Origin of the sequence: Micromonospora saelicesensis, from assembly GCF_900091575.1 — a bacterium.
Taxonomy (GTDB): Bacteria; Actinomycetota; Actinomycetes; order Mycobacteriales; family Micromonosporaceae; genus Micromonospora; species Micromonospora saelicesensis.
This window is the reverse complement of the sequence record NZ_FMCR01000004.1, coordinates 56,121-281,635: the sequence shown is the minus strand read 5'-3', so window position 1 is coordinate 281,635 and position 225,515 is coordinate 56,121. Positions and strand designations below refer to the sequence as shown.

Here is a 225,515-nt window from a genome sequence, read left to right as displayed (position 1 = left end):
CGGACCGGTTCACCGGGCTGCGCTTCGCTGTGGAGAACATGTACCCGGTGCGGATGGCGGGCCGGCAGTTCGTCCCGTACGTGCCCGGTTGGGATCCGACCGACGCCGGCTACCCGTCGTACACCCTTGATCTGTCGCACTGCGCGGCCTCACACAGCGACCCCCTGGAGATGGCCGACCGGATGGGCGCCGGGCTGGCGCACGTGCACCTCGGTGACGGCACCGGCGAGGGCCGCGACGAGCACCTGGTGCCCGGGCGCGGCACCCAGCCCTGCGGGGAGCTGCTCTCCTCGCTGGCCGGCAGGGGTTTCACCGGGGCGGTAGCGGTGGAGGTCGCCACCCGGGGCGCGAAGAGCCGCGCGGTGCGCGAGGCGGACCTGCGCGCCGCGCTGGAGTTCGCCCGCCAGCACCTGACCGCGTCGTCACCGGTCGACGCCTGACCCGCCCGCCCGAGATCGGGCGGCAGCGGTGTCAGCTGACCGGTGAGAGGGAATCCGCGGCGGAGGTCGGCTGCGGAGCGACAGTGACCTGCTCGCCGACCGCCGCCCGCTTACGGGCCCGGTGCGCGGCGACGTGCGAGCGGGTGGCGCAGCGCTCCGAGCAGAACCGCCGGCAGCAGTTGGACGACGTGTCCAGGTAGACGTTGCCGCACCGCTCGTCGGCGCAGACCCCGAACCGGGCGCTGCCGTACTCGCAGAGCCAGACCGACAGCCCCCAGACCGCGCCGGCCAGGTATTCGGCACTGACCGAGGCACCCCGACTGGTCACGTGCATGTGCCAGTCGCTGGAGTCGTGCCCGGAGATGCGCGGCTGCACCGGGAACGCCTCGAGCAGCGCGTTCAGCTCGGTGACCGCCTGGGCGTCCCGCCCCGAGGTGCCGTACTCGAAGACGTCGCGCAACCGTTTCTGCGCCCGGCGGAAAATCGCCACGTCCCGGTCCGCGACCTCGTCGCGCATCCAGGCGTTCTCGTCGGGGAAGAGGGCCCGCAGGTCGTCGAGGTCGTCCAGGCGGGCGTTGACCAGGTCAACGCCGGTCCGGGCGTACGCGTCGAAGTTCACGCCCCAACGGTAGACGACTCAGCGGGTGCGCGGCGCGTCGATGTAGTGCGGCAAGAACCGCGCGTAGCCGTCGGTGATCAGACTCGCGCTCTCCCGCACACCCACGCCGGCCGATTCGCCGTCGACGATCCAGCTGCCCAGCACCATCCGGTTGCCGGCGAACTGCGGCAACGCCCGGAACTCCTGGTAGCACCAGCCCTCGTCGCCGTAGATTCCCGGGTTGGTGATCTCCTCATCGGCGGTGACGATGCTTACCGAACCGCCCTCGCGGCCGAGCAGTGGCTTGGCGACGTACTCCCGCATGCCGCGCGGCGAGTCGAGGTACGCCGGGAGCAGGTACTCGTGGCCGGGGTACAGCTCCCAGAGGACCGCGAGCAGCGCCTTGTTGGAGAGCAGCAGCTTCCAGGCCGGCTCGATCCAGGTGGTCGGGGTGCCCGGGGCCAGGGCCGCCGGCCCGTACGGCTCGGCCAGCATCCACTCCCACGGGTAGAGCTTGAAGCAGGTGGTCACCGGGTTGTCGTCGGCGTCGACGAAGCGTCGGCCGTCCCAGCCGATCTCCTGGATGGGTTGGAGCTCGACGCTCAGGCCGGCCTGCCGGGCGGTCTCGGCGAGGTAGCCGGCGGTCATGTGGTCCTCGCCGGACTCCTCCTCGTTCGACCAGAGCACGTGCACCCGGGGGTCGTGCAGCCCCGCCCCGATCTTGGCCCAGGCGCCGACCAGCCGCTCGTGCAGGCTGTTCCACTGGTCCAGCTCCGGCCGGGTCTGCTCCAGCCAGTACCACTGGATGATGCTCGCCTCGACCAACGCGGTGGGGGTGTCCGCGTTGTACTCCAGCATCTTCGGAGGCCAGGTGCCGTCGTACGCGAGGTCGAAGCGCCCGTACAGGGTCGGTGGCGCCTCCCGCAGCGACCGGGCCACCGCCTCGGCCGCCCACTCCGGGATGCCGAACTCGGCGTACCGGCGCTGCGCCACCACGTGCTCGGCGGCGGCCACCGACATCCGGTGCAGCTCCTCGGTGGCCTCCTCCAGCCGCAGCACCTCGTCCAGGTCGAAGGCGTACGCGGCGGTCTCGTCCCAGTACGACATGATCCCGCCGTCGGGCAGCTCGGTGTCGACGTAGACCAGCCCCTGCGACCGGATGGTGGCGTCCCAGTCGGGGCGCGGCGTGACCGTCTCGCGGCGCACGTCAGCCGCCGCAGGCGGCGAGGTGGGTGCCGAATCCACCGCGTTCGGGCACTGCGGCGGTGGTCGGCTCCGGGGCGGTGCGACCGGCCGCCGGGTCGGTGACCCGCATCGCCAGCGCGACGGTGTCGCCGCCGCCGACCGGCCCGAGGGCGCAATCGTCGTCATCGTCGTCGTCCGAGGTCATGTTGCAGCCGGAGAGGGCGAGCGCGAGAGCGGTGAGCGCGCCGAGCTGCACGGAGGCCGAGCGGAGTCGGCGGCGGGGGCGTTGGTCCACGGCATCGTTGTAGCCGATCGACGCCACCGCCGCCGCCCCGCCCCCCGTGCCGAGGTGCCCCGGCCGCCCCTCGGCGGGGCCCCTGGCAGGGGCGTTACGCTCGGCTCATGCTCCGTTCCGTCATCCTCGCCGCCTCCCGGTCATCCCAGGTCGAGCGGCTCGTCGCGACTGCCCCGTACACCCGGGACGTCGTCCGCCGGTTCGTCGCCGGCGCCGCCACAGACGACGCGTTGCGCGCGACCCGCGGGCTCGTCGACGACGGCCTCGCGGTCACCCTCGACCACCTCGGTGAGGACACCGTCCGCCCCGAGCAGGCCACCGCCACCCGCGACGAATACCTGAAACTGCTGAAGATGCTCGGCGCCGCTGGGCTCACCCCGGCCGCCGAGGTGAGCGTGAAGCTCTCCGCCCTCGGCCAGATGTTCGACGAGCAGTTGGCGTACGACAACGCGCGGGCGATCTGCGCGGCGGCCGACGCGGCGGGCACCACTGTCACCCTGGACATGGAGGACCACACCACCACCGACTCGACGTTGGAGGTGCTGAGCCGGCTGCGCAAGGACTTCCCGTCGACCGGCGCGGTGCTCCAGGCGTACCTGCGGCGGACCGAGTCGGACTGCCGGGAGCTCTCCTCGGCCGGGTCGCGGGTGCGGCTGTGCAAGGGCGCCTACAAGGAGCCGGAGTCGGTGGCGTACCAGTCGGCCCGTGAGGTGGACAAGTCGTACGTGCGCTGCATGAACATCCTGATGTCCGGCGACGGTTACCCGATGCTGGCCACCCACGACCCGCGGATGATCGCCATCGGTGAGGACCGGGCCCGGTGGTTCGACCGGGGTCCCGAGCGCTTCGAGTTCCAGATGCTCTACGGCATCCGCCCCGAGGAGCAGGCCCGGTTGGCCGGCGAGGGCTACACCGTGCGCACCTACGTCCCGTACGGCGACGAGTGGTACGGCTACCTGATGCGCCGGCTCGCCGAGCGCCCCGCCAACCTGGTCTTCTTCGGCCGTGCCCTGATCTCCAAGAAGTAGTTCCTCCGGTTCGGCCGACGGGCCGGCGGCGACCCCTCGGGTCACCGTCGGCCCGTTTCCGTTGTCTGGCTTGCCAACGTTGGCTAAGTGGCTTAGCTTTAAAGCTATGACAACTAGCCAGGTGCGGCGGGACGGCGGACACATCGCGTACGAGGTGCAGGGCGAGGGGCCGTTGGTGGTCCTCGCGCACGGCATGGGCGAGAACAGGGCGAGCTTCCGGCACCTCGTGCCGCTACTGGTGGCCGCCGGTCACCGGGTCGCCTCGGTCGACGTCCGGGGGCACGGCGAGTCCAGCGCCGGCTGGCCCACGTACGCCCCGGCGGAGGTCGGTGCGGACCTGCTGGCCGTGGTCCGCGACCTCGACGCCGGTCCGGCCGTGCTGGTCGGCAGCTCGTCCGCCGCCGCGGCGGTGGTCTTCGCCGCCACCGACGCGCCCGAGCTGGTCACCGGCATCGTGCAGATCGGCGCGTTCGTCGGTCAGCCGAAGCTCAACCCGCTGCTGCGGATGGCGATGTGGTCCGTGCTGCACAGCCCACGACTGTTCGGGATGTTCCACAACACCCTGTTCCCGGTGCACCGACCCGCCGACGATGCCGCGTACCGCCGCTCGATGGTGGCCAACCTGCGCGAGCCCGGTCGGATGGCCGCGACGCGCGGCGTGATCGCACCGGCCGAGCCGCACTGGACCGCCCGCGCCCCGCAGGTGCGGCAACCGGTGCTGGTGCTGATGGGGTCCAAGGACCCGGACTTCCCCGACCCGGGAGCCGAGGCGCGGGCCGCCCGGCGGCTCTTCGGCACCGCCGAGGCCCGGATGATCGAGGAGTCCGGCCACTATCCGCACGCCGACCGGCCGCAGCGCACCGCCGAGGAGCTGCTCGGCTTCCTGGCGGTGTGCGCCGGTGCCTAGGGTCGGCCTCAACCAGCAGACCGTCGTACGGGAGGCGGCCCGGCTGGCCGACGAGGTCGGCTTCCAGCAGCTCACCCTCGCCGCGCTCGCCAGCCGGCTCGGGGTGGCGCTGCCCAGCCTCTACAAGCACGTGCGGGGGGCGGACGCGCTGGCCCAGAAGCTGGCCGTCCTGGCCACCGCCGAGCTGGCCACCGAGATGACCACCGCCGCCGTCGGCCGCTCCGGTGGCGACGCGCTCCGGGCCATGGCAGACGCCTACCGTGGCTACGCCCTCCGGCACCCTGGCCGCTACCCGGCGACGCAGCGGGTGCCCGACCCGGCCGACCCGGAACACGTCGAGGCCGGCGAACGCGCCGTCGGTGCCATCTTCGCGGTGCTGCGCGGGTACGGGCTCACCGGTGACGACGCGGTGGACGCGACCCGCGCGCTGCGCAGCGCCCTGCACGGCTTCGTGACCCTGGAGGCCGCGGGCGGCTTCGGTCTGCCCCGCGACATCGACCGCTCGTACCACCAGTTGGTCGCGAGCATGGACATCTCGTTCCGCTCCTGGCCGCGTACCGGCGGGTGAGCGATCGGCCGGGCCGATCGGCCCGGGGCGGCCTCGCCGCATCCAGGTAGTGGTCGTACCCTTCGGCGGGTGACTGACGAGGTGCGGCAGCCAGCACCACGGCGGCTCTGGCCGCTGTGGACGGTGCTCGTGGTGGTCCTCCTGCTGCTGGGCTGCGGCCTGCCGGCGGCGCTCGTCGTCGGAGTGATCCGGGAGACAGGCTCGCGCCCCACTGTCAGCCGGGTCGGCTCGTCGGCGGCCGACGACCCGGCCACCGCCGTGGCCCGCGGGCTGTCCGACCGGATCACCGCCCAGCTCCACCAGCAGTCCGCAGCACTCCTCGGCGGCGACCGCGCCGGGTTCCTCGCCGTCGCCGATCCCGCCGCCCACACCGACCTGCGCCGACGCTTCGCCGCGCTACGCGAGCTCAAGGTGACCGGCTGGCGCGCCGAGCCGAGTGGCCTGCCCGTGCCGATCATCGGCAAGCCCGGCGAGTGGCGGCTGCTGGTGCGCTTCCAGTACTGCTTCGTCACGCCGAACTGCCGGCCCAGCCCGGTGCTGATCGGCACCCGGTGGCGGGAGAACGGCGACCAGCCCCGGATGGTCGCCATGGAGGAATCCAAGTCGGTGGAGACCGGCACCCGACCGTGGGAGATCAGCGACCTGGCGGTCGCCATCGGCGCGCGGACCATCGTCGCCACCACCCCGGCGCTGCGCGGCAAGCTGCCCGGCCTGCTCGCGCAGGCCGAGGCGGCGGCGACGGTCGCCGACGGGTACGCGGTGACCGGCTCACCGCCGGACCGATACCGAATCTTCTACGCCGGGCGCACCGAGTGGCAACGTTGGTACGGCGGGGAACGCCCGGAATGGACCGGCGGTTACGCGGTCACCGTGGGCGGCGGCCACCACGAGGTGGTCCTCAACGCCGAAGGGCTCTCCAACAGCGGCACCGACGACCTGCTGCGGCACGAGCTGACCCACGCGGCGTCGTTGCCGGAGCGCGGCTACCCGGGCAAGCTCACCTGGTGGTTGGTCGAGGGCCTGGCCGAGTTCGCCGGCGCCGGCGGCCAGACGGTCGACCGGTACGAGGGGATCGCCGACGTGCGCAAGATGGTCCGGGGCGGCTGGGACGGCAAGTTGGAGGGCGTCAACCCCGCCGACGACGCCTCCGCCGAACGGGTAGCCGCCAGCTACGGCATCGGCTACCTGGCCGTCCGGCACCTCGTCGACAGGTACGGGCCGCTGCGGCTGCTCACCTTCTTCAAGACCGTGGTGCACGACGGCAGGACCATCGACGCGGCCTCCGAGAAGGCGTTCGGTGAGCAGTGGTCGACGCTGCACGACGAGTGCGTGGCGTACGTCCGCGCCACCGCCGCCTGACGCAGCTCGGAGGCGGTGCGGCGGTGCGCCGTACCATCGATGGGTGCGCCGTCCTCAGTCGTCACGGCCCGCCAGCACCATGCGGCCCCGCCTGCTCATCGCCCTGACCGCCGTCGTCGTCCTCACCGCCACCACCGCCGCCTCCTGTGGCGACGAAGGCCCCGATCTCGCGCTGGCGTCGGCCGCCCGCAACCCGGTCACCGAGGTGATCGACGCACCCGCCACGGTGACCGCCCGCGCCGCCGCCACCCTCACCGCTCCCGCCGACGGCATAGTGTCCAGCCTGCGCGTCCAACCTGGACAGCGGGTCAAGCGCGGTCAGGTGCTGGCGGTGGTCGACTCACCGAGCGCGCAGCAGCGTCTCCGTCAGGCCAAGGAGGCGTTGACCGCCGCGAAACGCGCCGGTCGAGGCGTCGGAGCGGGCAGCCTGATCAGCAGCCGGCGTGGCACCGACAAGGCCGCCGACGAGGCGTTCGACGCGGCCCGGAAGGCCGCCGAGAAGATCGCCGACCCGCAACTGCGCGACGCGCTGCTCACCCAGGTGACGTCCGCGCAACGCCAGTACGCGGCCGCCGCGCGCAGCGCCGACCAGGCGGTCCGCGCGGTGCAGCGGGGGATCAACGGGTTGAGTTCCGCCGTCGGCGCGCTCTCCGCGGCGCAGCGGCTCCAGGCCCAGCAGGCGTACGACCTGGCGAAGGCGACAGTCGACGCGCTGACCCTGCGCGCCCCGATCGCCGGGGTGGTGCAGCCCGGTGGCACCCGGGCCGGCGGTGGTGCCAACGCCGGTCTGGCCGGGCTGTTGGAGCAGGCCGGTGGCGCGCAGGCGGCCGGCCTCGACCCGTCCGTGCTGGCCCCCAGTCAGGGTGGGCCGCCGGCCGGCGTGGACGACGCGGTCGCGGTCGGTGGTCAGGTCACCGCGGGCACCCCGGTGCTGACCGTTGTGGACACCGGGCAGTTGGGCCTGCTCGCCGAGGTGGACGAGACCGACGTGCTGCTGGTCAAGGCCGGCGTGCCGGCCACCGTCGAGTTGGACGCCGTCACCGGCGCCAGCTACGACGCCACCGTCCGCTCGGTCGACGTGCTGCCCACCAACTCCGCGCAGGGCGGGGTCACCTACCGGGTCCGCCTCGCGCTGGGCGCCGGGAAGCTGGCCGAGGACGAGCCGGCCCCGACGCCCCGCCCCGGCATGAACGCGATCGTGCACCTGCGGGTACGCGAGGCTGCCGACGCGGTGACCGTCCCCGCGTCGGCGGTGTTCTCCGCCGACGGCCGGGACGCGGTCTGGGTGGTCCGTGACGGCAAGGCGGGCCGGGCGCCGGTGACCGTGGGCGTCCAGGGGTCCGACCTCGTGCAGATCCTCAACGGCGTGCAGCCCGGCGACCGGATCGTGGTGCGCGGCGCCGACCAGGTCCGCGACGGCCAGGAAGTCCGGTGACCGGATCGGCCGCCGCGGATCCGCGCGGCGATCCGCCGGCAGGGGAGCGAGTTCCGGCCATCGAGGCGGTGGAAGTGTCCCGGACGTACCAGCTCGACGGGGTGTCGGTGGAGGCGCTGCGCGGGGTGTCGCTCACCGTGCAGCCGGGGGACTACGTGGCCCTGGTCGGCCCGTCCGGCTCGGGCAAGTCCACCCTCATGCACCTCCTCGGCGGGCTGGACCGGCCCACCGGTGGCCGCCTGGTGATCGGCGGGAGGGACGTCAACGCCCTCGCCCCACCGGAGATGGCGACCCTGCGCAACGAGACGATCGGCTTCGTCTTCCAGGCGTTCCACCTGTTGCCGCGTACCTCGGCGGTGGAGAACGTGGCGTTGCCACTGGTCTACCGGGGGATGTCGGCCCGACAGCGGCGGGAGCGGGCGGCGGCGATGCTGGGCCGGGTCGGCCTCGGGCACCGGCTGGATCACCGGCCCAACCAGATGTCCGGTGGTGAGCAGCAGCGGGTGGCGATCGCCCGCGCGCTGGTCACCGAGCCGACGGTGCTGCTGGCCGACGAACCCACCGGCAACCTGGACAGCGTCACCGGCGCCGCAGTGCTGGAGCTGTTGGAACAACTCAACGCGGAGTCGGGGGTGGCGCTGGTGATGGTCACCCACGACCAGGAGGTGGCGGCCCGCGCCCACCGCCGGATCACCATGCGCGACGGGGTGGTAGTGGCGGACAGCGCCGACCCGCGCTCCGCTCATGATCGACCGCCGTCCGTTGATCACGGTCGACCTGCGACACTGGTCCCCGCTCCCAGCGCGGAGCCCCGGTCCGCGTCCGGAAGCGGTCCGGGGCACCCGTCCGGTGGCTCCGGTGGCGCCGCCGGAGCCACCGGGCGCCTTCCGCGCGAGGTCGAGCGGCCTGAGGCCCACCCACGCGATGCCGCCCCGGGCGATGCCGTTGCGCGCGAGGGCGCTGCGGGCGCGCGCGAGGTCGAGCGGCCCGGAGGTACGGCGTGAGAGTCGCCGAGGCGTGGCGGGTGGCGCTGGACGCCCTGCGGGCCAACCGGCTGCGTAGCGCGCTGACCATGCTCGGAGTGATCATCGGGGTGGCCTCGGTGGTGCTGCTGGTGGCGATCGGCACCGGCACCAAGCAGAAGGTCGAGCAACAGGTCGAGGGCCTCGGCTCCAACCTGCTGCTGGTCGTCCCCGGCCGGATCGAGGTGGGCAATGCGCCGGTCGTCTCGCCGCTGACCCTCAAGGACGTGGACGCCGTCACCCGGGTGGTCGGCGACCCCGATCGGGTGGCGGTCACCGTCGCCTCCGGGGCGACCGCGCGGGCCGGCGCCCGTTCCGACTTCACCACCGTGCAGGGCGTGCTGGAGACGACCCCGGCGGTGTTCACCCGCTCGCTGGCGCGCGGACGCTACCTCACCGGCACCGACGTGGACACCAGCCGACGGGTGGCGGTGCTCGGTGACTCGGTCGCCCGTGCGCTCTTCCCCGACCGGGACCCGCTCGGTCAGCAGGTGGCGCTGGCCGGGGTGCGGTTCCGGGTGATCGGTGTCTTCGCGCCCCTCGGGCAGAGCCTCGGCGTCGACCGGGACGACGAGGTGCACGTGCCGGTGACCGCCGCGCAACGACTCTGGGGCACCCAGCGGGTAGACGGCATCGCGGTCAAGGCGCCGGACCGGGAGCGGATCGACGAGCTGGGCGAACGGATCGTCGCCGAGCTGAACCGCCGCCACCCGGACACCGAGTTCAGCGCCGTAACCCAGCAGCAGATCCTCGGCGTGCTCGGCGACATCCTCGGTGTCCTCACCGGCGTGCTGGCGGCCATCGCCGGCATCTCGCTGCTCGTCGGCGGCGTCGGCGTCTCCAACATCATGCTGGTCAGCGTCCGGGAGCGGACCCGGGAGATCGGGCTGCGCAAGGCCGTCGGCGCACGTCCCCGCGACATCGGCGTGCAGTTCCTGCTGGAGGCGGTGCTGCTCACCACGATCGGTGGGCTCACCGGGATGGCGCTGGGCGTGGGAACCGCCCTGCTGGTCGACGCGCTGTCGCCAATTCCGGCGGCGATCACCTGGTGGTCGTTGGCGCTCGCCTTCGGCGTTTCAGCGGTGGTGGGCATCGTCTTCGGAGTGGTTCCCGCGCAGCGCGCCGGCCGTCTCGACCCGGTGGTCGCCCTGCGCACCGAATGAGCAGCGCCGCGACAACCGGACGACGGACGCGGACGGGCCAATACCGGGAGCACGGATCGGGTGAACCGGCCACCGAAGCATGATCAGTTGCAGGAAGGGATCGCGCCGGTCACAACCGCCCCGCTACCGTACTGGTAACACGCGCGTCGTCGGCCCGGCCCGGAGCATCCGTCGGGTTGGCACGCGCCGGGCATGGGATGGGTCGGTGAGCCATGGCCGGGTCACAGTCCGACGGACGGCTGTCGGAGGTCAAGTTCCTGACCGTCGCGGAGGTGGCGACGGTCATGCGGGTGTCGAAGATGACTGTCTATCGCCTGGTGCACAGCGGTGAGCTCACCGCCGTCCGGGTCGGCCGGTCATTCCGGGTGCCCGAGCATGCGGTGCACGAATATCTCCGGGGTGCCTTTCAGGAGACCGCCTGAGCCACCGCCCCGCCCTCCGATCGCCAGTTGACCGGCATCGGTGGGCGTAAGGAGTGAGCTTGCGGGCCCCGCCGTCGCGAACCAGAGGCGGTCGCGACGGGGGCGCGTTGGTCCGGCTGACGCCCTCCGGCTACCCTGGAGCCCGACCGAGACCCCACCGGTGCGCCCCGCCGCCCAGACTGGTCCGGTCCGTTGTCCGCAAGCGGTCGCCGTCGCCACCTGCGTGGTGTCATCCGGTCCGCCCCGCACGTTGTATCGAAAGGCTGTCGTATGGGCTCGGTGGTCAAGAAGCGCCGTAAGCGCATGGCTAAGAAGAAGCACCGCAAGCTGCTGCGCAAGACCCGCGTCCAGCGTCGCCGTCTCGGCAAGTGATCGCCGCCGGGCTCATGGCCCGGCGTTCGGCCTCACTTGCCAAACTGTCGACCTCCGGAGGCTCAGGTGATCAGGCCGTGGTCGTCCCGGCTCGGTCCATCCTGCCGGCGTAGGTGCGTCAGATGACCCCCGGTGGCACCTCAGGTGCTCCGGGGGTCGTCGTCGTCACCGGAGTGGGCCGTTACCTGGGCGCCCACGTGGCGGCCCGACTGGCCGCCGACCCGCGCATCGAACGGGTCATCGGGGTCGACGCACCGGACTCCGGCACCGAGTTCACCGACCTGCTCGACCGGGTCGAACGCATCCGCGTCGACAGCGGGTCCCTCGGTGGCCTCCTCGCCGACCTGGACGTCGACGCGGTGGTGCACCTCGCGCTGGTCACCTCACCCGACCCGCAGCACGGCGGCCGGTCCGCGATGAAGGACCAGAACGTCATCGGCAGCATGCAGATGCTCGCCGCCTGCCAGCGGGCACCCCGACTGCGCAAGCTCGTGGTCCGCTCGTCGACCGCCGCGTACGGGGTGTCGTTCCGGGATCCAGCGGTCTTCACCGAGGAGACCGAACCCCGCGAGGTGCCGCGCGGCGGTTTCGGCCGCGACATCCTCGACCTTGAGGGGTACGTGCGCGGCTTCCGCCGCCGCCGGTCCGACGTCACCGCCACGGTGCTGCGCTTCGCCCCGTTCATCGGTTCGACCGCCGACACCACGTTGACCCGCTACTTCTCGCAGCCGTTCGTGCCGACCGTCTTCGGCCGTGACCCCCGCCTCCAGTTCCTGCACTTCGACGACGCGTTGGAGGTGCTGCACCGGTCGATCGTGGAGGACCATCCCGGCACGTACAACGTCGCCGGCCCCGGGGTGCTGTCGCTGTCCCAGGCGATCCGACGCGCCGGACGGGTGGCCGTCCCGGTGCTGGAGCCGGGTCTGTCCGGGGCCGCCGCGCTGGCCCGCACCATGGGCTTCGGCCGCTACGGCCTGGACCAGGTCGATCTCTTCGTGCACGGCCGGGTGGTCGACACCAGCCGGCTCGAGCAGGAGTACGGCTTCACGCCCCGGTCGACCGCCGAGGCGTTCGAGGATTTCATCCGGGCCCATCACGGTGGGGTGGTGGTCACCCGGGGTCAACTGGCCGCCGCCGAGCAACTCGTCCTGGACGGCATCCGGCAGGTCCGTTCAGCGGTCCGGGAACGGTCATCGTGAGCGCGAGGAGTGAGCCGGTCTTGCGAGCCCCGCAGTCGCGAACCGAGGCCGCATCATGAGTGGGCCCGAGGAGGGGCGCGACCCGCAGTCGGTCGGGCGTTTCGACGTACCGCAGCAGGTGCCCGCACCGGACGCGGAGCCGGCGCGGCGCAACGGACATCGACCGACCGCGCAGGCCCCGCCGACCCCGACGGAACCGCCGGCCTCCATCACACCGCCAGCCCCGAGCGCACCGCGGGCCTCAACCCCGACCCCGACCCCGACCTCGACGCCGGCCGACGAGGTCGACGCCGTGTTGCCCGGGGGCACCGAGCCCGCGGTGTCGGACCGGCCCGGGGACCATTGGGACCGCAAGGTCGCGAACGGGTTGGCGTTCCTGCGCCGGCGGCTCTCCGGTGACTACGAGGTCGACGAGTTCGGTTTCGACTCGGAGTTGACCGACGCGGTCTTCCACCCGCTGCTGCGGCTGCTCTACCGGGACTGGTTCCGCACCGAGGTCAGTGGGGTGGAGCACGTCCCCGTGGACGGGCCCGCCCTGGTGGTCGGCAACCACTCCGGGACGGTGGCACTGGACGCCCTGATCCTCTCGGCTGCGCTGCACGACAAGCACCCCGCCCACCGCTATCTGCGGCTGCTCGGCGCCGACCTGGTCTTCCGGATGCCGGTGGTCTCCGAGTTGGCCCGCAAGACCGGCGGCACGGTGGCCTGCAACCCGGACGCCGAGCGGCTGCTCGGCGGTGGCGATCTGGTCGGTGTGTTCCCCGAGGGCTTCAAGGGCATCGGCAAGCTCTACGCCGACCGCTACAAACTGCAACGCTTCGGGCGGGGCGGCTTCGTCTCGGCGGCGCTGCGCACCGGCACCCCGATCGTGCCCGTCGCCATCGTCGGTGGCGAGGAGATCTACCCGATGCTCGCCGACATCAAGCCCCTGGCGCGGCTGCTGAAGCTGCCCTACTTCCCGGTCACGCCGACGTTCCCGCTGCTCGGCCCGCTGGGCATGGTGCCGCTGCCCAGCAAGTGGCTGATCGAGTTCTGCCCGCCGATCCCCACCGCCCACCTGACCGACTCGGCGGACGACCCGCTGGTGGTCTTCAACCTCGCCGACCAGGTGCGGGAGACCATCCAACAGACCCTGCACAGGCTGCTGGAGCGACGGCCCGACCCGTTCGGCCCCTAGGGTCTCTCAGCCGGCGCGGCGGCGGCGCTGTAGGGCCAGGCCGGCGGTGACCGCGCCGGCGACCAGCCCGGCGGCCGCGGTCGACGGTACGGCGATCTTGACCGCTCGGCGACCGGTGCGGAAGTCCCGTACCTCCCAGCCATGCTGGCGGGCCTGCCGCAGCAGGGCGCCGTCCGGGTTGACGGCCACCGCCCGGCCCACCGAGCGGAGCAGCGGCAGGTCGTTCGCCGAATCGCTGTAGGCCGCGCAGCGGAACAGGTCGAGCCCTTCCACGGCGGCGAGCTGGGTGACCGCCTCAGCCTTGGCCGGCCCGTGCATCAGGTCACCCACCAACCGCCCGGTGTACGCCCCGTCCAGCACCTCGGCCACGGTGCCGATGGCACCGGTCAGGCCGAGCCGGGCGGCGATCACCCGGCCGATCTCGACGGGGGCGGCGCTGACCAGCCAGACCCGCTGACCGGCGTCCAGGTGACGCTGAGCGAGCTGGTGGGTGCCGGCCCAGATCCGGGGGGCCATCATCTCGTCGAAGATCTCCTCGGCGAGGTGTTCGACCTCGTTGACCCGCCAGCCCTGGACGAAGGCCAGCGCCGCCTCCTTGGCCACTGACATGTCACCGGCGTGCTCCCGGGCCAGCAGCCGGAAGCGGAGCTGCTGCCAGGCGAATCGGGCCAGGTCGCCGGTTGTCACGTAGTTCCGGGAGGCGAGACCACGGGCGAACCAGTAGATCGACGCGCCCTGCATCATCGTGTTGTCCACGTCGAAGAACGCCGCGGCGGTCGGGTCGGGTGCGCTGACCGGGGCCAGGTCGGTCTCCGCCCAGGCTGCGGTGTGCCCCTCGGCGTCGGTGCTGACCGTCACCTTACGGCTACGCGCCACGCGAATCCCTTCCTCACCGGTACGACGGATGCTCCCCAGCGAGGGTATCCGCCGTAGACGGGCGACCGGCCGGGCACACAGCGAACTGTGGCGCGGCCGGTCGGACGTGCGGTATGGGGACGCGGGTCAGCGGGCCCCGGGGCAGGTGCTCGGGTTCGGCCCGAGGGCGTCGCTGGCGGTCGGTGCCGGCAGGCCGCAGGCGATCGCCGCGCGCAGGTCGTCCGAGCGTTCCCGGATGCTGTCCAGCAACACCAGCGACCGCTGGGTCCGTTCCCGGTCGACCCGGGTGCTCCCGTCGAGCAGACCGCGTACCGCCCGGCGCTGGCTCGACACGAAGGTGTTCAGAGTGTCCAGGCTGCCCGGCTCGGCGCGCTGCACAGCGGCCGAGGTCAGCAGGCGAACTCCCTGCCGACTGTCGGCGTCCATGTCGTCGAGGACCGCGCTGTAGCCGATCCGGTCACCGCGCAGCTTGGCGGCTTCGCCGACTCTGGTCCGGGCGAAGTCCAGGAAGAGCTGGCCCCTGCTGATGTCGGAGCTGGCCAGGGCGAGCTGTGCCCGTTCGGTGGAGCGCTTCATGCCGTACAGCGCGTCACCGGGCACCGCGTTCTCGCTGGCAGCGGAGATCCCGGAGACGGCGATGGCCCCGGCGGCGATGCCGACCAGGATCGCGCCCCGGGCTCGGGCCCGGCGTGCGGTGACCGCCGGCAGCAGCCGCCCGCGGGTGGTCGTGGCGGCCGGTTCGCTGACCGCCGCTGGTGTGCTGCCCAGCCCTTCCCGCTCGGCGGTTGCGAGCAGCATCGCCCGCAGGCCGGTACGGAAGTCCTGGTCCACCTCGACAGCCGGGGGGTCGACGCTGAGCCGCTGACCCACTGCGACGAGCGGCGCCAGTTGGCCGTCCACCCGGGATCGCACGTGGTGTCGTCGAGCGCCGTTGGCCTCGTCGAGAAGCTGCGCGAAGCGCTCCGCGCGCCGGCGGGAGAAGAGGGTGTTGTCCACCGCAGGCACCTCCTCTCGCTGGTCACGGCCGGTCGGCCGCCGTCGTTGCCAGCGACCGGGCGGCAGTGTGACACCACGGAGGTGAGGTGCCGCCGGCATGCCGGTCGGACCTCGGTGACCCGGGCCTGCCGGGACATCCACCGGTCGCACCCGGAGAAACGCGGCGGACCGGGCACGGGTTACGGGCCTGGCGGAGCGGAAATTACAGAAAGTGATGGTCATCACCGGGCGGGACCGACTTTGAGCTGCGCGGACGTTGATCGACGCCCGTCGGTCCCGCCGTAACAAACTACGGCTGGAAGCCGTCGGGCAGCAGCCGGGCCAGGGCGCGGACGGCGCGGTACTGGAGGGCCTTGATGGCTCCCTCGTTCTTGCCCATCGCGCGGGCCGTCTCGGCGACCGAGAAGCCCTGGAGGAAGCGGAGCACTATGCACTCCTGCTGCTCCGGGTTGAGCTGCTTCACCGCGGTGAGGAGCGCGACGTTGGTGATGTGCTCCACCACCGCCGCCTCCGGGCTGCCCTCCGGGCCCCGGTCCTCCCGGTCGGCGTCGAGCACGTCGCCGGTGGTGACCTCCAGCCGGTACCGGCCCGACTTGAAGTGGTCCGCGACGAGGTTGCGGGCGATCGTCACCAGCCAGGCGCCGAGGTCGCGGCCCTGCCAGGTGAAGCTGCCGATCCGCTTGAGCGCGCGTAGGAAGGTGTCCGAGGTGAGATCCTCGGCGAGCTGCCGGTTGCCGACCCGGAAGTAGACGAACCGGAAGACGGTGTCCACGTAGCGGTCGTAGATCAGACCGAACGCCTCGGACTCGCCGGCCTGGGCCCGCTCGATCAGCGTCCAGACCTCGGTCGCCGGGTCGGACGGGTCCGGGCGGCTCGGGAAACCGGTCGGGGTGGTCGCGGTGGTGGCCGGCACCGCCGGGATCACCGCTGTCTCACCCGCCGCCGGGTCGGTGGTGACCGCCGGTGTGTCGCTTACCCGACGACCCTGCACAGGCATGGTGGGTCGGGACGGTACGGCGACCCGGCCGCCGGCCGGCTTCGCGTTTCCACCGGGCACCGCGGGTCGCGGAGGTGGCTCGTTGTGGTGTGGCCGGCTGCGGATCCGCTGCGCCGCGCCGTCACCCCGCACGACGCCACCGTGCTGTTCGTCCGATGGGGCACGGGCCGCTGGCCGTTCGTTGACGTGGGAGCGGGCGGGTTGACCGGTCAGGCCGACCGGGCGTTCCGCGTAACCGAAGGTGGTCACCGCGTTGCCCCCGTCCCGTCGGTCGCCGGGCGGGCCGGTCTGGGTCTCGTCGGGGCGGACCGACCGGGTGACCGGTCGGGCAGGGCGGTCACGGGAGTTGCCGACGGGCGGCAATTCCCCTGGAGGTGCTGGTCCAATGCGCTCACAGGCACGGGGGCCTCCTCGGGCTGAGGGGTGTCGACTCACGGCAAATGGGGTGAGCCGACCCGAGTGATGATAGGGCCAACGTCACCCGCGCGTGGCAAGTCCGTTACACAAGGCGGAAGTATTTCCCGCTCTGCCGCACCGGTGGCGGACCGGTTGTCCGTCGTGTGCGATTGACTTTCCGTCGGCCCGGTGTTCCAGGATGGATCCCCAGGTCGGAGGCGCACCGCCCGTTCGGTTGACCCGCCGCGACGGCCGGCCGGACGGGGGCGGCCGAACTGCCTGTGGTCAGCGTCGCACGTCCCATCGACAGGACCCGATCGGATCGCCGGTGGCACACCGGACAGTCCCGTACACGGGACTGTCGCGGTGTCGTCCTCCGGGCGTGGCCCCAACCGTCGGGCGTGGCCCGTCGCCGTCCGCTGTGCCAGACTCGATCACCGTGCAGGACGCCTCGGAAAGCCCCGCGCCGAACCTCGCCGACCGGGTCCGCCGGGCGGCTCTCGACCGCGCCGACCGGCCCGCGCTGCACTGGCGTGAGCACACGGTGAGCTGGTCCGAACTGGACGCCGCGGTGGACGCCGCCGCCCGCGGCCTGTCCGCCGCCGCGCCACCCACCGACCCCGGCGGTACGCCGCCACGCGTCGCCATCGCGCTGCCCAACACACCGGACTTCGTGATCGCCTGGCTCGGCGCCCTCCGCGCCGGGCTGGTCACCGTGCCGGTCAACCCCGGCCTCACCGCCCCGGAGCTACGGCACGTGCTGGCCGACTCCGGCGCGTCGGTGCTCATCGCCACCGACCACGTTCGAGGCCTGGTCTCCGACGTGGCCGCCGAGCTGCCCGCCCTCGCCTCGGTACACGGCACGCCACCGACCGCCGAGGCGCCCGGACCGGCACCCCGCCCCCGACGCGGCGGCACCGACCTGGCTGTACTGCTCTACACCTCCGGCACCGAGGGGCGACCCAAGGGGGCGATGCTCTCGCACCAGGCGCTGCTCGCCAACCACGAACAGGTCGCGGAGATCGAACCGCCGGTGGTCGGGCCGACCGACACTGTTCTCCTGGCGTTGCCGCTGTTCCACGCGTACGGGCTCAACTCGGGGCTCGGCGCGGTCGTGCACCACGGCGCGACCGGTGTGCTGCTCGACGAGCCGGGCCCGACGGCGGGGCTGGACGAGATCGCGCGGCACCGGGTCAGCGTGCTGGTCGGCGTACCGTCGATGTTCCTGGCCTGGGCCGGCGTGGCCACGGCCCGCGCGGCGACCGCGTCGGTGCGGGTTGCGGTCTGCGGCGCGGCACCGCTCGAACCCGCTGTCGCGGCGCGCTTCACGGAGGTCACCGGGCATCAGGTGCACATCGGGTACGGCCTCACCGAGACCGCGCCGGTGCTCACCTCCACCCTGGTCGGCGGCGTGGCCAAGCCGGGTTCGATCGGCCGGCCGCTGCCCGGAGTGCGGCTACGCCTGGTCGGCGCCGACGGGACGGACCTGTGGCGCGACGGGCTGGCCGTCCCCGACGACGACCCCGACGAGCTGGACATCTCCGACGTGGCGCCGGGCACCGACCCGGGGCAGATCGTGGTGTCCGGCGCCAACCTCTTCACCGGCTACTGGCCCGACGGTCGGGGCGGCCCGGACGCCGAGGGTTGGTGGGGCACCGGTGACATCGCGTACGCCGACGAGGACGGCGACCTCTTCCTGGTCGACCGACTCGGCGAGTTGATCCTGGTCAACGGGTTCAACGTCTATCCGCACGAGGTCGAGCTGGTGCTCGCCGGGCACCCCGGGGTGGTCGAGTCGGCGGTACTGGGTGTGCCGCACCCGCGGACCGGCGAGACTGTGCGGGCGTACGTGGTGCCGGTGCAGGGCCGACCGGTGACCAGCGAGGAGTTGCTCGCCCACTGCGCACGGAACCTGGCCCGGTTCAAGTGCCCGACCGCTGTCGAGTTCGTCGACGCCCTGCCGCACTCGGCGATCGGCAAGGTACGCAAGACCCAACTCCGGTCGGCGACGCCGACCGATCGCACGGAGGTAACCGATGGCCAGTGACGCCCGACTCGCCCTGATCACCCGACCCGGCTGCCACCTGTGCGACGACGCCAAGGCGGCGCTCGACCGGGTGGTCGCGGTCACCGGCGACAAGTGGGTCGAGTGGGACGTCACCGGCGACGAGGGGCTGGAGCGGGAGTACGGGGACCGGCTGCCGGTGGTGATGCTCGACGGCAAGGAGCACGGCTACTGGCGGGTCGAGGAGGACCGGCTGCTGCGGGACCTGACCACGCCGCAGCTCTGACGGGTGCCTATGGTGCTCTGATGACCTCCGCACTCCCGCACCTCGTCTGGGACTGGAACGGCACCCTGCTCAACGACCTCAGCCTGGTGGTGTCCGCAACCAACGTCGTGTTCGCGAGCCTGGGCGGGCCGACGGTCACCCCGGACGAGCACCGGGTGCGGTTCCGCAGGCCGATCGCCGAGTACTACGCCGAGGTGCTCGGGCAGGCAGTGGACGACGACGAGTTCGGCCGACTGGACAAGATCTTCCACGACGCGTACCGCACCGGGCTGACCACCTGCGAGCTGGCCGCCGACGCGCGCGACGCCATGACCGCCTGGCCGGGCAGCCAGAGCCTGCTCTCCATGTGGTTCCACGAGGAGCTGGTCCCGACCGTGCACACGTACGGGTTGACCGGCCACTTCACCCGCGTGGACGGGCTGCGGGCCACTGTCGGCGGCGGCCACAAGGCCGAGTCGCTCCAGCAGCACCTGGCCGAACTGGGCGTGGACGGCGCCTCGGTGGTGCTGATCGGCGACTCCATCGACGACGCGGACGCGGCGCTCGCGGTGGGTGGCCGTGCCGTGCTCTACACCGGCGGTTTCACCGACCCGGCCCGGCTGAGCGCCTCCGGTCACCCGGTGGCCGACACCCTCACCGACGCGGTGGCCCTGGCCCGGGAGGTCAGTTTCGCAGATAGGTGAGGACGGCCAGCACCCGCCGGTGCTGTTCGGTGTCCGGCGGCAGGGTGAGCTTGGTGAAGATGTTGCGCACGTGCTTCTCCACCGCGCCGTCGCTGACCACCAGGGCGCGCGCGATGGCGGTGTTCGAACGCCCCTCGGCCATCAGGGCGAGCACCTCGCGCTCGCGGGGAGTCAGCTCGCGCAGCGGGTCGTCGCGGCGACGCCGGGCGAAGAGCTGACCGACCACCTCCGGGTCGAGCACCGTGCCGCCGCCCGCCACCCTGCGCAGCGCGTCCAGGAACTCGTCGATCGCGGCGACCCGGTCCTTGAGCAGGTAGCCGATCCCGCCGCCGGCGCCGCCGGTGGTGGCGAGCAGATCATCGGCGTACGACACCTCGACGTACTGGGAGAGCACCAGGATCGGGGTACGCGGCACCAGCCGGCGGGCCTCCACCGCAGCCCGCAGCCCCTCGTCGGTGTGCGACGGCGGCATCCGGACGTCGACGATCGACACGTCGGGCCGGTGCTCGACCACCGCCTCGACCAGGGCGTCACCGTCCCCGACGGCGGCCACCACCTGGTGCCCGCTCTCGGTCAGCAGCCGGACCAGCCCCTCCCGGAGCAGGACGGCGTCGTCGGCGATCACGATGCGCATGGCTGTGTTGTCTACCACGTCCGGCCCGTCGTACCGGCTCGGCGCGGTGCCGAACCGCTCACAGCGGCAGCTCGGCGCGGATCTCGGTGGGGCCGCCGGTCGGGCTGACCACCACCAGTTCGCCACCGGCGGCCCGGACCCGGTCGGCGATGCCGGCGAGCCCGTGCCCCTTCGCCAGGTGCGCGCCGCCCTGCCCGTCGTCGCCCACCCGCACCTGCAGGTGGGTGCCCTGCCGGGCCACGGCCACGGTGGCCTCGGTGGCCCGGCTGTGCTTGGCGACGTTGGTCAGCGCCTCGGACACCACGAAGTACGCGGTGTTCTCCACCGCCGGGTCGAGCCGCCCGGCCGGCGTGCCGAGCTGCGGGTCCACCTGGAGCTCGATCGGGATCAGCCCGCGGCCGGCGATCGCGGCCAGCGCGCTGGGCAGGCCCCGGTCGACCAGGATCGGCGGCGCGATGCCCCGGGACAGCGCCCGCAGCTCAGCCAGCGTGTCCCGGGTCTGGGTGACCGCTTCGTCGATGGTGCGGCCGGCCGCCTCCGGGTCCGAGGCGAGCTGCATCCGGGCCCGGCTGAGGTCCATCGCCAGCCGCACCAGGCGCTGCTGGGGGCCGTCGTGGATGTCACGTTCCAGCCGGCGTAGCGCGGAGGCCTCGGCGGACACGGCGGCCCGCTTCTGCTCCTCCAGCACGGTGATCCGGTCGCGCATCTCGGCCACCCCGGTCAGCATCGCCTTGGCGAAGCTGGCCTGGAGCAGCGCGCAGCCCCGCACCACGATCGGCAGGGTGATCAGGAAGAACACCCCGAGCGCGGTGTACAGGCCGATCCGGGCGGTGGTCGAGTCGCCCAGGCCGAGCAGCTGCGCCAGGTCCTGATCACCTTCGCCATCGGCCCGGGGCAGGGCCCAGTCGTACGCCCAGTAGAGCGAGCCGGCGATCGCCGCGGCCCACCAGGAGAGCGTCACCACGAAGGTGCCCGCCGCCGCGATCAGCCGCAGGATGCCGTGCGCCAGGTCGAGCCAGGACTGGGCGTCCCGCATCGGCACGAAGATCCGCCGCCAGGCGTTCGCGCCGGCCTCGGGCAGCCGGTAGTGCGGCCTGATCCGGGGCTGGTGGAGCACCGCGGGCAGCCGCAGCCGCTCGACGTCGGCCAGCCCACGGGCGGTGTACAGGGTGCCGCTGAGGATCGGCAGGCCGATCACCGTGACCACCAGGCCGATGCCGACCGCGAGGCCGACGATGAGGACGACGAAGCTGGCCAGCGCCAGAGGCAGGCCGAGCAGCACGTACCCGGAGTCGACGAAGAGCTGGCGGGGGATGCTCGGTGCCAGCGTCGGTCGGTCGCTGGTGGCGGCAACGGCGGTCATGCTCAAAGGCTAGGCATCTGGGCTCGGCGTCCCCATCCCGAAACCCCGCCTCTCCTCCGTAGTGCTGCCCCTACCACCGCCAGCGCCGCCTCTACCACCGCCGGGACCACCCCGGGGCAGGGCCGGCGCGGGATTGGTCAGAGAAGTCGGGATTGAGCAATAATCGCCCTGGCGGTGAGCGGACCAGGCCGTTCAATCGATCTTGTGGAATGGAGGGGCTGGTGAGGTCGCGCCACGCAGCGACAAGATCGCGATTTGTGCACGTCTTCACAAGCGCCTACGCTGTGACTCCGACGCGCCCTGCTAGCACAGCCGGCAACCTCGGTCGCCAGCGGGAGTCCACAAACGGCCGACCAGCGGAGTTGGCCGAGGATCGCACCGCACGGAGTCTCATGAGTCAGCACCGTCACCCAGGCGCGCCCGGCCGCGCCGGTGCCGTACCGGCGCTCCCGGATCTGCCCGAGGCGACCGTCGCTCGGCTCCCGGAGTACCTGCGCGCGCTGCACAACCTCGCCGACGCCGGGCACGAGACGGTCTCCAGCGAGGGTCTCTCCGCCGCCGCCGGGGTCAACTCCGCCAAGCTCCGCAAGGACCTCTCCCACCTCGGCTCGTACGGCACCCGGGGCGTCGGCTACGACGTCGCGCTGCTGATCGAGCAGATCGAGTATGTGCTCGGGCTCACCCAACGCCGGGCGGTCGCCCTGGTCGGCGTGGGTAATCTCGGTCACGCTCTGGCCGGCTACGACGGCTTCGCCAGCCGGGGCTTCCGGATCGCCGCACTGCTCGACGCCGATCCCTCCCGGGTCGGTGAGGAGATCAACGGCCTGGTAGTCCGGCATGTCGACGACCTGCCGACGGTCGCCGCGGAGGAATCCCTCGCGATCGGCGTGATCGCCACCCCGGCCGCCGCCGCCCAGCAGGTCGCCGACCAACTGGTCGCCGTCGGCGTGACGAGCATCCTCAACTTCGCGCCGTGCGTACTCTCGGTTCCGGAGGGGGTCGACGTGCGCAAGGTCGACCTCGCCATCGAGCTGCAGATTCTGTCCTTCCACGAGCACCGCAAGGCGTCGCTGACCGCGCTGCCCGCCACCGGCGGCACCGCTCTCACCGCCCTGCCGGGCGGGTTCGCGGCCACCGACACCCAGGAGGCGATAGGCACGTGAAACTGCTCGTCGTCGGCGCGTCCTACCGGACCGCCCCGGTCGCCACGCTGGAGCAGCTGGCCGTGCCCCCCGCCGACCTGACCCGAACACTGGACCGCCTGGTCGCCCAGCCGTACGTTTCCGAGGCGGTGATCGTCTCCACCTGCAACCGGGTGGAGGTGTACGCCGCCGTGTCCGGTTTCCACGGTGGGCTCGGCGACGTCTGCGCCGTGCTGGCCGAGCAGGCCGGCAGCTCGCCGACCGCGCTCGCCAGCCACCTGTACGTGCACTACGACACAGCGGCCGTGGACCACGTCTTCCGGGTCGCCACCGGGCTGGACTCGATGGTGGTGGGCGAGGCGCAGATCCTCGGCCAGTTGCGTGACGCGTACCACTGGGCCACCGGTGCCGACTCGGCCGGCCGGCTGCTGCACGAGCTGATGCAGCAGGCGCTGCGGGTCGGCAAGCGCGCCCACGCCGAGACCGGCATCGACCGGGCCGGCCAGAGCGTCGTCACCGCCGCCCTGGAGCTGGCCGCCGGGCACCTCGACGGCGACCTCGTCGGCCACCCGGCCCTGGTGGTCGGCGCCGGTGCGATGGGTTCGCTCGGGGTGGCCACGCTGTCCCGGCTGGGCGCCGGGCCGCTCACCGTCAGCAACCGGGGCGCCGACCGGGCCGTCCGGCTCGCCGAGTCGTACGGGGCGACTGCCGCGCCGATGACCGAGCTGGCCGACACCCTCTCCACAGTGGACATCGTAGTGGCCGCCACCGCGTCCACCGAACCGGTCCTCACCCGGTCGGTGGTCACCGCGGCGCTGACCCAACGCGACAGGTCCCGGGGCCCGCTGGTCCTGCTCGACCTGGCCGTTCCGCGCGACGTCGAGGAGGGCGTCGCCGAGCTGCCCGGCGTCGAGGTGATCGACATCGACCGGATGGCGGCGCTGCTCGCCGACGGTCCGGCGGCTGCCGACGCCGCAGCCGTCGAACGCATCGTCCTCGGCGAGGTGGAGAGCTTCCTCACCTGGCTGCGCGGCGCCGACGTGGCACCCACAGTGGCCGCGCTGCGCGGCCGGGCCGACGACGTGGTCACCGCCGAGCTGCGCCGACTGGCCCAGCGTCGCCCCGACCTCGGCGACGACCTGCGGGCCGAGGTGGCCCGGACTGTGCACCGGGTCGTGCAGCGGCTGCTGCACCAGCCCACCGTCAAGGTCCGCCAGTTGGCAGCGGAGCCCGGCGGCGACCAGTACGCGGCACTGCTGCGCGAGCTGTTCGACCTCGAGGTGCCGCAGACCTCGCCGGTGGACACCGTCCCGGACGTGCTGACCCCCGACCTCGGCATGGCGCTCCCCGGCACCGACCCGGTGTCCGGAGCCGACGCCGCCGAGCCCACCCCACCCACCGGAGGTGCGCGATGACCGCCCCCCTGCGCCTCGGCACCCGGGGCAGCGCCCTGGCGATGGCCCAGTCCGGCCAGGTCGCCGAGGCGGTGACCGCCGCCACCGGCCGCCCCGTCGAGCTGGTCGAGGTGGTCACCGCAGGCGACCGCTCCAACGCGCCGGTGCACCGGCTGGGCGTCGGGGTGTTCGTCTCCGCCCTGCGTGACGCGCTGACCGCCGGGACGATCGACTTCGCGGTGCACTCGTACAAGGATCTGCCCACGGCCGCCGCCGGTGGGCTGCACATCGCGGCGGTACCGGCCCGGCAGGACCCGCGCGACGCGTTGGTGGCCCGCGACGGCCGGACGCTCGCCGAGCTGCCGCCCGGGGCCACCGTGGGCACCGGAGCGCTGCGTCGGATCGCTCAGTTGCACGCCCTCGGCCTGCAACTTGAGGTCACCCCGATCCGCGGCAACGTCGACACCCGCCTGGGGCGGGTGCTCGGCCCCGAGGCCGACCTCGACGCCGTCGTCCTGGCCCGGGCCGGTCTGGCCCGACTCGGCCGGCTCGACGTGATCACCGAGTCGCTGGACCCGATGCTCATGCTGCCCGCTCCCGCTCAGGGTGCGTTGGCAGTGGAGTGCCGGGTCGACGACCAGGACCTGGTTGAGCTGCTCGCCGTGCTCGACCACGCACCGTCGCGTGCCGCGGTCACCGCGGAACGTGCGTTTCTGGCAACCCTGGAGGCCGGGTGCAGCGCACCCGTCGCCGCCTATGCCGAACTCGCCGAAGGCGAGACCGGCGATGAGATCTACCTGCGCGGGGCGGTGATCAGCCCGGACGGCACTCGTGACCTCCGGCTGTCCCGCACCGGAACGCCCGCCGACGCGGCGGAGATCGGTAAGGCACTCGCCGCCGAACTCCTCGAACTCGGCGCCGACTCGATCCTCGGCCACGAAGGACACACCGGCCCGGGGACCCAGCAATTTGGGAGCACAGAATGACCCGCACCCGTAAGCCCGTCGGCCGTATCGCGTTCGTCGGGGCTGGCCCCGGTGACCCGGGCCTGCTGACCCGTCGGGCCCACGACGCCCTGGTCGACGCCGACCAGGTGATCTACGACCGGGGAGTCCCGGAGTCGTTGCTCACCGTCGTTCGCGCCGAGGCCAGGGACGATGCCGAGTTCACCCCGGCCGAGGGCGCGCCGGGGGACGTGGCGAAGGTGCTGATCTCCGCGGCCCGCTCCGGGCTCAACGCGGTGCACCTGGTCGCCGGCGACCCGTTCGGGCACGACTCGGTGGTCAAGGAGGTGCAGGCGGTGGCCCGCACCGCCGCCCACTTCGAGGTGGTGCCCGGCGTCGGCCAGGCCGAGGGTGTGGCCACCTACGCCGGGGTCCCGCTGCCGGGTGTGCGGACGGCCGCCGACGTCGAGGACGTCAGCTCGCTGGACTTCGAGGCGCTGGCGACAGCCGTCGGCCGGGGTTCGCTCGCGCTCGCCGTGGACGCCGGTGACCTCGCCGCCGTCCGCGACGGGCTGCTCGCCGCCGGGGTCGACGGCACCACCGGCGTCGGGGTGACCGGCGACGGCACCGGCGAGACCCAGTACACGACCACGTCGACAGTGGACAGCTTCGTGGCCGCCGCGCTCGGTTTCACCGGCCGGGTGGTGCTCACCGTCGGTGTCGGGGTGGGGCAGCGCGACAAGCTGAGCTGGTGGGAGAACCGCCCGCTGTACGGCTGGAAGGTGCTCGTACCCCGTACCAAGGAGCAGGCCGGCGCGATGAGCGCCCGGCTGCGCGCGTACGGGGCGATCCCGTGCGAGGTGCCGACCATCGCGGTCGAGCCGCCGCGTACCCCGGCGCAGATGGAGCGGGCGGTCAAGGGCCTGGTCGACGGCCGGTACGCCTGGGTGATCTTCACGTCGGTGAACGCGGTCCGCGCGGTCTGGGAGAAGTTCGCCGAGCACGGCCTCGACGCCCGGCACTTCGGCGGCGTCAAGATCGCCTGCATCGGTGAGGCCACCGCGGACGCGGTCCGCGCGTTCGGCATCCAGCCGGAGCTGATCCCCGCCGGAGAGCAGTCCTCGGAGGGTCTGCTGGCCGAGTTCTCGCCGCACGACGAGATCCTCGACCCGGTGGGCCGGGTGCTGCTGCCGCGCGCCGACATCGCCACCGAGACGCTCGCCGCCGGGCTCACCGAGCGCGGCTGGGAGGTCGACGACGTGACCGCGTACCGGACGGTGCGGGCCGCTCCGCCGCCCGCCGAGATCCGCGACGCGATCAAGTCGGGCGGGTTCGACGCGGTGCTCTTCACCTCGTCCTCCACCGTGCGCAACCTGGTCGGCATCGCCGGGAAGCCGCACGCCCGGACCGTTGTTGCCGTCATTGGGCCCAAGACGGCGGAGACCGCGACGGAGTTCGGCCTGCGCGTCGACGTCCAGCCGCCGCACGCCTCGGTGCCCGACCTGGTGGAGGCGCTCGCCGCCTACGCCGTCGAACTGCGGGAGAAGCTGGCCGCCATGCCGGCCAAGCAGCGCCGTGGCTCGAAGGTGCAGGGCCCGACCGCTCTGCGCTTCCGGTAGTCGTTCGAGGAGGGCCTGCCATGTCGTACCCCGAGATCCGGCCCCGCCGGCTGCGCCGCAACCCGGCGGTCCGCCGGCTGGTGTCCGAGACCCGGGTCGACCCGGCCGAGCTGGTCGTGCCGATGTTCGTCAAGGAGGGGCTGACCGAGCCCCGCGCCATCGGGGCGCTCCCGGGGGTGCTCCAGCACTCCCGGGACTCGCTGCGCAAGGCTGCGGTCGAGGCGGTCCAGGCCGGTGTCGGCGGGATCATGCTCTTCGGCGTGCCGGAGCAGCGGGACCCGACCGGCTCCGGCGGCATCGACCCGAACGGCATCCTCAACGTCGCCATCCGTGACGTGGTGGCCGAGGTGGGCGACGCCACGGTGGTGATGAGCGACCTGTGCCTCGACGAGTTCACCTCGCACGGGCACTGTGGGCTGCTCACCCCCGACGGTGAGGTCGACAACGACTCCACCCTGGCCGCGTACGCCGAGATGGCGGTGGCCCAGGCCGCCGCCGGGGTCGGCATGGTCGGGCCGTCCGGGATGATGGACGGCCAGGTCGGCGTGGTACGCCGGGCCCTCGACGCCGCGGGCTACCAGGACGTCTCCGTGCTGGCGTACGCGGTGAAGTACGCCTCCGCCTTCTACGGCCCGTTCCGGGAGGCGGTGGAGTCGGCGCTGGAGGGCGACCGGCGCACCTACCAGCAGGACCCGGCCAATCTGCGGGAGTCGCTGCGCGAGGTCGCGTTGGACGTCGCCGAGGGCGCCGATCTGGTGATGGTCAAGCCGGCGCTGCCCTACCTCGACGTGGTGTCGGCGGTGCGGGCCGCGGTGGACGTCCCGGTTGCCGCCTACCAGGTCTCCGGGGAGTACGCGATGGTCGAGGCGGCCGCCGCGAACGGCTGGATCGACCGCGAGCGGGTGATGCTGGAAACGCTCACCTCGATCAAGCGGGCCGGCGCGCAGGTCATCCTCACCTACTGGGCCGTCGAGGCCGCCAACCTGCTCCGTCAGCGCTACTGACCGGCCCGCCTGCACGCGGGCCCCGACGATCCGATCGCGCTGAAACAAGGAAATAGTGGCCTCCTCCTCAGGGGAGGCCACTATTCCCCGGATCGAGCACGATCATCGCCGCGCCCTGAGGATCAGGGCAACTGCCCCGGGCGGTCGACGATCGCCATCTGGGTGACGGCGGTGCTCGTGTAGGGCGACTCCTTGCCATCCCGCACGACAAGACGGCGGGTGCCGAGGTAGGCGTGGGTCTCCCGGTCGAAGATCAGGTCGATGTGGGCCCCGACCACTCCCGGCGTCCGCAGTGCCACCCCCCGCCGGCCGGCCGCGTCCCGAATCTCGCCGGGCAACACTGTCGCCCCGGGCACCTGGGCCATGGCCTGGAACAGTGCACCGAGCGACTGCGGCGGCACGTACCCCTCAAGCATCCACATTCCGTCGCCGAAGATCGTCGTAGGGTCGTTCCGGATGGCCTCCAGGTCCGCGCCGGCGGGCAGATCCAGGGGGATCGGGTGATCCCGCAGGTACTGCGCCATCTGCTCCGGCTCGGTGGGCAGGCCCTGGAAGTAGCCGGGCGGCGGCGCCAGGTGTGAGACGTTGTCGGTCCGCCACTCGTCGGGGCGGCTCTCCAGCCTCCGCCGCTGCTGCCAGGTGGGGTCGTCGCCGACCGGCACCCAGCGCTGGAGCCGCTCCTCGGTGTACGGGCCGGCATCCGGCCGATCCCGCCAGGTGAGTCGCAGTTCGATGAAGAGGAACTGGCCGGGGCGCGCCACCAGGTCGGGCTGCTGCCGGGCCGTATCCGCGGCCTCGGTCAGGATCTCGGCCGCGCTCGCCGTCGGTGGCGCGTCGTCCACCGTCTGCACCACCAACCCGCCGATGGTCAGCAGGGCGACCAGCCCACCGACCCCGGCCAGGCGCCAGCCCGGCGTCCGCCACCGCGGGCCCCGGCGGGCTGCACGAACGGGAGGCGCGGTCGGCGCCGGGTCGGAGGTCTGGTTCGTGACGTGGTCCCGCAACTCGCCGAGGAGTCGTTCCTCGAAGTTGCCCAGTGGGGTGTGGGTCATGGTGATCATCCCTCCGATCAGACGAGTGCGGATTCGGACTGTGCGAGCGCGAGGCGTACCGCCCGGCGGGCCCGGTGCACACGGACCCGGGCGGCGACCGGGGAGATGCCGAGCGCGTCGGCGGCGTCCGCCACGGACAGGCCGTCGACGGCGACGAGTTCCAACAGGGCGCGGGTGCGCTCCGGTAGGCCGCGCAGCGCCTGGTAGGTGCGGCGGGCCAGCGCCTCGGCGTCGATGCGTTCCTCGATCCGGGCGATGTCGTCGGCATCGAGCAGCCGTCGTCCCGCAATGCGACCGCTGGCCCGCAGGAGTCGGGTCGCCCGCCGATGTTCGGCCGCTATGACGTTGCGAGCCACGCCGAAGAGCCAGCCCAACTCGCTGCCCCGCTCCGGCCGGTAACTGGTCGCACTGTCGATCACCGCGAGGAACACCTCGGCCGTGAGATCGGCGGCAGTGTGGGGGTCGTCAACACGACGGGCGACGAACCGGTTGATCGTCTCGACGTGCCGCCGGTAGAACCGCTCGAACGCCTCGGGGTCCGCGCCGATGGCCGCCAGGCCATCCCCGCCTGGGCTCGGGATAGTCACAGGCCGTCCTCTCGTTGGCCGTCCTTACACCCCTTCATTGGCTCGGCGGCGGCACGGTGTTACGTCTTGGGGCAAGGTCATTGCCGAAACGCGGATGTAGTGGCCTCCTGGTCGGCGGAGGCCACTACATCCTGGATCGAGCGCGATCACGCGCAGCTGAGCGAAAACCGTCAGTCGTCGTTGGTGATCGTTCCGGTCGCGAGTGGATCAGCCAGCCGTAGGCCGGGCACGCCGGCCACCAGCAGCGTCAACTTCTCGTCCGCCTCCCGCTTGCGGTCACCGCGCACCGACACCTGGAACGCCACCGACGTCTGCCCGGCGGCCAACACCTTGCAGCCGGCGTACGGGTCGAAGTCCGAGCCCGCCTGCGCCGTGAGGCCGACGGTCGCGGCGCAGAGCAGCACCGACTGGGACAGCGGCCGAGACACGGTGGCGGTGAAGGTGAGCTGCCGGGTGCCCTGGTTGCCCTCGGCCACCGCCGTGTCGGCCACCGTCAACGACGCTCGGGATCGGAACCTGGCCACCTGCGGGTCGTGGTCACTGGAACCGCGTGACCCGTCACCGGCGAACTCCGCCGGCCAGTCGGCGTTGATGTGCGCCGCCCGCACCTGCACCAGGTCGCCGTAGAACGCGTCGTTGACGAACAGGTGGTCGAGTGTCTGCGCCTGCCCCTCGAAGCTGTACGAGTAGGCCGAGGCCGGCACGTCCGCGACGAGGTTGTCCCACAGGTTGTGCAGGCCCGCCTCGTAGAGCGGGGCGAGCTGGTCCGACGGCGTGGGCTGGCCGGCCGTAGCGATGGGATCATCCGGGCGGGGGAACACGTTCAGGTCCCCGCCGTAGACCACCCGGGCGGTCTGGTCGGCCGCCTCGATCGCGGTGACGATCGCCGCGCCGTAACGCGCCTGCTCCCGCCGCTGCCCGACCCGGCTGTCCGGGCCGGAGGAGTAGTGGTTGCTGAGGGCGTACAGGGTGAACCGCTCGGTCGCGCCGGGCGCCGCGGCCACGCTGAACTTGCCCAACTGCGGAGCACGGGTGAAGACGTTGCTCCCGTCCCGGCCGGTCGAGGTGTCCACATCCGCCGGCAACACCGCGTTGAGGGCCTTCGGGTTCTGCACGTCCGCGTTGGACGGCAGCCCCGCAGCCCGGTACTGAACGGTCGGTGCCGACCCCAGCAGCGGGTCCGCCGCCGTCGCGGCCGCCAGCGACACCCGGTCCGTGCGGTACAGGAAGGCTGCGGTGATACCGCGGGCGTCCGCGCCGGTCCGGTCATAGGCGGCGGCGTACGCGGGCCCACCGGCCGCCGCGACCGTCAGCGCCAACTCCTGGATGCTGTCCGGAGCGCCATCGGCGTTGTTGGTGTCGCCGCAGCTCAGCGCCGCCCCGGAGATCGTGCAGATGTCCTGGTCCTCGGCCTCCTGCACCAGGATCAGGTCCGGTGCGTGCAGGTCCTTGACGATCTGGTCGGCGAGCGCGGCCAGTTGCTCGCGGTACTCCGCCTCGCTGCCCGGGACGTAGTCGAACGGCGGGGAGACGCCCACGCAGCCGTCGTTACCGGCGAAGTCGCAGCCGTCGAACGGGTCGTCGCGGTAGTCGTACAGGTTCTCCACGTTGTAGGTGGCCACGGCCACCTCCTGCGACCGGTCGGCCGGCTTGGGCGGGTTGTTCTTCGACGGGTCGGCCCCGGCGGCGAACTCGGCCCGCTCGACCTGGACGCCGTACTTCTCGAACGAGTAGTAGACCCCGCCCACCGCGTCCGCCCGCAGCGTGTCGAAGGTGTGCGCCGGTGGGAGCAGCGCGGCGCTGTCCCCGGCGGTGGCCTTCACGCCCATGCTGCCGAGCAGCGTCCGCTGGCCGTTGCCGTCGTCGAAGCGGCGGGTCGGGTCGTTGTCCAGTGGGTGCGAATCGCGGAAGACCCGCCGGGAGTACGGGTCGACGCGGTCCAGCAGCGGGTCGTCGCGGTCGACCACCCACAGCTCCGCGTCGGCCGTGGAGGAAAAGACGTCCCGGCCGCTCACCGCGCCGCTGCCCGCGCGTACCCGCATCCGGGAACCCTCGTGCCGCTCCCAGAAGCGCTGCGCGTCGGTCAGTACGGCCGGCGGCACCGCGTCGGTCACCGCGACCGCGGTGTCCACGACCAGCCCACCGCCGATCCGGCGGACCAGCGACGCGCCGGAGAGCTGGGTGAAGTTGTAGTACTCCGACACCCGGGCCCGCAGCACGACCTCGTCGCCAACCGTCGGCACGTAACCGCCGATCAGCGAGGTGAACGTGCCCATGAACACGAAGATGCCGTCGGAGCTGGTCGGGTCGCCGTCGGTGTCACCAACGCGGCTCTGCAGGAAGAAGCCGTGCTGCTCCGCCCCGGCCGAGGTGCGGGCCAGGGTCAACTGGGTAATCACGCCGCGTACGTCGTACAGCGTGCTGCTCGTGCCGTTGCCGCTCGCCGGTGCGAGCGGTGACCGGTCGCTCGGACCGGACTCGGTGTCGGTGGTCGGACCCTGCACCTCGCCGACGGTCAGCTCCCGGGTCACCTGCACGGCCAGCGCGCAGCTCGCGGTGCCACCGCCCGCGTCGGTCGCGGTGAGGGTGACGGTGTACGCCCCGGCGGCGAGGTCGGCGCTCACGCCGACCGTGGCGCGGGCGGTGCCGCCCACCCCGTCGGCGGGGGTGAACGCGGTACGGGTGATCGAGCCGGAGGTCGGGATCGGGCTGATCGCGGTCACCGCCAGGTCGACGATCGTGTCGTCGGGGTCGGCGGCGGTCACCTCGCGGCTCGCGGCCGTGCCGGCGGCGGCGACCAGCGGCCCGCCACAGGTCAGCGTGGCCGGTACGTCGACCGGGCCGCCGCCGTCCACGGTGTGCGCGCCCAGCCCGTCGAACGTGTCGACGGGGAGGCCGGCCCACTGCGCGGCGGGGTCGAACGCGTCCGAAGGGTCGGTGTCACCGGCGGCCACGTTCGGGAGTCGGCGCAGAGTGTTGTCCGCGGTGCTGGTGACGCCGGCGCCCCACTCGGTGCCCGGGTCGACGCCCACCTGGCCGATCGAGTCGAGCACTGTGGTGCCCCGGCGCAGCACGATCGCGTCGTCACCGTTGAAGAGGCTCGCCCCGGTGGTCTGGTCCGCCTGGGCGAGGATGGCGGCCCCGGCCGAGGCGCTGGCGAACACGAACGCGTCGCCGGCCGCCACGCTGCCGGTCAGGGCGATCGTGGTGGCCGTGGTGGAGCCGTTGAAGTAGAGCTGCAACTGGTAGCCACCGGCCGTCAGGTCGACGGCGGCGCCCGTGCCGTTGAACAGCTCGACCGCCTTGTTGTTCGACGAACCCTCGACGTACTCCGAGATGAACAGGTCGGTGGGTGCGGCGCTGGCCGCGGTGGGTGCGACGCCGAGCGCCGTGACGGTCACGGCGGCGGTGGCGGTCGCGAGCGCGGCGATTGAGCGGCGCGGGCGCATAGGGCCTCCACGATGGGTGGATGGGGGTCAACGCACGTTAAGGTGCGCGACTGTCCACCGTCCATCCCCTAATGGACAGTTTCGTGAATTTCTCAGCGCGGCGGATCGAGGCGGTGCACCAGCTCAGCGACGTCGACGCTGTATTCGCACCAGTCCCGGTCGGGGCGGTAGCCCAGCTCCGCGTTGACCTTCAACATCGCCTCGTTGGCCTGCGCGTTCCAGGTCTGCACCTCGATCAGCTCCGCTTCGGCGGAGCGCAACTCCAGCAGCATCCGGGCCTTGATCGCCCGATCGATGCCGTAGCCCCGGTGATCCTGCGCGACGATCGTGTCGTACTGGTCGGCGCGGGTCGGGTGCTGCGCCGGCACCACCACCTCGGTCAAGCCGGCCACCTCGCCGCTCTGCTCGTGCCGGGCGAGCACGATGTACGGCTTCATGCCCCGCCGGTGCAGCGTGTCGAGGCTGTCCCGCAGCCGCTCCGGGTCGTAGGAGCTGGGGCGCAGCTCACCGTCGTCGATGTCGCGCACCTCGGCCTTGGCCCGCGCGTACGCCTCGATCAGGTCGTCCGGCGGCCCGCCCGGGAAGAACTCCAGCTGGTAGCCCGCGCTGATGCCGGTGGCCATCCCGGCCAGCTCGGCCCAGTCCACCGTTGTCAGGTCGAGCACGCTGCGCGTCTCCACGTACTCCCGGTTGAAGCCGAGCGACTCGTAGAACCCGATCGCCGGCGTGTCGCCGACAACCTCGACCCCGATCGACCGGAAGCCCTCCTGGTAGACCCGGCGTGCGGCGCGCAGCACCAGGTCACGGCCCAGGCCGGTGCGCCGGGCGGACGGGTGCACCAGCACCTCGAGCACGCCGATGTCACCCAGAAGGAGTACGTGCACCTGGCCGAGCACCGCGCCCGTGTCGCCCGGGGCGGTCGGCTCACCCTGGGCGATCCAGGAGATCCGCCGCTCGCCGGGCATCACCTCGGCGAGGTACTCCCGCAGCGAAGCCTCCCGCCAGGGCGGATCCTGCGGCAGATCGGCCGCCAGGACCGCGTTCAGCGTGGCCAACAGCGACGCGATCTCGGCGGACGACGCGGTCCTGGGGTCCCACTCGCGCACCATCACCCGTCTAGCTTGCCGCTAACAGAGGCTCGGGGGAAGTGTCCAGTTCTCCAACGTATCGAGACGATCACTTCATGACCGACTGGCCCGTCCGTACCGGTTCGCGGTGTCGTAGACGTCCTGGGCGTACCGCCGTACGTCGTTGTAGGAGAGGATCGCGTTCCACCAGTCGCCCGCAATGCTCAGGTTCCGGCCGCCCTTGCAGAGGTAATTGCCCGCTGCCAGGGCGGCGTCGTCCAGGTCGTGCGGGTCCTTGCGGCCGTCGTTGTCCGCGTCCGCGCCGATCTCCTGCCAGGTCGTCGGGATGAACTGCATCGGCCCGATGGCGCGGTCGAGGGTCACGTCCCCGTCGAGCGCCCCACGGTCGGTGTCGATGATCCGCATCCGACCCTCCTTCCCGTCCAGCGGCAGCCCGATGATGTTGGGCACCGCCTTGCCGTCCTGCCCCAACCGCGCGCCGTTGGCCGAGCCGTGTCCCGATTCGACCTTTCCGATCGCGGCCAGCGTGGTCCAGCTCAGCGCACAGCTGCGGTTGGTCTGGGCGAGCACCAGCTCGGCGTAGCCGTACGCCTGCATGGCGACCGCCGGGACGTCGACCTTGGCGCCGACCTGCTGCGCCCAGCCGGCCAGGGCGTCCGACGGTCGGCCACCGACCACCGACCCGGTCGGCAGCCCGTTGCCGGGCAATCCGCCGGTGGGCAGAGGGAGGGTCGGCAGCGGCCCGGTGGGCAGCGGGCTGGTCGGCAGGCCGGACGGCATCCCCGGCGGTGCGACCCCGGTCGGCGAGGCCGAGGCGTCGACCGCGACCGGGCGCGGTGAGCGGATCGCGGCCGGTACGAGAAGCGCTCCCGCCGCGGCGGTCGCGGCCACCAGCGCCAGCAGGAAGACGCCCGGCAGGGTCAGCCGACCACTCGGCCGGCGCGCCCAGGCGCGGGTCGCCTGGGCCGCGGCGGCCGCCGCCCGGCGCGGCGGCAGACGGACCGCGTGCGCGAACTGCACCCGCCGTCGGCGGGCCGGGTCGGACGCCGGCACGACCGGAATCTCATCCACAGTGGTCTTGGCCGGATCCGCAGCACCGGTCTTCGCGTCGTCGGCCGGCGTGTCGGCGCTCGACGCGCCGGCTGACTTCGGCGCGGATAAGCCGCTGGCGCTGCCGTCCGCCTTCGCATCCTCGGCTTTCGCGGCGTCGGCCTTCGTGGTGTCGGCCTTCGTGGTGTCGGCCTTGAGGGTGTCGGGTTTCTGGTCCTCGGGTTTCGCAGCGTCGGCCTTGAGATCCTCGGCTTTACCGGTTTCGGCTCTACCGGTTTCGGCCTTCGCGGTCTCGGCCTTCGCGGTCTCGGCCTTGGGTGCCTCGGTCTGAGGGGCCGTCGCTGGGCCGGCGGTCGGGACGGGCTCGGCTGGAACTTTCGTGCCGGTGGCGCTCGCGTCCGGTTCGGACCCGGCGGAGTCGGCTGCGGGGGGCTTGGCCGCTGGCGGCGCCGGCGTGGTGGCCGGTGGCGTGGTGGCCGGTGGTGTGGTCGACGCACCAGCGGCCCGCCCGCTCAGCCAGGGGCGGCGGGGGCGGGGCACCTTGCGCACCGGGTCGGGCGCGGCCCCTGAGCCTTCGAGCGGCCCGTCCAGCGGCGCGGCCGGTCGTAACGGTTGCACACGCGTGTCGTCCTCGCCGTCCACCACCTGTCGAGTATCACCCATGCTCCGCGAACCGCCAGATCCACGTACCCTGGGTGCCATGCCCCGGTACGAGTTTCGCTGCCGCGCCTGCGGCGACACCTTCGAGGTCAACCGTTCGATGGCGGCGGCCGGTGAGCCGGCCAGCTGCCCTCAGGGACACGCCGACACGGTCAAGCTTCTTTCCGCGGTCGCGGTCACCGGCCGCGGTGGTGGTGCCCCGGCACCCGCCGCTGGTGGTGGTGGTGGCTGCTGCGGCGGCGCCTGCGGCTGCTGATCGGGCCAATTCGCCGCCGCCTGGTGGGCCAGCCTTGCCGGGAGCGGGTCCGAGTGGCACGTTGAGGCGGCACTTGCCCGGCCGTTCTCACGATGTGTGATCGCTCGGACTCAGGCAGCATGAACCCGACGTCACGGGCGGAGGTTCCTCGCATGTCGCCACGGATCCAGTTCCCGAGCGGTTGGGTGACCTTCGTATTCACCGATATCGAGGGCTCGACCCGGCTGGCTCAGCTGCTCGGCCCGGACTACCGCCCGGTGCTCGCCGAGCATCGACGGCTGCTGCGCTGCACGCTGGCCAGCACTGGTGGCGCGGAGCTGCTGACCGAGGGCGACTCGTTCTTCCTGGCCTTCGAGGAAGCGACCGCGGCGATGACGGCGTGCCTGACCGCCCAGCGGGCACTGTCCAGCCACGACTGGCCCACCTCCGAGGCCGCGCCCCGGGTGCGGATGGGCCTGCACACCGGTTATGCCGAGCCACGCGACGGCGAGTACGCCAGCCCCGAGGTGCACCGGGCTGCCCGGGTGGCGGCCGCCGCGCACGGCGGGCAGGTGCTCTGCACGGCGTCCACCGCACGTCGGGCCGAGCCGATGCCGCCGGGTGCGACCCTGCTCGACCTGGGCCTGCACCGACTGCGCGGCTTCGATGACCGGGAGCGACTGTTCCAACTGGTCGCCCCGGGTCTGGAGCGGCAGTTCCCCCGGCCCCGCACCGCTGACGCGGTGGCGCACAACCTGCCCACCCAGGTGACCTCGTTCGTCGGCCGGCAGGCCGAGCGCATCGAGTTGGGCCTGCTGGTGCGTCAACACCGCCTGGTCACCGTGCTGGGCGCCGGCGGCGCGGGCAAGACCCGGCTCGCGGTGGAGTTGGCCAGCGGAGTTGTCGAGGCGTACCCGGACGGGGTCTGGTTCGTCGACATCGCCTCGGTGACCGACCCGGGGCTGGTGGCGTTCGCCATCGCCGCCGTGCTCGGGCTGCGTCCCGAGCCGGGTCGGCCGATGCTGGACACCCTCGTCGAGTACGCGGCCGGCCGCCGGATGTTGGTCGTACTGGACACCTGCGACACCCAACCGGCCGCCTGCGCCGAGGTGATCGCGCGGCTGCTGTCCGGCGGGGGCGGCGTACGGGTGCTGGCCACCAGTCGTGAGTCGTTCAGCCTGCCCGGCGAGGTGGTGTGGCGGATTCCGCCGCTCTCGGTCGACCCCCGCGCGGACGGCGCGGAGAGCGACGCGGTGGCGCTGCTGCTGGACCGTACGGCGGCGGCGCGCGGTGGTCGGCAGCCCGACCCGGCCGAGTCCGCCGACCTGCGTCGGGTCGTGCAGCGGTTGGACGGTCTGCCGCTCGCCATCGAGTTGGCCGCCGCCCGGCTGCGAGTGCTCTCCGTCGGCCAGCTCGCCGAGCGGCTGGACGATGTCCTCGGCACCCTGGACGCGGGCCGGGAGGACCCGGATCCGCCGCCGGTGGAGCGGGGCTGGTCCGGCAACCAGCAGGACACCGTGGACCTGGTCGCCGCGGCGGCCGGGGCGTCACCGCCCACGCCGGCGAGCCGAGCGGTGCAGCGCTCGGCCACCGAACGGCATCTGACCATGCAGGCCACGGTCACCTGGTCCTACCGGACGTTGGGGCCCCGGGCCGCCCGCCTGCTGCGGTGGCTGGCGGTCTTCGCCGGCCCGGTGGATCTGGCGACGGTGGAGTGGCTGCTGGGTGACGATCCGCTGGACCCGCTCTCGGTCCTGGTGGACAAGTCGATGGTGTTGGCCGAGCCGCGCGCCTCCGGCAGCACCTACCGGATGCTCGACCCCATCCGGGCGTACGCGGCGCGGCGGTTGGCCGAGGCCGGCGAGGAGCAGGCCGCTCGGGACCGGCACGTGGCCTGGTCGGCGCACGCGTTGGACCGGGCCCACCTGGGCCAGGACGGCCGGCCGGTGACGCTGTCGTTGTATGCCCTCGATCCACTGGCCGGGGAGCTTCGCGCCGCGCTGCGGTGGTGCGCCACCGGAGGCAGCGCCCGTGCCGGACTCGGTCTGGCGGGTGGGCTGGACCAGTGGTGGCTGGAGCGGGGCCTGGCCCGCGAGGGGCGGCTGTGGCTGTTCCGGCTGTACGGACGGATCGCGGAGACAGGGGAGCGGATCCCGGAGGCGGAGATGGCGGCGGCGTACCACATGCATTCGCTGCATGCCAGCGCCGACGGCGAGTTCGCCGAGGAGCTGCGCTACTCCCAGCGGGCGGAGGCGGCGGCCCGGCAGGCCGGCGACGCCGGGTTGCTGGCCCGGGTGCTCGCCGGCAGGGCCGCGCCGCTCGTGGACATGGGGCAGTTCGACGAGGCCGAGCGGGTGTGCCGGGAGGTCATCGACTGGGCGCACGGGCAGGACGTGGTAGGCGAGGCGCTGTTCGCGGTCTTCAGCCTGGCCGAGCTGCTCTGGCGGAGGGGCGCCCTGGAGGAGGCGGCGGAACTGCTGGGCGCGGTCCGTCCGGTGGAGGCGGCCCGGCCCGTGGAGCGGGGTCGGCGTTCGGTGGACATGCTGCTCGGCATGGTCGCGTTGGCCCGCGGCGACGTGATCGCCGCACACGAGCATCTGCTGGTGGCGCTGCGCTCCCGGATGGGTCACGGCTACCACGGCCGGGCGTGCGACACCTTGAACGCGGTAGCGGTGCGCTGCGCGATCGGCGGGGAGCGGTTGACCGCAGCCCGCCTGTTCGGGGCCGCGCAGGCCACCCGGGCGAGCATGCGTGCCACCCCCGGCATCTTCGGCGGTTACTGGGCCGAGCAGCAGGGGGAGTTGCGCGCGGTGCTGGGCGACGCGGCCTTCGACGACGCGTACGGCGAGGGTGCGGAGCTGGGGTTGGACGAGGCCGCGGCGCTGGCACTCGACGTGGAACACCCGGACCTGGCGGCGGACTCGACCCGCTTCAGCACCGGCCTGTCCCAACCGACCCCCCGCCGTCCCGCCGACCCCGACCGTCACCCAGCCACCCGAACCGAGCGCGCCTAACCCGCGCCTAACCCCACCCACCCCTCCCACCGTCACCCCCACCCTTGTTGATCAAGAGGTTTGCGTCAGGAAACGCGCTCCCGATGACCGAAACCTCTTGATCAACGTGGGCGGTGGGGGGTGGGACAGGGTGGGGGTGGGGTTAGTGGGGTGGGGTTAGCGGGTTGCGGCCTTTGCTTCGGCTTCGGCCTTCATTCGGGCGGCGCGGTCGATGTCGGCCTGCTGGACTGCCGCTACCGAACCGAAGATGCTGACCGCCTGGTAGTAGGTCCAGGCCAGGCTGTAGCAGGCCGGTCGGACGACCGAGTTGTACGTGGTGCAGACGCGCTTCAGGTCCTCGTAGAAGGCGCTGTCGAGGCGGGACTTGTTGGCGGAGAACTGGCCGACCGCCTTGTAGTTGCGGTAGCCGAAGTCGTGCCGGTAGCAGCCCAGGTTGAAGGTGAAGCCGAGCGGGTTGTCCGGGCTGGACGAGCAGTAGTCGGTGGACCAGTTGAAGTTGTACTCGGCCCAGGGTGCCCGGTTGACCCGGGCGCTGTTCCACGAGTTGTAGCTGGACGCGCTGGTCTGGGTCCAGCTGGACAGCACGGAGAGCCGTTGGGCGGGAGTGACGGCGGCGGCGGGAGAGGCGATGGCGAGGGTGGCGAGCAGCGCTAACGCGCCCGAGGCGATCAGGGTGGCGAGACGTCGGGGCACGGGTTACCTCCGCGGGGGGTGAGCGGGTGGAACGGAAGTTACCGGCGGGTTACCGGATGTCGATGAGTGTCGATCAGCTGATCAACTAGGCGGTATGCGCGTCGCCAACTATTGGTGACATACGTTGAAACAGACGAATGCCCCGGACGCGCGAGGCGTCCGGGGCATCCAGAGAGGCGGTCAGCGCAGGACGAATGCCGGCGGGCTGGCGGGGCTCTCGTTCGCCGACCGGTCCAGGGCGGTCAGCTGGTAGGTGTAGCGCCGACCGGGCTCGGCCGAGGTGTCCACCCAGGACTGGGTGTTGCCGGGCGTGGCCCGGACGGTGTCGACCAGGTGCGCGGCGTCGGCCGTGGCGCACCGGCCGGGCAGCGTGGTGCCGTCGAACCGGTAGATCGCGTACGAGGTGACGGTGCCGAGCGGGCCGACGCCGTCGGCGGGCTGGCGCCAGGTGAGCCGGACACCGTCCGCCTGCCGGGTCGCCTTGCTGACCACCGGGAAGAGCAGCGGCCGGGCCGGCAGGTGGGGCATGGCCGGCACCAGCGCCGGGCGGGAGTAGTGCTCGGCCGCGTAGATGTCGGTGGCGCCGAGGCGGTTGGCCCGCACCTGCACCGCGGAGAAGTGCACGTTGCCCTGCACCTCCGGGTACGACCGGTTGAGCGTCAGGTGGTCGGACAGCTCACGCGGGTTCTGCCAGTACGGCCCGTACGCCGGATCGCCGCTCTTGTAGTCGGCCTGGCCGATGTAGAGCTGCACGCGGGTGCCGCGCACCGTCTCGGCCCACCACGGCACGAGCCGCGCGTAGTCGGCGGCCGGGTACTGGCCGATGTACCAGTAGAGCTGCGGCACCACGTAGTCGATCCACTCCTGCTTGATCCACTTGCGGGTGTCGGCGGAGATGATGTCGTACGACTGGCTGCCGGTGGTGTCCGAACCGAGCGGGTCGACGGTCTTGTTGCGCCAGATGCCGAACGGGCTGACGCCGAACTTCACCCACGGCTTGGCCGACTTGATCTTGCCGTTCATCTCCTGGATCAGCAGGTTGATGTTGTCCCGCCGCCAGTCGGCCCGGTCGGTGAAGCCCCGGTTGTGGGCCGCGAAGGTCGCGTCGTCCGGCACCTGATAGGTGCCGCTGGGGTAGGGGTAGAAGTAGTCGTCGAAGTGGACACCGTCGATGTCGTACCGCTTGACGGCGTCCATCATGGCGGTCTGGACGAACTCGCGGACCTCGGGGATCCCGGGGTTGTAGTAGAGCCGGCTGCCGGCGACGCCGGCCGGTGGGTAGGCGAAGGTCCAGTCGGGGTGCTGCTGCGCCGGGTGGCCGGGGGCGAGTTGGGCGAGGTCGGCGCCGGCGCCGCCGGGGGCGGGCATGGAGACGCGGTACGGGTTGAACCAGGCGTGGAACTCCAGGTTCCGCTTGTGCGACTCGTCAACCAGGAAGGCCAGTGGGTCCCAGCCCGGGTCCTGGCCGCGTACCCCGGTCAGGTATTCCGACCAGGGCTCGTACGGCGAGGGCCAGAGCGCGTCGGCGGTGGGCCGGACCTGCACCACGACGGCGTTGTGGTGCAGGCGCCCGGCCAGGTCGAGCAGCTCGCGGTACTCGGCCTGCTGGGCCGCGATCCGGTCCGGGTTGGTCTGGGACGCCTTGCTGGGCCAGTCGATGTTGACCACGGACGAGATCCACATGGCCCGGAACTGCCGTTTCGGGGTGGCCGGGTCGGTGGCGCAGGTGGCGGTGCTGGTGGTGTCGGCCGCGCTGGGCGCGGCGCTCGCGGGGGTGGCGCTGACGAACGTGCCGAGCAGGGCTGCGACCAGCCCGGCGACTCCGAGTCGGGTGGCTTTCATGCGGTCTGTCCCTTCGTTGGGGCTCCCGGATGTTTCGCGCGGTGCGCGGCAAGATTCGCCGTCGATGTCCGCCTTACTGGTAGGAAATTTTCACAATCTCGCCACCGCCGCAAGAGTTCGTGGTTGACCAATCGCGCCGGTGGGTAGCAACGGCGGTCACCGGCCGCCACGGAGGTGGTCGCACGGTGGGAGGGGTGACCGGGTGTCCGTGCTGCGCACAAAACCAATCAAGGACGTGATAGCCCAGGGTGAGGCGGACGGCAGCGACGGCCAGTTGGGGCTGAAGAGGCGGCTCGGCGCCATCGACCTCACCGGCTTCGGCATCGGCATCGTGATCGGCACCGGCATCTTCACGCTCACCGGGATCGAGGCCCGGGACAGCGCCGGGCCGGGCGTGGTGATCTCCTTCGCCATCGCCGGCGTGGTGGCCCTGCTCGCCGCCCTCTGTTACGCCGAGCTGGCCTCCAGCGTGCCGACCGCAGGCAGCGCCTACACCTACGCGTACGCCACGATGGGCGAGATCGTCGCCTGGATCATCGGCTGGGACCTGCTGCTGGAGTTCGCGCTCGGCGCCGCCGTGGTGGCCCGAGGCTGGTCCGGCTACCTCGCCGAACTGCTCGACCTGCCGACCCGCTGGTTCGGTGAGGAGGGCAGCACTGTCAACGTGGGCGCCATCGCCATCGTGCTGATCCTCGGCATCGTGGCGATCGTCGGCATCCGGGAATCCGCCCGGATCACCAACCTGCTGGTGCTGGTCAAGGTGGCGATCTGCGTCTTCGTGGTGGTGGCCGGGCTGTTCTTCGTCAAGGCCGCCAACCTCACCCCGTTCATCCCGCCGGCCGAGCCCGCCGGGAGCGGCGACGACGGCATCAAGCAGCCGGTCACGCAGGCGCTCTTCGGGCTGGAGCCGTCGGTCTTCGGCTTCGTCGGGGTGCTCAGCGCCGCCGCCGTGGTCTTCTTCGCGTACACCGGCTTCGAGGCCGTGGCCAACCTGGGCGAGGAGACGAGGAAGCCCAAGCGGGACCTCACCCTGGGTCTGCTCGGCACGCTGCTGATCTCCACAGTGCTCTACATCGGCGTCTCGCTGGTGGTGGTCGGGATGGTGCCGTACACCGAGATCGACCGGGGCGCCCCGATCGCGTCGGCCTTCGAGTCGGTCGGCGCGGGCTGGGCGGCCGTGCTGGTCTCCATCGCCGCTGTCGCGGGCCTGACCAGTGTCATCCTGGTCGACCTGGTGGCGATGGGCCGGATCGGCTTCGCCATCGCCCGGGACGGGTTGATCCCGCCCTCGATCGCGAAGGTGCACCCGCGCTGGGGCACCCCGTACCGGATCTCGGCGATCATGACGGTGGCGGTCGCGCTCCTGGCCGGCTTCCTGCCGCTGTCCGCGCTGGCCGACCTGGTCAGCATCGGCGCGCTCTGTGCGTTCGTCCTCGTGTCGGTGGCGGTGCCGATCCTGCGCCGCAAGCGGCCGGACCTGGAGCGGCCGTTCCGGGTGCCGTTCTCACCGGTGCTGCCGATCGTCTCGGCGTTGGCCTGCTTCTACCTGATGCTCAACCTCTCGGTGGAGACCTGGCTGCGGTTCCTGGCCTGGATGCTGCTCGGCGCGGTGATCTACTTCGGTTACGGCCACCGCCGCAACCGGCTGGCCCAGCACGAGCCGGCGGTTGCCCCGGCCCCTCGCGAGCCGACCGCCTGACCGAAGCGTGCGGGAGGACCCCAGCTTCGGGGCCCTCCCGCACGACAGCTCACGGGCGCGGCTGCGGCGTGGCCGTCGGACCCTTGACGACCGGCTTGCCGTCGACCCAGGTCACCTCGTCGAGCCACACCTGCCGACCCGGGTCGGTGCTGCCCTCCTGGCCCGGCGGCCAGGCGTGGTACAGCAGCCAGGTCCGCCCGTCCTTGACCACCATCGACGCGTGGCCGGGGCCCGAGGCGGCCTCGTTGCCCTTCAGGATCGGGTTCTCGACGGCCTTCACACACGGGCCGGTCGGGCTCTCGCAGACCGCGTAGCCCTCGGCGTACTCCGCCCGGTCGTACGCGTTGGCGGCGAAGAAGAGCAGCAGCCGACCGTCCTGACGGTGGAAGAACGGCCCCTCGATCAGGGTGCCCTCCCACGGCGCGGTCTGCTTCAGCAGCTTGGTCGGCTCGCCGATGAGGGTCAGGCCATCGTCGGCGAGGCGCTGCGACCAGAGCCAGGTGTCCACCCCGATCGCGTTGCCGTCGTTCTTCCACAGCAGCCACAGGCTGCCGTCGGTGTCCCGGTACGGGCTGGCGTCGATCGCCCCGCCCAGGTCGGCCTGGCAGATCAGCGGGCCGGCCGCGTCGTCGGAGTACGGCCCCTGCGGCGCGCTGGCCACCGCCCGCCCGACGCACTGCCGCCCCGACTCCCGGCCGGCGACCGTGTAGTAGAGCAGGAAGCGGTCTGGCGCGAGCTGGATCGCCTCAGGCGCCCAGGTCTTACCAGCGTCCGCCCAGTCCGGCAGCACCGGCAGGGCGTCCCCGGCCTCGGCCCAGTCGACCAGATCCGTCGAGGTGAGCACCGGGACGTTGCGGCCGCCGGAGTTGGTGTGGAACAGGTACCAGGTGTCGCCCACCTGGATCGCCTGCGGGTCTGGGGCGTCGGTCTTCACGACCGGGTTGGTGAACACGCTGGAGTCGCTCCCGCTGCTCGTGGTGGGGGTGGGTTCGGTGCCGTCGGAGCAGGCCGCAACGAGCAACGCGGCGGCGAGAACGATCGCCGCCGCGCCACGTCGCCGGGCGGTCGTACGCGTCATCCCTTCAAACCGCTGCGGGAGACACCCTGGATGATGTGCCGCTGAGCCAGCACGAAGAGGATCAGCACCGGCAGGCTGGCCAGCACCGCGCCCGCCATGATCACCGGGTAGTCGGTGACGTACGAGCCCTGGAGCAGGCCCAGGCCCGGCGGCAGGGTGAGCTGCTCCGGGCTGAACAGCACGAAGATCGGCCAGAGGAAGTCGTTCCAGTTGGTGAGGAACGACAGCACGGCCAGGGTGGCCAGCGCCGGCCTGGACAGCGGCAGCACCACCTTGTAGAAGATCTGCCACTGGTTGGCGCCGTCCAGCGTGGCTGCCTCCTCCAACTCGTTCGGCAGGGACAGGAAGAACTGCCGCAGGAAGAACACCCCGAACGCGCTGGCCGCGCCCGGCACCACGACCACGGCGAGGGTGTCGATCCAGTTGAGCTGGTCGACGATCAGGAAGTTCGGGATGATCAGCGAGGTCGGCGGGATGAACAGCGTCCCGACGATCAGTGCGAAGGTCACCCCGCGCCCCCGGAACTTCAGCCGGGCCAGGGAGTACGCGGCCATCGAGGCGGTCACCAGCACCAGCGCCGAGTGCAGCGTGGCGGCCAGCATGCTGTTGAGGAACCAGCGCAGTACCGGGTTCGCCGAGTTGTTGAGGATCTGCTCGTAGCCGTAACCGGCGAGCGGGTTCGGCAGCCAGCTCGGCGGGATCTGCTGGGCGGCGGTGTAGGTCTTCAGCGAGGTGATGACCATCCACAGCAGGGGGACCAGGAAGATCAGGGCCAGGGCGACCAGGGTGGCGTAGAGCCCGACCCGGCGCACCCCCGGTGTGGAGCCGTCGGTTGTCGGCGGCGTGGGCGTCGTCATGGCGGTCCCCTCAGTCTTCCTTGTAGCGGAAGAGGCGGAAGTTGGCGATGCTCACGACCGCCAGCAGCAGGGCGAACACGATGCTCATCGCGGCGGCGCGACCGGCGTTGTTGTTCCGCAGGCCCTCCTCGACGATGAACCACACCACAGTGCGGGTCTCCGTGCCGGGCGTCCCCTGGGTGATCAGGAATGACTGGCCGAACATGTTCGCCGAGGCGAGCACGGTCGTCGTGATCACGAAGAGCAGCACCGGCCGCAGCCCGGGCAGTGTGACGTTGCGGAACCGCTGCCACGCGTTCGCGCCGTCCATCCGGGCCGCCTCGTACAGCTCCGGCGAGATGTCCTGCAGGCCGGCCAGGTAGATCACCGCGTTGAAGCCGGACGTCCACCAGACGGTCACCCCGACCAGGGAGATCCACGCCCACGGCATGTTCGTCACCCAGGGGGTGTCCGACGGCAACCCGACCACGCCGAGGATCCGGTTGACCAGGCCCAGGTTGGCGTCGAGCAGGAACCGCCAGAGCAGGCCGATCACCGCGACACCCAGCACGTACGGCGCGAAGTAGATGGCCCGGAAAAACGTCCGGCCCGGGAAGGAGCGGTTGAGCAGCAGTGCCAACCCCAGCGGTACGACCACCAGCAGCGGCACCGACAGCACCGTGAAGATCGCGGTGGCCCGGACGCTCTGCCACCAGTCGCCGTAGACGGCGGAGTCGCTGGAGAAGAGCTGCTTGTAGTTGTCCAACCCGACGAACGGCCGGTTGGGCAGCTGGAAGTCCCACTGGTGCACGCTCAGCCAGACGCCGAGGACGATCGGCAGCAGGCCGAACACCCCGAACAGGACCAGGTAGGGAGCGAGGAACAGATATGGCGTCGCCCGTCTGGTCCGACCCGCCGAGGCGGACCGGCGGACTGCGTTGGCCGCCGGGGGCGGCGCGTCACCGCGCGCCGCCCCGACCTCGATCACGTCCGCCACGGGGTATCAGCTCCCGTACTTCTTGCGGTTGTCCTCGAGCTGCTTGTTGGCCTTCGCGACACCGTCGTCCAGCGCCTGCTTGGGCGACTTCTTGCCCAAGGCGGCCTCGTTGAAGGAGTTGTAGAAGGTGGTCATGACCTCGCCGAGACCCGGGGCCGCCGGCGGGAACGCCGCGTACTCCAGCTCGGGGGCGAGCGACGAGATCTCCGGCAGCGCCTTGAACTCGGCGCCCTCGCGGACGGCCTTACGGGCCGGGACCTGGCCGCCCTTCGCCCAGTCCAGCGAGTGCTCGCTGAGCCAGTTGATGAAGACCTTGGCGCCGGAGACCTTGTTGGCGTCGTTGGCCCGCTGCTTCACGATGGTGAAGTTGTGCGAGTTGGCCCAGGCCGCCGGCTTGCTGCCGATCTGGGGGAGCGGGGCGACGCCCCACTGCACGTCGGGGCTCTTCTTCAGATCGTTGATCTGCCAGATGCCGTTCCAGGTGAAGGCGTTCTTGCCGCTCTTGAACGACAGGTAGTCGGCGTCCTGACCGACGTTGGCCGGCGAGAAGCCCTGCTTGATCATGTCGACCAGCCAGGTGCACGCCTCGACCGCCGGGTCCGAGTTGAAGGTGGCCTTGGCCACGTCCGCGTCGAACAGGGTGGCGCCCCACTGGTTGAGCAGCGAGTAGAAGGTCATGCCGCCGGTGAACTGGAACGGGCTGACCCAGAAGCCCTGGATGCCGGCCTTCTTCAGCTCGGTCAGCGCGGCGACGTAGTCGTCCTTGGTCGTCGGCGGCTTGTTCGGGTCCAGGCCGGCCTTCTGCATGACGGTCTTGTTGTAGTAGAAGCCCAGCGGGTGCATGTCCAGCGGGATGCCGTACCGCTTGTTGTTGTAGAGCCCGCCCTTCCACACAGTGGGGGCGAAGTCGCCCTCGGCGAGTTCCAGATTCTTGGCGACATCGTCCAGCTCGGTAATCACGCCGCGGGCGGCGAAGGTGGCGAGCTGGTCCATGTGCATGACCGCGATGTCCGGGCCGTTGCCGCTGGAGGCCGCGCCGGGGAGCTTGTTGTAGTAGTCCTCCCACTGGTACGTGGCCACCGACACGGCGATGTTCTTGTGCTCGGTGTTGAACTGGTTCACCAGCGTCTTGAAGATTTCGCCGTCACCGCCGGTGAAGCCGTTCCACAGCTTCAGGTCCACCTTGGGGCCGGTGTACTCCTTGCCCCCGTTGCCGGCGGCCGGCCCGGAGGCGCTGTCATCGCCGCCGCCGCAACCCGCGAGGGTCAGCGAGGCCGCGGCGCCGAGTCCGAGACCGAGGCCGAGCAGGCGACGCCGACTCATGTCGTTCTGGATCATGCTTTATCTCTCCTTGAGGGGGAACGGAATGAATTGTGCCTGCTCAGAACCGGTGTGACACCTACGCGTTGGCCGGGCCGAAGCGGAGCACGCTCCAGGACACGGCGGGCAGGCGCACTGTGCACCGGCCGCCGTCGGGGGTGGGGGTGGGCAGGTCCCGAGGCGTCACCCGGTCGGGCTCGGCCTCGGTGTTCATCGCCGACGGGTCAGACCCGGCCACGATGCTCTGGAAGGACAGGCCGGACATGGCCGGCAGCCCGCGCAGATCGATCTCCAGCGGGAGATCGGTGGAGTCCCGGTTGACCGCGAACACGGTCAGCTCGCCGGTCTCCTCGTCGTGCACGGCGACGGTGTCGAGCACCGGCACGTCCCCGTACTTCTTCGTGTCGTAGCGCGGCGACACCGGGTCGGTGCGCAGCACGGTGCCCCGGGCGTACCGGGCGGTCAGCGCGAATGGGTGGAAGATGCTCTGCCGCCAGGCCGGGCCACCGTTGCGGGTACGGATCGGCGCGATCACGTTGGCCAGCTGGGCCTGCGCGGCCACCCCGACCCGGTCCGCGTGGCGCAGCAGGGTGATCAGCAGGTCACCGACGACCACCGCGTCGACAGCGGTGAAGTCGTCCTCGATCAGCGCCGGGGCCTCGACCCAGCCGCGCCGGTCCAGGTCGGCCTGGAGGCGGGACTCGTACCAGACGTTCCACTCGTCGAAGGAGATCTTCAGCTTGCGCTTGTGCCGCCGCTTGGCGGCCACGTGGTCGGCGGTCGCGACGACCTCGGTGATGAAGTTGTCCATGTCGACGGCCGAGGCCAGGATGCTGGCCTGGTCGCCGTCGGACGGGTCGTAGTAGGTGTGCGCCGAGATGTAGTCGACGTGCTCGTAGGTGTGCTCCAGCACCGTCGCCTCCCAGGAGGCGAAGGTGGGCATCCGCCGGTTGGAGCTGCCGCAGGCGATCAGGCTGATCGACGGGTCGATCATCTTCATCGCGCGGGCGGCCTCGGCGGCGACCCGGCCGTACTCGTCAGCGGTCTTGTGGCCGACCTGCCACGGGCCGTCCATCTCGTTGCCCAGGCACCACAGCCGCACCCCGTACGGGTCCTCGGCGCCGTGCTTGCGCCGCAGGTCGGAGAGCTCCGTGCCGCCCGGGTGGTTGGCGTACTCCAGCAGGTCCAGTGCCTCCTGGACCCCGCGTGTGCCGAGGTTGACCGCCATCATCGGCTCGACGCCGGCCTCTGCGGCCCAGGTCATGAACTCGTCCAGCCCGAACGCGTTGGTCTCGATCGTCTTCCAGGCCAGGTCGAGCCGGCGGGGCCGGTTGCCGACCGGGCCGACCCCGTCCTCCCAGCGGTAGCCGGAGACGAAGTTGCCACCCGGGTAGCGGACCACCGAAACGCCCAGCTCGCGGGTCAGGTCCAGCACGTCGCGGCGCAGGCCCCGGGAGTCGGCGCTGGGGTGGCCGGGCTCGTAGATGCCGCCGTAGACGCACCGCCCCATGTGCTCGACGAATGAGCCGAAGAGGCGTCGGTCGGCCGGGCCGATGGAGAAGGCCGGGTCGATCGTCAGCTGCGCGGTCCGCAAGGGGGTGCCACCTTTCCTCGTGCCGATGCACGGGTGAGCGCGGTCACTGTTCACCCGGTGTCCATCGTTTCTACAACGTTGTAGGCAACGTTGTAAAGGGGTGATGACGAGGTATGGTGCGCTGGGTTACATCGGGGAGGTTGGGGAGTGCGACACAGGCTCAAGGACGTGGCTGAACGGGCCGGGGTGTCGGTGAAGACCGTCTCCAACGTCGTCAACGGCTACGTGCACGTGCGGCCGGACACTCGTGCCCGAGTCGAAGAGGCGATCGCCGAGCTCAACTACCGGCCCAACCTCTCGGCCCGCCACCTGCGTAAGGGCCGCACCGGCGTGATCGCGTTGGCCGTTCCGGAACTGGACATCCCGTACTTCGCCGAGCTGGCCCGCTACGTGGTCACCGCCGCCGCCGCCTACGGCTGGACGGTACTGATCGACCAGACCGGCGGTCGGCGGGAGCAGGAACGGGTGGTCGCCTCCGGCATCACCGACCACCTGATCGACGGGCTCATCTTCAGCCCGTTGGCGCTCACGGCGGAGGACCTGGCCGGCCTGGACGGCACGCCCATGGTGCTGCTCGGCGAGCGGGTCGAACACGGCCCCGCCGATCGAGTGGTGATCGACAACGTGACCGCGGCCCGGGAGATCACCGCTCACCTGATCCAGCTCGGCCACCGCCGGATAGCGGCCATCGGCTCCCAGCGCACCGACGAGGGCGCCAGCGCCCGACTGCGCCTGGCGGGCTATACCGACGCGCTGCGCGCCGCCGGGCTCGACTACGACGAAACCCTGGTGGCGCCCGCGTCGGCCTGGCACCGCGCCGACGGTGCGGCCGCCATGCAGGGCCTGCTCACCTCCGGTGTACGCCCCGACGCAGTCTTCTGCTTCAACGACACCCTCGCCCTGGGCGCCCTCCGCGCCCTGCACGAGGCCGGTCTGCGGGTGCCCGAGGACGTGGCGGTGGTCGGCTTCGACGACATCGAGGACGGTCGGTTCTCCATCCCCACCCTGAGTACCGTCGCCCCGGACAAGGAGAGAATCGCCCAACTGGCGGTCGAACTCCTCGCCAACCGCCTGGACGGCGACCGCACCGCCCCGGCAAAGGAGATGTCCGCCCCCTACCGCCTGGAACTTCGCGAATCCACCCAGACCCCCTGACCCCCGAGACCGGGTGGGGTCAGTCGAAGAAGCGGGCCAGGTGGGACTGGGGTGCCGGGTCGGCGTCCGGTGGGAGGGGCGTCAGGTCGGCGAAGATCGAGGCGCCGTCGCAGCCCGCGTGCAGTGGATACCAGCGCGGCGTGCCCGGTGGCCGCAGCTGGCAGATCCCCTTGAACGTCTGCACGTCCATCAGCCGGACGTGGGTCGGGTCGGCGACCGCGTTCACATGCCCCCACCAGGGGCTCATCACGTGCAGCACCCCACCGGGGCGGAGCACCCGATGACACTCGTCGACCAGCGGCAGGAAGTCGATCAGGTGCTCCAGGATGTGCACCGCGAAGAGCACGTCCACCGAGTTGTCGGCGAGCGGCAGCGAGCCGGAGAGGTCCGCCACGGCATCCACGCCGGGCGCCGGGTAGATGTCCAGCCCCAGGTTGCTCGACCACTGCTTGGTCGGCCCACAACCGAGGTCCACCACCACCGGTGCCCGCCCGCCGATGCCGACCCGGCACCAGACGCCGTAGACACCGGCCAGCCGCCCCACCAGCTCCCGCACCAGCCGTAGCTGGGCGGGATCGGCCACGTCGCCGCTCAGATGGGCCACCCCCCGGTCGAACCGCACCTCGACCGCCAGGTCCCGCAACCGATCATCGTGGCGGACCTGGTCCGCCCACGCCTGCGCGAGGAAATCGTCGATCGCCCGCAGCCGGTCGGCCGAGGGCGGAGTCTGTGCCAAAGCGACCATTCGGGCCACCTCCCGCCGCGCGATACCCGCAATTGCGCCCGGTATGCCCCGCTCGTTCACCTGGTCGGCGTGGCCCGCGCAACCGCGCAGTGGGCGTGTCGCAGCCTGCCGGACAGGATCGCGTTGAGCGGCATACCTCTGAGGCATAAATATGACTCACAGGTATACCGCTCAACCGGGAGACCGGACCCAGGCTCGGCCCGCGCCCGGTCAGCCGGAGAGAGTGCGGCGGCCCCCGCGCATCCGCTGACGGGGCGGCGGGTCGGCGGGCTTCGGCCGCTTGAGGTGGTAGCGGTGCAGTTCGTTGTTGCCGGGCAGGGACGGGTCCTCGCTCATCGCGACCAACTCCCAGCCCTGGTCGCCGGCCCGGTTCAGGTGTGCCAGGGCGGTGTCGCCGTACGGCGTCACGTCGACCATCGAGCCGTCCGGCCCGTACCAGACGAAGACGACCTCCCAGCCGAGGTCGTTGGTCGCAGCCTGGCGGCGGCGGACCAGCAGGGCGTACTCCCACTTGAGCATGGAGTCATTCTCACCCCGCGCCGACCCGCGGGCACGGATCAATCCTCGGCGATCCGCCCGGCGTCGACCCGCAGTCGCCGGTTGGTCTCGATGGCGGCCAGCATCCGCCGGTCGTGGGTGACCAGCAGCAGCGTTCCGGGGTAGCTGGCCAGCGCCGATTCGAGCTGCTCGATGGCGGGCAGGTCCAGGTGGTTGGTGGGCTCGTCCAGCACCAGGAGGTTGACCCCACGGCCCTGGAGCAGGGCCAGCGCGGCCCGGGTCCGCTCACCGGGGGAGAGGGTGGCCGCCGGTCGGGGCACGTGCGCCGCCCGCAGTCCGAACTTGGCCAGCAGGGTCCGCGCGTCCGCCGGCGACAGGTGGGGTACGGCCGCCTCGAACGCGTCGATCAGCGGTACGTCGCCGAGGAACAGCCCGCGGGCCTGGTCCACCTCGCCGACCACGACGCCGGGCCCGAGCGAGGCGGTGCCGGCGTCCAGCGGCAGGCGGCCCAGCAGCGCGGCCAACAGGGTGGACTTGCCCGAGCCGTTCGCCCCGGTCACCGCGACCCGGTCCGCCCAGTCGATCTGGAGGTCGACCGGGCCGAGGGTGAAGCCACCACGGCGTACCACGGCTCCGCGCAGCGTGGCCACGACGGCGCCGGCGCGGGGCGCGGCGGCGATCTCCATCCGCAGCTCCCACTCCTTGCGGGGCTCCTCGACCACGTCGAGCCGTTCGATCAGCCGTTCGGTCTGCTTGGCCTTGGCGGCCTGCTTCTCGCTCGACTCGCTGCGAAACTTGCGGCCGATCTTGTCGTTGTCGGTGGCCTTGCGGCGGGCGTTCCGCACGCCCTTCTCCATCCACCCACGCTGGGTGCGGGCCCGAGCCTCCAGCCCGGCCTTGGTGTCGGCGTACTCCTCGAAGTCCGCGCGGGCATGCCGGCGGGCCACCTCGCGCTCCTCCAGGTAGGCCGCGTAGCCGCCGCCGTAGTGGTGCACCTGCTGCTGCGCCAGGTCCAGCTCCACGACCCGGGTCACCGTGCGGGTGAGGAACTCCCGGTCGTGGCTGACCAGCACCGTGCCGGCGCGCAGCCCGGTGACGAACTCCTCCAGCCGCTCCAACCCGGCCAGGTCCAGGTCGTTGGTCGGCTCGTCGAGCAGGAACACGTCGTACCGGCTGAGCAGCAGCGACGCGAGCCCGGCCCGGGCCGCCTGACCGCCGGAGAGCCCGGTCGTCGGGTGGTCCAGGTCGACCGCGAGCCCCAGGTCGGCGCTCACCTGTTCGGCGCGTTCGTCGAGGTCCGCGCCGCCGAGGGCGAGCCAGCGCTCCAGCGCGTCGCCGTACGCGTCGTCGGCGCCCGTCGCCCCGGCGGTCAGCGCCTCGGTCGCCGCGTCCAACGCCGCCTGCGCGGCGGTCACCCCGGTCCGGCGGGCCAGGAAGTCCCGTACCGTCTCGCCCGGCCGTCGTTCCGGCTCCTGCGGCAGGTGTCCGACGCTCGCGGTGGGCGGGCTGAGCCGTACGCTGCCGGCCTCGACCGGCAACAACCCGGCGAGGGTACGCAGCAGCGTCGACTTGCCGGCCCCGTTCGGCCCGACCAGCCCGACCACGTCGCCGGGGGCGACCACCAGGTCCAATCCGGCGAAGAGCGGGCGGTCGCCGTGCCCGGCGGCCAGGTCCTTGACGATCATCGTGGCGCTCATCAGGACGGCAGCCTATCCGGCCGCCCGCATACGACCGGCCGGCAGCGGGCAGACTCAACGACGTGGTGACCACACTGGCGATCGACTGTGGCGGCGGGGGCATCAAGGCGTCCGTGCTCGACGAGGCGGGAACGATGCGGGCCCGGCCGTTGCGGGTGCCCACCCCGTACCCGTTGCCGCCCGCGCTGTTTGTCCGGACCCTGCTGGATCTCGGCGGGCGCCTGCCAACGGCGGACCGGCTCACGGTCGGTGTACCCGGGATGATCCGGCACGGAGTGGTCGTGAGCACTCCGCACTACGTGACCCGCAACGGCCCCCGCAGCCGGGTCGACCCGGACCTGGTCGCCGAATGGTCCGGCTGGGACGCGCGCGGCGCGCTGGCCGACGCGTTCGGGGTGCCGGCGCTGGTGCTCAACGACGCCGAGGTGCACGGGGCCGGAGTGGTCGCCGGCACCGGCTGCGAGCTGGTGCTGACCCTCGGGACGGGGCTGGGCAGCGCGCTCTTCGACGGCGGGGTGCTCGCACCACACCTGGAGTTGTCGCACGCGCCGGTGCGCTGGGGCACCACCTACGACACGTACGTCGGCGAGCCGGAACGGCGGCGGCTCGGCGACGCCTTCTGGTCCCGTCGGATCCGGCAGGTGGTGGACGGCCTCCGCCCGGTGTTCCGTTGGGACCGGCTCTACCTGGGTGGGGGTAACTCCCGACTGATCCGGCCCGAGCAACTGACCCGGATGGGCGACGACGTGGTGGTGGTGCCGAACACCGCCGGAATCGTCGGCGGTGTCCGCGCCTGGGAACTGTCCGCCGGACGCCGGGACGCCCGAACCTGACCCTTCGGCGGCCGTAGGGGGCCCGAACTGACCTGATCTCGACCCCGGGAACAGTCGCCAAACTCCCGGTGTTGTGCCAGCGTCGGAACAGGTGACGGTGCGACCCGAGGAGGTGGCAGATGGATCTTCTGGCGGACTACCGGCGGGCGACCATGTTCTTCGAAACCGGTGACCCCAGCGGGGCAGCCCGACTGCTGGAGCCGATCATCGACGCCGAGCCCGGCAACGCGGCGGTCCGGCAACTGCTGGCCCGGGCGTACTTCCAGTCGGCCCAGCTCAACCGGGCCGAGGAACATCTGCGTGAGCTGGTCGAGCGGGACCCGAGCGACCACTACGCGCACCACGTGCTCGGTCGGACGCTGGAGCGGCTGAACCGACACACCGACGCGCTGCGGCACCTGCGGATCGCCGCAGCGATGTACGCGGCCAACGACGACTACCGGATCGCGCTGGAGCGGGTGGAGACCCGACTGGGTGGCCGGCGCTGAGCCGGATCGGTGACGCGTGCGGGGCGGTCCTTCGGGGCCGCCCCTTCGTCGTCGTCGGGCGACCTGCCGGACGTGCCTAGGATGGCGGACATGGGACCTGACCGGCCGGGGGCTGCGGCATGAAGCTCAAGCTGGACCTGCACGAGATCTTTAACAAGGGCCAGGACATCGACCGGGCGTTGCGCGGGATCATGGACGAGGCGGTGGCGAAGAAGGCCACCCTCGTCGAGATCATCCCCGGCAAGGGGTCCGGCCAGCTCAAGAAGCGGGTGCTGCGGTTCCTCGACCAGAAGGACGTCAAGCAGCTCTACCACCGCGTGGAGAAGGACTCGAAGAACTTCGGCCGCCTCTTCGTCCACTTCCGCTGGAAGTAGCGACGGCACGCTGTCCGCGCCGGTGGTCGGATACTGGGCGGGTGACGGAGGAGCAGGTTACCGAGTCGACGCGGTGGACGATTCACGGTGAGCGGGTGGTGGACGGCAGCCGGCGGGCGCGGTTGAGCATCGCTGACGTGGAACTGCCGGATGGGGTCCGTTTCGAGCAGTACGTGATTCGGGCACCCCGGTCAGTCATGGTTGCGGTGCTCGACGAGCAGGAGCGCCTGCTGCTGATACGGCGGCACCGGTTCGTGTTCGACCGGTGGGTGTGGGAGCTGCCGGGAGGTTACGTCGACGACGGTGAGCAGCCGGCGATATGCGCGGTCCGGGAGGTCGAGGAGGAGACCGGATGGCGTCCGGGTGCGGTGGAACCGATGCTGTCGTTCCAGCCGTGGGTGGCGACCGCGGACGCGGAGAATCTGTTGTTCCTTGCGCGCGGTGCGCTACACATCGGTTCGCCGGTGGACGTCAACGAGGCCGAGCGGGTGGCCTGGATGCCGTTGGCGGAAGCGCGGGACCGCGTGTCCCGGGGTGAGATCGTGGGATCCGGCACGGTGATCGCTGTGTTGGAGCTGGTCGCGCGCAAAGCCCGAGGTGAGCTGTAGTCAGATGTGTCGACCGAGGGTCACATCGACGCGGTTGATGAAGTGTCGGACGGCTGGCCGGCGGCGGTGCACTGTGAGTTCGGTTTGCAGGTCGCGTAGGTACCGGACGGCTCGGGCTGACCGCAGTTGAGAGGTCAACGTGAGCGCTTGGGCCCCGATGGCGCTGGCGCGATCGGGCTCGCCGCGGTGGGCGTGAATGGAGGCGAGGAGAGTGAGGTTGAAGGCCTTCCCACGTATGTAGCGTTCGTCCATTTGCAATGAGCGGACAGTGAAGCGTTCGGCCTGCTGGTGGTGGCCGAGGGCGTGGAAGCAGTGGCCGAACTTGGCTGACAGGTACGCCTCGTCGAAGTAGCCGAGCCACTGCGGGTCGCTGCTGCGGTCGGCCCGGTCGAGGGTCTGTTCTGCCTGGTGCAGCGCGGTGGTGCAGGCGCGTTCGTTGCGTGCGGCGGCGTGGGCATGAGCTTCCATGACCAGCGCCTCGGCGCTCAGCACCGAGAGGCCGGCGCGTTGTGCCGTCTGCCGGGCGGCGCGGGCGAGATCGACGCCGGTGGCGTTGTGACCGAGGTAGGTGGCTTGGTGGCTCATCGCGGCGAGGATTTCGGCGCCGAGCCCAGCATCGTCGGCAGCTCGGGCGAGGTCGAGGGCGTGGGTGAGGTATCGCTGGGCGAGGCCGTGTTCGGCTGTGTCATATGCCTGCCAGCCGGCGAGCTGGGTCAGCTCGGCGACGGCGGCGAGTAGCTTTCGGCCGGTCGCCGGATCGTAGCGGCCCTCGGTCAGCAGGGGCGTGACCTCGCGGTTGAGGTAGCGGGCGAGGGTTTCGCGGGCGTGGCCGCCTCCGTGCTGGTTGTCGAGTCGTCGATAGGTCGAGGTCATCTCACGGATGGTGTCGATGTCGGGCTGACCGACTGACCGGTGACCGTTCTGGGTGACGGGTTGTGTGGTGGGGGCGATGAACCACCGCAGCGCGGGCAGGGTGTAGCCAGCGGAGCTGAACACTGTCTGGCGGAGCATGTCTCGGCGGTTCACGTCGCCTTCCCACAGCTGCGTGGCGGCGCGGACGTCCTCGCGCCAGGATCGGTCGTTTGGCACATCGCCCTGCGGGCTGCCGGGGGTGGGACGACGTGATTGGTGGCACGGTGCGAGGCCGAGCGACATCCGGACCTCGTCCGGCATACCGCAACCGTCGGCGATCCGCTCCAACACGTCGATGGAGGTCACCTTCCGGCCGGCGATTACCCGGCTGACGTAGCCCTGTTCGAGGCCGACCACGGCCCCGATGCGCGTTTGACTCGCTCCCGCATGCCGGGCAAGCAGCCGGAACAGGGCGCCGATGTCTCGGGCACGCGCTGCGGTCCTGACGTCCTCCCGCGACCAGAAGCCGTCCGGAATCCGAAGATGATCGAGTAGCACAGCCGCCCCCACCGTCATCGAGTGACTACGCATCGTGCACGACCTGGAGCTTAATTCTGGTCCCGGTGCAGGTCGAGCACGCTCATGTCACCGTGACATGGCTAGCGGACATGGCCGCGAGACCGCAGCCGGCAGGACCGTCTTGGGCATGTTGTTCGATGTCGATAACCCGCCGGTCGAGCCACCTGACGGCTGTCGCCACCGGCTGCTGTGGCGTCTCTGCCGAGCACTGTGGGAAGACCACCACCGCCCCGACTGTGCCGGCCACAACCTCACCGTCGGCTGCGCGCAGAACGACCAACTCGTGTTGTGCCACCTGGCACGCCTCGCCGTAGAAGGCCTGCGAACCGCTAACGGCGAGCAGGCCGTCGCGTCACCGCTGTGGCTCGGTTTTGCGCGGAGCCGCATCGCCACGGGCGACATCAACCTCGCCGCCGTCATGGCGGAGGCACGCTGGCACCGCCGCCGCGCAGGCCCGACGGGGTGACGATGGCTGCCATACACGGCATAGAGGCCCTCGTCGACCACGCCCAGACTCAAGTCGACGCTGCCGACGAACTCCTGAACCACCACGACGAGGTCGGACTCGACCTGTGCCGGTGCGGCCGGCCCCACCCTTGTCCAGAGCGACTGCGGTGGCTCCAGAGGCGAGCGCACTTCGTGCACCTTATCGGCGGCTCACGATGACCACCCACGGCCCGGTGATGCCGATCTGGACCTGCGGAGGCTGCAACGCGCCCTGGCCCTGCCGGACCCGACAGCAAGAACTACGCGCTGAGTACGAGGGCGCATCCGTTTCCCTGGCGCTCTACATGGGCGCTCAACTGGTCTGCGCCTCGCAGGACCTGACCTGGGTGCCGGCAGGGGTCCTGCACCTTCGCTTTCTCGGTTGGACCCGATGAGCATCCTTCGCCGGGGCGACGAGAAGTTTCACTACAGCGACGGCTCCCACAAGTGGATCCCGCCGGACCCCGACTACGATCAAGACGTCTGGGACGAGCAAATTCGCCAGCACAAACATGGCCACCTGCGAAACGAGCGTCCGAAGGTCCGCGTCCAGCGGCTGATCTGATGTGAGCGGCGGCAGTCAGAGGCTGGCGATGAGGATTCCGCACACGGCCAGCGGAAGCACCGCGGACAGGCTGCCCAGCACGGCCGACGAGCGGATCCGGGTACGGGCGACGAGGACCCAGAGCATTGCCAGGCTGACCAGCAGCGCGAGGAACAGCGCGGGCGTAGCCACGTAGAGCCCGAAGCGCAGCGCCCGCGACCGTTCGGAGTCGCATACCTCGCCGCAGGCGGCCGGGACCGACCCGGAAAGCGTGGTGACGAATAGGCCGAACGACACGACAACGGCCACGTACCAGCCGACCAGCACCAGGAAGGATGAGCGCGCGTCAACGAGATGAGTGCGTGACGGTGCCAGAGTCATGAGCGAAGTATCCGCTGCTGCGCGAGCGGGGTCAGCCCCCGAGGGCATCGGCGCGGGAGCCGTGGCCCGGTCGGGCGGCGGGGCCAGTACTGCGGACGGCCAGCTCCAACGCCAGGGTGATCGTTACGCATGCCCAGAAAGTGACTTGGCTTGGCACTAACGCGTCAGGTCCCGATCTCAGCGACCATCGTGTCCGCGTCCTCGAACGACTCAACCGTGCGGAACCCTTCAGCGGCGTACAACCTCGCGGCGAAGTTCGCCCGCTCCACGCTCAGCGACACGGTGCGGATGCCACGTTCTCGTGCGGCGTCCAGAACGGCGCGCAAAAGCACCCGGCCCACACCCCGGCCTCTCCAGGTTTCCACCACCCCGATAGTCAGCTCCGGCACGTCGTCACTCACGTACCCATAGCCGGGATCAGCGGCGTTCAGGCATCGGAACCAGGCCGCGCCGACTGACCGATCAGCTCGGTCCACCGCAACCAGGCCAAAGTCGTTTGGCTGCATCCACCCGCTGACGTAGTGAGCCAGCGCGGGATTCGCCAGGATCTGCTCGCGAGACCAGTTGCGCTCAGGCAGCCAGTTCACGGCCTCCACGAGCATGTCGACCAGGAATTCAGAATCAGCCGAGGTGGCTGCGCGGATGCCGAGGTCAGTCACCGCCGAAGCCTCGCACACGGCTCGGACCAGGTCAGCCCTGTGGGCGCTGCGCCCAGAAGAGGGCGTGCGCGCTGCTGCCCTCCGGGACGAAATCCTCGGCGATGATCGTCAGTCCCGCCTGTCGAAGCCATGAGCGGTAACTGGAGGCGTCGGCGTGACTCCACCACATGGTGGCGGGGCCATCGAGCCAGTTGTCCTCGGTGCCTGTCCAGGCGGTGTTGCCAACGGTGGTGAGCAGCCAGCCGCCGGGGCGTAACCAGGTGGCGATGCTCTTGATGAGCTGCGGCTGATCGGCCAGGGGCATGTGGATGAAGGCGTACAGACAGACCACGGCGTCGAACGAGGCCGGCGGCAGGTCGAGCCGGGTGGCGTCGGCGCGGAGAAAGGTGCCGTCGGGCACCAACCGGCGCGCCCGCTCAATCTGCACGTCGCTGATGTCAACGCCGGTGACGCGGTGTCCGGCGTTGGCGAGGAAGCGGGCGACGGGCACCCCACAGCCGCATCCGAGGTCGAGGACTGCTGCTGAGGCAGGTAAACGCTGGTGTAGGCCGGCGAGCCATGGAGCGTACTGGCCGTCGTCGGCGTCGTCGGATCGATAGTGGTAGGAGAGTGCGTCGTACCCGCGTCGGACCACGTCACGCTCGTCGCTCCTGCTCATTCCGGGAACGCTACGCATCAGGCCGCTATCCCGTCGCGGGCGTCGACGGTGATCGTTGACCCGTAGGGTGTCCTGATGTCGACGGTGAACCTGCGGCGATCGGCGCGTGCGGTAGTCGTCGATGAGGACGACCATGTTCTGCTGCTCCGACTCGCCATTCCCGATCCGGCTGGCACGATCGCCGTCTGGATCACTCCTGGCGGTGGCGTCGAAGACGGCGAGACGCCACTGGCCGCCCTGCGGCGAGAGCTGCGCGAAGAGGTTGGTCTTGCTCTCGATGCCGACCCGCCTCAGGTCTGGCGCCAGGAGATAGTCGCCGCCGGGTTCGCACCCGGTCACGACGGCATCGTGAACGACTACTTCCTCGTTCGGACCGCGTCGTTCACGCCGCGCGGTTCCATGAGCGATGAAGAGCTCGCCGCCGAGCACGTCATCGGCTGGCGTTGGTGGTCGCTGTCAGAGATCAGGGAACACCGCGGCCCGGAACTGTTCTCGCCACGTGACCTCGCCACGCCGTTGGCCGCATTGATCGCTGACGGAGTGCCAACCCAACCCGTCGCTCTCGGCCTGTGAACGTCTGAGGGAAGACGGGAGCACCGGCGCCTCTTCGGCTACCTCGCGGTGATCACCGTCGACGGCACGTCGGCCTTCGGACGTCCGTTCCTCAACCGCGTCGCTCAGGCCGTCACGACGTACTGCTGGGTCAGGCGGGTGGCGTTTGCTGGCGGCGCCGGCGCTCGATGTCCCGCTGGACCTCGGGATCCCACAGGGACGCGTTCCAGTCCTCCGGCTGCGTCTCGATGTCGAGCGCCAACCGCGCGGGCTGACTCCCCGCCTGTCCCGGCCGAGCGTCGTCCATTCGCTGTGGCGGGATGCCCGTACCGGTGGGGTTGCTCTGGGGTGCGGGGGTGGCCGGCTCAGCGAGCCGGCGCGCGGCTCTGCGGTGAGTGATCAGGGCGCCGATGCCGAGCAGGATCGCGGCGGCCGCCCGGACGACGTGGAAGGCGGTCGGGGTCTTCATCGGCAGGAGGTACGACAGGGCGAGGAGCAGAGCACCGGCTCCGATCGCCCAGTGGCGGACCGCCGCCGCAGCGATCGAGTGTGCCTCGATGACGCGCTTGGTGACATTCGACCAGGTGAGGAAGGCGGCGAAGAGCGCCAGCGGCCCGGCGATCGACAGGGCGGAGATGACCTTTCCGCTCGGCGGCGTCAGCAGGTCGGCGGTGATCGCAGCCCGGACCAACGAGAGCCCGGCGAACAGCGCCGCGAGCGTCACCAGCGCCCACTGGGCCGCCTGCCAGTACCCGGGTGGCTGGGGCAGCGGCGTGGCACCGCCGAGGCAGGTGTGCCCCTGCCCAGGATGGTCGAGCTGGCTCCCGCACGTCGAGCAATTCATGCCGCACCGTCCCCCGTGCTAGCTGTAGCGACGCGCCAGGCTAGCAGCGCTGTCGGGGCGCAGGGGGGTAGCTGTGTGGAGGGTCAGCCCGCGAGGGCGTCAGCGCGGTGCCGTGGCCGCCGCCCTCGCCTACGCGTCGATGGACCGCTACGACGAGAGCCGGGTCTTTCCCGTCGTCGCCAAGTGCTGGCCAACCCGAACCGGTGGGCTGATCGGAAGAGAGGAAACGGTGGTCCGACGGAGCGGTCTTTCCGCCGGACCACCGTTTCCTCTCAGATGGGATAGGTGCGGGCGACCGCCAACATCTCTGAGCTGTGCGACCCGACGACGCCGACAGCCGGCGGCCGGGGGCGGAAGCCGGGCAGCGCGTCCAGCCCGTCATTGGCGTCCATGGCCCGCAGCGCGACCTGCCCGGCGATCGGGCGAACTGTCAACGTGACCTCGATGCCCTCCGCTGGCGGGGCGTGGAACACCAGCCCGAAGCCCCACTTCCCGGCGCGGGGCTCCACCGGAACCGACCGTCCCGCCACCTCGGCGCGCAGCACTGTGGCGGTCGACGTGTCGACGTGCAGGGTGGCGAGCCGGGCGGCCCGCTGCGGGGTGAGCCGCAGCCGCAGCGTGCGCTCGCCGCCCGCAGTGGCGTCGGCCAGCACCTCCAGCTTCGGTGCCGGCAGGTTCGCCGACTGCGCCGGACCGGCCCGCAGTTCGCCGTCGCCGAGCCCGGGGAAGTCGTCGCCGACGTCGGTGACCCCGTCCACATAGCCGTCCGTCCACGGCTGCGGGTCGCTCTCGTGGCTGAGCCAACGGGCCTGGCCGGTGCCGGCGTCCATGGCGTACATCAGGTGGGTGGGGGCGGGGTGGGCGGCGTCGAAGCGGTCGACACCCAGGCCGACCCCGGCGAGCACCACCGCCGCCACGGCGGCGGCGCCGGCCGGCAGCACCGCGAGCCGCCGGGCCCGCAGCGCGAGCAGACCACGCTGGCCGCCGGCCTGCGGGTGCAGCAGGTCGACCACCGGCAGGGCGACCAGGCCGAGCAGCACTGCGACCAGCGCGGCCACCCCGCCCATGGCCATCCCCAGCGCGGGGAAGAGCAGCACCACTGTGGGCAGCAGGATGACCACACCCACGGCCGCGGCGGCCGTCACGGCCACCACCGGCCACGGTCCGGTCTGCCGGGTACGCAGCGCGACCAGCCCGCCGAGGGCGCCGGCCAGCGCCGGCACTGTGGTGAGGTACGCCCCACCCGGCACCGCCACGGCGAGCAGCACCCCGAGCAGGGCCAGCCAGGCCAGCCCGCCGACGGCGAGCGCGGCCGGGCCGATCCGGCGGCGGGTCAGCGCGTACCAGGTGAACAGGATGGCGGTGGCGAGCGCCAGGACGGCCAGCCGGTACCAGATCGGCCGGTACGGGTCGAGCAGCTCCGCGTACCCCGGTCGGATCGTGGTGATGGCCAGCCAGAGCAGTTGGGCGGCGACCGGCGCGGCGACGATCGGCACCAGGGCCAGCGCGAAGCCGGCGGCCAGTCGGCCGGTGCTGGCCCGCCCGCTCCGGCGGGTCAGCCAGCCCAGGGTGCCAACCAGGGCCACCGCGAGCAGGGCCAGCGGCACTGTGAGCCAGCCCGGGTAGCGGACCAGCCCGCCGGGGACGGGGAAGTAGGTGGCGTCGTGCCCGGAGCGCAGGTCGGTCAGGTCGGTGTCACCGAACTCCCGGGCCAGGCCCAACGCGTTGTCCCCGTGCTGCTGGAGGCTGCCCCGGTCCATGGCGGCCGGGGTGTCCAACGGCGTGTGGTAGATCGCGCCGCCGTCGATGTACGCCGAGTTCAGCCCGACGAACTTCTGATCGAGGAAGGCGGTGAAATCGGTGTCGTTGGGCAGCGCGCGGTAGATCTCCACCGCGAACGAGGTGCCGACCGGGTGTGGGGCGGCCCGACCGAAGATGTCCACCAGCTTCGCGTTGTTCCGGGACGTCTCGAACATGATCACCGGCCCGGTGGAGCCCCGCGCCTCCAGGTTGAGCACCACACCGCCGTCGGCGGCCAGCGGGTGGCTGGCCGCGAACGCGGCCGCGCCGCAGAGGCACGCCTCCTCGGCGTCGGTCAGCACGAAGACGATGTCGTTGCGCGGACGGGGGCCGGTGGTCAGCGCGCGGGCCACCTCCAGGATGGTCGACGTGCCGGCCGCGTCGTCGTTGCCGCCCGGCCCGGTCTGCACCGAGTCGTAGTGGGAGACCAGGAAGACCCGACCCGTCGAGTCGGTGCCGGGCAGCCGGGCCACCACGTTGCGGACCCGGGCCACTGTCGCCCCGCCCGCTGCTCCGCTGAGCTGACCGGCCTCCGGTGCCACCGTGTCCTGCACCTCGGTCTCCAGGCCCAGCCCCCGCAACTGCTGCTCCAAATGCGCGCGGACCTCTTCGTTGGCCGGGCTGCCGGCGACGTGCGACCGGGCGGCGATCACCTGGACGTCCTCGTACGCGCGGCCGGCGCTGAACGCGCCGGCTGGCGCGTCGGCCGACTTCGGGGCCGGGGTGCGCAGGTCGAGCAGACTGCCGGCGCCGACCGCGGCCAGCGCGACCAGCGCCGCCGCGGCGGCCACGAGCCGCCGCCGCGGCCGGGTCAGCGCGCGGCTGGCAGGGTGTACGCCCGGAATCGGACGGGGCGGCGTGCCCGTCGTGACCGGGGTGGTGGGTGCGCCCACGGGAACTCCTCGGGGGGTGGTGGGGCCTGGGGTGGGATCATCCTGCCCGTCGGGCGCTGCGGATGGGATGGCCGGTGGGTCCCGCGTCCATCAGCCGCCCGGTTTGTCCATGGCCGAGCAGTGATGCGCCCCATCCCCGCCCGCGCCGCAGGCGTCGTGTTGTGTGCGACCGTTGTCTAATACAGGATCAGCAGGGCACTCGGAAGGAGCCCGACATCACCAGCGAACTCCCGCGTCTGGCGGCGGTGACCCGGCCGCACCGGGGGGCCGGCTTGGCCGGTTCCCCAGTTGTGCCGTACCCGCACGGTGGCCTGGCGCGGCACGCCAACCTGCCGCCCGGTGAGCGGCTGCGGGTGCTGCTGGTGGAGGACGACGAGGGCGACGCCTTCCTGGTCGGTGAGCTGCTCGCCGAGACGAACTCGATGATCGACCTGCTGGTCGCCACCAGCCTCCGGGAGGCGCGGCAGCGGATCAGCGACGTCGACTGCGTCCTGCTCGACCTGGGCCTGCCGGACGCGCAGGGGCTGGACGGGCTGCGCCAGGTGTTGGAGATGTCCAGCGGCGCCGCGGTCTGCGTGCTGACCGGCCGCACGGACGAGCACCTGGGCGTCGTGGCGGTCGCCGAGGGTGCCCAGGACTACCTGGTCAAGGGCCAGGTCGACGGGGTGCTGCTGACCCGGGCGCTGCGCTACGCCGTGGAGCGTAAGCGCGCCGACGAGAACGCCCGCCGGTTGCGGGAGGTCGAGCTGCGCCAGGCCGAGTCGGCCCGACTCGAACGCGGTCTGCTGCCCCAACCGCTGATGACGACCGACGAGGTCGCGGTGCACACCTTCTACCGGCCGGGCCGGCACGCCGCGTTGATCGGCGGAGACTTCTTCGACGTGGTGCAGACCCACCCGGACCGCCTCGACCTGATCGTCGGCGACGTCTGTGGGCACGGGGTGGACGAGGCCGCGCTCGGGGTCGAGCTGCGGGTGGCCTGGCGTGCCCTGGTGCTCGCCCGGGTGCCGGACGACGAGGTGCTGCCCGCCCTGGAGCAGGTGCTGATGAGTGAGCGCCGCCTCCAGGAGATCTTCGCGACGGTGGCCACCGTCAGACTGGATCTGGACGCCAACCGGGCCACCGTCCGACTGGCCGGGCACCCGCCACCGCTGCTGCTCTCCGGCGGCCGGGTCGCCCCGGTGCCCGCGCCCGGCGGCCTGCTGCTGGGCGTACGACCTCGCCGGCCGATCGCCTACGACCTGGAGTTCGACACCGATGACTGGTCCCTGTTGATGTACACCGACGGCCTGATCGAGGGGCGGGTGGGCGCCGGCAACGAACGGCTCGACGTGCCGGGCCTCAGTGGCTTGCTGGACGAGCCGGCCAACCGTTCGGTGTCGCTGCCCGAGCTGCCGGCGTGGTTGGTCGGGCGGGCCGAGCGGCTCAACGGTGGCCCGCTCGCCGACGACGTGGCCATGCTGCTGGTCAGCCGGGGCGGTGGCCGGTGAGGCCGGTGGTCGGCGGCTGGAGTCTCCGCCGCCGGGTGATCACCCTGCTCACCGTCGTGGGCTTCCTGTTGATCGGGCTGGCCGGCGCGGAAGCGGCGATGGCCGCTCGCAACCGCACCCAGATCGACGCGGTCCTGAACGAGACCGGCCCGTTGCGGGTGCAGTCGCAGGAACTGCTCAACGCGCTGCTCGACCAGGAGACGGCGATCCGCGGGTACGCGGTCAGCGGTGACCAGGACGACCTGAACCCCTACCGGGAAGGGCTCGCCCAGGAGCAGAGCGTCATCGCCTCGATGCGGACGCTGCTCGACGACTATCCAGAGATCAGCCAGGAGCTGCGGACCGTCGAGGAGCGTGTCACGCAGTGGCGGCGGTCGGTCGCGGAGCCGGTGATCGTCACCACCGAGCAGAGCGGCACCACCGCCGGCCAGGCGTTGGTCACCGAAGCGGCCCGGCAGCAGTTCGACGAGGTGCGTTCGGCGGTGAACGACCTCCAGTCGGAGGTCCTGGCCGCCCGGGAGCAGACCGCCACCAACGTGCGTACCAGCAGCAACGTGCTGGTCGTCCTGCTGATCGTGGCCGCCCTGGTGGTGGTCGTGGCCGGTGCGGTGCTGCTGCTCTCGCTGGACCGGATGGTGGTCCGGCCACTGACCGGCCTCGCCACCCAGGTCCGCGAGGTCGCCGAGGGCGACTACCAGCACCGCATCGCCACCGTCGGGCCGCCGGAGTTCATCCAGCTCGGCGAGGACGTGGATGCGATGCGGCAGAAGATCGCCGCCGACCTGGCCGAGGTCCGGGCCGCCCGCGAGCGCATCGAGTGGGTCAACAGCCAGCTCCAGAAGCAGGCCGAGGAGCTGACCCGGTCCAACCGCGACCTGGAGCAGTTCGCGTACGTGGCCTCGCACGACCTCCAGGAGCCGCTGCGTAAGGTCGCCAGCTTCTGCCAGCTGCTCCAGCGCCGTTACGCCGGGCAGCTCGACGAGCGGGCCGACCAGTACATCGCGTTCGCGGTGGACGGCGCGCAACGGATGCAGCGCCTGATCAACGACCTGCTCGCGTTCTCCCGGATCGGACGGCTCACCACCGGCTTCGTCGAGGTCGACCTCAACAAGGTGATGGGCGACGTGGCCGGCCAGACCGAGGCCGCCCGGCAGTACGCGGACGCCGAGTTGACCTGGGACGAGCTGCCGGTGATCTCGGGTGAGGAACCGCTGCTCACCAACCTGCTGGCCAACCTGGTCAGCAACTCGATCAAGTTCCGCCGCCCGGACGTGCCGTCGAAGGTGCACGTCTCGGCCCGGTTGGTGGGCGCCGAGTGGGAGATCACCTGCCAGGACAACGGCATCGGGATCGAGCCGGAGTTCGCCGACAAGATCTTTGTCATCTTCCAGCGGCTGCACTCGAAGGACGCGTACCCGGGCACCGGGATCGGGTTGGCGATCGTCAAGAAGATCGTCGAGTACCACGGCGGCCGCGTCTGGGTGGACACCGACGTGCCGGAGGGCACCGCGATCCGGTTCACCCTGCCGGCACTTCCCGAGGACGTCGCGGCGGCTGCCGCCGCCGATTCCGCTGAGGAGCCGGACGCCCCGACCGTGGGCGACACGGCGCCCTCGACCGAGGCTCCGGCAGCGCTGACGGAGCAGGCCGACGGCCCGGACCAGCCGGACCGGGCCGACGAGACGCTGGGAAGCGGTAGAACGGGTGACATGAGGGAGACGGTGGGATGACCGCGCCGGCGGATGGCAAGAGCCCGATCGAGGTCCTGCTCGTCGAGGACGACCCGGGTGACGTGCTGATGACCCAGGAGGCGTTCGAGGAACACAAGCTGCGTAACCGGCTGACCGTCGTCTCCGACGGGGCCGAGGCGCTCGCCTACCTGCGCCGGGAGGGTCAGTACGCCGACGCGGTGGCGCCCGACCTGATCCTGCTCGACCTCAACCTGCCCCGGCGCGACGGCCGGGAGGTGCTGGAAGAGATCAAGAAAGACCAGGACCTGCGCCGGATCCCGGTGGTGGTGCTCACCACCTCGCAGGCCGACGAGGACATTCTGCGCAGCTACCAGCTGCACGCCAACGCCTACGTGACCAAGCCGGTGGACTTCGAGCGCTTCATCTCGGTGGTCCGTCAGATCGACGAGTTCTTCGTCAGCGTGGTCAAGCTGCCGCCGCGTGGCTGACACCCTGCTGGACGACGTCGGTGGCCTGCTCTGGGAGGCCGCCGACCAGGTCGTGCTGCCACTGTTCCGCAAGCTCGACGACGACGACGTGTCGGAGAAGGCGCCCGGCGAGGTGGTCACTGTCGCCGACCGCCGGGCCGAGGAGCTGCTCTCGGCGGGGCTGCGCCGGCTGCGCCCGGGCTCGATGGTGGTCGGCGAGGAGGGTGTCGCCGACGATCCGGGGTTGCTGCGGCACCTCCGCGACAGTGGGGACGTCTGGCTGGTCGACCCGGTCGACGGGACCGCCAACTTCGCCGCCGGTCGCCGGCCGTTCGCCCTGATGGTGTCGCTGCTGACCGACGGGCGGCCGACCGCCGGCTGGATCCTGGACCCGCTCGCCGGCACTCTCGCCGCCGGCTCGGCGGACGAGGGCACCCTGCTCGACGGCCGACCTGTGGACGGCTCCGGCTCGGTGCCGCCGTTCGGCGAGCTGCGCGGCGCGGCGATGACCAAGTTCCTGCCGCCGGAGACCCGCGACCGGGTCCGTGCCGGCGGTCGGCGGCTCGGTGAGCTGCTGCCCGGCCAGCACTGCGCCGGTCGGGAGTACCTGGACATCCTCACCGGCGAGCAGCAGTTCGTCCTCTTCTGGCGCACCCTGCCCTGGGACCACGCCCCGGGCACCGTGCTGGTCCGTGCCGCCGGGGGTGTCGCCCGCCGGTTCGACGGCGTCGACTACCACCCCGCCGACGACGGCCGCGGTCTGCTCGTCGCGGCCAACGAGCAGGTCTGGGCCGAGGTGCGCGACGCGCTTCTGAGCACCTGATCCGCGCGCTGCGCGACCACGTTGGGACGCTCCGTCGACATCCGGGCGGCCCGAGGGTCAGCGGGCTGGTCACCGGCCCACGATCCGGTATCGTGACCGGCGGTCTCCGCCAGCAGGCCGCCGACCGGCGCCGCCGTGCAGTGTTCATCGGGGGCCGGCGGTCGACGGAAGGACGCTTTCGTGCCCAGGACCAGGCTCAGCCCGCGGCTCGGTCGCCGCGCTCTGTTCGCCCTGCTCGCCGCCATCGCGCTGGTGCTCGGCGGTGCCGCCGTGCCCGCGTACGCGGAGCCTGGCGAGGGCGGCAGCAAGAAGTTGCAGGACGCGCTGGAGCTGACCGCCAAGGGTCACATCGAGGCCAAGGCCAAGCTGGACAACTCCAAGCGTCGCCAGACGGCGCTGACCGGCGAGCTGACGACGCTGGAGGGTCGGCTGGTCGGGCTCAGCAGCCAGGTGGGCGAGGTGGCCGCGCAGTCGTACCGGGTGGGTCGGCTGAGCGCGGTCTCGATGCTGCTCAACACCGCCACGCCGGAGGCGTTCCTGCAACGCGCGGGTGACCTCGACCTGATGGCCCAGCGGGACAGCAAGCGGCTGCGTGACCTCACCGAAGCCCGGCAGCAGGCGCAGCAGGCCAAGGTCGCCATCGACGCCGAGGTCCGCGAGCAGCAGAAGCAACTCGCCGTGATGGCGAAGAAGAAGAAGGAAGCCGAGGAGGCGTTGGCCGAGGTCAGCTCCGGCGGCAGCAACGGTTTCAGCGGTGGCAGCTCCAGCTCGGCCAAGCCGGCGCCGCGTAACTCCGACGGGTCGTGGCCGTCGGAATCCTGCTCGGTGAAGGACCCGACCACCTCCGGGTGCATCACTCCGCGCACCCTCAACGCGCTCAAGCAGACCCAGGCCGCCGGCTACAAGCGGCACGTCTCCTGCAAGCGCAGCGGTGGCAGCGGCGAGCATCCGAAGGGCCGGGCCTGCGACTTCTCGGCCGCCACGAACGGCTTCGAGGACAAGAACGCGACCGGCGGCGACAAGGCGTACGGGGACAGCCTGGCCGCCTGGCACGTGCGCAACGCCGACCGGCTGGGCGTGCTCTACGTGATCTGGTACCGGCAGATCTGGCATCCCGGCACCGGTTGGCGCTCGTACAGTGGAAGCGGCTCTCCGGCGGCGTCCCACACGAACCATGTTCATCTCTCGATGTACTGACCCGAAGCACCAGCTTCGCTGCGTACCATCGCGACGATGAGCTCCCCACCGTCCGACGTAGCGGCCCTGCCGGCACCCCCGGCCCCGCCCGTGCCGGTCACCGGCCGGGCGCTGCCCAACGGCCTGGCCGCCTTCCTGGTCTTCTTCTCCAGCGGTGCCGTGCTGGTGCTGGAGACCGTCGCGCTGCGCCTGGTCGGCCCGTACGTCGGGGTGACCCTCCAGGTGACCAGCTCGGTGATCGGCATCGCGCTGGCCGCGATCGCGTACGGGGCGTGGTCCGGCGGTTGGCTGGCCGACCGGCGCAACCCGCGGGGCCTGCTGGCACCGGCGTTGGTGCTGGCCGGCATCGCCACCGCGATCACCCTGCCCGTCGTCCGGTACGCCGGTGAGGTGCTGCGCGGTGGTGCCGCCAGCGGCATCCTGCTGCTGGTCGCGTTGGCGGTGTTCGTTCCGGCCGCGCTGCTGGCAGCGGTCACCCCGTTGGTCGTGAAACTCCAGCTCGCCGACCTGCGCCGCACCGGCCAGGTGGTCGGTCGACTCTCCGGGATCGGCACCCTGGGCGGCATCACCGCAACCCTGCTCACCGGGTTCGTGCTGGTCGCCGCGCTGCGCAGCACCGTCATCCTGCTGGCCCTTGCGCTCGCGCTCGGGCTGGTCGGCATCGGCCTCGGCTGGTACCTGCGCCGGCAGGAGCCCACCGAGCTGCCCGGTCCGGCCCGGGCCCGGGCCGCGCTGGCCGTGCTCGGCCTGGCCGGGGCGGGGCTGACCACCGTGGCGCCCAACCCGTGCGACATCGAGACGGCTTACCACTGCGCCCGGGTCACCGCGGACCCCGCCCGGCCCAGCGGGCGGACGCTGCTGCTCAACTCCGCCCAGCACTCGTACGTGGACCTCGCCGACCCGAAACACCTGGAGTACGCGTACACGAAGTGGATCGGCGCGGTCGGCGACGTCGTCGCACCGGCCGGTCAGCGCCTGGACGCGCTGCACCTGGGCGGTGGTGGGTTCACAGTGCCGCGCTACCTGACCGCGACCCGGCCGGGCACCGACAACCTGGTGTTCGAGATCGACGGCGGGCTGGTCGAGCTGGGTGAGCAGGAACTGGGCGTACGGCCGGGGCCGGAGCTGCGGGCGGTGGTGGGCGACGCCCGGATGCTGGTCGCCGGTGAGCCGACCGACAGCCGTGACCTGGTGGTCGGTGATGCGTTCGGGCACCTGGTGGTGCCCTGGCACCTGGCCACCCGGGAGATGGCCGCCGACGTCCGGCGGGTGACCCGCCCGGGTGGCGTGTACGTGCAGAACGTCATCGACTACCCACCGCTGCGGTTCATCCGCGCCGAGTTGGCCACGGTGGCCGCCGAGTTCGGGCACGTCGCGTTGATCGCGCCGCCGGAAGCGCTCGCCCAGGAGCAGGGCTCCAACTTCCTCATCGTCGGCTCCGACGCGCCGTTGCCGCTGGAAGCCGTTCGGGCCCGGCTGGCCGAGGTGGACCCGAAGGTCAGCCTGCTGTCCGGTGCGGCGCTGACGGACTTCGTCGGCGGGGCGATGGTGTTGACCGACGACTACGCCCCGGTGGACCAACTGCTGGCTACCGCCTGATCGGGTGACAATCCTGACCGATTCCGATACCCCAGGTGTAGGCCGGCCGTTCCTGGGCAACATCGCTCACCATGGGTGGTGAGGACCGAAACGGCGCGCAATTGCTCGATGAGCGGTACCGGCTGATCGAGCAGCTCGGCGCGGGCGGCATGTCGGTGGTGTGGCGTGGCTACGACGAGGTGCTCGGCCGCCAGGTCGCGGTGAAGGTGCTGGCCTCCCGGCTGGCCAGCGACCGGGCCTTCCGCCACCGCATCCGGATCGAGGCGCAGGCCGCCGCGCGGCTCTGCCACCCCAACATCACCAACGTGTACGACTACGGCGAGTCCGAGCAGGTCGGTCTGACCGTGCCGTACGTGGTGATGGAGCTGGTCGACGGCGCTTCGCTGGCCAGCCGGTTGGGCCGGGAGAGCCAGCTGCCGTGGCGGGAGGCGGTGACCATCGGCGCCGAGGTCAGCTCGGCGCTGGCCACCGCGCACGCTCGCGGGGTGGTGCACCGCGACGTCACACCGGGCAACGTCATGCTCACCTCGACCGGGGTCAAGGTGGTCGACTTCGGCATCTCCGCGCTCGTCGGGGAGAGCGAGAAGGGCCCGGACGGCGCGCTGTTGGGCACTCCCGCGTACCTCGCCCCGGAGCGGCTGGACAACGGCCAGGTCTCCCCGGCCACCGACGTGTACGCCGTTGGGCTGCTGCTCTACCGGATGCTCACCGGCCGACTGCCGTGGCTGGCCAGCACGACCACCCAGATGCTGCGCGCCCACATGTACAACGACCCGGAGCCGATGCCCACCGTCCCGGGGCTGCCCGACGGGGTGGCCGACCTGGTCGGACGCTGCCTGGCCAAGCGGCCCGCCGACCGGCCGGCCACCGCCGAGCTGACCCGGACGCTCGCCGAGGCGGCCGGCATGCTCGCGGCGGTGCCGGTCTCCCCGGCCGCCGGGCCGCTTGACGCGGCCATGCTCGGCAGTGCGCGTACCACGATCCTGCCCTGGTCGGCGGCGACCGACGCGTTGCCGCTGTCGCGGACCCGCAACCGGGACCGTCGGACGCAGCAGCGGGTGACCCGGCGTCGGCGGGTGGAGGCCGGAGTGGCCGCCGTCGGGCTGATCGCGGTCACCGGCGCCATGTGGGGGTTCACCTCGCGCAGCCCGGCCAGCGGCGGGGACCGGCCGACGACCGAGGCTCGGATGGGTCTGCCGGCGGCGGCGCCCTGCGAGGTGGCGTACGCCTTGCGCACCGACTCCGGCACCGAGTTCGCCGCCGAACTGACCTTGACCAACACCGGTGGCCGTGAGCTGCGGGACTGGGCGATGAGCTTCACCTTCCCCGGGCAGCAGAAGGTGACGAAGGCGGAGCCCGCGCCGGTGCACCAGCAGGGAAGCACCGTGTTGATCCGACCGGCGGCCCAGCGCACCACGCTGGCCCCTGGTGCGGCCGAGAAGGTGACCCTCACGGGTAAGTACAGCGGGGCGAACCCGTTGCCGGTGGAGTTCCGGCTCGGCGAGGCGACCTGCGGGGTTCGGGTCTCCGGCGTCGCCGGCAGTGCGCCGTCCACGGCCCCGCCGAGCAAGGCCGCCACGACGAAGGCTCCGCCCAAGGCAGCGAAGGTGCCCACCGGCTCCGGTTCGGGCGGCGGCGCGTCGAAGGCCAAGCCGCCGAAGCCTGCGAAGGCCCCGGCGAAGCCTGCGAAGGCCGCGAAGGCCGCCGGTGGTGGTCCGGGAAAAGCGGGAAGGTGACCAAGGGGCCGCGTGGTCACCGGAAGTGAGCAGGCCACACCGTGACGCCACACTTCGGGGCCGTTGGACCAGTTGGTCCGACGGCCCCGATCGGTCTCGCCCTGCGGAGCAGTCAGCGCATCCCCGCGAATTGCTGCACCTGGTCGATCCCACCCTCGACGATGAGCACCCCGCCCTGGGGGAGCGCCGTGTCGTCCGAGGTGTACCGGAAGCGTTCGCCCGGCAGCTTGGCACCGACCACGCGTACCCCGAAGCGCTCCTCCGGTTTCAGGTCGAGCAGGGTGCGCCCGACCAGGGACTCCGGCACCCGGACGGTGGCGATGGCGAAGTCGTCGTCGAACTCGATGAAGTCGAGCAACCGGCTGACGATCAGGTGCGCGACCCGGTCTCCGGTCTCCGCCTCCGGAAAGATCACGTGGTGCGCGCCCACCGACGCCAGGATCTTGGCGTGCTTCTGCGAGGTGGCCCGCGCCCAGATCTGGGGCACACCCAGCTCGACCAGCGCCAACACGGTGAGCACACTCGCCTCCACCGAGGCCCCGATGGCCACCACCGCCCGCCCGAAACTGGTGATGCCCAGCTGCCGCAGCGCCCCCTCCTCGGTCGCATCGGCCTGAACCACCCGGTCGAGCTGCGCCGACCAGCGCTGCACCTTCGCCGGGCTGCGGTCGATGGCCAACACCTCGCGGTCCATCCGGGCCAGCGACCCGGCCAGGTGGCAGCCGAATCGACCCAGCCCGATCACCACGATGCCGCCGCTGTCCGCGCGTCTAGCCGACACCTCGGCCCTCCCTGCTTCCACTGGTGCGTCTCCGACGTGCGGGCCGGCCGACACTTCCGAAACACGCCCTAGCCGACAATGGGTTGCTCCTGGGGATAGCGGTAGAGCCGGCGTCGGGTGTTCAGGGCGATCGCCGACCCCAGGGTGAGCGTCCCGACCCGACCGATGAACATCAGCACGGTCAGCACCAGTTGGCCGCCGGCCGGCAGTTCGGCGGCCAGACCGATGGTCAGACCGGTGGTGCTGAACGCCGAGGTGATCTCGAACAGGGCCGCGACGAAGCGGACGCCCTCGGTGAGCAGCAGCAACAGCATGGTCCCGACCGTCACCAGCGCGACGCTGAGCAACGCCACGGTGAGGGCCTGTCGCTGGCTCGCGGTGGCCACCCGCCGGTGCCCGATCGTCACGTCGGGCTCGCCCCGCAGCTCCGCCCAGATGGTGAACGCCAGCAGGAAGAACGTGGAGACCTTGATGCCGCCGGCCGTGCTGGCGCTGCCGCCGCCGATGAACATCAGCACGATCAGCAGGGGATAGCTCTCCTCCTGGAGGTCGGCGATGTTCAGGACGCTGTAGCCGCCGGTGCGGCTCAGCGCGATCTGGGTGAACGATGCGAGGATCTTCCCGGGTACGTCGTACTGGCCGATCGTGCTCACGTTGGTCCACTCGGCGGCGAGCAGGCCGGCGAAGCCGACCAGCAGCAGCGCCGCGCTGCCCCAGATGGTCAACTTCGTCGCCACCGCCCAGTGCACCGGCTGACGCCACTCGCGGACCGCCTCGAAGAGCGCGGGAAACCCGAGACCGCCGATGATCGCGCCGATCGCCAGGGGCAGCGACACCCACGGGTCACGGCTGAAGGCCAGCAGGCCCTCGGTGTAGAGCGCGAAGCCACCGTTGTTGAACGCCTGCACGGCGTGGAAGACGCCCGACCAGAGGGCCTGCCCGAAGGGGTAGTCGTAGGTCAGCCAGAGCCGACCGGCGACCAGCACGGTCATCACCGCCTCGCAGGCGAAGACGGTCAGCGCGATCCGGCGGAGCAACCGGCCCACGTCACCGATGCCGAACTCGCCCGTCTCGGCCTGCACCAGCAACCGGTTGCGCAGCCCGAGCTGGCTGGAGACCACCAGGATGACCAACGCCGCGACGGTGAGGATGCCGAGGCCGCCGAGCTGGGTGAGCAGGGTGATCACCAGCAGTCCCCAGCCGGACCAGTAGTTCGGGGTGTCGGTGATGGCCATGCCGGTGACCGACACGGCCGAGGTGGAGGTGAAGAGCGCGGTGACCAGGGGTGGGCGTACGTGTTCAGTGGTCGCCCAGCGCATCATGAGCAACCCGGTACCGAGCAGGATCGGCACCAGGAACGCGAACGGCACCAGCCGCACGGGATTGCGGAAAGACCGGCGCACCAGACAATCTTCCTGTCCGCCCGTGGCCCTGGAGTGGGAACGGGCATTCCGGAGATTCATCTGCCGGCCAGCCATCGACCAACTCCTGGCAAATCACGGGCGGTCTGCTTACCCGGACCACCGATGACAGGAGACGGCGTTGCGACGTACCCTCTCGACCCTCGGCGTGGCCGGCGTTCTGCTCGCCGCCGCCGTGGCCCTGCCGACCATCGCGGCCGCCGAGCCGGCCACGAACGCGGACCACTCCCGGGCCAACGACCGACCAATCGTGATCGGTCACCGGGGCGCCAGCGGCTACCGGCCGGAGCACACGCTCGAGGCGTACCGGTTGGCGATCCGGATGGGTGCCGACTACATCGAGCCGGACCTGGTCTCCACCTCCGACGGCGTGCTGGTCGCCCGGCACGAGAACGAGATCTCCGGCACCACCGACGTGTCGACCCGCCCGGAGTTCGCGTCCCGCAAGGCGACGAAGACCATCGACGGTGTCGCGGTGACCGGCTGGTTCACCGAGGACTTCACCCTCGCCGAGCTGAAGACGTTACGGGCCAAGGAGCGGCTGCCGCAGGTGCGCGTGGCGAACACCGCCTTCGACGGCCGCTTCGAGGTGCCCACCCTCCAGGAGGTCATCGACCTGGCCCGGACCGAGGGGCGGGCACGGGGCCGCACCATCGGCATCTACCCGGAGACCAAGCACCCGAGCTACTTCGCCTCGATCAGACTGCCGTTGGAGGAGCCACTGCTCCGGGTGCTGCGGCAGAACAAGCTTGACCGGAAGAACTCGCCGGTCTTCATCCAGTCGTTCGAGACGGCCAACCTGCGCCGCCTGAGCCGGCTGACCGACGTGAAGCTGGTCCAACTGCTCGACGCGACCGGCCGCCCGTACGACTTCACCGCCGCCGGTGACACCCGCACCTACCAGGAACTGGCCACGCCGGCCGGGCTGAAGTGGATCGCCGGGTACGCCGACGGCATCGGCGCTAACAAGAACCTGATCGTCCCCCGGAACGCCGCCGGCGCCCTGCTCGCCCCCACCACAGTGGTACGCGACGCACACCGGGAACACCTGCTCGTGCACTCCTGGACGTTCCGCGCCGAGAACCAGTTCCTCCCGGTGGACTTCCGGATCGGCACCGACCCGAACGCGCGCGGCGACATCACCGCCGAGTACGAACTCTTCCTCGGCCTGGGCCTCGACGGTGTCTTCAGCGACCACCCGGACACTGCCGTCGCCGCCCTCGCCGGCCGCTGACCCACATCTCGGCCCGGAGCTGATCCGCTCCGAGTCGACCACCGGGCCGACCATGCCCGGCCCACACGCTGGCCCGTCGTCCGCCACCCGGACGGCGGGCCAGCGGCACGTCCGGGCGGGTTCGCCCGCAAACGCAGGATGACGTCCGCTCCTCGGACGCTGTCCGCCGCAAGATCGCACTCGATCCAGGAAGTAGTGGTGTCGCTGCGGCCCGAGGCCACTACAACCAGGATCGAGCACGATCTTGAAGGGGTGGCCCTGACCGAACCGGGCGAATGGTGCGGGGCGACACACGGCTCGGGCGGTCCGTGGGGGTTCGGGCCATCGAGGGCGTGGGCTCCCGGCTGGTAGTGCGGCCCGTTGTAACCTCCGGCCACCTCATTCCTGTTACTTGTGTGTTTCCGCCACATAGCTCGTGGGTGACGTCACTTCTAGCGTGAGCCGTCACGAAGAAGTTCTCTCCCTCTGAGTCCTCATGTGGAGTCGCAATGACGGTCCGGACGACGCGGCGGGCGTTCCTCTCCGCCGCCACGATGATGGCCGCGGCGCTGGCCGCCACGGCCTGTGGCAGCCCGCAGGACACCGCCACCGGCGGCGGCGACAGTGCCGCGCCGGTCAAGGTCGGCCTGGTGTACTCCCAGTCGGGAGCCCTGGCCAGCTATGGAAAGCAGTACATCGAGGGGTTCAAGGCGGGGCTGGACTTCGCCACCAAGGGCACCGGCAAGGTCGGTGACCGGAAGATCGAGCTGACCGAGGTGGACGACGCGGGCGACCCGGCCAAGGCGGTCTCCGCGGCGAAGGACCTGATCGGCAAGGGCACGAAGATCATCGCCGGCTCCACCGCCTCGGGTGTGGCGCTCCAGGTGGCGCCGATCGCGGCGCAGAACAAGGTGCTGTTCATCTCCGGCCCGGCCGCCACGGACGCGGTGACCGGCGCGAACAAGTACACCTTCCGCTCCGGTCGGCAGTCCTACCAGGATGTGGTGACCGCCAAGTCGTTCATCGGAGACCCCGCCGGCAAGAAGGTAGTGGTCTTCGCCCAGGACGGCGCTTTCGGTGACGCCAACGAGGCCGCCGTCAAGGCCGTCATCGGCAGTGCGGGCGCGACCGTGAGCAGCGTCCGGGCCCCGGCCAGTGCCACCGAGTTCACCCCGTTCGCCAGCCAGATCAAGGCCGCCAAGCCGGACCTGCTCTTCGTGGCGTGGGCGGGCACGACCGCCCCGGCCATGTGGCAGACCCTCGACCAGCAGGGCGTTCTCTCGTCCACCACTGTCGTCACCGGCCTGGACATCCGCGCCTCGTGGCCGACCTTCGGTGCTGCCGGCGCGAAGATCTCCTTCCTGTCGCACTACTTCGACGGTGCCAGCGACACCGAGGCCAGCAAGGCGCTGAAGGCCAAGGTCAACACCATCGACCTGTTCCACCCGGACGGCTTCGCCGCCGCGCAGATGGTGGTCCGGGCCGCGCAGGAGGGTGGGGACGACGTCGACAAGATGGTCACCGCCCTGGAGGGCTGGAGCTTCGACGGGGTCAAGGGCAAGATGACCATCCGGGCTGCCGACCACGCGCTGCTCCAGCCGATGTTCCAGGCCAAGCTGACCGGCAGCGGCACCGCGTTCACCGCTACCGCGCAGAAGAGCCTCACCGGTGACGAGACCGCGCCGCCGGCCGTGGCCATGAAGGGCTGACCATGCTCGCCACCCGCGGTCTGACCTGGCGGATCGGTGAGGTCGCCATCGTCGACAGCGTCTACCTCGATCTGGCGCCCGGGGAGTTCCTGGGCGTCATCGGGCCGAACGGCGCCGGTAAGACCTCACTGTTCAACCTGATCACCGGCCTGCGTCGGGCCACCGAGGGCCGGATCGTCCTGGACGGGCAGGACATCGGGGCACTTCCGCCGCACCGGCGGGCCCGCCTCGGTCTGGGCCGTACCTTCCAGGCGTCCTCGGTCTTCGGCTCGCTGAGCGTGCGGGAGAACGTCCGGCTCGCCGTGCAGGCGCACCGCGGGGGCTCGATGGCGCTGTGGCGGCGGGCGGCGGCCGACCGGCAGGTCGCCGCCGCCGCCGACGCGGCGCTCGACCGGGTCGGCCTCGCCCACCGGGGTACGGCCCTCGCCGGCACCCTGGCCCACGGCGAGAAGCGCAAGCTGGAGATCGCCCTGCTGCTCGCCGGTGAACCGCGGGTGATGCTGCTGGACGAGCCGATGGCCGGGGTCAGCGCCGAGGACGTGCCGGAGCTGGTCGCCGTCATCAAGTCGTTGACCGGCGACAGCGGCCGGGCGGTGCTGATGGTCGAACACCACATGGACGTCATCCTGGAACTGGCCGACCGCATCGCCGTCATGCACCACGGCGCGCTGCTGGCCTGCGACACCCCGGAGACGGTGATGGCCAACCCCACAGTGCAAGAGGCCTACCTGGGGGAGTCGCTCTGATGGAACCGATCCTCAGTGTGGAGGAGCTGTCGGTCCGGATCTCCGGGCTGCACATCCTCCAGGGGGTGTCCTTCACTGTCGCCCCGACCGGCGTGACAGTCCTGCTCGGTCGCAACGGCGTCGGCAAGACCACCACGCTGCGCGCGATCGTCGGCCTCACCCCGCCCGCCGGGGAGGTCCGCGGCACCATCCGGATGGGCGCGCAGAGCCTGCTGGCTCGGCCGACGCACCGGCTGGTCCGCGGCGGGCTCGGCTACGTGCCCGAGGACCGCTGCGTGTTCGCCGGGCTCACCGTCGCGGAGAACCTGCGGCTCGCCGAGCGGCGGGGCACCACCCCGGCGTACGACAAGGTCTTCGCGCTCTTTCCGGAGCTGGACCGGCGCGGACGGCAACGGGCCGGTTCGCTCTCCGGCGGGCAGCAGCAGATGCTCGCCATCGGTCGGGTGCTGCTCAACGACAACCGGCTGCTGCTTGTCGACGAGCCGACCAAGGGGTTGGCGCCGAAGGTGGTGACCGAGGTGGCCGAGGTGTTGGAACGGGTCGCGGAGTCGGTGCCGGTGCTGCTGGTCGAGCAGAACCTGGCCGTCGTACGCCGACTGGCCCGCGACGCGGTCGTGCTGGCCGCCGGCAAGGTGGCCTGGACCGGCGACGCCCACGAGTTGCTGTTGGAGACCGCGTTGACGAAGTCGCTGCTCGGTGTCGGCTCCGCGGAGGCGGCCACGCCGAGCGCGAGGAGTGAGCTTGCGAGCCCCGCAGTCGCGAGGGAGGACCAGCTCTGATGGGCACCGTGATCCTGTTGGCGTTGACCGGGCTCGGCCTGGCGGCGCTGTACTTCCTGGTCGCCTCCGGCCTGTCCCTGGTCTTCGGCCTGGCCGACGTGCTCAACTTCGCGCACGGGCTGTTCCTCGGCGTCGGCGCGTACGGCACCTGGTGGGCGGCGGGCAACCTGCCGGGCGCCGGCCCGGACGGGTTCGGCTTCGTGTTCGCGGTCGCCTTCGGGGTGGCCGCCGGCACGCTGGTCGCGATCCTGGTCGAGCTGGTGCTGATCCGCCCGCTGTACTCCCGCACCATCGAGCAGGTGCTGGTCACCGTCGGCCTGTCGCTGGCCGGGGTGGCGTTGCTCCAGGCCACCTGGGGTGCGGACGCCCGGCCGTTCCCGCGTCCGGACTGGACCCGGCAGGTGACCGGGATCTTCGGCGCGCAGGTGCCCAACGGTGGCCTGCTGCTGATCATCGCGGCGGTGCTGGTGCTCGGCGCGATCCTGGCGTTCCTGCGGTGGACCCGGTACGGCCTGGTGATCCGGGCCGGGGTGGAGAACCGGGAGATGGTGACCGCGCTGGGCATCGACGTCCGCAAGGCGTTCACTCTGGTCTTCGCGATCGGTGGGGCGGCCGCCGCGCTCGCCGGCGCGCTCGGCGGGGTCTACTTCGGCACCGTCTCGCCCGGGCAGGGCGGCTCGCTGCTGATCTTCGCGTTCATCGTCGTGGTGATCGGCGGGATGGGCTCGGTGGTCGGCTCCGCGTACGCGGCGGTCGTGGTCGGGCTGGTGCAGCAGTTCGTCAACTACTACGGCACGTCCGGGCTGGGCGACATCTGCGTGGTCGGGCTGCTGGCCGTGGTGCTGCTGCTGCGTCCGCAGGGCATCGCCGGAAAGGTGGCAACGGCATGACGGTGATCGACGCGCCTCGCGCACAGGTGCCCGACGAACTGAGTCCGCAACGGGGGCGGTGGCAGCGGGTCCGCCCGTTCCTGCCGCTGGTCGCACTGGTCGTGCTGGCGATCCTGCCGTACTCGACGATCTCCCTGCCGGGGATCTTCGAGGGGCCGGTCAACTCACCCGGCACCCTGCAACTGCTCGCCATCTGCCTGATCTTCGGCGGGCTGGCGGCCGGGTACGACCTGCTCTTCGGCCGGACCGGGATGCTCTCCTTCGGGCACGCGCTGTACTTCGCCGCCGGTGTCTACGGCACCGACATCCTGGTCACCCGGGCCGGTCTGCCGCTGTGGCAGGCGGCGCTGCTGACCATCACCGGCGGCACCATCCTCGCCGCGCTGCTCGGCGCGGTGGCGCTGCGGACGGTGGGCATCGCGTTCGCCATGGTCACGCTGGCCTTCGCCCAGGTGGGCGCGATCCTGGTGGCCAGGGACTTCGGTGGGCTCACCGGTGGCGAGGAGGGCCTGCCGCTGGACGTGTCGGGGCTGCCCGCCGGGCTGGTGGGGGTGACCAACACGGTCAACCTGTACTGGTTGGCGCTGGCGTACCTGACCCTTGTGGTCTTCGTGGTGCACCGGGTGAGCGGCTCACCGACCGGTCGGGTGCTCGCCGGGCTGCGCGACGACGAGCGGCGGATCGGCGTCCTCGGGCTGGACCCGTACCGCTACAAGCTGGTGGCGTTCACCCTGGCCGGCGGGTTGGCATCGGCGGGCGGGGTGGTCTACGTCCTGATCGTCGGCGGCGCGTCGCCGCACATCACGTCCTCCGAGCTGACCCTGTCGCTGCTGGTCATGGTGGTGCTCGGCGGGCCGGGCACCCGGTGGGGTCCGGTGCTCGGCGGCGTCCTCTACATGTACCTGGATCACCGGCTCACCGCCTTCGGCACGAGCGACGCGGTGGACAACCTGCCGGCCGTCCTCAGCCGTCCGCTGAGCCAGCCGCTGTTCGTCCTGGGCACTGTCTTCATCCTGGCCGTCTACTTCTTCCCCGGAGGCCTGACCAGCCTGGCCCCCCGCCTGTCGCACCTGACCCGCGCCCTCCGCCCGCGAGGCCGCTGACCCCACCCACCACCCCGTCGATCATGAAGTTGTTGTCACGACACGCCGTGCCGGCCGGCGACAACTTCATGATCGACGGGGTCAGGGGGGCGCGGCTCCCCGTGTGGCCGCGACCCCCTGGTGGTCAGCCGTTGAGCATGTCGTAGGCCGCCTTTGGCGCCTCCTGTGCCGCGCTTCCGGTCGGCGCGGCGAGCGTGGGCGCCTTGCCGTAGTCGGCGTACTTCACCAGGTAATTCCAGGCCTTCGCCTTACCGGCGGCGGGAATGGCCAGGGTGAGCGAGGCGAGGTTGCCGTCGGGGCCGACGACGGCCGTGAACGGAACCTGCCCGGCCGCCGCACCCAGGGCCGCCACCTCCTCCTCGCCGACGGCCTCGCCGGCCTGGCCCTTGGTCAGGTCGACGACTCCGGTGTACGTCCGGTCCTCCTTCGCCTCGACCGTCGTGGCGGCCTCGATGATCGGGCCGGCGTTGCCGACGTCGGCGCCCTCGTACGTCGGCGCCGTTTCCCCATCGGTCAGCTTGGCGCGGTCCAGTTCCATCCAGCGGTTCGGCAGCTTCGGCAGCCCGGTCAACCCCTCGGTGCCGGTGAACTTGACCTTCAGCCAGAGCTGCTCCTTCACCAGGAGGAACGACATCCGGGTGGTGAACCCGTGTTCCGGGTCCTTGTACGCGGCGGTGAGGTCCATGCCCTTCGCGGCCGGGTCCACCACACCCGAGATGTCCGAGCTGGAGTCTTTCCCGGTGAACCGGAATGCACCCTCGGTGCCGTCCGGCACCGCGGCGAGCAGCGCCTCCTTCGGGGTGGGGGTCGGGCTCGGGCTGCCGCCAGCGGCGGGACCGGACGCATCCGGGCCGCAGCCGGCCAGCAGAGTGGTCGCGGCGATGACGCCAACCAGGGTGCTGAACTTCCGCCGGGTGGTGCCGGTGCGGCCGGTTCCGTTCGTCATCACAGAGTCTCTTTCCTTGACGGTGCTTGGCTTCTGCCGGGACAGATGCTGCCGGGCGGTACGGCGGAACCACTGCCGATATGCTGCGGTTCGACGGCGGTGCACCGACGGGGCGCCGGCAGTGGGGTGTCAGGAGCGGGAACTCGCATGTCAGGTGAGCTGCGCTTCGAGATTCTCGGGCCCCAGCGGGCCTGGCGCGGCGACCGGGATCTCGACCTGGGGGCCGGCAAGCAACGGGCCGTCCTGGCCGTGCTCCTGCTCTCTGGCGGCCGTCCGGTCACCACCACCCAGATCGTGGACGCCGTGTGGCCCGAGGAGCCGCCGGCCAACGGTGCGAACGTGGTGCAGAAATATGTCGCTGGGCTGCGTCGGGTGCTGGAGCCCGAGCGCACTCCGCGTAGCCCTGGTCAGGTGCTGACGCTCACCGACGCCGGTTATCAGCTCCGGCTCGGGCCGGACGCGGTCGACGCCCTCAGGTTCGAGCGGGGGATCCGTCGGGCCGAGCGGCTCCGCGCCGAGGGTCGGATGGCCGAGGCGGTGAGCGAGCTGAAGGCCACATTGGAGTTGTGGAAGGGCGAGCCGTTCAGCGGCTTTGCCGGGCCGTTCTTCGACTCCGCCCGACAGCGTTGGCTGGAGCTGCGGGCCACCGCGCTGGAGAGCTGGGCTGATCTGGAGCTACGCCTGGGCGGGCACGGGGAGATGGTCGGTGAGCTGCGCGAGTTGACCGCCGAGTTTCCGCTGCGCGAGCGGCTGCGTTACCAGTTGATGCTGGCGCTGCATCGCAGCGGGCGGCAGGCCGAGGCGCTGGCCGAGTACCGGGACTTTCGTGGCCTGTTGTCCGACGAGTACGGCATCGAGCCTGGCGATGCTCTTCAGGACCTGCACCGCCGCGTCCTGCGGGCCGATCCGGCGCTACTGCCGCCCACTGCCGTGTCACTGCCGTCGGCGGCCGTCGAACCAACCAGGCCCAGCTCAGGGCCACCGGCCCCCGCCACACCACCCGCCGCCGGGCCACCCACCGGGTTGCCGACGACAGGGCCAGCCCGACCGGACGATCCGTCGACCAGAGCACTGCCGCCGCCACTCGCAGCGGAAGCTGCGGCCGTGCCGCCGCAGGCCGGCCCGCCACCCGTCAGCTCGCCGCCGCTGTCGACTCACGCCCCGGAGCCGTTCCCGGTGTACGGCCCCCCGCCGAACCTGTCGACCCTGGTTACCGCACCGCCGCCCCTGGATGGCGCAAAGCGCGCCAGGACGTCGCCGCCGCGCTGGGCGAGCCGGGCTGCCACGATCGTCGGTACGGCCCTCGTCCTGCTCTCCGGCGGCTGCCTCACCTGGGTCGTGATCCTCGCGTACGCGGTCTGGCGGCGTAGCTGGCGCCTCGCCATCGCCGGCGTCGGCTACCTGGCCCTGATCACCGTCGAAGTGAACCTCCTCAACGTCGAGGACCCGGAGGCCGAGGTTCCGGGCGTCACGGCGTTCTCGTTCTTCGGCCTGGCGCTGATCACCTGGATCGTCGGGGCGGTGCACGTGATCCTGCTCAGTCGAGGCCTCTGGGCGGCGATCACCGGCAGCCAGCGGGTGAACGCGGACGATCGGGTCGACGTCGAGCGGCGCGTCCGTCGGGAGCACGCCCGCTACCTGCTGTACCACTACCCGGCGGCGCGCGGTGAGCTGAGCATCGGCCGACCCGACCTGGCCCGGAGCTTCGACGACGGCGGTCTGATCGACGTCAACGCCGTCCCGGAGCAGGTGCTCGCCACGCTGCCCGGCCTGACCGAGCACCAGTGCCGGCAGATCGTGGTGGACCGTTGGATGCGCGGCCCGTACGCCTCGATGGAAGAGTTCGCGGGCCGTTGTCTGCTGCCTCCGAACACCACCGAACCCCTCCATGAGCTGCTGGTCTTCCTGCCCCCGACATCGGTGCCCGTTTCGCCGCCACCGGTCGGATCGTGACCGGAACCTCTCGCGCGGACCGGGGCGTAAGCGTCCAGCGCTGGTAGAAATGCCGGGTGGAGACAGCAGAGCGGGCAGCGGTACGGGAACGGGCCGAGGCGGTGCTGCGCCGGCTGGCCGGTGACCACGCCCGGCTGCGCGAGGACCAGTGGCGCGCCATCGAGGCGCTGGTCGTCGACCGGCGGCGGGTGCTCTGCGTCCAGCGCACCGGTTGGGGCAAGTCGGCCGTCTACTTCGTGGCCACCGCACTGCTCCGGGACCGCGAGCAGGCCCACCAGGCCGGGCCGACAGTCATCGTCTCGCCGCTGCTGGCGTTGATGCGCAACCAGGTCGAGGCCGCCGCGCGGGCCGGCATCCGGGCCCGCACGATCAACTCGGCGAACCTCGACGAGTGGGACGAGATCACCGCCGAGATCCAGACCGGCGCGGTGGACGTGCTGCTGATCAGCCCGGAACGCCTCAACAACCCGGACTTCCGTGACGGCGTCCTGCCGAAGTTGGCCGCGACCACCGGCCTGCTGGTGGTCGACGAGGCGCACTGCGTCTCCGACTGGGGGCACGACTTCCGGCCGGACTACCGGCGGCTGCGGACGTTCCTCGCCGAGCTGCCCGAGCGCACCCCCGTGCTGGCGACCACCGCCACCGCCAACGCCCGGGTCACCCAGGACGTCGCCGAGCAACTGGGCGACGCCCTCATCCTGCGCGGCACCCTGGACCGCGAGTCGCTGCGCCTCGGGGTGCTCGACCTGCCCAGCCCGGCGCACCGGCTGGCCTGGCTCGCCGACCACCTGGACCAGCTGCCCGGCTCGGGCATCGTCTACACGCTGACCGTGGCGGCAGCGGGGGAGACGGCCGAGTTCCTGCGCTCCCGGGGCTACCCGGTCGCCTCGTACAGCGGGCAGTCCGACGACGCCGACCGGCGGGCCGCCGAACAGGACCTGCTCGACAACAAGATCAAGGCGTTGGTCGCCACCAGCGCCCTCGGCATGGGCTTCGACAAGCCCGACCTGGGCTTCGTCGTCCACCTCGGCGCGCCACCCTCGCCGATCGCGTACTACCAGCAGGTCGGCCGCGCGGGCCGCGCCGTCGAGCACGCCGAGGTGCTGCTGCTGCCCGGCGTCGAGGACGCCGCGATCTGGCGTTACTTCGCCTCGCTCGCGTTCCCACCGGAGCAGCAGGTCCGGGCCGTGCTGGCCGCCCTGCACACCGACCGCCCGCTCTCCACCCAGGCGCTCGAACCGCTCGTCGACCTGCGCCGGGCCCGGTTGGAGCTGATGCTCAAGGTGCTCGACGTGGACGGCGCGGTCCGCCGGGTGCGCGGTGGTTGGCTCGCCACCGGCGAGCCGTGGGTCTACGACGAGGCCCGGTTGCGCCGCGTCGCCGAGGCGCGCACCGTCGAACAACAGGCCATGCGGGAGTACGCGACGACGTCCGACTGCCGGATGCGGTATCTACGGGAACGCCTGGACGACACCGAGGCGGCTGACTGCGGCCGGTGCGACAGATGCGCCGACCCGCTCTTCGCCGCGGACGTGTCGACGGCCGCGCTCGCCGCCGCGCAGACCTTCCTGGGTCGACCCGGCGTGGAGATCGCGCCGAAGAAGCTCTGGCCGACCGGGCTCGACGCGGTGGGCGTACCCCTCAAGGGCCGGATCGCCCCCGCGGAGCAGGCGCTGCCGGGCCGGGCCGTCGGGCGCCTCTCCGACCTGGGCTGGGGCGGCCGGCTGCGTGCTCTCGTCGGCCCGGAGGCGCCAGACGCGCCGGTGCCAGACGATGTCGCCGGCGCGGTCGTGGAGGTGCTGAAGGCGTGGGCGCACGGCGACTCCCCGTGGCCCCGTCGGCCGGTGGCGGTGGTCGCTGTCGGTTCCCGGCGGCGGCCCCGGCTGCTCGGCTCCCTGGCCGAGCGGATCGCCACAGTGGGCCGGCTGCCGCTGCTCGGCGAGGTCACCGCCGCCGGCCCCGACGGCCCGACCGGGCCGCGCGGCAACAGCGCCCAACGGGTACGCGCGCTGCACGACACCTTCACCGTGCCGACCGACCTGGCCGACGCCCTGGCCGGGCTGGACGGCCCGGTGCTGCTCGTCGACGACCTGATCGACTCGGGCTGGACGATGACGCTGGTGGCCCGGGCCCTACGCCGGGCCGGCGCGACCGACGTGCTCCCACTCGCCCTCGCCGTGGCCGGCTGACCCGCTGCCCTCACGCCGGTCCTCGGCGCTGCGGCGCGGTCTGCGCCGGTCGGGTGGGAAAGTTCCCGGGCGGTGCCGAGTGCGACCGTCGCCACGCTGTCCGGGCGTCGGGCTGACCCGGCCGGGCGCGGCGGTACCGTGGGCGGCATGACCGACCAGCAGCCCGTCACCCGTGCGCGCACCGTTGCGGGCAGGACCGCTGGCGGCGAGGCCGGCCAGGCGCGGGGCGTCGGCCGTGGCTGACCAGGGCCCCGCCGAGCCGGACCGGAGCACTCTCCGGCTGGCGCTGGTCGTCGGCGGGTTGGTGCTGGCGGTGCTGCTCGGCTTCGGCCTCGGCCGGCTGAATACCACGGGCGCCGCCACCGGCAGCCCGTCGTTGGCCGCCGAGCACACCGACCCACCGGGCGTCGCGCCGCACAACCACGGCAGTGCCACGGCCACCGATCAGGGTGCGGCCACCGAGCCGGGCGGTCTTGCGGTCAGCTCGGCCGGGTTCACCCTGGCGCCCCTGGCCACCGAGTTCGCGGCGGGTCGCCCCGGTCAGCTCCGCTTCCAGGTGCGCGACGCGCAACGTCGGCCGGTGACCCGGTTCGCCATCGTGCACGACAAGCCGATGCACCTCATCGTCGTCCGGCGGGACCTGACCGGTTACCAGCATCTGCACCCGAGCATGGCGGCGGACGGCACCTGGTCCGTGCCGTTGACCCTCGGGCAGCCCGGCCTCTGGCGCGCGTACGCCGATTTCACAGTGGTCGCCGACAACGGCGCGCAGACCGCGGTGACCCTCGGCACGGACCTGGTGGCACCCGGCGACTACCGGCCCCGTCCACTGCCGGGGCCTGCGGCGTCGACGACCGTGGACGGCTTCACCGTCGGCTACCAGGGCACTCCGCAGGTCGGGGCGACAGTGCCGCTGACCTTCCGGGTCGACGGTGCTGGCGGTGCAGCCCCGCTGGAGCGGTACCTGGGGGCGTACGGGCACCTGGTGGCGTTGCGCGAGGGCGACCTCGGCTATCTGCACGTGCACCCGGAGACCGAGCTGGTGGACGGTCAGATCAAGTTCTGGCTGACCACCCCCGGCCCGGGCCGCTACCGCCTCTACCTCGACTTCCAGGTGAACGCCGAAGTCCGAACCGCCGAGTTCACCCTGACCGTCCCCTAGGCTGCGGCCTCCGCTGCCTTCCGTTGATCATGAAGTTATCGCCTCCCGCCACGGCGTGTCGTGACGCTAACTCCATGATCAACGCGCCCCCGGGGGGGGGGGGGGGGGGGGGGGGGGGGGGGGGGGGGGGGGGGGGGGGGGGGGGGGGGGGGGGGGGGGGGTTAGCCGGCTCGGCGGATGGGGCGGCGGGCCAGGTAGCGGAGCAGGTCGCGGATGTGGTGCTTCTCCTCGGCGGGGACCGTGGGGTCGGCCAGCCGGTCCAGGATGGCCCGGACGTCGGCCTCGACCGGGCCGTCGTCGTGACGTCGGCGGGGAGCGGGGCCGGCGTCGGGCAGCCCGAGCGCGCGGAACGCGGCGGCGACCGGCAGATCCAGTGCGGCGCAGAAGCCGCGCACCTTGGCCAACTCGGGGTAGTCCTGCCAGTCACCGGCCAACCAGCGGAAGACGGTGGAGCGACCCACGCCCGTGTGCGAGGCAAGATCAGTCACGGTCCAACCACGTTCGTCGCGAGCGTCATCGATGGCGCGCCGGACGAAGCGGGCGAAGGCCATCTGCGGTGATACGTCGGCGGATCCCATCCCTGTGTGTCTTCCCCTCCCACCGGAGCACCGGGACGATGCGCCTTCCGAGGGTAGTACGCCCGGAGCCGGAAACAATTGACTGACCGCACAAACTGTCCCGTGGACGAGACTTTCTCCGGAAGCGTGTGTGCAGAACGAAAATTGCATAGAGCGATCTTCATCGTTCTTCCACTAAGCTCGGTGCCCGTCCCGACATCGCGTCTGTCGCCTGCCGCCTCCGACCGGACCACCGCCGAGGAGCACCATGGCCGAATCGAGCCGCCCCCAGCCGTACCAGCCCGGTGCGGTGAGCCTCTTCTTCGTCGCCAAGGCCGGCGTCTTCGCCGCCGCGTTCTGGATCTGGTTGCTGGTCCTGGTGCTCCGCACCGACTCCGCGACCGGTCTCCAGGTGCTGGCCGCCACCGGCACCATCACCACCACGCTCGTCGCGGTCCTGCTCGGCGCCCGGATGGCGTTGCAACACAACGCCGCCATCCGGCACGCCGAGGTGAAGAAGCTGCTGGTCGACATCTCCTGGAACGCCTTCGCGGCGGCCGGCAACGCCGAGGCCGGGGGCAAGGTCGTGCCATTCCCGACCGCACCGGGCGACGGTGAGTGGGCCGCCCAGCGGCCCGCCGCCGACCGGGTGTCGGTCCTCGACCGTGGTGCCAGCGAGCGCAACGGTGGCCGGGACCGCCGACGCTAGCCACCCAGGAACTAGGGCGTCTCTCCGATGGCCAGCAGGGTATCCAGCCGGGGAGTGACCTGCCACTGGTCCACCAGCTCGCGGTACTCCGCGCGCTGTGGCTCGGTCGCTTCGGCACCGGTACGACGGGCGCGGATCAGCAGGTTACGTGGGGTGTGCTGCGAGTCCACGAACTCCACCACCTCAGTCCGGTACCCGTGCGCCCGCAGCAGCCCGGCGCGCAGCGCGTCGGTGAGCACGTCGGCGAAGCGCTCCCGCAGGATGCCCTGCCGCGTCAGCAGCTCGTACGGGGCCGGGGTGGGGTGGGCGCGGAGCTGCTTCGCCAGATCGTGGTGGCAGCACGGCGCGGCCAGCACCCAGCGGGCCTCCCAGCGCACCGCCCGGGCCAGCGCCTCGTCGGTGGCGGTGTCGCAGGCGTGCAGCGCCAGCACCAGGTCGGGGGCGGGGTCGACGACGGCGTCGGCGATCGTCCCGGCCACGAAGCTGACCTGGTCGGCCCAGCCCAGCCGCTGCGCCAGCTCGGTGTTGCGCCGCCGCTGGTCCTCCCGAACGTCCACGCCGACCAGCTGGACGTCGAGCCCCCGACTCGTCAGGTAGCGGTATGCGGCGAACGTCAGGTAGGCGTTGCCGCAGCCCAGGTCGACCACCCGTAGCGGACCGGTCAGGTCGTCGGGCAGGGTGGCGGCCAGGGCCCGCAGGAACGCGTCCACCTGGCGGCGCTTGGCCGCCGAACCGCCGATCTCCGCGAAGATCGGGTCGCCGGGGTCGAGCAGGTATTCCTTCGTCCGGTCGTTTCCGGTGGGCGTCGCCGCCGGACGGGACGTCGCGGCCCGATGCACCTGCGCCTCGCCGGACTTGGTCACCCGCAGTTGGAGGGTCGCCTCGGCCGTCTCGACGTGCCAGTTGCCGAATGGCTCGGCGAGCAGTTCGTCGATCGCCGCAGCGGCCTCCGGACCGGAGGCGAGGTTGCGGGTGTAGGGGCGAGCACCGTCGGACGTGGTGATCTGCATCCGGGGCCCGGCCTTGAGCCGCACCGGCCGCAGCTCGGCCCGCTCAACGGTGGGGCGGCGACCGCGTCGACGTCCGGCGGCGACCGCCCGGGTCAGTGCGGGGTCGAGCAGCAGCGCCCGAACCTCGGTCAGGGCGGCGTCCAGTGGTTGCGGCATCGTTCCATCTTCGGCAGGTGGGGTGGGAGAAGGGAACATCCCCCGCGCCGCGCGAGGCGGTGCGGGGGATGTCAGGTGTGGCTGGTGGTCAGTCCGCGGTCGCCTCGGCCGGCGTGTCCGCACCGGAACCGCCACCACGGCGTCGGCGTCGGCGGCGCGGCTTGGCCGCCTCGCCGTCGGACGCGGTGGCCGGCTCGGAGGGGCCGGCGTCGGCGGAGATCACCGCGGTCGCCTCGGCCGCGACCGCCTCGCCGGCCCGGCGGCGACGCCGGCGGCGGGGGGTACGGGTGCCTTCGTCGGCGGCGTCGGCCGCAGGTGCCTCGTCGACGGCCGGCGTGCCGGCGTCGGAGCGGTCGCGGCGGCCATCGCCCCGACCACGGCGCTCGCCGCGACCCTCACCACGGCTCTCGCCGCGTCGGGGGCCCCGACCACCGCTGTCGCCCCGGCGGGAGCGGGTCGTCCCACCCAGATCCTCTTCGATCTCGGCGGACAGCCCGGCCCGGGTGCGCTCGGCCGTGGGCAGAGTGCCGCTGACCTCGGTGGGGATGTGCAGGTCGGTGTAGAGGTGCGGCGACGTGTGGTAGGTCTCCGGCGGCTCCGGCATCTCCAGACCGAGGGTCTTGTCGATGATCCGCCAGCGCGGCATGTCGTCCCAGTCGACGAAGGTCACCGCGACACCCGTCGCGCCCGCCCGGCCGGTACGACCGATCCTGTGGGTGTAGGTGTCCTGGTCTTCCGGGCAGTCGTAGTTGATGACGTGGGTGACGCCGGTGACGTCCAGCCCACGGGCCGCCACGTCGGTGGCGACCAGGATGTCGATCTTGCCGGCCCGGAAGGCCCGCAGAGCCCGCTCACGGGCACCCTGGCCGAGGTCACCGTGCACCGCGGCGACCGCGAACCCGCGGAAGTCGAGGTCCTCGGCGACCCGGTCGGCGGCCCGCTTGGTACGCGTGAAGATCATGGTCAGCCCACGCCCCTCCGCCTGGAGGATGCGCGCCACCACTTCGACCTTGTTCATCGAGTGGGTGCGGTAGACCAACTGCTGCGTCTGCGGTGACGGGCCGGTCTCGGCGGTGTGCCCGGCGTGAATCGTCATCGGCTGGCGCAGGAAGCGCCGCGACAGGGTGACGATCGGGTCCGGCATGGTGGCCGAGAAGAGCATCGTCTGCCGGTCTTCCGGAAGCATCGCCAGGATCTTCTCGACGTCGTCGAGGAAGCCCAGGTCGAGCATCCGGTCGGCCTCGTCGAGGACGAGTGCGTGCACCCGGTCGAGCCGGAGGTGCTTCTGCTTCTGCAGGTCCATCAGTCGGCCGGGCGTGCCGACCAGGATCTCGACGCCCTTGCGCAGCGCGTCGATCTGCGGCTCGTACGCCACGCCGCCGTAGATCGGCAGCACCCGGACGCCACGCGTCCGGCCTGCGGCGGCCAGATCCTTGGCGACCTGGATGCCCAACTCGCGGGTGGGGACGACGACCAGCGCCTGGGGGACGCCGTCGCTGCCCTCGCCCGGGGCGAAGACCCGGTCGAGCAGCGGTACGCCGAAGCCGAGGGTCTTGCCGGTGCCGGTGGGCGCCTGACCGATCAGGTCGACGCCGCGCAGCGCGATCGGGATCGCGTACTCCTGGATGGCGAAGGCGCGGGTGATGCCGGCCGAGGCCAGGGCCTCGACGGTCTCGGCGCGGGCGCCGAGTGCGGCGAACGTGGGGGCCTCCGGTCGAACCGGGGCGGTGGGGGCCAGTTCCTGGCCGTCCAGCAAATCTTGAGTCAGGTCGCTCATGTGGATGTGGGGGTGCCCTCTCGTGGGTGCGCCCGTCATGTCCTCAGGGCGCGTTCGGTATGACGCGGGCCACACGGTCGGCGGCAGATTGCCGAGCCGGACCGGGCCGCACGCGCGCCGCGGGCTGAGCTTCGATCAGATCGGCGCCCACGGCAACTGCTCCATGTTACCTGAACAGGCATGCCCCCGTCGCGATTCCCAGTCGGCCACTCGCCACGCGGGGCAAGCAAATGTGACCTACGCCACATGGATTGCGCCTCGCCTGCCCCTCCACCTTGATCACGGAGTTGGGCTGGAGTGCGAAGTGCGCGGGACACGCGCGAGGGGCGGTAAGCGATAGCCTGCCGCTCGTGTCCGCTTCCGGTTCCGCGTACGCCGACCTGCTAGGCCTGGTCGCCTTCGGTGAGCTGCTCGCCTTCGAGCGGATGGCGGGCGATGCCCGGCTCGCTCCTGACCTGCGCCGCCGGGCCGCACTGAACGAGATGGCCGCGGCCGAGATCGCCAACTACCGGCGCCTCGCCGACCGGCTCACCGCATTGGGCGTACCGCCGGAGGATGCGATGGCGCCCTATGTCGAGCCGTTGCAGGCGTACCACGATTCGACCGAGCCACGGGACTGGGCGGAAGTGGTCACCAAGGCGTACGTGGGCGACGCGATCACCGACGACTTCGTTCGCGAGATCGCCGATGCGCTGGAGGAACCGGACCGGGCCCTGGTGCTGGACGTCCTGCACGACTCCCGGTACGCGGATTTCGCCGGGGCGGAGATCCGGGTGGCCGTCGCCGACGACCCCCGGGTGGCCGGTCGACTCTCGATGTGGGCCCGCCGGCTGGTCGGCGAGGCGTTGTCCCAGGCCGGCCGCGTCGCCGCCGAGCGGGCCGCCCTCACCGCGCTGATCGCACGCGACGGCCGGGTCGACGTGCCGGGGCTGTTCGGCAGGCTCACCACCGCGCACACCGCGCGGATGACCGCCGCCGGGCTGAACAACTGACCACCCGGGCGGGTCGTCCGGCGCCGGCCTGCGGCAGGTGGGCCGATTGCCGACCTGCCGCGATGGCCGGACCGGTCAGCGGACGGTGAACCCGACCGCCCGGGACGACGCCTCGGCGATCTCGACGTAGGCGACCTTCTCGACCGGAACGATGACCCGCCGGCCCTTCTCGTCGGTCAGGGAGAGCGTGCCGCCGTTGCCGGCGAAGGCGTCGGTCACGATCTGCTCGATCTCGGCCGGCGACTGCGCGCTGTCCACTACCAGCTCGCGTGGCGCGTACTGCACGCCGATCTTGACCTCCACTGTGCCTCCTCAACTGGGGCGAAAGAACCGCCCTGCGAAGGCTATCCGATCACGGGGCCGGCGGTCAGGCTGACTCACCTTGCAGCGGGAAGCTCGCGATGCCCCGCCACGACAGCGCGGCCACCAACGCCTCGGCCTCGGCCTTCGGCACCTGGCGGCCGCCGGCCAGCCAGAACTGCGCGGCCGTCTCCGCCGCGCCGACCAGCCCGGAGGCGAGCAGTTCGGCGTGCGCCCGGCTCACCCCGGTGTCGGAGATGATGGTGTCGGTGATCGCCGCGATGCAGCCCTGCTCGACACGCTCCACCCGCTGCCGCACGGCCGGGTCGTTGCGCAGATCCGACTCGAAGACGAGCCGGAACGCCTCGCTCTCGTGGTCGACGAAATCGAAGTACGCCCGTACCGACGCGCTGACCCGCTCCTTGTTGTCGCTGGTACCGCGCATCGCGTCCTGCACCTGAGCGACGATGGCGTCACAGTGCGTGTCGAGCAGCGCCAGGTAGAGATCCATCTTTCCGGGAAAATGTTGGTAGAGCACCGGCTTCGAGACCCCGGCCCGCTCGGCGATGTCGTCCATCGCGGCGGCGTGGTAGCCCTGCGCGACGAACACCTCCTGCGCCGCAGCGAGAAGCTGCTTACGACGCGCGGAGCGGGGCAGGCGGGTGGGCCGGCCAGCGGTCTGTGCACCGTTCCCCGCAGCGGTCATGGGATCCTCCGAGTTCTCCGTACGAGCCGGCATTTTCCCCCCAGACCGGGCGAGGCCCGTGACCTCGGTCGTGGAAATGGCCCGCCGCTGTAACTTATCGCCACTCTCGGCACACGGTAGCCTCAGCGGGGGCGACCAAGGAGCGCGCGGTGAGTGAAACAGGGCAACCCGGAGCCGCCACCCCGGGAGAGCACGGTGACGGAGCGGGTCAGCACGACGACCCGAGCCGTGCCGTCAGTGGGTGGGCGCCTCCGGCGGGTGGGTGGCCCCGAGCCGCCGACCGCGAGGACGCCCGGGATGAGGCGCCGCGCTGGCAGCCCGACCCCGCGTCGGGCTGGCGGACCTCCTCGACACGGCACGGCGATCTGCCATCGCCGCTGGTCGGGCGGTCGGGCGACCCCGAGTCGCCGGCCCGCACCAACGGCCACCACGTCAACGGCGCGCACCACCCGGACGACGTCAACGGCGTTCACCACCCCGGTCTCGAACCGCCCGCGGGACGCACCACGCCGGTGAGCGCCCCGCCCGGGCTGACCGCCGAGGGTCGCCCCGGGGCCGCCAGCGACCGGCTCGTGGTGCCCGCCCAACGTCCCGCACCGCCGACGGAGCAGGGTGCCGTCGAGCCCGACCCGGGCCCCGCCCCACACTCCACCGTCGATCCGGCCGCCGCGCACCGTGCCCGCTGGGCCGAGCCCGGGTTGCCCACCTCGGCCCCGCCGGCCGTCCAGGTGCCGCCCGTCGGCACCGCGGCGTCGGGTTTCGAGGTGCCGCCCGGTTTCCACGCACCGACCGGCGAGCGGCTGGCCGCCGACGAGAGTCCGACCGCGCCACGCGACTGGCGGGACCCGCTCGCACCCGAGCCCGCGGCGACCTCGGGACGCACCCCGGGCCCGGCCGCGTCCGCCGACGAGGGCGAACCCGGTCGCGCTGCCGAGGGTGCCCGGCCGGCAGAGACGCATCGCGCCGGGGACGCGCACCGTCCCGGCGAAACGCACCGGGCCGGGGAGTCGTCGGCCATCGAGCCCGACTGGTCGGGGCCGAGCTGGAACCGCCCGAGCTGGGGTGGCGGGTGGGCCCCGCCCTGGTCCCGCCAGGACGACGAGCCGGCTGGCCCGACAGCACGGGACGAATCGGCACCGGACTGGGTCGGCGAACCCCACCAGCCGTACGAGCCGGTGCGCGCCGAGGTGCCCCGCCCGTACGAGCCGGTGCGCGCCGATCCGCCCCGGGCGTACGAACCCGGCCGGGGCGAATCCGAGTCCACCCCGGAACGCCCCGCAAAACCGACCAGTGCACCACCCGCTGAGCGTCCGTCGTGGGCGGGTGGTGCGACGCCGACCAGTGGTCCGCCGGCTGACCGTCCGTCGTGGGCGGGTGGTGCGACGCCGACCAGTGGCCCGCCCGCCGACCGTCCGTCCTGGGCGGGGTCCGGGGCGACCGGCGGACCCCGGCCCGACCGTCCGTCCTGGGCTGGCGGCGCCGATCCCGACCCCACCAGCGCATCGCCCGCACGGCCCTCCTGGGCCGGGGGGTCCGATCCGACGCCGACCAGCGTGCCGCCGGTGCGGCCGTCCTGGGCCGGCGGGTCCGAGGCGGCGACCAGTGTGCCGCCGGTACGACCGTCCTGGGCCGGCGGGTCCGAACCACCCGCGACCAGCGCGGCGTCGACGCGACCGTCCTGGGCCGCCGGTGCCGATCCGGCACCGGCCAGCTCCCCGCCGACGCGGCCCTCGTGGGCCTCCAGCCCGGCGTCGGCCGACCCGCCCGAACCGGCCGAGGCGATACCTCCGGCACCCGCCGGCCCGCCTCCGGCTCCGGCCGGGCCACCTCCCACGCTGACCGACACGCCACCGGCTCCGGCAGGCCCCTCGCTGGTCGCCGAGCGCTCGTCCTGGACCGGCGGTTCGCCGACTGCGAGCAGTTCCCGGGCCGAGCGGCCGGACTGGTCCGAGGGCCGGCTCCCGGCCACCCCGGTAGAACGCCCGTCATGGCCGGCCAGCCGGGCGGCCAGCGCCGGCCGGGGCGATGGAGGCGAGACGCCCGGCCGGTCCCGGCCCGACGTCCGACCGACCGCACCGTTCCGGCTCCGGCCGGCGACACCCGAGCCCGGTCCGTCACCCGTCGAGCCGCCCCCACCGGCCGCGCCGGTCAACGGCTTGCCATCGACTGACGCCACCGCAGCGGTCCCGCCCACCGCCACCAAGGGTTCCGGCCGCCGCGATCAGCCCGCACCGGCGTCCGCCTCCGCCTACGCGGCGCGCCGATCCGCACCCGACCCGACGTCGCCGGCCGACGATGGCCGGCCGTCGGCTGCGAGCGCGGTGGTGCTGCCGCAGCGCGTCCCCGCGGAACCGGACGTGCCCGTCGTGCCGGAGCCGCCAGCCGTGGAGCCACCCGCCGAAACCCCGGAACTCGCCCGCATCGCCACTCACCTGCGCCGGGACGACGAGCCAGCCCCCCTGCGCGAGCGCCCCGAGGGGTTCGATGTCAACGCCATCCTGGACGCCGTCCGGGAGGTGGCCGGTGTCCGCGACGCGGCCCTGCGCCGTACGCCGGCGGGAGCGCACAGTCTGCGACTGGACCTGGCCGACGGTGCCGACCCGGCCGAGGTGAGCCGGCAGGTGGCCCGACTGCTCCAGGAGCGGATGGGGTTGGCCGCGGCCCCGCAGAACGTGCCCGGCCTGCCCAGCACGCCACCTCCACCGGTTCGCCGTCGCGCGGCCGAGCCCGCCGAGCGGCGTACCCCGGAGACGCGAAACGCGGCTTCGCGCGATCCCGGGGAGGTTCGGTCGGCCGAGTCGCCGACGGTCGCCCGCCCGTCCGGCGGTCGGGTCGAGTCCCCGCCGGCCGGCCCGGAGCAGCGGACCGGCACGGACCCGACGCGCCGCCGCCGATCGAACGCTCCGCACCGGGGGCGCGCCACGGTGGAGGAGCCCGGGTCGGTCTCGTCCGCGCCGACCGGCGCCGCGACCGGTAGCCCGGCGACGCTGGGCACGTCGTACTCCGGTGGTCAGGTGACCACGACGGAGTCGGCGCCGTCCCGGCCGCTGGAGACCGGCGGCACGCCGGGGCCCCGAGTGGTGATCGACCACGTGCAGGTCAGCACCTTCGGCCTGGACACGAACGTGGAGGTCCGGCTGCTGGCCGGGGGCGACAGCGCCTCCGGGTACGCCACCGGGCCGGCGGTGGACGGCTACGTGTTGCGGCTCTGCGCGGTGGCGGCGGCGGCCGCGGTGGACGAGTTGCTGCGCGGTGCCGAGAACGCCGAGCGGGGGCGCTGTTTCGTCGAACACGCGGCCGTGGTGCCGTTCGGCAATTGCGAGGTGGCCACCGTGGTGGCGCTGCTGGTCTGCGAGGGCTGGGTCGAGCAGCTCGCCGGGTCGGCCCTGGTCGCGGGTGATCCGCGTCAGGCGGTGGTCCGGGCGACGCTGGCGGCGGTCAACCGTCGGCTGGAGGCGCTGCTGTCCTGAGTGGTTCGAGGCAGACTGGAGCAATGAGACGCGCCACCCTCTGGCCGGACCACCTGCTCCCCGACGACCGCGTTCCACCGCCCTGGCCGGGCCGGGAAGTCCGCCTCGACGGCCGGGCCACGTACGTCCGGGACACCCCGGCCACCGCCGCCGGGGCGGAGCCGGCGCTGTACGTGCACGGGTTGGGCGGGTCGTCGCAGAACTGGACCGACCTGGCCGGGCTGCTCGCCGACCGGCTGGACGGTCAGGCCATCGACCTGCCCGGCTTCGGCCGTAGCGAGCCAGGCCCGAGCTACACGATTCCGGCCTTCGCGGATCTGGTCGTCCGCTGGATCGAGCATTCCGGTCGAGGGCCGGTGCACCTGTTCGGCAACTCGCTGGGTGGCGCGGTCGCGGTCCAGGTCGCCGGGCTCCGGCCGGATCTGGTCCGCACCCTCACCCTGATCTCCCCGGCGCTGCCGTTCCTGGATTTCCGGCGCTCGTTGCAGGGGCGGATGCTGCCGGTGCTCGCCATTCCCCGAGGTGAGCGGCTGGTCGCCCGGCACCTCACCCAGCTTGCTCCCGAGGTGATGGCCCAGCAGGTGCTGGAGGCGTGCGTCGCCGACCTCAGCCGGATCTGCGATCAGCGCCGGGCCGAGGCGCTGGAGGAGATCCGGGTGCGGTACGAGGCCGAGCACTACGCCGCCGCGTACGTCCGGACGTTCCGTGGGCTGGTCTCCAGCTTCCTGCGGGCGTACCTGCCCGGGCCGGGGTCGCTGTGGCGCCTCGCCGAGGCGGTACGCGCACCGACCCTGGTGGTGGGCGGTCTGCAGGACCGTCTGGTCGACGTGCGGGTCGCGCCGCAGACCGCCCGGGTCATTCCGGACAGCCGATTGATGATGCTCAAGGGCGTCGGCCATGTGGCGCAGTTGGAGGTTCCCCGGCTGGTTGCCCGCGCGGTGGTCGGCCTGCTCGCCGAAACGGAGGACGCCGCGGGGCGGTCTGATCTGGCAGGCTGACCTGGATGCCCAGCTCAGCCCGCCATCCTGCTCGCCGTCGGCGACGTTTCGCCCTTTTCGCGCAACTGGTGGCGGTGGTGGTGGCCGTCGGCGCGGCGGTGACAGTGATTGCCGAGGGGCCGGGTGGGCATCCCGGAGCTGACCGGTTGGCCGCCGAGGAGATCGGCGCGCCGCCGCTGGTGGCCGGGCCGCTGCCGCCCGACCCTTCGCCCTCTGCCGCGGTTCCGTCCAGCCCGCCCCCGGTGTTGCGGGTGCCCGGCGCGGTTCCGAGCGCCGGCACGGGCGGGTTCGGGTACGACGCCCGTTCCGGCCCGGTGCTGGGCCGGGCGGGTGAGCTGCGGCGTTACCGGGTCGCGGTGGAGTCGGGCAGTGCCGAGGACGTCACCGAGTTCGCCCAGGCGGTTGAGGTGGCGCTCGCAGGGCCGGGCAGTTGGGTCGACAGCGGCAGGTTGCGGCTGCAGCAGGTGCCGGGGGCTGCGCCTCGGGCCTTCACCGTCTACCTGGCCACCGCCCGCACCGCGGGTCGGATGTGCGCAAAGGGTGGGGTGGACATCCGGATCAACGGTCGTCCGTACACGTCCTGTCGGGCGCCCGGCCAGGTGATCATCAACCTGGATCGGTGGCGGTTGTCAGTGCCGCACTTCGTCTCGGCCGGCGTGCCGTTGGCGGTCTACCGGACGTACGTGGTCAACCACGAGGTGGGTCACCAGCTCGGGCATCGGCACGAGCGCTGCCCCGGCGCGGGCCGGCCGGCGCCGGTGATGATGCAGCAGACGCTCTTCCTCAACGGCTGCCGGGTCAACCCGTGGCCGTACCTGAACGGGCGTCGATACACCGGTCCCGCCCTGTGAGTTGATCGGCCTGACACGCCGACCATTGACCCCTCCATCAGGCGTCTTGCGGCAATAGCGATAAAAACGGAGAAATGCCCGAATAATCTGGCAGGCTTGATCGTATGACGCCGTCGTCCCCTTACGGCCCGCCCCGGCCGCCCGAGCCCCGGTCGGCGTTGCGGGGCGTGCGTCCCGCGTTCGTCCGGATGCACCGGCGTCGTCGTCGCAGCATGCTGCTCGGCCTGCTCGTGCTCGCGGCCGCCATCGGGGTGACGGTGAGCCGGGGCGACGAGCCGTCGGTCGAGCCTCCGGCCACCACGCAGGGCGGCATGGGCCACGGAGGTGGGGTGGCCGCGCACCCGGCGCCCACCGGCTATCCGTCAGTCGGAGCGGGACGCTTCACGGCAGCCGACGGTGAGACACCAGTGCACGGCACGGACGGGCCGCTGCACCGGTACCGGGTCGTCGTCGAACGCGGTGCCGGCCAGGACGCCGACGTGTTCGCCGCCAGGGTGGACGAGGTGCTGGCCGACCCGCGCAGTTGGATCGCGTCCGATGAGCTGCGGGTGCAACGGGTGGCCGACGCCGGGGCCGCCGACTTCACCATCTACCTGGCCACCCCGGTCACGTCCGAGCGGATGTGCGCCGAGGGTGGGTTGACCACCGAGCGCTACACCTCCTGTCGCCTGCCCGGTCAGGTCATCATCAACCTGGCCCGCTGGATGGAGGCGGTCCCCGACTACGGCGCATCGCTGGACACCTACCGGACCTACGTCATCAACCACGAGGTGGGCCACGAGTTCGGCGAGGAGCACGAGGCGTGCCCCGGCCCGGGGGAGCCCGCCCCGGTGATGCAGCAACAGACGTACGGGCTGGAGGGCTGCGTCGCCAACGCCTGGCCGTACCTCGACGGGCGTCGCTACGCGGGGGACATCGTCCCCTGATCTGCCGGCTCGTCGGTTATTCCCGCTCCCGCATACCGGACCACGTGTCGTCCCTCATGGCCGAGGGGGCCTCCCGCGAGCAACAATGGCGCGGTTCACACCGCCGATCCCGGGGAGTCCACCGTGTCGTTGCCCCCGCTCGTCGAGCCCGCCGCCGAGCTGACCGTAGACGAGATCCGCCGCTACTCACGTCACTTGATCATTCCGGACGTCGGGGTGACCGGCCAGAAGCGGCTGAAGAACGCCCGGGTGCTCTGTGTCGGTGCCGGTGGCCTCGGGTCGCCCGCCCTGTTGTACCTCGCCGCGGCCGGGGTCGGCACGCTCGGCATCATCGACTTCGACACCGTTGACGAGTCGAACCTCCAGCGCCAGGTCATCCACGGCGTCTCCGACATCGGCCGGTCCAAGGCCGAGTCCGCCGCCGCGTCGATCCGCGAGATCAACCCCCTGGTCAATGTGGAGATCCACAACACCGCGCTGGACCGCGAGAACGTCCGCGAGATCTTCGCCCAGTACGACCTGATCGTCGACGGCACCGACAACTTCGCCACCCGCTACATGGTGAACGACGCGGCGGTGCTGCTGGGTAAGCCGTACGTCTGGGGCTCGATCTACCGCTTCGACGGCCAGGCGTCGGTGTTCTGGGCCGAGCACGGCCCCTGCTACCGCTGCCTCTACCCGGAGCCGCCGCCGCCCGGCATGGTCCCCTCCTGCGCCGAGGGTGGCGTGCTCGGGGTGCTCTGCGCGTCGATCGGTTCGATCCAGGTGAACGAGGCGATCAAGCTGCTCACCGGAATCGGTGAGCCGCTGGTCGGCCGCCTGATGGTCTACGACGCCCTGGAGATGGAATACCGCAAGATCAAGGTCCGCAAGGACCCGAACTGCGTGCTCTGCGGCGACAACCCGACGGTCACCGACCTGCTGGAAGACTACGAGGACTTCTGCGGCGCGGTCTCCGAGGAGGCCCAGGAGGCGACGCTCGACTCGACCATCACCGCCCTGGAGCTCAAGGAGTGGCAGGACGCCGGCAAGGACATCTTCCTCGTTGACGTACGCGAGCCGGCCGAGTACGAGATCGTCCAGATCCCCGGCGCCACCCTGATCCCCAAGGGCGACATCATCTCCGGTGAGGCCCTCGCGAAGCTGCCGCAGGACCGGCAGATCGTGCTGCACTGCAAGTCCGGCGTCCGCTCGGCGGAGGCGCTCGCCGCGCTCAAGGCAGCCGGATTCAAGGATGCTGTGCACGTGCAGGGCGGCGTGCTCTCCTGGATCAAGCAGATCGACCCGTCGCTGCCCGCGTACTGACCGATCGAGCCGGGGTGGCCCACGTGGCCGCCCCGGCAAATCGACGCAGATGACGCCGAGCGGCCGTCCGGCCAGAGCGACGCAGCCATTCCGGGCTGGCCGATTCTCCGAGGCGGCATCGCGTCTGCGCAGGTAGCGTCTCCGCCGTGGTCGACTTGGAAGCCGCGATCGGGTTCGTCGTGGCGCACGGGGATGCGGTGGAACGTGCCCGCCTCTCCTGGCTCCGCAACGGCACCGCCGTGCCCGTCGAGTTGCTGGAGACGGCCGAGGTCGGCCAGTCACCGGACGGCGGTTGGCCGGCCACCTGGGGCGGCGAGGTCGCCTCGATCGACGCCACCTGCTTCCGGCTCGTCGAGTTGGACGACCTGGGCGGGCTCGGTCGTCCCGCCGCCCGCCGCGCCCTGGACTGGCTGGCGTCCCGGCAGCAGGCCGACGGCGGTTGGGAAGAGGACGCGTCGCTGGCCGACTCGGCACCGGAGTGGGCCCGTCCCGGCGACCCGGAGGCCGGGTTCCTCGTGTCGGCCAACGCCGGCTTCTGGCTCACCGTCGCCGGCCTGGACGCCCGGGCCTCGGGTCCGCTCGACCATCGGGTTGGTGGGGCGTACGCCGGGGTGGTGCAGGCGGCGGCCCACTCGCTGGCCGCGCGGCTGCGCCCGGACGGTAGCTGGCCGTCGTATCTCGCCGCCGGCTGGCTGAGCGCGGCCGTGCTGCACCGGCAGGAGATGTTCCAGGAGTCCGCCCGGATCCAGGTGGTGCTCGCCGAGCGGATGCCGAAGATGTCCCCCGGGGACGTGGCGTGGCTGGCGGCCACGTTGCGCCGCGCCGGCGTCGACCCACAGGACTGGATCATGGTGCGGGCGCTGCGCCGGTTGACCGAGACCCAGCGCAGCGACGGCGGCTGGGAGAGCGACGACGGCCACCAGTTCGACGTGCACGCCACGCTGGCCGCGATCCGCGCCGCCCGCCCCAAGCCCTCCAACTAGCCCTCAACCCCGCGGCGATCTTGCGGTTTCGGTTGCCGGTTCACGTGGAATGCCCCTTATGCCGGGGCAGTAAGTGCAAGATCGCGGGAGGGGTAGGGCCTCACCGCACGTGTCCGTCGCCGGTGACGACGTACTTGGTGCTGGTCAGCTCGGGCAGGCCCATCGGACCGCGAGCGTGCAGCTTCTGGGTGGAGATGCCGATCTCCGCACCGAAGCCGAACTCGCCCCCGTCGGTGAACCGGGTCGAAGCGTTCACCATCACCGCCGCCGCGTCCACCCTCGCGACGAAGTCGCGGGCCGCGCTCGCCGAGTCGGTGACGATCGCCTCGGTGTGCCCGGTGCCGAAGCGGCGGATGTGCGCGACCGCCGCGTCCAGCGAGTCGACCACCGCCACCGAGATGTCGGCGGAGAGGTACTCGGTGGCGTAGTCCTCCTCGGTCGCCGGGACCACGGCGGCGGAGTGGGCGGCCACCTCGGGTGAGCCGTGCACTGTCACCCCCGCCTCGGCGAACGCGGCCAGCACCGGCGGCAGGAACGCGTCGGCAATGCCCGCGTGAACCAGCAGCGACTCGGCGGTGTTGCAGGTGGACAGGCGTTGCGTCTTGGCGTTCAGCGTCACCGCGACGGCCTTCGCCAGGTCGGCGGCGGCGTCGACGTAGACGTGGCAGTTGCCCACCCCGGTCTCGATCACCGGCACTGTCGACTCCTCGACCACGGTGCGGATCAGCGACGCGCCGCCGCGCGGAATGAGCACGTCGACGAGACCCCGGGCGCGCATCAGCTCCTTGACCGAGTCACGGGAGCTGGCGTCGAGCAACTGCACCGCGTCGGCGGGCAGACCGGCCCCGGCGACCGCGTCGCGCAGCACCGCTACCAGCGCGGCGTTCGAGTGCGCGGCCGACGACGACCCGCGCAGCAGCGCCGCATTGCCGGACTTGAGGCAGATCCCCGCAGCGTCCACCGTCACGTTGGGCCGCGCCTCGTAGATGATGCCGACCACCCCGAACGGCACCCGGATCTGGCGCAGCTCCAGGCCGTTGGGCAGGGTGGACCCGCGGACCACCTCGCCGACCGGGTCGGGCAACGCGGCCATCTCACGCAGCGCGTCGGCGATGCCGGCCACCCGACCCGCGTCGAGCGCGAGCCGGTCCAGCACGGCCGCGCTCAGCCCGGCCTCCCGGCCGGCCGCCAGGTCCGTCTCGTTCGCGGTCAGGATCTCCGGGGTACGCGCCACCAGCGCGTCGGCCATCGCCACCAGCGCGGCGTCCTTGACCGTACGCGTGGCCACGGCCAGCTCCGCGGCGGCGTCCCTCGCCCGTCGCGCCTGCTCGGTCACGCTCATGCCGGCACTCCGCTGCGCTGCGTGCCGCCCTGAGGCACCACCGCGCTGATTCGATGATTCGCTCGCTGACGCTCACTCATTGTCGACTCCTTAGAGCAGCACCAGGTCGTCGCGGTGGACGACCTCTCGTTCGTACGCCGGGCCGAGCGCCGCGGCGAGTTCGGACGTGGAGCGGCCGAGCAGCCCGGGTAGCTCCACCGCGTCGTAGTTGACCAGTCCTCGGGCGACCGATGCGCCGGCGGTGTCCACCAGGTCCACCGGGTCGCCGGCCGTGAACGTGCCGTCCACGGCGGTGATGCCGGCCGGGAGCAGGGACTTGCGCCGCCCGACGACGGCGGCCACCGCGCCCGGGTCGAGGTGCAGCCGCCCCCGGGGTGAGGTGGCGTGGGCCAGCCAGAACAGCCGGGCCGTCGGGCGTCGCCGCTGCGGGTGGAAGAGCGTGCCGACCGGTTCGCCGGCCAGCGCCGGCGTGGCCAGGTCGGCGGCGGTGAGCACCACCGGGATGCCGAAGCCGGTGGCGATCCGGGCGGCCTCGACCTTGGTCACCATGCCACCGGTGCCGACACCGGACCGGCCGGCCCCGCCGATGGTGATGCCGGCGAGGTCCGTGTCGTCGCGCACCTCGGCGATCCGGGTCGAGCGCGGGTTGGTGGGGTCACCGGTCCAGAGCGCGTCCACGTCGGAGAGGAGCACCAGCAGGTCGGCGTGCACCAGCGCGGCCACCAGGGCGGCCAGCCGATCGTTGTCGCCGAACCGGATCTCCTGGGTGGCCACCGTGTCGTTCTCGTTGACGATCGGCACCGCCCGCAGGTCGAGCAGCTTGCGCAGCGTCCGGTACGCGTTGCGGTAGTGCACTCGCCGGGTCACGTCGTCGACGGTGAGCAGCACCTGCCCGACGGTGCGGCCGTGCCGGGCGAAGCTGGCCGCGTACCGGCCGATCAGTAGCCCCTGCCCGACGCTGGCGGCGGCCTGCTGTGTGGCCAGGTCGCGCGGGCGTCGGGACAGCCCGAGCGGGGCGAGCCCGGCGGCGATGGCGCCGGAGGAGACCAGCACCACCTCGCGGCCTTCGGCGGTGAGTCGACCGAGGGTGTCGACCAGCGTGTCGACGCGCTCGTCGGCCAACCCGCCGGTGGCGGTGGTCAACGAGGAGGATCCGATCTTGACGACGACCCGCCGGGCCGTCGTGACTGCGTCGCGCACCCGACCATTCTGCGTGGTCACGGCCGCACCGCCCGGCGGCGTTCCCATATGGTGGCGGATTGTGACTCCAGACGAGTACGTCGAGGCGGTGCTCGACCTGGTCGAGCGGATCCCGGAGGGCCGGGTCATGTCGTACGGCGGGGTGGCCGATGCGCTGTCCGAGCGCTCGGGGCGTGCCTCGGCCCGGTTGGTCGGCAACATCATGGCCCGGCACGGGGCCTCGGTGCCGTGGCATCGAGTGGTGACCGCGAGCGGTCGACTGCCGCCGGGGCACGAGCGGGAGGCCCGGGCCCGACTGCGGGCCGAGGGAGTGCCGCTGCGCGGCGAGGGAGTGGACATCGCGGCGGCGGGCTGGTCGCCGGACGACGGGTCGTGACCCCAGGGCGGGCGTGAACGGCGACGGCCGGGACGTGCCACACCGACGGTGCCCCGCCCCCGGCAGGGGACGAGGCACCGTGCGGTCGTTCAGAGTGGCAGTGGGGATCGCACCTCGTTGTCGGTCCGTTTCAGGTCCGGCCACCAGCGGTCCTGCGCGTCGCAGTGAACGACGAGGAACCTCCGGGTGATCGCGTCGGGTCCCGGCCGGCCAGGCACCAACTGGACGAACGTGTAGCGGCGCGATTCACCGACCGGCACACCGGGTAGCAGGCACGACGGTTGATTGGCCTGCGACGCCGGGTCCCTGTCGCATCGGGACCAGTCTCCGCCGGTCCGCTCGCCGCCCTCGATGGAGTGGAACCCCACCTGGGCTGCGTCGACCGGCCCGGCGTTGGTGACGGTGAAGACAGTGGTGAGTTCGCGTCGGGTGTCCGCCCCCGGAACGTCGACGAGCTTGTGGGTCATGGTCATCCGTAGGTCGGTGAGCCGGGGGTCCCCGCCGAACGTGGTGGGGCCGTCCGTCTGGCTGAACCGCTGCCCGTTCCACCGGTACGTCCGCACCTGCTCCCGCCGCAGGTACTCAGGGGTGCCACAGCACGGCACGATGTCGGCCACCCGCACCTCGACCGACCCGGCCGCGGTGATCTCCACCGAGCGAATGTCCTCGAACCCGTCGCCGGTCCGGACCACTCGGCCCACCGTCACGATGCGGCCGTCGCGGGCCCGGTCGAAGGTCACCACCTGTTTCGCCGACGCCTCGCCGTACCGGCAGGCGACGATGGCGATGGTTTCGACGGCGCCGTCCCCGTCGACGTCACCGTGCTCGAACTCGTCGTCGGTCAACTCCGGCACGTAGACCGTCTTCGTGTCGGTCTGCAGCCGCACCTTCGAGGTGGTGCAGCCGCCCTCCATCTCGCCCGGCTGCCAGCTCGGCAGGTCGACCCGGGTGGCGAGCAGTTGGGCCCGACTGATCCGCCCGTCCGGGGCGGCCGGGGCATTGGCGCTCGGTGTCGGCGTCGGCGATCCGGTCGGTGGTGGCGTGGGCGGTGTCGAGGTCGACGGGGCGGTGGGCTGGACGGACTCCGCCGGCACCGGCCTGTTCTGGTCACCGCGCAGTGCGGCGTTGGCGACGACGGGGGCCACCACCAGAACGACCGCCGCGGCAGCCACGGCCACCGCCGTCATCCGCCGGCGTCGGCGCAGGAGGTGCCGGGCCTGGTCGGGGCCGGGGCCGGCGACCTTGGTGACCACGTCATTGCGATACGCGGTGAACCGCTCGCGCAGTCGCGGGTCGAGGTCAGACATCGCACACCCCCTCGGTGTTCTCGTCCAGCAGCCCGGCCAGGGTGGTCCGGCCCCGGTGCAACCAGGACTTCACGGTGCCCTCGGCCACCCCTTCCTGAGCGGCGATCTGACTGACGGAGAGGTCGGCCAGGTAGTGCAGGACGACCGCTCGGCGATGGTTGGCGGGTAGCTGCGCCAGCGCCGCGTCGATCGCCACCCGGTCGGGGGTCGGACCGGCCACCTCCGCCTCGGTGCGTCGTTGCCGCAGCAGATGGTTGCGGGCGGTACGCAGGCGTCGCCAGCGGCTCCGGGCCAGGTTCCAGGCGACCTGCCGGACCCAGGCCACCGGGTCGTCGTACCGGACCAGCCGGTCCCAGCGGGCCAGCGCTCGGTAGAACGCCTCCTGGGCCAGGTCCTGCGCATGCCCCAGGTCCCCGGTGTACGCACACAGTTGTGCGGTCACGCTGCCGAAATGCGCGTGGTAGAAGTCGTCGAAGGTAATCGTCGCCGCGACCACTCCACCGGCCGTCCGTGCCGCCGGTGGCTCATTGGCGCGGGCTCCCATCGTTGCTGCCACTGCCCCTCCCCGTCGCCGCCAGGCTGGTCTGCCCTGGGCACCCGGTAACACTCCGACACAGTGACGGCGGTTGCGGTCCTGCACTGCCGCCAACCTGACTGTTCGGCTGTGCGCACCAGGGCCGGCAGGTTGGTCAGCCTTCGACATAACGTGAGTAACATTCGGGCCCATGAAAACGCCGCCGGGCGCCGGCTCGTCAGCCACCGGCTCGCTGCCCCGATCGGTGCACGCCGGCTACGCGCTCGGTTCCCTGGCGACCGGAGCGTTCGGCACCGTGCCCGGTCTGCTGCTGCTGCCGTACCTGACCGACACCCTGGGCGTGGCCGCCGGGCTGGCCGCCCTGCTGGTGTTGCTGCCCAAGGCCTGGGACGTGCTGGTCAACCCGGTCGCCGGGCGGATCTCCGACCGCACCCGGTCGCGGTGGGGCGCCCGCCGGCCGTACCTGGTCGTCGCCGGCCTCGCGCTCGCCGTCCTGTTCGCGTCGATCTTCGCCGCGCCCTTCGGTAACGGTCCGGGCGCCGCGGCGTACGTGGCGTTCGCGTTCCTCGCCGCCGCCACCGCGTTCGCCTTCTTCCAGGTGCCGTACGTGGCCATGCCGGCGGAGCTGACCGACGACTACGCCGAGCGCACCCGGTTGATGACCTGGCGGATCGCGGTGCTGGCGCTGGCCATCCTGGTCTCCGGCGCGGTCGCGCCGCTGGTGGTGAGCGCCGGTGGTGACGGAGTGGCCGGGCACCGCTGGATGGGCCTGTTCGTGGCGGTGCTGATCGCCCTCGGCGCCCTCGGCGCGTTCCTGGGCACCCGGTCCGCGCCGACCGGCACGGTGGGCGAGAGCGAGCCGACGCTGCGCGCCCAGCTCGCCGTGGCCGGTGCCAACCGCCCGTTCCGGGCACTGCTGATCTGCTTCGTGGTGCAGTCCGCCGGGGTGGCGACGATCCTGGCCGGGGTCAACTACTTCGCCGGGCAGATCCTGCGCGACGAGGAGAGCGGGCCGACCCTGCTCTTCGTCTGCTTCGTCGGGCCGGCGCTGCTGGTGATGCCGATCTGGACCCGGATCGGTGCCCGACTGGGCAAGCGGACCGCACTGGTGGTCGCCTCGCTGATCCTGGCCGTCGGTGCGTTCGCCCTGGTCGCCGCGCCGGTGCTGCCGCCGGTCGCCGTCTATCTCGTGGTCGCGTTGATCGGCGTGGGGTACGCCGGGCAGCAGGTCTTCGCGCTGGCGATGTTGCCGGACTGCATCGCGCACGAGACGGCGCGCACCGGTCGACGGCAGGCGGGCGTCTTCACCGGGCTGTGGACCGCCGGGGAGACCTTCGGCCTGGCGCTCGGCCCGGGCATCTACGGACTGGTGCTCCAGCTCTCCGGCTACGTGTCCTCCGACACCGGCTCGGCGGCGGCCCAGTCCGACACGGCGAGGCTGGGCGTGCTCCTCGGCTTCACGCTCATCCCGGCCCTGCTGATCGCCCCTCCGATCCTCCTGCTCCGCCAGTACACCCTCACCGCCCACAGCGACCTGGTCGATCACGGAGTTGTGTTGGGGGACGAAAGCCGTTGACCGTCACGAGAAGGGCACCGTAACTCGATGATCGACGAGAACAGGGTTGAGGCTGGAGCGCTTTCCGCTACCGGGGTTCCGGCGGAACGGGTTCTGGAAGAGGTACGGAAGCTGCGGGCGAGTGACGCGCCCACCCATGGGGGACGGCTGTTCGCGTACGTCTACGACCCGGCGGTGTCCGGGCTGGACGAGCTGGCCGCCGCCGCCCACCGGGAGAGCGCGCACGTCAACGGGTTGGACCCGACCGCGTTCCCGTCCCTGCTGGCCATGGAGAACGCGCTTGTCGGCGCCGCCGGCCGGGTGCTGGGCGCCGGCCCCGGGACCACCGCCCCGGACGTCGTCGGCAGCGTCACCAGCGGCGGCACCGAGTCACTGATCCTCGCCGTCAAGACAGCCCGGGACGCCCACCCGGAGATCGCCGCACCCCGGATCGTGGTGCCGTCGAGCGCGCACGCGGCATTCGCCAAGGCGGCGCACTACCTGCGGGTGGCGCTGGACGTCGTGCCCGTCTCCCCGGAGACGCTGCGTCCCGACCCGGCCGCGATGGCCGCCGCGATCCGCCCGGAGACGGTGCTCATCGCCTGCTCCGCGCCGTCGTACGCGCACGGGGTGGTGGACCCGGTCACGCAGATCGCGGCCGCCGCGGCCGAGGCCGGGGTGCGCTGCCACGTGGACGCCTGCTTCGGCGGCTGGACCCTGCCGTACCTGCGTCGGCTCGGGGAGCCGGTGCCGCCGTTCGACTTCGCGGTGCCCGGGGTCACCTCCATCTCGGTCGACCTGCACAAGTACGCGTACGCGCCGAAGGGGGTGTCCGTGCTGCTGCACCGCGACGCGGCGCTGCGCGCCCCGCAGTACTTCGCGTACGCCGACTGGCCCGGCTACACCATGATCAACCCAGTGATCGCCTCCACCCGCTCGGGTGGCCCGATCGCCGCCGCGTACGCCACGTTGCGGCACCTCGGCGACGAGGGTTACCTGCGGCTGACCGCCATCACCCGGGATGCGGTGACCGGGCTGGCCGACGCGGTCCGCGCCGTCGACGGGCTGCGGCTGATGGCCGAGCCGGAGTCGACAGTCGTCTGCTTCACCGCGACCGAGGGTGGCCCCGACCTGTTCGTCCTGGTCGACGAGCTGACCGCGCGGGGCTGGCACACCCAACCCCAGCTGTCGTACGACGGCCTGCCCGCCAGCGTGCACCTCACGGTGACCGCCGCGGTCGCGCCCCGGGTCGCCGAGTTCGGGCCGGACCTGACCGACGCGGTGGCCGCGGCCCAGGCGGCCGGTCCGGTCGCTCTTCCACCGGAACTGACGGCGCTGGCGACGTCGCTGACCCCGGACGCGCTGACCCCGGAGCTGGTCGCGGGCCTGGCCGCCGGGCTGGGCATGGGCGGCGAGACCGATGGCGCGCCGCTGCCGGAGCGGATGGCGGTGGTGAACACGCTGCTCGACGCCGCGCCGCCGGCGCTGCGGGAGCGGCTGCTGGTCGAGTTCGTCGGGCTGCTGCAACGTCCCACCTGGTGACCGGAGCGCCGGCCGCGACGTACGCCCCCGTGGCGTACGTAGCGGCCGGCGACCGGATCCTCAGCGGTAGGTCATCCGCACCTGGTTGTCGGCGTCGTTGACGTCCAACAGGAGGTCGAATCCGGCGTCCATCGGCCAGGCACGCACGTCGGCCTTTCCCGTGCCCAACGCGATTCCCTCGGCCAACCGGAAGCTCAGGTCCAGCCGTATCTCCGCGCCCGCCGCCAGCCGACCGAGGGTGCAGATCACCGGATCGCTGGAGTCCTGGGGCTCGCCCTCGCACGGGGCCCATCCGTCGACGTCCGGACGCACCGCCGCGGGTACGCCCAGCCGCAGGTCCACGTGGGCGACCGGCTTGGTGCCCCGGTTGCGGACCCGCACCGTGGCCGTGCCCGTTCGGGAGCCGTCGTCGGCCGTGGTCAGCACGAGGTCGGTGGTGGTCACCGAGATATCCGCCGAGTGCGGATTCTGACCGAAGCTCGTCGGCCCGGAGACCTGGGCGAAGGTCTCGCCCTTCCAGCGGTAGCCCCGCCACTGCCGCTGTGACCACTCGGCGGGCCAGCCGCCCCCGGGAGCGATGTCACCGACCTGAACGCGGACCGTGCCGTCGCCCACGACATCCAGCGCGAACAGCCACTGCGGCTTGTCGATGGTGGTCGCGACCACCCGGCCGACCGTCGTCACCTTTCCTTCCTTGTCGCGGTCGAAGGCGACCACCTGCATCGGCCCGCGGGTGCCGAGCACGCACTGCACAAGCGCCACCGTCTCCACCGCGCCGTCCCCGTCGATGTCGCCGTGGTCGAGCGCCAAGAGCGAGTTCGCGCCCTCCCGGGCATCGGCGGTGAGCCGCGTCTGCGACGTCGGGCAGCCTGGTCCGGCCCGCCATGCCGGCAGGGTCACCGGCACCCCCAGCAGTTGGGACCGGCTGAACCGGCCGTCCGGCACGGGGTTGGTCGGGCTGGAACTGGTCCCGGCAGGGCTGGGGGTTGGCGTCGGCGGCGGCGTCGGCGACGCCGACACGCTCGGCGTCGGCTCGACCGGACCGGGCCGGTGGTCCGGGCCGCTCATCGCCGCGTACCCGACGGCAGACCCGCCGAACAGGGCGAGCGCCGTCGTGGCGGTGGCAGCCAGCCGACGCCGGCTGCGGCCTCGTACGGTCCGTCGAACGGCGGCGGGTCCCGGCGCCTCGACCTCCGCCAGCGCGGTACGGCGGTAGCGGGCGAACTCTTCGGCGAAGTCAAGGGTCTCCTGCTCAGACATCCCGCACCTCCTCATTGGTGTCGCGTAGGTGGGTGGCGAGTGCGGTTCGGCCCCGGTGCAGCCAGGACTTGACCGTCCCTTCGGCGACCTGTTCCTGAGCGGCGATCTCCGCGATCGTCAGGTCGGCGAGGTAGTGCAGTACGACGGCCCGCCGCTGCTTCGGCGGCAACTTCGCCAACGCGGCGTCGACGGCGACCCGGTCCGGGCTCGGCTCCGCAACGTGTGTCTCCCGCTGCCGCAGCAGCCACAGCTGGGCGGTCCGCAGCCGCCGCCAGCGGTTGTGGCCGAGATTCCAGGCGACCTTACGGACCCAGGCCAGGGGGTCCTGGTATCCGGCGAGCCGGTCCCAGCGGGCGTACGCACGACAGAACGCCTCCTGAACCAGCTCCTGCGCCTGCCCACGGTCGCCTGTGTACGCGGTCAGCTGCACCACCAGGCCGCGGAAGTGGGCGTGGTAGAAGTCGTCGAAGACCAGCTCTGCCGACGTGGAGGTTGCGGTTCCCGGTGGGTCCGGCGGGCGTCCGCCCACCCGCACTTCTCGTGTCACAAGCACTCGTCCTCCCCGTGGCGATTGCCGGCGTTGTGTTCGCCAGCACCGGTCACACAAGCGAGCGCGCCGGTAGGTTGCGCGTCAATCGCTGCCGATCCTTGTCGGCTCCGGGACAGTTGGTGGGCCGCTCGCGCCGATCACCGCCGGACCGCACAGACGCCGTCTGTGATTCACTGTCGGTGAGGAGAGGGGGCGCCGTGCAGCTGCCGGCAGTGCTCGGTGAGCCGATCCGGTTCGTGCTGAACTGGGGGCGCCGCTACTCGCTCTGGGTTTTCAACTTCGGTCTGGCCTGCTGTGCCATCGAGTTCATCGCCACCAGCATGGGTCGGCACGACTTCATCCGACTCGGCGTGATCCCGTTCGCCCACGGCCCCCGCCAGGCCGACCTGATGGTGGTCTCCGGCACGGTGACCGACAAGATGGCCCCGGCGATCAAGCGGCTCTACGACCAGATGCCCGAGCCGAAGTACGTCATCTCGTTCGGTGCCTGCTCCAACTGCGGCGGCCCCTACTGGGATTCGTACTCGGTGACCAAGGGCGTCGACCAGCTCATCCCGGTCGACGTGTACGTGCCCGGCTGCCCGCCCCGGCCGGAGGCGCTGCTGCACGGCATCCTGCGCCTGCAGGAGAAGATCGCCGCCGAGCAGTCCGGCATCGGGGGTGTGCCGCAACGGGACGTGCTGGCCGCACCGCTGGACGCCCCGCCCCGCGAGGCTGCCGCCCCACGCTCGGTCGACTCGCTCACCGCCCCACCGGTACGCCCACCCACCGCGAGCTGACGACGACGGAGACGCGCGACGGCCGACCGCCCCGGACGGAATCCGGGCGGCGGTCGGCCGCGCACCTCTCAGCTGTTGGTCGCGACGGCCAGCGTGGTCTGGGCGGTGTTGTCGCTCGGGTCGGCGTCCACGTCCCCGTACCAGAAGGCGGACACCTCCAGGGTGATGATGTCCTGCGAGTCGGCCGGGTCGGTCGGCGGGCTGATGATCACATCGAAGCTGCGCGACTCGCCTTGCATCATCCGCCGCCCAGGCACCGACGTCGTGTCCGACATCGCCGGGCCCTCTGAGGGAATCGTGTACTGGATCACCGATCCGGTCGGCAACGGGCTGGCCTTGAGGTACAGGCTGAGGTGCGGAGCGTCGCCCCGGTACCGGACGGTCACCGGAAGGCGGAGGTTGCCGCTGTTCTCCGGGTCGATGGTCGCCCGGCCCACCGCCGTGATGGCGGCGTTCGGCTGAGTGTCTTGCACGTAGAGCCGGGGATTGGTCAGCGACCCGGTCGTGGAGCGGAAACGGGCGTTGAACGACTCGCGCGCCACCAGACCGCCCTGGGCGGAGTGGACCTCGACCCAGCCCCCGCCCATCCTCATCGCGTACGTCCGTGGGTTGGTCAGTACGTCGAACTTCAGCGCCACCTGGACGGTTTCACCCGGGGCCAGCGACGATCCCCCGTCGGCCGTCAGGCCACAGCCAAACGTCCGGCGATCGTCCCCTGGAGTCAGCTCGGCGGCGTCGCAGCCGAATTCCCCAGACGGGAAGGAGCCCGGCACCGGTTCGCGCAGTCTGAGGTAGAAATAGTCGGTTTCGCTGCCGGTGTTGGTGACCGTCAGCGGGATGGCGCCACGGTAGCCGCGCTCGGTCGGCTCCAGGATCAGATTGCCCAGTGAGACCGCGGCGCTGGTGGTGTCCGCCGGAGCAGCGGTCGCCGCGCTGGCCCCGCCGATCGTCGCGGTCAGGCCGAGCAGTGCGGCGGTGAGCAGGGTCCCCGTTTTGTGAAGCATCTGTATCTGGTCCTCCATGGTCGGCGCCCGGCGAGGGACCTGTCGCCCGCGCTTGGCAGCGACGCGATCGACCGACGTGACCGTGGTGTCCGGGCCCCCGCGCCGTGACCCAGACAGCATGATCGATGGATGCGCCGTTCGCCACCCTGTTGTGGACCCGTCGCACTAGCCTGCGCACTATGAGCAGCTCAGCGGACCAGCGGTCCACCCACATCGTCGACGTGCTCACCGAGGAGTTCGGCGCGTCAATGGCGATCGACCCGGCCGCCTTCCGCCGCAAGTTCCGCAAGATGGCGGCTTCGCCGTTCGCCTTCTACCGGGGCAGCGCCGCGCTGTTCTACGCCGACCAGCTCGGCGACTTCGCCGACGACCGGTTCTCCGACGAGCAGACCAGCCGGGTGTGGATCCACGGTGACCTGCACGCGGAGAACTTCGGCACCTACATGAACGCCTCCGGGCAGCTGGTGTTCAACGTCAACGACTTCGACGAGGCGTACGTCGGGCCGTTCACCTGGGACCTGCGCCGGCTCGCGGCCAGCGTGGCGCTGCTCGGCTACGGCAAGGCGCTCTCCGACACGGCCATCGGGGAGCTGGTGGCCGGCTTCGCCCGGTCGTACCTGACCGAGCTGCGGGCCATCGCCGCCGGCGGCGACGACGCGATCGGCTCGATCACCCTGGACAACGCCGACGGGGTGCTGCGCCGAGTGCTCCAACGGGCCCGGCTCAACACCCGCGTGGACCTGCTCGCCGCGCAGACCACCATCGACAACTACGAGCGACGCTTCTCCATCGGCGACGGGGTCTTCGAAATCGACGATGCCACCCGGGACCTGGTCAGCGCGGCCTTCCAGGACTACCTGGGCACCCTGCCAAGCGCCTCGACGCAGCTGCGCCCGGTGGCGGCGCGGATCAAGGACGTGGTGCTGCGCAAGGGGGTGGGCATCGGCTCGGCCGGGCTGCCGTCGTACAACCTGCTGCTGGAGGGGCACACCCAGGCGCTGGAGAACGACGTCGTCATCTACATGAAGCAGGCGCAGGTGCCGGCCGTGGCGCGGTACGTCACCGACGAGTCGGTCCGCGGCTACTTCCAGCACCAGGGGCACCGGACCGCCGAGTCGCAGCGGGCGTTGCAGGCGCACGCCGACCCGTGGCTGGGCTTCACCGAGCTGAACGGGGCCGGCCAACTGGTCGCCGAGGTCTCCCCGTACGCCGCCGATCTGGACTGGTCGGACGTGAACGAGCCGGAGGAGCTGACCGGGGTTCTCGTCGACCTCGGCCGGGCCGTGGCCCGGATGCACTCGGTCGCGGACGACGAATCCAGTCACGACCTGGTGGACTACTCCACCGAGGAGGCGATCGTCGCGGCGGTGGACGCCGACGAGCCGGAATTCGTCGCCCACCTGGTGGATTTCGCGCACGCGTACGGGGTGCGCGCCCGCCAGGACCATCAGCTCTTCGTCGACCTGTTCCGCAACGGTCGACTGCCGGGCATCTGATCGGGCGGGGCGTCGCTCAGGACGCGAACTCCAGCACCACCTTGATGTCGTCCGGCCCGGGGGTGTACGCGTCGGCGTACCGGTTCACCGGCACCCGGCGGGTGATCAGCGACTCGAGCCAGATCTGGTCGGCGCGGGCGAGCGCCTCCGCAGCCAAGGTCCAGTGCCGCCGGTTGGCGTTCACCGAGCCGAACACCACGTTGTTCTCCAGCACCAGCGCCCGGTTGAGCGCCCCGGCGTCGAAGTCGATGGTCCGGCCACCGCTGGACACCCCGGCCAGGCAGACGATCCCGGTCGGGGCCGCCTTGCACATGACGTCGAGGACCACAGTGGGAGCGCCGGTGCACTCGATCACCACGTCCGGTTCGAAGGGCAGATCGTTGACCGGCACCGTGTGGTAGGTGGCACCGAGCCCGGCGACCAGCTCCGGCTTCGGCCCCTCGGTGTTCCGGTCCAGCACGTGGACGGTGAGCCCACGCTGGGTGCCGAGCAACGCGGCCAGCAGACCGATCGGCCCGGCCCCGGTCACCAGGACGGTCTGCGGCTGCCACTCGGCCCGGTGCCCGATCCGCTCGATGTGGTCCCAGGCCTTCGCCACCACACTGGTCGGCTCCAGCAGCACGCCGACCTGGGCCAGCGTCGGGTCGAGCGCGACAGCGAACTGCGGCTCGACCCGCCAGCGGTCGCGGGCGAACCCGGCCAGTCCCTTGATGCCGTGTTCGGTGTACTGGCCGTTGCGGCACATGTCCCACTCGCCGACCGCGCAGTTCGGGCAGGGCACCGGATCGGGATGCCTGACGATCCCGGCCACCAGGTCGCCAGGTTGCAGGGTGCCGCTCGGGTCCTCGATCACCCGGCCCAGTGACTCGTGCCCGATGACCAGGCGGTCGGCACCCGGCGGCGCCTCGCCGTACTCCCCGGCGATGATCTCGTGGTCGGTGCCGCAGATCCCCACCGCCAGGGCCTCGACCAGGACAGAGCCCTCCTCGGCAGCCGGCTCCGGCTGATCCTCGACGAGGTTCAGCGAATTGGCGACCCCTGGTCTCACTGTCACAGCGCGCACACCCTCATCTTTCCCCGCCGAGGCGTGCGCCGCGCCCAAAGCCGGCAGATCGCTGGGCATCGGCGGCGGCCAGGTGCGGGCCCGGCCGGCACTAGGATCAGCGGCATGACTCCCGAAGAGGTCGGCGCTCGACTGGTCGCGCTGCTCGCGCCGGTCGAGGCGACCCCGTCGGTCTCCGGCGGGCAACGTTTCGCCCGGGCCACAGTCGATGTGCCTCCCGCGAGTTGGCTGACCGCGATTTCCGCGGCCCGTGACGACGCCGAGCTGGCCTGCGACTTCTTCGACTGGCTCTCCGCCGTCGACGAGTTGACCGAGGGCTTCGACGTGGTGGCGCACCTCTGGTCGACGCGACTGCGCCACGGCGTGCTGCTGCGTACCCGGTTGCCGCGCGGCGCGCCCACTGTCGCCTCGGTGGTCGACGTCTACCCCGGTGCCGCCTGGCATGAGCGGGAGACGCACGAGATGTTCGGCATCGACTTCGCCGGGCATGGTGAGCTGCTGCCGCTGCTGCTGCCGCCGGAGTTCGAGGGTCACCCGCTGCGCAAGGAGTTCGTACTGGCTTCCCGGGTGGCGAAGCCCTGGCCGGGTGCGAAGGAGCCGGGCGAGTCCGAGGCCGGCGGCGGGCGCCGACCGATCCGCCCGCCGGGCGTTCCCGCTCCGGGCGAGTGGGGGCCCACGCCAACCCCGGCCGGCGCCGGTGGGGTGGGGGAGGGCCCGCGTGGTGGCACCCCGGCCAGACCGGCCCGTGAGCGTCCGGCACGGCCCGCCCCCGGGGCCCGTCCGGCGCGTACTCCCCGGCCGGCCGGCGCCACCGACGGCCCGGCTCCGGCCGCCGAGCCCGCGCCCGGCGCAGGCTCGGCCGACCAGCCCGCGCCCGGCGCGGCCGCACCTGACAAGCCCAACGCCGGCCCGGCTGCCGAGACCGTGCCCGGCGTTGGCTCGGCCGACCAGCCCGCGCCCGGCGCGGCCGCATCAGACAAGCCCGCCGAGGGCTCGGCCGCGTCGGGTGGCGAGCCGATCGTGGACCCGCCGGGCCGCGATGGCCGGAGCGACCACGACGGGGGTACGGCCTGATGCCGCTCTGGGTGGAGTTGGTGATCCGGATCGGCGGCGTGGTGGTCGCGTTCCTCACCCTGCCGTTGCTTGTCGGCCAGGCCGAGCACAAGGTGATGGCGCACATGCAGGGCCGGCTCGGCCCGATGTACGCGGGCGGCTTCCACGGCTGGGCGCAGCTCGTGGCCGACGGGGTCAAGTTCGTGCAGAAGGAGGACATCACCCCACGCGAGGCGGACCGGGCGGTGTTCCGGTTGGCGCCGGCGGTGGCCCTGGTGCCCTACCTGCTGGTGTTGCTCGTCATTCCGCTCGGCCCGAACGACCTGGTCGGGCAACCGTTGGACATCGGCCTCTTCTTCGTGCTGGCAGTGGTCGGCGTCGGGGTGGTGGCGGTGCTGATGTCGGCGTGGGCGTCGGCCAACAAGTACAGCCTGCTGGGCGGGTTGCGCGGGGCGGCCCAGTTGCTCGGTTACGAGCTGCCGCTGGTGCTGGCCGCCGCGTCGGTGGCGATGGCGGCCGGCACGCTCAGCCTGTCGGGCATCGTCGAGGCGTGGCAGCCGTGGTGGCTGCTCTGGCAGGCACCCGCGATGATCATCTTTTTCGTCGCCGGGCTGGCCGAGATTCGTCGGCCACCGTTCGACATGCCGGTGGCCGACTCGGAGCTGGTCTTCGGCTACATGACCGAGTACACCGGTCTGCGGTTCGCGTTCTTCCTGCTCGCCGAGTACGTCGGCATCGTGGTGATCGCCGCGCTGACCACTGTGCTGTTCCTGGGTGGTTGGCAGGGCCCGTTCGCCGACGACCAGTTGGGCTGGCTCTGGACGCTGCTCAAGATCTTCGCGGTGTCCTTCGTGATCATCTGGCTCCGGGTTTCCTACCCCCGGCTACGCGAGGACCAACTCCAACGCCTCTGCTGGCTGGTCCTCGTACCCGCCTCCCTGGCCCAACTGGTCCTCACCGCAGCCGTCCGCATCGCCCTGTAGAACCCGTGACCGCGCATCGCGCGGTGAGGAACTTCGCATGATCGTGCTCGATCCTGGTTGTAGTGGTCTCGATGATCTGGGAGGCCCCTGAATCCAGGATCGAGCACGATCTTGCGGCGGGTCAGCGCCTCGCTCGGCGCAACGATCTTGCGGTGGGTGGGTGCCCCGGTCAGCGCAGCGGGGTGTGTGCGGGGTCCACCGGCTCGGCGGGGGGTGGGGGCGGGGTGCCGTCGCCGAAGGGACGACCACCGAGCGTTTCCCGACCATGTGGCGTGAGCCAGTTGGACAGGTCGGGGCCGAGCGGAACGATCCCGGTCGGGTTGATGTCGCGGTGCACCTCGTAGTAGTGCCGCTTGATGTGGTCGAAGTCGATGGTGTCGCCGAAACCCGGAGTCTGGAACAGGTCCCGGGCGTACGCCCACAGCACCGGCATCTCACTCAGCTTCTGCCGGTTGCACTTGAAGTGGCCGTGGTAGACCGGATCGAAGCGGACCAGCGTGGTGAACAGCCGCACGTCGGCCTCGGTGATGGTGTCACCCACCAGGTAACGCTGGTCGGTCAACCGCTCGGTGAGCCAGTCCAGCCGGTCGAAGAGCCGGTGGTACGCCTTGTCGTACGCCTCCTGGCTGCCCGCGAACCCGCACCGGTAGACGCCGTTGTTCACGTCCCGGAACACCACCGCGTTGACCTCGTCGATCTGCTCCCGCAGGTGCTCGGGGTAGAGCTGCGGGGCGCCCTCGCGGTGGTACGCCCTCCACTGCGTGGACAGGTCCAGGCTCATCTGCGCGTAGTCGTTGGTCACCACCTGCCCGGTCGGCACGTCCACGATTGCCGGCACGGTGATGCCGCGCTCGTAGCCGGGGAAGCGCTTGAAGTAGGCCTCCTGGATGCGCTCGATGCCGAGCACCGGGTCCCGGCCGTCCGGGTCGAGGTCGAAGGTCCAGCTCCGGGCGTCGTGGGTCGGGCCGGCCACCGCCATCGAGAGGGCGTCCTCCAGACCGAGCAGCCGCCGCACGATGATCAGTCGGTTGGCCCACGGGCAGGCCCGGCTGACCGCCAGCCGGTACCGGCCCGGCTCGACCGGATAGCCGTCGCGCCCGTCCTCGGTGATCCGGGTGGCGATGTACCGCTGGTCGCGGGTGAACTCGCCGCCCGGCTCGACGTACTTGCCGCCTTTTTCCTCGCCCACGTCGCCCTCCCGGTCTGGTCAGTGTCTCTACCCAATCCTCGCGGATCTACGGCGCACCGTGGTCCCGGATACCCTGCCGGCATGACGGATGTGGAGGCGGCGGCCCGGCGGTTCATCGCGGATGTGTGGAATGCCCGCCAGGAGGAGTCGGCGTACGAGCTGGTCGCCGAGGAGTGCCCGGGGCTGGGCGGCACCGGGCCGGAGGCGACGTTGGCCTGGCATCGTGAGCGCCGGGCGGCCTTCCCGGACCTCCGCTACAAGATCGTCGACGTGGTCGCGGCCGGCGAGCGGGTGGCCGTGCACTGGCGGGCCGCCGGCACCCACGCCGGGCAGTTCGGGCCGGTGCCGCCGACCGGGCAGGTGGTCAGCTACTCGGGGGCGACGTTCCTGCGTTTCGACGCCACGGGCCGGATCGTCGAGGTGTGGAGCTGCAACGAGCTGTTCCAGTTGCTGCAACAACTCGGCGTCGAGATGCTCCCACCGGCCGTCGTCAGCGGACCCGGGGCGTGATCCGGCTGATCGGCAGATTGATCGGAAAGGGCTCGCCGGTGTCGACGAACTTCGTCCACCGCCCGGTCTCGGTGTAGACCTCGTTCACCGCGTCGATCCGGTAGGTCACGACCTCCAGCGCGCCTTCGGTCTCGATCCGCCAGTAGAAGGGGATGCCGGCCTGGGCGTACAGCGCCGGCTTCAACACCCGGTCGATCGTCTCGGTGCCCTTGCCGACGACCTCGACGGCGATCACGACCTCGCTCGGGGTGAACCAGTGCCGGTGCCCGTCGTCGTCGCCGGTGACTCGGAGGACCACGCCGTCGGGCACGAACGTCCGGCTGTTGCTCACCCGCACCTCCACACCGTGGACGGCGACGTACCCGTCGGATGACATGTCATCGAGCGCTGCCATGAGACGTGCCGTGACCTGCTGGTGCGAGGTTCGAGGAGGCGGCGGCATGAGCAAAATGCCGTCGAGCAGTTCGCGGCGGCGATTGTCGTCGGGGAGTCTGTCGAGATCCCCGGTAGTCCAGCCGCCCTCCGGAGTGCAAAACGTTTCCAGTTCGGTCGTCATCGATCCTCCGGGCGGTTCGTGCTTCCCGGGTACACCCTAGGGTCGTCGACCTGTGGGTGGTGGTCGCGCGCGCCGTGGCCACAGGGCAGGATGGTCGACATGAGCGACCCCGGCGAGCGCGGTGACACCAGCGGACGCGGCCTTCCCGGCGCGGGCCTGGTGAAGGGGCTGGCGGTCACCCTCAAGACGATGACCAGCCGTTCGACCACCCAGCAGTACCCGGACACGGCTCCCGACCTGCCGCCCCGCTCGCGCGGCGTGATCGCCCTGTCCGAGGAGAACTGCACGGTCTGCATGCTCTGCGCCCGTGAGTGTCCGGACTGGTGCATCTACATCGACTCGCACAAGGAGGAGGTGGTGGTGCCCGGCGCCGCCCGCCCCCGCCAGCGCAACGTGCTCGACAAGTTCGACATCGACTTCTCGCTCTGCATGTACTGCGGCATCTGCATCGAGGTCTGCCCGTTCGACGCGCTCTACTGGTCGCCGGAGTTCGAGTACGCCGAGTACGACATCAAGGACCTGCTGCACGACAAGGACCACCTGGGTCAGTGGATGGCCACCGTTCCGCCGCCGCCCGCGCACGACCCGAACGGCGAGCCGGCCAAGGAGGAGACCTCCGCCGCGCGCAAGGCGGCGGCCGCACGTCCCTCTCCGCCAGTGGTACGCCCCGACGCCGACCAGGACCCGGCGTCGTGAGCGCCCGAGCCGGAAGGGCGCCCCGGTGACCGGCGCGGACGTGCTGCTGCTCGCCCTCGGTGCGGTGGCGGTCGGTGCCGGCGTGCTGGTGGTGACCACGAAACATCTGGTCCGGGCCGGGCTCTACCTGGTGGTGTGCCTGGGCGCGTTGGCCGGTGACTTCCTGGTGCTCAGCGCCGAGCTGGTGGCCTGGGTGCAGGTGTTGATCTACGTGGGCGCGGTGGTGGTCCTGTTGCTGTTCGCGGTGATGCTGACCCGGGCCCCGATCGGCGCCTCCGACGACCTGGACCGGCCCGGCTGGCCGGCCGCGCTGATCGGTGGCGGCGCCGGGCTGGGGCTGACCGCCCTGCTGGTCGACGCGTACCGCTGGAGCACCGTCACGCTGCCCAGCGCCGGCACCGCCGAGCGGCTGGGTGAGCAGATCTTCCAATCCTGGGTGCTGCCGTTCGAGGTGCTCTCGGTGCTGCTGCTCTCCGCGCTGGTCGGCGCGATCGTGCTGTCCCGCCCGGACATCGGCCGAGCCGCCCCGCAACGTGGCCGCACGGCCGGCGACCTGGTCGACAGCGAGACCGGGGGGCGCCGGTGAGGCCGGTCATCCCGTACGTCACCGCCGCGCTGCTGTTCGGCCTCGGCGTGTACGGCGTACTGCGCCGCCGCAACGCGGTGCTGGTGCTGATGTCGGTCGAGTTGATGCTCAACGCGGTCAACCTGATCCTGGTCACCGCCGACACCACCGCCCGCGCCGTGCTCCCGCACTCGGGGCAGGTCTTCGCGCTGTTCGTCATCGTCCTCGCCGCCGCCGAGATCGGGGTGGGGCTGGCGATCGTCCTTCAGCTCTACCGGCTGCGGGCGACAGTCGCCGTGGATGACGTGCCGCTGACCGAGTCGCCGGATCCCGTCGGTGGGCGCGAGCCGGCCGTCATGAACTCGGAGACGGGCCGGTGACCGGGCTGCTCGGGGCGCTGCTGCCCGCCGTACCGCTGGTCGCCGGGCTGCTCGGTCTGCTGCTGCCACCGGCCCCTCGGCGCACCAGTGCGACCGGCGGTGACCGGGCCCGGACGGCCGCCGTGACGCTCGGCGTCGTCGGTGCGGCCGGTGCGCTGGCGCTGGCGGTCGCGCTGCTGCTCACTGTCGACGGGCCGACGGAGACGTCGGCCACCTGGGTCGACTTCGGCGGGCTGGCGGTGACCCTCGGCGTACGGCTGGACGGCGCCGCCGCGCTTGTCGCGGTGGCGGTCACCGCTGTCGCCCTGGCCGTGCAGGTCTACTCGATCGGCTATCTGCGGCGCGGTCCGCACGACGACGTCGACGTGGACCACCGCTACCCGCCCTACGCCGCCCAGATCAGCCTCTTCACCGGTGCCATGCTGCTGGTGGTGGTCGCCGGCGACCTGATCATGCTGTTGGTCGGCTGGGAGGTGATGGGCCTCTGCTCGTACCTCCTGATCGCCCACGACCGCCGACTGGCCGGCGCCCCCGCCGCCGCCATGAAGGCGTTCCTGGTGACCCGGGTCGGTGACGTCGGGTTCCTGCTCGGCATCGCGCTGCTGGGCGTGTCGACGGGCAGCTTCCGGATCGCCGACGTGCTCGCCCACGACCACTCCGGCGCGACGTTGACCGCCGCGGGCCTGCTGCTGCTCGCCGGTGTGGCCGGCAAGAGCGCGCAGTTCCCCCTGCACACCTGGCTGCCGGACGCGATGGCCGGTCCGACCCCGATCTCCGCGCTGATCCACGCCGCGACGATGGTCGCCGCCGGGGTGTACGCGGTGGCCCGGCTCTACCCGCTGTTCACTGCCGCGCCGGTGACGCTGACCGTGCTGGGCGTGCTCGGTGCGATCACGCTGCTGCTCGGCGCGCTCGCCGCCACCGCCCAGGACGACATCAAACGCGTGCTGGCCTGGTCGACCGTGTCCCAACTGGGTTACATGACCGGCGCGCTGGCTGTCGGTTCACCCTCGGCCGCGCTGTTCCACCTGCTCACCCATGCCGCCTTCAAGGCGCTGCTGTTCCTCGCCGCCGGCGCGGTGATCCACGCCGTCGGCACCACCCTCATGTCGGAGATGGGCGGGCTGCGGCGCAGCATGCCGGTGACGTTCTGGTGCACGGTGGTGGGCCTGGGCGCGCTGGCCGGGGTGCCGCCGTTCGCCGGTTTCTGGAGCAAGGACGGCGTACTGACGGTCGCCGAGTCGGCCGCGCTGGAGGGTACCGGCCCGGCCCCGTCCTGGGTGGGCTGGATCGTCTGGATCGCCGGCCTGGTCGGCGTGGCGATCACCGCCTGGTACGCAGGTCGGCTGCTGCTGCGCGCCTTCTTCGGCACCCCGCGCCTGCCCCTGGTCCATCCGCACGACCCGCCGGCCGTCCTGCGCTGGCCGGTGCTGCTGCTGGCCGTGCCGGCCGCGCTGCTCGGTCTGGCCGGGTTCGTCGGGGCGTTCGCCGACCGCCTGCGGTTCCCCACCGTCCCGGTGGCGGGCTCCGAGGACGGCCTGGTCCACCTGGGGTCGGGGGTGCTGCTGCCGCTCGCGTTCCTGCTGCTCGGCGCCGCGCTGGTGACGCTGGGCTGGCGCCGCGACCCGGCCGCCGACCCGGCTGCGGCGCTGGGTCCGCTGCGGCCGGTCTTCGCCCGCGCGTTCCGGCTCGACGACGTCCAGCACACCCTCGTGGTACGCCCCGTCCGCGCGCTGGCCCGCTCCGCGCGGACGAGTGACGAGGTGGTGGTGGACGGCGCCGTCGAGGGCAGTGGGCGAGCCGCGTCCGGTCTTGGCGCGGGGCTGGCCGCGCTGCACCGCGCGGCGCTGCCCCGGGCCGCCGCCGGCGTGCTGGCCGGCGCGCTGCTGATCGGCCTGGCCGCCGCCCTGGTTGGAGTCAACCAGTGAGCGCGAGGAGTGAGCCGGGTTTGCGAGCCCCGCAGTCGCGAACAGAGGCGGTCCAATGACGTTTGGGCAGGGGTTGCTGGTCGCGGTGCTGGCGGTGCCGGCGCTGGGTGCGGTAGCGGTGGCGGCGACGCCCCGGGACCGGGCGGCCCGGCTGGTCGGTACGGTCGCGGCGGCGTTGACCCTGCTGGCCGCGGTGCCGCTGGTGTTCGGCGGTCGGGGCTGGGTCGCGTGGTCGGCGGACGCGCCGGCGGTGCGTCCGTGGCACCAACTGGACCTGGCCTGGGTGCCCGGTCTGGAGTTGCGCTTCCACCTCGGCGTCGACGGCATCTCCTGGCCGCTGGTGGTGTTGACCGCGCTGCTCACGTTGCTCTGCTGCGCGTACACGATGTGGCGGGTGCCGGACGGCGGCAGCGGCCGGGCGCTTGTCGCGCTGCTGTTGGTGGTCGAGGTGGGCATCCTGGGCACCTTCCTCGCCCTGGACCTGGTGTTGTTCTTTCTCTTCTTCGAGGTCGTCCTGCTGCCCATGTACGCGATCATCGCCGGCTGGGGTGGCGCGGACCGGCGTCGGGCGGCCCGGAAGTTCGCCCTCTACACGCTGTTCGGCTCGGTGCTGCTGCTGGTCGGCGTGTACGTCGTGGTCGCCGCCGCCGGCACCGCCGACCTGGTGACGTTGACCGGTGGCGCGGGGATGTCCCGGGGCACCCAGTTGGCCGCGTTCACACTGCTCGCGTTGGCGTTCGCTGTGAAGAGCCCGCTGTGGCCGTTGCACTCCTGGCTTCCCGACGCGCACACCCAGGCACCCACGGTGGGCAGTGTCATGTTGGCCGGTGTGCTGCTCAAGATGGGTACGTACGGCCTGATAAGGGTCGCGGTAGGGGTGGCGCCGGAGGGCGCCCGTTGGGCGGCGCCGGTGCTCGGCGTGCTGGCCGTCGCCGCGATCCTGATCGGTTCGCTGGTCTGCCTGGCCCAGTCGGACGTGAAGCGGCTCATCGCGTACTCCAGCGTGGGGCACATGGGCTTCGTGCTGCTGGGCGTCGCCACGCTGACCGCCACCGGCATCCAGGCGGCGTTGATCGGCAACGTCGCGCACGGTGTGATCACCGGCCTGCTGTTCTTCCTGGCCGGGGCGGTGAAGGACCGTACCGGCACGGGCACCCTCGCCGAACTGTCCGGGCTGCGGGAGACCGCGCCCCGGTTGGCGGGTCTACTCGCGTTCGCAGCGATCGCGTCGCTGGGCCTGCCCGGGCTGGCCGGATTCTGGGGTGAGGCGTTCGCGGTGATCGCCGCCGTGCAGGTGGGCGGCCCGCTCTGGACCACCCTCGGGGTGCTGGCGGCGGTCGGTGGGGCGCTCACCGCCGCGTACTTCCTGCGGTTGCTGCGCCAGGTCACCCACAACCGGCCGAGCCCCGCCGTCGGTCAGGTCGGCCCCGGCCTGGCCGGTGCGGAGTTGACCGCCTGGGTGCCGCTGGTGCTGCTCGCGTTGGCCATCGGGCTGGCACCGACGCTGGTCCTCGGCGTCGCCGAGGCCCCCGTCGACGCCCTGATCGGTGTGGTTTCCCGGTGAGCGCGAGGAGTGCAGCGAAGCGGAGCCCCGCAGTCGCGAACGAAGGCAGGCTCAGATGAACGTCGTGCAGAGCGTGGACAGCGTCGCGCTGCTGCCGGCCTACCTGGCCGCCGGCACGGCCGTACTCGTGCTCATCACCGATCTGCTCGTGGCCCGGCCACGGGCCACCATCGCGGTGGCCGCGCTCGGCGCGCTCGGCACCGCCGTCGGCTCCGCGCTGGTCGGGGCGGGTGCCGAGCGGCGGACGTTCTGCGTGGGCGCCGACTGCTCCTGGATCTTCGGCGGTCGCGCGACAGTGGTCGCCGTGGTGGTCGCGCTGCTCACAGTGGGCGTGCTCGGGCTGTCGGTGCCCGCGCTGCGGGCCGGGCGGTCACCGGTCGGGGAGTACGCCTTCCTGTTGGCCTGCTCGATGACCGGCGGCGTGGTGCTCGGCGCGGCCGGCGACCTGATCACGCTGATCGTCGCCCTGGAGACGCTGACCCTGCCGCTGTACGTGCTGGTCGGCCTGCGTCGGGGGAGCCTCGCGAGCGCCGAGGCGGCGGTGACCTTCTTCGTGGTCAGTGTTGTGGCGACCACGCTGACCCTGCTCGGCGCGGCACTGCTGTACGCGGTGACCGGTGGGCTGCACCTGGACCGGCTCGGCACGTTGCTCGCCGAGCAGCCGGAGCTGCGGGACCTGCCGCTGACCACCGCCGCGGTGGCGGTGCTGCTGGTCGGCCTGGCCTTCAAGGTGGCGGCGGTGCCGTTCCACGCCTGGGCGCCGGCCACCTACGACGGCGCGCCGCTGCCGGTGGCCGCGTACCTGTCCACGGCGTCGAAGCTGGGCGGCCTGGTCGCCCTGCTCGCCGTGGTGCAACGGGCGCTGCCGGCGGACCAGACCGGTCCGGTGCTCGCCCTGCTCGCCGTGCTCACCATGACCGTCGGCAACCTGGTCGCCCTGCGTCAGCGGCGGACCGTCCGGCTGCTCGCCTGGTCGTCCGTCGCGCAGGCCGGATACATTCTCGCCCCGCTGGGAGCGTTGGCGCTGGCCGCGGGACGCACGGACGAGGCACGGTCCGCCGCGTACGCGGCCGCCGTGGCGTACGCCGTCTTCTTCGTGGTGTTGGAGCTGGCCGCGTTCGCCGGAGTGACCGCGCTGCGGCCGGCGGGTGCGGACGGCGGCACGTTGGACGACCTGCGCGGGGCAGCCCGGCGGCACCCGTGGCGAGCTGCGGCGTTCGGTCTCGCGCTGGTGGGTCTGGCTGGTCTGCCGCCGGGGCTGGCCGGCCTGTTCGCGAAGGTGACGGTGGTTCGGGCGCTGCTGGACGGTGGCGCGGCCTGGCTGGCGCTGGTGGTGGCGCTGAACGCCGTGATCGGGCTCGCCTACTACCTGCGGGTGACCGCCGCGCTCTGGGCGCCGACCACGACGCCCGGCCCGGCCGCGGCGCTCGCCGGTGGCGGAGCGTCGGGCGTACCCGTGGGGGGTGTGGTGGCGGTGGTGCTGGCGGTGGCGACGGTGGCCGCCGTGGTGCTCGGCGTCGCCCCGCAACTGGTGCTCGACCTGGCCGGCCGCTGACCCCACCTGGGCTTCGGTCTCAGTCAACTCTCAGCGTTGAGACGGATGGTTGGTGGGTACCGGGTTGTTACACCGGTCAGCGGATCCCGGCGATCCGTGCACCGAAGGAGACATCGTGCACCACAACCGTCTGAAGACCGCAGCGCTGCTCGGCCTGCTCAGCGCCCTGATCCTGGCGGTGGGCTACTGGTTCGGCGGCAGCGGCGGTCTGGTCATCGCCGTCGTCGTGTCTCTGGTCATGAACGGCGTCACCTACTTCTACTCCGACAAGCTCGCACTGCGCTCGATGGGGGCGCAACCGGTCACCGAGGCGCAGTTCCCCGAGCTGTACCGGATGGTCCGGGAGCTGGCCACCGACGCCCGGCAGCCGATGCCGCGGCTCTACGTCAGCCCCACCTCGCAGCCCAACGCGTTCGCCACCGGTCGTAACCCGCAGCACGCGGCCGTCTGCGTGACGCAGGGCATCACCGAGATCCTCGACTACCGCGAGCTGCGCGGCGTGATCGGGCACGAGCTGTCCCACGTCTACAACCGGGACATCCTGATCTCCAGCGTGGCGGCCGGTCTGGCCAGCATCATCACCCTGCTGGCGAACCTCGCCTTCTTCATCCCGCTGGGCGGCGGAGACGACGAGGACCGACCCAACCCGGCTGTGCTGCTGCTCACCCTGATCCTGGGCCCGATCGCGGCCACGGTGATCCAGTTGGCGATCAGCCGGAGCCGCGAGTTCCAGGCGGACGCCTCCGGCGCCGAGCTGAGCCGCGACCCGCTGGCCCTGGCCAGCGCGCTCCGCAAGATCGACGCGGTGGCCCGACGTCGGCCGTTGCCGGCCCAGGGCCAGCTCACCAGCACCGCCCACCTCATGATCGCCAACCCGTTCCGGGGCGGCGGCATGGCAGCGCTCTTCTCCACGCACCCGAAGATGGAGGACCGCGTCGCCCGGCTGGAGCAGATGGCCCGCAACTCGGGGCCGGTGCAGTTCCAGCGCTGACCCGCTGATCCACCGCCTCCGCCCGTACCCGGCCGCGCCGGGTACGGGCGGATCGCTGTGTCGGAGACTATTTCCGTTGTCCTCCTGTCCGGCGGCGGCGTTAGGGTCGTAACGGCTCACGCTCATTACATCCTCGGGAGGTTCACGGTGACCGCGCTGCGTCAGTACCTGGGTGTCTGGCGGATCCCCGGCGCGCCCATGCTGCTGATCACCGGCATCATCGGGCGGCTCGGAATCGGCATGACCCCGCTGGCGCTGCTCCTGGTCGTCGAGCAGGTGACGGGGCGCTACTCACTGGCCGCCATCGCCGGCGGCATCTACGCCCTCGCCGGTGCCGCGCTCAGCCCGGTGGCCGGACGGATCGCCGACCGGGTCGGCCCCAGCCCCGTCCTGCTGCTCACCGCCGTGGCCCACCCGCTGGCGCTCATCGGGCTGCTGCTGGCCAGCCGCTCCGGCGACGACGCACTCCCCGTCATCTACCTCACCGCAGGCGTGGCCGGCGCCACCTACCCGCCGCTCAGCGCCGCCATCCGAGGCGCCTGGAACGACCTGACCGGCCCCAACTCCGGCCGATACCACCTCCGCAACACCGCGCTGGCCGCCGAGACCACGCTGTTCGAAATCGTCTTCGTCCTCGGCCCACTGCTCGTCGCAGGCTTCGTCCTCGTCGCCGACGCGGCGGCCGCGCTGATCGGTGCGGCCGTGGTCACCCTGGTCGGCACGACCGCCGTGGCCCTCGGCCGGGTCATGCGCGGCTGGCGTCCGCACCCGCAGGAACACCACGCCCGTGGGCTCGGCCCGCTCCGGGTCCCCGGCTTCCCCGCCCTGCTTATCTGCGTCGCCGGCCTGGGCATCGCGTTCGGGGCCGCCGGTGTGATCGTGCCGGCGTTCGCGAGCGACCACGCCACCGGCGACCCGGAAAGCCTCGCCGGCGTCCTGCTCGCGGTCTGGGGCGTCGGCAGCGCCATCGGTGGGCTCTGGTTCGGCGTCCGCAAGCCCGCACCGAACATGACCCGGCAGTTCGCCCTGCTGCTCGCCGCGCTGGCCGCCACCTTCGCCGTGTTCGCGGTGATGCCCACCCCGCTCGCGCTGGGTGTCGCGCTGGTCGTCGGCGGGGCCACCATCGCGCCCGCGCTGACCCTGGAGAACACCCTGGTCGGCCGGATCGCCCCGACCGGCATGTTGAACGAGGCGTACACCTGGGTGGTCACCGTCGCGGTGGCGTCGAGCGCCGCCGGCGGCTCGGTGGCCGGCGTGATCGTGGACCACGCCGGCGGCGTCCGCTGGGCGTTCCTGTTCGCCGGGGCGGCGGTCGCCGTCGGGGCCGCGGTCGCCGCACTACCCGCCGGGCCCATCGCCCGCGCGGAAACCACAGCGGTACGCGCCGAAGACCCCGTCCCCGTCTGACCTGCTGTCTTCTGGCCGCCTCCCCTGCGGCTTGCTGTCGGCCTGATCCGCGCGGCTTCGTGTCGGCTTGATCCGCGCGGCTTCAGGTCGGCTTGATCCGCGCGGGCTTCCGGTCGGATTGATCCACTCGGGTTCCTTGAGGTCGGGGTATCCCTGCGCGGCGGACACCCCGATTTCCAGGAACCCGGGTTCCGCCGCCTACCCTGGGTTCATGGCCAAGGTTCTATATTCGGCGACGGCGTCGCTCGACGGCTACATCGCCGGCCCCGGCGGCGACATGTCGTGGCTGAGCGACCACCTGGGCGGCGACAACCCGACGGCGGAGCGCCTACTCAACAGCGTCGGCGCGATCCTGGCCGGCAACGGCACATTCGGCGGCGACGACCCCAACCGTGGCACCGACAGCGAAGGCGCGTTCGGCGGCCAGTACCACGGGCCGGTGTTCGTCCTCACCCACCGACCACCGGCCGAGCCACCCGCGGACGTCACGTTCGTCGGTGACCTGCACACCGCCGTCGCCCAGGCCAAGGAGGCCGCCGGGGACAGGTACGTCAACATCCTCGGCGCCAACGTCGCCAAGCAGTGCATCGAGGCCGGGCTGCTCGACGAGGTCCTCATGTTCTTCGCCCCGGTGCTGCTCGGCGACGGGGTACGCATGTTCGACCACCCCGGCGGCACCAAAGTGCGGCTGGAGTCGCTGCCCGGCGAGACCGAGCACTGGTACCGCGTCGTCTACCGAGCCCGCGTACCGATGGGGTGAGCCACATGGAACACGTCGACGACCCGGATCGAGCCTTCAGCTTGCGCATGACCACTCGCCAGTGGCGCCACCTGGATGGCGCGGTCGACAGCGAGGTCAGCGTTGCGGGGGAGAGCGGCGATCCTCACCAGGTCGTGCAGACAGGGTCAGGCATCCGCGAAGCAGGATGGGACCAGGTCGCGCACTGGACCCCTGGCGTCGCCGGCTCGGGGAACTGGCCGACCGACGACGAGGAAGTCGCCGTCAAGCTGTCGCGCAGACAATGGGAGCTGGCTGCCCAGTGCGCCGCGCACTGGGCCGCTGTCGCCAGGAGCGTGGGCCACGAGCAGGAGGCCGCCGTGCTGCGCTCTGTCCACGCACTCGTGGTCGACGGACTCCGTGCGGAGTCAGCCTGACCGGCGGGGTGAGTCGACGCCGACCTGGGTGGGTCGACGCCGACTCGGGCGGGTGACTTCCTCAGCTTCAGTGGGCCTGACGCCTGCTCGCGTGGGCTTGACGCCTACTCGGCGGGTGGCGTCCCCGGCCGGGTGGGTTGAGTCAGGCTCGGATGGGCCGCCGAGGTCCGTCGTGAGTGATGGATGACGGCTGCCCAGCTGGCCGAATGCCGTCGGCCCGATCGCCCAGCCGGCCGGATCTGCCCTACCTGTAGTTGTTGAACTGGAGGGCGACGCCGAAGTCCTCGCCCTTGAGCAGCGAGATGACCGCCTGGAGGTCGTCCCTCTTCTTGCCGGTGACCCGCAGCTGGTCGCCCTGGATCTGCGCCTGCACGCCCTTGGGGCCCTCTTCGCGGATCTTCTTGCTGATCGCCTTGGCCTTGTCCGTCTCGATGCCCTGGATCACCTTGCAGTCGATCTTGAAGATCTTGCCCGACGGGCGCGGCTCCCCAGCATCCAGCGACTTCAGCGAGATGTTCCGCTTGACGAGCTTCTCCTTGAACACGTCCAGTGCAGCGCGGACGCGCTCCTCGGTCTCCGCCTGAAGGCCGATCGCCTCCTCGCCAGACCAGGAGATCTCAGCGCCGGTGCCGCGGAAGTCGAACCGCGTCGCAAGCTCCTTCTCCGCCTGCCGAAGGGCGTTGTCGACCTCCTGCCGGTCAACCTTGCTCACGATGTCGAACGACGGGTTCGCTGCCATGTTTCTGCTCCTGCTGTCCGGCGGTCTGGGCCTGCCGTCGGCCGCCGACCAGCGGCACGACCCCCTGACCGTACCCGGTTGCGTAGGTGCCGGGGGGAGCCGCTATCCTTGCTTCCGCCGCCGCGTTACGACGCGGTGGGGTGCCCTGGCGGGTTGCCCGAGCGGCCAATGGGAGCGGACTGTAAATCCGTCGCGAAAGCTTCAGAGGTTCGAATCCTCTACCCGCCACCAGGTGCAGACACGGCCCCTGACCAGCAGAGATGCTGATCGGGGGCCATTGTCGTTGATCTAGCCGAGTCTGGCTGAGTCCAGCCCGTGACGACTGGTTGTGGGCAGATGGTGGGCAGGTCGATCTTGCCCTGAGGGGCCTCCCTGGGGCTTCTAAGGCTGACTGCTGGGGCTGCGTGGGCCGCGCCGTGTGCGACCGGCTCAGGGTGGTCTGTTGGGCCCCGCTGACTGCGGGAGGTAGGTCGGGGGCAAGCCAGTCCCGGGGTTGGACTGGCGCGGCAGCCGGAAGCCCCGGCTCTCGATCAGGTCGACCTGCCGGCTTCCGTGCCGCCTGGCCGTGGTCGTGCTGCGTCCTATTCAGCGGAGTTCGGGGCGGCGGTCCGGCGGCAGTCGGTGGCTCTCCGCCCCGGCGCCGGAGGCGGCCGGGGCGGCTTGCCGCCGGCCGGCTCACCGCCCGCGCCGCGCGGAGCGCGGCGCCTTGATCCGAAATAGCTCAATTCGGCAATACAGTCGGCTCACAAGCTGTCATCCGTCGACTGAGGTGCTACAGACGTTCGTCAACTGATCTGCGGCACCTGATCGGGCCCACTGCAGCAGATCCGGATAAGTCGAATCGGTGTGTGGCGAAGTGCGACCGCATCGGAGAGGTGAACGATCAGTCGTCGCCCCACTCGGATGGCCGCCAACCGGAAAGGTACTTGTCGGCGAGTTCGATTGCGGAATTTAACTCGTCGTCCGCGGTGCTGCGGAGCGCGTCGACAGCCTCCTTGACAGCTGGTTCTCCGCCGAGGACTTCGACGAGAACATCCCAGTTCATTCGCACGCTCTTTTGGACCGAGCGTCTGTCCACCTGCTGGCTGCGGACGATGGACTGCGCATCAAGCAGTAGCGCACGACAGAGCGGAATGTCTTTGGGGTCCACGTGCACAACATCGGCATCGTCGCCGAAGAACTTGGGCGAATACAGGAGGCGGAGCAGCCCCTTCTCGTTGGCAAGTCTACTGGAGGGTGCCGCCGCCAACTGTTCATGAAACTGCTTCTCGAGTACCTTCGCATCGGTCTCTGAGACGAGGCGGTGGCCGGCGCCTTCTCGATATCCGACGATGGTGATGAGCTCGAACCTGGAGGCGAAGTGCGGTACCTCGGGCAGGATTGAATTGGCTGCGTCCATCACCTCGTCAGGTGTCTCGAGACGGCGCAGGAGGCGCAGGACAACACGCACTACGACCAGTCTGGCGTCAACGAGGGTCATTATCCCGCGTGGCCGTTCCGGCATGTCCGGCAGGAGGTTCAGCAATACACGGGATGCGGGTACGACAGCGTCTACCGGGAACTCGGTCTCAAAGGCTTCCAGGGCGCTGACGACGTCCTCGAGTTCGCTGATCTCGCAGCTGCGGAGCAGAGCATCGAGCGCGCGCTCATCATCGAGAAGAGCGAATGCTGCTTCGGCGTTTCCGAAGGCGCGCATGCCGTCGTTGCTGACCTGTTCCAAGTAGAGTGCGAAGACATCTGGGTGAGCGACCCGACGCCCTCTGAGCCAACCTGACTGCCACGACGAGTCATAGTTGTTCGAACCGATGTGCCGGCGTGCAGCTGGGAAGATCCGCTCGATGAGAGCTTTGACGACTTCAGGCTTCTTGGCGCCACCTGCTACGACTGCATCCACCTGCTCCTTCAGGCGGGGGTTCTCGTATCGCGGGTTGAAGCTCGCTGACGAGGTGGTGGTGAGTCCGTCGCGGCCTGCCACGACCGACTGGAAGACGTCAGGGAGAAAGACTCGGATGGCCTCGAGCGCTAGCACGTCGACGAACTCGACCTGGCTGCCTAGCGTGCGGGATGTAGCGCGGACCGCGGCGCAGTATCGGGCGATGTCGCGCATGTTCGTGATGAGTGGCCTGACTATCTCCATGAGAATGTCTGGCCAGGCTTCTTCGTCGAACCTCTCCAGCACACCCAGATCAGAAACGGCCTCCTGGAGCGACTCGCCCAGTAGCCGAAGCAAGACGGAGTTCGGGACCGACGGGACGTCGATGCCGAGCTGTATGATCTTCTCCAGGTAGGCGCGGCCATCGAATCCGGATTGGCCGAGGGCGGCCTCCACGCGGACGCGGTCAAGGGCGAGGACGTACACAAGGTTCGGGAAGCTTGCCGTCAGTCGAACCAACTTGAAGATGTCCCGGATCTCGGTCGACTCGAGCCGGTCGATGTCGTCGATGACTACTACGATGGGTCGATCCAGCTTTGCGAGCTCGACGGCCAGCTTGTGGCGTTGGTCCGCGATGCTTCCCTTGCGCTTCTCCTGATACTCCGCGATGACCTTCGTGGCACCCCTGAACCGGTTGAACCAAGCGCCAACGACGGGCAGGGCTTCGACCGGGCTAAGGAGGTCGGCGTAGGTGTTCACCGACTCGGCGATGGCCGCGACCTTCGGACCCTTCAAACGCATCTGAGCGGCAAGCTCGCGGAAGAACGTTTGGACCAGCTCGTCGGTTCCCGAGAACATCCAGGGGTTGAACTCGATGACCGGCAGGGCCGGCTCCGCCCGAAGGGCTTCGCCAATCATGTTGACAATCGAGGTCTTGCCTGAGCCCCAGGGACCAAAGACCCCAACGACGTAGCCTCCGGACGCATCGACGTCGCGGATGCCACCTGCGATATTCGCCGCGCCCACGCTGCGCTTGAGTAGGTCATGTTCCGCACCACTGATGGGGTTGTCGCCGACGCTCGCCATGGGTCCACTGTGCCACTCAGCTTCAACAGTCCCTACGGCACGTGCTGCGACTCGGCTGGCGTCCCGGCTCCGAGTCTCAGCACGTGGGCACCAGACTCCGCTACTTGTGACAAGGGCCGGACGCCCCGCCCCTCATATCAGCCATGAGGGGACGTTTCGTTGTCGGCATCTGCCACCCCAAGATCTCCGGCACCTGTTGCGCATCACCTAGCAGAGGTGCGTTTCACATTAGCTATCTCTATAGCTATCTCATGTCCGAGGGCTTGGTGCGGCTGCCAGGCACCTGAACCGTGATGATGTGTCTCGGGGTGCCGTCTCCCTCGATGTCGAACGTGGTATGCCCAATCAACTCGCTCAGGTGCGGCGCTGGTCCTGTCGGGTCGAACGCCTTGTGTCGTAGGGCGACGAGGAAGCCGATTCGGATGTCGGTACCCTGATAGGCTGCGGCCTGCTTGAGGTAGGCAGTCTTATCGCTCATCGGGACTTTGGTTGAGTCGACCTTCATCTCGATATGAATCGCAAAGCCGTCGAACTTGAGCCGCAAATCAATACGTCCGCCCGCAACATGCTGGACTTCGTATTCAACGGTTGAGCCGAGGTCGCTTAGCGTAAGGTAGCCATCGAGGTCATGGTGGATACTGTCTTCTTTGGCCGCTGTGTCGAATAGGTATGGGAACCGGTCGGATTGCCTATTTGTCCGAGTCGTTACGAATCGGATAACGATTCGTAGGAGTTCGTCGACTGTGATTGCTACTTCATCCCGGTAGTCGGGGCTTGAAGCGAGGGCAGCTCGAATGCTTGAGTAAATTCTCGTCTCGATCAAATTGAGGCTGCGCCTGCCAATGGTCCGGTTGTCAATCGCTCGGGCGAGTTCGCCTAGGGTAACTTCCGAAAGCGTTCCTAGGTCGTTGGCCGCATTTGATCCGGCTGGAACGAGTTGGCTAAGTGGCGGCGGCAGCGGCATGCCTGCCGTACCGCCGTCGCCTTTTCCCTGACCAGCTCCTCCGAGGGCGTGCGATCGAGCAGCAGTCAGGACTGCGCGAGCCGCCTCAAGTTGCTCGGACAGAATGACCTGCTGGTCGGCGGTGGTAGCTGTACTAATTTGTTGTTCAAGCTCCTCTGTGTGATCTTCGAGGTTGCTCAGAAGGCCAGCGGTTCTGGCAAACCCCGTTTCGATGATCGGCTGAACGAGGCTTAAAATTCCGTCGACATCGTCTTCGCGGCGTACGACTTCCACTGAGCGGGAACCAACGTATATTTGCAATAGGTGGTCCACGACTACTGCAGCCTTGTAAAAGCTGTTGCGGTCAAATTCCTCTCGAAGCCTCCCTAAGTCGTCGGCTAATCGGCTCCAGGCAGCAAGTGCTGCTCGTTTCGGGTCGCCGTACCAGTGATTCAGCCCCACCGACGCGACGTTGATCCTGCGTACGCGTTCGCTAAGATGGTCGAGAGCTTGCGGCTCGAGGTGCGGCGTTGCCAGGGATGTGACGGTTGGGGGCACCCCTGATTGCTGGAGCAATGAAAGCAAGAGTTGAACGACTGCGAGCAGAATGTCCGCGTCTTCGCGCTCGTAGTTGTCTCGAGCGGTGTCTAGGTACGCTGCCGATGCTTCGAGGTGCATGGCCATTGCCGCCAGGTCGGATGCGCGGAGTGCATCAATCAGTTCGATTCCGGCTAATGTCCACGCAGCATCGGATGCAACATCTTCCGGGTCCACGTCATGCTGAACTGCGCTCGAGGGCCTGTCCATGCCTGCGACTAACCGAACTACGCGGGCTAGGGACGCTGCGTGCGGCCAGTGGTCGACAACGGTACCCACTGCCCGAATGACGGCTATTGCGACTGGCTTCGGGGCAGGTGCGTCGAACTTCTTCAGAAGTGCAAACAAGTCGAATGGCGGGTCATCGTCGGCGAGGCTCAGCCGAGTGAGCGCTTCGAGGGCATCCGCTGCTCGCTGGGCCGCTCGAGTGGTCGGGTTGAGGAGCTTGCAGAAGCTTCTGACTATATCCTCAAGCTCCGTCGCAAGGCCGATTCGGGACTCGGCAAGAGCTGCGGGGCAGCTCAGTAGGGTGTTGAGGCTGTCGGCGAAGACCGCGGGGTTCATGGTTCGCGTTATGGCTGTGGTGACCGCGCTCATCGCAGCGGTGTAGGCGCTTGTTCGGTTGTTGGGGTCGGCAGCGTCCTGTACAACCAGCGCGACGAGCGGGGTGAGTACGGCGCTGTCAGCCATCGCCGCGCCGTCGGAGGCGACGCGTTCCCAGCCGCCGAGACTCGTAAGTGCGTTGATGTCCGGGGGACGGCCTGGAGCCCGGGCGAGCAATATCATGAGGTCGCCGGCAAGATCGGTGGACGATGGGTTCGTCATGCGTCCCTCCTCGAGCCTGGCGTGTGGTGCGAGCCTAGTGTGGAATCTGGGACTTCCGCGCGGCGAGTTTGCCGCTTGTCACCACACGTAGTTGTCCGCTTCGGCTACCACCCTGCTGGCGGCGGGGAGGAGCGCAACGAGGGGGCCGGCGTTGCGGGTCGCTACGAAGATCTGCATCTCAGCCTCTTGGGCGACTTCTTGGAGCGCTTCGACCATTGTCGCTAGATCTGCTTCGGGCATTTCTTCTGCTGCCGGGGAGTCCAAGACGAGCAGGCCGGGGTGTCGGCCGATGTTGTTTGCGTAGCCGTGCTTAACGAGTGCGATGGCAGTGGCGATCTTAACGCGGAGCTTCTCGCCTTCGGTAAGGTCGGTGTATGTGACACTCCGGGCGCCCTTCAGCATCGACATGCTCGCAGCGCCGTTTAGCCTGATGCGGCTGAGGTTGTTGGCCCCGAAGCTGTCCGCTAGGCGCTCGACGTCGGTGGAAATTAGCTTGAGTAGTGGGTCTTGTTCGTCTTTTACCCACCTCTGGAGTACCTGTTCTGCGGCGCCTGCCACGGCTGCACGTACAGGGTCAACCGGATCGATGACGGTGGGGTCGCTTGACTGGGTCAGTGCGTCGAGGGCGCCTTCAGCGCGCGCTAGCTCGATTTCCAAAGTTCGGCGGCTTTCGGCCGCGCGCAGCAGACCACGGCTGGCTTCGGCCTCTGCTGCTGCGATATCGCGTTGGCTGGCAAGCTCGCGGATCTGTTGCTGAAGAATCGTGGTTCGTTGTTCTGCGGCGCTGAGCGCTGCCGTAGCTGCCTCAATTTCGTCGACGGGACCATCATCGACCGTGTCAGACGTTGTGGCCCTTGTCATGAGCGCCGAGGTGACTGCGGCGGGTACCGATGCGGCGACAATTACGTCAGACTCGAGCGCCTCAAGATTGAGGCTACTCGTGCAGACCGAGCATTCGTGTTTGGTGGGTTCAGCCGCCTGTCGCTCGGCTGTCACTTCAGCTGTGCAGCGCGGACAGACGCTGGGGCGCATGCGGTGAAAGAATCTAGTCGCAAGCGCGGTCTCGTGCTTAGTGTGGCGACGGGCTTTGGCAGCTCTGAGCTGCTGTCGCGCAGTATCGGCAAGTTCGGCTTGCGCAATCAGCTTGCCTTCAAGTAGATGCACCTGCCGTGCGAGCTCGGAGGCCCGGGTCGAAAGGTTCAGTACCGTCTTCAGGTCAGAATCCTCTGCCGGGAGCGCGGCGACCTTTTCTTTCACTGCATCGACTGCTTGCTGGGCGTTTACGCGGTTTTGGCGCACTGCGTCCCCAGCGGCTATCGCTTTCGCCGCTGCGGAGGACTGCTCGGCCTCCATCCCGCGTCTGGCGGTCGTTGCGGCGGCTTGGGCGGGTGCCCACTGGGTACCGACGAACATTTGCATCATTCGGATGCCAAGGGTTTGTTCATTGCCGACGATGGGGTCTAGCTGGTTGGCGCGGACGACGAAGGCGCTTGAGTAAGCTGGCCATGCGTGCACGCGCGTCTGTGTGTAAGTCCAGACGGGGATGTGCTCGAGGTGGAGGCGGGGCATCATGAGCGAGCCCATCACCGCTCCGAAGTCTTCGCCGTCAAACTCGCCCAAAACGTGCGGCCTGTCGGGCCCACCGACGTCGCCGAGCTTGACTACCTGCCCCGCCGCGTGGCCGTCCCGGCTGTCGAAGGTGACCTGGAGCCGCTCGGGGCCGACGGTCCAATCGACTTCGACGTGTTGTATCCATTGTTTGATGTCATCCTGGAACCTTGCGCATCTACCGGTTAACGACCACATGAGGACGTTGAGTATTGTTGACTTGCCACGCAGGTTGCGACCTGAGCCGATTCCATTGACGCCGGTTTGCGGGCGCCACTGGAAGCTGAAGGGTACGGGGACGAGTCGTATGGTCGACGCGTCCTCGGTCGTCTGCACCTCGTCTGGCTCCTCGCCGAACAAGATGGAGATGTCATCCTGGGCCGCTCCGGTAATGCTGGTCTGGTTATGGAAAGCGCCTTCGGTGACCTCGATGGCGTCGCGGCCATCAGCGTCGGGATGTGTCGGCTTGAGTAGCTTGGTCCCGCTGAAGTGGATGCGCGTAACGCGAAGCGGCACTGGAATCGCTTTGGTCGCCGAGGCTGGGATCTTGAGGTCTTCCAGGATCGCGTCGACCTCGTCTGCGGCAAGAAGGTGCCGTCTGTCGCCACGCCGCCTGGCAAGGATCCGGACGACCTCTTCGGCAAGGGTGCTCACGCATAACCTCCGGTGCTGTCTGCGCTGGCAGCGACAATCGTTCTTGATTGGGTCAGCACAGATGCCCTGAGAGCGGCGAGACGGTGCTGTACCCGGGATGCGATTGGGGCGATATCGAGGCCTAGCTCCGTACCCGCGTAGGTGGCTTGCTGGTACTGCCGGTCCTTGAGGCGCTGACCGACATCATCGCCGGCAACAAGTTTCACCCGCTTCACCTGCTTCGCGTACCAGCCGAGCAAGGGCTCCTCTGCTAATTCGATGGCTGCGTCGGCACCTTCCTGCGTCAGGAAGAACTGGTTGCGCTGGCTCTTCTTGCCTGGCTGCCCAGTTCGCTGGAGCATTGCGAGACCGTATGTCTCAAGCATGGCGAAGGCATCGTCGAGCTGCTCATAGGCACCAAAGAACCAGCGCGGCATCGGGTACCAACGCAGGTCTGGCTCGGGGTCATTGAGCAACGACCACGCGACGTTGAGGTGATCGTCATGGATCTTTCGCGCCTCAATCATCGTCACCAGCTCATCGGCGAGGTAGTCCGGGTTGCGCATCCAGAAGTCCATGGCCTGGAGTCTCAGTTCGCTACGGATAACCCTCACAGCGTTCGTCGGATCGCCGTCCCGTACGGGTTCTCCGCACTCGGCAAGCAGAACCAACACACGAACGGCGTGTTGCGTCCTGGTCGCGGCAGGTCGCCCCTCGGCGCCCGCGGTACCTGCGGCTTCGGTCATCCCAGCACCCACTTCCCACGGTGACGTTGACGTGACCGACTGGCACGCTACCGGCCGCCGAGCACCGAAGGCGATCCGCCATATGGGCGCAACTGCGGCCTTCGCAGCTAGGCGCGTCGCGCAAAACCGACCGCTGACCCTTGAGATCGGTCGCCGATGAAGACCCCGGGTTGCCATCGTTCGCGGTACCCATGTTTGTCGGATATGCGGCAGTACTAAATGTCGCAGGTGCCGAGCCGTCACAGCCTGAGCGACTGCAGTGGTCCGATTCGATGCGACCAGGCGTTACTGCTTAGTTCGATGCAGTCGGTAGGTCCTAACGACTGTTCCGACGGTTCCGTTTGTTCGGGTGAGGTGTTGCTGTTCAACCAGGGCTGTACCGACCTCGACAGCGAAGAGGGCCGCAAGTTCCGCGTCGGCCGCGACCTGGCGCTGGCGCGTTTCTGTCTCGGATACCTCATCCCGCTGAGTCTCTTGCCAGCGGGGATTCGCGTGAGTGCCGCGGCCGTGCTCAGTGACAACTAAGCCTGCTTCGCGCAGGGCGGCTATGGCTTGGCGGATTGTGCCGCGACTCGCCCGAAACTCTGCAGTGAGCGCGCTCTCGGCTGGCAAGAGCGCCCCGGGCGGAATGGCACCGCTCGCGATCCGCCCCTTCAGCTCGTCGGCGATTACGCGGTAGCGGGGCTGTCCGTAGTGCGGGGTGGGCACCTGCTCACCGTACCTGGCACTTGTCTTACCAAGTGCCAAGCAAACGACCTATTTGGATGCCTAGACAACTCGTCCACTTGTAGATACGTTTCCTGGTGTGCGGTCGAGGTGACGGCTCGTGTCAGGGGTGTTTCACCCTGGAGCGGCCGCATGTGATGCGCGGCGTCCTGTCGGACCGGTTGCGGTAGCCGCGCGGACAAGTTGGCTTGGCGATACCCGATCCGTCCGGCGTCGGACGGTGCGCCGTGCCTTCATCCGGGCCGGTGGTAGGCCGCATTCCCCGTGGCTGACCACCGGTCCCCGTCTACCCGTGGAGGTGCGATGTCCGGCTCCCATCGTCGACACCGTTGGTTCTCGTCCTGGTGGTCTCGGGGGCGCCCATCTGACTGGTATGCCGGCGGCAACGTTCCGTCGAGTTCTCTCGCGGCTCCTACGACCTTCTCGCCGCCGTGGTCGACGGACATCACCCGCGAATTGCCTGCGCTCCGGCATGTGCCCTTGATGACGCGAGCCCAGCTCTTCCGAGGCAACGGCGGGCGGTGGCCGCGATGAGTCGTACGAACAAGCCGGCTGCCGTCACGAGCCACCCGGATTGGTGCGCCCCGGATCGCTGCGGCTACCTGGTGCCGCCGGTGATGTCGCATATGGCCCGTCGTCATCGCGGCTCGATGCAGCGGGTTGGTGAGAGTCGGGCGGGCGGGCTCGTCGTCACGTACCTCATCAGTGCTGAGGCTTTGGGTGGTGCCATGGTCGGCGTTCACGTGACGTGCCGGGGCGGGAACGCTTGGGCTGAGTTGTCGTTGCCGCAGACGGTTGAACTGGCCCAGCAACTTAGCGACCTCGTAACGCAGGTACTCGGTCTGGAGGGGGTCGACGATGAGTGAGGGCATCCCCGTCACGCGGCGCTGGTCGCCGTCGTCGATCGCGCCGGCCGTGTGCCCGGTGTGGTGTCGGGGCTGTGGACCGAACGACCCGATGCACCGCGGGCTTCTCTCCACCATTGGACGGGAGCGGACCGGCTGGGTCACCGTCCAACTGATCGTCGACCGGTTCGCCCGCCGGGACCTGGCCGTGAAGCTCGACGCGACCCGATACGGCGCGACGCAGACCGTGCTTCTGTCGCCCGCGCAGGTGGACCGGCTCATCGACGAGCTGGTGTACGCCCAGCTGGAGATGCTGACACCGGCAGAAGGCGGCGAGCAGGCTGGAGAGACGCGGTGAACGCTAACACCCGTCGAGGCTCAGCCGTTCCTCGTACTCCTGGCCTGCGCCCTGCGCGGCCACCGCGAGCAGCGATAGCCGTACCGCCGGTTCCTGAGCGGCCCGCCGGCGGGACCACCTGGCAGACGTTGGAACGTCTAGGGGGTACGGTGACCGGTGTGCAAGGCCGGGACTGGCGCCCTCGCTACCTGCAACTCGCGGAAGAGTTGCGGGCGAAGATCGTGGGCGGCGAGCTGGCCCCCGGGACTCTGATGCCCAGCGAGACCGAATTGGCCGACACCTCGGGCCTGTCGCGTACCAGCGTCCGCAATGCCATCCGGCAGCTCCGGGAATGGGGCCTGGTCCGCGCGGAGCAGGGGCGCGGCACCTACGTGCGGGCACCCCGCCAGCGGGTACGCCGTCGCAACACCGAGCGGTACCAGTGGGAGAAGGATCGCGTCCTGCTCGACGAGGACGAGCGGCTGAAGACTGGCGCCACCGAGCACGACACCGGCCTGACCGTCGATGACCTGAAGTTCCACGCCGAGTACTCCCAGGTGAAGGCTGATGCGGAGATGGCGGCGGCCTTGCAGGTCGAGCCTGGAACGCCGCTGCTGCGCCGGGTCTACTGGACGTCCTCGCGGCACGAGAACGCACCGCTGACCGTGTCGTACTCCTACCTGCCTCATGACCTGGTGGCCGCGAACCCGGACCTGCTCGACGCGGGCAAAGAACCGTGGCCGGGCGGCACACAGCACCAGCTCTACACGCTCGGCATCGAGCTGGACCGAATCGACGACGAGATCCGCGCCCGCCCACCGTCGCCGGACGAGGCCGAGTTGTTGGACATCGACCCGGGTGTCTCCGTGCTCACCGTGCGGAAGACTTCGACCGACACCACCGGCCGAATCGTCGAGGTCGCCGACGTGGTGATGCCGGGGGACCGCACCGAGCTTGTCTACTCCCACAAACTCCAGCGGTGGAAAACTTGACGCAGCTCGTCTCGGTCATCACTCCGGTTCACGCGCCCAGCATCGAGCACTTGGCTGGCGCCTACGAGTCGTTGGCCAAGCAGGAGATGCCTGTCGGTTGGGACTGGGAATGGCTCGTTCAAGAGGACGGTCAGACCGGCGCCCTGGTCGACGCGCTGCCCGACGATCCCCGGGTCAGTCTGGGCACCGGCCGTCCCGGTGGGCCTGGTGTTGCCCGTACCCTCGCGCTCTCCCGGGTCACCGGGCAATTCATCAAGGTGCTGGACGCCGACGACCAGTTGACCCCCGGCGCGCTCGCCCGGGACATCGCCGCGTTCGATGCGCACCCGCAGATCGGCTGGACCACCTCGCGGGTACTCGACCTGCTGCCCGACGGGTCGACGGCCGGATGGGACAAGGACCCGGCCGGCGGGGTCATCGACCGCGGTTCGGTCCTGTCGTTCTGGCAGGCCAACGGCTACCGGGCCTCGGTGCATCCGGCGACCCTGTGCCTGCGGCGGGATCTCGTCTTCGCCCTGGGCGGCTGGATGGCCCTGCCCGCCTCCGAGGACACCGGCCTCCTGCTCGCCGCCAACGCGGTCAGCGCGGGCTACTTCACCCGCGAATACGGCCTGCTCTACCGCAAGTGGCCCGGACAGGTCACCAGCCAGGCCTCGCATCGGGAACCGGCCGAGTACCAGGCACGAATGAAGATCATTGGGGCCAGAGCGGCAGCTCTGGCTGCAATGCTGCCTGGCGGCCTGCTGCTCATGCCTCCGGCGTAGCCACTTGACCCGGCAGTGCCGGTAGGAGCGTGGCTGCGCTCCTGCTCTCAAGCGGAATGCTGAGTCTACGAGTATTCCTCTTTCTGCGCCTCCCGCTCGATTGTTGCCGAAGATGCTGTCGGGGTCGACGGCCAGGCACGCAGCGCCGGTCATCGGCTGGGGTGACCGTCAAGGGCGAGCAGGGCATCCGCGTAGGCGAGGGCGGCCGTCGTCGCGGCCGCCTTGGTGATAGGGCCGTTGATGGACGGGCTAAGCCGCGTCTGGTGGTCGGGGTTCTCTGCGAGGGTTTCGCGTCGGTGCCCACGTCGACGTACAGGCCGATGTGTCGCGGCCCAGCCGGGCTGATGTGGTCGCGCATGTACCCGGGTTCGCGGCCGTAGGAGCCGTCCGGGGGCGGCGGTGTGGCGTTGTTCGGGGACGACCCGTTCGCCCTTGCGGGTCATCTCTCGGCCGACGGGCCCTGATTCAGAATGGAGGAGCCGTTCGGCTTCGCCGTGGTTCCACACGACCGGGCCATGCTTCACCACCTGGTCAGCGATTGACGGACCCTTATTTCACCTAGTATCGTTAAGGCCATGTCGGATGGACCCGTGCGCATCACCGGGCCACTCCTGGCTGTCCTGTATGCCCTCCTCGCCGCAGATGGTTATGAGCTGCACGGCTGGGCAATCATGAAGACGACCGGGAAATCGGGCCCGACGATCTACAAGATCCTCGAACGGCTCGCCGAGTCGAAGTGGGTCACCTCCCGGTGGGAGGACGAGGCCGAGCCGGGTAAGCCTCGCCGCCGCTACTACCGCCTTACCCCGCACGGCACGTCCAGCGCCCGCGAACTGATCGCCGCGCGGCAGCCGAAACCCGCACAGACGGTGCGCGCCCGCCTGGCCATCGGCTGGTGTGAGGCATGAACGGCTGGGAGATCGTCATCGGCGTCATCCTTGGCCTGCTGGTCAACGAGATGACCGACCTCTCACCGTGGGCCGCACGGCGGCTGGTCCGCTGGGCGGCCTACCGGTGGACGACCGACCCGGACGTAGCCGCCGGGTACGCCGAGGAGTGGACCGCGATCATCGAGGAGCGGCCCGGGAAGCTACTCAAGCTTCTGACGGCCACCCAGTTCAGCGTGGGGGCAGCGCGGAGGGCTGTGCCGCGGACGGTCGTTGCGATTCTTATCGGCCACAAGCGCAGGCTGGCAGAACTGCGAACCGATGAGGAGATGCGCGGGCTGGGACCGCCCGCGTTGATGTGTGTCGGCGGCATCGCGAGTGCGGGTCTTGCGTTCGTGGTGGACCGTGAAGAGCTGACGCCCTTCATCGTCACAATGCTCCTGGGCTCGCTTGCGATGCTTGTCGGCCTGGTTGCCGAGATCCGTCAACGGCGGCGTTCGAGGCTGAACAGGGTGTCGTAGTCGCAGGCGGCGAGCTGCGGGACGGTTGACTCCTCGGCAGCCTCCCGGGCCATACCCCGGCACACCGCGTACTCCACCCAGTCGCCCTTGCAGGCACCCCTGACCCGGCCGCTCCACCGGTTCGGTCGCTGGATCGGCGAGCTGCGGGGCGGTTTGCGCGGCGGTGGTGTCGGGCATCCGGTGCGGCACCGTGGCGCCCTGGTCGGTGGGCTCGGGTTCGCCGATCACCTCCGGCTCCTAGCCGCGAGCTGGTCGCGGTTCAGTTCGTCGATGTCGACTTGGGTCATGCCCTGACCCAGCCAGTACGCCACCCAGTCGTCGCGGCGGGCGTTCCCAGCGGGGCGGGGGATCACATCGGCGCGGCCGGCAGCACGTCGACACCTACGGTGAGGTTCAAGTTCTCCACGGCGGAGGCCTACACGTCGTCACCCGATAGTGGGGAACCTGCCGAATGCTAGGCAGGCGTGCGGGTTGCCGGGGTGAGGGCTGAGCCTCGGGCCTCGATGGTTGCGCGGGCAGCCTGCTGCTCATGCCTCCGGCCTAGCTTCGTGACCCGGCATCCCGTGGGTGCGGCGCCGCTCCTTCATCTCCGCCTCGAAGATGTGCCGCCGACCGCCGGCTAGCTTCTCCCGCGCGTCCCGCTCGATCTCCTGGAACGCGGCGTAGTAGCCGTCGTCGAACTCCTCCACGATCTGGAACGTCCACCGGCCCGGTAGCACGTTGCGCCCCAACAGCTCGTGCTCGACCCGGTCGGCCATCTCGTCGTGGCCCGCCTCCCGGAGCAGCCTCACCACCCGGTCAAGGGTGAGATCCGCGCCGCCGACGAGTTGGTGCGCCGAGTACAGGTGACCGCGTACCCGGTGAACGGTCTCCAGTGCCTTGCTCAGATCCCCCAGCGCTTCCACAGTGGTGTCGTTGACACCCGCAGGGCGTGAGTGGAGTTCGTCTATTGACTTCTTGCTGCTCATGGCGCAGCAATACCCGTACGCAAGCCTTCTACCCATGTCGGCTTGAAGGTGTCCAGCGTTGGCCGAATACGGATCTCGCCAGCGCGTCACGCCATTCATGAGCCCACTGCGGTCTAGCATCACCGATGGCAGTTCACCGATTACCTCTGGTGGGCAGGGCGGCCATCGTCGCACGTTCAGAAGGCGATAAGGCCGCTCCCAACCTAGAGGAGGTCGAGTGATGCCGAGCAAGAAAAGCCGGTCTCGAGGGAAGCGCGGGTCCGGTCGGCAACGGGCACCCGGAAGGGCCGGAGCCGGCTCCCTGATCGAGTTAATTTTCTTGATCATCAGGCTGCTGGTGCTGGCAACTGCCTGGTCTGGCGCTGGCACCGAGGAGGATGAGTCCGGCTACTAGACCGAACTCATCCCCCTCGGGGGTTGGACGCCTCCGCAGCTTGTCCTTGGCGGGTCGGTTGCGGGGGCTTCCTCCGTTCCGGCCGTCGGCGCAGGTCGCGATCGTCGCTTCGCGTTGCGCTGAACGTTCAACGCAACTAACAATCACAACCTAACCTTCGGTTCGTGCACCAACTTACACACGAACCCTGATAGGTAGATGTCATACGCGCCGTATTGGAAGTAGTAAAGCTATCGAGTATGGCGTGCGAGTAACCGGCGGACCGTGGTTCTGTTCGCCGCCAGGCACGGTCTCGTCCGACCCGTATTGGTGTAGCAGCTAGAGGTGCGGGCGCTATGGGGAGCGCACTAGCCCTCCTCTTGGAGCGAGCCTCTGCGCGAGCGTTCCCCTTGGCGCCGCGCCTCTGCCGGCTCGTGGCGCGCGGGACCCGTGACCGTCGATGGACTTTCACGAGTCGGGGAGCACTCCTCCCGCAGCACTCGTCGTTGCTGGCCTTGACCTTCCAGGCCAGAATCGCGCAACTTGTTGACTTGTCTGCCAAGTGCCATCTACCTTGGATCTCAACTTGGCAGACAAGTTAACAAGCTGGAGGTTGAGCAATGGCTCTGCGAGGCGGCACGAGGTTCGCGGTGCGGTGTGAGGACGTGTTCCCGGCGGGGTGCGCGTTGGTCCCCGAGTCTCTGGGCGAGGTCGAGGACTACGACGAGAAGACCGGTCGGCGTAGCCCGGCGAAGGACAAGCTGACCGGCCAGCGGGTGTGGCAGGTCCGGGTGATGGACCTGGATCCGGAGCTGGGGAAGCGGTCGCGGGAGACGACGGTGAAGATCTCGGCGGACTACCAGCCGGTGCCGCCGACGGGTGGCCTGTTCGAGGCGGTGGAGTTCGACGGCATGACGGTCACGCCGTACGTGGGCAACAACGGTCGGATGGCGTATTCGCTGCGGGCGACCGGGATGCGTGCCCCGGCGGGCGTGGCGACGAAGGCGGCGCAGTAGCCGCATCTGGTGGGGGCGGGGCTGTCAGGTCTTGGCGGACGGCAGCCCCGCCCTCTGTCTCTTTCCCCTGCTCTGTCGAGAGAGGTAGTGACATGTCCAAGCGTATGCCTGCCGTCCTGCGGCGACCCACAGTGGCGGGTGCGCGATGATCCGCCGGCCGCGGGGCGAGGTCGTGATGACCACCGCCGGGGACCTGATGGTGATCCGGCCGCGTCGGCTGGAGCTGCCAGTCTGGCTGATCGCGATCGGCCTGGTGCTGCGGTGGCTGTGGCGGGGCCTGTGGTGGTGCCTTCGCCACCCCGTCGCCGTCGGCCTGGTCGTGGCCGGGGTGAGCCTCTACCGCGAGTTCGGCCGGGCCGGCGTGATCGTGCCCGTGGTCCTGGCCGCTGCCGTGTCGGCACTGTGGCGGTGGCGGCACGAATCGTCCTGGTGGACCTGGTGCGCCGGCCCAATCCTCGGCCGGTTCCGCCAACTCTTCGTCTACCGACGGGCCTGGCGTGAGGCCATGACCCTCTGCGGCCTGGCCAAGGTGTACGACCATCGCACGGTCCTGCCGGAGCTGCTGCGGGTCCGCTCGGATTAGGCGCTCGACGTGCTGACCATCCGCATGGTCCGCGGCCAGACACCGGAGGAGTTCCAGAAGGCCACGGCGAACCTGGCGTACGCCTTCGGCCGGCGGCACGCCCGGGTCTACTCCGAGCGCCCCGATGACCCGCCGATCCGGTCGGGCTACTGGGCGTTGGTCCTGGGCGCGGTGGATCGGCTGCGGTTCCGGGATCGACCGTCGGTGGTCTATCTGGTGGTGGTCCGCACGGACGCGCTGCGCACCCTGGTCGACCCGTTCGACGTCCCATCGGTGCCCGACTTCACCGCGTTGCCGTTGGCTCGGCGGGAAGACCTGCGGCACTGGTGCCTGCACCTCCTCGCCACGCACGTACTCATCGGCGGCGCCACCCGCTCCGGTAAGGGCTCGGTGCTGTGGTCCCTGGTCCGGGTCCTGGCCGGCGGGATCTCCTCCGGGCTGGTCCGGCTCTGGGTGATCGATCCCAAGGGCGGCATGGAGTTCGCGATGGGCCGGCCGCTGTTTGCCCGGTTCGCCTGCAAGTCGTTCGAGGCCATGGCCGACCTGCTCGACGAGGCCGTGACAGTGATGCGCGAGCGGCAGACCCGCCTTGCTGGCGCGGTGCGGGTCCACACTCCGACCCTGGCTGACCCCCTGGTCGTGGTCGTCATCGACGAGATGGCGGCACTGACCGCGTACCTCCAGGACGTCGACCTACGCAAACGCATCGCCGGCTCACTCGGGCTGCTGCTGTCGCAGGGTGCCGGCGTCGGCGTCCTGGTGGTGGCCGCGTTGCAGGACCCCCGCAAGGAGGTACTGCCGTTCCGGGACCTGTTCCCGACCCGAATCGCGCTCGGACTGACCGAGGCCGCTCAGGTCGACCTCGTGTTGGGCGACGGCGCCCGCAACCGCGGCGCCCTCGCCGACCAGATGCCCCGCTGGGCCAAGGGCGTCGGCTACGTGATCCTCGACGGCACCCCCGAGCCAGCCCGGGTCCGCTTCTCCTACATCTCCGACGACCACATCCGGGAGCTGGCCGCCGAGTACCCGGCGCCGGCCGACGCGGCGGACATCCTCGCCCAGGTCGGCCGGGAAACCGCCACCGAACCGACCCGCCCACCCCTGCCCCGGCAGCGTCGCGGACCACTACTGCCCGACTCGCTGCTGAACATCCTCGACCGCGACACCGACGGGGGTGAGCCGCGGTGACCGCCCCGACCGCCGGCCGGACCTTCTACCGGCTTCGCGCACCCGGTACCGACGGCGCCACCAGCACGGCCGTCTCCGTCCGCGTCGACCCTGACCGGCCCGATGCGTACCCGGTCTATCTCGCCGTCGGCGGCGGCCGGCGCCGCATGTACCTGACCCCCGACGAGGCGTGGGCGCTGTGGCGCTGCCTCTCCGAAGCGGTGGCCTCCCTCGGCGAGCCACCCGAGCACATCCGTACCCGCGTCGCCCCGGCCCGGAGGTAACCGATGTCCCTCAAGAGCTTCTTCCTCGGCACCCACCGCCTCAAGCCGCTGCATATCGAACTCAACGGCTCCCCGGACCGGCTCGCCGGTGCTCTGCACGGCCTGGCGCACATGGTCAACCGCCGCCGCGACCTCAACGGCCAGCAGATCTGCATCACCCTGACCGTCCGCGACAACGGCAGCGGCCGATGATCCGCGAACGCGCCGAGTCCGGTGTACGGGTGCTGATCCTGCTCGCCATCGGCACCATGGCCGGTGCCGCCGCCTTCACCCACGTCCACGACCTGACCGTTGCCCACGGGCAGCCCGACTGGATCGGCTGGGCCAACGCCGTGGCGGTCGAGCTGATGGCGATCTACCTCGGCCTGGAGATCCGTGCCCGCCGCCGCGATGGTCGACCCGTCGGCCTGGTCGGCGTGCTCCTGGTCGCGTTCGCGCTGCTCTCCCTCGCAGCCCAGGTCGCCGAAGCCGAACCGTCCGTCTGGGGCTGGATCGTCGCAGCAGTCCCGTCGCTGGCCTTCCTCGCCCTGGTCAAGGTCGTCCTATCCAGCACCCCCGCCGCCCCGCCGGCACCCGAGCCCAATCAGCCGCAGGACGATTGGTACGACGAGCCGCAGCCTGTCGAACCCACGCCGCCGGCTCCGGTGATGCCGCCGGCATCAGCCGCGGTGCTGCCTCCGGTCGGCGTTGTCCAGTCCAACCGGCCCCAGGTCGTCGGGATCATCCGATGACGGCTCCGACCCTGCCCGGTCTCGAACCTGCCCCGACCCCGGTTGCTCCTCGGCCGGGGTCGCGGGCGGCCCGCATGGCGCTGCCCCGTTCGATCGACGAGCTCAAGGACATCGCCATCGAGTACGGCGTCTGCGTCCGCCCGCTCGCCATGCGCCGCACCGACCTCGACAGCGGCCTGACCGAAGTCATCGACCTGCCCTGCGGCGCGACCCGCGAGGACAAGTGTCCGCCGTGCGCCAAGAAGAACCGCCGGCTACGGCAAGCGCAGATCCGCGAGGGCTGGCACCGCGACGACGAACCACTACCCGGCCCGGAACCCGCAACCGAGGCACAGAAGTCCCTGATCCTGTTCCGCGCGCACCTGGAGTTCTCTCGAGACGAGGCCGTACGCGCCGCGCAGTGGGACCAGGTGACCGACCTCGACGAGGCAATCCGCGAGGTAGAGGAAGCCATCGCCGCTGAGGGCCTGCGCGGGCGCGTCGGACCACCTCACGCCAGCGACGACGAGGACCAGGACGATGAGCCCGGCCCACGGCGCAAGCGCTCCACCAAGCGGCGCCAGGATGCCCCCGAACTGCCTCGGCGCAAGGTCGAACGGCGCACCGTCGGCAAGACCTACACCGCCCCGGACGGCTCCACCTACCAACCGTCGATGTGGCTCACCCTCACCCTCGACTCGTACGGCCCGGTCCGCCCCGACGGCGCCCCCGTCAACCCGAACCGGTACGACTACCGCCGCGCAGCCTGGGACGCCGTGCACTTCCCCCGGCTGCTCGACCGGTTCTGGCAGAACCTCCGTCGGTGCGAGGGCTGGAACGTCCAGTACGCCGGCTGCGTCGAGCCGCAACGTCGCCTCGCCCCACACGCGCACTTCGCCATCCGGGGCACCATCCCTCGCGACGTGCTCCGCACCGTGGCGGCGGCCACCTACCACCAGGTGTGGTGGCCCTCGGTCGACGTCCAGCGCTACAGCCTCGACCGGCTCCCGGTTTGGGACGAGCAGGCGGCGACATGGGTCGACCCCGACTCCCGCGAGCCGCTGACCACTTGGACGGAAGCCCTCGACGCCATCGACGACGACCCGGACTTGGAACCGGTGCACGTCGTCCGGTTCGGCGCCCAGGTCGACGCCCGCGGCGTCATGCCCGGCACCGAGGACGCCGAACGGACCATCCGGTACGTCACCAAATACATCACCAAGCACACCGGCGACTGCCACAAGGCAACCACCGACCGGCAACGCAAGCACCTCGACCGGCTCTGGCAGCAACTCCAGCTGACCCCCTGCACCGACCGGTGCGCCAACTGGCTGCTCTACGGCGTCCAGCCCAAGAAGGCACACGCCAAGCTCAAGCCCGGCCGCTGCAAGGGCAAGGTCCACCAGCGCGACACCCTCGGCATCGGCGGCCGGCGCATCCTCATCTCCCGCGACTGGTCCGGCAAGACCCTCGCCGACCACAAGCACGACGCGCGGGCCTGGGTCCGGGCACTGCTCGGCGTCACCACCGACGGCACGCAGCTCGTGGACGACCAGGGCGCCACCACCGAACGGGTCCGGCACGCCTGGGAGTTGGCCCGGCCCGATGACCCGGACGTCGGCCCGATGACCCACCGGCTCATGCGATCGATCAGCGAGCGCGCCCGCTGGCGCTCCGAGCTGCTCGCCGCCAAGGACCGGGCGGCGCAGGGGTCTTCAGAACTTTCGGCAACTCGGCACAGCGCACAGCACGACGGGGAGGAAACGCAGTGAACGAGGAGTTGTTGACCGTGCCGGAAGTGCTCGCCGAGCTGCGCGTACCGCGCTCGACCTGGTTCTACTGGCGGCAGACCGGCAAGGGACCACGGGTGATCAAGCTCCCGAACGGGCAGCTGCGGGTCCGCCGGTCGGCGCTCGGTCGGTGGCTCGGCGACCTAGAGCAAGACGCCGCATGAAGAGCTACGAGGTCCAGATCTGGGAGATCGCCAAGCGCGCGGACCGGAAGGCTCGGCCGTGGCGGGTTCGGTGGGCGGTGAGTGGACAGCGTTTCGAGGACATGTTCCGTACCAAAGCCCTGGCGCACTCGTTCCGCGCCGAGCTGGTCCAGGCGGCCAACGCGGGGGAGCCCTTCGACCCGGCCACCGGCCGCCCGGTCTCCGAGGCCAGAACCAAGAACCCCACCACCTGGTACGGGCACAGCCGGGCGTACGTCGAGATGAAGTGGCCCCGGGCGGCGGCCAAGACCCGGCGCTCGATCGTCGAAGCGCTGACCTCCATCACGGTGACCCTGACCCGGCCGACAAAGCGGGGCCGACCCACTGACGCTCTGCTCCGCGAGGCGCTGTACCTCTACGGGCTCAACCCCCGCCGCTGGTCCGACGAGATCCCGGCCGAGCACGCGGCGGCGCTCGCCTGGCTGGAAACGGCTTCGCTCCCGGTCGTCGAGCTGGACTCGCCCGCGATGGTCCGCCGCGTCCTCGACAGCCTGTGCGTACGCCTCGACGGCAAGCCTGCGGCGGCCTCCACCGTCCAGCGGAAGCGGGCCACCTTCTACAACGTGCTCGGGTACGCCGTCGAGCTGGAGCTGATCGCCTCCAACCCGGTCGACCGGGTTCAGTGGACCGCTCCCGAGGTTGCGCAGTCCATCGATCGGCGGGTGGTGGCGAGCCCGGCCCAGGTCGCCACGTTGCTGGAGGCGGTGAAATCTCTCGGCAAACGAGCCGACAAGGTCACCGCGTTCTTCGGCTGTCTCTACTACGCGGGGATGCGTCCCTCGGAAGCCGCGGACCTACGGCGGGAGGACTGCGACCTCGCCGGCCGGTGCGCCGACTGCGGGGCCGACTTCGACGACCTGGCGGCGGTCAAGCCTTCCCGGTCCTGCGACCACGAGAAGATCGAATACCGCTGGGGCCGCCTGGTGCTCGCCTGCACCTCACCGCGCGCCGGGTCGCACTGGACTGATGATGGCGGCTCCCACGAGCGGCGCGGACTCAAGCACAGGGGGAGGGCTGAGACTCGGACGGTCCCGATCCCGCCGCGGCTGGTCGAGCTGCTGTGCACGCACGTCGAGAATCACGGGGTCGGCCCGGACGGTCGGTTCTTCCGGGGTCTGCATGGTGGGCCGCTTTCCGAGTCGGTCTACGACCGGTGGTGGAAGCTCGCCCGGGAGAAGGCGCTGACCGAAGCGCAGGTTGCCTCGCCGCTTGTCCGCCGGCCCTACGACCTGCGGCACGCGGCGGCCTCGCTTTGGCTGAATGCCGGCGTCCCACCGACCGAGGTTGCCCGGCGCCTGGGCCACGGCGTCGCCGTCCTGCTCCGCGTCTACGCCAACTGCATCGACGGCGGCGACGACACCATGAACGACAAGATCAGCGATGCGCTCTCAGATGCGCCGGCGGTTCGACCCGGCAGAGGTGGGATTCGGGATCAATAGAGAGTGCGGTGCATCGTCGATCGAGAGCGGCTTGACCAGGTCGGGGACACTCGTAATCATGTGGCGACTATGTGTAGCTGGCTCAGCGTCGAGAGTCGCAGGTCAGGCGGGCGGTACACAGTGAAGGTGCATTCTGCCTGCGGTCGGGGGGTGGCAACGGCGGGCGCCCCGACCCTTGCACCAGTACGGCGATATCGAGACGGCGCCATATGGTTGACGCTCATCCCTCTGCTTCTGGCGCTGGTACTCGCTGGTTGCGACCCGGAGGGGGAGGGTAAGGGCAAGGTCAAATACAAGCCTGCGCTGCTGCCGGTGGCTCTGACAGTCGGTCCGGATGGCGTTGCGGTTGAGGGTGAGACGAGCATTGTCACCCCGATCGGCGAGTTCTCGATCGGAGCGGAGTACTCCCTCCCACCCCGAGATGGAAGCACGATCTACGTCCTGCTTCGTGACACCAAGAAGGGTGCCACCGGGTTTGACAGGGTGTTCAAGGTCCAGACCGGACGCGACCAGTTGACCGTGGTCGTGAACGGAACGACCACCATCCAGGTCAAGGATGGCCAGGTCTTGATCGACGTCACCGGCGGAGCCGTCAAGAAGATCCAGTTCAAGCGTGTGAATCAAGCGAACGTGAAGGAAGGTGGGGACTCGTACTGGTCCAGCCTCGGCGCGAAGTGGAGCCGGGGTTGGGACTCCTCCCTCTACAAGCCCTTCGTGTTCACCCGCTGGGCATACGACGACTCGACAATCGACAAGTGGTGCGGCCTGGGGTTTGTCTGGTTCCTGCTGCGCTTGGCGCTCACCCTCGTGCTGCTGCTCTTAGATCTGGTGCTGAGTTCGATCTTCTTGCTGGCGCAGATCGCCTATTTGATCTTCGGCTCGACTGGACGGAACGTTGTCTGGGGGATTGCCATCCTGCTGGCGGTCGTCGCGGTGATCCGCGGGTTCCTCTACTACTGATCTGGACGTTCTGCGCGTGGGCAGATGGTGGGCGGCCAGCACCTCCAACGGTGCGGCGGGATGAGAAGGAGCAGGTCAGCACGCCTGACGCGGCCAAGATCACGAACGCCCTGTAAATCCGTCGCGAAAGCTTCAGAGGTTCGAATCCTCTACCCGCCACCAGGTGCAGACACGGCCCCTGGCCAGCAGAGATGCTGATCAGGGGCCGTTTTCGTGTCCGGTCGGGTGCGCCGTAGCCGACTGCACGCAAGGCGCGATGACCTGTGCGAGCAGCCCGCGGGCCATGATCATTCAAGACGACGTTCAAGAAGTTCGCTCTTGGCGCTTTCACCGTGCCGGCGAGCGCGGATCCCCCCGGCCATCAAAGCGACCCTGCAACGAGGCGACCCTGCAACGAGGTGAGGCGGAGGGCGGTCAGCGCGGGTGGTAGACGACCGCTCTGGCGCCCGAGGCCGTGCGGACCGAGGCGGCGATGCGGCCACGGTCATCGAGGTCAACGACCTCGCCGTACATGCTGATCCCGGCGACGCTGAGGTCGTGCAGGACGCCGCGTCGCCACAGCGCCGGGCGGGAGCTTCCGTCGTCGGCCTGGGAGGTGGCCAGGATCTCGCCGCGGTTGTTGATCGCCCGCAGTGCGGTCGAGCTGCCGCCGAGAGTGCCGACGTCCAGGGCGCGGGTGTGCCGCCAGAGGATGCCGCGCGGGAACTGGTCAGCCGAGAACTGCCAGCCGATCACCCAGCCGCGGTCGTTGAGGGCGTACGTGTTGCTGCGGTTGAAGGGGCCGGCGCCGAGGTCGGTGACCCGGCCGCTGTGCCACCGGACGGCGTGGAAGCCGTCCGGTGGGAGGTACACCCCACCTGAGACCTGGCCGTGCTCGTTGATGTCGGACACCTCGGTGAGAGGCAGGGACCGGGCACGGCCGTTCGTCCACAGGACGGGGCCTTCGTCGGTGCGGCCGACAACCTGGCCGCGGTTGTTGATCGCCACGGGTATGGCGGACGGACCCAGCGGCCGCACCACACCGTGGTCCCAGACGTACCCGCCGGAGCCGTCGGCGGGGTAGCCGACGACCTGGCCGCGGTCGTTGACGTCGGTCGGGGTGAAGGCACCGAGATCGGTCATCCGGCCGTGACGCCAGAGGAATCCGCGGTAGGTGCCGTCGGCGGCCTGGGCGCGGCCGACCACGTCGCCGCGGTTGTTCATGGCGAGGGCGAAGCTGCTGTCGCCGCCGAGGGTGCCGAGCTCCACCATGCGGTAGCTGGGCACGAGGGCGGCGGCGGACGCGGGGGCGGCGGTTGGTGCGGCCGTCAAAGCGGCCGCGAGGAGAGCTGCGCCGAGGATGGATGGCATGGGACGGCCCCCTTCGGAGCGTTGCCGGGCGAACCCTGTGCACAGGGTAGGCGCATCCCGTCGGTCCGCCAGAGTGCCGTCACATGGCCGACCGCCTCGCCGTCCTGCCCACGAACGGCAACGTTGCTCGATGGCGCACCGATCGGCGGGTCGCACTCACGAGTCCCTTGTCGACACCGTGACGGGTGTACTGGCTGACCGGCGCCGGCACCTCTCCGCCCGGTGGCACTCGGATTTCAGGCGATTTCGGGCAGCGGCCCAGGCGGCCGGTCGGACCCGCCGCCGGTCTCGGTTCCGGTCGGCTGCACCACGTTCCCCGGCGAGGTCTGGGCCGCTCCGCGGAGCTGGGTCGAGGGGGCTACCCCGGCCTCTCGTACCTCAACGAGGTTGACCGCGGCGGCCACTTCGCGGCCGCGGCGGCCACTTCGCGGCCGCGGCGGCCACTTCGCGGCCGCGGCGGCCACTTCGCGGCCTGGGACGAGCCGTGTGGGGCTCGCCGATCGGTCGCGAAGGCTACAGAGTCTCGAACCGTCCGTCTGCGGCGGTGATAATCGAGAGACTCCGATCCTATGGATCCGAGAGGATTGTTGTGTTCAACTGGTCACCGGTTGCGAACCCGGCCAACCGGTGCCCATCGTCCTGGGGGAGTTTCGGTGGTCGGGAAGACGCGGCGCCGCCCATGCCTGCCGGCTTTGCGTTCGGGGCGGGCTTTGTTACTGGAAGCGGCATCCATGACGTAGATCCAAATTGTGGCTATAACTCGAACACGCATCATCTGCGCGTCTCCTGGGACGAGCCAACGACCTTGCAGGGCTTCCGTCGTTGAAGCGTTCGGGCCGGCTGGATGGGCCTGCGCTGCTCAGCCGTCCGACCGCTTTGCGGGCTGCCTCGTGTGTGGCACCATCGTGGAATCTTGCCTTCCCGACACCCCTGCCATGAGGAGCACACGATGTCTGGTCAAAGGCTGGCCCGGCGGGTCGGCATGGTGGTCGCAGCACTGGCTCTCGCTGTAATGGCAGGCGGGGCTTCCGGGAGTTTCGGGGAGTTCCAGGCTTTTGACTACGTCTGGACGGCGCCGCAGCACTAGTCGAGGCAGGTGACACCAGGGCCGTACCGGACGGTGTCGTCAGCTTCGTTCCCGGCCGCGCGTCCTTCGCAGCAGTGACCGGTAAGGAGTGGGATGACTGGCCGCCGGTCCGCGTCGGGTGGCTCGGGGTCTCCTCGGCGCCCGGCCCAGTACGCATGGTTCATCACCGGCCCGTTGATGTTCCTGGCCGTCGTCTTCTCGATGACGATCGGGCTGGTGACCCCGAACCGGCCGCACCCCTCCGGGTCCTGGGGGCTCGCCGCCGTCCTGCTGGGCGTGATGGTGATCGCCGGCCTGCCGATGCTGAACTTCGTCATCGGGCGGCAGTCCTTCGGCGTGCGGCTCGTCGAGATCCCGCTGGTGCCGGCGTTCGTCTTTCTTCCGCCGCTGATGGTCGTCCTGGTTTACACCCTCTCCACGCTGATAACCCACCTGCGGTACCGCTTCGGCGTGGAAAAACTGGCCTTCAACGTCGCCAACGCCGCTGCGGCCGTATCGCTGGCCGGCCTCGTGTTGCTGGCGCTCCCACCGGTCGTGGGCGTCGGACCGCGGACGTGGGGCGTGCTCTTCGCGTCCGTCGGTACCGTCGTGGTGTCGACCCTCGCCGGCGTGGCCGGGGTGATCGCGATCATGCACGGCCGGCACGCCGCGCTGGGTGTGCTGCGCAGCGGGTTGCCGTCTCTGCTGGCCAACGGTGTCAACCTCGTGGTCGGCTTGATCGTCCTGATCGCGGTGGACAGCACCTGGTGGTCGGCCGTGTTGATCGTCGTGCTCGGGGTCGCGCTCGCAAAGGTCTACCGGTCGTACGAGCAGTTCTTCCGGCAGCACCGGACGCTCGGCGACATGTACGAACTCACCAAGGCGATGACCGCCAACGGACAGAGCGGCAACCTGGCTGACGTCCTCCTCGGTCGGATCCGGGGGCTCATGCAGGCCGAGTACGCGACGCTGTGGCTGCCGGCCCAGGGGCGTCACCCGGAGGTGATGCTGACCGCGCGCGTCGACGACGCCGGCCTGTTGGACACGTCGCCGACGCCGGTGGTCGTTCGCGAGGAGGCCCGCCGTCAGCGCCGCAGTCTGGCCATGGGTGTTCGCCTCGGGGACGAGGAGAGCCTGCGGGGGTCGCTGCGCGCCACCGGTGTGAAGGACATCATCGTGGTGCCGCTCTACTCGGGGCAGGCGGTGATCGGCACGCTTGAGGTGGTCAACCGGCTCAGCGACGTCGGCCATTTCACGCCGGGCGACATTCCCGTCTTCGAGACGGTCGCCGCGCACGCGGCCGTGGCCCTGGAGAATTCGCGGCTGGTCGACCGGCTCCGGCACGACGCGCACCACGACACGTTGACCCGACTGCCCAACCGTCGGCGGATCACCGGAGCGCTGGACGAGTCGGTCAAGATCCGCGCGCCGGGCGAGGTGGTGGCGCTGCTGCTCTTCGACGTCGACGGGCTGCGCCAGGTCAACGAGTCCCTGGGGCACGCGGCCGGGGACAAGGTCCTCACCGAGGTCGCCAATCGGTTGCGGGCCAGCGCGCCGTCGTCGGCTCTGGTTGGCCGTGCTGGCGGGGACGAGTTCCTGGTGACGCTGCGGTTGGAGAGCGCTGAGGCCGCGCTCGAGTTGGCCGCCCAACTGCGTGACCAGATCCGCGACGAGATGGTCTTCGACGCGCTCACCCTCGACGTGAACACGGCCGTCGGGGTGGCCGTACACCCGGATCATGGCAGCGACGCGGCGACCCTGCTGCTCCGGGTCGACCTCGCCGCCACCGCGGCCAAGTCGGTGCCGGGCAGCGTGCAGCTGTTCAACCCCGCGCTGGAGTCCCGTTCACTGCGCCGGCTGGGTCTCGCCGGCGACCTGCGTCAGGCACTGGACAAGGGCGAGCTGGAGGTCTACTTCCAGCCCAAGGTGACTCTGCGGGACCGGCGCCTGGTGGGCGTCGAGTGTCTGGCCCGCTGGGAGCACCCGGCGCACGGCACTGTCGCGCCCGAGGACTTCGTGGCGGTGGCCGAGCACACCGGCCAGTTGAGCCGGCTCACCGAGGTGGTGCTCCGGGAGGGCCTTCGGCGCAGCCGGGACTGGGCGCTGGCCGACCAGCCGCTGCCCATCGCGGTCAACCTCTCGGCTCGTACGCTCATCGACCAGCACTTCCCGGACCGGGTCCAGGAGTTGTTGACCGAGTACAAGGTGCCGGCGCAGCGCCTCACCCTGGAGATCACCGAGTCGGGGGTGCTGGACGGCACGGACCGGCCGATCCCCACCCTGCAACGGCTGCGGGATCTCGGCGTACGACTGTCGGTGGACGACTTCGGCACCGGTGACTCGTCCCTGGCGCACCTGCGCCGGCTGCCGGTGCACGAGGTGAAGGTGGACCGCTCCTTCGTGCAGGGCATGGCGACCGACCCGGGGGATCTGGCGATCGTCAACGCGGTGGTCACCCTTTCCCAGCAGTTCGGCCTGGCGGTGGTGGCCGAGGGGGTGGAGAGCGAGCTGACCCTGGAGCTTCTCCAGGACATCGGCTGTGAGATCGGGCAGGGTTTCCTGTTCAGCAGGCCGCTGCCGTACGAGCGGTTGGCTGCCTGGTTCGGTGCCCAGGTCGAGCCGGAGACAGTCGCCAACGGGGAGCTTCCGCGCCTGCGTGTCGTGCCCTGAGCAGGGCGCAGACGATCACCGGGGATCCGATTTCACCTGTCGAGCCGGGCCGTGTACTCTTACTCCTGCGCGCCCCACGGGGAGATCGCGCAGGCCCCCTTAGCTCAGTCGGCAGAGCGTCTCCATGGTAAGGAGAAGGTCTACGGTTCGATTCCGTAAGGGGGCTCGAGGGTTCAGCTGGACCCATCGCAGCGGTGTAGCTCAGATGGTAGAGCAAGCGGCTCATAATCGCTGTGTCGCCGGTTCAAGTCCGGCCACCGCTACTCTCGTCTTCCGGGCTCGTTGCCGGTGGTCGTAAGAAAATGGGCGCTTCTGGCGCCCACTTTGCATGTCCGCGCTGTCAGCGTCTAGGCTGGCGCGTCGTAGTTGTTTCCGTTAGCGAGGAAGGCACTCCGCCGTGGCGAAGGCTACCGATGTCCGGCCGAAGATCACTTTGGCGTGTGTGGAGTGCAAGGAGCGCAACTACATCACGCGCAAGAACCGGCGCAACGACCCCGACCGCATCGAGCTGAAGAAGTTCTGCCCGCGTGACGGTCGGCACACGGTCCACCGCGAGACCCGCTGACTGCTGGCCGGCCTCAGGGCCGGCCGTTGTCGAAGCTTTCCGATCGCCGATCTGACCGGTTTGGTGCGGCTCCGCCGCCGCCTACCGATCAGGTCGGCGATTGGGCTTTCCGTGTAGGTTCGCGGCATGCCTCTGGACCCTTCCTTCGTCGGCCGGACGTATCCGCCGACCGCCCCCTACCAGGTGGGCCGAGAAAAGATCCGCGAGTTCGCCAGCGCCATCGGTGCCACCGACCCGGCCCACCATGACCCGGAGGCCGCGCGGGCGCTGGGCCACCCCGACGTGGTGGCCCCGCCGACCTTTCCGGTGATCGTGACGATGGCCGCGAGCAGCCAGATCATCGAGGACCCGGCCCTGGGTGTCGACTACAGCCGCCTGGTGCACGGCGACCAGCGGTTCGCGTACACCCGGCCGGTGGTCGCCGGCGACGAGCTGGTCTGCACCAACACCATCGAGGACGTCAGCACCAGGGGTGGGCACGGCTTCCTGACCACGCGCACCGACGTGAGCACCGTCGGCGGGGAACCCGTGGTCGCGGTCTGGGCCAGGTATGTCATTCGCGGGGAGGCGTGAGATGGAGTTGCCAGCACAGACGTTTCAGGTGACCCGCGCGGACCTGGTCCGCTACGCCGGCGCCTCGGGCGACTTCAACCCGATCCACTGGAGCGACCGGGTCGCCACCAAGGTGGGTCTGCCCGGGGTGATCGCCCACGGCATGTTCACCATGGCGCTGGTCGGGCGGGCGGTCACCGAGTGGGCCGGGTCGCCGGACGCGGTGGTCGAGTACGGCGTGCGTTTCACCCGGCCGGTGGTGGTCCCCGACGACGATCAGGGGACCGAGATCGAGGTGACCGCGCGGGTCCGCGAGGTGACCGAGGACGGTCTCACCCGACTCGAGGTGACCGCCACCTGCCTCGGTGAGAAGGTGCTGTCGCAGGCGCGGGCAACCATCCGGACGGCACGCTGAACCGAGCCCGCCACGCGTGGCGGAGAGACCGGTTGGGAAAGTCGGGCGGCTACCCGTACACTGGTCCGCCGTGGGGCAAGTGACCCCTGCTCGGTCGTCTGTGGCCGCGTGGGGCGAGTGTTGCCACATAGGGGTGTAGCTCAATTGGCAGAGCAGCGGTCTCCAAAACCGCAGGCTGCAGGTTCAAGTCCTGTCACCCCTGCGCCTCAGGCCTGACCGTTCCCGTGGGTCGCGCCGCCAACTTGGCGGCGTCCGGCCCGTGGTGGTGGCATCGGCGGGGTGGTCCGAGGCAATCGGGCCCTCCTGGTGATCCACCGGCCGCGGCCCGTCGCGGGACGGTTGGGTCCGGCCGGCGTGACCAGCGCCGCGTACGCCACTCGGCGTGCGACCCCAGATTCCGCGACGGAGGGCGAAGTGGCCGACAACAAGCGGCGCGACGACGACGGCGACGATCGTCTGGACGACGAGGTCGTCGACGACGTGGCCGACGACGACGCCTCCGGCGCGGACGAGCCGGTTTCCCGGGGAGGCACCGCCACGCGGTCCCGTGCCCGCGCGGAGTCGGCGGACAGCCGGCCGACCACCCGGTCGGAAACGGGTCGGGTGGGCGTCTTCGGCCGCATCGCGCGGTTCTTCCGCGAGGTCGTAGCCGAACTGCGTAAGGTCATCTGGCCGACCCGCAAGGAGTTGCTGACCTACACCGCCGTGGTGGTGGCGTTCGTCGCGGTGATGCTGACGATCGTGGGTGTGCTGGACTTCGGCTTCGCCAAGGTCGTGTTGTTTGTCTTTGGCAACTCGGACTGACCGGCTGCCTCCAGCCATAGTGACGGAAGTGAGCGAGCGTGCCTGAGTACGACGAGACCGCCGGACCGGTGGACGAGCAGTCCACGGTCGCGACGGCGGCTGGTGACGAGTCGGTTGAGGCCGCCAGCGAGCCGGAGTTCCCAACGACCGAGCCCGCACCGGACGAGGACTACGACCCCGTCGCGGAGCTGAGGCAGAAGCTGCGCTACGCCCCGGGTGACTGGTACGTGGTGCACTCGTACGCCGGCTACGAGAACAAGGTCAAGACCAACCTCGAGACCCGGATCACGAGCCTCGACATGGAGGACTTCATCTACCAGGTCGAGGTGCCGACCCGGGAAGAGATCGAGGTCAAGAACGGTAAGCGTTCGCAGATCCAGGCCAAGGTCTTCCCGGGCTACATCCTGGTCCGGATGGAGTTGACCGCCGAGTCCTACTCCTGTGTCCGGAACACCCCGGGTGTGACCGGCTTCGTCGGCGCGACCGACCGGGCCGACCGGCCCGCTCCGCTCTCGCTCGACGAGGTGCTGAAGTGGCTGGCGCCGGCGGTCGAGACCGAGCAGAAGAAGGCGAAGCCCGAGATCAAGGTCCTCGACTTCGAGGTGGGCGACTCCGTCACCGTCACCGATGGCGCCTTCGCGTCGCTGCCGGCCACGATCAGCGAGATCAACGCCGACCAGCAGAAGCTCAAGGTGCTGGTGTCGATCTTCGGTCGTGAGACTCCGGTGGAGCTCAACTTCAACCAGGTCGCCAAGATCTGATTGGTCGTCGGCGGCGGGCCCGGCCCGCCGCCGACGTCGGCGTACGCGCTCTCGCTCGACCTCGGCGGACGAGTGGGCTGCGGCCTGCGCTACTCTTGAATGTCGCCGCTGTCGCACCGCGCTGACCGTGCGCGCCCGAGGGCGGCGACAGCCGCATTTTCCCAGCTCCAAGCCCCAGGAAGTGACATGCCTCCGAAGAAGAAGCTCGTCAAGACGTTCACGCTTCAGCTGCCGGCGGGCCAGGCCACGCCGGCGCCGCCGGTCGGCCCCGCGCTCGGCCAGCACGGCGTGAACATCATGGAGTTCTGCAAGTCCTACAACGCGCAGACCGAGTCTCAGCGGGGCGACATCGTCCCCGCCGAGATCAGCGTGTTCGAGGACCGGTCCTTCACGTTCGTGCTGAAGACCCCGCCCGCTGCCCGGCTGCTGATCAAGGCTGCCGGTGTGCAGAAGGGTTCGGGTGTTCCGCAGTCCGAGAAGGTCGGCTCGGTCAGCCGCGCCCAGCTGCGTGAGATCGCCGAGAAGAAGATGGCCGACCTCAACGCCAACGACATCGCCCAGGCCGAGAAGATCATCGCCGGCACCGCCCGGTCGATGGGCATCACCGTCAACGACTGACGTCGGCCCCGGCCTTCGACCCGACCGTGGGAGGGCTCGCGCCGAGCGGCCCGCCAGAGACCACAGGAGTAATCAGCAATGCAGCGCAGCAAGAGCTACCGCAAGGCCGCCGATGTCATCGACCGGTCGAAGCTCTACACCCCCACCGAGGCCGTGAAGCTGGCCAAGGAGACCACCAACGTCAAGTTCGACGCCACGGTCGAGGTCGCCATGCGCCTCGGCGTCGACCCCCGCAAGGCGGACCAGATGGTCCGCGGCACGGTCAACCTGCCGCACGGCACCGGTAAGACCGCCCGCGTGATCGTGTTCGCCAGCGGCGCGAAGGCCGAAGAGGCCGCCGCCGCGGGTGCGGACGAGGTGGGCACCGATGAGCTGGTCGCCCGCATCCAGGGTGGTTGGCTCGACTTCGACGCGGCGATCGCCACGCCGGACCAGATGGCCAAGATCGGCCGGATCGCGCGGATCCTGGGCCCGCGCGGTCTCATGCCGAACCCGAAGACCGGCACGGTGACCATGGACGTCACCAAGGCGGTGCAGGACATCAAGGGCGGCAAGATCACCTTCCGGGTGGACAAGCACTCCAACCTGCACCTGATCATCGGCAAGGCCTCCTTCACGGAGACCCAGCTGGTGGACAACTACGCTGCGGTGCTCGACGAGGTGCTGCGTGCCAAGCCGTCCGCGGCCAAGGGCAAGTACCTCCGCAAGGTCATCCTGACCACCACGATGGGCCCGGGCGTCCCGGTCGACCCGAACCTGGTGAAGAACCTTCGGGAGGACCAGGCCGACGCCTGAGTCGACAGATCGCTCCGCCGGGGCGCCGCCACGACCGTGGCGGCGCCCCGGCGCGTTCCAGGTGTGGCAGGCTCGACGCCATGCGGCTGGAGAACGTCTGGTTGCGGTACCACCGGCGGGGGCCGTGGGTGCTGCAGGGCATCGACGTGCGGATCGGTCCCGGCGAGGTGGCGATCGTGCTGGGCCGCAACGGGGTGGGCAAGTCGACACTGCTCCAGGTGGCCGCAGGGGTCCTCCGCCCGGGCCGGGGCCGGGTCACCGACCGGCCGACGCGGGTGGGCTGGGTGCCGGAGCGGTTTCCTGCGGACCAACCGTTCACGGTGACCCGCTATCTGACCGGGATGGCCCGGGTGGCGGGGCTGGGCAGGGCTGCGGCCGACGAGGCGGTGACCTCCTGGACGGACCGGCTCGGGCTGGCCGCCTTCCGCTCGGTCCGGTTGCCGGAGCTGTCCAAGGGCACCGCGCAGAAGGTCGGCCTCGCCCAGGCGCTGCTGCGCCCACCGGGCCTGCTGGTGCTCGACGAGCCGTGGGAGGGGCTGGACGCCGCCACCCGTGAGTTGGTGCCCGAGCTGATCGCCGAGGTGCTCGCCGCCGACGGGTCCGTCCTGGTCAGCGACCACCGCGGCGAGACGGTCCGGCTCCCGGCCGCGCGCCGCTGGTTGGTGGCCGACGGCTCGCTCTGCGAGGAGACGTCGTCGACGGACGAGACGATCGCGGTGGTCGAGGTCGCCGTGCCGGCCGCGCGGGTCGCCGGCACCGTCGCCCGGTTGCGCGCCGAGGGCCACCAGGTGCTGCGGGTACGCCCCGACGCCTCCACCGCCGCATCCCAGGCCCTACCCGTCGAGCCGCCCCGGTCGGCCGGTGCCGCCCGACCCGCCGAGCCGCCGCTCGGGATGGCCGGGGAGCTGACAGCGGGGCAGCCGGAGGCCGCTGAAGACGCGGTCGAGTCGGCAGCGGGGGAGACCCGGTGAGCGCCCTGGTCCGGATGCGGTTGGCCGGTTTCCTGCGAACCGGCCGGGCGTTGGCGCCGTTGCTCGCCGGCCTGATCACGCTCGGCACCCTCTACGGCGGTGGCCGCGCCCAGCCCGCGGAGGCGTACGGGGTCTCCGCAGTGGTGCTCTTCCCGGTGCTCGCCTGGCAGACCAAGATCCTGTTGGACGTCGAGCCGGACGTGCAACGTCGGCTGGCGCAGGTGACGGTCGGGGTGGCGCGGGAGCGGTCGGCCGGGCTGCTCGCCGCCGCGGTGGCGGCGCTGGTGACGGTGGCCGTCGCGCTGCTCTTTCCGTGGCTGGTCGGCGGGGTGTCCGGCCCGGTCGACCCGGGGGACCGGTCGATTCCGGTCGGGCTCGCGCTGGGATTGTGGGCGCACCTGCTGGTCGTACCCGCTGCGGTTGCTCTTGGGGCGCTGGCCAGCCGGGCGTCGGTGGGCGGCGCGGGGTACGGCGTCGCGGTGCTGGCCCTCGGCGGGGTCGGCGCGGTGGTGTTCGGCCTGACCGGCTCGGTGGCCCCCTGGCTGGCACCGCCGATCATGGCGGCCGCTCGCACCACCGCCGGCGACGCAGCCGCGCTGACCCTGCTGGGGCTGAGCGGGTGGGCGCTGGCCTGGAGCGCCGCGGTCGTCGGCGGCTACCTGTGGCGCCGGCGGGCCCAGGGCTGACCGGCACCGGTGCGGGTGACGCGGCTCACCGGGCGCGATTTGGCGCTGCTGGTCGGGGCGCGTACTCTTCAACCGTCATCCGTGTTCTCATGGATGAGGAACCACCCAGAGACCGCTGGTCACCGTGTTTCGGCACGGTCGAAGGTCCCGCGACAACGGGCGACCCGCGTAGGGCGGCAAGCGTAACTCGGCAGTGAGCGTGGTCCGCCGACCATGACGATCCGCCGGCCCTCGCCCCGTGCGCCCTGCGCCGGGGCTTTTTCGTTGTCGCGCTGCCTCCGCCCCCGTTCCGGCTTCGGCCGAGACGGGGACCAGCCTCGAGTAACGAGAGAGGAGGGACATGGCGGACAAGCCGATCCGGGCCGACAAGGCCACGGCCGTCGCTGAGCTGACCGAGAGCTTCCGCAGCTCGGGCGCCACCGTGCTGACCGAGTACCGCGGTCTGACGGTTTCCCAGCTCACCCAGCTTCGGCGCTCGCTCGGCGCCGATACCAGCTACACGGTCGCGAAGAACACGCTGGCCAAGCGTGCTGCGACGGACGCGGGCATCACCGGCCTCGACGAGCTGTTCACCGGTCCTACCGCGCTGACTTTCGTTTCGGGCGACGTCGTCGAGGCGGCGAAGGGGCTTCGCGACTTCGCGAAGGCCAACCCGAAGCTCGTCATCAAGGGCGGTGTCTTCGAGGGCAGGGCCATCACCGCGGCCGAGGTCACGAAGCTCGCCGACCTGGAGTCCCGCGAGGTGCTGCTGGCCAAGCTGGCCGGCGCGATGAAGGGCAACCTGAGCAAGGCCGCGGCCCTGTTCCAGGCCCCGCTGTCGAAGACCGCCCGTCTGGCGGCTGCACTGCAGGACAAGCGCGAGAAGGAGGGCGCCGAGGCGGCCTGAGGCCCCCACGGCGCACCAGTTCTTACTTAACAGAATCAGGAAAGGACGCCAGATATGGCGAAGCTCAGCACCGACGAGCTGCTCGACGCGTTCAAGGAGATGACGCTGATCGAGCTCTCTGAGTTCGTGAAGCAGTTCGAGACGACCTTCGAGGTCACCGCTGCCGCTCCGGTCGCGATCGCCCAGGGTGGCGGCGGCGGCGGCGCTGCGGCCGAGGCCGAGCCGGAGCAGGACGAGTTCGACGTCATCCTCGAGGCTGACGGCGGCAAGAAGATCCAGGTCATCAAGGTCGTGCGTGAGCTGACCGGCCTGGGCCTCAAGGAGGCCAAGGACGCGGTCGAGTCCGCGCCGAAGGCCATCCTGGAGAAGGTCAACAAGGAGACCGCCGACAAGGCGAAGGCCAAGCTCGAGGGCGAGGGCGCCAAGGTCACCCTCAAGTGACCTGACGTTCCACCAACGCGTACCCGGCTCGTGAGCTGGGACACCATCGCGTCACGGCGGGCGGTGATCCGACACGGATCACCGCCCGCCGTGTTGGTGGATCTGGCTGCGACCGGTCCTGAGCTGGGCTCCAACCATGGGTACCCTTGACCCGAACGAGCGTGGCGGGTCGCCCTCCAGTGGGAAACAAGGGACAACCCGGATACCGGCCCTTGACGCGGCCCGGGGCTGCCAGGCACGCTGACACCAGCAAGACACCGCGCTTGCGACGGCCACGACGTGGGTATGACAGCGGCGGCACCATCAGCCGCTGTAACCCGAGCGGCCCAGTGGGGAGTTGCGTTCTGAGCGGCCCGGCAGACCCCGGTTGACGGGGGCCGAGGCGCGCTCCGCAAACAACCTGCGGGGTGGGCTGGACAGCGGTTAGCCTCTCGGCTACACTGCTAGTTTGCGCTGCCTTCCGACTTGACCCCTGCTCGGAAATGTCCGTTTACGGATATTTCTGGTGGGGTCATTGGAGTGCACGCGTACCAGCCGTTCTGCAGCACCGGTCCTCGGAAGGACGCATCTTGGCAGCTTCCCGCCCTGCGAAGACCAGTCGTACGTCGAGCGCATTCGCTCCCCGCCGAGTTTCATTCGGCAGGATCACCGAACACCTCGAGGTCCCCAACCTCCTTGCCATTCAGAACGAGTCCTTCGACTGGCTCGTCGGCAACGAGGCTTGGCAGGGCCGGTCGGCGGACGACCCGCACGCACGATCGGGTCTCGCGGAGATCCTTGAAGAGATCAGTCCCATTGAGGACTTCTCCGGCACCATGTCGCTCTCCTTCTCAGCGCCGCGCTTCGACGAGGTCAAGGCCTCGATCGAGGAGTGCAAGGAGAAGGACCTGACCTACTGCGCTCCGCTCTTCGTGACCGCGGAGTTCACCAACAACACCACTGGCGAGATCAAGAGCCAGACGGTGTTCATGGGTGACTTCCCGATGATGACGCCCAAGGGCACCTTCGTCATCAACGGCACCGAGCGCGTCGTGGTCAGCCAGCTCGTCCGGTCTCCGGGCGTGTACTTCGACAAGCAGCCGGACAAGACCTCCGACCGCGACCTCTCCAGCGTCAAGGTCATCCCGAGTCGGGGTGCCTGGCTGGAGTTCGACATCGATAAGCGCGACACGGTCGGTGTACGTATCGACCGCAAGCGTCGGCAGGCCGTCACCGTCCTGCTCAAGGCCATCGGATGGTCGGCCGAGCGGATCCGTGAGAAGTTCGGCTGGTCCGAGCTGATGATGACCACGCTCGAGAAGGACCACATCGCCGGCGCCGACGAGGCTCTGCTCGATATCTACCGCAAGCTGCGCCCTGGCGAGCCGCCGACGCGCGAGAACGCCCAGACCCTGCTCGACAACCTCTTCTTCAACCCGAAGAGGTACGACGTCGCCAAGGTCGGGCGCTACAAGTTCAACAAGAAGCTCGAAGTTGGCGTGCCGATCACCACCGGCACGCTGACCGAGGACGACATCGTCGCCACCGTGGAGTACCTGTGCCGGCTGCACGCCGGTGAGGACGGCTACGAGGCCGACGACATCGACCACTTCGGCAACCGGCGCCTCCGTACCGTGGGCGAGCTGATCCAGAACCAGGTTCGGGTCGGCCTGTCCCGGATGGAGCGGGTCGTCCGCGAGCGGATGACCACGCAGGACGTCGAGGCGATCACCCCGCAGACCCTGATCAACATCCGCCCGGTGGTGGCGGCGATCAAGGAGTTCTTCGGGACGTCCCAGCTGTCCCAGTTCATGGACCAGACCAACCCGCTGGCGGGCCTGACCCACCGGCGTCGGCTGAGCGCGCTCGGCCCGGGTGGTCTGTCCCGGGAGCGGGCCGGCTTCGAGGTCCGCGACGTGCACCCGTCCCACTACGGCCGGATGTGCCCGATCGAGACGCCGGAAGGCCCGAACATCGGCCTGATCGGCGCGCTGTCCACCTTCGCCCGGGTCAACCCGTTCGGCTTCATCGAGACGCCGTACCGGAAGGTCGTCGAGGGTCGGGTCACCGACCAGATCGACTACCTGACCGCGGACGAGGAGGACCGGTTCGTCAAGGCCCAGGCCAACGCGCGCCTGAAGGCTGACGGCACGTTCGCCGAGGACCGGGTGCTCTGCCGTCGTAAGGGCGGCGAGACCGAGGACGTCGTCCCCGGTGCCGTCGACTACATGGACGTCTCGCCCCGGCAGATGACCTCGGTCGCGACCGCCATGATCCCGTTCCTCGAGCACGACGACGCCAACCGGGCACTGATGGGCGCGAACATGCAGCGCCAGGCGGTGCCGCTGGTCAAGGCCGAGGCGCCGCTCGTGGGTACGGGCATGGAGTACCGGGCCGCGGTCGACGCTGGCGACGTGGTGGTCGCCGAGGTCGGCGGTGTGATCGAGGATCTCTGCGCCGACTACGTCACCATCCACCAGGATGACGGCCACCGCCGGACGTACCTGCTGCACAAGTTCCGCCGCTCCAACGCCGGCTCCTGCGTCAACCAGAAGCCGGTCGTCTTCGAGGGCGACCGCGTCGAGGCCGGTCAGGTCATCGCCGACGGTCCGTGCACCGACGAGGGCGAGATGGCACTCGGACGCAACCTGCTGGTGGCGTTCATGTGCTGGGAGGGCCACAACTACGAGGACGCGATCATCCTGTCGCAGCGCCTCGTGCAGCAGGACGTGCTCACCTCGATCCACATCGAGGAGCACGAGGTCGACGCCCGGGACACCAAGCTCGGTCCGGAGGAGATCACCCGCGACATCCCGAACGTCAGCGAGGAAATGCTCGCTGACCTCGACGAGCGCGGCATCATCCGGATCGGTGCCGAGGTCGTCCCCGGTGACATCCTGGTCGGCAAGGTCACGCCCAAGGGCGAGACCGAGCTGACCCCGGAGGAGCGCCTGCTCCGCGCGATCTTCGGTGAGAAGGCGCGTGAGGTTCGGGACACCTCGCTGAAGGTGCCGCACGGCGAGACCGGCACGGTCATCGGTGTGCGCACGTTCTCCCGCGAGGACGGCGACGAGTTGCCGCCGGGTGTCAACGAGCTGGTCCGGGTCTACGTCGCCCAGAAGCGCAAGATCCAGGACGGCGACAAGCTCGCCGGCCGGCACGGCAACAAGGGTGTCATCTCGAAGATCCTGCCGATCGAGGACATGCCGTTCCTTGAGGACGGCACCCCGGTCGACATCGTGCTCAACCCGCTCGGTGTGCCGAGCCGGATGAACATCGGCCAGGTGCTGGAGACCCACCTCGGTTGGGTCGCCAAGACCGGTTGGAAGGTCGAGGGCGACGACGCCGACTGGAAGCGCCAGCTCCGCTCGATCGACGCGCACGAGTCCGAGGGCGACACCAACGTGGCCACCCCGGTCTTCGACGGTGCCCGCGAGGAGGAGATCTCCGGTCTGCTCGAGTCGACCCTGCCCAACCGGGACGGCAAGCAGCTGATCGGTCGTACCGGCAAGGCGCAGCTGTTCGATGGTCGTTCCGGCGAGCCACTGCCGGACCCGATCGCTGTCGGCTACGTCTACATCCTGAAGCTCAACCACCTGGTCGACGACAAGATCCACGCTCGTTCGACCGGTCCGTACTCGATGATCACGCAGCAGCCGCTGGGTGGTAAGGCGCAGTTCGGTGGTCAGCGTTTCGGTGAGATGGAGTGCTGGGCGATGCAGGCGTACGGCGCTGCCTACGCCCTGCAGGAGCTGCTCACGATCAAGTCCGACGACGTGCTCGGCCGAGTGAAGGTCTACGAGGCCATCGTCAAGGGCGAGAACATCCCGGAGCCGGGCATCCCGGAGTCGTTCAAGGTGCTGCTCAAGGAGCTGCAGTCGCTGTGCCTCAACGTTGAGGTGCTCTCCAGCGACGGTGTGGCCCTGGAAATGCGCGAGACCGACGACGAGGTGTTCCGGGCCGCTGAGGAGCTGGGCATCGACCTGTCCCGGCGCGAGCCGAGCTCGGTCGAAGAGGTCTGAGGTGAGCGGTCGGGGGCCGGCTCGCCGGCCCCCGACCCCACCCGAGAATTAGCAGTACAGACGACGACATAGGGGACATAGTGCTCGACGTCAACTTCTTCGACGAGCTGCGCATTGGTCTCGCCACCGCCGACGACATCCGTCAGTGGTCGCATGGCGAGGTCAAGAAGCCTGAGACGATCAACTACCGCACCCTGAAGCCGGAAAAGGACGGGCTCTTCTGCGAGAAGATCTTCGGTCCGCAGCGGGACTGGGAGTGCTACTGCGGTAAGTACAAGCGCGTCCGGTTCAAGGGCATCATCTGTGAGCGCTGCGGCGTCGAGGTGACTCGCTCCAAGGTCCGTCGTGAGCGGATGGGGCACATCGAGCTCGCCGCTCCGGTGACCCACATCTGGTACTTCAAGGGCGTTCCGAGCCGGCTGGGCTACCTGCTGGACCTCGCCCCCAAGGACCTCGAAAAGATCATCTACTTCGCCTCGTACGTCGTGACGAGCGTTGACGCCGAGTCGCGTCACCGTGACCTCTCGACGATCGAGAACGAGATCCTGGCCGAGAAGCGGCAGTCCGAGAACAGCCGCGACTCGGAGATCGAGAAGCGGGCCGCCAAGCTCGAGGCCGACCTGGCCGAGCTGGAGGCCGAGGGTGCCAAGGCGGACGTCCGGCGCAAGGTCAAGGAGGGCGGAGAGCGCGAGATGCGCCAGATCCGCGACCGGGCCCAGCGCGAGATCGACCGCCTGGACGAGGTGCTGGACACCTTCCGCAAGCTGGAGCCGAAGCAGCTGGTCACCGACGAGCTGCTCTACCGCGAGCTGCGCGACCGGTTCGGTGAGTACTTCACCGGTTCCATGGGCGCCGAGGCGATCAAGGCGCTGGTCCAGAACATGGACCTCGACGCCGAGGCCGAGAGCCTGCGGGAGACCATCCGGTCCGGCAAGGGCCAGCGGAAGATCCGGGCGCTCAAGCGACTCAAGGTCGTCGCGGCGTTCCTGAACACCCGCAACTCGCCGCTCGGCATGGTGCTGGACTGCGTTCCGGTCATCCCGCCGGACCTGCGCCCGATGGTGCAGCTCGACGGTGGCCGCTTCGCGACCTCCGACCTGAACGACCTGTACCGCCGCGTGATCAACCGGAACAACCGCCTCAAGCGGCTGATCGACCTCGGCGCGCCCGAGATCATCGTCAACAACGAGAAGCGGATGCTCCAGGAGGCCGTCGACGCGCTGTTCGACAACGGCCGTCGCGGCCGGCCGGTCACCGGCCCGGGTAACCGCCCGCTCAAGTCGCTGTCCGACATGCTCAAGGGCAAGCAGGGCCGGTTCCGCCAGAACCTGCTGGGCAAGCGCGTCGACTACTCCGGCCGTTCGGTCATCGTGGTCGGCCCGAAGCTCAAGCTGCACCAGTGCGGTCTGCCCAAGCAGATGGCGCTGGAGCTGTTCAAGCCCTTCGTGATGAAGCGGCTGGTCGACCTCAACCACGCACAGAACATCAAGTCCGCCAAGCGGATGGTCGAGCGTCAGCGCCCGGTCGTGTGGGACGTGCTGGAAGAGGTCATCGGCGAGCACCCGGTGCTGCTCAACCGGGCGCCGACCCTGCACCGCCTGGGCATCCAGGCCTTCGAGCCGCAGCTGGTCGAGGGCAAGGCGATCCAGATCCACCCGCTGGTCTGCACCGCGTTCAACGCCGACTTCGATGGTGACCAGATGGCGGTGCACGTGCCGCTGTCCGCCGAGGCTCAGGCCGAGGCGCGGATCCTGATGCTGTCGTCGAACAACATCCTCAAGCCGGCCGACGGTAAGCCGGTCACCATGCCTACCCAGGACATGGTCATCGGTCTGTACCACCTCACCCACCTCACCGCCGGTGAGAAGGGCGAGGGCCGGGCGTTCAGCTCGGACGCCGAGGCGCGGATGGCCTTCGACAACGGCGAGCTGCACCTGCAGGCGCCGGTGAAGATCCGCCTGCGTGGCGTGGTCGGTGTCGACAACGGCAACGGCTCCGAGGCGTGGAGCGCCCCGGAGGGCTGGGTCGAGGGTGACCCGCTGACCGTGGAGACCACGCTGGGTCGGGTGCTGTTCAACGAGACGCTGCCGCAGGGCTACCGCTTCGTGAACTACGAGATCCGCAAGGGTCAGCTCTCCGCGATCGTCAACGACCTCGCCGAGCGCTTCCCCAAGGTGGCGCTGGCCGCCACCCTGGACGGGCTCAAGGAGGCCGGTTTCCACTGGGCCACCTGGTCCGGCGTGACGATCGGCATGGAGGACGTCATCGCTCCGCCCCGCAAGGCGGAGATCCTGGCGAAGTACGAGAAGGACGCCGACCAGATCGACAAGCAGTACCAGCGTGGTCTGATGACCGCCGAGGAGCGTCGCGGCGAGCTCATCGAGATCTGGACCAAGGCGACCAACGAGGTCGCCAAGGAGATGGACACCGCGCTGCCGCAGGAGAACCCGCTGTGGAAGATGATCAACTCGGGTGCTCGCGGTAACCTGCTCCAGCTCCGGCAGATCGCGGCGATCCGTGGTCTGGTGGCCAACCCCAAGGGCGAGATCATCCCGCGGCCGATCAAGGCCAGCTACCGGGAGGGTCTGTCCGTGCTGGAGTACTTCATCTCCACGCACGGTGCCCGTAAGGGTCTCGCCGACACCGCGCTGCGTACCGCCGACTCGGGTTACCTGACCCGTCGTCTGGTGGACGTCTCGCAGGACGTCATCATCCGCGAAGAGGACTGCGGCACCGACCGGGCGATCCCGATGCAGATTGGCGAGAAGCTGGACGGCAAGCTCGTCGTCCACACCCACGCCGAGACCAGCGTGCACGCCCGGACCCTCGCCGACGACATCAAGGGGCCGGACGGCACCGTGGTCGCCGAGCGCGGTCAGGACATCAACTCCATCGGGGTCGACAAGATCGTCGCCGCTGGTGTGGAGACGGTCCGGGTGCGCAGCGTGCTCACCTGCGAGTCGAAGCTGGGCGTCTGCGCGGCCTGCTACGGCCGGTCGCTGCCGACCGGTAAGTCGGTCGACATCGGCGAGGCGGTCGGCATCATCGCCGCCCAGTCCATCGGTGAGCCCGGTACGCAGCTGACGATGCGTACCTTCCACACCGGTGGTGTCGCGGGTGAGGACATCACCCAGGGTCTGCCGCGTGTTCAGGAAATCTTCGAGGCTCGGGTCCCGAAGGGTAAGGCGCCCATCGCCGACACCCCCGGTCGGATCCGGATCGAGGATGGCGAGCGCTCGCGCAAGATCATCGTGGTGCCGGACGACGGCAGCGAAGAGATCGTCTACGACAAGATCTCCAAGCGGGTCAAGCTCCGTACCCACGACGGCGGTCACGTCGCGGTCGGCGAGAAGCTGACCGAGGGCACCATCGACCCGCACGAGCTGCTGCGGATCATGGGTCCGCGGGCGGTCCAGGTCCACCTGACCAGTGAGGTCCAGGAGGTCTACCGCTCGCAGGGTGTGCTCATCCACGACAAGCACATCGAGATCATCATCCGCCAGATGCTCAAGCGGGTGACGGTCATCGACTCCGGCTCGACCGAGTTCCTGCCGGGTGTGCTCGTCGACCGGGCGCTGTTCGAGTCGGAGAACCGCCGACTCGTCTCGGAGGGCGGCGAGCCCGCCGCTGGTCGTCCGGTGCTGATGGGTATCACCAAGGCCTCGCTGGCCACCGACTCCTGGCTCTCGGCGGCCTCCTTCCAGGAGACCACCCGGGTGCTGACCGACGCTGCGATCAACTCGCGCAGCGACTCGCTGGTCGGCCTCAAGGAGAACGTGATCATCGGAAAGCTCATCCCGGCCGGTACCGGCATCAGCAAGTACCGCAACGTCCGGGTCGAGCCGACCGAGGAGGCCAAGGCCAAGGTCTACTCGATGACCGGTTACCCGGAGACCGACTACGGGTTCGGGCCGGCCAGCGGGCAGGCCGTGCCGCTGGACGACTTCGACTTCGGGTCGTACCGCTAAGCACCAGTCACACGACGAGGCCCCCGGTGAAAGCCGGGGGCCTCGTCGTGTCCGTGCCCACCCACCCCCGGGCCGGGTTCGGCATGATGGGGGGATGACGACCGCACCCGGGCAGGTGTCCGTCGCCCAGCAGGGCCTGCGCCACCCGCTGGACCCGGACCCGGCCCGCGCCACGAAGGCGCGGGCGGTCTTCGCGCTGGGCCTGCTCGGCATGCTGACCGGGCTGTTCATCGGTGGCGTGGTGCCGGCCACGGTGGCCCTGCAACTGGCCCGGCAGGCGCGCCGCGAGGCGTACGCCTCGGGGGGTTTCCTGACCGGCGGCGTCTGGCTGCGACGGGGGGAGTGGATGGCCTGGACCGGCCTGGTGCTGGTCGCGGTCAGCGTGGTGGCCGCGGTGGTCATCGGGGTGGTCAGGTTGGCCGGCGCCCCGTTCGGCCACGACTACCCGGCGAACATGGACTGAGCCACCGGTGGCCGCGCCCGGCGCGGGCGGCGGTGCTCGCGGCGGTAGCCTGGCCGGTGTCCACCGTGTGACGGTGGCGGCCTTTCGACAGGAGGACCTCGTGACGGAACCGGCGCGGCCCCCTGCGGACGAACCGGCCGGCCCGCCGGACCCGTCGGCTTCGCCATCCGAGCCGAGCGACTGGGCGCGACCCGGTCCGAGCGGCGAGCCGCACCCACCGGTGTCCACCCCGGGCCCGCCGTCCCCTGCGGCGCCGCCCCCCGGTTCGGGTCCGAACGGCTGGGGCGCGACCGAGGCGCCCGGCTCCGACCAGCCGTACCCGGTCTCCAGCGCGTCGACCTCGACACAGCAGGGCTGGGGCCCGCCCACCTCCGGGCCGGGTGTGCCGCCCGGCTGGGGCCCGCCGGCGGCTGGACCGGGAGTGCCGTACGGCTGGGGGCCGCCCTCGTCTGGGCCGGCTGTGCCACCGGGGTGGGGTCCGTCCCCATCTGGGCCGGGTGTGCCGCCCGGGTGGGGTCCGCCCTCGTCTGGGCCCGCTGCGCCGCACGGCTGGGGCCCGCCACCGTCCGGGCCCGGGGTGCCGCCCGGCTGGGGTCCGCCGCCGCCGGGGCACGGCCCCGGGTGGGGTGGCACGCCGGGGCGTTCGGTACCGCCGCCCACCGACGACCAACGCCGGCCGCCGAAGCGGGTGGAGGCGGTTTCGGGTACGCCGTTCGGCGTCGTGCACCTGGACGTGGCGCCGGTCACCTCCGGGCTGGCCATCGGGGCGTTGGTGGCGGGGATCGCGTCACTTCTGGTCTCACTGCTGGTGATCTGCTTCGGAGTGGCCTTCAAGAACGACGGCGGGGCCTGGGCCTCCGGGGCGTTCGCCGCGCTGGGTGTGCTGGCCGGCGGGGCTGCGGTCGTCATCGGGCTGCTCGCCCGGAGGCAGATCCGGCGGCCGACCGCGCCCTCCGCGGTCCAGTTCACCGGTCGAGGGCTGGCGATGGCCGGGATCAGCTGCGGCGCGGCGGGGGCACTGCTCAGCCTGCTGGGCCTGGGTCTTGCCCTGCTTCTCGCCCTGACGTGAGGTCTGCACCGACAGATCCGGCACCTGACGGGGGTTTTCCGCGGAAGGCTTCCGGTCACCCCGGGGGCGATGGGTGCTTCTGCGGGGAAGCCGGTACACTTGTATTCGTAGGTGCCCATCGCGGGCGACAGGGCAGGACGAGATCCGGCCGGCGGGTGTGAGACAGCCGCCGGGCCATTCCGTTTTGACCTGGGCGGTTGTGGTAGGTACTCTTTCCCCTTGTGCCCGGGCATGCCCGGGCAACTCGTGCGTGCGCTGTTTCCGGCTTACGGGCGGCGGCACGACAAGCCAAAGATCCGGGGCGGGGCGACCCGCGCGCCGGTGACAAAACCCGGTACGAACGCGAGAGCGTCGCAACGGGGCCGTGACGAGGGCGACACGCCCGACCGCGGGTGCCGGGGTCTCCGCAAGGCGACCCTGGTTGGAATGTAGGAGAGCCGGTCATCAGGCCGGCTAACGAGCAGACGGCGCGGCCGCGGATGCGGCCGAAGGGAGCGGAGAAACCCGGTGCCCACGATCCAGCAGCTGGTCCGAAAGGGCCGCCAGGCGAAGACGACCAAGACCAAGACCCCGGCGCTGAAGGGTTCCCCTCAGCGGCGCGGCGTGTGCACCCGCGTGTACACCACCACCCCGAAGAAGCCGAACTCGGCGCTGCGCAAGGTCGCTCGCGTGAAGCTCAGCAGCCAGATCGAGGTGACCGCCTACATCCCCGGCGTCGGTCACAACCTGCAGGAGCACTCGATCGTGCTCGTTCGCGGTGGCCGGGTGAAGGACCTCCCCGGCGTGCGGTACAAGATCGTTCGCGGCTCGCTGGACACCCAGGGTGTCCGCAACCGCAAGCAGGCGCGCAGCCGTTACGGCGCGAAGAAGGAGAAGAGCTGACATGCCGCGTAAGGGACCCGCTCCGCGGCGGCCACTGGTCGCTGACCCGGTGTACAACTCGCCGCTGGTCACCCAGCTGGTGAACAAGATCCTGCTCCGCGGCAAGCGTCAGCTCGCCGAGTCCATCGTGTACGCGGCCCTCGAGGGCTGCCGCGAGAAGTCCGGCACCGACCCGGTCGTCACCCTCAAGCGGGCGATGGACAACGTCAAGCCGACCCTCGAGGTGCGCAGCCGTCGTGTCGGTGGCGCCACCTACCAGGTTCCGGTCGAGGTCCGCCCGACCCGGGCGACCACCCTGGGCCTGCGCTGGCTGGTCACGTACTCCCGCGCCCGGCGCGAGAAGACCATGGTCGAGCGGCTGATGAACGAGCTGCTGGACGCGAGCAACGGCCTCGGTGCCGCCGTCAAGCGGCGCGAGGACACGCACAAGATGGCCGAGTCGAACAAGGCCTTCGCGCACTACCGCTGGTAACACCCTGGTTCCGGCGCCTCCGGGCGCCGGAACCGCCACCAGTTGAGTCGAGACGACGATAAGTAGGGATTGAAGTGGCCGCCGCAGACGCGCTCGCCAAGGTACGCAACATCGGCATCATGGCGCACATCGATGCCGGTAAGACCACGACCACCGAGCGAATCCTGTTCTACACCGGCATCACGTACAAGATCGGTGAGGTCCACGAGGGCGCTGCCGTCATGGACTGGATGGAGCAGGAGCAGGAGCGTGGTATCACCATCACCTCCGCTGCTACCAAGTGTGAGTGGAAAGACCACACGATCCAGATCATCGACACGCCTGGCCACGTCGACTTCACGGTCGAGGTCGAGCGGTCGCTGCGGGTCCTGGATGGTGCGGTAGCGGTTTACGACGGTGTCGCCGGCGTCGAACCGCAGACGGAGAACGTCTGGCGGCAGGCCGACAAGTACAACGTCCCGCGTATGTGCTTCGTCAACAAGCTCGACCGGACCGGCGCCGACTTCTTCCGCTGCGTGCAGATGATGATCGACCGGCTGAACGCCACCCCGCTGGTGCTCCAGATCCCGATCGGGCTCGAGGGTGACCACATCGGTGTCGTCGACCTGATCGGCATGCGCGCGCTCACCTGGCGTGGGGAGACCCAGAAGGGTGAGGACTACGCGGTTGAGGAGATCCCGGCCGAGCTGGCCGACTCCGCTGCCGAGTGGCGCGAGAAGCTGATGGAGACCCTGGCCGACGTCGACGACGCGGTGATGGAGAAGTACCTGGAGGGCGAGGAGATCTCCGCCGAGGCGATCAAGGCCGCCATCCGGCGTGCCACCATCGCCGGCAACGCCAACCCGGTGCTCTGCGGCTCGGCGTTCAAGAACAAGGGCGTCCAGCCCATGCTCGACGCCGTGGTCGACTTCCTGCCGTCGCCGCTGGACGTTCCGGCGATCGAGGGTACGGCCACCGACGGCGAGACCCCGCTGCTGCGTAAGCCGTCCAACTCGGAGCCCTTCTCCGGCCTGGCCTTCAAGATCCAGACGGACAAGCACCTGGGCAAGCTCACCTACGTGCGGGTCTACTCCGGCACGCTCGATTCCGGTTCCCAGGTGGTCAACTCCACCAAGGACCGCAAGGAGCGGATCGGCAAGATCTACCAGATGCACGCCAACAAGCGGGAAGAGCGTCCGTCGGCGCAGGCCGGCGACATCATCGCCGTGCAGGGTCTCAAGCAGACCACCACCGGCGACACTCTCTCCGACCCGGCGAACCCGGTGATCCTGGAGTCGATGACCTTCCCGGAGCCGGTCATCTCGGTGGCGATCGAGCCGAAGACCAAGTCCGACCAGGAGAAGCTGGGCACGGCCATCCAGCGCCTGGCCGAGGAGGACCCGACCTTCCGCGTCCAGCTGGACGAGGAGACCGGTCAGACGGTCATCTCCGGCATGGGTGAGCTGCACCTGGACATCCTGGTCGACCGGATGCGTCGCGAGTTCAACGTCGAGGCGAACGTCGGCAAGCCGCAGGTGGCGTACCGCGAGACCATCCGCCGCAAGGTGGACAAGGTCGAGTACACCCACAAGAAGCAGACCGGTGGTTCCGGCCAGTACGCCCGCGTGATCGTGAGCGTCGAGCCGCTTCCGCTGGACAACGACTCGCCGACCTACGAGTTCGCCAACGCCGTCAGCGGCGGCCGCATCCCCCGGGAGTTCATCCCCTCGGTGGACGCTGGTGCGCAGGACGCGCTGCAGTACGGCATCCTGGCGGGCTTCCCGCTGGTCGGCGTGAAGCTGACCCTGCTGGACGGCCAGTACCACGAGGTCGACTCGTCGGAAATGGCATTCAAGATCGCCGGCTCGATGGTGATGAAGGACGCGGCCCGCAAGGCCGATCCGGCACTGCTCGAGCCGATGATGGCCGTTGAAGTCACCACTCCTGAGGAGAACATGGGTGACGTCATCGGTGACCTCAACTCCCGCCGCGGCATCATCCAGGCGATGGAGGAGCGCAGCGGCGCCCGCATCGTCCGGGCCCTGGTGCCGTTGTCGGAGATGTTCGGCTACGTCGGCGACCTGCGGTCGAAGACCCAGGGCCGGGCTAGCTACAGCATGCAGTTCGACTCCTACGCCGAGGTTCCGCAGAGCGTCGCGAAGGAGATCATCGCCAAGGCAACGGGCGAGTAACGCTCTGAGCAGGTGATTCGTGGTTGGTCGCGGGAGGGTTCACCCGCCCGCGGCCACCACGATCGGATCGCGTGAGACCGGGCCTGTAGGCTTCATCGCCGCAGAACCCACAAAGGCTCTCCGGCCGTCAGGCCGGAAAGGCTGTCGACAGAGTCCTAAGCGCCGACCGGCGCGCCGGGCGTACGAACCAAGAAGTCCACAGGAGGACACCAGTGGCGAAGGCTAAGTTCGAGCGGACTAAGCCGCACGTCAACATCGGCACCATTGGTCACATCGACCACGGTAAGACGACGCTGACGGCGGCCATCACCAAGGTCCTGCACGACCAGTACCCGGACCTGAACCCCTACACGCCGTTCGACGAGATCGACAAGGCGCCGGAGGAGAAGGCCCGCGGCATCACGATCTCGATCGCGCACGTCGAGTACCAGACCGAGTCGCGGCACTACGCGCACGTCGACTGCCCTGGGCACGCCGACTACATCAAGAACATGATCACCGGTGCCGCGCAGATGGACGGCGCGATCCTGGTGGTCGCGGCGACCGACGGCCCGATGCCGCAGACCCGCGAGCACGTGCTGCTGGCCCGTCAGGTCGGTGTGCCGTACATCGTCGTGGCGCTCAACAAGAGCGACATGGTCGATGACGAGGAGCTCCTGGAGCTCGTCGAGCTCGAGGTCCGTGAGCTGCTCTCCTCGCAGGAGTACCCGGGTGACGACCTGCCGGTCGTTCGGGTTTCGGCGCTGAAGGCCCTCGAGGGTGACCCCGAGTGGACCGGCAAGCTGCTGGACCTGATGACCGCTGTCGACACCTCGATCCCGCAGCCGGAGCGCGAGGTTGACAAGCCGTTCCTGATGCCGGTTGAGGACGTGTTCACGATCACCGGTCGTGGCACCGTCGTCACCGGTCGCGTGGAGCGCGGCGTTCTCCTGCCGAACGAGGATGTTGAGCTCGTCGGTATCAAGGAGAAGAGCTTCAAGACCAAGGTCACCGCGATCGAGATGTTCCGGAAGACCCTGGACGACGCCCGCGCAGGCGAGAACGTCGGCCTGCTGCTGCGTGGTACCAAGCGCGACGAGGTCGAGCGCGGCATGGTCGTCGTGAAGCCGGGCTCGAACACCCCGCACACGGAGTTCGAGGCGACGGTCTACATCCTCTCCAAGGAGGAGGGTGGCCGTCACACCCCGTTCTTCCAGAACTACCGGCCGCAGTTCTACTTCCGGACCACGGACGTCACCGGTGTCGTCACCCTCCCCGAGGGCACCGAGATGGTCATGCCGGGTGACAACACGTCCATGTCGGTGAAGCTGATCCAGCCCATCGCCATGGAGGAGAACCTCAAGTTCGCGATCCGCGAGGGTGGCCGCACCGTCGGCGCCGGGTTCGTCACCAAGATTAACAAGTGAACTAGGTAACCCCGATTAGACCCGCCGCCGGTCGTGCGGCATACTAGTCAGGTTGCGTAACGACAGTTCGTCGCCTGTGTTCGGCTTCCGCTGAACCTCCGGGTGGCGAGGCAGTCGAGCGTAGGGTGGTTGGCGGCCCAGTCGCCAACCACCCTCGCACGGCGTTTAGGTCGCGGTAATGCGATCGGCGCCTTGACCCCCCGTGCGGTCAGCACCACTCCGGTACCTAGGGGCGGAGCTCGGCCCGAGGGCGCGACACGCCCGACCGCGGGGGTCGGCGAAGTGGGCCTGTGCCAGCCGGTACAGGCGCCCGCAACACAGCGGCATCGAGAGAAGGAACAGAAGCCACCATGGCGGGACAGAAGATCCGCATCCGGCTCAAGGCCTATGACCACGAGGTCGTCGACTCCTCGGCTCGGAAGATCGTCGAGACGGTGACGCGCACCGGGGCGCAGGTCGCGGGCCCGGTGCCGCTGCCCACGGAGATCAACCGTTTCTGCGTTATCCGCTCGCCGCACAAGTACAAGGACTCGCGCGAGCACTTCGAGATGCGCACGCACAAGCGGCTGATCGACATCATCGACCCGACCCCGAAGACGGTCGACTCGCTCATGCGCCTCGACCTGCCGGCTGGCGTCGACATCGAGATCAAGCTGTAGGGACCGGACAAATGGACAGGCAAGTCAAGGGGATCCTGGGCGCCAAGCTCGGCATGACCCAGGTCTGGGAGAACAACCGTGTTGTTCCCGTGACCGTGGTCGAGGCCGGCCCGTGCGTCATCAGCCAGGTTCGTAGCGCCGAGAAGGACGGTTACTCCGCGGTCCAGCTCGCGTACGGCACCATCGACCCGCGCAAGGTCAAGAAGCCGATCAGCGGGCACTACGCCAAGGCGGACGTGGCGCCGCGCCGGCACATCGTCGAGCTGCGCACCACGGACGCTGGGGAATACTCGCTCGGCCAGGAAGTCACGGTCGAGGAGTTCCCGGCCGGCGTCACCATCGACGTCACCGGCAAGACCAAGGGCAAGGGCTACGCCGGCCCGATGAAACGGCACGGCTTCCACGGCCTGGGCGCCGGGCACGGCGTCGAGCGCAAGCACCGCTCGCCTGGCTCCATCGGCGCCTGCGCCACTCCGGGTCGTGTCTTCAAGGGCACCCGGATGGCCGGTCGTATGGGTGGCGTGCGGTACACCGTGCAGAACCTCACCGTCCAGGCGGTCGACACCGAGAACAACCTGCTGCTCGTCCGGGGTGCCATTCCTGGTCCCAAGGGCGCGCTCGTTCTGGTCCGTACCGCGGCCAAGAGCAAGGTGAAGAAGGGCGGTGCGGCCAAGTGACCACCGTTGACGTGCGCACCGTCGAAGGCACCACCAGCGGCTCCGTGGAGCTGCCGGAGGACATCTTCGACGTGCAGGCCAACGTCGCGCTGATGCACCAGGTCGTGGTGGCCCAGCTCGCGGCGGCCCGACAGGGCACGCACAAGGCCAAGACCCGCGGCGAGGTCGCCGGTGGCGGCAAGAAGCCGTACAAGCAGAAGGGCACCGGTCGCGCCCGGCAGGGCTCGATCCGCGCGCCGCAGTTCGCCGGCGGTGGCGTCGTGCACGGTCCCGTGCCGCGCGACTACAGCCAGCGGACCCCGAAGAAGATGAAGGCCGCCGCTCTGCGGGGTGCCCTCTCCGACCGGGCCCGCGCCGGGCAGGTGCACGTCGTCGAGGCGTTCGTCTCGGGCGAGAAGCCGTCGACCAAGGCGGCCCTGGCCACGCTGACCAAGCTCACCGAGGCCCGTCGGGTCCTGGTCGTGCTGAGCAGCACCGACGAACTGAACTGGGTGTCGCTGCGCAACGAGCCGCGGGTGCACCTGATCGAGTCCGGCCAGCTGAACACGTACGACGTGCTCGTGGCCGACGACGTGGTCTTCACCAAGGACGCCCTGGACGAGTTCCTGGGCGTGCCCGCCGAGACCACCGAGGAGGGTGGCAAGTGAGCACGATCGCCGACCCGCGCGACATCATCGTGGCGCCGGTCGTCTCGGAGAAGAGCTACAGCGAGCTGAACCGGAACTGGTACACCTTCCTGGTGCACCCGGACGCGAACAAGACCGAGATCAAGATCGCTATCCAGCAGATCTTCAACGTCCGCGTCCTGACGGTCAACACGCTCAACCGCCAGGGTAAGCGCAAGCGCACCAAGACCGGCTTCGGTCAGCGCAAGGCGACCAAGCGGGCGATCGTGAAGCTGGCTGACGGTGACCGCATCGAGGCCTTCGGCGGCCCGGTCAGCTGAGGGGTGTAGACAATGGCTATCCGTAAGTACAAGCCGACGACGCCGGGCCGACGTGGCTCGAGTGTCGCTGACTTCGCCGAGATCACCCGGTCCACGCCGGAAAAGTCGCTGCTGGCTCCGTTGCCGAAGAAGGGCGGGCGTAACGCCCACGGCCGGATCACCACGCGGCACCACGGTGGCGGTCACAAGCGTCAGTACCGTCTGATCGACTTCAAGCGGGTCGACAAGGACGGCGTGCCGGCGAAGGTCGCTCACATCGAGTACGACCCGAACCGCACGGCGCGCATCGCGCTGCTGCACTACGCCGACGGCGAGAAGCGGTACATCATCGCGCCGAAGGACATGAAGCAGGGCGACCGCGTCGAGTCCGGCCCGGGCGCCGACATCAAGCCGGGTAACAACCTGCCGCTGCGCAACATCCCGGTCGGTACCACGATTCACAACGTGGAGCTGCGTCCGGGTGGCGGGGCCAAGCTGGCCCGTTCCGCCGGCGTCGGCATCCAGCTGCTCGGCCGCGAGGGCGCGTACGCGACCCTTCGTATGCCGTCCGGCGAGATCCGGCGGGTGGACGTGCGCTGCCGCGCCAGCGTCGGCGAGATCGGCAACGCCGACCAGTCGAACATCAACTGGGGTAAGGCCGGCCGTATGCGGTGGAAGGGCAAGCGCCCGACCGTCCGTGGTGTCGCCATGAACCCGGTCGACCACCCGCACGGTGGTGGTGAGGGTAAGACCTCCGGTGGTCGCCACCCGGTCAACCCGCAGGGTAAGCCCGAGGGCCGCACCCGCCGTAAGGGCCAGCCGAGTGACCGGCTGATCGTCCGCCGCCGCTACGCCACGCGTAAGCGCGGCTGAGGGAGATAAGACATGCCTCGCAGCCTGAAGAAGGGCCCGTTCGTAGACGACCACCTGCTCAAGAAGGTGGAAGTTCAGAACGACAAGGGCTCCAAGAACGTGATCAAGACCTGGTCGCGGCGCTCGACGATCATCCCCGAGATGCTGGGGCACACGATCGCCGTGCATGACGGACGCAAGCACGTCCCGGTGTTCGTGACCGAGGCGATGGTCGGGCACAAGCTCGGCGAGTTCGCGCTGACCCGCACGTTCAAGGGTCACGAGAAGGACGACCGGAAGAGCCGTCGGCGCTGACGCCGCGGGCATACGGATAGAGGGAACAAGGGGTTACAGCGATGCCAGGAAAGGGCGACGCTCCGGTGCTTCCGGGCGCGCGGGCGGTTGCGCGGCACGTGCGCATCTCGCCGATGAAGGCGCGCCGGGTGGTCAACCTCGTCCGCGGCCTGCCCGCGAAGGAGGCGCTCACGGTGCTGCAGTTCGCGCCGCAGGCTGCGAGCGAGCAGGTGTACAAGGTGCTCGCTAGCGCGATCGCCAACGCGGAGAACAACGAGCGGCTGGACCCCGACGCGCTGCTCGTCAGCGAGGCCTTCGTGGACGAGGGCCCGACGATGAAGCGGTTCCAGCCGCGGGCGCAGGGTCGGGCGTACCGAATCCGCAAGCGCACCTGCCACATCACTGTGGCGGTCGAAGCGGTCGCGCCGGCAGCGCCGAGGAAGGCCGCGGCGAAGAAGGCCGCCCCGGCCACGGAGGCCGCACCGGCCGAAGCGCAGAGCAAGACGGAGGACGCCGAGTAATGGGTCAGAAGGTTCACCCCACTGGGTTCCGGCTCGGCATCTCGACCGACTGGAAGTCCCGCTGGTTCGCGGACAAGCTCTACAAGGACTACATCGGCGAGGATGTCAAGATCCGCCGCATGATGTCCAAGGGCCTCGAGCGTGCCGGGATTTCCAAGGTCGACATCGAGCGCACCCGCGACCGGGTCCGGGTCGACATCCACACCGCCCGGCCGGGCATTGTCATCGGCCGTAAGGGTGCGGAGGCCGACCGGATCCGCGGCGAGCTTGAGAAGCTCACCGGCAAGCAGGTTCAGCTGAACATCATCGAGGTGAAGAACCCCGAGTCGGACGCCCAGCTGGTCGCGCAGGGCGTGGCCGAGCAGCTGTCCAGCCGGGTCAGCTTCCGTCGGGCGATGCGCAAGGCCATGCAGTCGGCGATGAAGAACCCGGTCTGCAAGGGCATCCGGGTTCAGGTCTCGGGTCGCCTCGGCGGCGCCGAGATGAGCCGGACCGAGTTCTACCGTGAGGGCCGGGTTCCGCTGCACACGCTGCGGGCCAACATCGAGTACGGCTTCTTCGAGGCCCGTACCACGTTCGGTCGGATCGGTGTGAAGGTCTGGATCTACAAGGGCGACGCCGTCCCGGGCCGGGAAGCTCCGGCCGAGGCCGGTCCGTCCCGCCCGCGTCGTGGTGAGCGCGGCGACCGTCCCGAGCGTCCGCGCCGTGGCCGGTCGGGTTCGTCCGGCACCACGGCTGGTGGCACCGAGGCCGGTCGGGCTGCTGCGACCACCATCGCGCAGCAGGCCGAGACGCCGAGCGGCGAGCCGGTCGACAGCGCAGCTGTCGCCGCCACTGCTGCTCCGGCAGAAACGCAGCAGGAGGGCTGACAGATGCTGATGCCGCGCAAGCCCCCGAAGGGCTTCCGCAAGCCGCACCACCCGGACCGCAGTGGCGCGTCCAAGGGTGGTAACCGGGTGGTGTTCGGCGAGTTCGGGATCCAGGCTCTCGAGCCGGCGTACGTGACGAACCGGCAGATCGAGTCGGCACGTATCGCGATGACTCGCCACATCAAGCGTGGTGGCAAGGTCTGGATCACGATCTTCCCGGACCAGGCCCTCACCAAGAAGCCTGCCGAGACCCGGATGGGTTCCGGTAAGGGTTCGCCCGAGTGGTGGGTCGCCAACGTCAAGCCGGGGCGGGTTCTCTTCGAGATGTCCTTCCCCAACGAGCAGACCGCGCGAGAGGCCATGCGTCGCGCGATCCACAAGCTCCCGATGAAGTGCCGCATTGTTACGCGCGAAGTGGGTGAATCCTGATGGCAGCGGGCGTTAAGGCGACCGAGCTGCGTGAGCTCTCCGAAGAGGAGCTGGTCACGAAGCTGCGGGAGGCCAAGGCGGAGCTGTTCAACCTCCGCGTGCAGGCCGCAACCGGGCAGCTGGACAACAACCGGCGGTTGCAGGTCATCCGTCGGGAGATTGCCCGGATCTACACGATCATGCGTGAGCGTGAGCTGGGGCTCTCGGCCGCGCCGACTGAGGTGACTGCATCATGACCGAAGAGACCGCCACCGCCGCCGCGCGGTCGCGCCGCAAGGTCCGCGAGGGCCTGGTGATCAGCGACAAGATGGACAAGACCGTCGTGGTCGAGGTCGAGGACCGGGTTCGGCACGCGTTGTACGGCAAGATCATGCGCCGTACGGCCAAGCTGAAGGTGCACGACGAGCAGAACGCCGCTGGCACCGGTGACCGGGTTCTCATCATGGAGACCCGGCCGCTGAGCGCCACCAAGCGTTGGCGGATCGTGGAGATCCTGGAAAAGGCCAAGTAGCGAAGGCTCGAGCTCGCCCGGCGTTGCGTCGGGCGTAGGTTCCGCCAGGCTCCGGCCGCTACGGCGGCCGGAGAACCGGCAGACATAGGAGATAGACGTGATTCAGCAGGAGTCGCGACTGCGCGTCGCCGACAACACGGGTGCTCGGGAGATCCTGTGCATCCGGGTTCTCGGTGGCTCGGGTCGGCGCTACGCGAGCATCGGCGACGTCATCGTGGCCACGGTCAAGGACGCTATCCCGGGTGCCGGTGTGAAGAAGGGCGACGTCGTCAAGGCTGTCGTCGTTCGCACGGCCAAGGAGAGGCGGCGTCCGGACGGCTCGTACATCCGCTTCGACGAGAACGCCGCCGTCATCATCAAGGACGGCGGGGACCCGCGTGGAACCCGTATCTTCGGCCCGGTGGGCCGGGAGCTGCGGGACAAGCGGTTCATGAAGATTATTTCCCTCGCGCCGGAGGTGTTGTGACCGTGAAGGTCAAGAAGGGCGACACGGTCGTCGTCATCGCCGGCAAGGACAAGGGTGCCAAGGGCAAGGTCATTCAGGCCTACCCGCGGCAGGACAAGGTCCTGGTCGAGGGCGTGAACCGGGTCAAGAAGCACACCCGCATCAGCACCACCCAGCGTGGCGCCAAGACCGGCGGCATCGTCACTCAGGAGGCCCCGATCCACGTCTCGAACGTGCAGGTCCTGGACTCCGACGGCAAGCCGACCCGCGTCGGTTACCGGATCGACGACAACGGCCAGAAGGTCCGCATCGCGCGTAGCACCGGTAAGGACCTGTGATGACCACGGCTACCGAAAAGACCCTGCCGCGCCTCAAGGAGCGGTACCGCAACGAGATCGTGGCCCAGCTGCGTGAGCAGCGCAGCTACGGCAACCCCATGCAGGTGCCGCGGCTGGTCAAGATCGTCGTCAACATGGGTGTCGGCGAGGCTGCTCGCGACGCCAAGCTGATCGACGGCGCGGTCCGCGACCTCGCCACGATCACCGGCCAGAAGCCGCAGGTGCGGCGGGCGACCAAGTCCATCGCGCAGTTCAAGCTGCGCGAGGGCATGCCGATCGGCGCGAAGGTCACCCTTCGCGGCGACCGGATGTGGGAGTTCATGGACCGGCTGCTCTCCATCGCGCTTCCGCGTATCCGCGACTTCCGCGGCTTGGACGGGCGCAAGCTGGACGGGCACGGCAACTACACGTTCGGTCTGACCGAGCAGTCGGTGTTCCACGAGATCGACCAGGACCGGATCGATCGCCAGCGGGGCATGGACATCACGGTGGTCACGACCGCCACGACCGACGACGAGGGCCGGGCGCTGCTCAAGCTCCTGGGCTTCCCGTTCAAGGAGAACTGAGATGGCCAAGAAGGCGCTGATCATCAAGGCGGCCGCGAAGCCGAAGTTCTCGGTTCGCGCGTACACCCGCTGCCAGCGGTGCGGGCGTCCGAAGGCGGTCTACCGCAAGTTCGGGCTCTGCCGGGTCTGCATCCGGGAGATGGCTCACCGCGGTGAGCTGCCGGGCGTGTCCAAGGCTTCCTGGTAAGGGCGACCGCGTCCCGGCCGTCGGCCGGGAACTCCTGCACCGATTAGGTATTGCTCTTCGCCGTAGGCCCGGGGCTGATGCCCCGGGAACCCCGGCGAGAAAGGCTGACGAAATCCATGACGATGACCGACCCGATCGCAGACATGCTCACGCGTCTGCGTAACGCCAACCAGGCGTACCACGATCAGGTGAAGATGCCCTACTCCAAGATCAAGGCGAACATCGCCGAGGTCCTGAAGGCCGAGGGTTACATCGCCACCTGGTCGGTCGAGGAGCCCGAGGAGGGCGCCGTCGGCAAGCGACTGGTCGTCGAGCTGAAGTACGGCCAGAACCGCGAGCGGAGCCTGGCCGGCATCAAGCGCGTGTCCAAGCCCGGTCTCCGGGTGTACGCCAAGTCGGACGGGCTCCCGCGGGTGCTCGGTGGGCTGGGCGTGGCGATCATTTCGACGTCCCAGGGGCTGCTGACCGACCGGCAGGCCCGCAAGCGGAGTGTTGGCGGGGAAGTCCTCGCCTTCGTCTGGTAACGGGAGACAGGTAGAAATGTCGCGAATTGGACGTAAGTCGATCCCGGTGCCAGCCGGCGTCGACATCACGATCGACGGGCAGACCGTCAAGGTCAAGGGCCCCAAGGGCCAGCTCCAGCACACCCTCGCCGAGCCGATCACGGTCGAGCGGGCCGAGGATGGGCAGCTGAGCGTCAACCGGCCGAACGACGAGCGCAAGGCCAAGGAACTCCACGGCCTGAGCCGTACGCTGGTTGCAAACATGATCGTCGGGGTCACCGAGGGCTACCGCAAGAGCCTGGAGATCGCCGGCACCGGTTACCGGGTCACCGCCAAGGGTTCGGACCTCGAGTTCGCGCTCGGGTTCTCGCACCCGGTGGTCGTCCCCGCCCCGGCGGGCATCACCTTCACGGTGGAGCGGCCGACCCTGTTCCACGTGGCTGGCATCGACAAGCAGCAGGTCGGTGAGGTCGCCGCCAACATCCGGAAGATCCGCCCGCCGGAGCCCTACAAGGGCAAGGGCGTCAAGTACCAGGGCGAGGTCATCCGCCGCAAGGCTGGAAAGGCAGGTAAGAAGTGAGCGCCACGCTGCTCAAGCGCCGCCGCGGTGTCGCCGCCAAGCGCGCCGTTGGGCGTGCGCGTCGACACTTCCGCGTCCGCAAGAACGTCAGCGGTACGGCCGAGCGTCCGCGCCTGGTCGTCACCCGCTCGCTGCGGCACATGGTCGCCCAGGTCGTCGACGACACCAAGGGTCACACCCTGGCGTCGGCGTCGACCCTGGACGCCTCGCTGCGCGGTGCGGAGGGCGACAAGAGCGCCCTGGCTGGCAAGGTGGGCGCTCTGCTCGCCGAGCGGGCCAAGGCCGCCGGCGTCTCCAAGGTCGTCTTCGACCGCGGCGGCAACCGGTACGCGGGGCGAGTCGCCGCGCTTGCCGACGCCGCCCGCGAAGCCGGGCTCGAGTTCTAACAACCCCGTCACGAGAGAGAAGGAAGGCTGCTGATGCCAGGTCAACAGCGCCGTGGCGGCGGGTCCGGTGGCAACGAGGGTGGTCGCCGCGACAACCGCCGTGAGGGCGGCCGCGGAAACGCGCCCGTCGAGAAGACCCCGCACCTTGAGCGGGTCGTCGCGATCAACCGCGTCGCCAAGGTCGTGAAGGGTGGTCGTCGCTTCAGCTTCACCGCCCTGGTGATCGTTGGCGACGGCGACGGCACGGTCGGCGTGGGCTACGGAAAGGCCAAGGAGGTGCCCGCGGCCATCGCCAAGGGTGTCGAGGAGGCCAAGAAGCACTTCTTCAAGGTCCCGCGGATCGGTCAGTCGATCCCGCACCCGGTGACGGGTGAGGACGCCGCTGGTGTGGTGCTGCTCAAGCCGGCCTCGGCCGGTACGGGTGTCATCGCCGGTGGACCGGTGCGTGCCGTGCTGGAGTGCGCTGGGATCCACGACGTGCTCTCCAAGAGCCTCGGTTCGTCGAACCCGATCAACATCGTGCACGCCACCGTGGCGGCCCTGAAGGGGCTTGAGTCCCCCGAGCAGGTCGCGGCGCGTCGTGGTCTGCCGGTGGAGGACGTCGCGCCGGCCGCCATGCTGGCGTCGCGTGCGGGGGTGGCGCACTGATGGCACGCCTGAAGGTCACCCAGCTCCGGTCCGGTATCGGGACCAAGCACAACCAGCGTGAGTCGCTGCGTTCGCTCGGTCTCAAGCGGATCAACGACGTGGTGGTCAAGGAGGACCGGCCCGAGATCCGCGGCATGATCTTCACTGTGAGCCACCTCGTGAAGGTCGAGGAGGTCGAGTAATGACGATCAAGGTGCATCACCTGCGCCCGGCGCCCGGTTCCAAGACCGCGAAGACCCGTGTGGGTCGCGGTGAGGGTTCCAAGGGCAAGACCGCTGGTCGCGGTACCAAGGGCTCCAAGGCCCGCAAGAACATCTCGGCGGCGTTCGAGGGTGGGCAGATGCCCATCCACATGCGCCTGCCGAAGATGAAGGGCTTCAAGAACAAGTTCAAGGTGGTCTTCCAGGTGGTCAACCTGGACCGACTCGCTGAGCTGTTCCCGAATGGTGGTCAGGTCGGCCCGCTGGAGCTCGTCGAGTCCGGCGCGGTCCGCAAGGGTCACCCGGTCAAGGTCCTCGGCACCGGGGACCTCGGCGGTGTGGCGCTCCAGGTGTCCGCGCACGCGTTCAGTGCGTCGGCCAAGGAGAAGATCGCTGCTGCCGGTGGCTCCGCCACCGAGCTGTAAGGCGTACGACCATGGCGCCCGTCCAGTTGAGAGCAACTGGCGGGCGCCATGGTCTGCCTGGGGCCTGAGCGCCCGGTAACATCGGAATCGATTTATGTAGTCGGGCGCATCTGCCCGGACCGGGGTGAGGCTGTTAGAGTCCCATCCCAGCCATGGATTGCGGGCACTCGCCCGTGATCCACCCCGACCCGCCAGGGATCACCGGCGGCCCGCCTCGCGCAGGAGGAAGAAGTTGCTGTCCGCCTTTCTCAGTGCGTTCCGTACGCCTGACCTGCGCAAGAAGCTGCTGTTCACAGTAGGCATCATCGCGGTCTACCGGCTGGGTGCAACGCTCCCCAGCCCGGGCGTCTCGTACGGCAACGTGCAGAAGTGCCTCGACACCATCCAGGGTGACACCACCGGGGTGGTGAACCTTCTCAACCTCTTCTCCGGCGGAGCGCTGCTACAGCTCTCGGTCTTCGCGCTGGGCATCATGCCCTACATCACCGCGTCGATCATCCTGCAGCTGCTGACCGTCGTGATCCCCCGCCTTGAGCAGCTCCGCAAGGAGGGCCAGGCCGGTCAGGCGAAGATCACCCAGTACACCCGCTACCTGACCCTCGGTCTCGGTGTGCTGCAGGCCTCGGCGTTCGTGGCCCTGGCCCGCTCGGGCCAGCTGTTCCAGAACAAGTGCGACCAGTTCCCGATCATCCCGACCGGCACCGGCATCCCGGACTGGCTGACCCTGACCATCCTGGTGATGACGATGACCGCCGGCACCGGCATGGTCATGTGGCTCGGTGAGCTGATCACCGACCGCGGCGTCGGCAACGGCATGTCCGTCCTGATCTTCACCTCGATCGCGGCGCGGCTGCCCAGCGAGGGCTGGCAGATCAAGACCAGCAAGGGCTGGGACATGTTCGCCCTGGTCATCGCGCTGGTCCTGGTGGTCATCACCGCTGTCACCTTCATCGAGCAGGCGCAGCGCCGGATCCCGGTGCAGTACGCCAAGCGGATGATCGGCCGGCGGATGTACGGCGGCACCTCGACCTACATCCCGCTCAAGGTCAACCAGGCGGGTGTGATCCCGGTCATCTTCGGCTCGTCGCTGCTCTACCTGCCGCAGTTGGCGCTGCAGTTCTTCGACCAGACCGACCCGGGCAAGACCCAGTCGTGGATCCAGAACAACCTGGTCAACCCGAGCAGCCCGATCTACATCTCGGTCTACTTCCTGCTGATCATCTTCTTCACGTACTTCTACGTCTCGATCACGTTCAACCCGACCGAGGTCGCGGACAACATGAAGAAGTACGGCGGGTTCGTGCCGGGCATCCGCCCGGGCAAGCCGACCGCCGACTACCTGGACTTCATCCTCAGCCGGATCACCCTGCCGGGCGCGCTCTACCTCGGCGTCATCTCGATCCTGCCGAACTTCTTCTTCATCTGGCTGGACAACCAGCAGTACCAGAACTTCCCGTTCGGCGGCACCGCTGTGCTCATCATGGTCGGCGTCGGTCTGGAGACCGTGAAGCAGATCGAGAGCCAACTCATGCAGCGGAACTACGAAGGGTTCCTGCGGTAGATGAGACTCGTTCTGGTTGGCCCGCCGGGCGCGGGCAAGGGCACGCAGGCCGAGTTCATCGCCGCGCACCTCTCGGTGCCGAAGATTTCGACCGGAGACATCTTCCGGTCGAACGTCACCCAGGGCACGCCGCTCGGTGTCGAGGCGAAGCGGTACATGGACGCGGGCGAGCTGGTTCCGGACGAGGTCACCATCAACATGGTCCGGGACCGGCTGGCCGAGCCCGACGCCAGCGAGGGTTTCCTGCTCGACGGCTTCCCGCGGACGACTCCGCAGGCGGCCGCTCTGGACAAGCTCCTGGCCGATCTGGGCACCGCCCTGGATCTGGTCCTGGAGCTGGTCGTCGACGACGACGAGGTGATCCGGCGGCTCTCCGGCAGGCGTACCTGCCGGGGCTGCGGCAAGATCTGGCACGTCGAGTTCGACGCCACCACCCGGCCCGGCATCTGTGACCGGTGCGGCGCCGAGCTGTTCCAGCGCGACGACGACAAGCCGGAAACGATCGCCACGCGGCTTCGTGAGTACAGCGAGAAGACCGCACCCCTGGTCGACTACTACGGCGCTCAGGGCAAGCTGGTCGGGATCGACGCCACCGGGCCGGTGGAGGACGTCACCACCCGGGCCATCGACGCGTTGCGGTCGTACGGCGGCTGAGGTCCGGCCGGGCCACGGCGGATAGAGTGCGAACAGCGGGGTACGCGTTATGTGCCCCGCTGTTCGGCAACGAAAGGTAACCGCTCCATGCGTCGTCCCCAGCTGGACATCCAGCTGAAGACCCCTGACCAGATCGAGAAGATGCGGGCCGCCGGGCTGGTGGTGGCCGAGGCGCTGCGCCGGATGCGGGAGGCTGTGGCCCCCGGTGTGAGCACGGCCGATCTGGACGCCATTGCCGAGGCGACCATCCGCGAGGCGGGCGGCGTTCCGTCGTTCAAGGGCTACCACGGTTTTCCGGCGTCGATCTGCTCCTCGGTCAACGAGCAGATCGTGCACGCCATCCCGTCGCCGAAGCAGGTGCTCCAGGCCGGTGACCTGATCTCCATCGACTGCGGCGCGGTGCTGGACGGGTGGCACGGCGACTCCGCGATCACGGTCGGGGTCGGTGACGTCGACCCGGCGCTGCTGAAGATGGCCGAGGTCGCCGAGGACGCGATGTGGGCCGGCATCGCCGCCGCGGCGCGTGGCGCGGCCAGCGGCAAGGGCCGGCTCACCGACATCTCGCACGCCGTGGAGACCGCTGTCCGCAAGGGCGGCCGGTACGGCATCGTCGACGGCTACGGCGGGCACGGCATCGGCACCGAGATGCACCAGGACCCACACGTGCTCAACCACGGTCGGCCGGGCAAGGGTCCGCGACTGGTCCCCGGGATGGCCCTGGCCATCGAGCCGATGATCACCATGGCGTCCCCGCGTACCGCCGAGTTGGCCGACGGGTGGACTGTCGTCACCCGGGACGGTTCGGTGGCCGCGCACGTCGAGCACTCGATGGCGCTGTTGCCGGACGGCGTCTGGGTGCTCACCGCGTTCGACGGCGGCCGGGCCCGCCTGGGCGACCTGGTGACCGCCCGCCAGCCCGCAGCCACAAAGACTCCCTGACCTCCTCCGTTGATCATGAGGTTGTTGCCCTGACGCGCCGGTGAGGCGGGCAACAACTTCATGATCGTCCGGTGTGCCGGGGGCGGACGGAAGTGGCGCGACGGTGGCATGCTTGCCGGCATGGACGGGCGCGACGGGATGCGAGCCGCGGACTCGGACCGTGCGGCGGTGGCCGACCGGTTGCGGGTCGCCCTCGACGAGGGCCGACTGGATCTGCACGAGTACGACGAGCGGTTGCAGCGGGCCTACGCGGCCCGCACGTATGCCGACCTTGAGGCTCTGCTCACCGACCTGCCGCCGGTGACGCCGGCGCAGCGGTCGGGCCTGGCGCCGGTTGCCGGGTCGACGCTGAGCCCCCTGGGCGACCAGCTCGATCCGGCCCCCAGCAGGGGCGTCACTGCACGCTGGATGGCCGAGGTGTGGTTCCCGTACCTGCGGGTGATCGCCATCGTGGTGACCATCTGGGCGGTGACGTCGCTACTCAGCCAGGACCTGCTCTACTTCTGGCCGGGCTGGGTGGCGGGGCCGTGGGGCGCGGTGCTGGTGGTCCGCACGGTCAGCGGGCTGGCCGCGAAGGAGCCCCAACGTCAGGCCGTCAAGCGCCAACGCCGCCGTGAGCGCAAGCAGGCGAAGCGCGCCCTCAAAACGGACGACCAGCCCCCAGCCTCCTGATCCACCCCACCCACCCCGTCCGGTGATCATGCAGATGCTGCCGCCGTCGTGGCAACAACTTCATGATCAATGGGGCTGAGGGCGGGGTCGGACGGGGCGACGCGCGGGTTGGTGGGTGGTCGGTTTGGCGGGGGACCGCAGGCCGGCGTACACTTTCAGATCGGCGCACAGCGTCCACTCCGGCATGCCCACCCTGCGCTTCGGTGGGAGCTGGAGCCGCGGCTGGCGCGGGCTTCTGATTCTGATCAGATTTCCGTGTAAGACGTTGTGGGCCGCCCGGAGCAATCGACGTCAGGACAGCGGAGGACATGCCGAAAAAAGACGGAGCCATTGAGATCGAGGGTCGGGTCATCGAGCCCCTGCCGAACGCCATGTTCCGGGTGGAGCTCGCGAACGGCCACAAGGTGTTGGCTCACATCAGCGGCAAGATGCGGCAGCACTACATCCGCATCCTTCCGGAGGACCGGGTCGTCGTCGAACTCTCGCCGTACGACCTGACCCGCGGGCGCATCGTCTACCGCTACAAGTAGTCCTGACGACGGCCGGGAAGTCCCGTGTCCGTCTTCGACGTCCGGTGTCGCGCAGAGCGCGTAGCCGGGCCAGATGGGAAGTAAGGCAACCGTGAAGGTCAAGCCGAGCGTCAAGAGGATCTGCCAGAAGTGCCGGGTTATCCGCCGGCACGGCCGGGTCATGGTCATCTGCAGCGACCCGCGCCACAAGCAGCGCCAGGGCTGACTCAGCCCGTCCGGCCGTAACACCGGCCGGGTGGCGTTGGTCCAGGCAGATCCTCAGCGACACACACATCACACATGCTCGTCCCAGCCGCGAGCGGTACGCCAGACGTACCTCTGCGTGGCTGACCCCCGGTCGGAGGCCGGGGCCCGCTCGGGCAGCGACCGATCCCGGTCGCCGGCGCTCACCGCGTCGGAAAGACGGGACGGCCGGTAGCGGGGTGGGACGGGTCCACACCTCCGCCACACATCACGAGGAGTACGCCCGCACATGGCACGTCTAGTCGGCGTGGATCTCCCCCGCGAAAAGCGGTTGGAGATCGCGCTCACCTACATCTTCGGGGTCGGTCGCACCCGCGCCCTGGAGACACTCGCCGCTACCGGCATCTCGCCGGACAAGCGCGCTCGGGACCTCACGGACGAGGAGCTCGTGCAGCTCCGCGACCACATCGAGGGCAACTACAAGGTTGAAGGCGACCTGCGCCGCGAGGTCGCCGCTGACATCCGCCGCAAGGTTGAGATCGGCTGCTACGCCGGCATCCGGCACCGCCGGGGCCTGCCCGTGCGTGGCCAGCGGACCAAGACCAACGCCCGGACCCGCAAGGGCCCGAAGCGGACCGTCGCCGGCAAGAAGAAGCCCGGCAAGAAGTAGTTCTTAACCGGATGACGGGGTCGGCCGCCGCCGAGGTGGGTCAGGCCGCAACCCAATCCGGAAAGTCAACTAGGAGCGCACAGACTTATGCCACCGAAGGCTCGTGCCGGAGCCGCTGTAAAGAAGGTCCGGCGCAAGGAACGCAAGAACGTCGCCCACGGGCAGGCGCACATCAAGAGCACGTTCAACAACACCATCGTGTCCATCACGGACCCGACCGGTGCGGTCATCTCCTGGGCCTCCGCTGGCCAGGTCGGCTTCAAGGGCTCCCGCAAGTCGACTCCGTTCGCTGCGCAGCTGGCCGCCGAGGCTGCCGCGCGTCGCGCCATGGAGCACGGCATGCGCAAGGTCGACGTGTTCGTCAAGGGCCCCGGCTCCGGCCGGGAAACCGCCATCCGTTCGCTGCAGGCAGTGGGCCTCGAGGTCGGGCAGATCGCCGACGTCACCCCGCAGCCGCACAACGGATGCCGTCCGCCGAAGCGTCGCCGGGTCTGAGAGGTAGAGAGAGATGGCTCGTTACACCGGTGCAGACTGCCGCCGTTGCCGGCGGGAGAAGATGAAGCTGTTCCTCAAGGGCAGCAAGTGCGATGGTCCGAAGTGCCCGTTCGAGTCCCGGCCGTTCCCGCCCGGGCAGCACGGCCGCGGCCGCACCAAGGAGACGGAGTACCTGCTCCAGCTCCGTGAGAAGCAGAAGGCCCGTCGGGTTTACGGCGTGCTGGAGAAGCAGTTCCGCGGTTACTACGAGGAAGCCGTTGGCAAGCAGGCCAAGACCGGTGAGGTCCTCCTGCAGATCCTCGAGTCGCGGCTGGACAACGTCGTTTACCGGGCCGGCTACGCCCACTCGCGGGACATGGCCCGCCAGCTGGTCAAGCACGGTCACTTCACGGTGAACGGCAAGAAGGTCGACATCCCGTCGTACCGCGTCAAGGAGCACGACATCATCGAGGTTCGGGGCAAGAGCAAGGAGCTCACCCCGTTCATCGTCGCGCAGGCTCAGGCCGGCTCGAAGACGGTTCCGGCGTGGCTTGAGGCCATCCCGAGCCAGATGAAGGTGCTCGTGCACTCCCTCCCGGCCCGGCAGGTCATCGACACGCAGGTCCAGGAGCAGTTGATCGTCGAGCTCTACTCCAAGTAGTCCGAGCTCGTTCGGTGGCCCGCCCTTCGGGGCGGGCCACCGGAACAGTTTGTGTCGTGGGCGTCAAATAGCGGGCGCCCCGGAAGAGAAGAGAAAAGATGCTCATCAGCCAGCGACCCTCCCTCTCCGAGGAGTCGATCAACGAGACCCGGTCCCGGTTCGCCATCGAGCCGCTGGAGCCGGGCTTCGGCTACACCCTGGGTAACTCGCTGCGGCGTACGCTGCTGTCGTCGATCCCGGGCGCGGCCGTCACCTCGATCAAGATCGACGGTGTGCTGCACGAGTTCACCACGATCCCCGGTGTCAAGGAGGACGTGGTCGAGCTCGTCATGAACATCAAGGAGCTGTGCGTCAGCTCCGAGCACGACGAGCCGGTCAGCATGTACCTGCGTAAGCAGGGCCCGGGCGACGTGACCGCGGGCGACATCCAGCCCCCGGCCGGCGTCTCGGTGCACAACCCGGATCTCAAGCTCGCCACCCTGAACGGCAAGGGCCGGCTCGACATGGAGCTGACCGTCGAGCGGGGCCGGGGCTACGTGACGGCGGCGCAGAACAAGCAGTCCGGCGCCGAGATCGGCCGGATCCCGGTCGACTCGATCTACTCGCCGGTGCTGAAGGTGACCTACCGCGTCGAGGCGACCCGTGTCGAGCAGCGCACCGACTTCGACCGGCTGATCATCGACGTCGAGACCAAGCCGTCGATGGGTCCGCGTACCGCGCTGGCCTCCGCCGGTTCGACGCTGGTGGAGCTGTTCGGGCTCGCCCGGGAGCTGGACGAGACCGCCGAGGGCATCGACATCGGGCCGTCCCCCCAGGACGCCCAGCTGGCGGCGGACCTCGCTCTGCCGATCGAGGAGCTGGACCTCACCGTCCGCTCCTACAACTGCCTCAAGCGCGAGGGCATCAACTCCGTTGGTGAGCTCATCGGGCGTACCGAGGCCGACCTCCTCGACATTCGCAACTTCGGTCAGAAGTCGATCGACGAGGTCAAGATGAAGCTCGCCGGGATGGGTCTCGGGCTGAAGGACTCGGCTCCGAACTTCGACCCGGCGCACGTCGTGGACACCTTCGGCGAGGCCGACTACGACACCGACGACTACCGCGAGACCGAGCAGCTCTAGTCCGCGCTGCCGCCACAACTGAGGAGCACCAAAAATGCCCACGCCCACCAAGGGCCCCCGCCTCGGCGGCAGCCCCTCGCACGAGCGGCTGATGCTGGCCAACCTGGCGACCGCGCTGTTCCAGCACGGGAAGATCCAGACCACCGAGACGAAGGCCCGGCGGCTGCGCCCGCTGGCCGAGCAGCTCATCACCAAGGCCAAGCGCGGTGACCTCGCCTCGCGGCGTCGGGTGCTGGGTGTCGTCAAGGACAAGGACGTGGTCTACGCCCTGTTCGACCAGATCGCGCCCCGGTACTCCAACCGCCCCGGCGGTTACACCCGGATCGTGAAGACCGGTCCGCGCAAGGGTGACAACGCGCCGATGGCCATCATCGAGCTGGTGGAGGAGCTTCAGGTCGCCGAGCCGAAGGCGAACAAGAAGACCGCCGCCCGCAAGGCCGCGCAGCAGGACAAGGTCGAGGCGCTCGCCCCGGCCGACGAGGCCCCGAAGTCGGCTCCGGCCGACCAGGACTCCGAGGCGCCGGTGTCGGCGTCCGGTGACACCGACGCCGCCCGCGAGGACAGCGACGAGGCCACCGAGAACAAGGCCTGATCAAGGGCATTGTCGGGCCCGGCACCCCATCGGGGTGTCGGGCCCGACCCGTAACAGGAGGTACGAGGTGGACGAGCGGATCCGGCTGCGGCTGGACGTCTCGTACGACGGCACCGACTTCTCCGGCTGGGCGGCCCAGCCGACCAGACGCACCGTCGCGGGGGTGCTCGTCGAGACCCTGGACCTGGTCCTGGGCACCGGTACGGCCACCGGGCTGACGGTGGCCGGGCGGACCGACGCGGGAGTGCACGCCACGGGGCAGGTGTGCCACGTGGACCTGCCCGTGGACGTGTGGCGGCAGCACGAGGGACGGCTGCTGCGTCGCCTGGCCCGGCTGCTCCCCACCGACGTGCGGGTACGGGCGATGACCGAGGTGCCGGCCGACTTCGACGCCCGGTTCTCGGCCACCTTCCGCCGCTACGAGTACCGGGTCACCGACGCGCCCTTCGGTGCCGAGCCGTTGCGCCGCCACGAGGTGCTGGCCTGGCCGAAGCCGTTGGACCTGGCCGCGCTGAACGCCGCCGCGACCGGTCTGGTGGGGGAGCACGACTTCGCCGCGTACTGCCGGCGCAAGGAGCGCGCCACCACGCTGCGCGAGGTGACCCGGCTGGACTGGCGTCGCGACCCGGACGGCATCCTGGTCGCCACAGTGCAGGCCGACGCGTTCTGCCAGGCGATGGTGCGCAGCCTGGTGGGAGCCATGCTGGTGGCCGGGGACGGCCGCCGCCCGGTCGAGTGGCCGGGCACTCTGCTCACCCAGCGGGAGCGGTCCAGCGAGGTGACAGTGGCCCCCGCGCGCGGGCTGACCCTGGTCGCCGTCGGCTACCCGGCAGATCCGGCCGAGTACGCCCACCGCGCCACCCTCACCCGCCGGTTGCGGGTCCCGGTCGAGGGTTGACCGTCCGCGGGGTCAGTCGCCCGGCAGATCGCCCTGGTTGGCGTTGCTGCCGGTAGGTGCCGCCGTCGGTTGCGAGGCGGTGCCACCGTCGGCCCGGCTCTGCAGCACGCCCCGGCTGAGGTGCAGCTCGATCATGTCGAACAGGATCTCGCGGACCTTGGCGTCACCCGCCTTGACCGCCGCCCCGTCCTTGCGGACCACCAGCGCGTACGCCAGGTAGTGGCCACGGACCTGCCAGCCGACGCGTGCCGGAGCGCTGGCCAGGACATCGGTGCCGTCGGCGTCGTCGGCGGTGAGGCCACGGAAGCGGCCCTGCCGATCGTCGAGCAGTTGCCGGAGCCGGTCTCGGGCTCGTTCCGCGCTGACCTTGTCGGTGAGGTTGAACAGACCGGCGGTGACCAGGTGGCTGTCGTCGGGCGTACTCAGCGTGGCCCGGACGACCTGGTTGCAGCCGAGCCGGACCAGCAGGTCGGCCACCTCGTCGGTGGCGGCGACTGCGCAACTGCCGCTGGACTGTGTCTTGAGCACCTGGTAGCTCGGCTGGCCGTCGGTGAGCTTCAGCTCCTTGCCGGGAAAGAGTTCCTTGGCGGTGAGCGGGGCCTGGTCGGTGTCCCGGGAGTCGAGGGCCAACCGTTCCGCCGGTGCCGACGTCGGGGCGGCGTTCGGCTGGTACGTCGGGTTGCTCTGCGGCTGCTCGCCGCGGTCGATGAGCAGCGCGGCGGCGCCGAGGCCGCAGAGGGCGAGCAGCACCAGGACGGCTGCGCCGCCGATCAGTACCTGCCACAGCCGGCCGCCGCCGCGCCGGGCGGGCGGCTCCGCCGACGTCGCCGAGGTGTAGATCTGGCTGCGCGGCGGGGCGGGCGGGATGTCGGCACGTGTCGGCAGTGGCTGCGGCGCATCGGCGCGGGCGGCCGGACCGGGCTGCGGCACAACGGCACGAGCCGGCACCGGCTGCGACGAGGGCAGCGAGAGCTGGTTCGGCCGGGGCAGCGACGGCGTGGGGAAGCGCGACGGAGAGGGCCCGGCCGCCGGGGGCGGACCGGCGCCGAGCACCGACAGGTCGGACCCGGGCTCCGGGTACTCCTCGAAAGCGTCCTCATCGGACTGGTACCGATACACCATGTCGCCCAGAGTAGGAGCCATTGTCCCTTTAGGGGGTAATATCGGGGAAATGTGCGTGTGGGCCGTGTCAGGTCCGCCCCGGACCGGTGCGAGAATTGCCGGGTGACCGGCGACCACTACTTCACCGCTCAGCCCACCAGCGACGCCCCGGCGCGCGAGGTCGAGTTCTCCGTCGCCGACCGCGACTACCGGCTCTCCTCGGCCGGCGGGGTCTTCTCCGCCAGCCGGCTCGACCCGGGCACCGCGGTGCTGCTGCGCAAGGCCGAGCTGCCCGCCGCCGACACCACCGGCGACCTGCTCGACCTCGGCTGCGGGTTCGGGCCGATCAGCTGCGTGCTGGCCGACCTCGCGCCCACCAGCACCATCTGGGCCGTCGACGTCAACGCCCGGGCCCGCGAGCTGACCGCCGCGAACGCGGCTCGGGTCGGCGCCGCCGACCGGGTCCGGGTCAGCGCGCCGGACGACGTCCCGGACGGCGTCCGCTTCGCCCAGATCTGGTCGAACCCGCCCATCCGGATCGGCAAGGACGGGCTGCACGACCTGTTGCTGCGCTGGCTGCCCCGACTCGCCCCGGACGGCGTCGGCTGGTTGGTCGTCGCCCGGCACCTCGGCGGTGACTCCCTGCAACGCTGGCTCACCGAGCAGGGCTGGCAGGTCGAGCGGTACGCCAGCCAAAAGGGCTTCCGGGTGCTGCGCGTCACCCGGTAATTGGATGTACCCCCCGACCCTCACTGGGGCAGGATCCCGGCGTGGGATACGTGGACGTGGCAGCGGTCGGGCACATCCTGCCCGACGGTCGGGAACTCTTCGCCGACGTGTCGTTCCGGGTCGGGGAGGGCAGCAAGGTCGCCCTGGTCGGGCCGAACGGCGCGGGAAAGACGACGCTGTTGAGGATGGTCGCCGGCGATCTGCCGGTGCGCAGCGGCGTCGTCGCGCGGGCCGGCGGGCTGGGTGTGATGCGCCAGTTCATCGGCATGATCGGTGACGAGTCGACCCTCGCCGACCTGGCGTTGTCGCTGGCCCCGCCGGCGCTTCGCGATGCCGGCCGCCGGCTCGGCGAGACCGAGGCGGCCATGCGGGCGGCCGAGGCCCACGGCAAGTTCAGCAACGCCGCGGGCAAGGCCCAGCTGGCGTACGCCGATGCGCTCGGCGCCTGGGGCGAGGCCGGTGGGTACGACGCCGAGGTGCTCTTCGACACCGTCGCGACCATCGTGCTCGGCCAGCCGTGGGACGCCGTACGGGACCGTCCGGTGCGTACCCTCTCCGGCGGCCAGCAGAAGCGCTTCGCCCTGGAGTTGCTGCTGCGTGGCCCGGACGAGGTGCTGCTGCTCGACGAACCCGACAACTTCCTCGACGTGCCCGGCAAACGCTGGCTGGAGGCGCGACTGCGCGAGTCGACGAAGTCGGTGCTCTACGTCTCGCACGACCGTGAGCTGCTGGCCCAGAGCGCCGACCGGGTGGTCGCCGTCGAGGGTGGCAGCGCCTGGGTGCACCCGGGCGGCTTCGCCAGCTGGCACGAGGCCCGGGTGGCTCGGCACGCCCGCCTAGACGAGCTGCGCCGGCGCTGGGACGAGGAGCACCAGAAGCTGCGCGAGCTGATGCTGATGTACAAGCAGAAGGCCGCGTACAACGACGGGTTGGCCTCGCGTTACCAGGCCGCGCAGACCCGGTTGCGTAAGTTCGAGGAGGCCGGGCCGCCGCCCGTACCGCCGAAGGACCAGGACATCCGGATGCGGCTCAGCGGCGGGCGGACCGGCAAGCGCGCGGTCGTCTGCGAACAGCTGGAGCTCGACGGCCTGACCTTCCCCTTCGACCTGGAGATCTGGTACGGCGACCGGGTGGCGGTGCTCGGTGCCAACGGCACCGGCAAGTCGCACTTCCTGCGGCTGCTGGCCCGCGGCGGCACCGACCCGGACCCGGCGAACGGGCCGGTCGACGGCGCGGGCGCGCTCGCTCCGGTGGCGCACGACGGCACGGCCCGCCTCGGTGCCCGGGTCCGCCCCGGGCACTTCTCCCAGACCCACGACCGCCCGGAGCTGATGTCGAAGACGCTCGTCGAGATCCTCTGGCGGGGTGACGAGCACCGCACCGGGATGGACCGGCACGCGGCGATGGGTGTGCTCAGTCGCTACGAGCTGGCCGCGCAGGGCGACCAGCGCTTCGGCACGCTCTCCGGCGGGCAGCAGGCCCGGTTCCTGGTGCTGCTGCTGGAGTTGTCCGGGGCGACCCTGCTGCTGCTCGACGAGCCCACCGACAACCTCGACCTGGCCAGCGCGGAAGCGCTCGAAGCGGGCCTGACCGCCTTCGAGGGAACGGTGATCGCGGTCACCCACGACCGCTGGTTCACCCGCTCGTTCGACCGGTTCGTGCTGTTCCGAGGCGACAGCGAGGTGGTGGAGACCCCGGAACCGGTCTGGGACGTGGGGTGATCCCCGCCGACCTGCCCGACCGGCTGTGCGGCGTCGACGGCGTGGTCGCCGTGGCGCTCGGCGGTAGTCGGGCGCGCGGCGAGCAGCGCCCGGACTCCGACTGGGACCTGGGTCTCTACTACCGGGGCGAGCTGGACGTGCCGGCGCTGCGTGCGGTCGCCGCGACGGTCGCCGACGACACCGACGTCGCGCTCACCGCCCCCGGTGGTTGGGGCCCGTGGGTCGACGGGGGTGGTTGGCTGCGGATCGGCGGGGTCGCCGTGGACTGGATCTACCGGGACCTCGACCGGGTGCACCGCGTCTGGGCCGACTGTCGGGCCGGCCGGTACGAGGTCGGGGTGCAGGCCGGGCACCCGCTCGGGTTCTACTCGTCCGCCTATGCCGGCGAGGTGGCGTTGTGTCAGGTGCTGGCGGACCCGACCGGCCAGCTGACCCGCCTGCGGGACCAGACTCGGGAGTATCCGCCCGCGCTGGCCGACGCACTGGTGGCTGGCGGCTGGGAGGCCGGATTTCTGCTGACCGGCGCGGCAAAGGCCGCCATCGGCGGGGACAGCGCGTACGTCGCCGGCTGCCTGTTCCGGACGGTCGGGGTGCTCGCCCAGGTGCTGCACGCCCGGACGGGCCGGTGGCTGGTCAACGAGAAGGGGATGATCGCCGCCGCGGGGCGACTGCCCGGTGCTTCGCCGAACTTCAGCCAGCGGGCGCAGGCGTTGCTCGGAGCCGTCGGACGTAGCCCCGCCGAGCTGGCCGCGACCATCGCCGCCGCCCGCGAGCTGGTCACCGAAGTGGTCGGTTGAGCCGCCGCCGAGGTGGTCCGCGCCGGGCCGGCATAGGGTGGATCTCGTGACTGAGTTAACGCTTCCCCACGGTTGAATCCAGGGGATTTCCGGCTCGGACCGCATTCGACCCCGCATTCCGAAGGGAGGTGGTCACATGTCTCACGTCGTCAGTACCGGCACGGTCGCGCTCTACCGTGGCGAGGATCGTCCTCGCGGCGTTGAGGTCGCGGCAGGCGGTGAAGCCGCAGGCCGCGCACTCGAAAATTCTGACGTTCAACCCGATGCGCTGCTTGGCTCTCGCCGCGCACGAGGAACACGTCATGGTTGTGTAGGCGGGCGGAACCAGCACCACCTTTCGGCCCGCCCGCGTGCCCTGCTGGATCAGTTCCCGCTTCGCCGCGCCGATCGCGGCGTCAGCGGCTTTACGTGCCATCGTGGACCTGGTCAAGAACGTCGGTTTGAAGTCTTCGACGGCGATCACCTGGTGGTGGTCGACGACTCGTTTCGCCCACTGGCGGGAGTCGTGGGTGTTCTGTCGGGATGCTTTCTTGTGCAGCTTCGCCGCCGCGTGCTTGGCTCTGCGGTAGCCGTTGGAGTGCGTGTGACCCTTCGGGCGGCGTCGGCGGGCCATCTTCCGCTGCGCCCTGGCCAACTCAGCGGCGCACCGCTTGCGATGCCCGAGGTACGGCAAATCGAAGCGGGCATCGGTGGTCGTGGCGGTGGTCTTCACGCCCCAGTCAACGCCGATCGCCTCGGACGCCTCGGGTGCGGCGGCGGCCTCGCGGCGGGCGACGAACGACGCGTACCAGTGCCCGAGGCTGTCTTGGTAGACGCGCACGCTGGTCGGCGGAGACGGCAGGTCCCGGGACCAGACGACGGGCATGGTGATGCCACCGGCAACGCGCAGCCGTCTGCCGGCGATGGTAAAGCCACGCAGGGTGTATTCCATGCTGGGCAGCGATCGTTTGCGGGTCTTCACCGTCGGCCGTCCGCGGCCTGGGACGGTGAACGAGTGGCGCAGCGCGGCCGCGTAAGTGCGCAGGGTCTGTTGCTGAGCGACCTGCGAGCCGGCGCGCAGCCAAGCGTTTCGGGCGCGGGCTTCAGTGAGCATCTTGGACAGGCTAACGAAGGTAGGCTTCGCGCCGACCTTCTGCTGGTGCACGGCTTCGTTCCACAGGAATCGGCAGCGGCCCCATTCGGCGAGCAGTGCGGACGTCGCCGTCGCGCCGGGGCGCAGCCGGTAGGTGTAGCGCACCACCTCCATCACAACAATCACTATAAAGCTCGACGGCAGATAGTGCCGGGACGTTTGAAGTGGAAATCCAGACTGCCAATCTTATGGAGCAACGGCTATTTCGACGCCGCAACTGGCGGTGCGACCTCAGAGGTGGTCAACGTTATGTCGATAACCACCGCAACGTGTGAACTGATTCCGCACCTCAACACGATTAAAGCCGAGGATTTATCATGAACAACGACATGACCTATGGCCGGCTGGGCGACTCCGGGCTCGTGGTGTCAGTGGTCGGCATCGGCTGCAACAACTTCGGCCGCAAGCTCGACCTCGACGGCACCCGGGCGGTGGTGGACGCCGCCCTGGACGCCGGGATCACCCTCTTCGACACCGCCGACATCTACGGTGAGCCGCAGGGCAGCTCCGAGGAGCTGCTCGGGCAGGCGCTCAAGGGTCGCCGGGACGACGTGGTGGTGGCCACCAAGTTCGGCATGGACATGAACGGCCTCAACGGGCCGGACTACGGCGCCCGGGGTGCGCGGCGCTACATCGCCCGCGCTGTGGAGGCGTCGCTGCGCCGGCTCGGCACCGACCACATCGACCTGTACCAGATGCACGAGCCCGACCCGGGTACCCCGATCGACGAGACCCTCGCCGCCCTGGACGACCTGGTCCGCGACGGCAAGGTGCGCTACCTGGGCAACTCCAACTTCGCCGGCTGGCAGATCGCCGACGCGGACTGGGTCGCCTCGTCCAACGGTCGGTCCCGCTTCATCAGCGCGCAGAACCACTACAGCCTGGTGGAGCGCTCGGTGGAGGCCGAGGTGATCCCGGCGTGTGAGCGGTTCGGCCTCGGCATGCTGCCGTTCTTCCCGCTCGCCAACGGTCTGCTCACCGGCAAGTACAAGCGCGAGGCTCAGCCGCCCGCCGGCAGCCGGCTCTCCGGCGGTGGCCGGTACGCGGAGCGACTCGCCGCTGCCGACTGGGACACCATCGAGGCGATCGAGGCGTACGCGGCCGAGCGGGGTCTGACGATGCTCCAGGTGGCGATCGGCGGGCTGGCCGCCCAGCCGGCGGTGACTTCGGTGATCGCCGGTGCCACCACCCCCGAGCAGGTGCGAGCCAACGCCGCCGCCGGCACCTGGGAGCCCAGCGACGAGGACCTGGCGGCACTGCGCGCCGTCCTCTGAGGGGCCTGATCCACTCGCGTTCCTTGACGTGGTGACCTGCGGTCCGGGAAGCCCCGACTTCGAGGATGCCGAGTCGATCACAGTCGATCAGACGACACCGGGCCGGGCCGCTCATCGCGGCCCGGCCCGGTCGTTGAATGCTGTGTGGTCAGTCGGTGCGGCGGCGGCCGAAGAGCATGGCCACCCCCATCGCCGCGGCGACGAGCACGAGACCGGCCGCCGCGAATGGCCACCAACCGGTGCCCGCCCCGCCGTCCGCTGGCTTGGTCACCGCGACCGGCGCGGGCGCCGGCGGTGACTGCGCCGCCTTCGCCTGCACCGTGGCGGTGGCCTTGCTCTGAAGCGGAGCGGGGGAGTTCACCGACACCTTCCACGTGCCGGTGGAGAGCACCGGGCCGCTGCTGTAGAAGCCCTGCCCCTCGGGCTGCGGTTCGAGCTGCACCGGCCCTACCCGCTGCCCGTCCGGGCCGGTGGCGGTGAGGACCAACCGGACCACCTGCTCCAGCCGGCGGCCATCGGCGTAGGTGGCCTGGATGGTGACGCCCTGAGCCCCGTCGCCGGCCACAGTGAGTTTGAGCTTGTCGGCCTGCGCCGCCGGGGCGGCCTGAGCGGGCTGCGCCGCCGCCGGGGCGGCGGCGGACAGGGTCAGGGCCAGTCCGACGACCACGGCGGCCAGGACCTTCCGGATACCCGTCACGGACATCTCCTCCCTACCGATGAGGGAGGCCCCTCCCCGACGCCGCAGCGCCGGGAAGGGGCCTCGTCGGATCAGAGTTGGCGACCGGGTGCCAGCCGGGTGGCATCGCCACCGAGCCGCCCGGTGCCCTTGACCGAGTCGCCGCCGTTCGCCTTGACCCCGGCCTTGCTGGCCGCGCCGCCGAGCCGAACGATCATGGCGTCGGCGTCCCGGATCAGGACGTCCCGGACCTCCGCCTCGGGCACCAGCGTGGCGTCGCTGGCGAGCGTCCGGAACGCGGTCAGCTGCCGGACGGCAGCCTTGTCGTCGCCGGCCGCCTCGGAGGCGCGAACAGCGTCGAGCTTGTTCGACAGCTGCTTGTGCGCCTTGGTCGAGAGCCGCCCCGTCGCCTTGAACCGGTCCAGCAGACTCTGCATGTCCCGGAACGAGGTGGTGACGAAGAACCGGACCGTCGAGGTGGTCTTGTTGCCCGCCTTGTCGGTCGCGGTAACGGTCAGTTCGTGCAGGCCGAGCGACAGGTCGTACATGGCCTGCAGGGTGCCACTGGTGTACGCCTGGCCGTCGAGCTGACCGACCACGCTCGCGATGCCCGAGGTCGGGTCGACGGCCTGCCAGGCCACCCGGACGTCCTGGCTGTCGCCGTAGAGCTGGCCGTCGGCCAGCCCGGACACCAGCAGCGTCGGCTTGGTGCCGTCGATGCGCAGCACCGCCGACTTCAGCGTCTCGACGTTGCCCGCCTTGTCCGCCGAGCGGAACAGCAGCTCGTGCTGCCCGTCACCGGTCACCTCGATCGGCGTCGAGTACGAGGCCCACGCACCACCGTCCAGCGACCACTCCACCGTCTTGACGCCGGAACCGGCGTCGGTAGCGGCCAGCACGACCGGGATGGTCCCGTTGTGCCAACCGGCGTCGTTCGCCGGAGCGAACGTCGCCGAGGTCACCGGCGCGGTGGCGTCGATCTTGACCGAGACGGTCTTGGTCGCCTCCACGTTGCCGGCCTTGTCCGTCGAGCGGAACCGGAGCTCGTGCTCGCCGTCCCCGCTGACCGCCACCGGAGCGGTGTACGCCGTCCAGGTGGTGGCCCCGTCCAGCTGGTACTCCGTACCGGCGAGGCCGCTACCGCCGGCCTCGTCGGCACCGGTGAGCGTGATCGTCACCGGCCCGGTGTGCCACCCGTCGGTCGGGGTGCCGGAAACCGCCGCGGTGGTCACCGGCGCCGTCTCGTCGGCCACCTTCGTGCTGAGCCGGAAGTAGTCGAACGAGGCGGTCTTCGACGCCGTCTGGTTGGCACCGAGGGTGAACAGCCCGACCTTCGGGGTGGCCCCGACCGCGCTGTTGGTCAGCGCCGTCAACGCGGTCCAGGTCGTCCCGTCGGCCGAGTACGACGCGGTGAACGTGTCGCCCGTGCGGGCCAGCCGCAGGTGCCACACCGCCGAGGTCAGGTTGCCCGCCTCGGGCTGCGGGTTCTGGACCACCCCGGCGATCTCGCTGCGGAACTCGATCCGCCGCGTCACCGCCTGGCCGGCCTGGTTGTCCGCGATGAAGTCGAGCTTCAGGTAGTTGTCGTCGTCCGCCTGCACGAGCAGACCGGCCTGCTGGTACTGCTCGTTCAGCAGGCTGCCGTCGACCTTCGTCTCCAGGGTCCAGTCGCCGGACGGCGCGGTCTGAAGGATGAAGTTCTTCGGCCCGGTGTTGTCGGTGCCGTAGATGTCACCGTTGGGCACGTCGATCCGCAACGCGCCATCGGTGACCCGGTAACCGCTGGGGTCCTCCCGCGTCACGGCGTCCCACCGGCACTTGTCGAGCGTGCTGCCGGTGAACTCGTCCGACGGGTCGACCGGGCCGGCCGGAGCGTCCGGCGTGACCTGGAACGAGTCGAACGCGGCATCGACAACCGGCGCCTCGGTGCCTCCGTTGAGCGCGAAGACCCCGATCCTCGGGTTGGTGATGCCGGCGAGCGCTGCCGAACGGCCGACCGGGGTGAAGGTCTGCCCGTCGCCCGAGGCGGACGCGGTCAGGTTCGTCCCGTCGCTGGTGATCCGCAGGTACACGGTGTCACCCGCCGGTGCGTTGGTGGCGTCGGCGGCCTCGTTGCGAGGCGTGGCCGCCGTCTCCCGGATGAACTCCACCCGCCGGCTGCCGTTGTACAGCAGGTCCACCTTGGCGTAGTTGTCGTCGTCGCCGTACACCAGCAGGCCGGCCTGCTGGTAGTTGGCAGTCACCGGCAGGGTGACCTTGGTGGTCATCTCCCAGGCGCCGGTCGGAGCCGCCTGGAGCACCAGGTTGGTGGCGTCGTTGCGAGCGCCGTAGAGGTCACCCACGCCGGTGGGCAGCCGCAGTGCGCCGCCACTGAGCGAGTAGAGCTGGTTCTCCCGGACGACACTGGTCCAGCGCTCCTTGTCGAGGCTGTTGCCGTTGAAGTCGTCCGAACGCGCCCCGAAGCAGGACGTGTCCGGCGCGTCGACCCGCACCGGCACTGTGGCGTACGACTTGGCGCCCTTGCTGTCGGTCACCGTGAGGGTGGCCGTGAAGGTGCCCGGGCTGGTGTAGGTGTGGCTGGCGTCCAGTGTGGTCGCCGAGCCTCCGTCACCGAAGTCCCAGGCGTACGTCAACGGGGTGTCGCCCTCGGCGTCGGTGGCCGTGCCGTCGAAGGCGACGGTGACCGGTGCGGTGCCGGTGGCCGGGGTGGCCGTGGCGCTGACCACCGGCGGCCCGTTCTCGGTGACACCGCGGCCGACGAAGTCCATCCAGTTGACGTTGAACAGCGAACCCGTTCCGCCGTTCGGGTCGCGGGCCACGAAGTACAGCGAGCCGCTCGCGGCGCCGGTGACCGGTGCGCTCACGTCCGTGTACGTCTGCCACGCGCCGGTCGACGGTACGACGGCCGTGGCGACCACCGGTCCGTCAACCGCACCCGCGCGAACCTCGATCCGACCGCCAGCGGCGGCGGAGGCGGCCCGGAAGCGGATCTCGGTGATGTTGGTCAGGTTCGCCGGAGCGACCGACCACCAGTCACCGTCCTCGATGAACGCGATGCTCTGGCCGCCACCGGCGGTGTCGGCGCCGGCCTCCCGCTGCACGCCCGGGTCGCCACCGCCGGTGCTCACCGGGGCACGCCCGGTGGCGGTGAAGTACTCGGCCTGCTTCTGCTTCGGCTGGAGGACCTCGATCTGCCGACCGGTCAGCGCACCGGCGCCGCCGGCACCACCCTCGTCGGTGTAGGTCGCCTCGAAGACCGCGAAGACGTTCGCCTCGGCGCCGTGCCCGGAGGCGAGCGACGTCTGGACGGTGCCGGTGCAGCCGGTGTGCTGCTCCAGCGGGTGGGCGTGCTCGTCGTGACCGAGCAGCACCTGAAGCTGCACCCGGTCACAGTCGATCTGCCCGTCCTCGGGGTCGGTCACCTTGATCGAGTAGCGGACCTGGTCACCCCAGTTGAAGAAGCCGCCGTCCGGTGGGAACTCGATGGAGACCGTCGGCGCGGTGTTGCCCACGGTGACCGGTACGTTGGCCACCGCGGTCCGGCCCTTGGGGTTGGTGACGGTGAGCTGGGCGGTGTAGTTGCCCGCCGTGGCGTACGTGTGGGTCGGGTTGGCCTCGGTCGAGGTCTGCCCGTCGCCGAACGTCCAGGCGTAGGTGAGCGTGCCACCGTCCGGGTCCCGGGAACCGGCGCTGGAGAAGGTCACCGTCAACGGCGCCGGACCCGAGGTCGGGTTGGCGGACGCCGCGGCGATCGGGGCGCGGTCACCGGCGGTGTAGTCGATCCGGTAGACGCCCGAGTTGTCGTTGTTGCCGCCGAAGCCGCTGCCCCACTCGATCAGGTACAGCGCCCCGTCCGGGCCGAACTCGAAGTCCATCGGCCGGACCATGCTCATGCCGGTGAGCAGCTGGTTGATGTCCACCAACGACTTGCCGTCGGGGGTCAGCTGCATGGTGTACATCTTGTTCTGGTTCCACTCGCCGAGCAGAGCCTTGCCGTCGTAGTACGCCGGCCACTTGCGGTTCGAGTTCAGGTCGGCGTCGTAGCGGTAGACCGGGCCGCCCATCGGGGCGCCGCCGCCACCGATCTCCGGGTAACGCGCGTCACCGGCGTACCCGTAGTCGACGGTCGCCGGGACCACCGGCGGGAGGTTGGTCAGGCCGGTGTTGTTGGGCGAGTTGTTCACCGGCGCCGCGCAGTCGAACTTCGGACCGCTCGGGCCGGACGGGAACGTGTAGTCGTTGTACGCCTCGTTCGTGCCCGTGCAGTACGGCCAGCCGTAGTTGCCCGGGGTGACGACGTTCCACTCGACCAGACCGCGGGGACCCCGGTTCGGGTTGTCCGCGTTGGCGTCCGGTCCGTAGTCCGCGACGTACAGCGTGTTGGTCTTCGGGTCGGTGCCGATCCGGAACGGGTTGCGGAAGCCCATCGCGTAGATCTCGGGACGGGTCTTCTCGGTGCCCGCCGCGAAGAGGTTGCCCGCCGGAACGGTGTACGTCCCGTCGTCCTCCGGGTGGATCCGGATCACCTTGCCGCGCAGGTCGTTCGTGTTGGCGGAGGTGCGCTGCGCGTCGTAGTCCTGGCGGCCCGACCGCTCGTCGAGCGGCGAGTACGAGTTCGACTCGAACGGGTTGGTGTTGTCACCGGTGGCCAGGTAGAGGTTGCCGTCGCCATCGAAGGCCATGCTGCCGCCGGCGTGGCAGCAGGTGTTGCGCTGGGTGTCGACCCGTAGCACCTGCTTCTCGCTGGCCAGGTCGATGGTGTCGCCGGTCACCGTGAACCGGGACAGCAGGTTGCGGGTGACCCCGTCGTTCGGGGCGTAGTACAGGTACACCCACTTGTTGGTGGCGAAGTCCGGGTCGAGCCGGATGCCGATGAGGCCGTCCTCGTTACCGGTGAAGACGTCCAGGTCGACGGCGGTGACGGTGTTGCCGGTGTCCGGCTTCACGATCTGCACGCGACCGTCGCGCTCGATGTAGAAGACCCGCCCGTCGGGCGCGACGTCCAGCTCCATCGGGTTGCTGGTGTTGCTGTCCAGCGTGACCTTCTCGAAGTTCGAGGTCTTCGAGGCGCCGCAGTCGGCGTTCTCGACACCGGCCGCGGTGCGGATGCCGCCGAGCAGGTGGGAGAGGAACTCGGGCTCGGCGTACGACTCCCGGGTGTGCCCTCCGCCGGTGTACCAGGAGCGGCCACCGTCGTAGTCCTGGCACCAGGCGATCGGGTGGTCCGCACCCATCGCGCCGGCACCGGCGGTGTAGCTCTTCTCGTCCAGGCTGGCCAGCACGTGCACGTCCGGCCGGGGGTTGGTCTGGTAGTTGTACCACTCGTCGAACCGGGACCACCGGTCCGGCAACCCGGCCGTGGACGGGTGGGCGTGGTCCTCCACCTTGACCGTGGCCTGCTGGTTCTGCGGGTGGTTGGCGAAGTACGCGCCGACCAGGTCGCCGTACCAGGCCCAGCTGTACTCGGTGTCCGACGCGGCGTGGATGCCGACGTAGCCGCCACCGGCCTTCACGTAGCGCTCGAACGCGGCCTGCTGGTCGGCGTTGAGCACGTCACCGGTGGTGGAGAGCCAGATCACCGCCTTGTACTTCGCCAGGTTGGCGTCGTTGAATGCGGCGCCGTCCTCGGAGTTGTCCACTGTGAATCCGTTGTCGACGCCGAGTTGCTGGATGGCGGCGATGCCGGTGGGGATGGAGTCGTGCCGGAAGCCGGCGGTCTTGGAGAAGACGAGGACGGAGAAGGGATCGGCCGCGGCCTTTGGCGCCTTCGGCGCCACCTGGCTGACCGGGGCTGCGGCTTTCGCATCCCGTGGGGGAACCTGGGCGGCCGCCTGCGCGGGCGCGCCGAACAGGGTGGTCGAGGCCATGGCCAGGGAGATCAGGGTTGCGGTGATGGGTAAGCGGGCACGACGAGAACGGGACACGCCGCCTCCTGTGTCGTAGTGACAGAGCTCGCGGGAGTCGGCTCGCCGAAGGCCGTCCCTGATGGAGCCGGTGGTCACACCGTGCCAGGGTGCCCCCACCGACATTTTGTCGAATCGCTGAACAAATTAATTCGGCTCGCTCGATGTCGGGCAAGATGCGGACGGGTAACGGTTCTGCAACGGGGGGCGACATTCCGAACAGGACCGTATGAAGTGCCCCATTGGATCTCGCTCGTTTTGACGCGGCCCGGCCGGCCGGCCACCGCCGACCCCGCGCCTTGGCAGGCCGGCGGATCTGTCGTACGGTGACACGCAAGTAACCCACGGGAGCCCGGTGTACCGGGCTGAGAGGGGGGCTGACAGCCCCCGACCGTCGAACCTGATCCGGGTAATGCCGGCGCAGGGAGGAGCGTTGCCGTGCCGTCCCTGGGGCGATTGCATCTCATCACCGACACCCGAGAAGGTCGCGACCCACTCGCCGTGGTTCGCGCCGCCCTCACCGTGGCCCACGCCGACCTGGTGGTGCAGGTCCGGGTCGAGGATTCCGCCACCGACCGCGAGGCGTACGACCTGACCCGGCGGGTGCTCGCGCTCTGCGCGTCGTACCAGGCGACCTGCCTGGTCAACGACCGGTTACACGTGGCGCTGGCGGTGGGCGCCGCCGGTGGGCACGTCGGCGCCGACGACCTGCCGGTCGCCGCCGCCCGTCGGGTGCTCGGCCCCACCGGTGTGCTGGGCGCCACCGCTCGCGCGCCGGGCCCGGCGCGCGAGGCCGTCGCGGCGGGCGCCAGCTACCTGGGCGTCGGGCCGTGTCACACCACCAGCACCAAGACCGGCCTGCCGGACCCCATCGGGCCCGCCGGGGTACGCGCCGTCGTCGACGCCGTCGACGTTCCGGTCATCGCGATCGGCGGAGTGACCGCCGCCCGGGTGCCGGCGCTGCGGGCTGCCGGGGCGTACGGGGTGGCGGTGGTCGGTGCCGTCTCCGCCGCAGCCGACCCGGCACGGGCAACCGCCGAGCTGATCGAGGCCCTGACGTGCTGACCGGCCGGTCCCCGTCACCGCCGTCGAGCGACCAGGTCCGGCCGGACGTGGCAGTGGTGGGGGCGGGGCCGATCGGGCTGGCGATCGCCTGGCGTTGCGCCGCGCGTGGGCTGCGGGTGGTGGTGCACGATCCGGCACCCGGCTCGGGGGCGTCGGCGGTGGCCGCCGGCATGCTCTCCCCGGTCGCCGAGGCGTACTTCGGTGAGCGGCAGCTGACCGGGTTGCTGCTGGCGTCCGCCGCCCGCTGGCCGGCGTTCGCCGCCGAGCTGACCGAGACGACCGGAGTCGAGATCGGCTACCGGACCGAGGGCACCCTGATGGTCGGGCTCACCGGCGACGACCTGGCCGAGGCGCGCCGGCTGTGGGCGTACCAGCAGGGGTTGGGCCTGCCCGTGACGCCGCTGCGCCCCAGTGAGCTGCGCGACCGCGAACCGGCGCTCGCCCCACGGGTGCGCGGCGGCGCGCTCGCGCCCACCGACCATCAGGTCGACCCCCGGCTGCTGGTGCCGGCGCTGCGCACGGCCGCGCAGCGGGCCGGCGCGGTGCTCGTGCCGCAGCCGGTCCGGATGCTGTCCGATGTGGACGCGCCGGTTACCGTGGTCGCCGCCGGCTGCGGGGCCGCCGCGCTCACCGGCCTGCCCGTGCGGCCGGTGAAGGGCCAGATCCTCCGGCTCCGCGCGCCCGACGGCGTCGCGCCGGGCTTCCGGCACGTGATCCGGGGGTACGCCGACGGCGAGCACGTCTACCTGGTGCCCCGAGCCGACGGTGAGGTCGTGCTCGGCGCGACGGTCGAGGAGCGCTCGGACACCACTGTCACCGCCGGTGCTGTGCAACGGCTGCTGCGCGCCGGGGTCGACCTGCTGCCTGAGTTGGCCGAGTACGACCTGGTCGAGGCGGTCGCCGGGCTGCGCCCGGGCACCCCGGACAACGCGCCGATCCTCGGGCCGCTGCCCGACCGACCGGACGTCCTGGCCGCCACCGGGCACCACCGGCACGGCATCGTGCTCACCCCGATCACCGCCGACCTGATCGCCGACCTGGTGCTCGGCGGCATACCCGACCCGCTGCTCGCGCCCTTCCGGGCCGACCGCTTCGGCGGTGCCGCCGCGGTGGCCGCGTCGGGCGGACCTGAACCGACGTTGGAGGGGGACCTGTGGAGTTGACGGTGAACGGGGCCGGGCGCAGCGTCGCCGTAGGCGCGTCAGTGGCGGACCTGGTCCGCGACATCGTGGCGGAGCCGCGTGGGGTGGCGGTCGCGGTCAACGGCGAGGTGGTGCCCCGGACCGGCTGGCCGGCGCGGGCACTGCGCGACGGTGATCGGGTCGAAGTGCTCACCGCGGCGCAGGGCGGGTGAGCGGCGTGCCCTTCGAGCTGGGTGGGGAGACCTTCACCTCACGGCTGATCCTCGGCACCGGCGGTGCCGCGAACCTGCACGTCCTGGAGCAGGCGATCCGGGCGTCCGGCACCGAGCTGGTCACACTGGCGCTGCGCCGGGTGGGCACGGCACCAGGCTCGACCGGTGGGCTGCTGGAGCTGCTGGACCGGTGCGGCGTACGCCTGCTGCCGAACACCGCCGGCTGCCACACCGCAACCGAGGCGGTGAAGGTGGCCCGGTTGGCCCGGGACGCGTTCGACACCGACTGGGTCAAGCTGGAGGTGATCGGCGACGAGCGGACGCTGCTGCCCGACGGGGTGGAGCTGCTCCGCGCCGCCGAGGAGTTGGTCTCCGACGGCTTCACCGTGCTGCCGTACACCAGCGACGACCCGGTGCTCGCCCGCCGTCTCGCCGACGTCGGCTGCGCCGCGGTGATGCCGGCCGGCTCCCCGATCGGTTCGGGGCTCGGCATCGGCAACCCGCACCACATTCGACTCATCCGGCAGGGTGTGGACGTGCCGGTGATCCTCGATGCCGGCATCGGCACCGCGTCCGACGCGGCGCTGGCCATGGAGCTGGGCTGTGACGGGGTGCTGCTGGCGAGTGCTGTCACCCGGGCGGCCGATCCGGTGGCGATGGCCACGGCGATGCGGTACGCGGTGGAGGCGGGCCGACTGGCGGCCGGCGCGGGCCGGATCGCCCGCCGCTTCCACGCGCTCGCCTCCACCCCCGACGAGGGAAGACCCGAGCTGTGACCGGGTTGGTGCCGCCCGCAGATCTTGGAAGCAATCTGCCCCTGGAAAGGCCCATTCCTTCCAAGATCCCGTCTGGGGTTGTTGTTCTTACCGATCGGCTGGTCGCTCGCGCTCGGCTCGACCTGGCTATCGCGGGAGCTGTGGCCGGGGGAGTGCGCTGGGTGGTGCTGCGGGAGAAGGACCTGCCGCGCGCCGAACGCGCCGCCCTCGCCGCCGACCTGCGCGCGATCCTCGCCGACGTCGGCGGAACCCTCATCGTGGCCGGCCCCGACCCACTCGGCGGTGACGCCGTGCACCTGCCCGCCGCCGGCCCGTACCCACCGCCGCCCCACGGCCTGGTTGGCCGCTCCTGCCACCACCAACCCGAGCTGGACCGCCTGACCACCGAGCACTACGCCACGATCTCCCCGGTCTGGCCCACAAAGACCAAACCGGGTTACGGCCCACCCCTGGACATTGCGGGGCTGGGCAGCCTGGTGCGCGCCAGCCCGATACCCCTGCTGGCCCTGGGCGGGGTCGAGACCCCAGAACAGGTAACCGCCTGCGTCCAGGCGGGAGCCGTCGGGGTAGCAGTGCTCGGCGCACTCATGCGAGCCGAAGACCCCACCGAAACAGCAGCGAGTCTGACCAGCGCGTATGTCGAGGCGGTCACCCCTGTGCTGACCCAAACCCGGCGCGGGGTCACCAAGGTCTCCACGTCAGGGCTGCGGCCGACCGTGCCCACGCAGGGATCAAGCCTGACCGCCCGGAGTGGGCACGGTCGGCCGCAGCCCCAAACCGCAACCAGGGAAGAACCATGACCCCCCGAACCATCCTCACCATCGCCGGCTCGGACTCCGGCGGCGGCGCAGGCATCCAGGCCGACCTCAAGGTCTTCGCCGCGCTGGGTGCCTACGGCACAAGCGTCCTCACGGCGGTCACCGCGCAGAACACCCGGGGTGTCGACGCGGTGCTGCCGCTGCCCCCGCGCACTGTCACCGAGCAGTTGGACAGCGTGCTCACCGATTTCACCGTCTGCGCCGTGAAGACGGGGATGCTCGGCACCCCGGCGATCGCGGACGTGGTGGCCGAGGCCGCCCGGGACGGCCGGCTGCCTCAACTCGTCGTCGACCCGGTGCTCGTCGCCACGAGCGGTCACCGGCTCGGCGTGGTGGGCGCGGTGGAGCGGCTGCTGCCGTACGCCACTGTGGCGACCCCGAACTGCGCGGAGGCCGCGGCGATCACCGGACGCCCGGTCGACGACGTGGCCGCGATGGTCGTCGCCGCCGAGGCCCTGGTGGCCGGCGGCCCGGAGTACGTGGTGGTCACGGGCGGTGACCTGGACGGGGGCGAGGCGGTCGACGTGCTGCACGGCGGCGGCGTCACCACAGTGTTGCGCGCACCCCGGGTGACCACCCGGCACACCCACGGCACCGGGTGCTCGTTCTCGGCGGCGATCGCGGTGCGGCTCGGTCTGGGCGATCCGGTGCCGGCCGCCGTGGGGGCCGCCAAGGAGTACGTGCTCCGTGCGCTGACCGGCGCGCGGGGCTGGGAGCTGGGCGCGGGGCGCGGACCGCTGAACCACTTCGGCTGGTCCGCTTGATCACCAGGGAGGCTGTCATGCACGCACGAGGCAAGGTGTACGTCGAGGGTTCGCGGCCGGATGTCCGGGTGCCGTTCGCGGAGGTGGGGCTGACCGGGGACCTGCCGCCGGTGCGGCTCTACGACACGTCCGGCCCTGGTTCGGACCCGGAGGTGGGGCTGCCGCCGCTGCGCGGGCAGTGGATCGCCGAGCGGGGTGACGTGGCCCCGGTACGGGGTGCGGGCACGCCACTCGCCGGGGTGGACGGTCGTCGGCCCACCCAGCTCGCGTACGCGCGGGCCGGTGTGGTGACACCGGAGATGGAGTTCGTGGCGATCCGGGAGAACGTCGAACCGGAACTCGTGCGGGCCGAGATCGCCGCCGGTCGGGCGGTGCTCCCGCTCAACGTCAACCACCCGGAGTGCGAGCCGGCGATCATCGGTAAGGCGTTCCTGGTCAAGGTGAACGCCAACATCGGCACCTCGGCGGTCAGCTCGTCGGTCGCGGAGGAGGTGGAGAAGCTGACCTGGGCCACCCGCTGGGGCGCGGACACCGTGATGGACCTGTCCACGGGTAAGCGGATCCACGAGACCCGTGAGGCGATCGTGCGGAACTCGCCGGTGCCGATCGGGACGGTGCCGATCTACCAGGCGCTGGAGAAGGTCGGCGGCGACCCGGTGAAGTTGAGCTGGGAGGTGTTCCGGGAGACCGTGATCGAGCAGGCCGAGCAGGGCGTGGACTACATGACTGTGCACGCCGGAGTGCTCCTGCCGTACGTGCCGCTGGCGGTGGACCGGGTGACCGGGATCGTGTCCCGAGGCGGCTCGATCATGGCGGCGTGGTGCCTGGCGCACCACGAGGAGAACTTCCTCTACACCAACTTCGAGGAGTTGTGCGCGCTGCTCGCGCGCTACGACGTGACGTTCTCCCTCGGCGACGGGCTACGCCCCGGCTCGATCGCGGACGCCAACGACGAGGCGCAGTTCGCCGAGCTGCGGACGCTCGGTGAGCTGACGAAGATCGCCTGGGCGTACGACGTCCAGGTGATGATCGAGGGCCCCGGTCACGTACCGATGCACAAGATCAAGGAGAACGTGGACCTTCAGCAGGAGTGGTGCCACGAGGCACCCTTCTACACGCTCGGTCCGCTGACCACCGACATCGCGCCCGCGTACGACCACATCACCTCGGCGATCGGCGCCGCGATGATCGGCATGTTCGGCACCGCGATGCTCTGCTACGTCACGCCCAAGGAGCACCTCGGCCTGCCCGACCGGGACGACGTGAAGGCGGGCGTGATCGCGTACAAGATCGCGGCGCACGCGGCGGACCTGGCCAAGGGGCACCCCGGCGCGCAGGCCTGGGACGACGCCCTGTCCAAGGCGCGGTTCGAGTTCCGCTGGGAGGATCAGTTCAACCTCTCGCTGGACCCGGAGACGGCGCGCTCGTACCACGACGCGACCCTGCCCGCGGAGCCGGCGAAGACCGCGCACTTCTGCTCGATGTGCGGCCCGAAGTTCTGCTCCATGAAGATCACCCAAGAGCTCAAGGAGTACGCGGCACGCGGCATGAAGGACAAGTCGGAGGAGTTCGTCTCCGGCGGGAGCCGGGTCTACCTACCGCTCGCCTGACCCACCCACGCAGGGTGATCGACTCGGGTTCATTGATGTCGGGGTGTCCGGTCGTGTGGGATAGCCCGACATCAGTGAACCCGAGTCGATCAAGCGACCGGTCGGTGCGTCGATGCGCTGCGTGGTGCGGGTCAGTCGCGGTGGGTCAGTCGCGGTGGTGTCGACCGGTGGAGCGCAACGACCGGCGGCCGTTCTCCTGCTCAGGCTCGTTGTCCGACACCGGCTTGCTCAGACCGGCGACCCAGTCGACGAATTCCTCGTCCTGGGACGCCAGCGGCTCCGCTTCATCCGACGTCTTCGGGCTTTCCTCGTCGGCGCGGGACCGGTTGCGGCGGAACAGCCCGCCGAGCCGTCCTCGCCGGGAGGGCTGCTCTGCCACCTTCGGGTGCGTCGGATTTGCCGACGTGGCGTCGGTAGCCACCACATCGCCGGTGCCGGTGCCGGTGGCGCTGGTGGCGGCGGCACCGGAGGGCGCGCCCACCGTGCCCGGGAACTCCGGCCGGCCCGGGTGTTCGGCCGGACCGGTCGTCTCGCCGGCTTCGGTCGGCGCTGTCCGTGCCGTCGAGCTGTCCTGCGATCCCGCCGACCCGGGGCGCCGAGAGGTGTCGAACGCGTTCCAGGTGCCGGCCCGGCTCAGGTCCGGCAACGGTGCCCGATGGCGGGGCCTGGGCGTCGGTCCGGTCGGCTCGTCGGGCCTGCTCGACCCCTCCGATGCCGTTGCCTCCGGCTCGGAGGCCTGCGGTGGCACCGTCCACGTCGAGGTGACCGGCCAGGCCGACGGCGCGGGCGTCCACCGGTCCGTGTCCTGGTCACTGGCGGCGGGGGGCCCGAACAACCCGGCGGTGGGAAGGTCCTCGGCGGCGGGCCGCGCGCTGTCGGTGCCGCGAGCCCCGGCGATTGCGGAATCGCTGCTCGCGTCGGCCGGTGCTGCCTTGCTGCCCGTGCCGGCCTTCGCGACGCGCGAGATGGCGTCCGCGCCAACCTGGCCGGGCGCTGTGGTCGGCGCCGCCGCTGCTCGCGTCGCGCCGGTTGCGGTGGTCGATGCTGGTGTCGCCCCGGTCCCGGTGGCCGGGGTCTGTGCGTCGTCGGTTGCCGTGGCCGGGGTCTGTGCGTCGTCGGTTGGCGTGGTCGAGGGCTCCGGGTTCGCGGGCCCCTGTGTCACGCTGGTTTCGGCGGTCGTCGAGGCGGCCGGTGCTCGCTTTGAGCCGGTGGCGGGCGTGGCAGGTGCTCGCGTCGCGCCGGGAGCGGTGGTCCGGGCTGCTGCCGTGCCGGAGGTAGCAGCCGAGGCGACCTCGGAGGGCGAACTCGACCGCTTACCCAGGCTTCCCCGGCTGGGCGCCGGAGTGTCGGTGGCCGCGTCGGAGGCGGTGCTGTCGGCGGACCTGCCCGGCCGGTTGCCCTTCGTGGCGCGGCCGGTGGTCGTCTCGCGGGTGGCCGTTGCGTCGGTGGTCGTCTCGCGAGTGGTCGTCTCGTTGGTGGTCGTCTCGCTGGTGGTTGCCGAACCGGCAGGGGACGTGTCGTCAGCCGCATCGGAGGCGGTGGTGTCCGGGTTGGCCTTCGACTTACGGCCGCGTCGCGGCTTGATCGTCAGCGGCGCCTCGGGCGCACCGTGGTCGGCAGTGCCCGCGCTGCTCGCCTCCGTGCTCGTACCTGACCCCGTGCCCGTCGAGGCCGTGGCGGCGGGACTGGGAGCGTCCGTGCCAGTCGGTGCTGTGCTGGTCGCCTCGGTACCGCTGCCCGTGCTGGTCGGGGCCGCACTGGTCGGGGCTGCGCTGGTCGGGGCTGCGCTGGTCCGGACCGTGCCGCCGGTCGCGGGGGTGGGCGCGTCCGAGGTGGTCGGAGCGCTGGTCGCGGCCGTCGTGCCGGAACCGGGTGCACCAGTGCCGCTCGGGGTGGCGGCGGACTTGCGGGTGGTGCGCCCACCGGTCGGCCTGCCGCTGGTCGCCGTGCTGCCGCTCGTGTCCGTCGCAGTGCTGCCGGTCGGCTCGTCGACCGCTCGGCCGCCCGTCGGGGTCGTGGCGTCGGCGCGTCCGGCCGTGGTGCCGGTCGCGGTGGCGTCGGTGACGTTGCTGGCGTCGGTGCCGGCCGAGGGCTCGGTCGTGGCCAGGACATCATCGTGGCGCTGGGGCGTCTGCCCTGGGGCGGTGAACTCACCGGTCGGCGCGGTCACCCAGGCCGCGGGCTGAGTCGGGGCGGCGGGAGTCGGAACGGCGGGAGTCGGGGCGGGAGCCGCAGTGGCGGAAGCCGGACCGTGCTGTCCGCTCGCTGTGGTCTCCGGCCAGTCCCAGTGGGCCGGGACGGTGCGTACGGCATCGGGGTCGCCCGTCGCCCACGGACCCGCAACGACGCCGGCAGGCTTCGTGACGGTGGCCAGCTCGGCGTTGGTCGTCTCCGTGTCGGTGCGCTCGGCGCCGTCCCGGTCGTTCGCCGCGCTGTCCCGGTCGTTCGCCGCGCCGGGCAGCGCCGGGCCGGCGGGCAGCGGGCGCAGGATGGCGGTGGGCTCGATCGCCTGCGGATCGGCGGTACGGGTGCCAGTCGGCCAGCGCAGCAGCGCGGCGGCGGCCGCGCCGAGCGCTCCGGCGAGGATCGCGATCAACGAGCCGTAGTAGGGGGCGGTCTGGTAGCGGTCCACCGCGTCGCCCGGACCGGCGGTCAGGTAGGCGAACGCCACCAGCACCGGACCGGCCACCCCGGTGGCCCCGCTGACCAGTGGCGCCTGGCCCCGCCAGCGAGCCAGCCCGGCGGTCGCCGCGCCGGCCAGCAGCGCCACGATGGGCAGCAGTAGCAGCGCCAGCCGCTGTGCGGCGGCGTCGTCGAGCCAGCTCGGCTCCAGTACGCCGAGCCGGACGGTCGGCAGTGGGCCGGCCGTGCCGAGCGACGGTAGGACGGAGATCAGCGCCAGCAGCCAGACCGCGCCGGCCACGGCCGCCATGTTCCATCCCAGCTCGGGCCGGAACAGGACGGCGATCGCCGCGCCCGCCCCGATCACCGCACCGACCATGGCGCAGATGCCCACCGCCCAGACCGGGTCAACGGAGATCAGCTCCGCGGCGCGGGCGGGCTGCATGCAGAGCGGGGCGATGACGGTGGCGCCGAGCGCCGCCGCGCCGGCGACCGCCAACTGCCGGCCGGTGCTGGCCGCTGGGGCGTCGCGGCGAGCGAGGCGTCCGGTCAGGACAGCGCCGGCGACGGCCGCGTTCGCGGCGAACCAGCCCACCCAGACGAGCTGGGCCGGCCACTGGTTGACGGTCGTACCGGTGAATGCGCCGGTCAGGCGGACGATGCCGAAACCGTACGCGACGCCGAGCTGGCCGGCTCCGGCCAGCACGCTCACCCCGAGCGCCGTGAGCAGCAGTCTGCCCCAGGTCCGAAAGGCCATGTCCGGCACGTTACGCACCTGGTACACCCGATGGCCACCGGCGCGCCGCGAGGCACGCCGGTGGCCCTCGGCGGGTCTACTTGAGTTCGACCAGCCGGGCCAGGTAAGTCGTATCTCCGACATTGGTCAGCATGTGCACCGCGCCCGGGTCCCGGTAGACCACTCCGCCGGTGGGCTCGTCGGCGTCGATCCGGGTGCCGTCGATGGTCTGTACGACGTTCTTGGCGCCCTCGATCGCCACCACCAGGTAGGGGTGGTCGTGCCGGTGCAGCGGTTGCCGCTCACCCGGCTCGAGGCGGATGTGCCAGACCCGGACCCGGTCGTTCTCGTACACGATCTCCTGGCCCACCGGTCCGAGTTCGGTTCCGTCGATCACGTCGCTCATCGTGCTCCGTCCAGTTGGGGCAGCACCTCGGCGGCGATCAGCTCGAGGTGGTCGAGATCATCGAAGTCGATCAGGCGCAGGTGGACCCGGGTGGTGCCGATCGCGGCGAACTCACCGAGCCGCTGCACGAGCTGCGCGGGGGAGCCGACCACCGGGTCCTCCGGTGGCAGAGCGCTCTTCTCGTGCAGGGGCGCGGCCCGACGCTGGGCCTCCGCGTCGGTCCGGCCGATGGCGACGACGATCCCGGCGGACAGCACCAACGGGGCGCGCCCGGACTCCGTCCGTCCGGTGCGCTCACACGTCTCGCGCACCCGGTCGTACGCCTCGGCGGTGGCGGGCACGGACTTGAACGGCATGTTGAACTCGTCGGCGTACCGGGCGGCCAGTTCGGGTGTGCGTTTGGGGCCACGCCCGCCCACGATGATCGGCGGGCCGGGCACCTGCACCGGCTTGGGCAGGGCGGGAGCGTCCACCAGACGGTAGTGGTCGCCGGTGAAGCTGTAGGTCTCGCCGGGCGGGGTTCTCCACAACCCGGTGATCACCTCAAGCTGTTCGGCCAGCCGGTCGAAGCGCTCGCCGACCGCCGGGAACGGGATTCCGTACGAGGTGTGCTCGCGCTCGTACCAGCCGGCGCCGATGCCGAGGTCGACCCGGCCACCGCTCATCTGGTCGACCTGCGCGACCATCACCGCGAGGGGGCCGGGCAGGCGGAACGTGGCCGACGTCACCAGGGTGCCGAGTCGGATCCGCTCGGTTTCCCGGGCCAGCGCGGCAAGGGTCAGCCAGGCGTCCGTGGGGCCGGGCAGGCCCGGGTCGGCGCCCATCGACTGGTAGTGGTCGGCGCGGAGGAAGCCCTCGTAGCCGCAGGCCTCGACCAGCCGGGCGAACCGGAGCTGGGTGTCGTAGCTGGCGCCACGGTTCGGCTCGGTGAAGACCGACACCCGCATGGTCAGTGTCCTTCCGCGCCGGCGGTGGCCGGCTGTTCGCGTTCCATGAGCAGTTCGTGCAGGTCGGCGCTGACCTGGGCGACGTCAGCCAGGTGGGCGTTGCGGCCCAGGGTGCGGGGCCGGGGGATGGTCACGTCGACGACCTTGCGGATCCGGCCGGGGCGGGGGCTCAGCACGACCACCCGGTCGGCGAGCAGCACCGCCTCGTCGATCGAGTGGGTGACGAAGACGATGGTCGGCTTGTTCTCCATGTGCACCCGCTGGAGTTCGCCGGAGAGTTCCTCGCGGGTGAGCGCGTCCAGCGCGGAGAACGGCTCGTCCATCAGCATCACCCGGGGCTCACCGATCAGCGACCGGCACAGCGACACCCGCTGCTGCATGCCGCCGGAGAGCTCGTGGGGCAGCCGCTTCTCGAAGCCGGCCAACCCGGCGACGTCGAGCAGTTGCTGGGCCCGCTCCCGGTGCTTGGCGCGGCTCCAGCCGAAGATCTCCACGGGCAGCAGGACGTTGTCCAGCACGGTGCGCCAGGGCAGCAGCGCCGGCTTCTGGAACAGCATGGCGATGTCCTGGCGGGGGCGGGTGATCGGCGTACCGGCGACGGTGATCTCGCCAGCGCTCAGCGGGAGCAGCCCGGCGATCAGCCGCAGCAGTGTGGACTTGCCGCAGCCGGAGCGGCCGAGCACGGCGACGAACTCGCCCTCGGCCACGTCGAGGTTGATGCCGCGCAGCGCCTCCACCCGGCCGGATCGGCCCTCGAAAGTGCGGGACACCCCGGACAGTCGGATCATCTCCGGCGTACCTCCGCTGAGTGGACGGTCAGGAATCCGACAAAGGCTAACTGCTCCGTTGAGGTATGACACCGGCTGGGGTGGTCGTCAGGTTGTATCCGTTCCGCAACCCGATACGCCTGGCGTCGCAACTGTGGGTTTCTCGTACGCTGTGCCCGCGAAGAGTCCCCCCAC

Annotated in this window: 212 protein-coding genes, 4 tRNA genes, 4 pseudogenes and 1 riboswitch (1 of these 221 only partly in view); of the genes and pseudogenes, 157 read left to right on the top strand and 63 right to left on the bottom strand. The window is 70.5% G+C overall.

The genetic code is table 11. The features are described from left to right. Positions 1–440: the 3' portion of a sugar phosphate isomerase/epimerase family protein gene (locus GA0070561_RS19455; RefSeq protein WP_091402756.1), read on the top strand. 367 nt of this gene lie to the left of the window's left edge; the window shows 440 of its 807 coding nt (coding positions 368–807); its start codon lies off the left edge, out of view; the stop codon is at positions 438–440. A gap of 31 nt (positions 441–471) precedes the next feature. Here GA0070561_RS19455 and GA0070561_RS19450 read toward each other — a convergent pair whose 3' ends face one another. The 3 genes from GA0070561_RS19450 to GA0070561_RS19440 are packed head-to-tail and all read right to left on the bottom strand — an operon-like array spanning position 472 to position 2,518. Further along, on the bottom strand, positions 472–1,059 hold the full coding sequence (locus GA0070561_RS19450; RefSeq protein WP_091402753.1) for a CGNR zinc finger domain-containing protein: 588 nt from the start codon (positions 1,057–1,059) through the stop codon (positions 472–474). Between the two features lie 18 nt (positions 1,060–1,077). Then, on the bottom strand, positions 1,078–2,244 hold the full coding sequence (locus tag GA0070561_RS19445; protein WP_091402750.1) for a glutathionylspermidine synthase family protein: 1,167 nt from the start codon (positions 2,242–2,244) through the stop codon (positions 1,078–1,080). A 1-nt stretch (position 2,245) separates the two neighbouring features. Then, complete coding sequence (locus GA0070561_RS19440) at positions 2,246–2,518, bottom strand: hypothetical protein (RefSeq protein ID WP_244166316.1); 273 nt, start codon at positions 2,516–2,518, stop codon at positions 2,246–2,248. A 107-nt stretch (positions 2,519–2,625) separates the two neighbouring features. Here GA0070561_RS19440 and GA0070561_RS19435 point away from each other — a divergent pair, with 107 nt between their 5' ends. The 11 genes and pseudogenes from GA0070561_RS19435 to GA0070561_RS19385 all read left to right on the top strand — a co-directional run bounded on the left by GA0070561_RS19435 (position 2,626) and on the right by GA0070561_RS19385 (position 13,170). Continuing rightward, on the top strand, positions 2,626–3,546 hold the full coding sequence (locus GA0070561_RS19435; RefSeq protein ID WP_091402747.1) for a proline dehydrogenase family protein: 921 nt from the start codon (positions 2,626–2,628) through the stop codon (positions 3,544–3,546). A 106-nt stretch (positions 3,547–3,652) separates the two neighbouring features. Next, a complete protein-coding gene (locus GA0070561_RS19430) occupies positions 3,653–4,453 on the top strand; it encodes an alpha/beta fold hydrolase (RefSeq protein ID WP_091402744.1) in 801 nt (266 codons plus the stop codon). Then, the gene (locus GA0070561_RS19425; RefSeq protein WP_091402741.1) at positions 4,446–5,021 is read left to right on the top strand and encodes a TetR/AcrR family transcriptional regulator; all 576 of its coding nucleotides are present in this window, start codon (positions 4,446–4,448) and stop codon (positions 5,019–5,021) included. Before GA0070561_RS19430 ends, GA0070561_RS19425 begins: the two co-directional genes overlap by 8 nt. Before the next feature lie 69 nt (positions 5,022–5,090). After that, the gene (locus GA0070561_RS19420) at positions 5,091–6,380 is read left to right on the top strand and encodes a hypothetical protein (RefSeq protein WP_091402738.1); all 1,290 of its coding nucleotides are present in this window, start codon (positions 5,091–5,093) and stop codon (positions 6,378–6,380) included. A 79-nt stretch (positions 6,381–6,459) separates the two neighbouring features. Beyond that, complete coding sequence (locus GA0070561_RS19415) at positions 6,460–7,815, top strand: efflux RND transporter periplasmic adaptor subunit (RefSeq protein ID WP_091402735.1); 1,356 nt, start codon at positions 6,460–6,462, stop codon at positions 7,813–7,815. Next, positions 7,812–8,723, top strand: a pseudogene (locus GA0070561_RS19410) (ABC transporter ATP-binding protein); the annotation flags it as partial. The gene GA0070561_RS19415 and the pseudogene GA0070561_RS19410, both read left to right, overlap by 4 nt. Positions 8,724–8,815: 92 nt before the next feature. After that, positions 8,816–10,000: an ABC transporter permease gene (locus GA0070561_RS19405; protein WP_091402733.1), complete on the top strand. Its 1,185-nt coding sequence runs from the start codon at positions 8,816–8,818 to the stop codon at positions 9,998–10,000. A 212-nt stretch (positions 10,001–10,212) separates the two neighbouring features. Continuing rightward, positions 10,213–10,422 (top strand): helix-turn-helix domain-containing protein, encoded by a 210-nt coding sequence (locus tag GA0070561_RS19400; protein WP_007465625.1) that lies wholly within the window; start codon positions 10,213–10,215, stop codon positions 10,420–10,422. Positions 10,423–10,692: 270 nt separating this feature from the next. After that, complete coding sequence (locus GA0070561_RS19395; protein ID WP_007465623.1) at positions 10,693–10,794, top strand: 30S ribosomal protein bS22; 102 nt, start codon at positions 10,693–10,695, stop codon at positions 10,792–10,794. Between the two features lie 122 nt (positions 10,795–10,916). Continuing rightward, entirely contained in the window at positions 10,917–11,993 is a 1,077-nt protein-coding gene (locus tag GA0070561_RS19390) for an NAD-dependent epimerase/dehydratase family protein (RefSeq protein ID WP_091402730.1), read from the top strand. A gap of 295 nt (positions 11,994–12,288) precedes the next feature. After that, on the top strand, positions 12,289–13,170 hold the full coding sequence (locus GA0070561_RS19385; RefSeq protein ID WP_091403554.1) for a lysophospholipid acyltransferase family protein: 882 nt from the start codon (positions 12,289–12,291) through the stop codon (positions 13,168–13,170). Between the two features lie 6 nt (positions 13,171–13,176). Here the strand turns inward: GA0070561_RS19385 and GA0070561_RS19380 are convergent, their stop codons facing one another. The 3 genes from GA0070561_RS19380 to GA0070561_RS19370 form a co-directional block, all read right to left on the bottom strand. Continuing rightward, entirely contained in the window at positions 13,177–14,046 is an 870-nt protein-coding gene (locus tag GA0070561_RS19380) for an HAD family hydrolase (protein ID WP_091402727.1), read from the bottom strand. A 126-nt stretch (positions 14,047–14,172) separates the two neighbouring features. After that, positions 14,173–15,042: a DUF5667 domain-containing protein gene (locus GA0070561_RS19375; RefSeq protein ID WP_091402724.1), complete on the bottom strand. Its 870-nt coding sequence runs from the start codon at positions 15,040–15,042 to the stop codon at positions 14,173–14,175. A gap of 289 nt (positions 15,043–15,331) precedes the next feature. Then, positions 15,332–16,288 carry an ECF subfamily RNA polymerase sigma factor, BldN family gene (locus tag GA0070561_RS19370; protein WP_091403551.1) on the bottom strand — a complete coding sequence of 319 codons (957 nt, stop codon included), beginning with the start codon at positions 16,286–16,288 and terminating at the stop codon, positions 15,332–15,334. A gap of 586 nt (positions 16,289–16,874) precedes the next feature. Here GA0070561_RS19370 and GA0070561_RS19365 point away from each other — a divergent pair. From GA0070561_RS19365 to GA0070561_RS19355, 3 genes are read left to right on the top strand one after another with little or no spacing between them, the layout of a single operon-like run. After that, the gene (locus tag GA0070561_RS19365; RefSeq protein ID WP_208603807.1) at positions 16,875–18,482 is read left to right on the top strand and encodes an AMP-binding protein; all 1,608 of its coding nucleotides are present in this window, start codon (positions 16,875–16,877) and stop codon (positions 18,480–18,482) included. Further along, a complete protein-coding gene (locus GA0070561_RS19360) occupies positions 18,472–18,726 on the top strand; it encodes a glutaredoxin family protein (RefSeq protein WP_030490173.1) in 255 nt (84 codons plus the stop codon). Before GA0070561_RS19365 ends, GA0070561_RS19360 begins: the two co-directional genes overlap by 11 nt. Before the next feature lie 20 nt (positions 18,727–18,746). Further along, on the top strand, positions 18,747–19,409 hold the full coding sequence (locus GA0070561_RS19355) for an HAD family hydrolase (RefSeq protein WP_091402719.1): 663 nt from the start codon (positions 18,747–18,749) through the stop codon (positions 19,407–19,409). Here the strand turns inward: GA0070561_RS19355 and GA0070561_RS19350 are convergent. Further along, positions 19,390–20,043, bottom strand: a complete 654-nt coding sequence (locus GA0070561_RS19350) for a response regulator transcription factor (RefSeq protein ID WP_030329744.1) — start codon at positions 20,041–20,043, stop codon at positions 19,390–19,392. The two genes, GA0070561_RS19355 and GA0070561_RS19350, sit on opposite strands and share 20 nt — an antisense overlap. A 58-nt stretch (positions 20,044–20,101) precedes the next feature. Continuing rightward, positions 20,102–21,406 carry a sensor histidine kinase gene (locus GA0070561_RS19345; protein WP_091402717.1) on the bottom strand — a complete coding sequence of 435 codons (1,305 nt, stop codon included), beginning with the start codon at positions 21,404–21,406 and terminating at the stop codon, positions 20,102–20,104. A gap of 392 nt (positions 21,407–21,798) precedes the next feature. Between GA0070561_RS19345 and GA0070561_RS19340 the strand changes: the two genes are divergently transcribed. Genes GA0070561_RS19340 through hemB form a run of 5 tightly spaced genes read left to right on the top strand, consistent with a single transcriptional unit; the run spans position 21,799 to position 27,509 of the window. Continuing rightward, the gene (locus GA0070561_RS19340) at positions 21,799–22,569 is read left to right on the top strand and encodes a redox-sensing transcriptional repressor Rex (RefSeq protein ID WP_091402715.1); all 771 of its coding nucleotides are present in this window, start codon (positions 21,799–21,801) and stop codon (positions 22,567–22,569) included. Next, entirely contained in the window at positions 22,566–23,963 is a 1,398-nt protein-coding gene (locus tag GA0070561_RS19335; protein WP_091402713.1) for a glutamyl-tRNA reductase, read from the top strand. The genes GA0070561_RS19340 and GA0070561_RS19335 overlap by 4 nt, the downstream gene beginning before the upstream one ends. Continuing rightward, the gene (hemC, locus tag GA0070561_RS19330) at positions 23,960–24,928 is read left to right on the top strand and encodes a hydroxymethylbilane synthase (protein WP_091402711.1); all 969 of its coding nucleotides are present in this window, start codon (positions 23,960–23,962) and stop codon (positions 24,926–24,928) included. The genes GA0070561_RS19335 and hemC overlap by 4 nt, the downstream gene beginning before the upstream one ends. After that, on the top strand, positions 24,925–26,505 hold the full coding sequence (locus GA0070561_RS19325) for a bifunctional uroporphyrinogen-III C-methyltransferase/uroporphyrinogen-III synthase (RefSeq protein ID WP_091402708.1): 1,581 nt from the start codon (positions 24,925–24,927) through the stop codon (positions 26,503–26,505). Before hemC ends, GA0070561_RS19325 begins: the two co-directional genes overlap by 4 nt. Positions 26,506–26,525: 20 nt before the next feature. Then, positions 26,526–27,509: a porphobilinogen synthase gene (hemB, locus tag GA0070561_RS19320; protein ID WP_091402706.1), complete on the top strand. Its 984-nt coding sequence runs from the start codon at positions 26,526–26,528 to the stop codon at positions 27,507–27,509. A gap of 122 nt (positions 27,510–27,631) precedes the next feature. Here hemB and GA0070561_RS19315 read toward each other — a convergent pair whose 3' ends face one another. The 5 genes from GA0070561_RS19315 to GA0070561_RS19295 form a co-directional block, all read right to left on the bottom strand. Beyond that, a complete protein-coding gene (locus tag GA0070561_RS19315) occupies positions 27,632–28,561 on the bottom strand; it encodes a CU044_5270 family protein (protein ID WP_141710404.1) in 930 nt (309 codons plus the stop codon). Between the two features lie 17 nt (positions 28,562–28,578). Continuing rightward, a complete protein-coding gene (locus tag GA0070561_RS19310; protein ID WP_208603806.1) occupies positions 28,579–29,148 on the bottom strand; it encodes an RNA polymerase sigma factor in 570 nt (189 codons plus the stop codon). 170 nt (positions 29,149–29,318) lie between these two features. Continuing rightward, positions 29,319–32,597, bottom strand: a complete 3,279-nt coding sequence (locus GA0070561_RS19305) for a lamin tail domain-containing protein (RefSeq protein WP_091402700.1) — start codon at positions 32,595–32,597, stop codon at positions 29,319–29,321. Positions 32,598–32,689: 92 nt separating this feature from the next. Next, the gene (locus GA0070561_RS19300) at positions 32,690–33,706 is read right to left on the bottom strand and encodes a GNAT family N-acetyltransferase (protein WP_091402697.1); all 1,017 of its coding nucleotides are present in this window, start codon (positions 33,704–33,706) and stop codon (positions 32,690–32,692) included. Between the two features lie 72 nt (positions 33,707–33,778). Beyond that, positions 33,779–35,398, bottom strand: a complete 1,620-nt coding sequence (locus GA0070561_RS19295; protein ID WP_141710403.1) for a lytic transglycosylase domain-containing protein — start codon at positions 35,396–35,398, stop codon at positions 33,779–33,781. A 37-nt stretch (positions 35,399–35,435) separates the two neighbouring features. Between GA0070561_RS19295 and GA0070561_RS19290 the strand changes: the two genes are divergently transcribed. Together GA0070561_RS19290 and GA0070561_RS19285 are read left to right on the top strand one after the other, a co-directional pair. Beyond that, entirely contained in the window at positions 35,436–35,651 is a 216-nt protein-coding gene (locus GA0070561_RS19290; protein ID WP_091402693.1) for an FmdB family zinc ribbon protein, read from the top strand. Positions 35,652–35,803: 152 nt separating this feature from the next. Continuing rightward, on the top strand, positions 35,804–38,644 hold the full coding sequence (locus GA0070561_RS19285) for an ATP-binding protein (protein WP_091402690.1): 2,841 nt from the start codon (positions 35,804–35,806) through the stop codon (positions 38,642–38,644). 156 nt (positions 38,645–38,800) lie between these two features. Here the strand turns inward: GA0070561_RS19285 and GA0070561_RS19280 are convergent, their stop codons facing one another. Both GA0070561_RS19280 and GA0070561_RS19275 read right to left on the bottom strand, forming a co-directional pair. Then, positions 38,801–39,337, bottom strand: coding sequence for a phospholipase (locus tag GA0070561_RS19280; protein ID WP_091402688.1), 537 nt, complete (start codon positions 39,335–39,337; stop codon positions 38,801–38,803). 180 nt (positions 39,338–39,517) lie between these two features. Then, complete coding sequence (locus GA0070561_RS19275; RefSeq protein ID WP_091402686.1) at positions 39,518–41,179, bottom strand: glycoside hydrolase family 10-like protein; 1,662 nt, start codon at positions 41,177–41,179, stop codon at positions 39,518–39,520. A gap of 202 nt (positions 41,180–41,381) precedes the next feature. Between GA0070561_RS19275 and GA0070561_RS19270 the strand changes: the two genes are divergently transcribed. Beyond that, a complete protein-coding gene (locus tag GA0070561_RS19270) occupies positions 41,382–42,878 on the top strand; it encodes an amino acid permease (protein WP_091402685.1) in 1,497 nt (498 codons plus the stop codon). A 49-nt stretch (positions 42,879–42,927) separates the two neighbouring features. On the opposite strand, the gene GA0070561_RS19265 is transcribed toward GA0070561_RS19270, so the two are convergent. From GA0070561_RS19265 to arfA, 5 genes are all read right to left on the bottom strand, one after another. Continuing rightward, on the bottom strand, positions 42,928–43,956 hold the full coding sequence (locus GA0070561_RS19265; protein WP_091402683.1) for a glycoside hydrolase family 43 protein: 1,029 nt from the start codon (positions 43,954–43,956) through the stop codon (positions 42,928–42,930). After that, positions 43,953–44,813, bottom strand: a complete 861-nt coding sequence (locus GA0070561_RS19260) for a carbohydrate ABC transporter permease (protein ID WP_181539287.1) — start codon at positions 44,811–44,813, stop codon at positions 43,953–43,955. The genes GA0070561_RS19265 and GA0070561_RS19260 overlap by 4 nt, the downstream gene beginning before the upstream one ends. Positions 44,814–44,823: 10 nt before the next feature. After that, positions 44,824–45,789 (bottom strand): carbohydrate ABC transporter permease, encoded by a 966-nt coding sequence (locus GA0070561_RS19255; RefSeq protein ID WP_091402681.1) that lies wholly within the window; start codon positions 45,787–45,789, stop codon positions 44,824–44,826. 6 nt (positions 45,790–45,795) lie between these two features. Beyond that, on the bottom strand, positions 45,796–47,127 hold the full coding sequence (locus GA0070561_RS19250; RefSeq protein ID WP_091402679.1) for an ABC transporter substrate-binding protein: 1,332 nt from the start codon (positions 47,125–47,127) through the stop codon (positions 45,796–45,798). A 61-nt stretch (positions 47,128–47,188) separates the two neighbouring features. After that, positions 47,189–48,703: an arabinosylfuranosidase ArfA gene (gene arfA, locus GA0070561_RS19245; RefSeq protein ID WP_091402677.1), complete on the bottom strand. Its 1,515-nt coding sequence runs from the start codon at positions 48,701–48,703 to the stop codon at positions 47,189–47,191. A 147-nt stretch (positions 48,704–48,850) separates the two neighbouring features. On the opposite strand from arfA, the gene GA0070561_RS19240 reads away from it, so the two are divergent. After that, a complete protein-coding gene (locus GA0070561_RS19240; protein WP_091402674.1) occupies positions 48,851–49,858 on the top strand; it encodes a LacI family DNA-binding transcriptional regulator in 1,008 nt (335 codons plus the stop codon). Positions 49,859–49,877: 19 nt separating this feature from the next. Here GA0070561_RS19240 and GA0070561_RS19235 read toward each other — a convergent pair whose 3' ends face one another. The 3 genes from GA0070561_RS19235 to GA0070561_RS19225 form a co-directional block, all read right to left on the bottom strand. Continuing rightward, positions 49,878–50,603, bottom strand: coding sequence for a methyltransferase domain-containing protein (locus GA0070561_RS19235; RefSeq protein ID WP_091402671.1), 726 nt, complete (start codon positions 50,601–50,603; stop codon positions 49,878–49,880). 210 nt (positions 50,604–50,813) lie between these two features. Beyond that, positions 50,814–51,122, bottom strand: coding sequence for a hypothetical protein (locus tag GA0070561_RS19230; protein ID WP_091402668.1), 309 nt, complete (start codon positions 51,120–51,122; stop codon positions 50,814–50,816). Positions 51,123–51,160: 38 nt separating this feature from the next. Beyond that, positions 51,161–52,798: an ABC-F family ATP-binding cassette domain-containing protein gene (locus GA0070561_RS19225; protein ID WP_091402665.1), complete on the bottom strand. Its 1,638-nt coding sequence runs from the start codon at positions 52,796–52,798 to the stop codon at positions 51,161–51,163. A gap of 62 nt (positions 52,799–52,860) precedes the next feature. Between GA0070561_RS19225 and GA0070561_RS19220 the strand changes: the two genes are divergently transcribed. From GA0070561_RS19220 to GA0070561_RS19205, 4 genes are all read left to right on the top strand, one after another. Continuing rightward, positions 52,861–53,631, top strand: a complete 771-nt coding sequence (locus tag GA0070561_RS19220) for an ROK family protein (protein WP_091402662.1) — start codon at positions 52,861–52,863, stop codon at positions 53,629–53,631. A gap of 119 nt (positions 53,632–53,750) precedes the next feature. After that, complete coding sequence (locus tag GA0070561_RS19215) at positions 53,751–54,119, top strand: tetratricopeptide repeat protein (protein WP_091402659.1); 369 nt, start codon at positions 53,751–53,753, stop codon at positions 54,117–54,119. Between the two features lie 119 nt (positions 54,120–54,238). Further along, positions 54,239–54,493: a Smr/MutS family protein gene (locus GA0070561_RS19210; RefSeq protein WP_007465523.1), complete on the top strand. Its 255-nt coding sequence runs from the start codon at positions 54,239–54,241 to the stop codon at positions 54,491–54,493. Between the two features lie 41 nt (positions 54,494–54,534). Further along, a complete protein-coding gene (locus tag GA0070561_RS19205) occupies positions 54,535–55,101 on the top strand; it encodes an NUDIX hydrolase (RefSeq protein WP_091402656.1) in 567 nt (188 codons plus the stop codon). On the opposite strand, the gene GA0070561_RS19200 is transcribed toward GA0070561_RS19205, so the two are convergent. Next, positions 55,102–56,511: a helix-turn-helix domain-containing protein gene (locus tag GA0070561_RS19200; protein WP_091402654.1), complete on the bottom strand. Its 1,410-nt coding sequence runs from the start codon at positions 56,509–56,511 to the stop codon at positions 55,102–55,104. 148 nt (positions 56,512–56,659) lie between these two features. Here GA0070561_RS19200 and GA0070561_RS19195 point away from each other — a divergent pair, with 148 nt between their 5' ends. Then, positions 56,660–56,998 carry a hypothetical protein gene (locus GA0070561_RS19195; RefSeq protein WP_091402653.1) on the top strand — a complete coding sequence of 113 codons (339 nt, stop codon included), beginning with the start codon at positions 56,660–56,662 and terminating at the stop codon, positions 56,996–56,998. Positions 56,999–57,409: 411 nt separating this feature from the next. After that, on the top strand, positions 57,410–57,583 hold the full coding sequence (locus GA0070561_RS33640) for a hypothetical protein (protein WP_167362443.1): 174 nt from the start codon (positions 57,410–57,412) through the stop codon (positions 57,581–57,583). Positions 57,584–57,598: 15 nt separating this feature from the next. Here the strand turns inward: GA0070561_RS33640 and GA0070561_RS19180 are convergent, their stop codons facing one another. The 3 genes from GA0070561_RS19180 to GA0070561_RS19170 all read right to left on the bottom strand — a co-directional run bounded on the left by GA0070561_RS19180 (position 57,599) and on the right by GA0070561_RS19170 (position 59,260). Then, positions 57,599–57,943 carry a hypothetical protein gene (locus GA0070561_RS19180; RefSeq protein WP_141710402.1) on the bottom strand — a complete coding sequence of 115 codons (345 nt, stop codon included), beginning with the start codon at positions 57,941–57,943 and terminating at the stop codon, positions 57,599–57,601. A 164-nt stretch (positions 57,944–58,107) separates the two neighbouring features. Further along, positions 58,108–58,602: a GNAT family N-acetyltransferase gene (locus GA0070561_RS19175; RefSeq protein WP_208603805.1), complete on the bottom strand. Its 495-nt coding sequence runs from the start codon at positions 58,600–58,602 to the stop codon at positions 58,108–58,110. Positions 58,603–58,633: 31 nt separating this feature from the next. Beyond that, positions 58,634–59,260: a class I SAM-dependent methyltransferase gene (locus GA0070561_RS19170; protein ID WP_091402644.1), complete on the bottom strand. Its 627-nt coding sequence runs from the start codon at positions 59,258–59,260 to the stop codon at positions 58,634–58,636. 75 nt (positions 59,261–59,335) lie between these two features. Between GA0070561_RS19170 and GA0070561_RS19165 the strand changes: the two genes are divergently transcribed. Continuing rightward, positions 59,336–59,833, top strand: coding sequence for an NUDIX hydrolase (locus tag GA0070561_RS19165; protein WP_091402642.1), 498 nt, complete (start codon positions 59,336–59,338; stop codon positions 59,831–59,833). Positions 59,834–59,963: 130 nt separating this feature from the next. Here GA0070561_RS19165 and GA0070561_RS33100 read toward each other — a convergent pair whose 3' ends face one another. Together GA0070561_RS33100 and GA0070561_RS19150 are read right to left on the bottom strand one after the other, a co-directional pair. After that, positions 59,964–60,656 carry a hypothetical protein gene (locus tag GA0070561_RS33100; protein ID WP_141710401.1) on the bottom strand — a complete coding sequence of 231 codons (693 nt, stop codon included), beginning with the start codon at positions 60,654–60,656 and terminating at the stop codon, positions 59,964–59,966. 272 nt (positions 60,657–60,928) lie between these two features. Further along, on the bottom strand, positions 60,929–63,349 hold the full coding sequence (locus tag GA0070561_RS19150; RefSeq protein ID WP_425255903.1) for a M28 family peptidase: 2,421 nt from the start codon (positions 63,347–63,349) through the stop codon (positions 60,929–60,931). Between the two features lie 290 nt (positions 63,350–63,639). On the opposite strand from GA0070561_RS19150, the gene GA0070561_RS19145 reads away from it, so the two are divergent. From GA0070561_RS19145 to GA0070561_RS19115, 7 genes are all read left to right on the top strand, one after another. Continuing rightward, complete coding sequence (locus tag GA0070561_RS19145; RefSeq protein ID WP_091402636.1) at positions 63,640–64,839, top strand: PP2C family protein-serine/threonine phosphatase; 1,200 nt, start codon at positions 63,640–63,642, stop codon at positions 64,837–64,839. Further along, complete coding sequence (locus GA0070561_RS19140) at positions 64,836–66,569, top strand: sensor histidine kinase (protein WP_091402632.1); 1,734 nt, start codon at positions 64,836–64,838, stop codon at positions 66,567–66,569. Before GA0070561_RS19145 ends, GA0070561_RS19140 begins: the two co-directional genes overlap by 4 nt. Further along, positions 66,566–67,018 carry a response regulator gene (locus GA0070561_RS19135; RefSeq protein ID WP_030491688.1) on the top strand — a complete coding sequence of 151 codons (453 nt, stop codon included), beginning with the start codon at positions 66,566–66,568 and terminating at the stop codon, positions 67,016–67,018. Before GA0070561_RS19140 ends, GA0070561_RS19135 begins: the two co-directional genes overlap by 4 nt. Further along, positions 67,011–67,820 carry an inositol monophosphatase family protein gene (locus GA0070561_RS19130; RefSeq protein WP_091402604.1) on the top strand — a complete coding sequence of 270 codons (810 nt, stop codon included), beginning with the start codon at positions 67,011–67,013 and terminating at the stop codon, positions 67,818–67,820. The genes GA0070561_RS19135 and GA0070561_RS19130 overlap by 8 nt, the downstream gene beginning before the upstream one ends. 180 nt (positions 67,821–68,000) lie before the next feature. After that, on the top strand, positions 68,001–69,017 hold the full coding sequence (locus GA0070561_RS19125) for a coiled-coil domain-containing protein (protein WP_091402601.1): 1,017 nt from the start codon (positions 68,001–68,003) through the stop codon (positions 69,015–69,017). A 36-nt stretch (positions 69,018–69,053) separates the two neighbouring features. Next, positions 69,054–70,616: a fused MFS/spermidine synthase gene (locus GA0070561_RS19120; protein WP_244166313.1), complete on the top strand. Its 1,563-nt coding sequence runs from the start codon at positions 69,054–69,056 to the stop codon at positions 70,614–70,616. Between the two features lie 71 nt (positions 70,617–70,687). Beyond that, positions 70,688–72,352 carry a serine/threonine-protein kinase gene (locus GA0070561_RS19115; RefSeq protein ID WP_091402598.1) on the top strand — a complete coding sequence of 555 codons (1,665 nt, stop codon included), beginning with the start codon at positions 70,688–70,690 and terminating at the stop codon, positions 72,350–72,352. Positions 72,353–72,464: 112 nt separating this feature from the next. Here GA0070561_RS19115 and GA0070561_RS19110 read toward each other — a convergent pair whose 3' ends face one another. Next, positions 72,465–73,133: a potassium channel family protein gene (locus tag GA0070561_RS19110; protein ID WP_091402595.1), complete on the bottom strand. Its 669-nt coding sequence runs from the start codon at positions 73,131–73,133 to the stop codon at positions 72,465–72,467. Between the two features lie 68 nt (positions 73,134–73,201). Beyond that, positions 73,202–74,536 carry a TrkH family potassium uptake protein gene (locus GA0070561_RS19105; RefSeq protein WP_091402592.1) on the bottom strand — a complete coding sequence of 445 codons (1,335 nt, stop codon included), beginning with the start codon at positions 74,534–74,536 and terminating at the stop codon, positions 73,202–73,204. A 139-nt stretch (positions 74,537–74,675) separates the two neighbouring features. On the opposite strand from GA0070561_RS19105, the gene GA0070561_RS19100 reads away from it, so the two are divergent. The 6 genes from GA0070561_RS19100 to GA0070561_RS19075 all read left to right on the top strand — a co-directional run bounded on the left by GA0070561_RS19100 (position 74,676) and on the right by GA0070561_RS19075 (position 80,994). Further along, on the top strand, positions 74,676–75,788 hold the full coding sequence (locus GA0070561_RS19100; RefSeq protein ID WP_091402589.1) for a glycerophosphodiester phosphodiesterase: 1,113 nt from the start codon (positions 74,676–74,678) through the stop codon (positions 75,786–75,788). 488 nt (positions 75,789–76,276) lie between these two features. Next, positions 76,277–77,476: a substrate-binding domain-containing protein gene (locus GA0070561_RS19095; RefSeq protein ID WP_091402587.1), complete on the top strand. Its 1,200-nt coding sequence runs from the start codon at positions 76,277–76,279 to the stop codon at positions 77,474–77,476. Between the two features lie 2 nt (positions 77,477–77,478). After that, a complete protein-coding gene (locus GA0070561_RS19090; protein WP_091402585.1) occupies positions 77,479–78,222 on the top strand; it encodes an ABC transporter ATP-binding protein in 744 nt (247 codons plus the stop codon). After that, a complete protein-coding gene (locus tag GA0070561_RS19085; protein ID WP_181539298.1) occupies positions 78,222–79,001 on the top strand; it encodes an ABC transporter ATP-binding protein in 780 nt (259 codons plus the stop codon). The genes GA0070561_RS19090 and GA0070561_RS19085 overlap by 1 nt, the downstream gene beginning before the upstream one ends. Next, positions 79,001–79,891 (top strand): branched-chain amino acid ABC transporter permease, encoded by an 891-nt coding sequence (locus GA0070561_RS19080; RefSeq protein ID WP_091402581.1) that lies wholly within the window; start codon positions 79,001–79,003, stop codon positions 79,889–79,891. Before GA0070561_RS19085 ends, GA0070561_RS19080 begins: the two co-directional genes overlap by 1 nt. After that, entirely contained in the window at positions 79,888–80,994 is a 1,107-nt protein-coding gene (locus GA0070561_RS19075; protein WP_091402578.1) for a branched-chain amino acid ABC transporter permease, read from the top strand. Before GA0070561_RS19080 ends, GA0070561_RS19075 begins: the two co-directional genes overlap by 4 nt. Before the next feature lie 124 nt (positions 80,995–81,118). On the opposite strand, the gene GA0070561_RS19070 is transcribed toward GA0070561_RS19075, so the two are convergent. Further along, entirely contained in the window at positions 81,119–81,940 is an 822-nt protein-coding gene (locus GA0070561_RS19070) for a hypothetical protein (RefSeq protein ID WP_091402576.1), read from the bottom strand. A gap of 147 nt (positions 81,941–82,087) precedes the next feature. Between GA0070561_RS19070 and GA0070561_RS19065 the strand changes: the two genes are divergently transcribed. From GA0070561_RS19065 to GA0070561_RS19055, 3 genes are all read left to right on the top strand, one after another. Next, entirely contained in the window at positions 82,088–83,893 is a 1,806-nt protein-coding gene (locus GA0070561_RS19065; protein WP_091402574.1) for an AfsR/SARP family transcriptional regulator, read from the top strand. Positions 83,894–83,949: 56 nt separating this feature from the next. Next, the gene (locus GA0070561_RS19060; RefSeq protein ID WP_091402572.1) at positions 83,950–86,082 is read left to right on the top strand and encodes a RecQ family ATP-dependent DNA helicase; all 2,133 of its coding nucleotides are present in this window, start codon (positions 83,950–83,952) and stop codon (positions 86,080–86,082) included. A 235-nt stretch (positions 86,083–86,317) separates the two neighbouring features. Continuing rightward, positions 86,318–87,244 (top strand): hypothetical protein, encoded by a 927-nt coding sequence (locus GA0070561_RS19055; RefSeq protein ID WP_091402570.1) that lies wholly within the window; start codon positions 86,318–86,320, stop codon positions 87,242–87,244. Positions 87,245–87,405: 161 nt separating this feature from the next. On the opposite strand, the gene GA0070561_RS19045 is transcribed toward GA0070561_RS19055, so the two are convergent. Beyond that, positions 87,406–87,822, bottom strand: coding sequence for a helix-turn-helix domain-containing protein (locus tag GA0070561_RS19045; protein WP_091402568.1), 417 nt, complete (start codon positions 87,820–87,822; stop codon positions 87,406–87,408). 247 nt (positions 87,823–88,069) lie between these two features. Here GA0070561_RS19045 and GA0070561_RS19040 point away from each other — a divergent pair, with 247 nt between their 5' ends. Then, positions 88,070–88,510: a hypothetical protein gene (locus GA0070561_RS19040; protein WP_091402566.1), complete on the top strand. Its 441-nt coding sequence runs from the start codon at positions 88,070–88,072 to the stop codon at positions 88,508–88,510. Positions 88,511–88,521: 11 nt separating this feature from the next. Here GA0070561_RS19040 and GA0070561_RS19035 read toward each other — a convergent pair whose 3' ends face one another. Beyond that, complete coding sequence (locus tag GA0070561_RS19035) at positions 88,522–89,676, bottom strand: class I SAM-dependent methyltransferase (RefSeq protein ID WP_091402564.1); 1,155 nt, start codon at positions 89,674–89,676, stop codon at positions 88,522–88,524. A gap of 88 nt (positions 89,677–89,764) precedes the next feature. Continuing rightward, positions 89,765–91,453 carry a DEAD/DEAH box helicase gene (locus GA0070561_RS19030; protein WP_091402562.1) on the bottom strand — a complete coding sequence of 563 codons (1,689 nt, stop codon included), beginning with the start codon at positions 91,451–91,453 and terminating at the stop codon, positions 89,765–89,767. Between the two features lie 350 nt (positions 91,454–91,803). Here GA0070561_RS19030 and GA0070561_RS19025 point away from each other — a divergent pair, with 350 nt between their 5' ends. Further along, a complete protein-coding gene (locus GA0070561_RS19025) occupies positions 91,804–92,445 on the top strand; it encodes a ferritin-like fold-containing protein (RefSeq protein WP_244166311.1) in 642 nt (213 codons plus the stop codon). Positions 92,446–92,520: 75 nt separating this feature from the next. Here the strand turns inward: GA0070561_RS19025 and GA0070561_RS19020 are convergent, their stop codons facing one another. Together GA0070561_RS19020 and GA0070561_RS19015 are read right to left on the bottom strand one after the other, a co-directional pair. Continuing rightward, entirely contained in the window at positions 92,521–92,748 is a 228-nt protein-coding gene (locus tag GA0070561_RS19020; RefSeq protein WP_088950288.1) for a DUF3107 domain-containing protein, read from the bottom strand. 64 nt (positions 92,749–92,812) lie between these two features. Beyond that, on the bottom strand, positions 92,813–93,451 hold the full coding sequence (locus GA0070561_RS19015) for a TetR/AcrR family transcriptional regulator (protein ID WP_030489514.1): 639 nt from the start codon (positions 93,449–93,451) through the stop codon (positions 92,813–92,815). 1,553 nt (positions 93,452–95,004) lie between these two features. Here GA0070561_RS19015 and GA0070561_RS34745 point away from each other — a divergent pair. The 6 genes from GA0070561_RS34745 to GA0070561_RS18985 all read left to right on the top strand — a co-directional run bounded on the left by GA0070561_RS34745 (position 95,005) and on the right by GA0070561_RS18985 (position 101,984). Then, the gene (locus GA0070561_RS34745) at positions 95,005–96,921 is read left to right on the top strand and encodes a hypothetical protein (protein WP_425255905.1); all 1,917 of its coding nucleotides are present in this window, start codon (positions 95,005–95,007) and stop codon (positions 96,919–96,921) included. A 23-nt stretch (positions 96,922–96,944) separates the two neighbouring features. Then, a complete protein-coding gene (locus GA0070561_RS19005) occupies positions 96,945–97,919 on the top strand; it encodes an alpha/beta fold hydrolase (RefSeq protein ID WP_091402559.1) in 975 nt (324 codons plus the stop codon). Between the two features lie 5 nt (positions 97,920–97,924). Next, positions 97,925–98,770, top strand: a complete 846-nt coding sequence (locus GA0070561_RS19000; protein WP_091402557.1) for a DUF3152 domain-containing protein — start codon at positions 97,925–97,927, stop codon at positions 98,768–98,770. A gap of 104 nt (positions 98,771–98,874) precedes the next feature. Beyond that, the gene (locus tag GA0070561_RS18995) at positions 98,875–99,696 is read left to right on the top strand and encodes a DUF3152 domain-containing protein (protein ID WP_091402556.1); all 822 of its coding nucleotides are present in this window, start codon (positions 98,875–98,877) and stop codon (positions 99,694–99,696) included. A 123-nt stretch (positions 99,697–99,819) separates the two neighbouring features. Next, on the top strand, positions 99,820–101,001 hold the full coding sequence (gene moeZ / locus GA0070561_RS18990; RefSeq protein WP_091402554.1) for an adenylyltransferase/sulfurtransferase MoeZ: 1,182 nt from the start codon (positions 99,820–99,822) through the stop codon (positions 100,999–101,001). Positions 101,002–101,096: 95 nt separating this feature from the next. Beyond that, the gene (locus tag GA0070561_RS18985; RefSeq protein ID WP_091402552.1) at positions 101,097–101,984 is read left to right on the top strand and encodes a prenyltransferase/squalene oxidase repeat-containing protein; all 888 of its coding nucleotides are present in this window, start codon (positions 101,097–101,099) and stop codon (positions 101,982–101,984) included. 100 nt (positions 101,985–102,084) lie between these two features. On the opposite strand, the gene GA0070561_RS18980 is transcribed toward GA0070561_RS18985, so the two are convergent. Next, positions 102,085–103,326: a glutamate-5-semialdehyde dehydrogenase gene (locus tag GA0070561_RS18980; protein WP_091402551.1), complete on the bottom strand. Its 1,242-nt coding sequence runs from the start codon at positions 103,324–103,326 to the stop codon at positions 102,085–102,087. 90 nt (positions 103,327–103,416) lie between these two features. Next, complete coding sequence (gene proB / locus GA0070561_RS18975) at positions 103,417–104,574, bottom strand: glutamate 5-kinase (protein ID WP_091402548.1); 1,158 nt, start codon at positions 104,572–104,574, stop codon at positions 103,417–103,419. Between the two features lie 13 nt (positions 104,575–104,587). Between proB and GA0070561_RS18970 the strand changes: the two genes are divergently transcribed. Next, positions 104,588–104,902: an MGMT family protein gene (locus tag GA0070561_RS18970; protein ID WP_091402545.1), complete on the top strand. Its 315-nt coding sequence runs from the start codon at positions 104,588–104,590 to the stop codon at positions 104,900–104,902. A gap of 89 nt (positions 104,903–104,991) precedes the next feature. Here GA0070561_RS18970 and GA0070561_RS18965 read toward each other — a convergent pair whose 3' ends face one another. Together GA0070561_RS18965 and GA0070561_RS18960 are read right to left on the bottom strand one after the other, a co-directional pair. Next, entirely contained in the window at positions 104,992–106,209 is a 1,218-nt protein-coding gene (locus GA0070561_RS18965; protein WP_091402542.1) for a hypothetical protein, read from the bottom strand. Further along, positions 106,202–106,765 carry a SigE family RNA polymerase sigma factor gene (locus tag GA0070561_RS18960; RefSeq protein WP_091402541.1) on the bottom strand — a complete coding sequence of 188 codons (564 nt, stop codon included), beginning with the start codon at positions 106,763–106,765 and terminating at the stop codon, positions 106,202–106,204. Before GA0070561_RS18960 ends, GA0070561_RS18965 begins: the two co-directional genes overlap by 8 nt. A 169-nt stretch (positions 106,766–106,934) precedes the next feature. Here GA0070561_RS18960 and GA0070561_RS18955 point away from each other — a divergent pair, with 169 nt between their 5' ends. Together GA0070561_RS18955 and GA0070561_RS18950 are read left to right on the top strand one after the other, a co-directional pair. After that, on the top strand, positions 106,935–108,320 hold the full coding sequence (locus GA0070561_RS18955) for an MFS transporter (protein WP_091402539.1): 1,386 nt from the start codon (positions 106,935–106,937) through the stop codon (positions 108,318–108,320). 27 nt (positions 108,321–108,347) lie between these two features. Continuing rightward, on the top strand, positions 108,348–109,841 hold the full coding sequence (locus GA0070561_RS18950) for a pyridoxal phosphate-dependent decarboxylase family protein (RefSeq protein WP_091402536.1): 1,494 nt from the start codon (positions 108,348–108,350) through the stop codon (positions 109,839–109,841). Between the two features lie 60 nt (positions 109,842–109,901). Here the strand turns inward: GA0070561_RS18950 and GA0070561_RS18945 are convergent, their stop codons facing one another. Beyond that, positions 109,902–111,101, bottom strand: a complete 1,200-nt coding sequence (locus tag GA0070561_RS18945) for a hypothetical protein (RefSeq protein WP_091402533.1) — start codon at positions 111,099–111,101, stop codon at positions 109,902–109,904. After that, entirely contained in the window at positions 111,094–111,630 is a 537-nt protein-coding gene (locus GA0070561_RS18940) for an RNA polymerase sigma factor (protein WP_244166310.1), read from the bottom strand. The genes GA0070561_RS18945 and GA0070561_RS18940 overlap by 8 nt, the downstream gene beginning before the upstream one ends. Before the next feature lie 218 nt (positions 111,631–111,848). On the opposite strand from GA0070561_RS18940, the gene GA0070561_RS18935 reads away from it, so the two are divergent. Beyond that, positions 111,849–112,430, top strand: coding sequence for an NADH-quinone oxidoreductase subunit B (locus GA0070561_RS18935; RefSeq protein ID WP_091402527.1), 582 nt, complete (start codon positions 111,849–111,851; stop codon positions 112,428–112,430). A 68-nt stretch (positions 112,431–112,498) separates the two neighbouring features. Here the strand turns inward: GA0070561_RS18935 and GA0070561_RS18930 are convergent, their stop codons facing one another. Beyond that, positions 112,499–113,434, bottom strand: a complete 936-nt coding sequence (locus GA0070561_RS18930) for a hypothetical protein (protein ID WP_091402524.1) — start codon at positions 113,432–113,434, stop codon at positions 112,499–112,501. Between the two features lie 179 nt (positions 113,435–113,613). Between GA0070561_RS18930 and GA0070561_RS18925 the strand changes: the two genes are divergently transcribed. Next, positions 113,614–114,930, top strand: a complete 1,317-nt coding sequence (locus GA0070561_RS18925; RefSeq protein WP_091402522.1) for a DUF2252 domain-containing protein — start codon at positions 113,614–113,616, stop codon at positions 114,928–114,930. Between the two features lie 16 nt (positions 114,931–114,946). On the opposite strand, the gene GA0070561_RS18920 is transcribed toward GA0070561_RS18925, so the two are convergent. Then, complete coding sequence (locus GA0070561_RS18920) at positions 114,947–115,993, bottom strand: glucose 1-dehydrogenase (RefSeq protein ID WP_091402519.1); 1,047 nt, start codon at positions 115,991–115,993, stop codon at positions 114,947–114,949. A gap of 105 nt (positions 115,994–116,098) precedes the next feature. Here GA0070561_RS18920 and GA0070561_RS34295 point away from each other — a divergent pair. Both GA0070561_RS34295 and GA0070561_RS18910 read left to right on the top strand, forming a co-directional pair. Then, positions 116,099–116,695, top strand: a pseudogene (locus GA0070561_RS34295) (NADH-quinone oxidoreductase subunit C); the annotation flags it as partial. 371 nt (positions 116,696–117,066) lie between these two features. Beyond that, complete coding sequence (locus GA0070561_RS18910; protein WP_091402514.1) at positions 117,067–118,029, top strand: complex I subunit 1/NuoH family protein; 963 nt, start codon at positions 117,067–117,069, stop codon at positions 118,027–118,029. Between the two features lie 169 nt (positions 118,030–118,198). On the opposite strand, the gene GA0070561_RS18905 is transcribed toward GA0070561_RS18910, so the two are convergent. Next, positions 118,199–119,218 (bottom strand): glutathione S-transferase family protein, encoded by a 1,020-nt coding sequence (locus GA0070561_RS18905; protein WP_091402512.1) that lies wholly within the window; start codon positions 119,216–119,218, stop codon positions 118,199–118,201. Positions 119,219–119,299: 81 nt separating this feature from the next. Between GA0070561_RS18905 and GA0070561_RS18900 the strand changes: the two genes are divergently transcribed. After that, positions 119,300–119,728 carry an ester cyclase gene (locus GA0070561_RS18900; protein ID WP_091402509.1) on the top strand — a complete coding sequence of 143 codons (429 nt, stop codon included), beginning with the start codon at positions 119,300–119,302 and terminating at the stop codon, positions 119,726–119,728. Here GA0070561_RS18900 and GA0070561_RS18895 read toward each other — a convergent pair. Next, positions 119,709–120,284, bottom strand: a complete 576-nt coding sequence (locus GA0070561_RS18895; protein WP_091402505.1) for a Uma2 family endonuclease — start codon at positions 120,282–120,284, stop codon at positions 119,709–119,711. The genes GA0070561_RS18900 and GA0070561_RS18895 overlap by 20 nt on opposite strands. A 99-nt stretch (positions 120,285–120,383) precedes the next feature. Here GA0070561_RS18895 and GA0070561_RS18890 point away from each other — a divergent pair, with 99 nt between their 5' ends. The 10 genes from GA0070561_RS18890 (at position 120,384) to GA0070561_RS18845 (ending at position 130,525) form a co-directional block, all read left to right on the top strand. Continuing rightward, on the top strand, positions 120,384–120,980 hold the full coding sequence (locus GA0070561_RS18890) for a NuoI/complex I 23 kDa subunit family protein (protein WP_091402502.1): 597 nt from the start codon (positions 120,384–120,386) through the stop codon (positions 120,978–120,980). Between the two features lie 25 nt (positions 120,981–121,005). Next, on the top strand, positions 121,006–121,566 hold the full coding sequence (locus GA0070561_RS18885) for an NADH-quinone oxidoreductase subunit J family protein (protein ID WP_091402499.1): 561 nt from the start codon (positions 121,006–121,008) through the stop codon (positions 121,564–121,566). After that, positions 121,563–121,925: an NADH-quinone oxidoreductase subunit NuoK gene (gene nuoK, locus GA0070561_RS18880; RefSeq protein ID WP_091402497.1), complete on the top strand. Its 363-nt coding sequence runs from the start codon at positions 121,563–121,565 to the stop codon at positions 121,923–121,925. Before GA0070561_RS18885 ends, nuoK begins: the two co-directional genes overlap by 4 nt. Next, complete coding sequence (locus tag GA0070561_RS18875) at positions 121,922–123,853, top strand: NADH-quinone oxidoreductase subunit 5 family protein (protein ID WP_091402496.1); 1,932 nt, start codon at positions 121,922–121,924, stop codon at positions 123,851–123,853. Before nuoK ends, GA0070561_RS18875 begins: the two co-directional genes overlap by 4 nt. A 55-nt stretch (positions 123,854–123,908) precedes the next feature. Then, positions 123,909–125,417, top strand: a complete 1,509-nt coding sequence (locus GA0070561_RS18870) for a complex I subunit 4 family protein (RefSeq protein ID WP_091402494.1) — start codon at positions 123,909–123,911, stop codon at positions 125,415–125,417. Positions 125,418–125,472: 55 nt separating this feature from the next. Beyond that, complete coding sequence (locus GA0070561_RS18865; RefSeq protein ID WP_091402491.1) at positions 125,473–126,972, top strand: NADH-quinone oxidoreductase subunit N; 1,500 nt, start codon at positions 125,473–125,475, stop codon at positions 126,970–126,972. Positions 126,973–127,087: 115 nt separating this feature from the next. Further along, complete coding sequence (gene htpX / locus GA0070561_RS18860) at positions 127,088–127,963, top strand: zinc metalloprotease HtpX (RefSeq protein ID WP_091402489.1); 876 nt, start codon at positions 127,088–127,090, stop codon at positions 127,961–127,963. A gap of 147 nt (positions 127,964–128,110) precedes the next feature. Further along, positions 128,111–129,370 carry an MFS transporter gene (locus tag GA0070561_RS18855; RefSeq protein ID WP_091402486.1) on the top strand — a complete coding sequence of 420 codons (1,260 nt, stop codon included), beginning with the start codon at positions 128,111–128,113 and terminating at the stop codon, positions 129,368–129,370. Positions 129,371–129,581: 211 nt separating this feature from the next. After that, on the top strand, positions 129,582–130,130 hold the full coding sequence (locus GA0070561_RS18850; RefSeq protein WP_091402484.1) for a dihydrofolate reductase family protein: 549 nt from the start codon (positions 129,582–129,584) through the stop codon (positions 130,128–130,130). A gap of 5 nt (positions 130,131–130,135) precedes the next feature. Further along, positions 130,136–130,525, top strand: a complete 390-nt coding sequence (locus tag GA0070561_RS18845; RefSeq protein ID WP_141710400.1) for a hypothetical protein — start codon at positions 130,136–130,138, stop codon at positions 130,523–130,525. Between the two features lie 244 nt (positions 130,526–130,769). On the opposite strand, the gene GA0070561_RS18840 is transcribed toward GA0070561_RS18845, so the two are convergent. Next, the gene (locus tag GA0070561_RS18840) at positions 130,770–131,264 is read right to left on the bottom strand and encodes a YajQ family cyclic di-GMP-binding protein (protein WP_091402478.1); all 495 of its coding nucleotides are present in this window, start codon (positions 131,262–131,264) and stop codon (positions 130,770–130,772) included. 147 nt (positions 131,265–131,411) lie between these two features. On the opposite strand from GA0070561_RS18840, the gene GA0070561_RS18835 reads away from it, so the two are divergent. After that, positions 131,412–131,495 (top strand) — tRNA-Tyr (locus GA0070561_RS18835). Positions 131,496–132,147: 652 nt separating this feature from the next. Here GA0070561_RS18835 and GA0070561_RS18830 read toward each other — a convergent pair. From GA0070561_RS18830 to GA0070561_RS18815, 4 genes are all read right to left on the bottom strand, one after another. Next, positions 132,148–134,223 carry a KAP family P-loop NTPase fold protein gene (locus tag GA0070561_RS18830; RefSeq protein ID WP_091402475.1) on the bottom strand — a complete coding sequence of 692 codons (2,076 nt, stop codon included), beginning with the start codon at positions 134,221–134,223 and terminating at the stop codon, positions 132,148–132,150. 244 nt (positions 134,224–134,467) lie between these two features. Continuing rightward, entirely contained in the window at positions 134,468–136,588 is a 2,121-nt protein-coding gene (locus tag GA0070561_RS18825; protein ID WP_091402473.1) for a hypothetical protein, read from the bottom strand. Between the two features lie 78 nt (positions 136,589–136,666). After that, positions 136,667–138,850, bottom strand: a complete 2,184-nt coding sequence (locus GA0070561_RS18820; RefSeq protein ID WP_091402470.1) for an ATP-binding protein — start codon at positions 138,848–138,850, stop codon at positions 136,667–136,669. Next, positions 138,847–139,407, bottom strand: coding sequence for a hypothetical protein (locus GA0070561_RS18815; protein WP_141710399.1), 561 nt, complete (start codon positions 139,405–139,407; stop codon positions 138,847–138,849). The genes GA0070561_RS18820 and GA0070561_RS18815 overlap by 4 nt, the downstream gene beginning before the upstream one ends. Positions 139,408–139,932: 525 nt before the next feature. On the opposite strand from GA0070561_RS18815, the gene GA0070561_RS34290 reads away from it, so the two are divergent. Then, entirely contained in the window at positions 139,933–140,100 is a 168-nt protein-coding gene (locus GA0070561_RS34290) for a hypothetical protein (RefSeq protein WP_244166308.1), read from the top strand. A gap of 27 nt (positions 140,101–140,127) precedes the next feature. Here GA0070561_RS34290 and GA0070561_RS34740 read toward each other — a convergent pair. Beyond that, a pseudogene (locus GA0070561_RS34740) lies at positions 140,128–140,283 on the bottom strand (GntR family transcriptional regulator); the annotation flags it as partial. A 548-nt stretch (positions 140,284–140,831) separates the two neighbouring features. Here GA0070561_RS34740 and GA0070561_RS34285 point away from each other — a divergent pair. The 6 genes from GA0070561_RS34285 (at position 140,832) to GA0070561_RS18780 (ending at position 144,647) form a co-directional block, all read left to right on the top strand. After that, positions 140,832–141,167, top strand: coding sequence for a hypothetical protein (locus GA0070561_RS34285; RefSeq protein ID WP_244166307.1), 336 nt, complete (start codon positions 140,832–140,834; stop codon positions 141,165–141,167). A 91-nt stretch (positions 141,168–141,258) separates the two neighbouring features. Beyond that, positions 141,259–141,504 carry a precorrin-4 C11-methyltransferase gene (locus tag GA0070561_RS18800; RefSeq protein WP_091402463.1) on the top strand — a complete coding sequence of 82 codons (246 nt, stop codon included), beginning with the start codon at positions 141,259–141,261 and terminating at the stop codon, positions 141,502–141,504. A gap of 149 nt (positions 141,505–141,653) precedes the next feature. Beyond that, positions 141,654–142,475 (top strand): GntR family transcriptional regulator, encoded by an 822-nt coding sequence (locus GA0070561_RS18795; protein WP_091402461.1) that lies wholly within the window; start codon positions 141,654–141,656, stop codon positions 142,473–142,475. After that, positions 142,463–143,239 carry a glycosyltransferase family 2 protein gene (locus tag GA0070561_RS18790; RefSeq protein WP_244166305.1) on the top strand — a complete coding sequence of 259 codons (777 nt, stop codon included), beginning with the start codon at positions 142,463–142,465 and terminating at the stop codon, positions 143,237–143,239. The genes GA0070561_RS18795 and GA0070561_RS18790 overlap by 13 nt, the downstream gene beginning before the upstream one ends. A 590-nt stretch (positions 143,240–143,829) precedes the next feature. Further along, complete coding sequence (locus tag GA0070561_RS18785; protein WP_244166304.1) at positions 143,830–144,147, top strand: PadR family transcriptional regulator; 318 nt, start codon at positions 143,830–143,832, stop codon at positions 144,145–144,147. Then, complete coding sequence (locus GA0070561_RS18780; RefSeq protein WP_091402454.1) at positions 144,144–144,647, top strand: hypothetical protein; 504 nt, start codon at positions 144,144–144,146, stop codon at positions 144,645–144,647. The genes GA0070561_RS18785 and GA0070561_RS18780 overlap by 4 nt, the downstream gene beginning before the upstream one ends. Before the next feature lie 527 nt (positions 144,648–145,174). Here GA0070561_RS18780 and GA0070561_RS18775 read toward each other — a convergent pair. Further along, positions 145,175–145,615 carry a hypothetical protein gene (locus GA0070561_RS18775; protein ID WP_091403533.1) on the bottom strand — a complete coding sequence of 147 codons (441 nt, stop codon included), beginning with the start codon at positions 145,613–145,615 and terminating at the stop codon, positions 145,175–145,177. Between the two features lie 993 nt (positions 145,616–146,608). Here GA0070561_RS18775 and GA0070561_RS18770 point away from each other — a divergent pair. The 9 genes and pseudogenes from GA0070561_RS18770 (at position 146,609) to GA0070561_RS18730 (ending at position 154,140) form a co-directional block, all read left to right on the top strand. Next, positions 146,609–147,004 (top strand): transcriptional regulator, encoded by a 396-nt coding sequence (locus GA0070561_RS18770; RefSeq protein WP_091402451.1) that lies wholly within the window; start codon positions 146,609–146,611, stop codon positions 147,002–147,004. 175 nt (positions 147,005–147,179) lie between these two features. Further along, positions 147,180–148,775 (top strand): annotated as a pseudogene (locus GA0070561_RS18765) (FtsK/SpoIIIE domain-containing protein). Continuing rightward, positions 148,772–149,038, top strand: a complete 267-nt coding sequence (locus tag GA0070561_RS18760) for a hypothetical protein (protein WP_091402449.1) — start codon at positions 148,772–148,774, stop codon at positions 149,036–149,038. Before GA0070561_RS18765 ends, GA0070561_RS18760 begins: the two are co-directional and overlap by 4 nt. Positions 149,039–149,041: 3 nt before the next feature. Continuing rightward, a complete protein-coding gene (locus GA0070561_RS18755; RefSeq protein WP_091402447.1) occupies positions 149,042–149,230 on the top strand; it encodes a hypothetical protein in 189 nt (62 codons plus the stop codon). Beyond that, entirely contained in the window at positions 149,227–149,769 is a 543-nt protein-coding gene (locus GA0070561_RS18750) for a DUF2637 domain-containing protein (RefSeq protein ID WP_091402445.1), read from the top strand. Before GA0070561_RS18755 ends, GA0070561_RS18750 begins: the two co-directional genes overlap by 4 nt. Further along, a complete protein-coding gene (locus tag GA0070561_RS18745) occupies positions 149,766–151,520 on the top strand; it encodes a replication initiator (protein ID WP_091402443.1) in 1,755 nt (584 codons plus the stop codon). Before GA0070561_RS18750 ends, GA0070561_RS18745 begins: the two co-directional genes overlap by 4 nt. Next, positions 151,517–151,702, top strand: coding sequence for a helix-turn-helix transcriptional regulator (locus GA0070561_RS18740; protein WP_030329852.1), 186 nt, complete (start codon positions 151,517–151,519; stop codon positions 151,700–151,702). The genes GA0070561_RS18745 and GA0070561_RS18740 overlap by 4 nt, the downstream gene beginning before the upstream one ends. Then, positions 151,699–153,180 carry a tyrosine-type recombinase/integrase gene (locus GA0070561_RS18735; RefSeq protein ID WP_091402441.1) on the top strand — a complete coding sequence of 494 codons (1,482 nt, stop codon included), beginning with the start codon at positions 151,699–151,701 and terminating at the stop codon, positions 153,178–153,180. The genes GA0070561_RS18740 and GA0070561_RS18735 overlap by 4 nt, the downstream gene beginning before the upstream one ends. Before the next feature lie 213 nt (positions 153,181–153,393). Further along, entirely contained in the window at positions 153,394–154,140 is a 747-nt protein-coding gene (locus GA0070561_RS18730; RefSeq protein WP_091402439.1) for a hypothetical protein, read from the top strand. A gap of 414 nt (positions 154,141–154,554) precedes the next feature. On the opposite strand, the gene GA0070561_RS18725 is transcribed toward GA0070561_RS18730, so the two are convergent. Then, positions 154,555–155,490, bottom strand: a complete 936-nt coding sequence (locus GA0070561_RS18725; protein ID WP_091402437.1) for a hypothetical protein — start codon at positions 155,488–155,490, stop codon at positions 154,555–154,557. Between the two features lie 1,180 nt (positions 155,491–156,670). Between GA0070561_RS18725 and GA0070561_RS18720 the strand changes: the two genes are divergently transcribed. The 56 genes from GA0070561_RS18720 (at position 156,671) to truA (ending at position 200,122) form a co-directional block, all read left to right on the top strand. Then, complete coding sequence (locus GA0070561_RS18720) at positions 156,671–159,226, top strand: putative bifunctional diguanylate cyclase/phosphodiesterase (RefSeq protein ID WP_091402435.1); 2,556 nt, start codon at positions 156,671–156,673, stop codon at positions 159,224–159,226. Positions 159,227–159,319: 93 nt separating this feature from the next. Continuing rightward, positions 159,320–159,392, top strand: a tRNA-Thr gene (locus GA0070561_RS18715). A 24-nt stretch (positions 159,393–159,416) separates the two neighbouring features. Continuing rightward, positions 159,417–159,489: transfer RNA gene (locus tag GA0070561_RS18710), tRNA-Met, on the top strand. Between the two features lie 134 nt (positions 159,490–159,623). Then, a complete protein-coding gene (rpmG, locus tag GA0070561_RS18705) occupies positions 159,624–159,791 on the top strand; it encodes a 50S ribosomal protein L33 (RefSeq protein WP_007073056.1) in 168 nt (55 codons plus the stop codon). 126 nt (positions 159,792–159,917) lie between these two features. Beyond that, positions 159,918–160,364 (top strand): MaoC family dehydratase N-terminal domain-containing protein, encoded by a 447-nt coding sequence (locus tag GA0070561_RS18700; RefSeq protein WP_091402433.1) that lies wholly within the window; start codon positions 159,918–159,920, stop codon positions 160,362–160,364. Between the two features lies 1 nt (position 160,365). Then, entirely contained in the window at positions 160,366–160,758 is a 393-nt protein-coding gene (locus GA0070561_RS18695; RefSeq protein WP_091402431.1) for a MaoC family dehydratase, read from the top strand. Between the two features lie 129 nt (positions 160,759–160,887). Further along, positions 160,888–160,960 (top strand) — tRNA-Trp (locus GA0070561_RS18690). 212 nt (positions 160,961–161,172) lie between these two features. Beyond that, positions 161,173–161,562: a preprotein translocase subunit SecE gene (secE, locus tag GA0070561_RS18685; protein ID WP_091403530.1), complete on the top strand. Its 390-nt coding sequence runs from the start codon at positions 161,173–161,175 to the stop codon at positions 161,560–161,562. A 38-nt stretch (positions 161,563–161,600) separates the two neighbouring features. After that, positions 161,601–162,323 (top strand): transcription termination/antitermination protein NusG, encoded by a 723-nt coding sequence (nusG, locus tag GA0070561_RS18680; RefSeq protein ID WP_091402429.1) that lies wholly within the window; start codon positions 161,601–161,603, stop codon positions 162,321–162,323. Positions 162,324–162,509: 186 nt separating this feature from the next. After that, a complete protein-coding gene (rplK, locus tag GA0070561_RS18675) occupies positions 162,510–162,941 on the top strand; it encodes a 50S ribosomal protein L11 (RefSeq protein ID WP_091402426.1) in 432 nt (143 codons plus the stop codon). A 78-nt stretch (positions 162,942–163,019) separates the two neighbouring features. Continuing rightward, on the top strand, positions 163,020–163,736 hold the full coding sequence (rplA, locus tag GA0070561_RS18670; protein ID WP_091402424.1) for a 50S ribosomal protein L1: 717 nt from the start codon (positions 163,020–163,022) through the stop codon (positions 163,734–163,736). 80 nt (positions 163,737–163,816) lie between these two features. Beyond that, positions 163,817–164,707, top strand: a complete 891-nt coding sequence (locus tag GA0070561_RS18665) for an ABC transporter ATP-binding protein (RefSeq protein WP_091402421.1) — start codon at positions 163,817–163,819, stop codon at positions 164,705–164,707. Then, the gene (locus tag GA0070561_RS18660; protein WP_091402419.1) at positions 164,704–165,393 is read left to right on the top strand and encodes a hypothetical protein; all 690 of its coding nucleotides are present in this window, start codon (positions 164,704–164,706) and stop codon (positions 165,391–165,393) included. The genes GA0070561_RS18665 and GA0070561_RS18660 overlap by 4 nt, the downstream gene beginning before the upstream one ends. 340 nt (positions 165,394–165,733) lie before the next feature. Further along, positions 165,734–166,279, top strand: coding sequence for a 50S ribosomal protein L10 (gene rplJ, locus GA0070561_RS18655; protein ID WP_091402417.1), 546 nt, complete (start codon positions 165,734–165,736; stop codon positions 166,277–166,279). Between the two features lie 54 nt (positions 166,280–166,333). Further along, positions 166,334–166,720 carry a 50S ribosomal protein L7/L12 gene (rplL, locus tag GA0070561_RS18650; RefSeq protein WP_091402415.1) on the top strand — a complete coding sequence of 129 codons (387 nt, stop codon included), beginning with the start codon at positions 166,334–166,336 and terminating at the stop codon, positions 166,718–166,720. 569 nt (positions 166,721–167,289) lie between these two features. Continuing rightward, positions 167,290–170,721 carry a DNA-directed RNA polymerase subunit beta gene (gene rpoB, locus GA0070561_RS18645; RefSeq protein WP_091402413.1) on the top strand — a complete coding sequence of 1,144 codons (3,432 nt, stop codon included), beginning with the start codon at positions 167,290–167,292 and terminating at the stop codon, positions 170,719–170,721. Positions 170,722–170,801: 80 nt separating this feature from the next. Then, positions 170,802–174,689: a DNA-directed RNA polymerase subunit beta' gene (locus GA0070561_RS18640; protein ID WP_091402411.1), complete on the top strand. Its 3,888-nt coding sequence runs from the start codon at positions 170,802–170,804 to the stop codon at positions 174,687–174,689. 94 nt (positions 174,690–174,783) lie between these two features. Then, positions 174,784–175,152 carry a hypothetical protein gene (locus GA0070561_RS18635; RefSeq protein ID WP_091402409.1) on the top strand — a complete coding sequence of 123 codons (369 nt, stop codon included), beginning with the start codon at positions 174,784–174,786 and terminating at the stop codon, positions 175,150–175,152. Positions 175,153–175,840: 688 nt separating this feature from the next. Beyond that, on the top strand, positions 175,841–176,221 hold the full coding sequence (locus tag GA0070561_RS18630; RefSeq protein ID WP_091402407.1) for a hypothetical protein: 381 nt from the start codon (positions 175,841–175,843) through the stop codon (positions 176,219–176,221). Positions 176,222–176,728: 507 nt separating this feature from the next. Next, complete coding sequence (gene rpsL / locus GA0070561_RS18625) at positions 176,729–177,103, top strand: 30S ribosomal protein S12 (RefSeq protein WP_007465318.1); 375 nt, start codon at positions 176,729–176,731, stop codon at positions 177,101–177,103. A 1-nt stretch (position 177,104) separates the two neighbouring features. Beyond that, the gene (gene rpsG / locus GA0070561_RS18620) at positions 177,105–177,575 is read left to right on the top strand and encodes a 30S ribosomal protein S7 (protein ID WP_007465317.1); all 471 of its coding nucleotides are present in this window, start codon (positions 177,105–177,107) and stop codon (positions 177,573–177,575) included. Positions 177,576–177,649: 74 nt separating this feature from the next. Further along, entirely contained in the window at positions 177,650–179,746 is a 2,097-nt protein-coding gene (gene fusA / locus GA0070561_RS18615; RefSeq protein WP_091402405.1) for an elongation factor G, read from the top strand. 212 nt (positions 179,747–179,958) lie between these two features. After that, entirely contained in the window at positions 179,959–181,152 is a 1,194-nt protein-coding gene (tuf, locus tag GA0070561_RS18610) for an elongation factor Tu (RefSeq protein WP_030489585.1), read from the top strand. A gap of 350 nt (positions 181,153–181,502) precedes the next feature. Continuing rightward, entirely contained in the window at positions 181,503–181,811 is a 309-nt protein-coding gene (gene rpsJ / locus GA0070561_RS18605; protein WP_007073037.1) for a 30S ribosomal protein S10, read from the top strand. 11 nt (positions 181,812–181,822) lie between these two features. Continuing rightward, on the top strand, positions 181,823–182,488 hold the full coding sequence (gene rplC / locus GA0070561_RS18600) for a 50S ribosomal protein L3 (RefSeq protein ID WP_091402403.1): 666 nt from the start codon (positions 181,823–181,825) through the stop codon (positions 182,486–182,488). Continuing rightward, positions 182,485–183,135 carry a 50S ribosomal protein L4 gene (gene rplD, locus GA0070561_RS18595; protein ID WP_030489587.1) on the top strand — a complete coding sequence of 217 codons (651 nt, stop codon included), beginning with the start codon at positions 182,485–182,487 and terminating at the stop codon, positions 183,133–183,135. The genes rplC and rplD overlap by 4 nt, the downstream gene beginning before the upstream one ends. Continuing rightward, a complete protein-coding gene (gene rplW, locus GA0070561_RS18590; RefSeq protein WP_007465304.1) occupies positions 183,132–183,434 on the top strand; it encodes a 50S ribosomal protein L23 in 303 nt (100 codons plus the stop codon). The genes rplD and rplW overlap by 4 nt, the downstream gene beginning before the upstream one ends. Before the next feature lie 12 nt (positions 183,435–183,446). Further along, positions 183,447–184,286 carry a 50S ribosomal protein L2 gene (gene rplB / locus GA0070561_RS18585; RefSeq protein WP_088950237.1) on the top strand — a complete coding sequence of 280 codons (840 nt, stop codon included), beginning with the start codon at positions 183,447–183,449 and terminating at the stop codon, positions 184,284–184,286. Between the two features lie 12 nt (positions 184,287–184,298). Beyond that, positions 184,299–184,580, top strand: coding sequence for a 30S ribosomal protein S19 (gene rpsS, locus GA0070561_RS18580; protein ID WP_007465299.1), 282 nt, complete (start codon positions 184,299–184,301; stop codon positions 184,578–184,580). A 41-nt stretch (positions 184,581–184,621) separates the two neighbouring features. Then, complete coding sequence (gene rplV / locus GA0070561_RS18575; RefSeq protein ID WP_007465297.1) at positions 184,622–185,080, top strand: 50S ribosomal protein L22; 459 nt, start codon at positions 184,622–184,624, stop codon at positions 185,078–185,080. Beyond that, positions 185,080–185,949, top strand: coding sequence for a 30S ribosomal protein S3 (gene rpsC, locus GA0070561_RS18570; protein ID WP_091402401.1), 870 nt, complete (start codon positions 185,080–185,082; stop codon positions 185,947–185,949). Before rplV ends, rpsC begins: the two co-directional genes overlap by 1 nt. 3 nt (positions 185,950–185,952) lie before the next feature. After that, positions 185,953–186,378, top strand: a complete 426-nt coding sequence (rplP, locus tag GA0070561_RS18565; RefSeq protein WP_053653940.1) for a 50S ribosomal protein L16 — start codon at positions 185,953–185,955, stop codon at positions 186,376–186,378. Then, the gene (gene rpmC, locus GA0070561_RS18560; RefSeq protein ID WP_007465283.1) at positions 186,378–186,614 is read left to right on the top strand and encodes a 50S ribosomal protein L29; all 237 of its coding nucleotides are present in this window, start codon (positions 186,378–186,380) and stop codon (positions 186,612–186,614) included. The genes rplP and rpmC overlap by 1 nt, the downstream gene beginning before the upstream one ends. Continuing rightward, a complete protein-coding gene (gene rpsQ, locus GA0070561_RS18555) occupies positions 186,611–186,889 on the top strand; it encodes a 30S ribosomal protein S17 (protein WP_030489590.1) in 279 nt (92 codons plus the stop codon). Before rpmC ends, rpsQ begins: the two co-directional genes overlap by 4 nt. A 97-nt stretch (positions 186,890–186,986) precedes the next feature. Continuing rightward, on the top strand, positions 186,987–187,355 hold the full coding sequence (rplN, locus tag GA0070561_RS18550; protein WP_007465279.1) for a 50S ribosomal protein L14: 369 nt from the start codon (positions 186,987–186,989) through the stop codon (positions 187,353–187,355). Then, complete coding sequence (gene rplX, locus GA0070561_RS18545) at positions 187,352–187,672, top strand: 50S ribosomal protein L24 (protein WP_172899047.1); 321 nt, start codon at positions 187,352–187,354, stop codon at positions 187,670–187,672. Before rplN ends, rplX begins: the two co-directional genes overlap by 4 nt. Beyond that, positions 187,672–188,238: a 50S ribosomal protein L5 gene (gene rplE / locus GA0070561_RS18540; protein ID WP_091402385.1), complete on the top strand. Its 567-nt coding sequence runs from the start codon at positions 187,672–187,674 to the stop codon at positions 188,236–188,238. Before rplX ends, rplE begins: the two co-directional genes overlap by 1 nt. Position 188,239: 1 nt before the next feature. Continuing rightward, on the top strand, positions 188,240–188,425 hold the full coding sequence (locus GA0070561_RS18535) for a type Z 30S ribosomal protein S14 (RefSeq protein WP_007465272.1): 186 nt from the start codon (positions 188,240–188,242) through the stop codon (positions 188,423–188,425). Positions 188,426–188,541: 116 nt separating this feature from the next. Then, positions 188,542–188,949 carry a 30S ribosomal protein S8 gene (gene rpsH, locus GA0070561_RS18530; protein ID WP_007465270.1) on the top strand — a complete coding sequence of 136 codons (408 nt, stop codon included), beginning with the start codon at positions 188,542–188,544 and terminating at the stop codon, positions 188,947–188,949. A gap of 16 nt (positions 188,950–188,965) precedes the next feature. Beyond that, positions 188,966–189,508, top strand: coding sequence for a 50S ribosomal protein L6 (gene rplF / locus GA0070561_RS18525; protein ID WP_091402383.1), 543 nt, complete (start codon positions 188,966–188,968; stop codon positions 189,506–189,508). Then, on the top strand, positions 189,505–189,894 hold the full coding sequence (gene rplR / locus GA0070561_RS18520) for a 50S ribosomal protein L18 (RefSeq protein ID WP_091402381.1): 390 nt from the start codon (positions 189,505–189,507) through the stop codon (positions 189,892–189,894). Before rplF ends, rplR begins: the two co-directional genes overlap by 4 nt. 33 nt (positions 189,895–189,927) lie before the next feature. Then, positions 189,928–190,542: a 30S ribosomal protein S5 gene (rpsE, locus tag GA0070561_RS18515; protein ID WP_074314587.1), complete on the top strand. Its 615-nt coding sequence runs from the start codon at positions 189,928–189,930 to the stop codon at positions 190,540–190,542. After that, positions 190,542–190,724 carry a 50S ribosomal protein L30 gene (rpmD, locus tag GA0070561_RS18510; RefSeq protein WP_007465262.1) on the top strand — a complete coding sequence of 61 codons (183 nt, stop codon included), beginning with the start codon at positions 190,542–190,544 and terminating at the stop codon, positions 190,722–190,724. Before rpsE ends, rpmD begins: the two co-directional genes overlap by 1 nt. Further along, positions 190,724–191,167 carry a 50S ribosomal protein L15 gene (gene rplO / locus GA0070561_RS18505; protein ID WP_088950230.1) on the top strand — a complete coding sequence of 148 codons (444 nt, stop codon included), beginning with the start codon at positions 190,724–190,726 and terminating at the stop codon, positions 191,165–191,167. Before rpmD ends, rplO begins: the two co-directional genes overlap by 1 nt. Positions 191,168–191,399: 232 nt before the next feature. After that, positions 191,400–192,728, top strand: a complete 1,329-nt coding sequence (secY, locus tag GA0070561_RS18500) for a preprotein translocase subunit SecY (RefSeq protein WP_091402379.1) — start codon at positions 191,400–191,402, stop codon at positions 192,726–192,728. Continuing rightward, positions 192,729–193,382, top strand: coding sequence for an adenylate kinase (locus GA0070561_RS18495; RefSeq protein WP_088950228.1), 654 nt, complete (start codon positions 192,729–192,731; stop codon positions 193,380–193,382). 87 nt (positions 193,383–193,469) lie between these two features. Next, positions 193,470–194,321, top strand: a complete 852-nt coding sequence (gene map, locus GA0070561_RS18490) for a type I methionyl aminopeptidase (RefSeq protein WP_091402377.1) — start codon at positions 193,470–193,472, stop codon at positions 194,319–194,321. 120 nt (positions 194,322–194,441) lie between these two features. Next, positions 194,442–194,993, top strand: a complete 552-nt coding sequence (locus tag GA0070561_RS18485; protein ID WP_091402375.1) for a DUF1707 SHOCT-like domain-containing protein — start codon at positions 194,442–194,444, stop codon at positions 194,991–194,993. A gap of 308 nt (positions 194,994–195,301) precedes the next feature. Further along, positions 195,302–195,523: a translation initiation factor IF-1 gene (gene infA, locus GA0070561_RS18480; protein WP_007073013.1), complete on the top strand. Its 222-nt coding sequence runs from the start codon at positions 195,302–195,304 to the stop codon at positions 195,521–195,523. Between the two features lie 91 nt (positions 195,524–195,614). After that, positions 195,615–195,728 (top strand): 50S ribosomal protein L36, encoded by a 114-nt coding sequence (gene rpmJ, locus GA0070561_RS18475; protein WP_088952025.1) that lies wholly within the window; start codon positions 195,615–195,617, stop codon positions 195,726–195,728. A 267-nt stretch (positions 195,729–195,995) separates the two neighbouring features. After that, entirely contained in the window at positions 195,996–196,376 is a 381-nt protein-coding gene (gene rpsM / locus GA0070561_RS18470) for a 30S ribosomal protein S13 (protein ID WP_030329917.1), read from the top strand. A gap of 87 nt (positions 196,377–196,463) precedes the next feature. Further along, positions 196,464–196,871, top strand: coding sequence for a 30S ribosomal protein S11 (gene rpsK, locus GA0070561_RS18465; RefSeq protein WP_030329919.1), 408 nt, complete (start codon positions 196,464–196,466; stop codon positions 196,869–196,871). 13 nt (positions 196,872–196,884) lie between these two features. Further along, the gene (rpsD, locus tag GA0070561_RS18460; protein ID WP_030489600.1) at positions 196,885–197,511 is read left to right on the top strand and encodes a 30S ribosomal protein S4; all 627 of its coding nucleotides are present in this window, start codon (positions 196,885–196,887) and stop codon (positions 197,509–197,511) included. Between the two features lie 98 nt (positions 197,512–197,609). Beyond that, positions 197,610–198,632 carry a DNA-directed RNA polymerase subunit alpha gene (locus tag GA0070561_RS18455; protein ID WP_007465227.1) on the top strand — a complete coding sequence of 341 codons (1,023 nt, stop codon included), beginning with the start codon at positions 197,610–197,612 and terminating at the stop codon, positions 198,630–198,632. A 34-nt stretch (positions 198,633–198,666) separates the two neighbouring features. Beyond that, on the top strand, positions 198,667–199,224 hold the full coding sequence (gene rplQ / locus GA0070561_RS18450) for a 50S ribosomal protein L17 (protein WP_091402374.1): 558 nt from the start codon (positions 198,667–198,669) through the stop codon (positions 199,222–199,224). 67 nt (positions 199,225–199,291) lie between these two features. Then, on the top strand, positions 199,292–200,122 hold the full coding sequence (truA, locus tag GA0070561_RS18445) for a tRNA pseudouridine(38-40) synthase TruA (RefSeq protein ID WP_091402372.1): 831 nt from the start codon (positions 199,292–199,294) through the stop codon (positions 200,120–200,122). A 12-nt stretch (positions 200,123–200,134) separates the two neighbouring features. Here the strand turns inward: truA and GA0070561_RS18440 are convergent, their stop codons facing one another. Beyond that, the gene (locus tag GA0070561_RS18440; protein WP_244166302.1) at positions 200,135–201,244 is read right to left on the bottom strand and encodes a hypothetical protein; all 1,110 of its coding nucleotides are present in this window, start codon (positions 201,242–201,244) and stop codon (positions 200,135–200,137) included. A gap of 102 nt (positions 201,245–201,346) precedes the next feature. On the opposite strand from GA0070561_RS18440, the gene GA0070561_RS18435 reads away from it, so the two are divergent. Genes GA0070561_RS18435 through GA0070561_RS18425 form a run of 3 tightly spaced genes read left to right on the top strand, consistent with a single transcriptional unit; the run spans position 201,347 to position 204,470 of the window. Beyond that, entirely contained in the window at positions 201,347–201,952 is a 606-nt protein-coding gene (locus GA0070561_RS18435; protein WP_091402368.1) for a class I SAM-dependent methyltransferase, read from the top strand. A 41-nt stretch (positions 201,953–201,993) separates the two neighbouring features. Then, on the top strand, positions 201,994–203,673 hold the full coding sequence (locus GA0070561_RS18430; protein ID WP_091402366.1) for an ABC-F family ATP-binding cassette domain-containing protein: 1,680 nt from the start codon (positions 201,994–201,996) through the stop codon (positions 203,671–203,673). Then, the gene (locus GA0070561_RS18425) at positions 203,670–204,470 is read left to right on the top strand and encodes a nucleotidyltransferase domain-containing protein (RefSeq protein ID WP_091402365.1); all 801 of its coding nucleotides are present in this window, start codon (positions 203,670–203,672) and stop codon (positions 204,468–204,470) included. Before GA0070561_RS18430 ends, GA0070561_RS18425 begins: the two co-directional genes overlap by 4 nt. A gap of 55 nt (positions 204,471–204,525) precedes the next feature. On the opposite strand, the gene GA0070561_RS18420 is transcribed toward GA0070561_RS18425, so the two are convergent. After that, positions 204,526–205,716, bottom strand: coding sequence for an RNA-guided endonuclease InsQ/TnpB family protein (locus GA0070561_RS18420; protein ID WP_091403528.1), 1,191 nt, complete (start codon positions 205,714–205,716; stop codon positions 204,526–204,528). Positions 205,717–205,931: 215 nt separating this feature from the next. On the opposite strand from GA0070561_RS18420, the gene GA0070561_RS18415 reads away from it, so the two are divergent. Continuing rightward, positions 205,932–206,876, top strand: a complete 945-nt coding sequence (locus GA0070561_RS18415) for an aldo/keto reductase (RefSeq protein WP_091403526.1) — start codon at positions 205,932–205,934, stop codon at positions 206,874–206,876. A gap of 148 nt (positions 206,877–207,024) precedes the next feature. On the opposite strand, the gene GA0070561_RS18410 is transcribed toward GA0070561_RS18415, so the two are convergent. Together GA0070561_RS18410 and GA0070561_RS18405 are read right to left on the bottom strand one after the other, a co-directional pair. Continuing rightward, positions 207,025–207,573, bottom strand: a complete 549-nt coding sequence (locus tag GA0070561_RS18410) for a hypothetical protein (RefSeq protein WP_091403525.1) — start codon at positions 207,571–207,573, stop codon at positions 207,025–207,027. A gap of 71 nt (positions 207,574–207,644) precedes the next feature. After that, complete coding sequence (locus GA0070561_RS18405) at positions 207,645–213,476, bottom strand: ThuA domain-containing protein (protein WP_091402363.1); 5,832 nt, start codon at positions 213,474–213,476, stop codon at positions 207,645–207,647. A 313-nt stretch (positions 213,477–213,789) separates the two neighbouring features. Then, positions 213,790–213,899, top strand: a riboswitch (TPP riboswitch). Between GA0070561_RS18405 and thiE the strand changes: the two genes are divergently transcribed. From thiE to thiC, 7 genes are all read left to right on the top strand, one after another. After that, positions 213,894–214,520 (top strand): thiamine phosphate synthase, encoded by a 627-nt coding sequence (gene thiE / locus GA0070561_RS18400; RefSeq protein WP_091402362.1) that lies wholly within the window; start codon positions 213,894–213,896, stop codon positions 214,518–214,520. Its footprint overlaps the riboswitch before it by 6 nt. Further along, positions 214,514–215,683, top strand: a complete 1,170-nt coding sequence (thiO, locus tag GA0070561_RS18395; protein ID WP_091402360.1) for a glycine oxidase ThiO — start codon at positions 214,514–214,516, stop codon at positions 215,681–215,683. The genes thiE and thiO overlap by 7 nt, the downstream gene beginning before the upstream one ends. Beyond that, positions 215,674–215,874 (top strand): sulfur carrier protein ThiS, encoded by a 201-nt coding sequence (gene thiS / locus GA0070561_RS18390; RefSeq protein ID WP_091402358.1) that lies wholly within the window; start codon positions 215,674–215,676, stop codon positions 215,872–215,874. Before thiO ends, thiS begins: the two co-directional genes overlap by 10 nt. Continuing rightward, positions 215,871–216,650 (top strand): thiazole synthase, encoded by a 780-nt coding sequence (locus tag GA0070561_RS18385; RefSeq protein WP_091402356.1) that lies wholly within the window; start codon positions 215,871–215,873, stop codon positions 216,648–216,650. Before thiS ends, GA0070561_RS18385 begins: the two co-directional genes overlap by 4 nt. 65 nt (positions 216,651–216,715) lie before the next feature. After that, positions 216,716–217,450 carry a thiamine phosphate synthase gene (locus tag GA0070561_RS18380; protein WP_091403523.1) on the top strand — a complete coding sequence of 245 codons (735 nt, stop codon included), beginning with the start codon at positions 216,716–216,718 and terminating at the stop codon, positions 217,448–217,450. Beyond that, entirely contained in the window at positions 217,447–218,232 is a 786-nt protein-coding gene (thiD, locus tag GA0070561_RS18375; protein ID WP_091402354.1) for a bifunctional hydroxymethylpyrimidine kinase/phosphomethylpyrimidine kinase, read from the top strand. The genes GA0070561_RS18380 and thiD overlap by 4 nt, the downstream gene beginning before the upstream one ends. A 17-nt stretch (positions 218,233–218,249) precedes the next feature. Then, positions 218,250–219,842: a phosphomethylpyrimidine synthase ThiC gene (gene thiC, locus GA0070561_RS18370; protein ID WP_091402353.1), complete on the top strand. Its 1,593-nt coding sequence runs from the start codon at positions 218,250–218,252 to the stop codon at positions 219,840–219,842. A gap of 145 nt (positions 219,843–219,987) precedes the next feature. Here the strand turns inward: thiC and GA0070561_RS18365 are convergent, their stop codons facing one another. The 4 genes from GA0070561_RS18365 to GA0070561_RS18350 form a co-directional block, all read right to left on the bottom strand. After that, on the bottom strand, positions 219,988–223,221 hold the full coding sequence (locus tag GA0070561_RS18365; RefSeq protein WP_141710398.1) for a hypothetical protein: 3,234 nt from the start codon (positions 223,219–223,221) through the stop codon (positions 219,988–219,990). Between the two features lie 76 nt (positions 223,222–223,297). Further along, positions 223,298–223,606, bottom strand: a complete 309-nt coding sequence (locus tag GA0070561_RS18360) for a cupin domain-containing protein (RefSeq protein ID WP_091402349.1) — start codon at positions 223,604–223,606, stop codon at positions 223,298–223,300. Then, positions 223,603–224,553, bottom strand: a complete 951-nt coding sequence (locus tag GA0070561_RS18355; RefSeq protein ID WP_091402348.1) for an LLM class F420-dependent oxidoreductase — start codon at positions 224,551–224,553, stop codon at positions 223,603–223,605. Before GA0070561_RS18355 ends, GA0070561_RS18360 begins: the two co-directional genes overlap by 4 nt. Before the next feature lie 2 nt (positions 224,554–224,555). Continuing rightward, positions 224,556–225,341 carry an ABC transporter ATP-binding protein gene (locus GA0070561_RS18350; protein ID WP_091402346.1) on the bottom strand — a complete coding sequence of 262 codons (786 nt, stop codon included), beginning with the start codon at positions 225,339–225,341 and terminating at the stop codon, positions 224,556–224,558. Positions 225,342–225,515: the final 174 nt, after the last annotated feature.

What these genes read in the sequence shown, in the direction of transcription:
- GA0070561_RS19435 (WP_091402747.1), top strand. Translation starts at nt 2,626, where the DNA reads ATGCTCCGTTCCGTCATCCTCGCCGCCTCCCGGTCATCCCAGGTCGAG.
- GA0070561_RS19430 (WP_091402744.1), top strand. Translation starts at nt 3,653, where the DNA reads ATGACAACTAGCCAGGTGCGGCGGGACGGCGGACACATCGCGTACGAG.
- GA0070561_RS19415 (WP_091402735.1), top strand. Translation starts at nt 6,460, where the DNA reads ATGCGGCCCCGCCTGCTCATCGCCCTGACCGCCGTCGTCGTCCTCACC.
- GA0070561_RS19400 (WP_007465625.1), top strand. Translation starts at nt 10,213, where the DNA reads ATGGCCGGGTCACAGTCCGACGGACGGCTGTCGGAGGTCAAGTTCCTG.
- GA0070561_RS19395 (WP_007465623.1), top strand. Translation starts at nt 10,693, where the DNA reads ATGGGCTCGGTGGTCAAGAAGCGCCGTAAGCGCATGGCTAAGAAGAAG.
- GA0070561_RS19390 (WP_091402730.1), top strand. Translation starts at nt 10,917, where the DNA reads ATGACCCCCGGTGGCACCTCAGGTGCTCCGGGGGTCGTCGTCGTCACC.
- GA0070561_RS19360 (WP_030490173.1), top strand. Translation starts at nt 18,472, where the DNA reads ATGGCCAGTGACGCCCGACTCGCCCTGATCACCCGACCCGGCTGCCAC.
- GA0070561_RS19355 (WP_091402719.1), top strand. Translation starts at nt 18,747, where the DNA reads ATGACCTCCGCACTCCCGCACCTCGTCTGGGACTGGAACGGCACCCTG.
- GA0070561_RS19350 (WP_030329744.1), bottom strand. Translation starts at nt 20,043, where the DNA reads ATGCGCATCGTGATCGCCGACGACGCCGTCCTGCTCCGGGAGGGGCTG.
- GA0070561_RS19345 (WP_091402717.1), bottom strand. Translation starts at nt 21,406, where the DNA reads ATGACCGCCGTTGCCGCCACCAGCGACCGACCGACGCTGGCACCGAGC.
- GA0070561_RS19340 (WP_091402715.1), top strand. Translation starts at nt 21,799, where the DNA reads ATGAGTCAGCACCGTCACCCAGGCGCGCCCGGCCGCGCCGGTGCCGTA.
- hemC (WP_091402711.1), top strand. Translation starts at nt 23,960, where the DNA reads ATGACCGCCCCCCTGCGCCTCGGCACCCGGGGCAGCGCCCTGGCGATG.
- GA0070561_RS19325 (WP_091402708.1), top strand. Translation starts at nt 24,925, where the DNA reads ATGACCCGCACCCGTAAGCCCGTCGGCCGTATCGCGTTCGTCGGGGCT.
- hemB (WP_091402706.1), top strand. Translation starts at nt 26,526, where the DNA reads ATGTCGTACCCCGAGATCCGGCCCCGCCGGCTGCGCCGCAACCCGGCG.
- GA0070561_RS19315 (WP_141710404.1), bottom strand. Translation starts at nt 28,561, where the DNA reads ATGACCCACACCCCACTGGGCAACTTCGAGGAACGACTCCTCGGCGAG.
- GA0070561_RS19305 (WP_091402700.1), bottom strand. Translation starts at nt 32,597, where the DNA reads ATGCGCCCGCGCCGCTCAATCGCCGCGCTCGCGACCGCCACCGCCGCC.
- GA0070561_RS19300 (WP_091402697.1), bottom strand. Translation starts at nt 33,706, where the DNA reads ATGGTGCGCGAGTGGGACCCCAGGACCGCGTCGTCCGCCGAGATCGCG.
- GA0070561_RS19295 (WP_141710403.1), bottom strand. Translation starts at nt 35,398, where the DNA reads ATGGGTGATACTCGACAGGTGGTGGACGGCGAGGACGACACGCGTGTG.
- GA0070561_RS19290 (WP_091402693.1), top strand. Translation starts at nt 35,436, where the DNA reads ATGCCCCGGTACGAGTTTCGCTGCCGCGCCTGCGGCGACACCTTCGAG.
- GA0070561_RS19285 (WP_091402690.1), top strand. Translation starts at nt 35,804, where the DNA reads ATGTCGCCACGGATCCAGTTCCCGAGCGGTTGGGTGACCTTCGTATTC.
- GA0070561_RS19275 (WP_091402686.1), bottom strand. Translation starts at nt 41,179, where the DNA reads ATGAAAGCCACCCGACTCGGAGTCGCCGGGCTGGTCGCAGCCCTGCTC.
- GA0070561_RS19265 (WP_091402683.1), bottom strand. Translation starts at nt 43,956, where the DNA reads ATGACGCGTACGACCGCCCGGCGACGTGGCGCGGCGGCGATCGTTCTC.
- GA0070561_RS19260 (WP_181539287.1), bottom strand. Translation starts at nt 44,813, where the DNA reads ATGACGACGCCCACGCCGCCGACAACCGACGGCTCCACACCGGGGGTG.
- GA0070561_RS19250 (WP_091402679.1), bottom strand. Translation starts at nt 47,127, where the DNA reads ATGATCCAGAACGACATGAGTCGGCGTCGCCTGCTCGGCCTCGGTCTC.
- GA0070561_RS19235 (WP_091402671.1), bottom strand. Translation starts at nt 50,603, where the DNA reads ATGGTCGCTTTGGCACAGACTCCGCCCTCGGCCGACCGGCTGCGGGCG.
- GA0070561_RS19230 (WP_091402668.1), bottom strand. Translation starts at nt 51,122, where the DNA reads ATGCTCAAGTGGGAGTACGCCCTGCTGGTCCGCCGCCGCCAGGCTGCG.
- GA0070561_RS19225 (WP_091402665.1), bottom strand. Translation starts at nt 52,798, where the DNA reads ATGAGCGCCACGATGATCGTCAAGGACCTGGCCGCCGGGCACGGCGAC.
- GA0070561_RS19215 (WP_091402659.1), top strand. Translation starts at nt 53,751, where the DNA reads ATGGATCTTCTGGCGGACTACCGGCGGGCGACCATGTTCTTCGAAACC.
- GA0070561_RS19210 (WP_007465523.1), top strand. Translation starts at nt 54,239, where the DNA reads ATGAAGCTCAAGCTGGACCTGCACGAGATCTTTAACAAGGGCCAGGAC.
- GA0070561_RS19195 (WP_091402653.1), top strand. Translation starts at nt 56,660, where the DNA reads ATGTTGTTCGATGTCGATAACCCGCCGGTCGAGCCACCTGACGGCTGT.
- GA0070561_RS33640 (WP_167362443.1), top strand. Translation starts at nt 57,410, where the DNA reads ATGAGCATCCTTCGCCGGGGCGACGAGAAGTTTCACTACAGCGACGGC.
- GA0070561_RS19180 (WP_141710402.1), bottom strand. Translation starts at nt 57,943, where the DNA reads ATGACTCTGGCACCGTCACGCACTCATCTCGTTGACGCGCGCTCATCC.
- GA0070561_RS19170 (WP_091402644.1), bottom strand. Translation starts at nt 59,260, where the DNA reads ATGAGCAGGAGCGACGAGCGTGACGTGGTCCGACGCGGGTACGACGCA.
- GA0070561_RS19165 (WP_091402642.1), top strand. Translation starts at nt 59,336, where the DNA reads ATGTCGACGGTGAACCTGCGGCGATCGGCGCGTGCGGTAGTCGTCGAT.
- GA0070561_RS33100 (WP_141710401.1), bottom strand. Translation starts at nt 60,656, where the DNA reads ATGAATTGCTCGACGTGCGGGAGCCAGCTCGACCATCCTGGGCAGGGG.
- GA0070561_RS19135 (WP_030491688.1), top strand. Translation starts at nt 66,566, where the DNA reads ATGACCGCGCCGGCGGATGGCAAGAGCCCGATCGAGGTCCTGCTCGTC.
- GA0070561_RS19120 (WP_244166313.1), top strand. Translation starts at nt 69,054, where the DNA reads ATGAGCTCCCCACCGTCCGACGTAGCGGCCCTGCCGGCACCCCCGGCC.
- GA0070561_RS19115 (WP_091402598.1), top strand. Translation starts at nt 70,688, where the DNA reads ATGGGTGGTGAGGACCGAAACGGCGCGCAATTGCTCGATGAGCGGTAC.
- GA0070561_RS19095 (WP_091402587.1), top strand. Translation starts at nt 76,277, where the DNA reads ATGACGGTCCGGACGACGCGGCGGGCGTTCCTCTCCGCCGCCACGATG.
- GA0070561_RS19090 (WP_091402585.1), top strand. Translation starts at nt 77,479, where the DNA reads ATGCTCGCCACCCGCGGTCTGACCTGGCGGATCGGTGAGGTCGCCATC.
- GA0070561_RS19085 (WP_181539298.1), top strand. Translation starts at nt 78,222, where the DNA reads ATGGAACCGATCCTCAGTGTGGAGGAGCTGTCGGTCCGGATCTCCGGG.
- GA0070561_RS19080 (WP_091402581.1), top strand. Translation starts at nt 79,001, where the DNA reads ATGGGCACCGTGATCCTGTTGGCGTTGACCGGGCTCGGCCTGGCGGCG.
- GA0070561_RS19075 (WP_091402578.1), top strand. Translation starts at nt 79,888, where the DNA reads ATGACGGTGATCGACGCGCCTCGCGCACAGGTGCCCGACGAACTGAGT.
- GA0070561_RS19070 (WP_091402576.1), bottom strand. Translation starts at nt 81,940, where the DNA reads ATGACGAACGGAACCGGCCGCACCGGCACCACCCGGCGGAAGTTCAGC.
- GA0070561_RS19065 (WP_091402574.1), top strand. Translation starts at nt 82,088, where the DNA reads ATGTCAGGTGAGCTGCGCTTCGAGATTCTCGGGCCCCAGCGGGCCTGG.
- GA0070561_RS19045 (WP_091402568.1), bottom strand. Translation starts at nt 87,822, where the DNA reads ATGGGATCCGCCGACGTATCACCGCAGATGGCCTTCGCCCGCTTCGTC.
- GA0070561_RS19040 (WP_091402566.1), top strand. Translation starts at nt 88,070, where the DNA reads ATGGCCGAATCGAGCCGCCCCCAGCCGTACCAGCCCGGTGCGGTGAGC.
- GA0070561_RS19035 (WP_091402564.1), bottom strand. Translation starts at nt 89,676, where the DNA reads ATGCCGCAACCACTGGACGCCGCCCTGACCGAGGTTCGGGCGCTGCTG.
- GA0070561_RS19030 (WP_091402562.1), bottom strand. Translation starts at nt 91,453, where the DNA reads ATGAGCGACCTGACTCAAGATTTGCTGGACGGCCAGGAACTGGCCCCC.
- GA0070561_RS19015 (WP_030489514.1), bottom strand. Translation starts at nt 93,451, where the DNA reads ATGACCGCTGCGGGGAACGGTGCACAGACCGCTGGCCGGCCCACCCGC.
- GA0070561_RS19005 (WP_091402559.1), top strand. Translation starts at nt 96,945, where the DNA reads ATGAGACGCGCCACCCTCTGGCCGGACCACCTGCTCCCCGACGACCGC.
- GA0070561_RS19000 (WP_091402557.1), top strand. Translation starts at nt 97,925, where the DNA reads ATGCCCAGCTCAGCCCGCCATCCTGCTCGCCGTCGGCGACGTTTCGCC.
- GA0070561_RS18995 (WP_091402556.1), top strand. Translation starts at nt 98,875, where the DNA reads ATGACGCCGTCGTCCCCTTACGGCCCGCCCCGGCCGCCCGAGCCCCGG.
- GA0070561_RS18980 (WP_091402551.1), bottom strand. Translation starts at nt 103,326, where the DNA reads ATGAGCGTGACCGAGCAGGCGCGACGGGCGAGGGACGCCGCCGCGGAG.
- proB (WP_091402548.1), bottom strand. Translation starts at nt 104,574, where the DNA reads ATGGGAACGCCGCCGGGCGGTGCGGCCGTGACCACGCAGAATGGTCGG.
- GA0070561_RS18965 (WP_091402542.1), bottom strand. Translation starts at nt 106,209, where the DNA reads ATGTCTGACCTCGACCCGCGACTGCGCGAGCGGTTCACCGCGTATCGC.
- GA0070561_RS18955 (WP_091402539.1), top strand. Translation starts at nt 106,935, where the DNA reads ATGAAAACGCCGCCGGGCGCCGGCTCGTCAGCCACCGGCTCGCTGCCC.
- GA0070561_RS18950 (WP_091402536.1), top strand. Translation starts at nt 108,348, where the DNA reads ATGATCGACGAGAACAGGGTTGAGGCTGGAGCGCTTTCCGCTACCGGG.
- GA0070561_RS18945 (WP_091402533.1), bottom strand. Translation starts at nt 111,101, where the DNA reads ATGTCTGAGCAGGAGACCCTTGACTTCGCCGAAGAGTTCGCCCGCTAC.
- GA0070561_RS18930 (WP_091402524.1), bottom strand. Translation starts at nt 113,434, where the DNA reads ATGCTTCACAAAACGGGGACCCTGCTCACCGCCGCACTGCTCGGCCTG.
- GA0070561_RS18925 (WP_091402522.1), top strand. Translation starts at nt 113,614, where the DNA reads ATGAGCAGCTCAGCGGACCAGCGGTCCACCCACATCGTCGACGTGCTC.
- GA0070561_RS18910 (WP_091402514.1), top strand. Translation starts at nt 117,067, where the DNA reads ATGCCGCTCTGGGTGGAGTTGGTGATCCGGATCGGCGGCGTGGTGGTC.
- GA0070561_RS18900 (WP_091402509.1), top strand. Translation starts at nt 119,300, where the DNA reads ATGACGGATGTGGAGGCGGCGGCCCGGCGGTTCATCGCGGATGTGTGG.
- GA0070561_RS18895 (WP_091402505.1), bottom strand. Translation starts at nt 120,284, where the DNA reads ATGACGACCGAACTGGAAACGTTTTGCACTCCGGAGGGCGGCTGGACT.
- GA0070561_RS18890 (WP_091402502.1), top strand. Translation starts at nt 120,384, where the DNA reads ATGAGCGACCCCGGCGAGCGCGGTGACACCAGCGGACGCGGCCTTCCC.
- GA0070561_RS18870 (WP_091402494.1), top strand. Translation starts at nt 123,909, where the DNA reads ATGACGTTTGGGCAGGGGTTGCTGGTCGCGGTGCTGGCGGTGCCGGCG.
- GA0070561_RS18865 (WP_091402491.1), top strand. Translation starts at nt 125,473, where the DNA reads ATGAACGTCGTGCAGAGCGTGGACAGCGTCGCGCTGCTGCCGGCCTAC.
- GA0070561_RS18850 (WP_091402484.1), top strand. Translation starts at nt 129,582, where the DNA reads ATGGCCAAGGTTCTATATTCGGCGACGGCGTCGCTCGACGGCTACATC.
- GA0070561_RS18845 (WP_141710400.1), top strand. Translation starts at nt 130,136, where the DNA reads ATGGAACACGTCGACGACCCGGATCGAGCCTTCAGCTTGCGCATGACC.
- GA0070561_RS18840 (WP_091402478.1), bottom strand. Translation starts at nt 131,264, where the DNA reads ATGGCAGCGAACCCGTCGTTCGACATCGTGAGCAAGGTTGACCGGCAG.
- GA0070561_RS18830 (WP_091402475.1), bottom strand. Translation starts at nt 134,223, where the DNA reads ATGGCGAGCGTCGGCGACAACCCCATCAGTGGTGCGGAACATGACCTA.
- GA0070561_RS18825 (WP_091402473.1), bottom strand. Translation starts at nt 136,588, where the DNA reads ATGACGAACCCATCGTCCACCGATCTTGCCGGCGACCTCATGATATTG.
- GA0070561_RS18815 (WP_141710399.1), bottom strand. Translation starts at nt 139,407, where the DNA reads ATGGACTTCTGGATGCGCAACCCGGACTACCTCGCCGATGAGCTGGTG.
- GA0070561_RS34285 (WP_244166307.1), top strand. Translation starts at nt 140,832, where the DNA reads ATGAGTCGTACGAACAAGCCGGCTGCCGTCACGAGCCACCCGGATTGG.
- GA0070561_RS18800 (WP_091402463.1), top strand. Translation starts at nt 141,259, where the DNA reads ATGCACCGCGGGCTTCTCTCCACCATTGGACGGGAGCGGACCGGCTGG.
- GA0070561_RS18780 (WP_091402454.1), top strand. Translation starts at nt 144,144, where the DNA reads ATGAACGGCTGGGAGATCGTCATCGGCGTCATCCTTGGCCTGCTGGTC.
- GA0070561_RS18775 (WP_091403533.1), bottom strand. Translation starts at nt 145,615, where the DNA reads ATGAGCAGCAAGAAGTCAATAGACGAACTCCACTCACGCCCTGCGGGT.
- GA0070561_RS18770 (WP_091402451.1), top strand. Translation starts at nt 146,609, where the DNA reads ATGGCTCTGCGAGGCGGCACGAGGTTCGCGGTGCGGTGTGAGGACGTG.
- GA0070561_RS18755 (WP_091402447.1), top strand. Translation starts at nt 149,042, where the DNA reads ATGTCCCTCAAGAGCTTCTTCCTCGGCACCCACCGCCTCAAGCCGCTG.
- GA0070561_RS18750 (WP_091402445.1), top strand. Translation starts at nt 149,227, where the DNA reads ATGATCCGCGAACGCGCCGAGTCCGGTGTACGGGTGCTGATCCTGCTC.
- GA0070561_RS18745 (WP_091402443.1), top strand. Translation starts at nt 149,766, where the DNA reads ATGACGGCTCCGACCCTGCCCGGTCTCGAACCTGCCCCGACCCCGGTT.
- GA0070561_RS18735 (WP_091402441.1), top strand. Translation starts at nt 151,699, where the DNA reads ATGAAGAGCTACGAGGTCCAGATCTGGGAGATCGCCAAGCGCGCGGAC.
- GA0070561_RS18725 (WP_091402437.1), bottom strand. Translation starts at nt 155,490, where the DNA reads ATGCCATCCATCCTCGGCGCAGCTCTCCTCGCGGCCGCTTTGACGGCC.
- GA0070561_RS18720 (WP_091402435.1), top strand. Translation starts at nt 156,671, where the DNA reads ATGACTGGCCGCCGGTCCGCGTCGGGTGGCTCGGGGTCTCCTCGGCGC.
- GA0070561_RS18700 (WP_091402433.1), top strand. Translation starts at nt 159,918, where the DNA reads ATGCCTCTGGACCCTTCCTTCGTCGGCCGGACGTATCCGCCGACCGCC.
- GA0070561_RS18695 (WP_091402431.1), top strand. Translation starts at nt 160,366, where the DNA reads ATGGAGTTGCCAGCACAGACGTTTCAGGTGACCCGCGCGGACCTGGTC.
- rplK (WP_091402426.1), top strand. Translation starts at nt 162,510, where the DNA reads ATGCCTCCGAAGAAGAAGCTCGTCAAGACGTTCACGCTTCAGCTGCCG.
- rplA (WP_091402424.1), top strand. Translation starts at nt 163,020, where the DNA reads ATGCAGCGCAGCAAGAGCTACCGCAAGGCCGCCGATGTCATCGACCGG.
- GA0070561_RS18665 (WP_091402421.1), top strand. Translation starts at nt 163,817, where the DNA reads ATGCGGCTGGAGAACGTCTGGTTGCGGTACCACCGGCGGGGGCCGTGG.
- rplJ (WP_091402417.1), top strand. Translation starts at nt 165,734, where the DNA reads ATGGCGGACAAGCCGATCCGGGCCGACAAGGCCACGGCCGTCGCTGAG.
- rplL (WP_091402415.1), top strand. Translation starts at nt 166,334, where the DNA reads ATGGCGAAGCTCAGCACCGACGAGCTGCTCGACGCGTTCAAGGAGATG.
- GA0070561_RS18635 (WP_091402409.1), top strand. Translation starts at nt 174,784, where the DNA reads ATGACGACCGCACCCGGGCAGGTGTCCGTCGCCCAGCAGGGCCTGCGC.
- rpsG (WP_007465317.1), top strand. Translation starts at nt 177,105, where the DNA reads ATGCCGCGTAAGGGACCCGCTCCGCGGCGGCCACTGGTCGCTGACCCG.
- rpsJ (WP_007073037.1), top strand. Translation starts at nt 181,503, where the DNA reads ATGGCGGGACAGAAGATCCGCATCCGGCTCAAGGCCTATGACCACGAG.
- rplC (WP_091402403.1), top strand. Translation starts at nt 181,823, where the DNA reads ATGGACAGGCAAGTCAAGGGGATCCTGGGCGCCAAGCTCGGCATGACC.
- rplB (WP_088950237.1), top strand. Translation starts at nt 183,447, where the DNA reads ATGGCTATCCGTAAGTACAAGCCGACGACGCCGGGCCGACGTGGCTCG.
- rpsS (WP_007465299.1), top strand. Translation starts at nt 184,299, where the DNA reads ATGCCTCGCAGCCTGAAGAAGGGCCCGTTCGTAGACGACCACCTGCTC.
- rplV (WP_007465297.1), top strand. Translation starts at nt 184,622, where the DNA reads ATGCCAGGAAAGGGCGACGCTCCGGTGCTTCCGGGCGCGCGGGCGGTT.
- rpsC (WP_091402401.1), top strand. Translation starts at nt 185,080, where the DNA reads ATGGGTCAGAAGGTTCACCCCACTGGGTTCCGGCTCGGCATCTCGACC.
- rplP (WP_053653940.1), top strand. Translation starts at nt 185,953, where the DNA reads ATGCTGATGCCGCGCAAGCCCCCGAAGGGCTTCCGCAAGCCGCACCAC.
- rpmC (WP_007465283.1), top strand. Translation starts at nt 186,378, where the DNA reads ATGGCAGCGGGCGTTAAGGCGACCGAGCTGCGTGAGCTCTCCGAAGAG.
- rpsQ (WP_030489590.1), top strand. Translation starts at nt 186,611, where the DNA reads ATGACCGAAGAGACCGCCACCGCCGCCGCGCGGTCGCGCCGCAAGGTC.
- rplE (WP_091402385.1), top strand. Translation starts at nt 187,672, where the DNA reads ATGACCACGGCTACCGAAAAGACCCTGCCGCGCCTCAAGGAGCGGTAC.
- GA0070561_RS18535 (WP_007465272.1), top strand. Translation starts at nt 188,240, where the DNA reads ATGGCCAAGAAGGCGCTGATCATCAAGGCGGCCGCGAAGCCGAAGTTC.
- rpsH (WP_007465270.1), top strand. Translation starts at nt 188,542, where the DNA reads ATGACGATGACCGACCCGATCGCAGACATGCTCACGCGTCTGCGTAAC.
- rplF (WP_091402383.1), top strand. Translation starts at nt 188,966, where the DNA reads ATGTCGCGAATTGGACGTAAGTCGATCCCGGTGCCAGCCGGCGTCGAC.
- rpsE (WP_074314587.1), top strand. Translation starts at nt 189,928, where the DNA reads ATGCCAGGTCAACAGCGCCGTGGCGGCGGGTCCGGTGGCAACGAGGGT.
- rpmD (WP_007465262.1), top strand. Translation starts at nt 190,542, where the DNA reads ATGGCACGCCTGAAGGTCACCCAGCTCCGGTCCGGTATCGGGACCAAG.
- rplO (WP_088950230.1), top strand. Translation starts at nt 190,724, where the DNA reads ATGACGATCAAGGTGCATCACCTGCGCCCGGCGCCCGGTTCCAAGACC.
- GA0070561_RS18495 (WP_088950228.1), top strand. Translation starts at nt 192,729, where the DNA reads ATGAGACTCGTTCTGGTTGGCCCGCCGGGCGCGGGCAAGGGCACGCAG.
- map (WP_091402377.1), top strand. Translation starts at nt 193,470, where the DNA reads ATGCGTCGTCCCCAGCTGGACATCCAGCTGAAGACCCCTGACCAGATC.
- GA0070561_RS18485 (WP_091402375.1), top strand. Translation starts at nt 194,442, where the DNA reads ATGGACGGGCGCGACGGGATGCGAGCCGCGGACTCGGACCGTGCGGCG.
- infA (WP_007073013.1), top strand. Translation starts at nt 195,302, where the DNA reads ATGCCGAAAAAAGACGGAGCCATTGAGATCGAGGGTCGGGTCATCGAG.
- rpsM (WP_030329917.1), top strand. Translation starts at nt 195,996, where the DNA reads ATGGCACGTCTAGTCGGCGTGGATCTCCCCCGCGAAAAGCGGTTGGAG.
- rpsK (WP_030329919.1), top strand. Translation starts at nt 196,464, where the DNA reads ATGCCACCGAAGGCTCGTGCCGGAGCCGCTGTAAAGAAGGTCCGGCGC.
- rpsD (WP_030489600.1), top strand. Translation starts at nt 196,885, where the DNA reads ATGGCTCGTTACACCGGTGCAGACTGCCGCCGTTGCCGGCGGGAGAAG.
- GA0070561_RS18455 (WP_007465227.1), top strand. Translation starts at nt 197,610, where the DNA reads ATGCTCATCAGCCAGCGACCCTCCCTCTCCGAGGAGTCGATCAACGAG.
- rplQ (WP_091402374.1), top strand. Translation starts at nt 198,667, where the DNA reads ATGCCCACGCCCACCAAGGGCCCCCGCCTCGGCGGCAGCCCCTCGCAC.
- GA0070561_RS18440 (WP_244166302.1), bottom strand. Translation starts at nt 201,244, where the DNA reads ATGGTGTATCGGTACCAGTCCGATGAGGACGCTTTCGAGGAGTACCCG.
- GA0070561_RS18420 (WP_091403528.1), bottom strand. Translation starts at nt 205,716, where the DNA reads ATGGAGGTGGTGCGCTACACCTACCGGCTGCGCCCCGGCGCGACGGCG.
- GA0070561_RS18415 (WP_091403526.1), top strand. Translation starts at nt 205,932, where the DNA reads ATGACCTATGGCCGGCTGGGCGACTCCGGGCTCGTGGTGTCAGTGGTC.
- thiD (WP_091402354.1), top strand. Translation starts at nt 217,447, where the DNA reads ATGACCCCCCGAACCATCCTCACCATCGCCGGCTCGGACTCCGGCGGC.
- thiC (WP_091402353.1), top strand. Translation starts at nt 218,250, where the DNA reads ATGCACGCACGAGGCAAGGTGTACGTCGAGGGTTCGCGGCCGGATGTC.
- GA0070561_RS18365 (WP_141710398.1), bottom strand. Translation starts at nt 223,221, where the DNA reads ATGGCCTTTCGGACCTGGGGCAGACTGCTGCTCACGGCGCTCGGGGTG.
- GA0070561_RS18360 (WP_091402349.1), bottom strand. Translation starts at nt 223,606, where the DNA reads ATGAGCGACGTGATCGACGGAACCGAACTCGGACCGGTGGGCCAGGAG.
- GA0070561_RS18355 (WP_091402348.1), bottom strand. Translation starts at nt 224,553, where the DNA reads ATGCGGGTGTCGGTCTTCACCGAGCCGAACCGTGGCGCCAGCTACGAC.
- GA0070561_RS18350 (WP_091402346.1), bottom strand. Translation starts at nt 225,341, where the DNA reads ATGATCCGACTGTCCGGGGTGTCCCGCACTTTCGAGGGCCGATCCGGC.